The following is a 230,686-nucleotide window of genomic DNA, read 5'->3' as shown; positions in this document are numbered from 1 at the left end:
ACATCTCGGTGCTGTATGCTGGGGGAATTGAGGGTTCGCTCGCCGCATGGGAGCGGCGTGCGAACCCTATCGGCGCAGGAAGGGACGTTAGCTGCGCCAATCTGCAAACCTTCGTGGTCGCTTCTCCTGAAGGGTCAACTGAGGGCAATACCAACCACCATGAAGGTGATGGCCACGGCGAATATTGGTGCGAGCAACCAGCGCGCTTGTCCGACACTCCTATCCATCAACTTCCTCCCACAAACTTGCAGCGAACAACGACCGCAAAAGGTGGCTGTTCCCGCTAAGGGGTTTGGCAGGACTTTTGCGTTTCGCGATTGGACCTAAGTCCGATGTCCGCCCGACCGAAGCCCTAACTCGGGAACGTTTGTCACCGGGCCAAGTTCGGTCCGGGCGCGGCAACGGCAGTCGTACCGCGCTTATTTTTGCGAAGGAGGAACTCATGAGAATGCATCTTGCCGCCGCCGCTGCGGCCCTGTTGCTAGCAGGTATTGGCGCAGCCGCGGCGGAGGACGTCGTCATCCAGCCCGAGCAGGAAACAGTCATCAAGGAATATGTGAAGAAGCAGCCACTGGCTTCAGTGAAGGTTCCTGGTGTGGAACTCAACGTCGGCACGGCTTTGCCCGATACCGTCGAACTCCACGAAGTTCCCAATGTCAAATATCGCTACACCGTGATCGACAACCGGACGGTTGTCGTCGATCCGAGCACCCGCAAGGTCGTCAAGATCATCCAGTAGGGGCGATCGCAGCATTTGGCCCGCCGCCCGGCGAGGCGGCGGACCGGATCCACAAAAACTTCAACATGGTGTGAGAACTTGGATGCCGCTCTCCGCAGCATTGCTGACTTGCAAAATGACGTTCGAATGTCCCGAATGCGGTTTCGCATTCGTAAAGCACGGTAGCTGGTTTCAGAGTGTTTCGTGGTATGAGTGCGAGGGTTGTCGACGCCGGATCCGGATCACCTATCCCGACAAGCTCAAACTCTTCGCCAGGTATCAGCAGGCGCCGGACCCGACGACACAGCGTCCCGGACTGCGGCACAGAATGGACGTGGCAACTACCCGATGAAGTGAATGACGAACCGGCTTTCGCGCAATTTGCATCGCAAACCGACGCCTGGGGGTGCGTCAAGGTTTCGCCCAACCCTGGCAGGACGCTTTGACTTCTGAAAATGCCGTCGATCTCGGTCCCCACTCCGTCGAAGTTACCGGAAACATGGGCGAATGGTTTGTTCGCCTTGTACGCGGCGGTAAAAGTTACATCCTGGTTTTTGAACTCGAGTCTTGTGCCCGCGCCTATGCGGAGGGCCAGCGAGCGGCTCTGGTCCGCCATCGAAGGCCGCCTCGCACGTCAGGAGCGGTCGGCGACTGAGATCGGGGGCAGGCAGGCCCTTCCCTCAACGTGCGCTTAACGCAACCATGCGGTCGAGCGCTGCCGACAGGCCGTTGAGCGACACCGGAAATGTCAGCGCGGTCTCGGCGGCGGTGGTGACATTGAGCTTCAGCACCGAGCCTACCTTCATCTTTCCAAGCGTCGGCCGATCAATGGGAAACACCACGATGCAGCCCGTTGGCAGGCAGGTCCTCAATCGCTGCTGCGCCATTGGCGGCTGATCGTCGATCTGAGGCGTCACGCCCGGATCGAACAAGATGCCGAAAGGCAGCAGCAACGTTCCAATCAACCCACCCTTCTGCCCCACGCGCAACTCCACGGCCAGAAGCCTCTGGCCGTTTTTCTGCGTCTGGTCCTGTGTGACCGTGCAGACTCGGGCATTGTCCTGCATGCTGCAGGCCAGCTGCCAGTCCTGATAGGTTTCCTGCAGCGACGACGCGCCGTTCGGAAGCGAGGCCGGCTGTTGCTGTTGCTGCGCCAGAGCAGCCGGCACCGAAGCAGCGAAGGCAACCGCGCTGATGGCGGCCGCCTTCAGGAAAACATGTCTATGAACCACGGATTGCGACTTTCTCTTTCGTCGAAGGGACACCGTCAACCGGCGTCACGTACAGACCCACTCGCGGATCTGGCATTGGGCTCCCCCTGCCTCGCAGGCGCGCAAGGCGAGGTCTTCCGCTTCCCGGCGGGTCTCGGCGGAGTTGACGCCCCAGGGCGTGAACCGGTTGGCTTGCTTCTCGGCCACGGCCAGCGCGCCACAATGTTTGTAGGGAAAGCCGGTCTGGTCGTCATCATCCCAATGGCGGTGGTTGCGGAACACGGCAACGACGTTGCAAGCCTTTCCGCCCGCGTCCTCGCAATGCTTGAGCGCGATATCCATGGCCTCCTGTCTTTTGTCGGCGCCCCAGAAGAAGCCGTGCCGGACGTCGGTGCTGGAATAGGCGATCGCCGCCCAGATGCCTTTTTCCTCTTGCGGCGGCTGCGACGGTGCAACCGACAGATCGGCCGAGACGACCTGCCCGGTCCAGAGCAAGGCCATGCAGAAAACGGCCAAAGGTCCCTGTCTCATCTCAGCAATCCTTTCCGCTGGCCCATCCGTTTCGTGCTCTCACTTGGCCGCCGACGCGATGGAAATCACCACGCAGCTGTTGCCGGTCGGCAGCAGCAGGGCTTCACCTGTGTTGCCGCCGAGTTCGTACACCTCGACCTGACCGAGATGATCGGTGATCTTGCTGCCTTGCGGCAGCATGGACAGGACGTCCGCGCACGGGCTGGCGAACGGCGCCACCCGCACCATCGCCCCCTCGCAGCCGGTGGCGGTGGGTGATGCGAAAACAACGCCGGCGGCCGGACCGCTATAGCGCTCCGTCGCGTAGTCCATGCCGACAAATGCCTGCACGGCATGCTTGTCGGCGGCCTGATCGTTCCACAGTGACTTGACGCTGTATTTCGTGCCGGTCGTCAAAAGCTGTCCGAGCACGGGAAAGACGGTCGAACAGGCCTGCACACCGGCCTGCTTGACGTGCTGCAGGAAAGGCGAGTCCGGGAGCGCGGGCGGCTCGGTCCCTGCCTGCGCGGCCGTCGGTGTGCCGACGAGACCGGCGATCGCGGCATAGTTCGCGGCGGCGAATCCGATGCCCATCAGGGCCAGCCCCAAGAGCGCAAATCCGATGACGCGCGGCCACCGCCGCGGCGCGCGCACGGGCTCGATCACCCTTCGCCGATCCGCCTCGACATTCGGGCTGCCGCGTGTCGCGGATATGAACGGATCCTGTTGCTGGCTCATGGCGATGCCTCGTTACTTGATTGGCGCAAGGGCTTCCGACAGCCCTTTGAGCGTTGCGGTCACGGTGATGGTCTGGCCGTCGACGGTTGAATAGGAGATCGCCGGCGTTGCCTTCTGCGCTATCTGCTGGCGCATCAGCGGCCCCACCGGCAGCATGCCGACACAGACCATTTCGTTGCAGCCGTCGAGATGCACGTCGATCGGCTGTTTGCCATCGAACTTCAACGACACCGGGCCGTCGCTCCTGGCGTTCGGCGCGGTCCGCACGATCATGTACGGCTTGCCGTCCTGGGTGGCGGCAAGCGACCAGCTGAAGGCCATCTTGCCGGCTCCGTCCTCGATCACCTGCGAGACGTTGCACACCTTCTTGCGGGCCTTCAGGTTCTCGTCGCAGATCAGCGTCCAGTTCTCGAAGGGACGGATGGTGCGCTGGTATTGCCCGAGCTTCACGTCGGGAGGCACGACCACATCCGAACGCTTGATCCTGTAGGGCGAAGCCACCTGCGCGGCAGCCGGCGCCGGCCCGCCGGCAAGCGCCAGGCAGGTCAGCATGGCCACGGCAATTGCATCTAGGCCGGCATGGCCTGTTCGCCTGTCCATTCCCGCCTCAAATCCCCCTTCAGTTCAGCGTGAAGCTCAGGCCGGCGCCGACGCCGACGTTTCCATCGGCGGCCGTGCCCGACACATTGCCGCGGATGCGCCCATCCTCGCTTGTGTAGCCCGCGCCGAAGGCGAAGGCGCTCGAGTCGCGCCAGAAGCCGCCGCCCGCCGCCACGCTCAGCTTGCCGGGACGATCGTCGTAGCGCAGCGAGGCCGCGGCGAGGCCGATTGCCGCCGCCTGCCGTGCCTCGTCCCTGATGCCGCTTATGTCGGAATTGAGCTGGCTGAACTTCTGGTCGGTATAGTTGTTAGCCTGCTGCAGGGTCGTGACCGCCACCTGGTCGGTGTAGCTCTTGGATTGGGCCAGGTTCAGGTTCAACTGGTTGACGTTGACCGCATCGGTGCCGGTAACGCCTGGGCCGACATTGGAGATAACGACAGGCGCATTCGGGTCGCCGCCTTGCAGCGTTATCTTATTGGTCTTGGTCGTCGATCCGTCCGGATTGGTGACGGTGTCGTATTGCACGGTGTTTTGGACGGTGCCGCCGATGCCGCCGATCGTTTTGGTCAGATCCTCGATCGCCGTGTTGGTGGCGTAGAGCTGCGAGCCGTTGATCGCGTCGGTGCTGTCGGAGGAAACGCGTCCGGCGGCGACATTGGTGATCGTCCTCTCCGCGCCGGTATCGCCGACGCTGACGGTTCCGACCGGGTTCGTGCCGGCAAAGGCGTAGCTCTTGCCGTTGATGGTTGTGCTGGGCGTGCCGACCGCGGTCTGCGACACCGAGCCGGAGCCGAGCGCCACATCATTGGCATTATTGGCCTTTGCGCCTTGGCCGAGCGCCACGGCACCTTGCCCAGCGGCTGTCGAGCCATGGCCCGCGGCCAGGCTGTCGGCGCCGTTCGCCACGCTCTCCGGTCCCATCGCGACGCTGTTCGTGCCACTGGCGACCGAGTCGGCCAGCGTCGAATTGGCATGGAAATACTTGATGCCGCCGCCATTGGCGATGTTGGTGAGCGCATTGTCGACGGCCGTGAAGCCATCATAGACGGTCGAGTAGTTGTTGCCCTGGATGATGTAGGTCGGGCCGGTGATCGAGCCGTCGGGATTGACCGTGGTGCCGCCGCCGAACAGGTTGGAGACGTTTTGCGACACGCCGCGCAACTGCGAGACGTTGACGGCGTCGGTTTCGGCCGAACCCGCCGCGACATTGGTGAGCTTGCGCTCGGCCCCGGCGGAACCAACAGAGACTTCGCCGGCCGATGTCTGCGGGCTGGTCAGGGCAAAGGCCGTGTAGCCAGCCTGCGCGCCGACGGTGGTGATCGACGACGCGCCCAGCGCCACGCTGTTGGCGAAGGTGCTCTGGGCGCCGGCGCCGAGCGCCACCGACTGGATACCGGCGGCGGTCGAGTCGGTGCCGAGCGCGATGCCGTCGGCCAGCATCACATGGGCGTTCTGGCCGATGGCCGTGCCGCCGGGCGCGGTCTGATCGACGATGGCGCCATTGCCCATGCCGATGCCGTTGTCGCCGTTGACGACCGTGGTCGGGCCGACCGCGACCGACTCGGCGCCCACGGCGAGCGAGTCGCCCGCCGCCGAGTTGGCGTGGAAATACTTGCTTGGCGTGCTCGCCACCGAGGCGATGGCCCCCTGCAGCTGGCGGACTGTGACGGCATCCTGCGCCTCCGTACCGTCGGCCACATTGATGATCTGCCGGTAAGACGTATCCGTGCCGACCGACACGGCGCCGAGCAGCGCCTTGTCCGTCGTGTTGTACTGGATGAAGTTGGTTGGACCGGCCGCGATCTGGCCTGTGTCGGGCGCCAGGGGCCGGTCGGAGACCGAGCCTGAGCCAAGCGCGACGCCGCCATCGACGCTCGCCTGGGTGCCGCGCCCGAGCGCCAGCGCGCTGTCTCCGGTCGCGGTCGCCTGGTAGCCGACGGCGGTGGAGCCGACGCCTTGCGCGAAGGCATCGGTTTGCGCCAGGCCGCTCTCGTTGGTGCGGGCGTAGCGGATGCCCTCGCCATTGGCGTTGGTATAGGCGGTCGAGGTGTCGCCGGCGATGTTGTTGATCGTATTGCCGAGATTGGCGATGTTGCCGCCGATATTGGCGATGTCGGTGGTGTTCTGCGTCACCTGCTGGTTGGTGGCGAAGAGCTGCGAACCATTGACGGCATCGGTCGAACCGCCGTTCAACTGCCCGGCCGCGACATTCTGGATCTGGCGCTCGGCGCCGGCCGAGCCGACAGAGAAGGCTCCGGCCGGCGTGCCGCCGGCGAAGGTGTAGTTGACGCCGCCGATCGTCGTGCCGCCGACAGTCGTAGTGGCGCCCGATGCCGAATTGAGGCCGATCGCGACATCGCCGGCATTGTTGGCCACCGCGTTGGGGCCGACAGCGACGGAATCGGCGCCGAGCGCCTGGGAGTCCGCCAGCGTCGAGTTGGCGTGGAAATACTTGATGCCGCCGCCGACGTTGATGTTGTTGAGCGCGGCGCCAATGGCGTCGACCGCCTGGTTGGTGGCGAAGAGCTGCGAGCCGTTGATCGCATCCGTCGAGGAGCCGCTGATTCGTCCCGCCGCGACATTGGTGACGGTGCGCTCGGCGCCGACCGCGCCGACGCTGACCGTCGAGGTCGGGTTGGTGCCCTGGAAGGCGTAGGTCGTGCCGTTGATCACCGCATTGGGCGTGCCGACCGCTACGGCGGTCACCGAGCCCGAGCCCAGCGCCACGTCGCCGGAACTCGCCGCCGCCGTCGCGCCATTGCCGAGCGCGACATTGCCGATGAACCCGGCAGCACCCGCGGTGGAACCATTGCCCAGCGCCACCGAGCCCTGCCCGATCGCCTTGTTGTTGTTGCCGATCGCGACCGCGCCAGCGGCCTGGTTGGCGGCGGTTGCGGTTGCCGTGCCGTCGCTGTTGGCGATGTTGTTGGCGCCGCCGACGAAGGCACCATTGCCGCTGGCATAGCTCGGATCGCCGATCGCCACCGCGCCGTCGCCATAAGCGGTGTTGCCCGAGCCGATGGAGACCGCCTTGCCACCGGTCGCCGTCGCATTGGTGCCTATCGCCACCGCCTCGGCGGAATCCGCCTTGGCGTTCGTGCCGACGGCGATGGCGCTCTGGGCGCTGGCAGTCGCGGCCAGTCCCAGCGCGATTGCTTGCGCGGCGGTCGCAGTGGCGTTGTTGCCGAGCGCCGTGGCGGAGACATTAGTAGCCTGGGCTCCCGAGCCCGCCGCGACCGAACCGACCCCGCTCGACACGGCCTGATTGCCGAGCGCCAGCGCGAAGTTGCCCGAAGCATTGGCGGTACTGCCGAGCGCTGCCGAGCTTTGTCCCGCCGCACTGGCCTGAAAGCCCACGGCTGCCGATAGGCTGCCGCCCGCTACGGTGCCGATGCCGAGCGCGGTACTGCCGGCTCCGCTGGCGTTGGCGCTGACGCCGGCAGCGAGAGAGTTGTCTCCTATCGCATTCGCTCCAGACCCGAATGAAGATGAGTTTACGCCGCTGGCGACGGCCTCGCGGCCGACCGCGGTGGAATTGGCGCCGCTGGCGACCGACGACCAGCCTCCGGCGAATGCATAGTTGGCGCTGGCCGTGGAACTAACACCGACCGCGGTGGCGTTCCCGCCCGAAGCTTTGGCGAAGGTGCCCAAAGCACTAGAGCCGGCCCCGGTGGCATTGGCTTGGACGCCAAGCGCCACCGAATTCACTCCACTTGAGATCGTGCCGGCGCCCAGCGCCATTGCCCCGCCGCCGCCCGAGGCATTCGCATCCTGGCCAAGCGCCACCGAATATAGTGCCGACGAACTGGACCGGGTTCCTATCCCAATCGCGTTGAGCGCAGATGCCGTCACATCCGTGCCGATGCCGATGGCGCCCACAGCAAGGGCACCTGTGTTCGCAACGGTGCGCGCGCCAAGATAAACGGAGTTCAGCTGTGAAGCGATCGACTGGAAGCCGATGGCGATGGCATTCTGGTTTCCCGCGTTGGCGCTGGTGCCTTGGGCAATGGAATCGATCCCCGCTTGCGCCGCTCCGTTTCCAACCGCGATGCCGCGCAGCCCGTTCGCCGTCGAGCCAGGCCCGACCGCTACGGAACTAGCGCCGGTCGCGGTTCCGCCGCCCGCCGCATACTGCGCATGTGCCGGGCCGGCATGGAGCGCCGACAGCGCCAGCACGGCAGCACTCGCCAGAAGACCCTTCTTGCGCGCCCAGCGACTGTCAAAATTCCCCGCCTGATGCTGGACAAGAGAACGACTTGAAAAGCGATTGTCGGTCATGGCCCCTCTCCGCCTGCCGTCCGGCTCGAAAATGCCGGAACAGTTCGAACTTTTGGCAGAAAGACACGATTCGGGTCCGCAGTATTTCAAGAACTTGCTGCCTTGAAAGAAAAGGGTGAGGCAGATTGGTGGAGGTTAACGGCTAGTTACTTTAGAAGATACTTTAATAGACGCACGTCACGTTAAGAAGAACTTGAGTAGCCGGTCTATTGCCCAGATCTCAAGCTAACCTTCCTCAACCGCGCCTGCATTGGCGTTACATGCCGGTATTTCTTCATCACGGTGGTGAAATGGCTCTGGCTTGAGAAACCGCTCAAATGGGCGATGTCCGCGATCGACATGCGGCTGTCGGCAAGGAGTTTTTCCGCGAAGTCCAGCCGAAGGTCGAGGACATATTGATGCGGCGGCATTCCGAACGTCCTGGAGAAAGCCCGCACGAAATGATAGGGTGAAAGCCCGCAGACGGCGGCCATTTCGGCAAGCGCCAGCTTGCGCGAAAAGTTCTCGTCCAGGAATTCCTGCGCCTTGCGTACGCTGCGGACGGAAAGCCCGCCTTTCACATTGAGCAGCGGCTGCCGCGTCGCATCTGTCCCGGAAACCCGTCCCGGGGACTCATCATCGCGCCGCATTTTTTCGGCCTCCTGACAGCGCCCCTGATGACAGCCAACCTCAGGACGATCCCTCGGTTCCCCGGAAAAACAATTCGTGATTGATGAGACCTGACCGTTATCGCCAGCGAGATTCGTTGGGCAGTTCCAATCAGATGGCGACACAGAGCAAGACCACGGTTTCGGCGGATGGTATTTCAAGAAATTGCGGCGTTGAGAAAATAGAAGCCGGCCGGCTGGTACTCGGCGCCGCCGGGGACAGCATCATCCACAGGCAGGACTGCGCCAGGGTACAAGGCATACCGAATGACTTCTCCCGCCGAGCATGGGTGCATTCGCGACGGGCGTATTTTGGAAAACCCCGGATTCTTTGTAGGAAAATCCGATCCTTGAACGCTGAACGGCGGCTGTCGCTGCTTTGCCACGCCGCAGCGCCTGGACGCATAAAAATCGAGCCCGATTTTCGGGGCGACACGCCGGAGCCGTCACAGGGAGAATGCATTGCTGTTTCCGTCAAAACAAAGAGCTGTCATTTTCTTGCGGAGGCATATCCGGCAGGAGTTCTTCCCCTGTACTTCTTCATCGTCGCGGCCAGGTGGCTTTGATCTGAAAACCCTGCCACGAAGGCGATCTGGGCAATCGAAAGCTTGCCATCGGCAAGCAGCTTTTCCGCGAAATCCAGGCGCAGATTGACCAGATAGCGATGCGGCGGCATTCCAAACGTCTTGGCGAACGCCACGATAAAATGGTTCGGCGAAACGCCCGCGACCGAGGCGAGTTCGGCCACCATTATTTTTCGCGCGAAACCTTCATTGAGGTACTCCCGCACGCGTCGGGCGCCATCGGGCGAGAGACCGCCCCTGGGCGGCGCGGACTGCTTGCCGCGGCCGGTGTAGGTGCGCAGCAGATGAACGCCGAACACCGTGATCAACGAGTCCAGATAAAGCTCATTGGGAGATGCGTTCCCCGTCAGCTCGGCGGTGACCTTTTGGGCGATGGTGAGCGCCCACAGGTCGACCGTGCCGAAGGTTGGCGGTTCGAGCTCGACATTGGCGGCATCGAATTCATGGCCGGCCAGTTCCGAGAGCGCTGCGGGCGAAATGGATATAACGGCATTTTCCCTGGTCGCCGACCACGCAAGGGTGCTGTCCACCCCTGCGGGGTTGATGACCATGCAGCCGGTAGGCGCATCGTATTCCTTGACCCTGTCGCTGCCGAGCGATGCTCGCAACTTGCGCACCGGCGCCAGGACGATCCCTGCGGAATGCTCCTTGGCCAGGAATTTTTGTGATCCAGGGGCGCGGATGGAATATACCACGCTCCCTTGCCTTGTGGCCCTTCTGGGACCCGCGTTTTCAGGAATTATATCCAGGACGTCTCGGGCCGCCCGCTTTCGACCGGCCTCCCGGGAAAAGCCGCCTTCCCGCGCCTCCTCCGCATTTTTCATTTGCGTCGCCTCAGCCGCCTGCCGTCGCTCGAAAATCCCCCTAGGCCCACCCGGAAGACAGCCTAACGCACGTGCCTGGGCTAGGGAAGAACTTCCACGCGCAAAGAAAAATTTTTATTCGAGAAAAGAAAGAAAAAATGACCGGCAATGAAGTCGGCGAACGTTCTATTTGACGGGTTGGCCGTCTTCGCCATGCAACAGTTTCGGGCATCAAACCTGGTGCCCGATTCCGCGTTTTCGCATTGTTTAGCATTTCCTGACGTAGCGGCCTGGTGCGGCCCTCTCCAGGTCCACAGCTTGGCTTGCCACCGGGATCAACGACAGGCAATGACACGCCATGAGGCCAGCAACTTGGCGGCGCGGTGCTACAGATCACCGCGCCGTTTCTCGTACAGATCCCACGCGAGTTCCACAAAAGCCAGAAGGACATCGTCCTGGCTCCAGCCGGCCGCGACCGCGGCCTGGACGATTTCTCGAATCAGAGGCAGCAACTGGGCTTGGCATTCCACCGATATGTCGAGAGCGTCGTCCCCCACAGGCGGTCCGTCGAAATTGAACTGCACCATTCGGTGCCCCCTCGCCTCAATGAAAATGTTATCTCGTTAATTTCGTTCCCTCTGATATACGCTAGATGTGGTATCAAAGTACAGGAAGCCCGGAGGATCGAAGCAGCACAGAACGGTGCCGAATCAAGTCGGCCCTATGCTTGACCTGACGGAGTTCTATCGGAGCTTGATCCGCTCAATCTGTCTCAGGAAACGGAATTCTTCGGCTGGGCCGCCGTCAACGGTTGAAGCTGTCGCGACGCGTCGCCACTGCTAACATGGCCCGCTGGCCGGCAGCTGGTGCCACGCCGCGACCGCCATCCGGCAGATATCCAGGCATGAGCGCCAGCATTGCCTTCTGCGACCACCCGCTGGATAGTCCGCAAAATGTTCGAGACCCTGGCGACTCACTGGCCCCGAATCCTGGCGATCATCTCGGTGATCATGGCGACCGTCGGCATTGCCCATGCCGTCATGACCAAGGAGGACGTTCGTGCCGCCACCGGCTGGGTCGGCGTCATGTTGCTGTCGCCGATCATCGGTGTGCTGATCTATGCCGTGGCCGGCATAAACCGCATCCGCCGCGCCTCGATCAGCGCGCAGCGGCCACTTGCCGGTGACGCCTCCGTTCGCGACGCCGCCGTCGAGGAGTTGATCGGCAAGCGATATGGCCAGCGCTTCACCGGCCTGAAGACGTTGGGCGACCGGGTGGCACGGCGCGCGCTCACCTCGGGCAATACGATCACCCTGCTTAGAACCGGCGACGAGGCCTATGCGGCGATGTGTCTGGCCATCGACAGGGCCAGGCACAGCATCCTTCTGGAAACCTATATCTTCGACAATGACGCCGTCGGCCTGCTCTTCGTCGAATCGCTGGCACAAGCCGTGAAGCGCGGCGTCACCGTCCGCGTCCTGATCGATGCCGTCGGCGCCCGTTATTCCGTGCCCAGCATCCTTGGCCATCTGCGCCGCGCCAACATCACCGCCGATCTCTTCAACGGCAACATCGTCATGGGCCTGCGCCTGCCCTACGCCAATCTGAGGACGCACAGGAAGATCCTGGTCATCGACGGCGCGATCGCCTTTACCGGCGGCATGAACATACGCAAGGGATTCTCGGCCGAGTTCGCCGGCCTTGCCAGCGCCAGGGACACGCATTTCCAGGTCAGCGGGCCTGTAGTGACCGACCTGTTCTCGGTCGCTGCCGAAGATTGGCGTTTCGCCGGCAATGAGAGGCTGAAGGGCGATGCCTGGCGGATCACACCATTTTCGTCCACCGCCGGCCAGTCGATGATGGTGCGCGCGGTCGCCTCGGGGCCCGATGCAAGCAATGAAACCAACCACAAATTGCTGATCGGCGCCTTCTCCATCGCCCGCAAGTCGATCCGCATCATGTCGCCCTATTTCCTGCCGGACCGCGAGCTGATCAGCGCGCTGATCACCGCTGCCAGGCGCGGCGTCGAGATCGACATCGTGGTGCCGGCGAAGAACAATCTCTTCCTCGTCGACCGCGCCATGACCGCGCAATTCGACCAGATGCTCAAGAATTATTGCCGGATCTGGCGTACCGCAGGCCCCTTCGATCACTCCAAGCTGCTTTCAATCGACGGGCTGTGGGCCTATGTCGGGTCGTCCAACCTGGACGCCCGCTCGTTGCGGCTGAATTTCGAGATCGATCTCGAGGTTCTCGATGCCGGCTTTGCCGAGGAGATCGAGGCTCGCATTGAAGCAGCGATCGAAACGGCCACACCTGTGACGCTGGAAGCGTTGCGGGCCCGCCCGTTCATCATCCGCCTCTTCGATCGTATATTGTGGCTCGGTTCACCCTATCTTTAACAAAACGACGTGTTTGGCGGATAGCGTGCACCCATGGAACATCGGCCGGAAGACTCTATTTGAGGTGCATGGTGAGAAAAGCAGGGACAGGCATGCCATGCGGATGAACGGGCGCAGCCTGCCGGCGAGCATGCTTTTGTCCATCCGTGACCGGCGGATGCGCAAGGCCAATGCCGCGTCGCCAAAAAAGGCCGGCGCCACCGGGACGCTGGTCGCTTCCTACAACGTCCACAAATGCATCGGCGTCGACCGCAGGTTCGACCCTGACCGCACCAGCCGTGTCATTCGCGAAATCGATCCCGACGTCATTGCGCTGCAGGAGGCGGACAACCGTTTCGGCGACCGTGACGGACTCCTCGACCTGCCCCACCTCGAACGGGAAACAGGCCTGGTGCCGGTGCCGATCGCAGCCAATGGCAAAGGCCATGGCTGGCATGGCAATGTCCTGCTTTTCAAGAAGGGCGTCGTGCGCGACGTGCATCAGATCAGGCTTCCGGGCCTGGAGCCGCGCGGCGCGGTGGTGGCCGAGATCGATCTCGACGGAAACCGGACATTGCGCGTCATCGCCGCCCATCTCGGCCTGCTGCGCCGCTCACGCTCGCAGCAGGCTCAGGTCGTGCTGGATATCATGAACAGCCCCGACGAAACGCCGACGCTGCTGCTCGGCGACCTGAACGAATGGCGGCTCGGCAACCGCTCCGCGCTGAACACGCTGCACATGACCTTTGGACCGCTGCCGCCGGCCGTTCCCACCTTCCCGTCGAACCTGCCGCTCTTGGCGCTCGATCGCATCATGGGCAACCGGCACGGCATGATCTCGGCTGTGGAAGCGCATGACACGCCGCTTTCGCGCGTGGCTTCCGATCACCTGCCGTTGACGGCCTTTGTTCGGCTGTAAGGCCGTTGCCCCGGCCGCTCCGACCGGCTTGGCGTCCGCGGCGACCAAAAGCTTACCGATTGCTATTGGAACGCTAAGTCTTTCCACGAGTTGATATGGCTTAGAACCGCAGGAGGACGAAACATGAAAAAATTCATTTTGGCTTCCGTGCTGACTTTGGCCGCAACAGCCGCAGTCATCGCGCCGACACAAGCCGCAAGTCTGGTTATCCAATCCGACGACAACAACCAGTATTCGGATGACCAATCCGATAGTGGAATTGTCATTCGCCGCCACCATCATCGGCACTATAATCAGTATGGCGACGATCAGAACGTGCAATATGACGACTATGGCGATGGCGACTATCGCCGCTACCATCGGCGCCACCGCTGCCATATCGAAACGGTCGTGCACTGGCGCCACCATCACAAGGTGATCGAAGACGTTCGCGTCTGCGGCTGACCGTTTAGGAACTCACCTCGAAGACCCACATAAGGCCTATCCCGTATCAGTCGGGATAGGCCTTATGTGCTTGACTGGCCCTGTACGCCGCTTTTGCTATGTCTGGACACAAATGTTGAAGGCTGGAAAATAGGGAACGCAACCTCGCCATCCGAGGTGGTTCAAAGCATCGGGAGATAGCCCTGAATCTGGAAGACATAGCCGCCCATCCGGCCTTGCACCGCTACGTTCAGGAACAGTCGCAGTCCCTGATCCGAATCTATGAGGAAAGCCCCCGACTGGCTTCGATCTTTGCCACGCAGCAGCGCTGGCTGATGGGTCACGTTGGCCTTGCCATGCATTTCAGGCGCGACCCGAACGACCGCCGCAAGGAACTGACGGTATCGCGTTTCATCGAGGTCGTGCACCGCAACGCGGTGGCCAGCCGCAATACGGCCGACGCCTTCATCAAGGAGATGCTGCACTACAACATCGCCGAGTATGTGGCGGGCGGGGACGGCCGCACGCATCCGCTGCAACCGACGGCGGCCACCATTGAGAGGTTCACCGGCTGGGTGGTCGCCCATCTGCGCACGCTTGACCATATCGACGGCGGCGACCGGCTGGCCAGATACCTGGAGCGGCCCGACATGCTTGCCACGCTGCAGCCCCTGGTCGCCGACGGCCTGCTCGCTTCAAAGCCGGTGCGCGAGCCCAACCAGACCTTTTCCCTGTTCATCTGGCTCAACAATGGCGGCATTGTCATGGACTGGCTAATGTCAGGCATCGATCCCGATCATGCTGGCCTCGACCGGATTCCAACCAGCGTGGTTTCGATCGGCGACTTCGCCAAATGGCTTAAATTGTCGCGGACCCATCTCGGCCGCAAACTGCGCGTGGCCGAGGAACTCGGCAGCATTGGCTGGCTTGGTCAGCGCGGCCATTCGGTGATGTGGGTATCGCACCGGTTCTATGAGGAATACATGACCGTCCAGGCGGCCAAGCTTGCGGTCGTCGACAGCGCCTTCGAAGCCTGCTTTGGCTGATATCGGGCGTCGATCCCGAGCAGGCCGGCCTCGACCGAATCCCGACCGGCATCGCCTCGATCGGTGATTTCGCATGATGGCTGAAGCGGCACGCAAGCTGCGCGATGCCGGGGATCTCGGCAACGTTGGCTGGCTCGGCCAGCGTGGCAAAGCCGACGCTGGACAAACGTCGGCAGCTGTCCAGCGTTACAGCGGCGTGCACGCCTTCCACCTGTGTCGATTGATGCTCGCCGAGCCTGAACGACACTGACTTTGGCTAAGCCCCGGCGTTCTCAATCGATGTCGAACGAGACGCCCTGGGCAAGCGGCAGCGCCTTGGAATAGTTCACCGTGTTGGTGGCGCGCCGCATATAGGCCTTCCATGCATCGGAGCCGCTCTCACGGCCGCCGCCGGTTTCCTTTTCGCCGCCGAAAGCACCGCCGATCTCGGCTCCCGATGTCCCGATGTTGACATTGGCGATGCCGCAGTCCGAACCGTCGACGCCGAGGAAACGCTCGGATTCCTGCAGGTCGCGGGTGAAGATCGAGGACGACAGGCCGGCGCCGACCGCGTTGTGCTCATCGAGCACGGCGTCGAAATCCGAATATTTCATCACATAGAGGATCGGCGCGAAGGTCTCTTCGGTCACCGGCGAAACCTGCTTCGGCATCTCGACCAGCGCCGGATGCACATAATAGGCATCCGGATGGCCGTTCTCGACCCGCGTGCCGCCGGTCACCTTGCCGCCATGGGCGGTGGCTTCCCGCAGCGCCTTCTGCATGGCGTCGAAGGCGGCCTTGTCGATCAGCGGACCGACCAGCGACGAGGTCTCCAGCGGATTGCCGACCGAAACGCTCTGATAGGCCTTCTTCAGCCGCGGAACCAAGGCGTCGTAGACGCTGTCATGCACGAACAGGCGCCGCAGCGTCGTGCAGCGCTGCCCGGCCGTGCCCATGGCGCCAAACGCAATAGCGCGCAGCGCCATGTCGAGGTCGGCGGTCGGGCAGACGATGCCGGCATTGTTGCCGCCGAGTTCCAGCACGGCGCGCGCGAAGCGCTTGGCCAGGCGCGGCCCGACATCCCTGCCCATGCGGGTCGAGCCGGTGGCCGAAACCAGCGGCACCTTGGGATGGTCGACCAGGATTTCGCCAACTGCGCGGTCGCCGATCAGCACCGGCGCCAGCCCGTCCGGCGCGTCAGTGCCGAACCGCTTGGCCGCGCGCTTGAAGATCGCCTCGCAGGCAAGTGCGGTCAGCGGCGTCTTCTCCGACGGCTTCCACACCACCGCGTCACCGCAGACCAGGGCAAGTGCCGCATTCCACGACCACACCGCGACCGGGAAGTTGAAGGCGGAAATGACGCCGACGACGCCGAGCGGATGCCAGGTTTCCATCATGCGGTGGCCCGGACGCTCGGTGGCGATGGTCAGGCCGTACAACTGCCGGGACAGACCGACGGCGAAATCGCAGATGTCGATCATCTCCTGCACTTCGCCCAGCCCTTCGGACGGGATCTTGCCGACCTCGATCGACACCAGCCGGCCAAGCTCGGCCTTGTGCGCGCGCAATTCTTCGCCGAGCAGCCGCACCAGTTCGCCGCGTTTCGGGCCCGGCACCAGCCGCCAGGACTGGAACGCCTTGTGTGCCCCATCGATGACCTTGGCCGCGTCGGCCGGCGAGATCGTCTTCAGCGCCGCGATCTGCTCACCAGTCACCGGGCTGCGCACGATGAGGTCGCCGCCGGCAAGCGCGTCCTTGGCCACGCCCAGTTTCGCCAGCAGTTCGGCCGTTTCCTTCGCTATGGTCATATTTATTCCTTTCAGATCCATCGCTCATATGGCGTCGGCCAAGGCCTGCCGCCATGCCCTTCCCGGTGCCGTCAGGCCCAGGAGGCGCTGTCATGGCGTGCCATTACCTGTTTCAGGGGAAAATCGCCACCCCGGCATGGTCCAAGCCCAAGCTGCACGATTGAGCCAGCCAGGCGATGGTGGTCAGTTGGCCTTTTTCGCCGGCGTCCGCACGGCGCCATCCTTCATCAGCCGGTCGATATGCATGCGGATATGGGCCGCTTCCGCCGCCGTGTTGGCAAGCGCTATGGCGCGGTCGAAGGCGATACGCGCCTCCTCACCCCGGTCGAGTTGCATCAACAGCCCACCCTTGAGGCCGAAGAAGTGGAAATAACCGGAAAGCCTCGACTCCAGCGGTTCGATCATGGCAAGCGCCGCTTCAGGCCCGCGCACCTTGGAGACCGCCACCGCGCGGTTGAGCGTGATCACCGGTGACGGCTGCATCTGTTCGAGCAGGCCGTAAAGCAGGTCGATCTCCACCCAGTCGGTGTCCTCGGCCTTGTCAGCCCGGGCATGCAGGGCGGCGATGGCCGCTTGCACCTGGTAGGGGCCGGGCTTGCGATGGCGCAACGCCTTATCGACAAGGGCCAGCCCCTCGTCGATCATCTTGCGCCTCCACAGGCCGCGGTCCTGGTCCTCGAGCAGCACGATCTCGCCCTCTGCGTCGAAACGGGCCGGTGCGCGCGCGTGCTGCAGCAGAAGCAGCGCCGTCAGCCCCATGATTTCCGGCTCGGTCTGGAACAGCCTGAGCAGCAGCCGGGCCAGCCGGATCGCCTCCTCGCACAGCGGCGCACGGGCGGGTGCCTCGCCGCTGTTGGTCGAGTATCCCTCGTTGAAGATCAGGTAGACCATGGCCGCCACAGCGGCGAGCCGTTCCGAGCGCTCGACCGCGCCTGGCGTCTCGAACGGCACGCCGGCATCCGCGATGCGCGCCTTGGCACGTGTGATGCGCTGCTCCATGGCGCTTTCACCAACCAGGAAGGCGCGGGCGATCTGCCTGACGGTGAGGCCGGAGACGATGCGCAGCGCAACCGCGATCTGCTGCGTTGCAGGCAAATCAGGATGACAGCAGATGAACAGCAGCCGCAAGATGTCGTCGCGGTAATGCGCGCCGTCCAGCCGCTCGGCGATATCGCTTTCGGCATCTTCAAGATCGGAGATCTGGTCCTCTTCCGGCATCGGCGCCTGCTTGGCGCGCTTGCGCACCGCATCGATGCCGCTGTTGCGGCCGACGAAGATCAGCCAGGCCGCCGGATCGCGTGGCGGCCCGTTCTGAGGCCAGTTCTTCAGCGCCCTGAGGCACGCATCCTGGAAAGCTTCCTCCGCCGTGTCGAGATCGCGGAAATAGCGCAGCAGCGCGCCCATCGCCTGCGGGCGGGCGGCGCTGATGGCGGAGCTGATCCAGGCGAGTTCGGTCATGCGGGAATCCTGGCAGGATTGAAGATGGAGACCGGCCGGATCTCGTAGGAGCCGCCGCTCGGGTTGACCTCGGAAAGCTCGCGGGCGAACTCGACCGCCTCATCGAGGTCTGCGCATTCGAGCGTGTAGAAGCCGAGGAATTGTTCCTTGGTTTCGGCGAACGGCCCGTCGATGACGACCGATTCGCCTTTCACTTTCCTCAGCGTCGTCGCCGCTGTCGTGGGCAACAGACGCGCCACCGGACCAAGCCGTCCAGCCTGGGCGTATTTTTCCTGGACGTTGAGGAGATTGGCCATGACTTCGTCGTCCTGCGCCTTGCTCCAGGAGCTGACGACGTCTTCGGAGGCATAGCAGAGGATGGCGTAGAGCATCGTTGGTCCTTTCTGTGTCAAAGGACGAAACAGTAGGACCGATCCCGACACGGCGTCGATAAAAAAATCCCGACGCCGCTTCCGCCAGCCGCCATGAGTCAACCTTCGTGGGTTTTCAGCCATCTCAGCACGAGGGCTTCCTCGTCGTCGAGGCCATCTATCGCCCGCTTGCGCTTGTTGGCTTGCGCCATTTCGGCAAGCAGCCGCCCCTGCGACCAGGCTTCGAAAACCCGCGGATGGATATAGCATTTGCGGCAGACGGCGCGCGTGTTGCCCAGCCGCTTGGCCACCTCGTCGATGATGCTGTTCATCACCCGCTTCTGCTGAGCCTGGCTTTCGGGCAGCTCCGTTTGCGCAAACAGCGATGCGGCATGGATGGTACCGCCCCAGGTGCGGAAATGCTTCGAACTGAACGCATCGCCGGCGGCGTCCCGGATATAGCGGTTGACGTCCTCGGAGCGGACTGGGTGCCTGTTGTCCCGCTCGTCGAGATACTGGAACAGTTTCTGACCCGGCAGGTCCTGCGCGCCCCGCACGATCCTGGCGATGCGCCGATCGACCAGCTTCAGGCTCCATTCCTTGCCGGACTTGCCCTTGAAGGCGAACCGCAAGCTCGATCCCCTGATGTCGACATGGCGGTCGCGCAATGTCGTCAGGCCGAAGCTCTTGTTGTCGCGTGCATAGGCGGTATTGCCGACGCGGATCATCGTGTTGTCGAGGAGCCAGACGACCGCGGCGACGACACGCTCGAACGGCAGGCCGTGACGGCGCAGGTCGCTGTCTATCTTGCGCCGCAGGTCCGGCAGGCTTTCGGCGAAGGCAACGAGGCTCGAATATTTGGCGCTGTCGCGTTCTTGCGCCCATTGCGGATGGTAGCGGTATTGCTTGCGTCCCCGCTGATCCCTACCGGTCGCCTGGATGTGGCCATCGGCGTCGGGCGAAATCCAGACATCCGACCAGGCTGGCGGAATGACGATCGCCTCGATACGCGCCCTGGTGGTATCCGAGACCGGTCGCCCATCCGGTCCCTTGTAGGAAAATCGCTTGCCTGCCCTCAGCCGGCGGATACCGGGCTCGGCATCGCTGACATAGGTCAGCGCGGTGTGATCGGCCGAGCCTTGCGGCCGCGGCCGTGCATGATCTTCTTTCGCGGCCGATCGACCAAAATGCGTCTCTGATTTGCCCAGCATGTCCGCTCCACCGAATTGTCCGGGGATAAGCAACGGATCGGCCACCGGTTCCGAAGAGTGTCCGAAATGGTACCTTTTGGCTTCAGCCGCGAGATCGGCCATCCATCCCGCCATCATCGACATGCGGCGGCTGGTAACCGCGACCGGGTGGCATCGTTTCCAAGCGAGCGCCTGTTCGCCGGCTAAATAATCATAGCCGATGTCTTCATCTCATGTTTGGTTTCTTGGGGCCAGCGATCATCCGCTGGGCCGCCTGATGGTTTTCAAGTGATTGCGGGCGCCAGGGAGAGGATTGGCATCGATCGCATGGCGACGGCCAGTTCCGGTCCGGACAGTCCGGTCCGGGTCAATTTTCGGATCTGCCGACGGTCACGAAAAGTATTGCGGGCAAGTCGAAAAGGCATGGTCAGGCTTGTTCCGGCGGAATAAGCCCTACTAAGGTTGTGCCGCCGCCTGCCGTGCCACATCAGCAGTGTCGTCCGTCGAGGCATCGTCGACCAGCAGGATCTGGCCGATGACCTCGGCCTCACTGCTGAGCGATGCCAGCGTCGTCGCGATGGTTGCGGCCGCATTGTGGGCAGGGATGACGATGCAGACTGCTCTCAATTACGAACGTCGCGCCTGCGCGCTTAGCAATATGATGACCGTCCCCTCAAAACGAGCATAGAGTAACGGCCCGTCGATGTTTGAGAAGTCGCCTTGTCCACCTTGAATTGCAGCAACGGGCGCCTTGCACATACAGGCTCGACTTCACGCCTTTTCGAGCGCGACCGGGATGACGTCGACGGCCTGCTCGCCGACCTGCCCGCCGGTGGTCTTCAGCACGCCGACGATCGGAGCGACGTCGGAATAGTCGCGGCCGTGGCCGACGGTGATGTGGTCGTTGCTGGCCCGCATGCCGTTGGTCGGGTCGAACTCCTGCCAGCCGGCGTCGCGTCCGCACCAGACCTTGACCCAGGCATGCATGGCATCGGCGCCTTCCAGCCGGGGTTTGCCCTTCGGAGGGATGGTGCGCAGGAAGCCGCTGACATAGCCGGCCGGTATGCCGAGCCCGCGCAGCCCGGCGATCATGATGTGCGAAAAGTCCTGGCAGACACCGCGCTTCAGCCTGAAAGCATCGCTGGCCCGGGTCCGCACCGTGGTCGCCTCGCCATCATAGGTGAAATCGCGGTGGATGCGGTTGCACAGGTTCATGGCCGTGCCGGCGGCCGAGTTGCCGACGCTGTCCTGCGCATATGAAGTGATCGCCGCGTCGACGCCGGCATGGCCGCTGACGGCCAGGAAGTGATGCGGTGCATCCGGCGCCAGCGACCGCACTGCGGCCAGTTCCTGCCTCAGCCGCCCGATATCCGGCGACACGTCGAGCCCGGGCTCGGGCCGCGACACCGACACACGCGCGCTCATCCTGATGTCGAGCGCGTCATGCGCATCGCGAAAGGCAATCGAGGTGACGTTGTTGCCGAAGAAATCCGAAAAGTCGGAACGCTCGTTGGGCGCCGGCGCAAAGGACAGGGATGCCGCGATGACGCGCTGCACACCGGAAATCGTCGACGGCAGGACGCGGATCTGGTGGCGGCCGCCGCCGGCCGCGGCTGCATAGTCGTAATGGAGATGAAGCCTGATGTCGTAAAGCATGCGCTACTTTTCTTGTCCTGCCGCGGGTTCTGTCGCAAACCGCGCGAGGCTTTTGCGGGACCTGCCTAGCCGAAATAGGCCTTGGCGAGGCTGTTGTAGAGGCCGCCTATCTCGCTGGCGAGATCGTCAAGTGCCACGGCCGTCATGTCCGAAGGCTCCTTGATGGCGATAGCCGTGTTGAGCTGCAGGATTTCTTTCGCCGCCGGCGACATGTGCCCCTCGCCGCCGACCGACGGCAAGAGACCGATCTCGGCCTTCAGCCTCTCGAGCTGGAACAGGATGGAGCGCGGATTGAGCGGATCGAGCGCCAGAAGATCGATCACCGTGCGCCGGCCGGCCTGCACCGGATATTGCCGGCGGTGGGTCATCACGCTGTCGCCGATCTCCAGCATCATGTCCAGCGCGCCTTCCGGCGCCTGGGCGCCGGTCAGCCGTGCGAGCGTGCGGGCGATCTGGATGCCGCGCTCCAGCCGCCGGCCGATCTCGAGGAACCGCCAGCCGGCAAAACGATACATGTTCTCGTGCAGCAGGCCGGAAAACCCGGCGAGCTTGCGCAGGATGACGGTCATCGCCCGTGTCGCGTCATCCCCCGGCGCCACCGTCGTGGCGAACTGGTGGATGGTCTTCGACAGGTCCTTGAGCGCGAGCCAGCCGTCGGGCGAGAAACGGTCGCGGATCTGGCCGGCGCTGTAAACCGCGCTGTCCAGCGTGCCGATCAGCCCCAACGGGATCGCCGTGCCGACATCGATGCCGAACGGTTCGAGATAGTCCCTGATGTCGGCCAGCAGCGGCATGTCCGGGTCCGACGTTTCGGCCAGCCGCACATGATAGGCGCGCAAGATGCGCACCGTGTCTTCCGAGCGTTCGATGTAGCGGCCGAGCCATGTCAGGTTTTCAGCCGCGCGGCTGGGCAGGCTGCCCGGCCTGGTGCGGTTGAAGCTGTCGCCCTCTTGCGGCAGCAGCGTCTCGCGCTCCACCGGCCTGTCGCTGACCACCCAGACGTCCGCCGCCTGGCCGCCGCGCTGCATGGCGATCGCGGTCGGGTCGAGTGACAGGCCGACGCGGGCGAACCCGCCCGGCATCACCGTCCAGCCCTGTGGCGTGCGCGCCAGATAGACGCGCAGGCTCGCTGGCCGTGGTTCCAGCCAGCCACCGACATAGACGGGCGTCGTCGACAACGTCACCGCTTCCTGGCCGACGAAGGCATCGCCATCGCGCTCGATGCGGGCCACCAGCTCCGCCCGCTCCCCGGCCGACAGTGCCGAGCCGAGCTTGGTCTGGCCGTCATCCTCGAAGGCGAGCCTGGTCGACAGCGCCGGGCCGATCACCATACGGTCGATGTTGGCAAGCACATGGGCGCGCTCGGCCTCCTGCCCGCACCACCATGTCGCGACGCTCGGCAGCAACAATTCCTCGCCACGCAGCTCGCGCGCGACCTTGGGCAGGAAGGCGAGCAGCGCCCGCGTTTCCATCAGGCCGGACCCCAGCGCATTGACGGTGGACACGGAGCCCTGCCGGATCGCCTCGACCAGCCCCGGCGTGCCGATCTGTGAATCCGAGCGCAGTTCGAGCGGATCGGCGAAGGCGGCATCGAGGCGCCGCCAGAGCACGCTGATCGGCATCAGGCCGGAAACGGTCCGCACCATAAGCCTGCCGCCGGAAACGGTCAGATCCTCGCCCTCCAGCAGCATGATGCCGAGATAGCGCGCGATGTAGGCGTGCTCGTAATAGGTCTCGTTGAGCGGCCCCGGCGTCAGGATGGCGACGCGGCCGTCGGTGGCCATGCCGAGCAGCGCATCGCGGAAGCGACGGAAGAAGCCGGCGAGCCGGTGCACATGCATCTCGCCATAGATGTCCGACAGGGCGCGCGTGGTGGCGACGCGGTTCTCCAGCGCGAAGCCGGCGCCGGACGGCGCCTGCGTGCGGTCACCCAGCACCCACCAGCGGCCATCGGGCCCGCGGCCCAGCTCGAAGGCGCAGAAATGAAGGAAATGGCCCTCGGCCGGCCTGGTGCCGACCACGGGCCGCAAATATTCAGGACTGGCGGCGATCAGCCCTGCCGGCAGGATGCCCTTTTCGATCAGCCGGTTGCGCCCATGGATATCGGCGATGGTTTCCTCGAACAGCTCGGCGCGCTGGACGAGGCCGGCGCTGATCGCGGCCCATTCGGTATCTTCGATGAGCAGGGGCACATGCGCCAGCGGCCATTCGCGCTCATTGGCGCCTGCCTTGTCGTAGACGCGGTAGTAGACGCCGGCGTCGCGCAGATACTGGTCGGCGCGGGCAAAGCGCTGAGCGAGCTTTTCAGGCCCCAATTCGTCGAGCGCCTCGATGAAATCCTTCCAGGCCGGACGGGGATTGCCTGGCGCGTCGACCATCTCGTCGACGACGCCGTCGATCGGCTGGTAGTGCTCCAGCAGGCTGTGGGTTTGCGGCCTGCCGCGTACCCTCTTGTGATTCCCCTTTGCCATATCGGATCACAGTCTTGGCGGGCGCCGAAGGTCAAGGGTCATCGGGAAATCTTGTGCCGGTTGTTCCTCGCGCAGCACATAGCCGGATGGCGTGTGGCCGCGCGGTTCGAAGCGGGCCAGCCGCCGGGCCTCGGCCTCGTTGCCGTTGACCGGGAACGTATCGTAGTTGCGCCCGCCCGGATGCGCGACATGGTAGACGCAGCCGCCAAGCGCCCTGCCCGACCAGCGGTCGTAAATGTCGAACACCAGCGGCGTGTTGACCGGCAGCGCCGGATGCAGGCCGGAAGCCGGCTGCCACGCCTTGAAGCGTACACCGGCCACCGCGACCTCCCTGTGGTCGGTGACCTTCATCGGCACGATGCGGCCGTTGCAGACGATCGCGTGACGCTCGGGGTTCAGCCCTTCGGTCTTGACCTGTAGCCGCTCGACCGAGGAATCGACGAAGCGTACGGTGCCGCCGATGGCACCCTGTTCGCCCATGACATGCCAGGGCTCCAGCGCCTGGCGCAGTTCCAGTTTGATGCCGGCATGGCGGACGTCGCCGCAGAACGGAAAGCGGAATTCGAGCTGGGCGTCGAACCATTCGGGCCGGAACTCGAAACCGTTGAGCTTGAGGTCGTCGAGCACGTCGAGGAAATCGGCCCAGACATAGTGCGGCAGCATGAAGCGGTCATGCAGTGCCGTGCCCCAGCGCACGAAGCGGCCGTCGAGCGGGTTCTGCCAGGCGTGGGCGATGATGGCGCGCACCAGCAATTGCTGCGCCAGCGACATGCGCGCATTGGGCGGCATTTCGAAGCCGCGGAATTCCACCAGCCCCAGCCGGCCGGTCGGCCCATCCGGCGAGAACAGCTTGTCGATGCAGATTTCCGAGCGGTGCGTATTCCCCGTGACGTCGGTCAAAAGGTTGCGGAACAGCCGGTCGACCAGCCACGGCAAGGGTGCGGCACCCTGGTCCGGATGCGGCACCTGCGCCATCGCGATCTCGAGCTCATAGAGAGAGTCATGGCGCGCTTCGTCGAAGCGCGGCGCCTGGCTGGTCGGCCCGATGAACAGGCCCGAGAACAGGTAGGACAGCGAAGGATGCCGCTGCCACTGCAGAACCAGGCTCTTCAACAGGTCCGGACGGCGCAGGAACGGGCTGTCGTTGGGCGTCGCGCCGCCGACAACGACATGGTTGCCGCCGCCGGTGCCGGTGTGGCGGCCATCGATCATAAACTTGTCGGCGCCAAGCCGTGTCTGCCGTGCCTCCTCATAGATCGCCGTCGTCGTCGCCACGCAATCCTGCCAGTTGGAAGCCGGATGGATGTTGACCTCTATGACTCCCGGGTCGGGCGCGACGCGGATGATGTTGAGGCGCGGATCATGCGGCGGGCCATACCCCTCGATATGCACGGGAAGCCCTATTGCCTTTGCTGCGTTCTCGGCCGCCGCAACCAGTTCGAGATAGTCTTCCAGCGCCTCGACCGGCGGCATGAACACGCACAGCCGCCCGTCGCGTGGCTCGACCGAAAGCGCCGTGCGCACCGCGCCGCCGATCTCGGTGATCTCCTGTTCGACCCGGTCCTGCTGGCCACTTACAGCGGTGAAGGATGCCGCCTGCTGGCGGCGCGCCATTTCGTCGGCGCCTTCGCGTTCGGCTGGAGCCGCACCGGGCAGGATCGCCTCGCGCGCCGGCAGCGGCCCGCGCGGCAGCGACGGATCGACCGGCACGATGTAGGGAAACTGTGCCGGCGGCACATAGGGCAGCGTGCCCAGCGGCAAGCGATAGCCGACCGGTGAATCGCCCGGCACCAGGAACAGGCGGCCGCGCCGCGTCGTCCATCTCTCCGAACGCCAGCGCGGTTCCGATGCCTGGCTGTTCCAACGCTGCACCGGCAGCACATAGCCCGACGGTTTGGTCAGCCCGCGCTCGAACACGCGCGCCATGCGGCTGCGTTCCTCCGGATCCTCCAGCCTTGAGTTGGACGGATCGACATTGTCGGGCAGCTTGCCTTCCTTGAGCAGCCATTCGGCCGGATCCTCATAGGCTTCGCTGACCATCGACCTGTCGATGCCGAGTTCATCGGCGATTGCCGTGAGCAGGCTTTCCGCCTGCCGCGGGCCGACCTTGGCGTCGCTCTTCTCGCGCGCGATCAGCGACGGGTCGCTCCACACCGGCTGGCCATCGGCGCGCCAATACAGCGAGAAGGTCCAGCGCGGCAGGCTCTCGCCGGGATACCACTTGCCCTGGCCGTAGTGGAGAAAGCCGCCCGGCGCGAAACGCCCGCGCAGCCGTCGGATCAGCGCATCGGCCTTTTCGCGCTTGGTTGGCCCGACGGCCGCGGTGTTCCACTCGGCGGATTCGAAATCGTCGATCGACACGAAGGTCGGCTCGCCGCCCATGGTCAGCCGCACATCCTGCGTCTTCAACACGGCATCGACCTTGTTGCCCAGCGCGTCGAGCGCCTGCCAGCTCTCGTCCGAAAACGGCTTGGTGATGCGAGGATGTTCGGCGATGCGGTCGACCCGCATGTCGAAGCCGAACTCGACATTGGCGAAGCTCGCCATGCCCGAAATCGGGGCGGCGTTGCGGAAATGCGGCGTCGCCGCCAGCGGCACATGGCTCTCGCCGGTCAGCAGGCCGGAGGTCGGATCGAAGCCGATCCAGCCGGCGCCCGGAAGATAGACCTCGCACCAGGCGTGCAGATCGGTGAAATCGACCGTCGTGCCGGCCGGACCATCGAGCGCGACGAGGTCGGGCTTGAGCTGGATCAGATAGCCCGACACGAAGCGCGCGGCGATGCCGAGATTGCGCAGGATCTGCACCAGCAGCCAGCTGGAATCCCGGCACGAACCCTTGCCTGCGGCCAGCGTTTCCTCCGGCGAGAAGACGCCGGTCTCCATCCGCACGATGTAGGCGATCTCGCGCTGCAGGCGGGTGTTGAGGTCGACGAGGAAATTGACCGTATTGGGCGCACTGCGGTCGATGGTTCTCAGGAAGGCCGAGAGCAGCGGCCCCGGCGGCTCCGGTGTCCGGTAGATGGCGAGGTCGTCCCTGATCTCTTCAGGATATTCGAACGGGAAGGTCTCGGCCGACGGCTCGACGAAGAAATCGAACGGATTGTAGACCGTCATGTCGGCGACGAGGTCGACCTCGATCTTCAGTTCGCTCACCGGCTCGGGAAAGACGAAGCGGGCGAGGAAATTGCCGTAGGGGTCCTGCTGCAGATTGACGAAATGGTTCGCCGGCTCGACCTTGAGCGAATGGCTGAGTACCTTGGTGCGGGAATGCGGCGCCGGCTGCAGCCTGATGATTTGAGGCCCGAGAACCACCGGCCGGTCGTATTTGTAGTGGGTCAGGTGGTAGACGGCTGCCAGAATTGCCATGGGGCCCCGGAGATCGGCGTTTCAAACGAACGCTAGACCCTGACACAGATAGCAGCCGATCTCCAAGCGGATGTTGCGGTGCACCCAATCTAACGCCTTGTTTCGTCTCCCCGAGTAGGTCGACGGAGTGGAGGAAGGCGGTTCTCAATCGCGCAGACTTTGTAGTAACGCGATCAGCTCAGGTGCGAATTGCCTTATGGCACTGCCTGGCTCAGAAAAACGCCTGCAATCCCGTCTGGGCCCGTCCCAGGATCAGCGCGTGCACGTCGTGCGTCCCTTCATAGGTGTTCACCGTCTCCAGGTTCTGCGCGTGGCGCATGACGTGATAGCCGATCTGGATGCCGTTGCCGCCATGCATGTCGCGGGCCTGGCGGGCGATGTCGAGCGCCTTGCCGCAATTGTTGCGCTTGACGATCGAGATCATCTCCGGCGCCATCTTGCCTTCGTCGAGCAGGCGCCCGACGCGCAAGGATGCCTGCAGCCCGAGCGCGATCTCGGTCTGCATGTCGGCGAGTTTCTTCTGATAAAGCTGCGTGCCGGCCAGCGGCTTGCCGAACTGCTTGCGGTCCAGGCCATACCGGCGCGCGCGGTGCCAGCAATCTTCCGCCGCACCCATCGAGCCCCAGGAAATGCCGAACCGGGCCCGGTTGAGGCAGCCGAACGGGCCCTTCAGCCCGGAGACATTGGGCAGCAGCGCGTCTTCGCCGACCTCGACGCCTTCCATCACCACCTCGCCGGTGATCGAAGCGCGCAGCGACAGCTTGCCGCCGATCTTCGGCGCCGAAAGGCCCTTCGTGCCCTTCTCCAGCACGAAGCCACGGATCTCGTCCTTGCCGTTCTCGCCCTTCAACTTCGCCCAGACGACGAACACGTCGGCGACCGGCGCATTGGAAATCCACATCTTGGAGCCGGAAATCCTGTAGCCGTTGGCGGTCTTCTCGGCGCGGGTCTTCATGCCGCCAGGATCGGAGCCAGCATCCGGCTCGGTCAGGCCGAAACAGCCGATCCACTCGCCGCTGGCGAGCTTGGGCAGGTATTTCTTGCGCTGTGCGTCCGAGCCATAGGCATGGATCGGATACATCACCAGCGACGACTGCACCGACATCATCGAGCGATAGCCGGAATCGACGCGCTCGACTTCGCGCGCGACCAGTCCGTAGGTGACATAGTTGGCGCCAAGCCCGCCGAATTCTTCTGGAATATTGATGCCGAGCAGGCCGGCATCACCCATTTCGCGGAAGATCGCGGTATCGAAGGTCTCGTTGAGGTAGGCGTCCTCGATGCGCGGCGCCAGCTTGTCGGCGGCGAAGGCGGCCGCACCGTCGCGCACCATGCGCTCGTCTTCCGAAAGCTGGTCCTCGATCAGGAACGGGTCTTCCCAGACGAATGCATTCTTGTCGGCGGCCATGGCTTCTCGATCCTCAAACAAGTGAAGCCCGGCTTATCGGCCCGCGGCCTGAAAAAATCAAACGAAATTGCTTCATCGATCAATGAGCGTTAGGAATAGATCATGAGTGTCCAGCGTCGCCTTTTGCCGAACATCGGTGCCCTTGCGGCCTTCGAGGCCGTCGCCCGTCTTGGCAGTTTCACCGCCGCCGCGCAGGAGCTGGACCTGACCCAGGGCGCTGTCAGCCGGCAGATCAGGCTGCTGGAAGACCAGTTCGGCCGCCGGCTGTTCGAGCGCGACAGCCGCAATGTCCGGCTCTCGGCTGCGGGCGAAATCTACGCCGAGGCGGTGCGCGCCGCGCTTGGCCAATTGCGGGACGCCGCGCTTGGATTGATGAGCAATCGGCATAGCGGCATCCTGAACCTTGCCATATTGCCGACCTTCGGCACGCGCTGGCTGATGCCGATGATCCCTGATTTCGTCGAGAACAATCCCGACATCACCATCAACTTCGTCACCCGTGTCGGCCGCTTCGACTTCGCCCGGGAAAGGCTGGATGCCGCCATCCACTACGGCCTGCCGGACTGGCCCGAAGCGGACTCGACTCTCCTGGTGCGCGAGACGGTGGCGCCGGTGGTATCGCCCGAATTCCTCGCCGGCCGCGCCATCGCCACGCCGGCCGATATCGGTCGCCTGCCGCTGCTGCACATGGCGACGCGCCCCGGCGCCTGGACCGAATGGTTCGAGCACCAGGGCCTGAGCGCGCCGACGGGCCCCGGCATGCAGTTCGAGCAGTTCGGCACCGCCGCCCAGGCCTGCATGGCGGGGCTCGGCGTGGCGCTGTTGCCGCTGCTGCTCATCGCCGGCGAATTGCAGCGCGGCCAGTTGGTGACCGCGCCCGGCCAGCCCATGCAAAGCCGCAGCGCCTATTACCTCGTTGTCCCCCACGACAAGCGCGGCTATCCGCCGGTCGCGAGTTTTCGCGACTGGCTGCTGGCCCAGCTTGATAAGGAGCCGGCTGTTCTGGCCTGGTAGCTACTTGCGCTTCAGCGCGTCCGCCAGCGCCGCGCCGAATGCGCCTTGCTGGGCCGGCCGCTCGGGCTGGCGCTGAGGCGTTGGCGAGCGTGGCGCGGGCCTGCCGCCACCATTGTCGCGCGGCCCTCTCGATCCGTCGCCCTCGCCGCCGTCCTTGCGCATGGAGAGCCCGATGCGCTTGCGCTTGATGTCGACATCGACGACGCGCACCTTGACCACGTCGCCGGCCTTGACCACCTCATGCGCGTCCTTGATGAACCGGTCGGCCAACTGCGAGACATGCACCAGCCCGTCCTGGTGCACGCCGATATCGACGAAGGCGCCGAAGGCCGCGACATTGGTCACCGTGCCTTCGAGCAGCATGCCGGGCTTCAAATCCTTGATGTCGTCGATGCCGTCGGCGAAGGTCGCGGTCTTGAAGCCGGGGCGCGGGTCGCGGCCGGGCTTTTCCAGCTCCGCCAGGATGTCGCGGACCGTCGGCAGGCCGAAACGCTCGTCGACGAAGACGCGCGGATCGAGCGCCTTGAGTGCGGCGCTGTCGCCCATCAATGCGCGCACATCGCGCCCGCAGGCGGCCACGATCTTCTTGGCCACGCCATAGGCTTCGGGATGCACCGCCGAGGCGTCGAGCGGCTCGCTGCCGTTCGGAATGCGCAGGAAGCCGGCGCATTGCTCGAAGGCGCGCGGTCCCAGGCGGGACACCTTGAGCAGATCCTTGCGGCTGGCGAACGGTCCCGTCGCGTCGCGGTGCGCGACGATGGCGTCGGCGAGCGACGCGCCAAGCCCCGAGACACGCGCCAGGAGCGGCGCCGAGGCGGTGTTGAGGTCGACGCCGACGGCATTGACCGCATCCTCGACCACCGCTTCCAGCGAACGTCCGAGCCGGTACTGGTCGACATCGTGCTGGTACTGGCCGACGCCGATCGACTTCGGTTCGATCTTGACCAGTTCGGCCAGCGGATCCTGCAGCCGCCGCGCGATCGACACCGCGCCGCGCAACGATACGTCAAGGCCGGGGAATTCGGCCGCCGCCGTCGCCGATGCCGAATAGACCGAGGCACCTGCCTCGCTGACGATCACCTTGAGCGGCTTGGGGCCTGAGCCGGCGGGCATGTCGGACAGCATGTCCGCCACCAGCTTTTCCGTTTCGCGGCTGCCGGTACCGTTGCCGATCGAAATCAGCTCCACCTTGTGCTGGCGGACCAGCGCGGCGAGTTCCGTCTGCGTGCCGCGCACATCGTTCCTCGGCGGGAACGGATAGACCGTCGTCGTCGCCACCAGCTTGCCGGTGCCGTCCACCACGGCGACCTTGACGCCGGTGCGGATGCCGGGATCGAGCCCCATCGTCGGCCGCGAGCCGGCGGGAGCCGCCAGCAGCAGATCCTTGAGATTGCGGGCAAAGACATGGATCGCCTCTTCCTCGGCCCGCTCGCGCAGATCGCGCATCAAATCGAGCGTCAGGTGCAGCGACAGTTTTATGCGCCATGTCCAGCCCGCGACGTCCATCAGCCAACGGTCGCCCGGCAGGCTGCCGCCGATCGCGTAGGCATTGGCGATCATCCGTTCGACCGGCCTCACCGGCGAAGCATCGTCGGCATCGACCTCAATGTCGAGCGACAGCACCTCTTCGTTGCGGCCGCGCAGCATGGCCAGCGCGCGGTGGCTGGGCACCGTCGCCCAGCGCTCGACATGGTCGAAATAGTCGGAGAACTTCGCGCCGGCCTCCTGCTTGCCGTCGACCACCCTGGCCCGCAAGAAGGCGCGTTCCTTCATGTAGCCGCGCAGCTTGCCGACCAGATCGGCATTCTCGGCGAATTGCTCCGAGAGGATGTCGCGGGCGCCTTCGAGCGCCGCCTTGGCGTCGGCCACCTCCCCGGTGACATAGGCCAGCGCCGCCTTGGCGGGCACCAGCGAGCGGTCGGCCAGGATGGCCCCGGCCAGCGGTCCCAATCCGCGCTCGCGGGCGATCTCGGCCTTGGTGCGGCGCTTCGGTTTATAAGGCAGGTAGATGTCCTCGAGTTCCGCCTTGGTAGCAGCGGCGACAATCTTGGCTTCGAGTTCCTCCGTCAGCTTGCCCTGTTCGCGGATCGATCCAAGGATGGTGTCGCGGCGGGCGTCGAGCTCGCGCAGGTAGGCGAGCCGCTCGGCAAGGTCGCGCAGTTGCGTGTCGTCCAGCCCGCCCGTCACCTCCTTGCGGTAGCGCGCCACGAAGGGCACCGTCGCGCCCTCGTCGAGCAGTTCGATGGCCGCGGCCGCCTGTTCGGGCCGCGCCTTGATCTCGGCTGCGATGATGGCTGCGATGCGCTTGATGTCGGATGCCATGTCGTTCCTGCTGTCGTCGAAAAGAGCGGCGACCATAGGCGCAGATGCATGCCCCGCCAACCGCGACGTTTTCAACCGTCGCAGGCGGTCCACAAGAAACCATGCGGCAGCTGACCGCGCCTAACGGCTCAGACCAATCGCGTCAGCGCCTCGAAGAAAGCGACGATTTCGAGATCAAGCGGGTCATCGACCGGTTCTGGCTGCGACGACATCTTGGCAATGACCACTTCCGCCTTCGGGTCGACATAGAGCCACTGGCCATGGATGCCGATGCCGCAATAGGCGCCGCTCGGCTTGCCCGACTGGTACCATTTGTTGCGATAACGGCCCTGCGGAAAAAGCGGCAGCATCGCACCGCGCTGCCAGGCTTCCGAACTGCCGCCAATGCTGATCGTGTCGCGCACCCACGCCTCCGGCACAATGCGCCGGCCATTGGCGGTGCCGCCCTGCCGCATCATCTCGCCGATGCGCGCGAGATCGCGCGGCGTCACCGAAATGCCGCCGGCGGTGCGCGCCGTGCCTTCCATGTCGACGCCGATCGAAGCTTCGCTGACGGCGCCAAGCGGCAGCCACAGCCTGTCGCGCATCAGGTCGGCGAAGCGCCGGCCGGAAGCGCGTTCAAGCAGCAGGCCGAGCAGGTCGGAATTGGGCGAACGGTAGCGGAAGGTCTGACCATGTGGCTCGGCAAGCCGCTGCAGGGTCAGGATGAATTCGCGCAGGCTTTCCGTGCCGCCGCCCGGGTTCCATAGCGTGGCGCGGCGATAGCGTGCGAAGGCGCTTTCCGGATCGAGATAGGCCTCCTCGAAATCGAGGCTGACGCTCATGTCGAGCACATGCCGCACGCTGGCCTCGCCATAGGCCGAGCCGGTGGCCTCCGGGATGTATTGCGTTACCGGCGCTTCCGGATCGAAAGCACCCTCGCCTTCCAGTATGCCGGCGATGATGGCGGTCACCGACTTGCTGATCGAGAAGATGATGTGACGGGCACCGAAATCCATATGCGGCGCGAACCAGTCGCCGACGGTCTTGCCGCTCTTCATCACCGTCAGCGCGTCGGTGCTGGAACGCACGAGGAATTCGTGCACGGTCTCCGGCGCGCCGGCGACCGAAACTTTCTCGCCCAGCAGGCCGCCGAGGTCTCGCACCGGCTCCTCGGCGGCACCAGGCATTGCGGTGACACGCGCGGTCGGAACCAGTTCGCCGAGGTTCTGGAACGACCATCGGTTGAACGGATTTTCACGCCAGTTGGCGAGCAGCACCTCGTTGCGGCGGAAGCCGTAGCGGGTCTCGAACGCGGTCTTGCCGGTCATGGCGTTTTCCTTCCAGGTCGTTTCTCGTGGGGCTGAGCGCAGGGCGGCGGCGATCGCGTGCACGGCCTTCAGCGTTGCTATGGAATAGGCGAGATTGCTGAAATCCGGCCAGGTCGAAAGCTTCACCACGACCATTCCTGTATTCCAGTCGATATGGATCATCTGTCCGAACACGCCCCGGCATATCAGCGCGCGCGAGCTGGGATTCTCGATCCAGAACTGGTTGCGGTAACTGCCCTCCGGCATGCTGGCGGAGAAATCCGGGCCATGCCTACCGTTGCGCGTCGCCTCGATCCAGACGGCCGGCACGATGCCGCCCCCATTGTCGAGGATCATCTGGCCGAAGCGGCCATAGTCGCGAAGCGTGGCGTTGAAGCCACCATCGGCGAGCGCATAGCCGGCGCCGTCGACGGTGAAGCAGGCGCTTTCATCGACACCAAGCTTTTGCCAGAGCTCTTCCGAAACCAGCTGCGCCAGCCGCTTGCCGGTCACCCGCTCCATGATGAAGGCGAGCACGTCGGTCTCTATCGAGCGGTACTCGAACTTTGCTCCGTGCGGACGGACCGTGTCTTTCAAGCCGAGGATCAGCTCGAACATGTGCGATGGCCAGCGGAAGTCCGGATCGCTGCCAGGCGGTACCGGCTTCCAGCCGGCAGCGACATCGACCTGGCCGATCTCGGAATAGCGGTCCGTATAGTCCTCGGAAAAGCGCACGCCCGTCGTCATGTCGAGCACGTGCTGGACGCTGGCGCCGGCCCAACCCGTGGCGCCAAGCTCCGGCAGATAATCCGTGACCGGCCGGGTGGGATCGATCAGCCCGCGCCCGGCCAATATGCCGAACACCGCGCCGGTGATCGATTTTGCCATCGACTGCGACAGATGCAGCGTGCGCTCGTCCATGCCGTTGAAATAGCGCTCATAGGCGATCTTGCCGTTCTTGAGCACCAGGAAGCCGTCCGTATAGGTCTCGTCCAGCAACCCCGCGAGCGTCGAAGGTCTGCCCTCGCTGTCTTCGACCGTCAGCCCGTCGAGATCGACTTCGGCGCGTTCGATACGGTGGCGGTGGCCATTGCCGCGCCAGACTTCGGCGGTCGGCAGGATTTCCCTGATGTGCTGGAAGGTCCAGCGGTTCCATGGCGGCCGGTCCCAGTCGAGCCTTGGCGGCACCATGGCGGGCGGCGAGCCCTGCATGATCGGCGGCCGCGGATCGCTGTTGCGGTAGGAATTCATGGCATCACCAGCCTGAAATGGGAGCCCGGCACCATGCGATGCCGGGCTCCGAGGGTCAGCTTACTTCTGCAGTTCGGTCCAGATCTTGGTGTAGATCGCATCCGCCTCAGGCGAGCACATCATGGCCATCGTGCCATGCGCTTTGCTGGCGTCCGGGATGATGATCTCGGGCGCATCCTTCATATCGGCCGGCATGAATTTCTCCGACCCGGCAATGCCGTTCGCATAGCGATGATAGGCGGAAAGCCCGGCCGCGATCTCGGGGTCCATGATGAAGTTCTGGAACAGCTTGGCGTTCTCGACGTTCTTGGCGTCCTTCAGCACGACAACGTTGTCACTCCAGTAGGTGAATCCTTCCTTCGGATAGCCGAAGTGGACCTCAGGACGCGCCAGCCGGATGCGCAGTCCTGCCCCATTCCAGGTGGTGGACGCCTGGAAATCGCTGGCCTTCATCTTGTCGATGGCGCTGTACTCCATCGCAACCCAGTTGGGCTTGGCCGCAACCAACAGGTCCCGCACCTTCTTCAGCACTTCCTTGTCGGCTGTGCACTGCTCGCCGCCGACATAGCGGATCGCGGCGGTCATGACGTCCTTCATCTCAGGAACGACGTTGACCTTGCCCTTCAACTCATCCGGCGTATCGAAGATGATGCCCCAAGTATTGATGTCACCCTTGTAGGTGCTGGTGTTGACCACGGTGCCGACCGTGCCCCAAGCCCACGGAACGGAATATTTGCGGCCGGGATCGAACTCGGGATTGGCCCATTCGGGCGCGATGTTCCTCGCGTTCTCCATGCCGCCCGGATTAGTCTCGAGCAAAAGCCCTTCCTTGATCCAGATCGGCAGGTGCGTCTGCGAGGGAACGGCGATGTCGAAGCCGCTGCCGCCCTGCCGCACCTTGGCGAGTGCCGTGTCATTGGAGTCGTAGTCAGTGATCGTGACCTTGACCTTGTATTTCTCCTCGAACTTCTTGATGACGTCGGGGCTGGTGTAATTACCCCAATTATAGATGTTAAGCGCACCCTCGGCGTTGGCGAACCCGGTCGCGGCCAACAGGGCCAGGACCGCAGTGGCGGCGGATAATCTCAAATTCACGGCAATATTTCCTTCTAACCTGTAATGTTATCCGCAAATACGCAGACAACGTGCTGCTCATAGCCGGGATCGACGTTTTGTCGATCCCGGCTGCAATCATTTCGGACGAAGCGTTCGAAGCTTACTTCTGCAGTTCGGTCCAGATCTTGGTGTAGATGTCCTGGATTTCAGGCGCACACATCTTCTGGAATTCGCCCTGTGGCTTCGCGGCGGCCGGAATGACGACTTCCGGCGCATCCTTCATGTCGGCCGGCATGTATTTGTCCGAGCCGGTGATGGCGTTGGCGTAGCGGTGGAAGGCCGAGAGGCCGGCTGCGTTTTCCGGATCCATGATGAAGTTCTGGAACAGCTTGGCGTTTTCGACGTTCTTGGCTTCCTTCAGAACGACGACGTTGTCGCTCCACAGGCCATAGCCTTCCTTCGGATAATTGTAGTGGATGGCCGGATTGGCCAGCCGCTGGCGCAGCGCAGAGCCGTTCCAGTCGCTGGTGGCCTTGAAGTCGCCGGCGCCCATCTTCTCGATGGTGTTGTATTCCATGGCGATCCAGTTCGGCTTGGCCGCGACGAGCGTGTCACGCACCTTCTTCAGCACCGCCTTGTCGTCGGTGCACTGCTGGCCACCGACATATTTGATCGCGGCGAAGATGACGTCATTCATCTCGGGAACGACGTTGACCTTGCCCTTCAGCTCGTCGGGCGTGTTGAAGATGATGCCCCAGCTGTCGGCCGGTCCCTTGTAGGCATCGGTGTTGACGACGACGCCCACCGTGCCCAGCGCCCACGGCACCGAATATTTGCGGCCGGGATCGAAATCTGGATTGGCCCATTCCGGCGCCACGTTCTTGAAGTTCTCCATCTTGCCCGGGTCGGTTTCGAGCACAAGCCCTTCCTTGATCCAGATCGGCACGTAGGTCTGCGAGGGCACGGCGATGTCGAAGCCGGTGCCGCCCTGGCGGACCTTGGCGAGCGCGGTGTCGTTCGAATCGTAGTCGGTGATCGTGACCTTGACGTTGTACTTGGCTTCAAACTTCTTGATTACGTCAGGGCTGGTGTAGTTGCCCCAATTGTAGATGTTGAGCACGCCGTCGGCGCGGGCGAGGCCCGTCGAAGCGAGCAACGCCAACCCCATGGCGGTTGCTGTTGTCTTCCAGTTCATGGTTTTAACTCCCATTGTCGGTTTCAGTCTCGTTTCCTGCTGACGAAGAAAAACAACGTGACGATCGCGACCGAAAGCAGCAGGAAGGCGGTCGATATCGCGTTGATCTCGGGTGTGATGCCGCGGCGGATCTGGCCGAGCATGTAGGTCGGCAGCGTGTCCTGACCGCCCGATTTGACGAACTCGGTGATGACGACGTCGTCGAGCGAGATGACGAAAGCCAGCATCAGGCCGGCCAGGATGCCGGGCCACAACAGCGGCAGCGTGATGCGGCGGAAGGTCTTCCACGGCGTCGCGTAGAGATCGGCGGCGGCACGCTCCAGCGTCAGGTCCATATTCTCCAGCCGCGCCCGGATCGGCAGGTAGGCGAAGGGAATGCAAAACGCCGTATGCGCGGCGATCAGGTAACCGAGGCCGGAATAGCCGGTGAAGATCTTGATGCGCGAGAAGAAGATCAGCAGCGCCACCCCGGTGACGATCTCGGGTACCATCAACGGCTGGTTGATCGCCGCATATTTGAAGGTGAGGCCGGGATAGGAGGCGGTGCGCGTGGTGGCGAGCGCCGCCATGGTGGCGAAGATGGTCGACAGCACCGCCGCGATGGAACCGATCTGGAAGGAACGCAGCGTTGCGTCGATGACCTGCGTGTTCTGGTATGCCGACTGGAACCATCTCAGCGAAAAGCCGCCCCATTCCGACGTCGAGCTTGCCGCATTGAAGGCATAGATCACCAGCACCGCGATCGGCAGGTAAAGCACGACGAAGCAGGTCGCCGCGATCGCGGTGAAACCCGGCTGGTGCTTGATCGAGAAATTGCTAGCCATGACGCACCCCCGACTTGCCGGCATTGCGCACATAGGCAAGCAGCGCCACCATGACGATGATCATCACGGTGATCGACAGCGCCGAGCCGAGCGGCCAGTTGCGGCCCTGCCCGAACTGCAATTCGATGAGGTTGGACAGCATCATGTTCTTGCCGCCGCCGAGCACGCTCGGCGTCACATAGGCGCCGAGGGCCGGAATGAAGACGAGGATGGAACCGGCGATGACGCCCGGCTTGACCAGCGGGAAGATGATGCGCCGCAGCACCCGGAAACGCGTCGCGTAGAGGTCGTAGCCGGCTTCGACCAGCCGGAAATCGAGCTTCTCCATGCTGGCATAGATCGGCAGCACCATCAGCGGCAGGTAGACATAGGCCATGCCGATCAGGATCGCCGTGTCGGTGTAGAGGATCTGGACAGGCGCCGAGACGATGCCGAGCTTCAACAGGATCGTGTTGATGATGCCTTCGTTGCGAATGATCTGCAGTACGGCGAAGGTGCGGATCAGAAGGTTGGTCCAGAACGGGATCGTGATCAGGAACAGCCAGAGGTCGCGGGTCTTTTCGCTGCGTGTCGCCATGAAATAGGCGGTCGGGAACCCAAGCGCCAAAGTGGCGATCGTCGTCACGACGGCAAGCTTGATGGAGCGGAGGAAGATAGTGACATGCGCCGCCGCGAGCGAAAGCGTATCGTCGAAAATATCGCGTTCCAGGAGCACCGACGTCCAGGCGTCGGACGAGAACTGCCATTTCACGTCGCCATAGGCGCCGGGCGTCAGGAAGGAATAGACGAGAACGATCAGCAACGGGCCGGTCGCGGCCAGGAAAATGACCAGCAGCGCCGGCGCTGACAAGAGCCAGCGGTCACGGACATCGCGCCGTTCCGCCGCCTTGGCGACTTCTTCCGCGGTGGCCATCAGTCCCTCAGCACTTGCGCGGCGTCGTTGCCGATCATGATGCCGACCTTGTCGCCGCGCTCGAAACCGCAGCCGGCGCTGCGCGTATTCTGCTGGCGCACGGTAAAGGCCTCGCCGCTGTCAAGCTGGACATGAATATGCGTGTCGGTGCCGAAATAGACGATGTTGTCGACCATGCCCGACAGCTCGCCCTTGTCCTTCGTCAGCTTGGCGTGCTCGGGCCGCACCACCACGGTGGCATTGTCCTTGGGCTGGAAGCCTTCGGCAACGGTTGCTTCGATCGTCGTGCCCGATTTGAGCGTCGCGCGTGCCTTGCCATTGCCGATGCCCGATATGGCGGCGGTGAGGAAGTTGGTTTCGCCGATGAAGTCGGCGACGAAACGGTCCGCCGGCTTGTCGTAAATGTCCCAGGGCGAGCCGACCTGCAGGATCTTGCCCGACGACATCACCGCGATGCGGTCCGACATCGTCAGCGCTTCTTCCTGGTCATGGGTGACGAAGATGAAGGTGATGCCGGTCTCATGCTGCAGCCGCTTCAACTCGATCTGCATCTCCTTGCGCAGCTTGTAGTCCAACGCCGAGAGCGGTTCGTCGAGCAACAGCACTTTCGGCTGCGGCGCGAGCGCCCGGGCCAATGCCACGCGCTGCTGCTGGCCGCCGGAAATCTGGCCTGTGCGGCGGCCCGCCAGGGCCTCCATTTTGACCAGCTTGAGCATCTCGGCGACGCGCGCCTTGATCTCGGCCTTGGGCTTGCCCAGCATCTCCAGGCCGAAGCCGATATTGTCGGCCACCGTCATGTGCGGGAACAGCGCATAGGACTGGAAGACGGTGTTGACGGGTCGCTTGAAGGGCGGCAGCGGCGCGATGTCCTGCCCGTAAAGCAGGATCTCGCCGGCGGTTGGAAAGTCGAAGCCGGCGATCAGCCGCAGCAAGGTTGTCTTGCCGCAGCCAGACGGTCCGAGCAGCGTGAAGAACTCGTTCTCGCGGATGGATACCGAAACCCTGTCGAGGGCAGCAACCTGCCCCTCACCCGATCCGAAAATTTTGCTGACGTTTACTACTTCAATCGCATTCCGATCCGGTTTGTCCGGCACGATTACGCCTCACTGTTGACCCCGCTCTTGCTGGCGGAGCTCTTCCCCTGTTGGATGTGAACACATGGCCGGTAGGTTGGCAAGCCCGGCATTGAATCACAGTTCAGTCAGTCATTCCAGGCTTGGCAGGCCCATGCCAAGGTCAGGCTTCATAGGTAACCTTCCCGCCGCAGATCGTCGTTGCCGGCCGTACCTTGTGCAGGTCTGCCGGCGCGGTCTTCTCGATGTCGGCCGACAGGACGACCAGATCCGCCATGTAGCCGGGCTTCAGCATGCCCTTGCGATCTTCGGCGAATTCCGCATAGGCGCCTTCGACCGTATAGGCCGCAAGCGATTCATGCAGTGAGAAGCTCTGGTCCGGATCGCTTTCTGCCCAGGGTTTGCGCAGCATCGCCGCCTGGATGCCCAGGATCGGGTCGATCGGCGAGACCGGCCAGTCCGAGGCGAAGACGACATGCGTGCCGGCGTTTTTCAAGGTGCGCCAGGCATAGCTCAGCGGCCAGCGGGCCGGCCCGATGCGCGACACGGTCGGCTCCAGCGGGAAATCCATGGCGCCGGGCGGATGCGGCGGCTGCATGGAAGCGATGACGCCGAGTTCGGCGAAGCGTGGCACGTCCGATGTGGTGGTGACCTCGATATGCTCGATGCGATGCCGGCTGTCGCGTTTGCCGTTGGCTTTTTGCGCCGCCTCGTAGCCGTCGAGCACGGCACGCACCGCCCCGTCGCCGATCGAGTGTACCGCGATCTGCAGCCCGCGCTTGTCGATGGCGACGGCGAGGTCGATGAACTGTTGCGGCGTGAACAGCGGCTCGCCGACCCAGTCGGGACGGTCGGCATATGGCTCGATCATGACAGCCGTCCAGGAATCCAGCACCCCGTCATAGAACACCTTGACCAGGCCCGATGACAACCACTCGCTGTCGAAGCGTTCGGCCATCTCGGATGCCTTGTCGAGCATGTCGAGCGTCATGAAATTCTTGTAGTGGAACGGTATCTGCACGCGGCAGGGCAAGCCTTCCTCGGCCTCGATCTCGGCCAGCAGTTCGAGCTGGTAGAGATTGCCGTCCATGTTCTGGATCGAGGTGATGCCGTGGCGCGCGCACCAGGCAAGCCCTCGCCGCATGATGTCACGGTCGAAGGCGCGCTCTTCCGCCGAAGGCATCGGGTCCGGCTCGCCGCCGGTCGCCAGCCCCAGCCTCACGCGGCTTTCGCCGGCGAGGTCGAGCACCGGGCCGAAGGCTTCGCCCTCGCGCAGTTCGCCATTGGCCAGGCCGTCCTCGCCCATGACGATCTCGTTGCCCGGGCCAAGCGCGCGACCATGCAGGATGCCGGCCATGTCCAGCGCTTTGGTGTTGGCCCACATCGTGTGGTGGTCGGGCGCGGCCATGACGAAGGGCCGATCCGGCAGGATCGTGTCGAGGTGATGGCGCGTAACCCGCTCGTCGCCAAGCACGGTGTAGTCGACGCCCTGCCCGACCAGCATTTTTGCGTCGGGATGTGTCGATGCGTAGTCGCGGATCGCCGTTTGCAGCGCCTCGAAGCCGTGGACGCCCGACAACTGCAGATGGGCAAGCTCGGCCGCACCCGAGAAAAGATGCATGTGGGCTTCGATGAACCCCGGGAGCACCGAACCGCCCTTGGCGTCGACAACCCTGGTGCCCGGTCCCTTGAACTCTTCGATGGCGGCGCGGCTGCCAATGGCGATGATGGCGCCGTCCTTGACGGCAACGGCCTCGGCGCTGGGATTGCCGGCGTCCATGGTCAGGACACGACTATTGATGACGACCAGATCCGCATTGTGACCCGCATCCGTGACAGACATCGCGACTCCGCGCTTTTGACGACTGACTGAGACCGGCAACTCCGCGTCCAACCACCGCCGCTCCGCTGGAGCAGTGCCATGGGACAAAGAATGATGCCAGCGCGCTGTCCTCGAAATTCCCCTTGTTATCCCTGAAGACAGCGTGGATAAAAGAATGCGACTAATTATTCGCGTTTGTCAACATGCGGAATCTAGAATGTATTGTGGACAGCATCCTCCGCTTGTGTTGAGACCGGGTGGGGAACGGGGATATCAAGCAGTGAAGCGCAGTCTCGACCGCAAAACCAGGATAGCGCTCGAACCACGCAAGCAGCCGCGGCAACAACGGTCGAGCAAGGTGGTCGACAGGATACTCGACGCGGCGCTGATCCTGACGCGGGAGCAAGGAACCAAGACGCCGACGACGCTCGCCATTGCGCAGCGCGCGGGCTTGTCGGTCGGTTCGGTCTACCAATACTTTCCCAACAAGGAAGCCATTCTTCTGGACCTCGCGCGGCGCTGGCTGTCGTCCTTTCCCGAGGTGATCGCGAAACGCATCAAGGTACCCCCTCCCACCAACCGCGAAGAGTTTCGGCGCGAAGTGCGCAAGCTCTTCGCCGACACGTCCAGGCTCTATCTCGACAATGCCACCCTGATGCCGGTGATCGAGGCCATATCGGGCAATGCCGACCTCAGGCCAATCCAGAACGAATATGACGACCAGATCATCGCCCTCTACGCCGCATGGCTGCAGCATGTGAACCCTGCCCTTGAAGACAAGATCGCCAGCCGGCTCGGCGTGGTGATGATGGAGGTCGGGCACGTCTGCCGGCTCGTGGGGCTGAAAAAGGATCGCAAGACGTTCGACCTCATCGAGGACGATGTGGAAACCATGTGGCTCGCTCTGGTGAACCCCTATCTCAATCTTGACTGATTTCGCACTTCGAGAGGAATTTTATGAAGACTGTCTATTCGCCGCTTCATGCCGGCCATTCCGGCCAGATGGAACTGGTCACCTCGGCCATCGTGCCGGGTTTCGAAAAGCCCTCGCGTGCCGAGTTCATCAAGGCGCGGGTCGAAAGCGAGAAGCTCGGGCCGATCATCGCGCCGGTCGAGCACGGTCTTGCAGCCGCCAAGCGGGTCCACAGGGCCGACTACATTGATTTCCTACCGACGGTCTGGCCGCAATGGACGGCTGAGGGCCACACGGGCACGGCAATGCCCTTCACCTGGCCGACCCGCGGCCTGCGTGGCGACGTGCCGCCAAAGCGCATCGACGCCCTGCTCGGCTACTATTCCTTCGATGGCGGCGCCACCTTCGTCGCGGGGACCTGGGCCGCGATCAAATCCTCTTATGACGTGGCGCTGAGCGCCGCCGGTCTGGTCAAGGACGGCGAGAAGTCGGCCTTCGCGCTTTGCCGCCCGCCCGGTCACCATGCCGGCGCCAGCTTCATGGGCGGCTACTGCTATATCAACAACGCCGCCGTCGCCGCGCAATGGTTCCTTGATCAGGGCGCCAAGCGTGTCTCCATCCTCGATGTCGACTACCATCACGGCAACGGCACCCAGGAGATCTTCTATGACCGGGCCGACGTGCAGGTTCTCAACCTGCATGGCGATCCGATGGTCGAATATCCGTTCTTCCTCGGCCATGCCGATGAACGCGGCGCGGGCGCGGGCGAAGGCTTCAACATCAACTACCCGATGCCCTTCGGCACCGGCTGGGACGCCTGGAACGCATCGCTGGAGGACGCCTGCGCCAGGCTTGCCGCCTATGCGCCGGATGTCGTCGTCGTCTCGCTCGGCGTCGACACGTTCGAGAAGGACCCGATCAGCCAGTTCAAGCTGACATCCGCCGACTATCCCAAGATCGGCCGGCGCATCGCCAGGCTCGGACTGCCGACGCTGTTCGTCCAGGAAGGTGGCTATGCCGTCGAGGAGATCGGCATCAACGCCGTCGGCGTGCTGACCGGTTTCGAGGACCGGTAAGCCTGCCGGCTGATCCAGGCCGAAAATGTCAGGCACGACGGAGCGGGGGCGGCAGGTCCGCCCTTGCTCGCGAGCTACATTGCGATGCTGGCGGGCGGCGTCGCCATCTGCGCGGCTGCCTTGCGTGATCGTCCGAGATAATAGACCGCCGCCGCCGCGATGACGCCGGCGGCCAGGATGCCCGCCGCCAGAAGCGGCCGGTACCAGAACCAGGCAATCGCGATTGTCGCCGCGCCGACCAGGATCGCCAGGAAGAAGGCGATGATGCCGGTCCCCATCCGCGCCATGCTGCCGAGGAACGGAATGACGTCGAGGATCACGCCGATCGGGCCGAGGAACAGTGCAAAGCCGATGGTCAGCAGCAGCAGGCCGGCACCACGCAGCAGCCAGGTGATCAGCGCGTTGGCGCTGACCGCTTCGGCGAACATCTTGCCGGCCGGCACCGTGCCGGTGTCGACCATCAGCAGCGCATCGCCCGCCTGCGTCTGGTACGGCTCGAACCGGCTGCCGGCCTGACGCGCCACGATGCTGACCACGCCAAGCGGCGCCAATTGATAGCCGATGCGGTAGTCGCCCAGCGCTGGCGATGTGTTGTCGCTGCCGAGATAGATCTTGCCATCGACGATGCTGAGCGGTCTCGTCCCGGTATAGGCGGCCCTTATCGGCGCCGACTGATCCGCCGACAGCGGGTACGCCTTGTCGCCGCCGATGCGGTCCAGCACCGGCTTGTCCAGATCGAAGGCGACGAGCTTGCCCCGTGGAATCTGGAAGGCGCGGCCGTGGATCGCCATCGGCGGATTCTGATGGCCGTCCGGCTTCTTGAAGTCCGACGAATCGATCTGGCTGTCGTACCACACCCGCGAATAGCTGTAGGTGGTTTGCGTCTCCTCGCCACCGCCAAGCTTCTTGGTGGTCTCGGATTTGGACTGTTCCTTCCACTGATACATCTCGACGGTGCGCGACAGACGCAGCCCCTGCGCGGCAATGCCGAAATCCGGGTCCGACAGACCGCCGTCCGCGGTCACCGGGCCACTGACGTGCACCAGTCTGCCGTCATTGCCGGCGTCGACGCTGTCGGCGTCCACCGAGACGACGGCGCCGGCGCCTTCGGCCAGCGAGCGCGCCGTCTGCACCGCGCGGCCTTCGTTCCAGAACAACCCGACCACCATCAGCACGATCAGCAGCAGGCCGACGATGATCCCGCCGACCGCGCGCTTGATCCGCCCGAACCACGAGACGGATATAACTTCCCGAAATGAATCGCTCATCGTTTCCCCCCGAAACAAACCTCGCCAGGAGCCGAGCGGAACCGCCACGGATGACCATATCCGTCCTGCCGATTGCGCGCGCGACTGTCGAAGGTGCCCTCCCCTTCGACAGTCGCGAATCTATCGCAACGGGGCCGCCGCCGATATGGCCGGCTTGCACGGTTCCGGCGATTTTCGCACATTGAGAGCCGGGAAAATCCTCCCTGAGTCGCAGGCCGAGTCCGCCGGATTCGATTTTGTCAAATCGCGTTTGATGTCGGATTCATCTGCGGTTAGATTAGACCCGAATCAGCCGGTCCTCGGGGGGCGCGGCGACCACCCAAAGTCTCAAGTTCCGGAATTTTCCGGCGCCAGACGCGGACGGCTTCGCGTTCCCTGAATGGATTCCGTCTGGTTGGGCGCGGCCCCGCGCCTCGTGTGTGCCTCGTAAAAGTAACGCGTTTTAGGGTTCGGCGGCTGGCTCTCCAGCATCCGGACATCAGAATCGATTCCGGCCAAAAGAAGCAGATGAGCAGTCCCGCCGCGCCTCTTCAATCCGACACATTGGGCTCGCGCCTGGCGTCGCGGGGTGATCTCACCAGCTTCTTCATGGAGCTGACCGCCGAGATCGGCGCCGACAGCTACATGCTGGTCGCCATCGTCCACGACCAGGACCGCAACGATGCGCGCATCGTCTCTTCGAACTGGATCTTCGATGCCATCGAGTTGATCGGCAAGCGGCTGATCGCCAGCCTCGCCCAGGGTGCCCTCACCGTCGCGCCCGGTTTCCGTCCGAAGCCGCTGGTGGCGGCCAAAGCGCCGGATGCCGGCGGACTGGTCTCCGGCGAAGAGGCCCGCCTTCTCGACGTGCTCGGCCATGCCGAGATCTATTCGCTGCGGCTGAATGTCGGCCGCCAGCGCCTGTTCGCCTTGTTCTCGGCGGCTACGGCCGGCCAGATCGACGAGCCGGCATTGATGAAGGCGCAGCTGAAATGCTGCTATGCGCTTTCGCATATTCCGCAACTGATCGCCGCCGCGGCGATGCAGGATCCACTGTCGGACCGCGAGCGCGAATGCCTCTTCTGGGTCTCGGAAGGCAAGACCACCGATGAGGTGGCCGTCATCCTTGGCGTCTCCTCTAACACGGTCAACAGCTACATCACCCACGCCATCCAGAAATTCGCGGCCAGCAACCGTGCGATGGCCATCGCCACGGCGATCAGGAGTGGCATCATTTGAAACACGCCGACATCAAGGATGCCGCTGAAGCCCTTTTCAACGAGCAGCACAGCCCGTTCGGCGCCTTCACGCTCGGCTCCGAAACGCATCACGCCGTCACCATTCCCGATGCCGTGCGCCGCTGCCGCTGGATATCAGTCGACATCAACGCCTCGGCCTTCGGCCTGTTCTTCGTCAGCCCGTCGCCGGAACGAGCGCGGCTGGTGCCGTGCTTTGATTCCGACTACCCCGGCACAGCCGTGGCGACGAAATTCATTTCAGGGGCCAATGGCGAGGAGATCGTGCGCCACACCCGCCTCTCGACGGAACCGCGCTGGTGGTCGGATGACGGCGTGGGAGCCATGGCCGACATGTTCGGCAATCTCGCCTGGACCGGACAGATGGCGCCGCTGACGCCTGGCACCAGCGGCATAGCCTTTCCCGTCCACGCCGATCGGGGCCAATGCGGCCTCGTCGTCTTCCTGGGGTCGCAGATCACCCTGCCGCAGGATGCGCTCTACGAGATCCATGCCCGCTGTTTTTCCCTGTTCGCCGCGGTCGCGCGCATCCGTCCCGGTGATACCGGCAGGATGCGCGCAATCTCCAAGCGCGAGCTCGAGTGCCTGAAGCTGACCGCCAACGGCAATACCAGCGAGGAGATTGCGCGGCTCCTGAAACTGTCTGTGCACACCGCCAACCAGTACCTGACCCAGTCGGCCCAGAAGCTCAACGCCGTCAACCGCAACCAGGCGGTCGCCAAGGCACTGCGGCTTGGCCTGATCGAATAGCGTTCGCTGTCTGATAGAGCCGGTTCAGAAGGCCAGTGGTTCGACCCTGCGGATACGGGCCTGTTCGATCACCGCCTCCAGCAGCGCCGTATTGTGCTCGGGGTCTTCGCCAGGTTTTTCGAACGACACGTAATTGACCGCGACCGAGTTGCCGGTCTCGCTCAGCGTCAGCTGGAAATAGACGGTCACCCCCGGTGGCCGCAGCTCCAGATCCAGTACGATGCGCGGGCTGCCGCTCCAGTCGACATGCGCCTCTCCGCCATGGCCCAGCCTCAGCGTGCGCGGATTGAAGAACAACTCCGCAGCTGAATCGACCAGGTCCGACAGGCAGGCGAAATGCTCCAGCCGGATGAAGGCGATGTAGTCGGCGACATCGATCAGCCGCAACTCGGCCACGACTTGCTCTATGGCGCTGGCGACGATGATCTCGCGGGATTTGGCGTGCGGTTGACGGTTCATGAAATCTGTCTGCGCTCAGCCTTCTTCGAGTAGATGATCCGCACCAGTTCGGCGACGGCCTGGTAGAATTGCGACGGGATCACATTATCGACCGAAACTTGCTTGTACATGGAGCGGGCGAGCGCCACGTCCTCGAATATCGGGATGTTGTTTTCCCTTGCGATCTCGCGGATTTTCAGAGCCACCAGATCCTGCCCCTTGGCCACCACAAGCGGCGCCGAATCCTCGTCGCGCACATATTTCAGCGCGATCGAGTAGTGCGTCGGATTGGCGATGATCAGCGTCGCGCGCGGCACCGCCGTCATCATCCGCTTGCGCGCCCGGTCGCGCGCCAGCGAGCGCAGCCGCGACTTGACGATCGGATCGCCCTCGGACTGCTTGAACTCGTCCTTGACCTCCTGCTTGCTCATGCGCAGGTCCTGTTTCCAATGAAAGCGCGACCAGACGAGGTCGATCGCCGCGATCAGCCCCATGACGAAGACGATGGCAACCAGGATGTCGACCGCGATGCCGCGGATGACGAGACCGAAAGCGACGGGATTGGTGATCATGCCGGCGAGCAGTTTGCGGTGATCCTCCGACAGCGCGAAGACAAGCACGGCGATGGCGAAGCCCACCTTGGCAAGGGATTTCAGGAACTCGACCCAGCCCTGAGCGCCGAACATCCGGTTCCAGCCCTTGACGATCGAGATGCGCGACATCTGCGGCCTGATCCGCTCGCCGACGAATTGCGGCATGTTCTGGAGCACCGAAGCGCCGATGCCGGCGACGGTCAAAAGCACCAGCAGGCTGACGAGGGCGCGGCCCACTTCCAGCAAGACGGTCTTGTAAAGCGCGATGATGTCGGTCTCGGTGTCCATCGGCCAGGCTTCGGGCTTCTCGAGGAACATCGACAGGAACATGCCGAGATCGATAACGGCGTCCTTGGCATAGAAGACGGTGAACACCAGTATGGCGACGAAGGAGGCGAGGAGCGCGGTTTCCCTCGAATGGGGCAGCTTGCCCTGTTCGATGGTGTCGCGGATCTTCTTTTCCGTAGCCTCTTCGGTTTTCGAGTCCTTGTCGGTGGCGTCGGACATGTCTAGAGCATGATGCCGAAAAGTGTGCAGCGGTTTTCGGATGACATCGTGCTCTAACCCTTTGATTTAGAGCCGGATTCAGATTTTAGGTCAATTCGACCTGAAATCATCCGGCTCTAGGCGGCGTTCTGCGTCGAGGGAAGTTCGAATGCACCTTCGCGCGACAGCCGGATGGTGGTCGTCACGATGGTCTTGCGCGCCGCCATGATGTCGGCGGCAGGGACGCCGTCCGAACCCTGTCCGAGCTCGGCCTCGATCATGCGCCGCGACCGCGCGCCGATCGCCGACAGCACCGATTCGGCGAGTGCCGCCGAAGTTCCGCGCAGCGCCAGCGTGACAAGCTCGGTCGACAGTCCGTCGAACAAGAGCACACGCGCTTTCTGGGTAAGCAGCGGCAGGTCGTCGAAAGCGAAAAGCCGTGCCCGCACACCGTCGAGATCGGGTGTGCCGGCGGCTTCCAGATCCTGCAGGACCTCCTCGAGCTGCGGTTTTTCCAGCTCATTGAGCACGCTGGCGACGCGCGCCTGCCCTGCCGAAGTGTCCTTGGTCGAGGTGTCCGACAGCACGCCGGCGCGTAGCCGGTTCTCGACGATCCTGGTGGCGGCGGGCGGAACATTGGCCATGGTCACCATGCGCTTGATGATTTCGCCGCGCATCGGCTTCGTCAGCGTCAAAAGCACGCCTGCGGCCGCTTGCGGCGCCAGCTTCGACAGCACCATGGCCGCCGTCTGCGGATGTTCGCCGGCCAGGAAGGTGCCCAGTCGCGAGGCTTCGAGTTTTTCGAGATCGGGCCAGATCGGCGGCGGCCCTTCGGGTGCCGCCTCCGGCTTCTTGTTGCCCATGATCGCGCTCATCTCTTCGGGCGACAGCGACTCGTTGAGGATGGTGTCCATCCTGTCGGCGGAATCGAGCAGTCCCGCGCCTTCGGTGAACTCCGCCTCGAACTCGGCGACAATGCGCTCGAGATCGCTCTGCGGAATGGTCCTGAGCAGCCGGGCGCCCTCGATCAGCGCCTTCAGCTCTTCCTGCTTGAAGAATTTCAGCAGGCGGCTGGCGGATGGCTTGCCCATCGCCACCAATATGGCGGCCGCCTTCTGCGCGCGCGTGAGCGTCGTCAGCGGCGTCATGCTGCCCCTCGCCTCAGCTGCAACCGGCAAGTGCCGCGATCCACGTCTAGGCGCCCTTCGTGCCGGCGATGATTTCGGTCAGCCTGATGCCGAAGCGCGAGGGATCGCTTTCGAGCACGGTGATTTCGCCGCGCGCAATCTTGCGGCCGTTGACCACGACGTCGACCGGCTCGCCGATGCGGCGGTTGAGTGCCACCGTCGAGCCCTTCTGCAGCGCCATCAGATCGGCTACAGCCATTTCAGTGCTGCCGAGGATGATCTGGACATCGACGGGGATGTTCATGATGACGCTCGAATTGGCTCCCGCGGCGGCCCTGAACGCCGCATCGGGACGCTGCTCTTCTTCGTGCAGGACCCCGCGCAATTCCTCGATGGCGCGGTCGAGCTGCTCGTCCGGCTGGTCGAGCTCTGCTTCTACCTTGGTCTTGCGCATGCGTCGTCTCCAAAAGCTCAGGCGCGCCCGGCATCAGCCGGCATGAGCCCATCGATGAAATCCTGCCCGGCATCGAAGGGATGCGTGATTCGGACGGTGTAATTCTGCCCCAGCTTGCCGAACTCGCATACGAACAGCGTCTGCCCGCGTGCGCTGAGACGAGCCCGTGACTGCGCTGTCTCTTCGAAATCGATGACCTGCCCCATTTCGAGACCGGCCAGGTCGCCAAGCGTCAGCCGCGCCAGCGGCATGGTGGCTTCCAGCGCCACTGTCGAGCGCATCACCTCTTCCGAAAAACGTGCACGCCAACTGCCGCCGTGATCGTCTTCGGCGACGGGGGCGGTGCCATCGCGGCCGGCCAGCACGACGCGTTGCGGCATCGTCACCGTGATGGAGCCGCTGTCGACTGGCGTCGAGATGCCAAGGACGATGCGGATCGCGGCGCCGTCGCGCAGCACATGCTTTCTGGCTTCGATGCCGGACAGGGCCCGCGGCGCGGGCAGCCGGAGGTCGAGCGAACGCCGCCCCGACCCGTTGAGCGCCTGCGCCACCTCCTGGAACACCATGGTCGAGACATCGGCCTCGATCGGCGACAGGTCGCGCTCGATCGGCGACGCCGGCATGTCCGGATCGCCGCCGAACAGCGTGGAGACCATGATCGCGATCGCCGGAGCATCGATGACGAGCGTCATCGCGTCCGAGGACGCAGGCGAGCCGACGACGGTCATGGCGAAATTTTCGCCGGCGCGCGAGCGCGCCTCGGGAACACGGCTGACCTCGACGGCTCTGAGGTCGACGATCACGGGAATGCCGAGCTCGCCCGACAGTCCCTTCTGCAGCAACGGTACGGCGCGTTCGGCCATGGCGCGGCCGGCGTCGATCACCTGATCGGCCTCGCCGCTGTCGCCGACCAGGCGCTCGATGATCAGCGAGCGCGCTTGCACGGGGCTGCCTGGACTGGTCATGACCGTATCGGCACCGATCTGTCGTGCATTGCTCAAGCGGCCTTCTTTTCGGCGGCGCCGGTGGCCATAGTGCTCTGTTCGACCGCGTCGATGGTCGGCCGCTCATAGGACGAGATGGTCTTGCGGCCGAACTCGATCGCCACCTGCGGCAGTGCGCCGTTCATGTAGGCGAGCAACGTCTGCTTGACGATGATGTAGAGGCGGTTCTTCTTTTCGCGCACCGTCTTGATCTTGGTGGCGACTGGCCCGACCACGGCATAGGACAGGAAGATGCCGAGGAAGGTGCCGACAAGGGCGGCACCGATCAGGCCGCCGAGGATTTCCGGCGATTGATCAAGGGCACCCATCGCCTTGACCACGCCGAGCACGGCGGCGACGATGCCGAGCGCCGGCAGGCCGTCGCCGACCGCGACCAGCGCGTGATAGGCCTTCATCTTGTCGGACTTGATGGTCTGGATTTCCTCGTCCATCAGCGCCTCGATCTCGTGCGAGCGGGCATTGCCGATGATGATGATGCGGCAGTAGTCGCAGATGAAATTCATCAGGTCATGGTTCTTGAGCACGGTCGGAAAGGCCTGGAAGATCGCCGATTCTTCCGGATTGTCGATATGCGCCTCGACCTCGCTGCGCGATTTCGAGCGCAATTCGCGCATCAGGCTGTGCAGCACGCCGAGCGTTTCCAGATAGTCCTGTTCCTTCGGCACCGCCTGCTTGAAGGCTTCGAGGATGCCCTTGCCGGTATCCTTGACCGTCTTCATCGGGTTGGCGACCAGGAAGGTGCCCAAGGCAGCGCCGCAGATAACCACGGCTTCCCATGGCTGGACCAGCACGTGCAGATGCCCGCCCATGGCCATGAAGCCGCCAAGGACGCAGCCGAGCGTCACCACCAGTCCGATCAGAATGCCCACGGCAGGTCCTTCCGCATTTCACGTCAACGCAAGGGATAGTCCCCGTGCCTTGTGTGAGGCTTGAATCGGGGCGCATTACCCGATTCAGTTTCGCGCAAGGAAGTGAGGTTATCGTCGCGACATTAAGCTTCGGCCGGAGGCATGACGTTGCTCAATACCTTTACCAGCTACCAATTGATCACCAAGGACATCACCAAGTCTATCGCCCGCATCGGACAACAGCCGACGGTGGATCGCGATACCCAATATTATCTCGCCAACATCACCAAGGTGAAATCGATCGACGATTTCGTCAAAAATGACCGGCTGTTCAAATATGCCATGAAGGCCTACGGGCTGGAGGACATGGACTACGCCAAGGCCTTCATGGTCAAGGCGCTCAAGGAAGGTGTTTCCGACCCCAACAGTTTCGCCAACAAGCTGACCGACAAGCGCTATGCCGAGTTCGTCAGGGCCTTCAACTTCGCTGCCAACGGCGCCGATGCAACGATCTACAACAAGGCGCAGCAGCTGGTGACGAAGAACTACGCCATACAGGCGCAAATCGCCGGTCTCGACCCGAATTCGGACTATGTGAAGGGCGAGACGAAGTATTATCTCGCCAACATCACCAAGGTGAAGTCGGTCGACGACCTGATGTCGAACAGCCGGTTGTACACCTACGCGCTGGCCGCGTACGGCCTCGATTCGGCGACGGAGGACAAGGACCTCATCAAGCAGGTCCTGCAGGGTGGCGTGCGCGACCCCAACAGCGTCGCCAACAAGCAGACGAACCCGGCTTACGCGGGACTGGCCACGGCCCTCAACTTCGAGCAGTACGGCCAGAACGCCACCACCATCAATCCGGCGCAGCAGCCGACCGTCGACAAATACATGCGCCAGACGCTGGAGGAGGATGCTGGCCAGACCAATCAAGGCGTGCGGCTGGCGCTCTATTTCCAGCGCAAGGCGCCCACCATCACCAGCTGGTACGACGTGCTGGCCGACACGGCGCTTGCAAGCGTCGTGCGCACCGCGCTCGGGCTCCCCGATTCCTTCGCCACCGCCGACATCGACAAGCAGGCGCAGCTCTTCGGACAGAAGCTCAACATCTCGGATTTCTCCGACCCCGAGAAACTCGGCAAGTTCCTCACCCGCTTCACCAGCATGTACGAGATCAACAACCCGACCTCGCCGGCCGTGACGTCGGTCAGCGTGTTGTTTGCACAGCCGGTCACGGCTGGCATCTCCACCGATCTGATGATGGCCATGCAGAAACTGAAGTTCTGATCATGCGGGACAGTCTCTACGTCGCCCTTTCCTCGCAGATGGCGCTCGAGCGCCGGCTCGACACGATAGCCGACAATGTCGCCAATGCCGGGACCGTCGGCTTTCGCGCCACCGGTGTGAAATTCGAGGACGTGGTGTCGGGCACCGGCCAGAAATCGGTGTCCTTCGCCTCGTCGGGCAAGACCTATCTTTCGGGCGCCCATGGCTCCTTGACCGAGACCGGCAATCCGTTCGATTTCGCGATCCAGGGCGATGCCTGGTTCGCCATCGATACGCCAGCCGGCACCGTCATGACCCGCGACGGCCGTTTCTCGATGAACGAGAATGGCGAGCTGATGTCGATCGAAGGCCACCCGGTGCTCGACGCCGGCGGCGCGCCGATCCAGCTCGATCCCCGCAACGGTCCGCCCAAGGCCGGCGCCGACGGCTCGCTGCGCCAGAACGACCAGCTTGTCGGCTCGATCGGCCTCTACAATTTCGACCCGGGCGAGAACTTCGTGCGCTACGGCAATTCAGGCATCGTGCCGGCGCGCACGCCCGAGCCGGTCACCGACCGCTCCGACGTCGGCGTCGCGCAGGGTTTTGTCGAGGAATCCAACGTCAATCCGGTGCTGGAGATGACCCGGCTGATCATGGTCCAGCGTGCATTCGAGAACACCGCCGCGCTGATGCGGCAGACGGATTCCTCCACCGACGAGGCGATCAAGACGCTCGGCTCGAAGTCGTAGCATGTCGTCGAACCAGCCATCGATCCGCGCACCCGAAAGACAGTTCCAGCCGGCGCCGGAGGATCGGCTTGCCGCACTGGAGAGGATATGGCGGCGCTTCAGCAACGCCGATGGACTGGTCAAGCGTGGCGGTCTCGTCACCGAAGTCACGCCCACGCATTACAAAGTGCGCGGCCTTTCCGATTTCGCCAGGCTGGGCGACATCGTCGAACAGCGCGGCCAGGCCGGCGCGCGCCGCGGCGAGATCGTCAAGATCAGCCGCGACGAGGTTGTCGTTGCTCCCTTCGAACGCAGCGCCGATGCCGGTATTGGCGATGCCGTGTTCCGCAGGGGGCCGCTCGCGGTGCAGCCGCACGGCTCATGGCGCGGCCGCGCCATCGATGCGCTCACCCGGGCGATCGATGGCGGTCCGCCGCTGATCAGAGGCGACGACATTGCGGGCAGCGCCGCGACGCCCGGTGCCATGGCGCGGCAGCGCGTCGGCACCGCCTTCATGACCGGCGTCAGGGTCATCGACATCTTCACGCCGCTGTGTTTCGGCCAGCGCATGGGCGTCTTCGCGGGTTCCGGCGTCGGCAAGTCGACGCTGCTCGCCATGCTCGCCGGCGCCGACGCGTTCGACACCGTCGTCGTGGCGCTGATCGGCGAACGCGGCCGCGAGGTACGCGAATTCCTCGAGGACACGATCGGCGACAGCATGGCCAAGACGGTGGCCGTCGTCGCCACCAGCGACGAGAGCGCCATGATGCGCCGGCGTGCTCCCGACACCGCCATGCGCGTCGCCGAGCACTTTCGCGACCAGGGCCACCGCGTGCTTCTGGTGCTGGATTCGATCACCCGCTTCGCCCACGCGCTGCGCGAGGTGGCGACGGGAACCGGCGAGCCGCCGGTCGCGCGCGGCTATCCCGCCTCCGTTTTCACCGAACTGCCCAAGCTGCTCGAGCGCGCCGGACCAGGGGCCGAAGGTAAAGGCTCGATCACCGCCATCATTTCCGTGCTGGTCGATGGCGACGATCACAACGATCCGGTCGCCGATTCCGTACGCGGCATCCTCGACGGCCATGTCGTGCTCGACCGTGCGATCGCGGAGCAAGGCCGCTATCCGCCGGTCAACCCGCTGTCGTCCATTTCGCGACTGGCGGGCAAGGCCTGGAGCGCCGAACAGCGCGCGCTTGTGGCCCGGCTGAAGTCGATGATCTCCCGCTTCGAGGACACGCGCGACATTCGCCTGCTCGGCGCCTATCAGGGCGGCGTCGACGCCGAACTCGACATGGCCGTGCGCCAGGTGCCCCTGATCTACGAGGCGTTGACGCAATCGCCCAGGGACCGCCCATCGGCCGATCCGTTCTCCGATCTCGCCCGCCATCTCAAGGGAAAGCAGAATGCAGAACCAGGAGACTGAAGGCCAGTACGCCGAGCGCCTCCTGCGCGAGATGATCGCCGAGGCGAACGCCGCCGAGCAAGCCAGGGCTGAAGAGGCCAGGGCCGCCAAGACAGAGGCCGACCGCGCCAAAACCGAGGCCGTTCTGGCCAGGGCTGCCAAGCCAGCCTCGCCCAGGACCTCCCGGGCCGAGACCGCCGACGTGACGCAGGCCAGCCGGGACTCGCTCATCGACGGCCTGTTCCCGGTCACCGAATGGCCGCAGCCTCCAAAACCGCAATTTCCCAAGCTGGGCAAGAAGGCGGGCCGGCGCAGCGACTTCGTCATCGCCGCGCTCGGCATCACGCTTGGCCTGATCTGCGCGCTGTTTCCCTGGTACATCTTCTTCAACCAGGAACAGTTCGGCGTCCAGGCGATCAAGTTTGGCGGCACCGGCACCAATTCGGGGCGTGAGGGCGGCGGCGTGGTCGCCCAGCGCAGTGCACCACTGACGGCCAAGGACGTTCCCAACGCCGACATCGACCTGCTTGCCACCGGAACGGTGCAGGACGACGCCACGCCGGCCCGGGCGCCAGGCGAGCAGCCCTTTCCGGCAGACGTGTCGAAATTCCGCATGGTCCATGTCGCCAACGGCCGCGCCATGATCGAGGACGACACTGGCCTGTGGATGGTCCAGCGTGGCTCGACCCTGCCCGATTCCAGCAAAGTATCCTCGATCGAGCAGCGCAACGGCAAGTGGGTCATGCTCACCAGCACCAACCAGGTGATCGAGCTCTCCAGATAGGCCGCCGTGGTTCTGCCCATCCGGCTCCGATCAAGAAACGGGGCATGATGTCGTGCGAAAACCGCTTCACACGTTTCTGGCGGCCGTTCGCAAGGTCCGCGCAAGACTGGCGGCCTAGTCTTTGGGCACATGCCCGGAGATTCCCATGGAGCCCGTTTCCCTTTTCGATCTCGCCGCCAAGCAAGCGCAGTGGCTTTCCGTGCGTCAGTCGGCGATCGCCGGCAACATCGCCAACGCCAACACGCCGGGCTACACGGCAAACGATGTCGAGCCGTTCGAAAAAGTGCTCGACCGCACGGCGGTGTCGCTGCAGGCCACCGAGGCCGGCCATCTCGGCAACGCCGCGACCAATGCCGGCTTCACCATCAAGCCGCAGGAAGACGATGGTGTGGTCATGCCGTCCAAGAACAGCGTCGTGCTTGAAGACCAGCTTCTCAAGGCCGGCGAAGTGCGCCGCTCCTTCGAGCTCAACACGGCCATCGTCAAGGCTTTCCACTCGATGATGATGATGGCGGTGAAGAGCTGACCATGGACGCGTTGACCTCAGCCCTGAAAGTCGCGGCATCCGGCCTCGGCGCCCAGTCCGAGCGCCTGCGCGTGGTTTCCGAGAACCTCGCCAATGCCCAGTCGACCGGTACGACTCCCGGCGCCGACCCCTATCGCCGCAAGACCATCAGCTTCGTCTCGGAGCTCGACCGGGCCTCCGGCAGCTCGACGGTCGCGGTGAACTCGATCGACCGCGATCCGAGCGACTTTCCCGTCGAATTCCAACCCGGCAACGAGGCCGCCGACGCGAAGGGCTACGTCAAATTGCCCAATGTCAACGTGCTGATCGAAATGGCCGACATGACCGAGGCCAACCGCTCCTACGAGGCCAACCTGCAAGTCGTGAAGCAGGCGCGCGACCTCATCTCAATGACCATCGACCTGATGAGGAACCAATGATCGTGAACGGCATCGGCGCGCTTAACCTGAAGCCTGGGCTGGGCGACACGGCGACCGACCTGCTTCAAGGCGGTGTCGCACCCGCGACATCAGGCAATCTTGGCACCTCCTTCACCGAGGCGCTGAGCCAGGCGGCGTCGAAGACCGTCAACACGCTGCAGAATGCCGAACAGGTGTCGCTGCAGGCGCTCAAGGGCGATGCCGACACCCGCCAGGTCGTCGATGCCGTCATGAGCGCGCAGCAGGCGCTCCAGACCGCCGTCGCAATCCGCGACAAGGTTGTTTCGGCCTATCTCGAAGTCAGTCGCATGGGTATCTGAGGAGTTAGGCCATGAAAGCGCTCGCCATTGCCGCCACCGGCATGAATGCCCAGCAGACAAATCTGGAAGTCATCGCCAACAACATCGCCAACATCAACACCACCGGCTACAAGCGGGCGCGAGCCGAATTCTCGGACCTGCTCTACCAGGTCGACCGCACGCAAGGCGTGCCCAACCGCTCCAACGCCTCGCTGGTGCCGGAGGGCGTTTCGATCGGCCTCGGCGTCAAGACGACCGCGGTGCGCAACGTCCACACACAGGGCGAACTGACCAGCACCGGCAACAGTTTCGACATGGCGCTCACCGGCCGCGGCTGGTTCCAGATCGAGGGTGCCGATGGCGGCACGCTCTATACCCGCGCCGGCGCCTTCAACACCAACGCCACCGGTCAGCTGGTGACGGCGGACGGCGCCAGTGTCATCCCGGCCATCACGGTGCCGGTCAACGCCGTCGAAGTCATTGTCAACAAGACCGGCCAGGTCTTCGCCCGCATCGACGGCCAGACCAACCTGCAGACGCTCGGCCAGCTCCAGATCGTCAACTTCGCCAACGAGGCGGGGCTGGCGCCGCTCGGCGACAATCTGTTCCAGGAAACGACGGCGTCAGGCCCGGCCAATGTCGGCGTGCCCGGCGACCCCGGCTTCGCCACCGTCCAGCAAGGTTATCTCGAGGCTTCCAACGTCGACCCGGTCAAGGAAATCACCGAACTGATCTCGGCGCAGCGTGCCTATGAAATGAACTCCAAGGTCATCCAGGCCGCCGACGACATGGCCTCGGTTGTCTCCAAGAACATCAGGTAACGGACGATGGCCATGCCGATCTCCTGCTCCGCACTCCGCCGCGCCGCGCTTGCCTTTGCGCTGGTGGCCGGCGGCATGCCGGCTTTCGCCCAGGAGTCGGCAGGCCAGTCGGCAAGTCAATCGGCAACGCAGATCGCCAGCAGTCAGCCTGCCGGCGAGGTCGTGCTGATCCCCAACCGGGTCATCTATCCCGGCGAGACCATCGAGATCACCGCGCTGAAACAGGTGACCCTCATCCCGGGCAAGCACAAGCCCGATGCGGTGGCGACCCGCGCCGAGGAGTTGCAGGGCAAGATCGCCAAGCGCACGCTGCTGCCCGGCCGCTACATTCCTTCGACCGCCATCCGCGAGGCCTGGCTGGTCGAACAGGGTGCCGCCGTGCAGGTCTTCTTCATCGCCGGCGGACTGACGATATCGGCGACCGCCGTGACCTTGCAGCCAGGTTCGGCCGGCGACCTCATCAAGGTTCGCAACACCGACAGCGGCAAGATCCTTTCCGGCACTGTGATGGCCGACGGAACCATCCAGGTCAGCGCTTCATGATGCGCGCATTTACCCTTCTGCTTGCCGCCGCGCTCGGCCTGCAGCCGGCGCTGGCCGACGGCCTGACGCCCAAGGCCAAGCGCGAACTCGCCGCCAAGAATAGCGGCGTCTACGACGATCCGGAATATGATCCGGCCACCACCACCCGCATGTTCCGCGTGTCGTCCGGGCCAAGCTCGCTGCCACCGGGCCAGGTCGCCTCGCGCATCAAGGACATCGCCCAGCTGCAGAGCTCGCGTGACAACCAGCTCGTCGGCTACGGCCTGGTCATCGGGCTCGCCGGGTCTGGCGACAGCCTGCGCAATTCGCCGTTCACCGAGCAGTCGATCCGCGCCATGCTCGAAAATCTCGGCATCGCCACCGAGGGCGGCAGCGCGCGCGCCAAGAACGTCGCCGCCGTCATCGTCACCGCCAATATGCCCCCCTATGTGCAATCGGGCGCCCGCATCGATATCGACGTCTCCTCGATGGGCGACGCCACCTCGCTTTCAGGGGGCACGCTGATCATGACGCCGCTGAAGGCGGCGGACGGCGAGATCTATGCCGTCGGCCAGGGCGCGGTCATCGTTTCCGGCTTCACCGCCCAGGGTCAGGCCCAGCAAGTGACGCAGGGCGTGCCAACCGCCGGCCGGGTACCGAACGGCGCGATTGTCGAGCGATCGGTGAAGGCCGAATTCGACGACCAGCCGACGCTGACGCTGCAATTGCGCAATCCCGATTTTTCGACCGCCATCCGTATCGCCGACGCGGTCAACGATTACACCAGCCAGCGCTTTGGCATGCGCGTGGCGGCCGAGCGCGATTCCCGCACCGTACAGATCAGGAGGCCGAAGAGCATATCGGCGGCCCGCTTCTATGCCGAGATCGAGAATCTGGTGGTCGAGTCCGACACGCCGGCCCGCGTCGTCATCGACGAGCGCACCGGCACCATAGTCATCGGCAACGACGTCAAGATCTCGCGCGTCGCCATCAGCCACGGCACACTGACGGTGCGCATCACCGAAGCGCCGCGTGTCGTGCAGCCTGAACCTTTCTCCAAGGGCGAAACCGCCGTCGAGCCGTTCACCGCCATCGACGCCAGCCGGCCCAACGGCCGCGTCGCCGTGCTCGACGGGCCCGACCTGCAAACCCTCGTTTCCGGCCTCAACCGTCTCGGCGTCAAGCCGGACGGCATCATTGCCATCCTGCAAGGCATCAAGTCGGCCGGCGCCCTGCAAGCCGATCTGGTTCTCCAATAGGCGATGCCGATGATCCTTCCCCTCTCATCTCCTGAAAGGCGCCGCTCCCGCGCAATCCTGTTCGCGGCAGCAGCTCTCGCGGCCATGTCCTTTTCCGGCGGCGCGGACGCCGAGGACACCGTTCGCCAGGTTCTGCCCGGAGCGCAGCCCGCGATGGCGCCGCGACAATTGACGCGGGAAAAGGCGCCTGACCAAAGCGAGATCGAGCGCTTCTGCTCCAACATCGCCGACGCTGCCCGCGACCGCCGCTATGCCTTGCAGGCGGAAGAACTGAAGCAGCTCCAGGCCGGCATCGACCAGCGCATGAAGGCGCTGGACGAGAAGAAGGCCGAATACGAGACGTGGCTGAAGCGGCGCGAGGTCTTCCTGGCCCGGGCAGAGGACGGCGTCGTCAAGATCTATGCCGGCATGAAGCCCGATGCCGCCGCCGAACGCCTGGCGATCGTCAACGCAGACCTGGCCGCGGCCATCCTGATGAAGCTCGATTCGCGCAAGGCCAGTGTCATTCTCAACGAAATGGACCAGAAGGCGGCGGCGACGCTCACCGGCATCATGGCCAGCGCAGCACGAAGGGTAGATCCGTCATGATCCGCAGAGTGCTCATCCTGTGCGCGGTCGCAGCGCTGTCCGGCTGCGGAACCAACCTCAGGGAGGTCGGCAAGGAACCGGCGCTGTCGCCGGTCGGCTCCGGCATCGATGGCGGCAACACCGGCTCCCTCTACAAATACCCGGAGTCGCCATGCGCGCCGGTCAAGAAATTCTCGCTTTGGAACGATCGCCAGAGCCGGCTGTTCACAGACCCCCGGGCGCTGTCGCAGGGCGACATCCTGACCGTCAAGATCAGCATCAACGACCGCGCCAACTTCAAGAACCAGAACGACAGAAGCCGCACCGCCAACCGCAAGCTCGGTTTCGACATCAGCGCGCAATGGGACAAGCTCAGCACAGCCGGCAAGGGTTCAGGCGCGCTCAACTCGGCCACGGACACCACTGCTGACGGCGAGATCAAGCGATCGGAAACGCTGGAGCTCAATGTCGCGGCCATCGTCACCGACGTCCTGCCCAACGGCAATCTGATGATCACCGGTTCGCAGGAGGTGCGCGTCAACGCCGAACTCAGGGTGCTGACCATCGCCGGCATCGTGCGGCCGGCCGATATCGGTGCCGAGAACACGATCCCCTACGAGCGCATCGCCGAGGCGCGCATCTCGTACGGCGGACGCGGCCGCATCACCGAGATCCAGCAGCCGGCCTACGGCCAGCAGGTTCTCGACCAGGTTCTTCCGTTCTAGGGATTGGAGAACAGCGTGGCCAACGTCGAACAGCTTCAGCCTCGCAAGGGACCTTCCCTTGCCGTCCAGGGCGCCATGCTGCTGGTGGTGACGGCCACCGCCATCGGCATGGGCTGGCTGTCCGGCGGCTATCTCAAGGGCGTCGGAGGACCCGAGTCGGTACCGGTCGCGCCGGAGAACGAGGGCAAGGTCGCCCAGCCAGCCGCCGCGCAACAGCCGGGCACGGGGCCGACGCTCGTGGCACTGGCGCCGATCACCACCAACATCGCCTCGCCCGCCGACACCTGGATCAGGATGGAAGCATCCGTGGTCTATGACGCGCCGCAGCCGCCGGCGATGGCGGAGGACATCCAGCAGGACCTTCTGGCCTTCGTGCGCACCTTGAAGATGCACCAGATCGAAGGCGCCAGCGGTTACCAGCACCTGAAAGCCGATCTCGAGGAACGCGCCTCGATCCGCAGCCAGGGCCACGCCAAACAGGTACTCATCAGGACATTGCTGCTCGAATGAGGAAATTCCTTCTTGCCGCGGCGCTGATCGGCGCTGCCACCTCCGTCGCGGCGGCCCAGCAACTGGACCTTGGCGGCATCGGCAAGGCCGATGGCACCACCGTCGGCTACATCATCCAGATGTTCGGCCTGCTGACGGTGCTGTCGGTGGCGCCGGGCCTGCTGATCATGGTGACGAGCTTCACCCGCTTCGTCATCGCTTTCTCGATCCTGCGCGCCGGCATCGGCCTGCAATCGACGCCGGCTAACCTCATCCTCATTTCGCTGTCGCTGTTCATGACCTTCTATGTCATGGCGCCGACCTTCGATCAGGCCTGGAACACTGGCGTCAAGCCGCTGATGGACAACCAGATCAGCCAGACCGAGGCCTTCGAGAAGATCTCGGATCCGTTCCGAACCTTCATGCTGCACAATGTGCGCGACAAGGACTTCGACCTTTTCGCCGACCTCGCCCGCGAGCGCGGCCAGACCGTCTCGCGCGACACGGTCGACCTGCGCATCCTGGTGCCGGCCTTCATGATCTCCGAGATCCGGCGCGGCTTCGAAATCGGCTTCCTGATCGTGCTGCCATTCCTGGTCATCGACCTGATCGTCGCCACCATCACGATGGCGATGGGCATGATGATGCTGCCGCCCACCGTGGTGTCGCTGCCATTCAAGATCCTGTTCTTCGTCCTGATCGACGGCTGGAACCTGCTTGTCGGCAGCCTGGTGCGCTCCTTCACCTGATCGTTTCCGTCGCACGCCCCGGCAAAAGGCACCGTCTACCGACAAGGGTGGGCGGTGCGGGAACCATCATCGAATTCCCAGATTATTTTCGATTAACCGTCCGATTTAGGTCTTTGGTAGGAACTCGCCGCCATAGTCGCTCGCAGATGGCGGGTGATCTCTTTCGACGATCATTGGCATGATGCCGCTCCGTCATACCGGACAAGCCGGTATGTCAAAAAAACACCTGTAAAATCAAGGTACGAGTAGCCATGTCCAGCATCATGACGAACACCGCCGCGTTGACGGCGCTGCAGAGCCTCAACGCCACCAGCAAATCCCTCCAGGACACTCAGGCCCGCATCTCGACGGGCTATCGCGTCTCCCAGGCTTCCGACAACGCCGCCTACTGGTCGATCGCGACCACGATGCGCTCCGACAACCAGGCGATGTCCACCGTTTCGGACTCGCTCGGCCTCGGCGCCTCGAAGGTTGACACCGCCTACACCGGCATGAACAGCGCGATCACCACCATCAACACGATCCAGCAGAAGCTGACCGCGTCTTACGGCCAGACCGACGCCTCCAAGGAAAAGACCCAGGTCGAAATCAAGGCGCTTCAGGATCAGTTGAAGGCCTATGCCGATGGCGCCACCTTCTCCGGCACCAACATGCTTTCGCTGTCCACCGCTTCGGGCACGGCGGCCGACGTGAAGATCGTTTCGGCCTTCAACCGCGATTCCGCCGGTGCTGTTTCGATCTCGACGATCGACGTCAACGTCGAAGGCATCAAGCTCTATGACTCCGGTGCCGCGCCGACCGCCAAGGGCATTCTGGACACGGATCGCCTCGGCGCCACCGGCGCTGCGGTTACCTCGGCCTCGGCCCCGACGCTCGGCGCTGTCGCGGCGGCTACCGACACCTATTCGGTCGCCAGCCTGGCCATCTTCTCGGGTGGCACGGCCGCCAGCGATAGCCAGATATCGCAGATGATGACCGTCGTCGACGCCGCGCTCAAGGACATGACGACCGCGGCCACCAAGCTCGGCGCGGCCAAGAGCTCCATCGACCTGCAGAAGACCTTCACGTCGAGCCTGATGGACTCCATCGACCGCGGCGTTGGTCAGCTCGTCGATGCCGACATGAACAAGGAATCGACCCGCCTCCAGGCGCTGCAAGTCCAGCAGCAGCTCGGCGTCCAGGCGCTGTCGATCGCCAACGGCTCCTCGCAGTCGATCCTGTCGCTCTTCCGCTAATCCACTTCGCTCAAACTAGAGCGCAGTAAACAACGGGCCGCGCCAAAAGCGCGGCCCGTTTTGCGTTTGCTCCAGCCCCGCGCAACCCTCGGTCCTTAACTCTCAAAAGCGAGCCTTTAACAGGCCGTTAACCATAACGCGCTAGTCATGGTTAACCAATAGCTTACAACGGATTGGCGAATCGGCCGGTGGGCGCGACGGCAATCCATGGGCGGGCGAACGCTCGCGAGGGAAATGCCGGTTTTTGAGAAAGACCGGCCTGGGAAGAAGGAGCGAGTTTCTTGGCGAGCATCATGACAAACGCTGCGGCGTTGACAGCACTTCAAAGCCTCAACGCCACCAACAAATCGCTTCAACAGACACAGGCCCGTATCTCCACCGGTTACAAGGTCTCCGAGGCCTCCGACAACGCCGCCTACTGGTCGATCGCCACGACGATGCGCTCGGACAACCAGGCACTGTCGACCGTGCAGGACGCGCTCGGCCTCGGCGCCTCGAAGGTCGACACCGCCTACACCGGCATGAACAATGTCCTGACGACGATCGGCCAGATCAAGACCAAGCTGCTTTCCACCGTCGGCCAGACGGATGCCGCCAAGGCAAAGACGCAGACCGAAATCACGACGCTCCAGGCGCAGATGAAGTCCTTCGCCGATGCCGCTACGTTCTCCGGTTCGAATTTCCTTTCGGTGACGTCGAAGCAGGTCGCCGCGCCCAATGATGGCGTCCAGCCCGACGCCAAGATCGTCTCGTCCTTCAATCGTTCCTCGTCGGGCGCCATCTCGCTTGGAACGATTGACATCGACATCGAGAGCACCAAGCTGTTCGATTCCGGCCTCGCCACCGACGTCAAGAACCAAGGCACGCTCGATCGCCAGACCTCGGTCTATTCCACCGCGGCCGCCCAGAGCATGTACGACACGGCCTATGCCACCGCGATCGCGGGCGGAGCCACGGACATCGCAGCCAACACCGCCGGCCAGGCGGCGGTGACGGGCACCCCAACCAAGATCGACAACGTCTCCGCCTACAATCTCGACATCACGGCGGCCGGCGTCACCGACGACATCATCACCCAGATGATAGGCAAGATCGACAAGGTGATGAGCCAGTTGACCGACTCAGCCACGATCCTCGGGGCGGCCAAGAGCAGCATCGATCTGCAGAAGACCTTCACGCAGAGCCTGATGGACTCCATCGACCGCGGCGTCGGTCAGCTCGTCGATGCCGACATGAACAAGGAATCGACCCGCCTCCAGGCCCTGCAGGTGCAGCAGCAGCTCGGCATCCAGTCGCTGTCGATCGCCAACAGTTCCTCGCAGTCGATCCTGTCGCTGTTCAAGAACGGCTAGTTCCGCCCTAGCTGGCGGATATTTCCATTTCCAATTCAAGGGGCCGCGCCGCAAGCGCGGCCCGATTTCATTTTCGCACAAGCTTCGGGGGCTAGTGTTCCGGCGGACAGTCATGCTGGGAGTCGCTGAATCGTGCCGGAACAGATCCAGAGCATCATCTCGAATCTCCGCGGTTTTGGTGTGAGGCGCCTCGCCATGCTGGCGGGCATCGCCGTTCTGGTGATGGGCGTCATCGGCATCGCCTCGGTCTACCTCAACCGCCCCGCCTACGACACGCTCTATGTCGGGCTCGATCGCTCCGACGTGAACCAGATCGGCCTGGTGCTGGGCGAGGCCGGCATCGGCTTCGATGTCGGCGCCGACGGGACCTCCGTGCTGGTGCCGGCCGGCACCACGGCGCAGGCGCGCATGCTGCTCGCCGAAAAGGGCCTGCCGACCAGCACCAATGCCGGCTACGAGCTGTTCGACAATGTCGGCTCGCTCGGCCTCACCTCCTTCATGCAGCAGATTACCCGCGTGCGTGCGCTGGAAGGCGAGATCGCCCGCACCATCCAGTCGATATCAGGCATCAAGGCGGCACGTGTCCACATCGTCATGTCCGAGCGCGCCAATTTCCGCCGCGACGAGCAGCAGCCTTCCGCATCGGTCGTCATCCGCTATGCCGGCATCGATGCCGAGAAAAGCGCCCAGTCGATCCGCCATCTCGTCGCCGCCGCCGTGCCTGGCCTGTCGGCCGACAAGGTGACGGTGCTCGACTCCAACGGCAACCTGCTGGCCGCCGGGGATGATCCCTCCAACACCAGTGCCGCCCGCACGCTCGGTGTCGAGCAGACTGTCGAGGCACAGATCGGCGACAATATCCGCCGCGCACTCACCCCTTATCTCGGGCCCGACAACTTCCGCGCCAGCGTCAAGGCCGAGATCAACACCGACACCCGCCAGACGGAAGAGACCATCTTCGATCCGAATTCCCGCGTCGAGCGTTCGGTGCAATCGGTGCGCGCCAATGAGAACAACAACCAGAGGCAGGCCTCCACCCCCGCCAGCGTCGAGCAGAACCTGCCCGAGACCCAGGCGACGGCGACCGAAGGCCCGCAATCCTCCTCGCAGAACGACCGCAAGGAAGAGATCACCAACTACGAGATCAACTCCAAGAAGATCGCCACCGTCTCCAACGGCTACACCGTCACCAAGATGTCGATCGCCGTCGTCGTCAACCAGGACCGGCTGAAGGCGATCCTGGGCAAGGACGCGACGCCGGACCTGATAGCCAAGCGCGTCGCCGAGATCCAGAAGATGGTGGCGTCGGCCACCGGTTTCGACGACAAGCGCGGCGACGTCGTCGACGTCTCGGCGGTCGAGTTCATCGATGGGCTGGACGGCGAGGCGATCCCGCAGGCTGGAATGCTCGATTCGATCGGTCAGCATGTCGGCACGCTGATCAACGCCGGCGCCTTCATCGTCGTCGTGTTCCTGGTGGCCTTCTTCGGCCTGCGGCCGATGGCGGCGGCACTGACGGCAAGGGCGACACCCGCCATAGCGGGCCCCAATTTCGACGAGGTCCAGCGTTCGCTGCCGACACCGGAGGCAGCCGCCTCCGCCGACGCAGGGGTCGCCATCGGCGCCTTGCCGGGCGCGCGGCCCGGCGCCACCCCGCTCGATGATCTTCGCCAGAAGATCAGGCCGGCACCGCAGGAGCGGCTTGCCCGCATGGTCGACATCAACGAGGAGCGCACCGCGCAGATCCTGCGCAAATGGGCGGCCCAGGAAGTCGCGGCGTAAACCATGCCCTCCGCAGCCCTTTTCGATCTTCTCCCCGATTTCGGTCCGCGTGCGCCGCGCGTCAGCAAGGCTCAGGCCGTGACCGAGCACAGGCCGGAAGCATCCGAGCCGCAGGCCGATATCGGCACGCTGATCGCCGAGGCGGTCGCCCAGGCGGAGGCGACGCTCGCCGAACGGCTCTCGGCCGCCCATGACGCAGCGCTGGAAGCCGAGCGCCAGGCGCATGCCGAGGAAGCAAGGAGCTTTCTCGAAAGCTTCGGCGGCGATATCGGCAAGGCGGTCTCGTCGCGCATCGACGCCATGGAGGCGCGCGTGACGGATCTTGTCGCCGCAACGGTCGCCCGCATCATTGGCGGCGTGGTCAGCGACGATCTGCAGCGGCGCTCGCTTGAAGCGCTCGCCAGCGCGGTTCGCGAAGCCGTCGGCGACGGCGAAGCGGTGCGCGTCGCCGTCCGTGGGCCGCTGTCGCTGTTCGAAACGCTCAAGGCGTCGCTTGGCGCCCGCGCTGCAAATCTCGACTTCGTCGAGGCGCCCGGCTTCGACCTGACGGTCACCATTGACGAGGCCGTGTTCGAGACACGCATGGCCGAATGGTCGGCAACCCTCTCCGAGGTCCTGTCATGAGCGTCGCCGAAGCCGATCATGGCAAGCACGAGATCATCATCGTGCGCCGGGGTCATGACGACCATGACGAGGGCCACCATGGCGGAGTCTGGAAGATCGCCTTCGCCGACTTCATGACCGCGATGATGTGCTTCTTCCTGGTCATGTGGCTGATCAACGCCGCCAACGAGCAGACCAAGACGGCCGTGGCCAGCTACTTCAATCCCGTCAAGCTCGTCGACCGTGAGTCGAGCCGCAAGGGCCTTAAGGATCTCGGCAATGGGCCGCGCTCGGTCGGGCTGACTGCCGACGAGCCGCAGGACGCGACCATCAAGACCGGGCAGGATGGCAACGGCGCCGCGGGCTCGTCCAACCGCAAGCAGGACAAGCAGCAGGCACAGCAGCCGCAACAGACCGACGATCATCTCTTCGCCGACCCTTACGCGGTGCTGTCCGAGATCGCCACCGACACCGGCGTCATGCAGAATGTCAGCCAGAAGGGCGACGGCGGCGCGCAAAATGCCGGTCCCGCGACCGGCGCCTCCGGCGGCGCGTCCTACCGTGATCCCTTCGAGCCGGATTTCTGGTCGCAGCAGGTCGCCGCGCCCGTCGCCGAGGCAAGCGCCCAGCGCCCCAGGATCGACGGCGACCCGCTCAAGCCCGGCGACAAGGCCGCCGAGACACAGGTCGCCAAGGTCAAGGCCGTGCCGCCGGCACCGCCGGTCGAGGACGCACCGCTCGAGCCCCTGGCACAGGATGACATGGACGCCGCCATGGCCAAGGCCGGCGCAACCAAGGCCAGCGACGCCAAAGCCAGCGACGCAATGGCGGCCGATGGCAAGGCGATGGATGCGACCGTCGCGCGGCAAGAGGCTGCAAAGCCCGGGCCCGCGGAAAAGGCACCGACCGCCGCCGCGCTGAAAGCCGCCGCCGAGGTCAAGCGCCAGCTGGCCGATGCCTTCAAGCCTGGCGACAAGCTGCATGACGGCGTCTCCGTCGAAGCCACCGACAAAGGCGTCGTCATATCGATCACCGATCAGCTCGACTTCGGCATGTTCGAAATCGGATCGGCGCTGCCGCGCCGCGAGCTGGTGCTGGCGATGGAAAAGATCGGCCGCATCGTCAACAGCCAGAAGGGGACGATCAGCATCGATGGCCACACCGATGCGCGGCCCTTCCGCAGCGCCAGCTACGACAATTGGCGGCTATCGACGGCGCGGGCGCATTCCGCTTACTACATGCTCGTGCGCGGCGGCGTCGACGAAAGCCGCATTACCGAGGTTGCCGGCTTCGCGGACCGCCAGCCGAAGGATCCCGCCGATCCCATGTCGGCGGTCAATCGCCGCATCGAGATCCTGATGGCGACCGGCGGATGAAGCGGGCGACCGTCATCAGCCGCCTGATGGGCCTGTTGCTGCTGGCCGCCGGATATCCGTCCGCCGGCTTCGCCCAGGACACGCTGCAGCCTTACCAGCTCGTGCGCTCGCTGCAACTCATCCAGGACCGCATCGCCGCCGGCGATCACGCCGCGATGCCGATGCAGGCCAAGCTGCTCGAAATGACCGATGCGCGCCTGCGCGAAGCGGATGCGGAGGACTTCAAGGACGCCAGGAATTTTCGCGCGCTCCTGGTCTACGGCATGAGCGGCGGCAATCCGGTGACCGTCGAGGCGGCCGTCTCGCGCGCCGCCGCTGATCCGCCGAACCTTGCCATCGCCAGGGGCGTCATCGACTATCTCAACGGCCGCCCCGGCGAGGCGATCGAAGCGCTGACGCCGATCGATCCGATGATGCTCTCCGGCGATCTCGGCGCATTCCTTGCCCTGGTCAAAGGGTCGCTGCTTGCCGGAGATCAACCGGCGGTGGCGCTCACACTGCTCGACGAGGCCAGACTTCTCAGCCCCGGCACGCTGGTCGAGGAAGCCGCCTTGCGGCGTTCGGTCGGCATTGCCGCCGCGCAGGGCGATGCGGCGCGTTTCGCGCTTGCCTCCACCCAGTATGTCGAGCGCTATCTCTATTCGCCCTATGCCAGCCAGTTCGCGGATTCCTTCGTGTCCGGCGTCATTGCGCTGCACATGTCGATCAGCCAGGACAAGCTTGCCGACATCACCTCGATGATGGATCCCGAGCGGGAGAAAGTGATCTATCTGCGCATCGCCCGCCGTGCCGCGATCGACGGTCTTGGCGAATTGTCGGCCTTCGCCTCGGCGCGGGCCGTGCAGGGCCGCGACGGCAGCACCAACCATGGCGATCCGCGCGCCCTGCTCTACTCCAGCCTGTCCACCGTGACCTCGGGCACCATCGCAGATGTTCGCGCCAAGCTCGGCAAGATCGACCGCAGCAGGCTGTCGGACGGTGACCGCGCCCTGCTCGACGCCGCGCAGACCATCGCCGGTGAGGTGGTGGCGCCACCGGCTTCCCTTCCAGCCACCAGGGCAGCCGCGTCGCCCGAACCCGAAGCCACCGCCGTAAAGGCCGACGACGCTGCCGGGTTGCCGCCTGTCGAGGGTGCCGTCTCCGAGCAGCCCGCCATTGCGCCATCCGGCACAAAGGCCGCCGCGCCGGCTTCGGCGCCTGCAGCCGATTCAACGACGGTCCTGCCTGCATCGGCGCCAGCCACCTCTGCCGGTCCCGGCACAACCGATCCGACCGACGCCGCCATGATGAAAACCCGTCGACAGCTCGACCTGATCGACCAGATGCTTGGAGCCGCCCCGAAATGACCCCCAGCCTCGGCCCGGCCCTGCCAGGATTTACCGCCGCGCGTACGACGGCGGAGCAGCCGGCCACGCCCGGAAAGACGGATGATGCTGGTTTCGGCAAGATGGTGCGCGGCGGCGCAACCCCGGCCCACTCGGAAAAGCAGCCGGCGGCCGAGGCCGGGTCGCGCGATCCGCGCTGGAGCAAACTTGCCGCCGGCCTTGCGGCGCAAGCCGGCGAGGACGAACCGATGCCGGCCGGCAAGACGAGAGCCGCGTCCGCCGGCTTGCCAGCCGCGAAATCGATGAAAGACGGCAAGGACGTTGGGACGAACAAGGACGCGGATGCTGAAACGCCGGCGACTGGCGCCGCGCCGTTCGACGACCATCTGCCGCTGCTGATGGCGTTTCATGAGCTGCGCCACTTCTCGACATCTGCCACGTCGGCCGATGCAAGCGAAACCGGGCAGGAGCCGCCGCCCGAGGGGCAAGTCGTGCCTAAGGCCTATCGGGCGAAATCCGCAGCCGGGCATGACGACCTCGAACCCATGTCGAAGCCCGAGCGGGCATCGCTCGTCGACGGGCCGCTGACGAAGCTCGACGGCCAGTCCGTCCGCGATACCGCCGCTGGCGCGCCAAGGCGTGAGAATGCGATCGCCGCTGGCCCGCTCTCCGAGACGAAGCCGGCCGAGGTGCCGGGCGCGGAGCCGAAACAAGCGGCGCCGCAGCCGAAGTCCATCGCCGACGTTCAGTCCTCGCTGCGGTCCGATCCAGGAAAACAGCTCCCGGCATCGGCGCGCATCGACGTCGTTTCCGAGCGCAGCTTCCCTGCTCCGCCGCAGGCTCCGATGAGCCAGGCAGCCCTCAACGTAATCAACGCGGTAGCGGCCGATGGCGGCCCGCGCCAAGCGCTTTCAACGGCCTCGGCGACCAGCCATCTGGCGGGCTCTGTTGCCGTTCCGACACATGTCTTGAAGATCGAGCTTCACCCGGCCGAGCTGGGCATGGTGACGGCCCATCTTCGCCTCTCGGGAGAACAACTTTCGATTGAACTGAAGCCCGAAACGCATGATGCCTACCGCCGCCTTTCCAGCGACAGCGAGGCGATCGTGAAATCGCTGCGCGGACTGGGATTCGAGGTGGATAAGGTCACCATCATGCAACCATCGGTAGCTGTTCCGGCGACAACCCGGACGGATGCAACCGCCTCCCTGACCACGGCACCTGGCCGTGACCAGTCATCGTTTCAGCCCGGAAACTCCGGCGGCGGCGGCAGTGGGACCGGTGGCCAGCAGTCAGGTCAGCAATCCGCAAGGGGGAGTCATGATGACGCGCAGGATTATGGCCGCGCCGCTTCGCCTTCTCGCGAGCGCGCTGGCGGCGATATTTTTATCTAGTCTCGCGAACGGTGCCATCGCCGCCACCAACCCTTGCGAGCCCGAGATCCTGCGCGCCGCCGACCGCTATGGCGTGCCCGCCGGCATCCTCTATGCCGTCGGCCTGACCGAAACCGGCAAGAAAGGCAGCCTTCAGCCTAACGCGTTGAATGTAGAAGGAAAAGCGATCTTCCCGAGAAGCCGCGCCGAGGCGCTCGCCACCTTCGCCAATGCGCAGCGCGAGGGCAAGACGCTGATCGATCTCGGCTGTATGCAGATCAATCACCACTACCATGCCTCGCATTTCCGCAGCGTCGAGGACATGCTCGATCCGCGCCAGAATGTCGACTACGCGGCGCGCTTCCTGGCCAGTCTCCATGCCCGCCATGAGACCTGGTCGATGGCCGTCGCCCGCTATCATGCCGGTCCCGACAACGACCCCGCGCAGAAGGTCTATGTCTGCCGGGTGATCGCCAACATGGTTGCCACCGGCTTTGGAAAATGGACCACCAACGCCCGCGCCTTCTGCAACCCATAAGCGCATTTTCTGCTTCTAATGGGCCGACTCGCTGCTTCGGACCCGCGCCTTGACTTGATCAAGACTTGCCACCCCGGGCTTATCTGGCTGTACGCTAATGCAACCGGTGCGATTCCAGACTCCCAAGAAACTAGTTACAAGAAATGATGGTGTTCAGGATTCCCGCCAGCCGTTACGCCTTTCCTCACGGGGCAGATGAGCTGATTCGGAGGCGGGGCCGATGATTGTTATCGTTGACGAGCGAGAGCTCGTAACAGAGGGATATAATTCACTTTTTGACCGCGAAGGCGTTGCCTGCGCCGGTTTCGCGCCCAATGAATTCGGCGAGTGGGTGAACTCGGCCGCCGATTCCGACCTGCGTTCGGTGCGGGCCTTCCTGATCGGCGACTGCCGTGACGGCGCCATCTCTCCGCGCCAGATCCGCGACCGCACCGGCGCCCCGGTCATTGCGCTCAGTGAGCAGCATTCGCTCGAAAACACGCTGCGGTTGTTCGAAAGCGGTGTCGACGACGTCATCCGCAAGCCCGTCCACATCCGCGAGATCCTCGCCCGCATCACCGCCATCCGCCGTCGCGCGAATGAGGATGTCGCCTACACCGAGATCGGCGCCATGCGCATCTTCATGGACGGCCGCGATCCGGAGATCGACGGCCAGCCGCTGCCCTTGCCGCGCCGCGAACGCCGCATCCTGGAATATCTGGCGAGCAACCGTGGCCGCCGCGTCACCAAGACCCAGGTCTTCAACGCCATTTACGGCATCTTCGACGAGGAGGTCGAGGAGAACGTGGTCGAAAGCCACATCAGCAAACTGCGCAAGAAACTGCGTGAGAAGCTGGGCACCGACCCGATCGATTCCAAACGCTTCCTCGGCTACCGGCTCGTGTTTTGATGCGGCACCGCGCCAGCCTCGCGCAAGACAGGACGCGTAGCCTCGCCGCCAGTGGCATGGATATTGCGGAGACATCTCGATGAGCCTCTACGGAATGATGCGGACCGGCGTTTCCGGCATGAACGCTCAGGCAAACCGCCTGTCGACGACAGCCGACAACATCGCCAACTCCGACACCACCGGCTACAAGCGCTCCTCCGCCGAATTCTCGACGCTGATCATGCCGTCCACCGGAGGCGCCTACAACTCCGGCGGCGTCACCACGACGATCCGGCAGGCGGTCAGCGATCCGGGCGTGCTTCAATACACGACCTCCGTTTCCGACCTTGCCGTCAGCGGCGATGGTTTTTTTGTCGTCCGAGACCCCGGCGGCACGCCTTTCCTGACCCGCGCCGGCGCCTTCGTTCCCGATGCGCAGGGCAGGCTGGTCAACGCGGCCGGCTTCCAGCTGATGGCCTACAGCTACGCCAACGGCGTGCCGGCGGCGACGGTCAACGGCTTCGAAGGGCTGGTCCCCGTCGTCATTTCCGACCAGGGGATGACGGCGACGCCAAGCACCCTGGGCAGCTACAGCGGCAATCTGCCGGCGGGTGCGACCCCGGTCGCGGTCGGCAACCTGCCCTCCACCAACTCGGCAGGCGCTCAGTACACCTCGAAATCCTCGATGGTCGCCTATGACAATGTCGGCAACAAGGTGCTGGTCGACGTCTATTTCACCAATACCGGGCCCGGCACCTGGGAAGTATCGGTCTTCGACCAGTCGAAGGCCACGCCTGGAACGTCCTTCCCCTATACTGGCGGCGCGCTGGGCTCGGCCAACCTGACCTTCGACACCACCACCGGCAAGATGACCGGCGCGACCACCGGCGTTTCATTCACCGTGCCGAACGGCGCCAGCCTCAATCTCGATCTGTCGAAGCTGACCCAGCTCGGCACGGGCTTCACGGTTTCCGACGCCCAGGTCAACGGCAACGCGCCGAGCACCATCGACAAGGTTCAGATCAGCAAGGACGGCACCATCTACGCGCAGTACAAAGACGGCTCCACCAAGGCGCTCTACAAGATTCCGCTGGCCGACGTGCAGAGCCCGGACCAGCTCAAGGCCCTTCCCGGCAACGTCTACGCGCAGGGCACCGATTCCGGCGCGGTCCGCGTCGGCTTTGCCAACGAAGGCAAACTCGGCTCCATCATCTCCGGCGCGCTCGAGAATTCCAACGTCGATATCGCCGAGGAACTGACCGACATGATCGCGGCGCAGCGCAGCTACACCGCCAATTCGAAAGTCTTCCAGACCGGTTCCGACCTGATGGACGTCCTTGTCAACCTGAAGAGATAAACCGGGCGCCGCCCGTGAAAGACCAGCATGTCGCTATCCTCCGCATTGAGCATCGCCCAATCGGCGCTTATGAATACCGCGCGGCAGACCAGCGTTGTCACGCGCAACGTCTCGGACGCTTCCAATCCGGACTATACGCGCCGCATCGCCGCGGTCACCAGCACGGCGCCTGGCGCCCGTTCGGTCGATATCCAGCGCGTCACCAACGACCTGCTGTTCCGGCAGAACCTCAGCGCCTTGTCCGCCTATAGCGGGCAGAACGCGCTCTACAGCGGCATGGATCAGCTCGACGTGTCGGTCAATGGCGTCGACAACGCCTCCTCGCCCTCGACCGCCATCGCCAACCTGCAGCAGGCGCTGCAGCTCTACGCCACTTCGCCGTCCAACCAGAATCTTGGCTCCGCCGTCATCGATGCGGCCAGACAGGTCGTGCGCGCCCTCAATGAGGGCTCCCAGGCCATACAGGCTTTCCGCACCCAGACGGACGGCCAGATCGACACGGCGGTCAAGGACCTCAATTCGCTGCTCAGCCAATTCCAGGACGCCAACCAGGCGGTCATTTCGGGAACCCGTTCCGGCACCGATGTTTCCGATGCGCTGGACCAGCGTGACGCGCTGCTGAAGAAGATCGCGGACTATGTCCCGGTCTCGACCTTCACCCGCGGCGACAATGACATGGTCATCACCACGGATGACGGCACGACGCTGTTCGAGACGATACCGCGCACGGTGAGCTTCACGCCATCCGCCGGCTATGCCGCCGGGGCCGCCGGCAACACCGTCTATATCGACAACGTGCCGGTCTCGGCGGGAACCGGTGGCAACACCAGCGCCAGCGGCAAGCTTGCCGGCCTGCTGCAGTTGCGTGACGGCGTCGCCTCGACCATGCAGAGCCAGCTCGACGAGACCGCGCGCGGCCTGATCACGGCCTTTGCCGAGACCGCGCCTTCCATGCCCAACGCCGCTGGTCTGTTCACCTGGTCCGGCGCGCCGGCCGTGCCGGCCGCGGGCACCCTGGTCAATGGCCTTGCGGGCACGATCAGCATCAATGCCGCGATGGATCCGAGCGCTGGCGGCAACCCGACCTTGCTGCGCGACGGCGGCGCCAACGGCGCGGCCTATGTCGCCAACACCAGCGGCGGCGCTTCCTATTCCAGCCTTCTGGTTGCCTATGGCAACCGGCTCGACCAGCCGATGACGTTCGACCCCGCCGCCGGGATTTCGGCGACGTCCAGCGTTTCCGACTATGCCGCCAATTCGATCGGCTGGCTCCAGGGCATGCGCCAGCAGGCCTCCACCGCCGCCGATGCCAAGCAAGCGCTGGCACAGCGCAGCGCCGAGGCTCTGTCCAATGCGACCGGTGTCAATGTCGACCAGGAAATGTCGCTGATGCTCGACCTCGAACACACCTATCAGGCGTCAGCCCGAATGATGAAAACCGTCGACGATATGATGACGGCCCTGTTGAACGCGGTGGGATAATCCATGACCTCAGTTTCCTCGGCCGCCATCTCCAATGCCATGCGCTATCAGCAGATGCGCATGCAGGCGGACCTCGTCAAAGCAACGAAGGAATCCTCGACCGGCAAGGTCGCCGATGTCGGCCTGGCACTGGGTGGACGCACCGCCCAGTCCGTCACCTTCTCGCGCGATCTCGACCGGCTGAACGTCATCATCGATTCCAACGCGCTGGTCGCCGCCAGGCTTTCATCGACGCAGACCTCGCTCGGCCAGCTCTCCGGCGTGGCGCAGACTTTCCTGTCCAGCCTCACCACCGCTTCATCGGGCGATAACTCCGACACGCTGACCCAATCGAGCGGCCAGACGACGATCCAGCAGCTTGCCTCGATCCTCAACACCAGCGTCAACGGCGAATACTTGTTCGCCGGCACCAACACCGACGTCAAGCCGATCAACGATTTCACCGCCGCCGGCTCAACCGCAAGGGCGGCCTTCGACGCCTCCTTCGTCGCGAAATTCGGCTTCACGCCCAATGATCCGGCCGCGGCCAATATCACCGCTACCCAGATGGACGATTTCATCACCAATGATGTCACGCCGCAGTTCCTCGGCGCGGGCTGGCAGGCCAACATGTCGAACGCCACCGACCAGCAGATCGTCAGCCGCATCGCGCTCAACGAGACCACCGCGACCTCGACCAGCGCCAACAACGACGGCATCAAGAAGCTCGCCATGGCGGCCGCAATGGTGTCCAGCCTGATGTCCACCAACATCAGCCAAGCGGCGAAAGACACGATCATCGGCCGCTCCGAGTCGCTGGTCGGCGAGGCGCTGAGCGGAATCGGCCAGGTCCAGTCCGAAACCGGCATCGTTCAGAAGCGCGTCTCCGACGCCAGCGACCGCATGAAGACGCAGGTCGACCTGTTCGAGCGCCACATTCTCGATCTCGAAGCGGTCGACCCCGCCGAAGCCGCGACGCGCGTCGCCGATCTGACGCAGCATATCGAGACGTCCTTTGCCCTGACAGCGCGCCTGCAGCAGCTCAGCCTGTTGAATTACCTGACCTGACAACTCCCAGCGGAACGGTAGAGCCGACGATGTACCAATTCTCCTACGCCGACATCCAGAGCACCTCTGTCACGGACGCCAAGGACCGTGAGCGTGAGCTGCTGACCCGCTCGATCGACATGCTCTCGGCGGCAGCGGTGGCCGGCCAGGATTCGATGGAGGCGGTGGAGGCGCTGCACTTCACCAACCGGGTCTGGACCGCCTTCGTCGAGGACCTCGGCTCCAGCGACAACGCGCTTCCCAAGGAATTGCGCGCCAACCTGATCTCCATCGGCCTGTGGCTGCTGCGCGAAGCGGAGGACATCCGCCAGGGGCGCACCAACAATTTCGAAGGGCTGATCGAAGTGTCCCAGATCATCCGCGACGGCATTCAATGACCAACACGCTGAAGATCTCGCTGAAGCCCAACGAGAAGATCTACATCAATGGCGCCGTCATCCGTGTCGACCGCAAGGTCACCGTCGAGCTGATGAACGACGTGCAGTTCCTGCTCGAGAGCCATGTAATCCAGGCCGACCAGGCATCGACACCGCTCAGGCAGCTCTATTTCATCGTGCAGGTCATGCTGATCAACCCTGCCGGCGCTGGCGAAGCACGCGAGATGTTCCGCCGCTCGCTGCCGCTGCTCATTGCAAGTTTCGAGGATGCCGAGATCTGCGGCGCCTTGAAGCAGATCGATCGCATGGTCGGCGAGGATCATATCTACGAGGCATTGAAGGCGATCCGTTCGCTTTATCCTCTCGAACGCCGCGCGCTTGGCGGCAATGACGATGTTCCGGGCGCCGCGCGCTCGCTGGCCGTGGGAGCACGCTACTGATGACCGTGGACATGACGACGACGATACCGGTTGGCGCCAACCAGACCACCACGCAGACATCCAAGACAGCTGTCGACTACAACTCGTTCCTGAAGCTTCTGATCGCCGAGATGAAGAACCAGGATCCGACCAAACCGATGGATTCGACGCAGTACGTCGCCCAGCTCGCCACCTTCTCGCAGGTCGAGCAGTCGGTGCAGACCAACACCAAGCTCGACCAGATCATGCAGTCTTCGGCGCTGTCGCAGGCCGACGCACTCATAGGCCGCAACATCACCTCGGCCGACGGCAAGACGTCAGGCACGGTGGCTTCGGTGACGCTTGGTAGCAACGGACTGATCGCAGTGCTGCAGGATGGCACCACGGTCCCGGTAGGCGCGGGCGTATCGATCAAGCCGGCGAGCTAGGCCAACCGCCCATATGAACGAGGCCGACGCTCTCGACATCGTCCAGTATGCGGTGTGGACGGTGCTGACCGCCTCCGCGCCCGTGGTGCTGGTCGCCATGGCGGTCGGCATCGGCATCGCCCTCATCCAGGCACTGACTCAGGTCCAGGAGATCACCTTGACCTTCGTGCCGAAGATCGTCGCCATCATGCTGGTGGTGGCGCTCACCGGCCCGTTCATCGGTGGCCAAATATCGGCCTTCGCCAACGTCATCTTCGAGCGCATCCAGAACGGGTTCTGAAACCCCTCGGGAAGGGTGCGGCGGCTTCAACTTGGAATGTTTGAAAACAGCGGTCCGCTTGCGGCGGCGCCCGTTCTGGCTAGATTGCCATATAGCCATTCCCGGCCAGGCGATCATTTTGTCCCGATGACTTCTCGCAAATCCCTGGACCAGCCAGGACCGACCGCCGGACCATGTGCGGCATAGCCGGCGTGTGGCGCAAGCGAAACCCTGTCTCCGGCGGCGATCTCGCCGCTGTCGGCCGCATGATGCAGGCGCTGGCGCATCGCGGCCCTGACGACCACGCCACGTGGAACGACAGCCGGCTGGCGCTGGGGCACCGGCGGCTCTCGATCATCGATCTCTCCGAGCATGCGCGTGAGCCGATGCTCACGGCCTGCGGCCAGGGTGTGCTGGTCTACAATGGCGAGGTCTACAACTACCGATCCTTGCGCGGGACACTTGAAGCCGAAGGCAGGCGGTTCCGAACGGTCTCGGACGCCGAGGTGGTTCTCGAAGCCCTGCACCATTGGGGCCCGGACAAGGCCATTCCGCTGTTCGACGGCATGTTTTCCCTCGCCTATTTCGATATGCGGGCCGCCACGCTCTGGCTGGCGCGCGACCGTCTCGGCATCAAGCCGATGTCGGTGGCCGAGACCGCCGAGCGAATCCTCTTCGCTTCCGAGGACAAGGCGATCCTTGCCTGCGACGACGTCGCCCGCGCCATCGATGCGCGCGAGATCACCCTGCGCCTTGCCTGGCAGAGCCGCGACTCCGGGTCCAGCCTGTTCGAGGGCATAGAGCGGCTGCCGCCGGCGGGCCTGTGGAAGATCACCGACGCCGGCATCGAGAAGCGCTGCTTCTGGCACGTCCTCGATGTGCTCGACGCGGCCCGCATCGTCGGCGACGACGCCACGGACGCCGAGCATATGACGACGCTGGAAAAATTGATCCAGGACAGCGTCGGGCTCCATTGCATTGCCGACACCAGCCTGGCCGCGGCCTGCAGCGGCGGCGTCGATTCCGGCCTCGTCACGACACTGGCGAAACGGTTCAGGCCGGAGATGTCGGCCTATGTCGTTGATCCGCGCATTGGCCACAGCGAAGCGGAGGATGCCGAACGCACCGCCAGCCATGCCGGCGTGACCTTGCACAGGATCCCTATTGACAAGGACCGCCTTCTGGAACTCTGGCCAAGGACGATCTGGCACCTGGAAAGCGATGGCTGGCATGCAAGCCATGCCTGTCTGCTGGCGCTTGCCGAGCAATGCCGGGCCGATGGCGTCAAGGTGCTTTTGACCGGGGAAGGCGCCGACGAGCTCTTTGGCGGTTATGATTGGCAGGAGGCCAGCATGAGGCTGTGGCGGCCCTGGTCATGGCCGGGACGCCTGTTTCGTTCGAAGCGTTACCTCGCCCGGCGGTTCGAACGCCAGAGATACGCCCCTTTCCGGACATCGATCGCGAATGCCCATGGCTGGGATCGCAACATCGTGCTCAGGGCGCTGTCGCCGGAACTGAATTTCCTTCAGGCCAAGATCTTCGACCGTTTGGAGCCGTTGCCGTCGCTCAGCGATCGCGCTTTCCTGGGCTGCTGCCTGCACGACATGTATGGGCACATGCAGGATCTGCTGAACCGGCATGACCGGCTCAGCATGGCGGCCTCCGTGGAACTCCGGGTGCCGTTCATCGAGAACCGGCTGATCGACTTCGCGATCCATCTGCCGAGACGGCACAAATACCGCCATAAGCAGGGCAAATGGCTTTTGAAGAAGGTCGCGGAAAAACACATTCCGCGTGAGAATGTTCATGCCCGCAAGAACGGGTTCCAGGTTTCCGCGAACTTTACCACCGGCACGCAAGGTCTGCTGCGCGGCGGCTTGCTGCGCGATGCCATGAAATGGCCGGCAGCTTCCTTGGACGACCTGATCGATCTGGCAAGGCGTGATCAGGCATCGCGGATGCGGCTGGTGGGTATGGAGCTTTTCCTGCGCCTGCATGCCGGCGGCCAGACTGCCGGCCATCTCACCGAAGCGCTGCGGGCCGCCGTCAATGAGGCGGGTTGAAAAGGCCTGGGGCGCAGACGCCAACGATAGCTTTGCGAGGCTGATGGCTGCGTGGCCCTTCGCTATCCCCTTGTTGGACCATGATCTTCCACGCAAGACGTTCGCCCTTTGCAGTGTGATGCCATAGTTTCGGCAAACGATCCGGGAAAGGGATCATCGCAAGGATCAGCAGGCCGTGGCAGGGACCCATCCATGATTGACGAAAAGCCGGAAAGCGAGAGCGTCTCGGCGCTGGCGCCCTTCCGGCATGGCATCTTCCGTGCCGTATGGGCCGCAAGCCTCGTCTCGAATTTCGGTGGTCTGATCCAGGGTGTCGGCGCTGCCTGGATGATGACCACCATCGCCACCTCGCCCTATCAGGTCGCCCTGGTCCAGGCCTCGACCACCTTGCCGATCATGCTGTTTGCGCTCGTTGCCGGCGCCATCGCCGACAGCTTCGACCGGCGCAAGGTGATGCTGGTCGCCCAGACCTTCATGCTGGTCGTCTCGGTGCTTCTGACCGTGTTCACTTACTACGGCCTGATCACGCCGTGGACACTTCTGGCCTTCACCTTCCTGATCGACAGCGGCACGGCATTGAACAGCCCATCCTGGCAGGCCTCGGTCGGCGACATCGTGCCCCGCAACAAGGTCCCCGCCGCGGTGGCGCTGAACTCCATGGGCTTCAACCTGACGCGCAGTGTCGGTCCGGCGATCGGCGGCATCATCGTCGCGGCCGCTGGTGCCGCGGCCGCCTTCGCGGCGAACGCGGTGAGCTATATCGGCCTCATCGTCGTGATGGCGCGCTGGAAGCCGGATGTGCCGGTATCGACCTTGCCGCGTGAATCGCTCGGCGCGGCCATGGGCGCCGGCCTGCGCTATGTCGCCATGTCGCCCAACATCGGTAAGGTGCTGGTCAGGGGCGCCGCCTTCGGCTTCAGCGCCGGCGCGGTTCTGGCGCTGTTGCCGCTGGTGGCGCGCGACGTCGTCAAGGGCGATGCGCTGACCTACGGCATCATGCTGGGCGCCTTCGGCATCGGCGCCGTTGGCGGCGCCTTGATCAGCGTGCGGCTGCGGCAGCTGCTCTCCAGCGAGACGATGGTGCGCTGCGCCTTCGCAGGCTTCGCGGTCTGCGCCTTCAATGCGGCGATCAGCCAGCATGCCTGGCAGACCTCGCTCGGCCTGCTGGTTGGCGGCGCCTGCTGGGTGATCGCGCTTTCGCATTTCAACGTCACCGTGCAGATGGCGACGCCGCGCTGGGTGGTCGGCCGGGTGCTGTCGGTCTACCAGACCGCGACCTTTGGCGGCATCGCGCTCGGCAGCTGGATCTGGGGCGTCGTCGCCGATGCCCAGGGCGCCGAGACGGCGCTGATCGCGGCCGCCATCGCCATGCTGGCCGGCGGCGCCATCGGCCTTGTGCTGCCGCTGCCGCAGCAGCAGGTGCTCAACCTCGATCCGCTCAATCGCTTCAAGGAGCCGCATCTGGCGCTCGACCTGAAGCCGCGCAGCGGTCCCATCGCCATCATGATCGAATATGTGATCCGGCATGAGGACGAGGCGGAATTCCTCGCCACCATGGCCGAGCGCGGCCGTATCCGCCGCCGCGATGGCGCCCGCAACTGGACACTGGCGCGCGACCTCGAAAATCCGATGATCTGGATCGAGCATTACCACACGCCGACCTGGCTCGAATATGTGCGCCACAATGGCCGCATGACCCAAGCCGACGCCATGGTCGGCGAACGCTTGCGGGCCCTGCACAGCGGCGACGGGCCGCCGCGCGTGCGTCGCGTGATCGAGCGGCCGACAACCGCCGGCACCGCGTTGGTGATGGCCAAGGGGCCGATCGAGCACTGATGCGCCGCGGAACTGATGTCAGTCGATCAGCCGGCTGACTGGATCATGTAGAGCTTGCGCGTGGTCTCCCGGATCCGCCATTCGCCTTTCCATCCCCGCGGCAGCACGAGGAGGTCGCCCGGCCCCAACTCGCGCCTCTCACCGTCGGCGCGGCTCACCTCCACCCGCCCCGAAATGATGTGGCATATTTCCGACGAACCCGATCGGTCGGCGGTGAAGCGGCCGGGCGTGCACTCCCAGATGCCGACATCGATGGTCCCGTCCGGGGACTGGAAGAGCGAGCGCACCGCCTCGACCTGATTGCCCTCGATGGACGTGGGCTTTGGGGAGAACACGCCGATGTCAGTCTTGGCGAGGTCGTGGAAGGTCGAAAGATCGATCAAGTCGGACTCCATGGATCAGAGCAATTCCGGGAAAAGTGCAACGGTTTTCCGCCCGGAATTGCGAAATGACAAAGACTTGGAATTGGTCAACGATTCCACCAACGCTGAACCGCCCTAATGGCCTGTGATGCCGTCGGCCAGGGCGGCAAGCCTGGAGGTGTGTGCCAGGCCGGCGGCTTCGCGGCGATCGGCGAGATGATAGAGCTGGTACATCGAATGCACGCCGAGCCAGCGGAACGGCTCCGGCTCCCAGCGCCGCACGGTGCGGTTGACCCAGGGCAGGCGCGTCAGCTCCGTGTCGCGGCCAAGGATCAGGTCGGCGAGCGTGCGCCCCGAAAGATTGGAGCTCGACACGCCAAGCCCGACATAGCCGCCGGCCCAGCCGATGCGGGTCGCGGGATCGAGGCCGACGGTCGTGCACCAGTCGCGCGGCACGCCGAGCACACCGCACCAGGCGTGCTCGATGCGGCAGCCCGCGGTCTGCGGCAGGAGCGTCGTCAGGATCTGATGCAACTGGTCGATCGTGGCCTGCTGCGTCTGCCCATTGACGTCGGTGCGCGAGCCATAGCGATAGGGCACGCCGCGCCCGCCCATGGTGATGCGGCCCTCGCGCGTGCGCTGGGCATAGCAATAAGCGTGTGCGGCATTGCCGAGAAGCTCGTGGCCCTCCCAGCCGATCTGGCGCCAAAGCTCCTCGGACAGCGGCTCGGTCACGATCTGCGCGCTGTTGAGCGCCAGCCAGGTCCGCTCCTCGCCGGGAATGCCGGCCGTGAAGCCCTCCGTCGCACGGATGATGGTTTCCGCGCGCACCGCGCCCCGGTCGGTCGTCACGCTGCCCTTGGCGATGGCGGTCACCGTTGTCTGTTCGTAGATCGGCACGCCCAGCCGCTCGACGGCGGCGGCAAGCCCGCGCACCAGCTTGGCCGGCTGCACGCGCGCCTGGCCATGGATGACGAAGCCGCCCATGACATTACGGATGTTGATGCGCGCCCGGGTCGCCTCGGCGTCGAGCAGCTCGATGCGTTCAGGGTCTGCGTCCCACGAGCGGATCGTCTCGCATTCCTCGCGCACGCGTTCCAGCTGCGCCGGATTGGTGGCAACCGTCAGATTGTCGACGCGGCGGATATCGGCTTCGATGCCCTCTTCCGTCGCCACCCGGATCACCTCATCGACGCAGCCGGCCATCGCCTTCTGCATGGCGGTGACGCCTTGCCGGGTCGAGGTCTTCAGATATTTCTCGCGCGACCAGCCGAAGCCGCCCGACAACCAGCCGCCATTGCGCCCCGATGCGCCGAAGCCGGCGAACTCGCGTTCGATAAGCACGATGCGCAGCGAGGGCTTCGCTTTCTTCAGGTAATAGGCCGTCCACAGCCCGGTATAGCCGGCACCGACGATCGCGACATCCGCCTCGATGTCGCCGGGCAAGGGTGGCCGGGGTGCGGGAACCCCGCCCAGATCCGCATACCAGAACGATATGTCGCCGTTGCGCTTGGCTTGCATGGAATGACTTTCGGATTGATTGGGATCAGGTCAGCGTTGCATCGGCCGTGCTGTCGTCGGCCAGAAGCTTGGCGTCGGCACCGTCGAAGCAGAGCTCCACCGTCTCCCCGAGGCCAAAGCTCTCGCCGGTCAGCGGCGAGCGCACGATCGCCGTGGAGCCGTCGGCGAGCCTGACTTCGTATTTCGATCCCGAGCCGAGATAGATGGCTTCCGCGATCGTCCCCGGCAGGCGGTTGGTGGTGCCCGCCGCGCTCTGGCCAGGCCGTCGGATGGCAAGCTTTTCGGGGCGCAGCAACATGACCGGGCTGGCCTCCCCGGCGATCCGCCGCGGCGCCGTCACCGTCTCGCCGGCGATGCGCAGCGCCGTGCTGGCGCCATCGCTCCGCGCCTCTCCGCGCAGCACGGTGGAGTCGCCGACGAAACGGCCGACGAACAGCGTCGCCGGTTCGTCGTAGAGCTCGCGGCCGGTACCGACCTGCTCGATCCGCCCCCGATTGAACACGGCGATGCGGTCGGACAGGACCAGCGCCTCTTCCTGGTCGTGCGTCACATAGACGAAGGTGGTGCCGAGTTCGCGGTGGATGCGCTTGATCTCGAGCTGGAGCCACTCGCGCAGCTTCTTGTCGAGCGCGCCAAGCGGCTCGTCCATCAGCAGCAGCGGCGGGTCGAAGACGATGGCGCGGGCCAGCGCCACGCGCTGCTGCTGGCCGCCCGACAGTTCGCTGGGATAGCGATGCGCGAAATCGCCCATCTTGACCATGTCGAGCGCCCTTGCCACGCGCGCCTTGCGCTGCGCCTGGTCGACACCGCGCAGGGTCAACGGATAGGCGACGTTACGGCCGACGCTCATATGCGGGAACAGCGCATAATGCTGGAAGACGACGCCGATATTGCGCTTGTGCGCCGGCACGCCGACCACGCTTTTTCCCCCGACCACCAGCTTGCCGCTGGTCACATCGGTAAAGCCGGCAACCACATTGAGCGTCGTGGTCTTGCCCGAACCGCTCGGGCCGAGCAGCGTCATGAACTCGCCGGGCTCGATTCGAAGCGAGATGCCGTCCAGCGCCTTGAAGCCGCCATAGGCCTTGCTGATCGACTCCAGATCGATCGCCGCACCCTTGCTCTCCTGTTCCCGCTTCATTGGCGTCCCTTCGGCTCACGGCCAAGAAGGAGCATGCCGCCACCGATCAGCATCGTGGTGGCGCACAGCAGGATGGTGCCGACGGCGGCGACCGTCGGGTCGGCGTCGCGGGTGATGGAGGAGAATATCTGCACGGGCAAGGTCTTCAGATAGGGGTTGGTGATGAACAGCGATACGACGATCTCGTCGAAGGAGGTGGCGAAGGCGAAGAGCAGGCCGGACAGCATGCCGGGCAGGATCAGCGGCATCGTCACGGTGCGGAACGTGGCGAGCGCACCGGCGCCAAGGCTTGCGGCGGCCGTTTCCAGGCGCCTGTCGAACACTTCGAGACTGGCCGAGACCGCGATCAGCACGAAGGGAAGCGCAAGGATGGTATGGGCGAGCACGAACCCCGCCAGCGTCCCGACCAGCCGCGCATCGAGATAGACGGCATAGATGCCGATGGCCAGGACGACGCCCGGCACCACCATCGGGGTCAGCATCAGCATCCGCAGGAGATTGGCGGGCCGCGCCTTCATGCGGTCCAAGCCGAAGGCGGCAAGCGTGCCGAGCACCGTAGCCAGCACCGCCACGATCGAGGCAACCTTCAGCGAATTCAGGAAGCTGGAGGACCAGTCCGGATTGGTGAGGAAATTCTGGTACCACTGCCAGGAGAACCCCTGCGGCGGGAAAGCGAGCGACTTGTTCCCGTTGAACGACATCGGCACGACGACCAGCGTCGGCGCCACCAGCCAGATCGCCACCAGCAGGCAGACGAGGCCGAGGATCGCACGGGTGAGCGGCTTCATTTCCATCAGCGTCGCTCCGCTTCCCGATAGCGCGAGCGCATCACCGGTGCCGCCAGCGCCAGAAGTACGAAGGTGGTGACCAGAAGCACCACGCCCATGGCGCCGCCCCGGCCCCATTGCAGCAGGCTGAGCACCTGGGTCTGAACCAGCGTCGACAGCATGGTCGAGCGCGGCCCGCCGAGCAGCGCCGGCGTGATATAGAAGCCCAGCGCCAGGATGAAGACGATGATCGCCCCGGCATAGACGCCCGGCAGCGACAGCGGCAGATAGACGGTGAAGAAGGCCCGGGAAGGTCGCGCGCCAAGACTCTGCGCCGCCCGCATCAGCCTGAGGTCGATGCCTTTCATCACCGAATAGAGCGGCAGGATCATGAAAGGCAGAAGCACCTGCGCCATGCCGATCACAACGCCGGTCTGCGTGCGGATCAGTCGGATGCCGTCAAAACCGGCCGACCTCAGCAACGAATTGATGACGCCCGAATCCTGCAGCAGGATCACCCAGGAGAGCGTGCGCACCACGCCGCTCACCCAGAACGGGATCAGCACGCACAGCACCAGGATCAGCCGCACGCGCGGCCCGACGGCGGTCATCAGATAGGCATAGGGATAGGCACAGGCCGCACAGACCACCGTGACCCAGGCCGAGATGACAAAGGTGCGCTGCAGCACCGTCAGATTGATGGGCGCGCCGAAGAACCAGATGTAGTTCTGCACGCCCCATTGCGGCTCCGACAGGCTGCGCAGCACGATGGTGAGCAGCGGGTAGCCGATCACGGCCACCAGCAGGAGCAGCGCCGGCAGCGTGAGCGCGTACGGCCTCCATGCCCAGCCCGCCCGGTTCGGGGCGGAAGGCGTCGTCGGGTCGAGCGCGCTCACGGGATTTGCCTCTCTCAGCCGGTCAGTTGCCGGCCATCAGCGCGGACCACTTCTCCTGCGCCACCGCGAAGTTCGGGACCCAGAACTTGAAGTTCTGCTTGTAGCCCTGCTTCTGGCGCTCGGGCGTGTTGGTCAGGAAGGCGGCGACGGAAGCGTCGACCTTGGGCTGCGCGTCGCTGTTGATCGGCGTATAGGACGTCTGCTCGGTCAGGACCTCCTGGGCATGCTTGCCGAGATAGGCATTGAGCAGCGCGTAGGATGCGTCCGTATCCTTGACGCCGACCGGGATCGTCATCTGGTCCATCACCACCAGCCAGTCCTGCCAGGCCGGCGCATATTTGGCGCCGTTCTTGACGGCGGTCATGGCGCGGCCGGTCCACATCATCAGCATATCGGCCTCGCCGGACTCCGCCAGCTGCTGCGATTCAGCCCCCGTCTTCCAGAAAATGGTATCGGGGCCGAGCTTGCGGACCACGTCGATGGCCTTGTCGATATCGGCCACGGTCATGGCCTTCGGGTCGCCGCCGGCGACCTTGAACGCCTGTTCCAGCAAGCCTCCGGTCGGGCTGCCGGAGCCGTCGATCCCGCGCACGCCCGGGAATTTCTGGGTATCGAAGAAGTCCGCCCAGCTCTTGGGCGGGTTATCCTTGTACTTTTCCTTGTTGTACATCAGCACGACGCCGTAGTTCATCGCCGGCACCGAGCATTCGCCGACTTGGCCTGCCGGAATCTTCGAGACGTCGAGCTTCGTCAGATCCAGCTTCTGGAACAGCTTGCCGCAATAGACGTAAGGCGGCAGATCGTCGGTGTCGACGACATCCCACGTGACATTGCCGGACTCGACCTGCGCCTGCAGCTTGGCGATCTCGGTCGGCCCGTCATTGAGCAGCTTGACCCCGGACTTGTCGACGAACTCCTTCAGCGCCGCCGCCTGGCCGTCCTGGTAGATGCCGCCGTAGGATACGAACGTCAGGGTCTTGCCCTTGAGCGACCCCTCCTTCACCTCGCCTGCCACCGGCTTGTCCTGCGCAAAGGCCGCGCCTGCCAGGACACCGAGCGCCAGAACGGCGCCAAGGCTTGCATATTTCGATTTCAACATGACACTAACTCTCCCATTCATGCCCGCGTTTTGTCGGACTACCTGGCCGCGAGCGGTTTCCAGGCCGTGTATTGATCGAGTTCGGCGCGCGCCGAGGTCGGCGGGGCGATAATCCACATCACTTCGGCTCGGCCACCGCCGATGTTCTCGCTGCGATGCGGCGTCGACGTCGTGTATTCGATGCTGTCGCCCTCTTCCAGGACATGGCGCGCCTCGCCGAGCGAGACCTCGACGATGCCGCGCAGCACGACGAGCATCTCATGCGCGTCGCCATGCGTGTATTGGTCGTGCCCGGTCGAGCCGCCTATGTCGAATTCGCCGACATAGACCTCCATGTCGCTCAGCGGCGGGCGCGAGAGCAGCATCTTGCGGCAGCCGTCGCTGGGCGGCAGGCTCGGCCGCTCGCTGCGCCGAAGCACGCCGCGGTTCTGCGCGGCACTTTCCTCGAACAGCATCGCGACGCTGACGCCAAGCGCCGAGGCTATCTGGTTGAGCGAGGCGGTGCTGGCGCCGGTCAGGCCGCGTTCGAGCTGGCTGATGAAGCTGGCGCTGGTGCCGGTCGCCTCCGCGAGATCGCGCAATGACAGCCTGCGGGCAAGGCGGAGGCTCTTGAGCCGCATGCCCAGCACCTGATGGGCATGTGTCGCGGCCGATGCGTCGAGCGTCGTTACCGAAGCCTGGCCGGAAGCCTTGCCCATGCCGTCTCCTCACCTCACTTAACAATCCGTACAGTACCACTGTACAGCTGGCAAGACGCGCATGAGGCCAGGACCGCGGCACTATTCGGCCAGGCTCGCAACCAGGAAGGATTTTTTCGCCGGAGCAGGATGTGTCTGCCGGACGGCAAGGGGACGAGCAGGAGAAACCCGCTACCCTTCGCCGGAAAGGTCCCGGCGCGCCTTTTCGAGCTCCTCGGCATAGCGCCGCATCAAATGGCCCTCGGTCAGCAGGCCGAGCACGATGTGGTCGGTGAAGTCCTCGACCACGGCCAGTTCTTCGGCGCCGGCGCGCTGGAACGTCTCGGCGGCGGCCTGCACGTTCATGCTTGGCACCAGAACGGCATCCTTGTACTGGGCCAGATCGCGCACCGGCACCTCCCCATCGGAGGGATCGCTGTGCAGTTCGGCCACGATCAGCACGCCGACATACTCATCACCCGGGTCGACGGCGATGACGCGCTGGGCAGAGCCGAGCGGGATTTCCTTGCGGAAGGCGGCAAGCGTCGTCGAGGCATCGATGGTCTTGATGTCTTTGCGCATCATCGAGCCGACGGTCAGGCTGCGCATCCAGCCGACGTCGTGGGCGCTGCGGATCGTCTCGCCGCGCAGATGGAAGCGCCATGTCGAGAACGAATAGCCGAAGGTTTCGCGCACCAGGATCGCCGCCATGATCGAGGCCGCCAGCACCACGCCGGTGAGCGTCAGGTCGCGGGTCGATTCCAGCGCCAGGAAGGTCATCGTCAGCGGGCCGCCGACAACACCGACGGCAAGCGACGTCATGCCGACGACGGCGGCGACGGCCGGGTCGATGCCGGTCGCCGGCGAGACGAGCGCCATCACGCCGGCGAACGCCTTGCCGAGCAGCGCGCCGAGGAACAGCGAGGCGAAGAACAAGCCGCCGCGAAAGCCGGAGCCCAGGGAAATGGCCGACGCGGCCAGCTTCAGCACGAAGACGCTGGCCACCACGGTCAGCCCGTAGTTCATGGCGAATTCGCGGTGCAGCGCGCCGTGGCCGCTGGACAGGACCTGTGGCGTAACCAGGCCCAGCAGGCCGACAATGACGCCGCCGATGGCCGGGCGCAGCGAGGCATCGATCGACAGTTTGGCAAAGCCGCGTTCGATCAGCGTTACCAGATGCATGATGGCGATCGAGGCAGCACCCCCAAGCAGTCCAAGCAGCAGGAACGGCACGTATTGGCTGGGCGTCAGTGCCGGCAGGCCGGCGAGCTCCAGCGGGAACGGCACGCCGCCGAACACTTCCGCGGTCAGCGAGGCCGAGATAGCGGCGGTCATGACAGGCGCGACGTTGGCGACCGAATAGATGCCGATGACCAGTTCGAAGCCGTAGAACGCGCCGGTCAGCGGCGCGTCGAAGGCGGCGGCGATGGCCCCGGCCGCGCCGCAGCCGACCAGGATGCGGACATCGTTGCGGCGCAGCCTGAAGATGCGCGCCAGCCGCGATGCCAGGCCGGAGCCGACCTGTGTATAGCCGGCTTCCAGCCCGACCGAGGCGCCGAAGCCGCTGGAGATCATCGTCTGGACGGCGATGATGAAGGTGTCGGTCAGCGACATGCGCCCGCCATAGAGCGCATTGGCCTCGATCGGATCGACGGGCGTGCGGAATCTGCGCTTTCTCAGCCAGATCACGCTCAAGCCGAGCACGATGCCGCCGATCGCCGGTATCAGCGCCTGCATCGGATTGGCGAGCGAAAACATGCCGGAAAGCCGGCCGCCGGGCTGAACGCCGAACATGAGTCCGTGCAGATCCTGCACGATCTGGCTCATCGCGGTGACCAGTATGCCCGCCATGATGCCGACCACGCCGGCCAGGATGACCACAGCGATGCCGCGCGCCTCGAGCAGCGGTATTGACCTCAGAAGCACCGCGCGCATCCGGCGGGCGTAGACTTCGCTGTGGGTTCTGGAAAGCACCGGGGCGGCTCGCCGATATGAAACGCAATGGAAGACCCGCCTGATACGCCGGGCGGCACGGCAAGACAACCACAATGCCGACATCAAAGGCGCCATTATGGCCGGGAGACCGGCTGATTTTGGTCTTTCCCGCCCCTTGAGCGTGAAGCAACCGGTTCCGCCGTCAGTCCGGGGTATCCTGATTGTTATTCGATCAGGTCGGCATAGGCTCGCCGGCCTCATAGAGCACGAGGTTACGCTCACCAATGCCGAGTGCCGGCCAGCTTGAACGCCACTCGGAGATATGTGGCGAGCGGAAATGCGCATCGAGTGCCGCCTTGTCGCGCCATACCTCGGTGACCCGGATCAGCCCTGCGTCGAGAACATCCCGCGCATAGGAATATTCCAGGCAGCCGTCCTCGCCACGGCTGCCCGAGATCATGCTCTCCATCGCGGACCTTGCCTCCTCGAACCTGTTGGGCGGCATGCGGATCGTGCCGATGACCAGCAGCATGGGGTCTTCCTTCTTGCGTTGCATTCGGTTCGGCCACTCTCCCACCCTCGCGCAAGCTTGGCCAGCTACCCTCGCCGGGCTGTCGCATGCCTGGCAGCCCATGGTTCGAGGACGAGAATGGCGATCAGCGAAAGCATCCAGCCCGGCGCAGTGGCCAAGAACGGCCGCGACATCTTCTTCGCGCTCGGCATCGTTATCATCCTGGCCGTGCTGTTCCTGCCGATCCCCGCCTTCCTCATCGACATCGGCCTCGCCTTCTCGATCGCGCTTTCGGTGCTGATCCTGATGGTGGCGCTGTGGATCCAGCGGCCGCTCGATTTCTCTTCCTTTCCGACCGTGTTGCTCATCGCCACAATGCTGCGGCTATCGCTCAACATCGCCACCACGCGCATGATCCTCTCGCACGGCAATGAGGGCACGCACGCCGCCGGCTATGTCATTGCCGGCTTCTCAAAGCTAGTCATGGCCAGCGACTTCGTCATCGGCCTGATCGTCTTCATGATCCTGATCGTGGTGAACTTCATCGTCATCACCAAGGGCGCCACCCGTATCGCCGAGGTCGGCGCCCGCTTCACCCTCGACGCCATCCCTGGCAAGCAGATGTCGATCGACGCCGATCTCTCCGCCGGCATGATCGACGAAAAGACGGCGCAGCTGCGCCGCCGCGAGCTGGAGGAGGAATCGTCCTTCTTCGGCTCGATGGACGGCGCCTCGAAATTCGTCCGCGGCGACGCCATCGCCGGCCTCATCATCACCGCCATCAACATCGTCGGCGGCATCGCCATCGGCTATATCAGGCACGGCATGGGCATGGGCGAAGCCGCCGACGTGTTCATCAAGCTGTCCGTCGGCGACGGTCTGGTCACCCAGATCCCGGCGCTGATCGTGTCGCTCGCCGCCGGCCTCCTAGTCTCCAAGGGCGGCACCCGCGGCTCCACCAACCAGGCCGTGTTCGGCCAGCTCGGCGCCCATCCGCGCGCCCTCTACGTGGCGGCGGCGCTGCTGGTGCTGCTGGGCCTCATGCCTGGCCTGCCATTGTTCCCCTTCTTCGCGCTCGCCGGCGGCATGGCCGGCCTCGGCTACGTCATCCCGATGCGCCACAACCGCGCCGTCGCCGAAGCCGAGGCGCTGAAGAGCCAGGAGAAGGCGACCAAGGCCGAGGAAGAGAAGAACTCGGTCAAGGCCTCGCTCGCCACCGCCGAGATCGAGCTGCTGATCGGCAAGCAGCTTTCGACACGGCTGCTGGTCTCGCATCAGGAACTGGTCTTCCGCATGGCCAAGATGCGCAAGAAATTCGCCCAGCAATACGGTTTCGTCGTGCCGGAAGTGCGCGTTGCCGACGATTTCGCCATCCCGCCGAAAAGCTACCAGATCAAGGTGCACGGCACGGTGGTCGCCGAATATTCGATGCGCGTCGGCGAGATCATGGTGCTGCTCGGCAACCGCGACTTGCCCGAGATCCCGGGCGAAGAGATCCGCGAGCCGGCCTTCGGCATGCGCGCCTATTCCGTCATGGAAACCTTCGCCGAGGATTTGAAGCGCGAGAACTTCACCTTCGCCGACAACATGTCGGTGCTGCTCACCCATCTCTCGGAAGTCATCCGCAACAACCTGCCGCAGCTTCTATCCTACAAGGACATGAAGGCGCTGCTCGAACGCCAGGATCAGGAATACCGCAAGCTCGCCGACGAGATCTGCACCACGCACATCTCCTACCCAGGGCTGCAGGCGGTGCTGAAGCTGCTTCTTGCCGAGCGCGTCTCGATCCGCAACCTGCACCTGATCATCGAGGCGATCGCCGAGATCGCGCCGCATGTGCGCCGCACCGAGCAGATCGTCGAGCATGTCCGTATCCGCATGGCCCAGCAGATCTGCGGCGACCTGTCCGAGGGCGGCGTGCTCAAGGTGCTGCGTCTCGGCAACCGCTGGGACCTCGCTTTCCACCAGAGCCTCAAGCGCGACGCCAAGGGCGAGGTGCGCGAATTCGACATCGATCCGCGCCAGTTGGAAGAATTCGGCCAGGACGCCACCAAGGCGATCAAGAAGCACCTGGAAGCCGGCGAACGTTTCGTCTTGGTCACCGCGCCGGACGCCCGCCCCTATGTGCGCATGATCATCGAGCGCCTGTTCACCACGCTACCGGTGCTCTCCCATGTCGAAATCGCCAAAGGCGTCGAGATCAGGGTGCTCGGAACCATATCGTGAGCGTTCTCTCGCAAGCGGTCGTCATCGCGGCATTCCTCGCCTTCTGCCGCATCGGCGCCTGCTTCATGCTGATGCCGGGCCTGTCCAGCGCGCGCGTCCCGATGCAGGTCAGGCTGTTCGTGGCGGTGGCCGCCACCGGCGGCCTGCTCGCCTTCCTGTGGGACCGCATCTTTCCCTTCGTCGATCCGCGCCCTCAGATCCTGGTGCCGATGATCATTTCGGAACTCCTGGTCGGCGGTCTGATCGGCGCCATGACCAGGCTCTACATGGAAGCGCTGCGCTTCATGGGTTCGGCCATCGCCATGCTGATCGGCTATGGCGGCTCGGGCGGACCGGCGATCGAGGAGCCGGAACCGCAGGCCGCCCTCGCCGCCATCATCTCGTTCTCGGCGCTCTTGATGCTGTTCGTCTTCGACTTCGACCATGAGATCGTGCGCGCCCTCGTGACCTCCTACACGGTCGCGCCGGTCAACGTTTTCTTCAACCCCCAGGCAGCCCTCGTCGACATCACCGACACGGTGTCGGACACCTTCTTCCTGGTCATCCGCCTCGGCAGCCCGTTTGTCGCCTATGCCATTCTGGTCAATCTGACGATCGGCTTCGTCAACAAGCTGACCCCGCAGATCCCAATCTATTTCATCTCCCAGCCTTTCGTCATCGCCGGCGGCATGATCATCTTCTATTTCGCCGTCGGCACCATGCTGTCGCTGTTCGTCGACGGCTTCGTCGACCTGACGCTGGCGAGGTGACATGAGCACGCGCAAGGATCGCCTCAAGAAACTGGTCAAGGTGCAGGAGCAGCTGAAGGCGCTGCACGAAACCCGTCACGCCACCCTCCTGGCCGCCGCCAACGCCGCCGCGGCAGAAGCCAGGGAATTGATCGGACACTTCGACCAGGACAATTCGCTTTCCGGCCTGTTCCCCGATCTCTATCATCGCCGCATCGCCCAGGCGGTGGTGCGCCAGGAGAAGAGCCTGGAGGGCGCCAGGCAGGAAGCCGGCCTCATCGCCGCTGCAACCGCCCGCGCTAACATGGTCGAACGCGCCTACAAGGACGTGCGCAACCGCGACGAGCGCGAACGCTCCGACCGCGAACGCCTCGACCTGATCGCGCAGAAGCGGGGCCACGAAGCCGACGAATAGGCCGGGCATGGGCCCGCAAGCCTGCCACAAGCTTGTTGAGGCATGGTCTGGCTAAGGAAACCCGGCAAAAGGCGGACTTTCTTGGCGATTTCTCCACCCAGCGACATCGTTATGGATGTCGCCCGCGCAGTTGATCCGACGGATATCGAGGCTGCCCGCGCCGCGCTGACCAAGCGTGCCGGCGGTGCCGCAGGCACGTTCTCGGTCGACACCGCGGCATCGGTCGACGCCGGCTCGATCCTGTCGCGCGCCTCCGCCGAACACGCCGCCGGGACCGATCCGGCCAAGAAGTTCAAGAAGTTCGAGGCCATGGTGCTGCAGACCTTCATCCAGAACATGCTGCCCAAGGACACCGAGGGCGTCTATGGCACGGGTCTCGCCGGAGACATGTGGAAATCGCAGCTCGCCGAGCGGGTCGCCGACGTCATGGCCGATCGCGGCGGCATCGGCATCGCCAAGTCGCTGCTCGCCGACCATTATCTCGACGGCAAGCGCAAGGTGCCGATCGGACCGGTTTCAAACGGACCGGAAAAGACCGAGATCGATCAGCAAACCCGTCTGTCCACCTCGCTCGTCCAGGAATTGCAGCGCAAGGCCGCCAGGTCGATGACCGGCGACGAGACAACCATAAAAACAGACATCAAGGTCTAGACTGGGAAACACCATGGCCGACTCATCCGAATTCACCGCCAACCTGCCAGCGCGCGCGATTGCGTCGGAAGCGCCGATCCCGTTCGCGCGGCCCGGAAACCTTGCCGCCATCATCGGCCGCATCGAGGAGGTGGTCGAGGAAGAAACCGCCGGCATCCGCAGCGATACCAGCTATGACCTCAAGGCCTCGAATGCCCGCAAGAGCCGCTATCTCTACGAATTGACGCGCGCCATGAAAGGCGGCAGCGAAGCCGAATTCCTCGAACAGCACCGCGAGGGTCTGACCCGGCTGCGGCAGAAGCTGGCCCGCAACGAGGCGGCGATCCTGGCGCATCTGAGCGCCGTCAACGAAGTCGCCAGCCTGCTGCGCAGCGCCATCCAGCGCGCCGAAACCGACGGCACCTATTCCGCCGGCGAGTTCGGCAGGCTGAAAGGTTAGAGCGCGACAATGTCGGGCCCGGTCTCCGAATGATCAAGGTCATCGCCATCGCGGTCTGGGTGTGCGTCGCCACGCTCGGCGCGGTATTTTATTCGTTCCAGGCCGCCGGCGAACGCGGCGTCGGCGAGAAACCCAAGCCGATGCTGGGCGGGCTGGATTACGTCAAGACCGACATCATTTCGGTGCCGCTGATCCACGATGCCAGGATCGACGGCTACTTCCTGGCCAAGCTCGTCTACACGGTCGAGCCGGAGCAGATAAAGAAGCTGTCGGTCCCGGCCGAGGCCCTGATCACCGACCAAGTATACACCTACCTCTACGCCAATCCCCAGATCGACTTCACCAAGAAGGCGACGATCGACCTCGATGCCTTTCGCGCCGCCATCCGCGACACCGTCAATACTCGTGTCGGCGCGAACCTGGTGCATGAGGTTCTGGTCGACCAGGTCAATTTCCTGAGCAAGGACGAGATCCGCGACAATTGGCTGCGCCGCCGGCAGGAATCCGGCACAGCCGCGCCCGAGACGGCCAAGCCGGTCAGCGCGCATTGACGCCATCCGGCACGGCCACGCACCGAGGGTCCCGGCTATTCGCCCGGTGCGGCGATGGAACCAGCCCCTGCAATTCGCGTTGACGTAAACGTCAATCCAAAGCTATATGCGGCAGCGATTGTGATCGCCACAGATGCGGCATGGGCTTCGGCCGGACCGAAGCGCCGTTGCGCGACAGATGCAACCAGACAAGCAGATGCAACCAGACAGGCAGATGCAACCAGACAGGGAGAACAGCGTGAGCGTTCAGGAGATTGCCGAGAAGATCAAGTCGCGCGTGGCCAGCAGCGGGTTCGATCGTTCCGTGAAATTCGACACCGGCAGCGACGGCGTCATCGTCATCGACGGCGCAACTGTCTCGACCACCGACGCCCCCACCGACTGCACCATCAAGCTCTCGCTCGACGATCTCGATTCGCTGATATCAGGCGACCTGAACCCGACCATGGCGTTCATGACCGGCAAGATAAAAGTCGAGGGCGACATGACGGTCGCCATGGCGCTCAGCCAGTTGATCGGCTGAGCACACAGCCGCCGATCGCTTCACCGATCACGCAAAAACGCCGCCTCTTCAGGCGGCGTTTTGTTCGGGTTTGGATGGATGTTTCAGGCCGCCAGCGTCGGCGCCTGGGCTTTCAGCTTGCGGCCGGAGGCCTTCAGCGTACCCCGCGCGCCGTCAAGCGCGCCCTCCACCAGCTCCAGCGCCAACAAGCGGTGCCGCTCGTAGGGCCCCGGCATGGCAAGCGAGCCGGTCTTGGCAGCCGAAAAGCCGAAGCGTCCATAGTAAGGCGCATCGCCGACCAGCAGGATCGCCGCATGGCCCAGCCGCGCCGCCTCGGCGATGGCATGGCGCATCAGCACCGAGCCGATGCCGGCATTCTTGAGCGACGGATCGACGGCAAGCGGGCCAAGCAGCAGCGCTGCCGGGCCGGCCTCGCCAAGCGTCACATCCCACAGCCGCACCGTGCCCATGACAGAGCCGGATGCATCGCGCGCAACGAAAGCCAGGCCTTCGGAAGGCCGGCGGCCGCGCCGCAGTTTTTCGGATGACTTTGTCTTGCGCTTCGGCCCCATGGCGTCGTCGAGCAGCGCCTCGCGGGCCGCGACGTCATCAGCGGTTTCGGCAACGACGACAATGGCGCGGGCACTCTCCCCCATCGAGGGGGAGATGTCGCCAAAGGTGACAGAGGGGGTCGCCGCGCGTGAAGCGCTGGCCCCATACGGTCCAAGAGAGGTCGAGGCAGCTGAGACGACCCCCTCTGGCCACTGCGTGGCCATCTCCCCCTCAAGGGGGGAGATTCCGTGCGCGGCGTCCTCAACGATGAAATTTGCAATGTCCATTTCCGCAATCCTTCACGAGCGGAGATCTGTTCCACAAGCGAACCCGGGCGGGCGACAGGCGCCCACCTGGGATGATCTGACCGGCTCTTTCGAACCGTCAGATCACGTAGGATCGGAGAGGCTCGAAGCCGTTGAACGCGACCGCCGAATAGGTGGTCGTGTAGGCGCCGGTGCCTTCGATCAGCACCTCGTCGCCGATGGTCAGCGACAAAGGCAGCGGGTACGGCGTCTTCTCGTACATCACGTCGGCCGAATCGCAGGTCGGGCCGGCGAGCACGCAAGGCGCGGTCTCGCCGCCGTCATGCGCGGTGACGATCGGGTAGCGGATCGCCTCGTCCATCGTCTCGGCCAGACCGCCGAACTTGCCGATGTCGAGGAACACCCAGCGCACATTGTCGTTGTCGGCCTTCTTCGAGATCAGCACGACTTCCGACTTGATGACGCCGGCATTGCCGACCATGCCGCGGCCCGGCTCGATGATGGTCTCGGGAAGCGCATTGCCGAAATGCTTGCGCAGCGCCGAGAAGATCGCCTGGCCATAGGCCTGCGCCACGGGCACGTCCTTCAGATAACGGGTCGGGAAACCCCCGCCCATATTGACCATCTTGAGTACGATGCCTTCGTCGGCCAGCGTCGAAAACACCGTCTTGGCGTCGGCGAGCGCACGGTCCCAGGCGGTCAGGTCGGTCTGCTGCGAGCCGACATGGAACGACACGCCATAGGCGTCGAGGCCGAGGCCCTTGGCATGGCGCAGCACGTCGACGGCCATGGCCGGCACGCAGCCGAACTTGCGCGACAGCGGCCATTCGGCACCCTCGCCGTCGGTCAGCACGCGGCAGAACACACGCGCGCCGGGAGCGGCGCGGGCGATCTTCTCGACTTCCTCAACGCAGTCGACCGCGAACAGGCGGATGCCGAGCTGATAGGCGCGGGCGATGTCACGCTCCTTCTTGATGGTGTTGCCGAAGGAGATGCGGTCCGCCGGCGCACCGGCGTCCATCGCCATCTCGACTTCGGCAACGGATGCGGTGTCGAAGGACGAGCCCATCGCAGCAAGCAGGCGCAGGATCTCCGGCGCCGGGTTTGCTTTCACCGCATAGTAGATCTTGGAATCGGGCAGCGCCTTCTCGAAGGCGCGGAAATTGTCACGCACGACATCGAGGTCGACGACGAGGCAGGGGCCGGTCGGACGTCGGGTGGCGAGGAAGTCGAGGATGCGCTGGGTAGCCATCGGGTATCTCCATCACGCCTTTCGGCGCGCACAAGGGTGCGGACGCGGGCTGTCGGCCTCGCGAACACGCGGTCAAACAAAGGCGGGACGGAAAATCCATGGAACCAGCCGGTGGAGACCCCGGAACCATGAAACGCCGTCTCGCGGCGATGAACCTAGCCTTGCCCGGCTTCGGTTCGCTTTGTCTGCCTTGGCTTGGATTGGGAGAACCCCGTTCCGCACTGCCGGCAATGAAGGTGTGCCTCTTCAGTAACCCCGGTCTTTGGACAACCGGCAGAGAACCAGAAAGGCCCGCACCGTCGTTGCTTCAAGGTGTCCTCGGTCTGGCGGTTGGCCGCTAAACCGACTGGAGGGGTTAGCTCCAGTTACCTTACCGATTGCCCTCACCATTCGAGGATCGGCGGACACCCACAGGCACGTGCGACTTTGGGCAAGCGCGATATATGGCCGGTGGCCGTCACAATCAATAAAAATCTTATCGCAGGTTGTAAAATTTCCGGCATCGAACAATGTTGGCGCAAACGCATCCGGATATCGAAGATGACAGGCACGCACGGCCCTCTGAATGCCTTTCTCGATCTTCGCCAGATGCCGGTGGCGCATGCCGAGCTTGGCCCGCTCGCCGGACTGCGGCTGGCCGTCAAGGACATCTACGACGTTGCCGGCTACCGCACCGGCTGCGGCAATTTGCGGAAATTCGCCGAAAGCCCTGCCGCCTCGCGCACCGCCCCCGCCATCCAGATGATTCTCGACGCCGGCGCGCGCTTCGTCGGCAAGACCCAGACCGACGAGCTTGCCTTCGCGCTATTCGGCCAGAACGCGCATTTTCCGTTTCCGGTGAACCCTGCCGCGCCCGACCGCGTCACCGGCGGTTCGTCATCGGGGTCGGCATCGGCGGTGGCGGGCAGGCTGGCCGACATCGCCACCGGCTCCGACACCGGCGGCTCGATCCGCGCGCCGGCGAGTTTTTGCGGGCTGATCGGGCTGCGCACCACGCATGGCCGCATCTCTCTCGACGGCACGATGAAGCTGGCGCCGAGCTTCGACACATTCGGCTGGTTCGCGGATGACATCGAGACCTACGAAACCGTCGGCAAGCTTCTGCTCGGCCGCGACCCGCACCAGCACACGCTGGACCGCCCGCTGACGCTCGCCTGGCTGGACGAGATGGTCGCCCGGCCGGCGCTAGAAGAATATGCCGGGATGACGGCGCTGGCGAGCGCGGTCTTCGGCGCGCCGGCGACGCCGACGACGCGCTTCAGCTCTTCCCCGGATGAACTCTACTGGTGCTTTCGCCGGCTGCAGGCCAAGGAAGCCTGGGCGGTGCATGGCGAATGGATCACCAGCGGCGAGCGCGACCTCGGCCCCGGCGTCGAGGAGCGATTCGGCTTTGGCCGTGCCGTCGATGACCGCACGGCGCAGGCCGAGAGGGTGCGCCGGCTGACCTTCCGCGACGAACTCAGCGCCCTGCTCGGCGAGGATGGGTTCCTCATCCTGCCGACGGTGCCGGGGCCGGCGCCCTACGTGGACAGCACACCCGAGCAGTTCCAGGCCTATCGCGAGCGGGCGCTGCATCTTCTGTGCCTCGCCGGCCTGTCGGGCTTTCCACAGATCACCTTGCCTATCGGTTCGGTCGCCGGCGCTCCGTTCGGCCTGTCGCTGCTAGGCCCTTCCGGCAGCGACATTGCCCTGATACGGCTCGGCCGAAAACTTCTAATGCATGTCGCGCAAAAGTGACCTCGGTTTTGCGATGACGACATGCATCAAACAAAAACTCAAAGCGCGTCGCATGAATCTGCTTCGACGCGACGCGCTTTGGATGCCGCACGAAAGGCCTGATCCATGGACACACTGACCCGCATGCGCGCCTTCATCGATGTGGTCGAGGCCGAGGGCTTTTCGGCGGCGGCGCGCAAGATCGGCCGCTCCAAGGCGCTGTTGTCGAAATATGTGCGCGAGCTGGAGGACGAGCTCGGCGCGCTGCTCTTGAACCGCACCACGCGTCAGTTCTCGATGACCGAGGCCGGTCATACCTATTACCGGCGCGCCTCGGAGATCGTGCGCGAAGTCGATAGCCTGGCCGACGCGGTGCGCGAATCCTCCGGCGATGTGCGCGGCCGGATCAAGCTGTCGGCGCCACGCACCTTCGCCGACGCGCCGGTCGGCCAGTCGCTGATCGATTTTGCCAAGCAGCACCCCGACATCGTGCTCGACATCCAGCTCGACGACCGCTTCGTCGACCTGGTCGAGGAAGGCTTCGATCTCGCGGTGCGCATATCGCGTCTGGAGAACTCGTCGCTGATCGCCAGACGGCTGGCGCCATTCTCCATAAAACTCTGCGCGTCGCCGGAGCTGATCGCCAAGCATGGCATGCCGACACGGCCGCAGGATCTCGGCCACATGCCTTGCATCGTCGACACCAATGGCCGCGGATTGAACAACTGGGCGTTCAAGGGCGACAACAACGATCAGTTGAGCGTCGCCGTATCTGGTCCTATCGAGGTCAACAGCCCGATGGCGGCGCGCGCCGCCGCCATGTCGGGGCTCGGATTTTGCATCCTGCCGGATTTCATCGCCGCGCCCGATCTCAAGAGCGGCCAGTTGGTGACGGTGCTTGACGACCGCATCCTGTCCGGCGGCGGCATCTTCGCCGTCTACCCGCACCGCCGCTATTTGCCGGCCAAGGTCCGTGTTTTCGTCGACTTCCTGGTGCAGTGGTTCAGGACGCGTGAGATTGCTTGACCCGTTTCAATCGTCTCGCGGTCCCAATTTCGCCCCCTTTGTGGTAACTGTCGGCATCTCTCCGAAGCCAAGGGAATCGCGACCGGGAATGCACCTGAAACGGCACGCAATCATGCTGGCTTCGGCCTTGGCGGCGACCCTTGCCGCCACGGGGCCGGCTTATGTGCATCCGCACGTCTTCGCCGAGGCGCGGCTCGACGTGATCCTGTCTCCGGATCACCAAAGCGTGAAAGCGCTGCGCCATCTCTGGCGCTTCGACGACCTGTTTTCGAGTACGGTGATGATGGAGTTCGACAAGAACTCCGACCTGAAGCTTGACGACAAGGAGCTGAAGGAGGTCGCCGACACCGTTCATGCCTCTCTGGCCGAATTCAATTATTTCCAGCTCGTCACGCAGAACGGCAAGGACGTGACGATGGTGCCGCCTCCACATCTGATGGCCAATTTCGACAACGACCAATTGATCATCCTGTTCGAGTCCGAACCCAAGGCGCCGATCAAGCTGACCGGCAAGATCGACATCGGCGTCTACGACCCGACCTTCTATACGGCGATCGACTTTACCGAGGATTCCAACATCACGGTCGAAGGCCTGCCGTCGAACTGTGCCAGCAAGGTCATTCGGCCGGATCCGGACGAAGCCATCAAGGAAAACCAGAAGACCCTGACGGATGCCTTCTTCAACGACCCGACAGGCACCAACATGAGCAAGATCTTTGCCACCAAGCTCGAACTGAACTGCCAACCAGAAGGATGAACCCGGTGACGAAACCGTCCCTGCGTTTGGCATTCGGCCTGTTTGCCGTCACTTTTGTCGCGATTGCATACGCCAATGCCGCGCATGCCCAGAGTTCGCTCGGCATCGGCGTCAATGACGGCATGGCGCCCAGCACCGGTCCGTTCGCCCACATCCTGATGTGGATCAATCTGAGGCAACAGGAATTCTATCGTGCGCTGGCAACGGCCATGAAGGCGATGCGCCAGGACGGCAGCAAGATCTGGATACTCGTTGGCCTGTCCTTCGCCTACGGCATCTTTCACGCCGCCGGCCCCGGCCACGGCAAGGCGGTGATCTCGTCCTACATGGTGGCCAATGAAGTGGCGCTGCGGCGCGGCATCCTGTTGTCCTTCGTCTCGGCCCTGCTGCAGGGCCTGACCGCGGTTGCGGTGATGGCGGTCGCCTATTTCGTCCTGCGCGGCACGGCCGTCTCGATGACCGACGCGGCCTGGTTCATGGAGATCATGAGCTTTGTCTTCGTCACCCTGTTCGGCGCCTGGCTGCTGTGGCGCAAGCTCGGTCCTTCCATCACGCGCCTGTTCGGCGGGGCACCCGCCTACAGCCTGTCGGCGGCCCATGCCGGCCATTCCCATGCGAGCCGTTCCCATGCGAACCATTCCCATGCTGCTCATTCGGCGCATGCTCATTCGCATGCGCTGCACGTGCATGAAGACCACGACCATGCACATGGCCATTCGCACGACCATCACCACCATGGCGCGCATGACCATGACCACGGTGCGCACGATCATGCGCATCATGGCCACGCGGCCGGCGAAGTCTGCGAAACCTGCGGCCACTCGCATGCGCCCGATCCGGCGCTGCTGTCGGGCGACCGTTTCGACTGGCGCACGGCCTGGACGGCGGTGGCGGCGGTCGGCATCCGCCCCTGCTCCGGCGCGCTGATCGTGCTGAGCTTCGCGCTGCTCAACGGGCTCTGGCTCGGTGGCCTGCTGTCGGTGCTGGCGATGTCGATTGGAACCGCAATCACAGTGTCCGCGCTGGCGACGGTCGCGGTGACCGCCAAGAACTGGGCGGTCTATTTCGCCGGCGACGGCCGCATGGGCAACCGCATCCATTCGGTCGTCGAGATCGGCGGCGCCGCCTTCGTCTTCCTGTTCGGGCTGTTATTGCTTTCAGCGAGCCTGACGGGCAGCGTCTAGGCCTATCCGATCCCGATCGAACGTGATGGGCGCCCGCAGACCGTTAACCGGGAATCTTGCCGCCGAGTTCATCCTCGATATGGGCGCGGATGATCTCGTCGAAACTCTTCTCGGCGACGAAGCCGAGTTCTTGTGACCGCCGCGCCTCGAACCGGGTCGGCCAGCCCTTGACGATCGCCCAGATCGTCTCGTCCGGCTCCTCGCGGATCAGCTTCACCGCCTTCGCGCCGGCAATGCGCTCCAGCGCCTCGATCTGCTCGCCGACGGTGACGGCCACACCAGGCATCGTCAGATTGCGGCGCGGCCCGACGGCGGTGCCGTCGATCTGCGCCGCATGGATCAGGAAGTTCACCGCCGAGCGCGGGCTGGCATGGGTGTGCACGACCGAGCGCGGCACCGGCAGGATCGCCTCCTGGCCGCTTAGCGGCTCGCGGATGATGCCCGAGAAGAAGCTGGAGGCCGCCTTGTTGGGCTTGCCTGGCCGCACACAGATCGTCGGCAGCCGGATGCCGATGCCGTCGAAGAAACCGCGCCTGGTATAGTCGGCCAGCAGCGCCTCGCTCATCTGCTTCTGCGTGCCGTAGGAGGTCAGCGGCGTCGGATGGAAGTCATCGGGGATGACATCCGGGAACGGCGCGCCGAACACGGCGATCGACGAGGTGAAGACGATGCGCGGCGCAAAGCCCGCCAGCCGGATGGCATCGAACAGCACCCGCGTGCCGTCGAGATTGACGCGGTAGCCGAGATCGAAATTGGCTTCCGCCTCGCCGGACACGATGCCCGCGAGGTGGAAAACGACGTCGGGGCGCGACGCGACCAGGCCTTCGGCGGCGCCCGCCTCGGCGAGATCACCGGTATGGATATGGATGCTGACACCGTCGATGGCCGGCGCCCGCGGCGGCACGATGTCGTGCAATTCGAGCGCGGTGACCTTCTTGCCGCGCAGCGTGCCGTCCTTGGCCAACCGGGCGATGAGCTTGCGGCCGACCATACCCGCGGCGCCGGTGATCAGAATGCGCACGTCAAACTCCCCTATTTGCCCTTGTTCTTGCGCTGGCTGCGGGCCCGCAGCCAGAAAACCGTAAAGAACGCCAGCACGAAGACGACGCCGAAAATGCCCGCGAGCACTGTCGAAAGCTTGCCGAGTGCCAGCATCACGGCCGGCAGATAAAAGGCCGCCGTGCCGAACAGAAGTATGATCAACAGCGCGGCGATGGCCGAATTCCTGGTGTCTCGGTCCATTAGGCTGCACCAGGGCGGTGGGCGTTCGTCAAGCTGGCTTCCAAGGCAGTGGAACTCCTGAGACAGGACCGGTCATTGACCGGGCCTAGTGGTGGTGGCCTTGATGCGGGGCGGCATCGTGCTCATACTCATGATCGTCGCCGTCATCGGCGCATTGGCCGAACTCCGGTTCCACGGTGGCATGGCTGATGGCGTGCTCGCTGGCAAGCCGCTTCTTGATGGCGCTGACCGCCTGGTGCGCGTCGACGCCCTCGTCGAGGCAGGCATGTAGCGTCGCCATGTTGCTGGCGCCATCGAGCGACCAGATGTGCATATGGTGCACTTCACGCACGCCCTGGATGGTCTTTTCGAGGTCCCTGGCGATGAGATCCCGGTCGAGGCTCGGCGGCACGCCTTCGATCAGCACGTGGGCCGCGGCACGCATCAGCGACCATGCCGTCGACAGGATCAGCAGCGAGACGAGCACCGACAGGATCGGGTCGATCGGCGTCCAGCCGGTCGCAAGGATGACCACCGCCGCCACGATCGCCGCGGCCGAGCCGAGCAGGTCGCCAAGCACATGCAATATGGCGCCGCGCATGTTGAGGCTCTCGCGGTCGCCGCCATGCAGCACCAGGAAGGAGCCGATATTGACCAGCAGGCCGAGCACCGCCACGACCAGCATCGGTCCGCCGAGCACCGGCGACGGCCTCTGCAGGCGCTCCCACGCCTCATAGACGATCCAGAGCGCGATAACGAAGATGGCGATGCCGTTGGTATAGGCGACCAGCGTCTTCACCCGGCCGAAGCCGTAGGTGAGCTGGCGGGTCGCTGGCCGGTCCGCGAGATGAAACGCGTACCAGGCAAGACCGAGCGCGATCGCATCGGCAAGCATGTGGCCTGCATCGGCCAGCAGCGCCAGCGACCCGGTGAAGAGACCGCCAAGCGCTTCCGCCACCATGAAGCCCGCCGTCAGGCAGGCCGCGATCAGAACGCGCTTCTTGTCGGTCGAGCCATGCACATGACCGGCCCCGTGATCATGCCCGCTATGGCCGTGGGAATGGGCATGCGCCAATGGCAGACTCCTGAGCGGTTGTTATTACGCAGTCCAGGACTGAAAACCGCTGCTCGCTTTCTGAATTGCGTCAGGCGCCGAACTGCGCGCGAAAATCCTCGAGCCGTCGCTTCTGCTGGCCGGCGCCGTCGAAATTGGCCGGATCGAGCCACGCCTCATAGGCTTTGCGAAGGGCCGGCCACTCCTTGTCGATGATCGAATACCACGCGGTATCGCGGTTTTCACCCTTGACGATGAGATGCTGGCGGAAAATGCCCTCGAACTTGAAGCCGAAGCGTTCAGCGGCCCGCTTCGACGGCTCGTTGCGGTCGTTGCATTTCCATTCGTAGCGCCGGTAGCCGAGCTCGTCGAAGATGTATTTCATGAACAGGAACTGCGCTTCCGTCGCCGCCGGCTTTCGTGAAATCAGTGGGCCCCAATAGATATTGCCGATCTCGATGACGCCGTAGGCGGGATCGATGCGCATCAGCGTCTGGCGGCCTGCGACCTTGCCGCTGGCCTTGTCGATGACGGTGAAGAACAGCGGATCCTCACTGGCTTCGACCTTGTCCAGCCAAGGCTGGAAGGCGGCGCGGGTTTCCGGCGGATAGTCCGGCAGCCAGGCGAAGCGGCCGTCGATGTCGGAAACCGAGGACGCCTCATAGAGGCCATCGCCGTGCTTTGCGGCACTCAACGGTTCGAGCCTGACAGTGCGGCCCTCCAGCACCTTGCGCTCCGGGCGCGGACGCGGTTGCCAATCCTTGAGATTTTCCGACACCGAAAGCTCCAATCCGTTTGACTTTTGCCCGATGAGGCTCACAAAAACGCAACCCCATGGTAAGAACCACACGGACGGGAAAAATGCTCCACACGATTTCGGCCTTCGATCGTCTTGGCGAGGAAAACGCCTTTGCCGTACTGGCGCGCGCGACGGCGCTGGCGAGCCAGGGCCGCGACATCGTCAACCTCGGCATCGGGCAGCCCGACTTCAAGACGCCGCAGCACATCGTCGAAGCCGCGATCAAGGCGCTGCGTGATGGCCACCATGGCTACACGCCGGCCAACGGGCTGCTGGCGACCCGCGAAGCGGTGGTGCGGCGCACGCTGACCACCACCGGCGTCGAGGTTTCGCCCGAAGCGGTAATGGTCCTGCCCGGCGGCAAGCCGACCATGTTCGCCGCCATCCTGATGTTCGGCGAACCCGGCGCCGAGATCCTCTATCCCGACCCCGGCTTTCCCATCTACCGTTCGATGATCGAGTTTACCGGTGCGGCCCCCATTCCGGTGCCGATGCGCGAGGAGAACGGCTTTGCCTTCTCCGCCGAGGAGACGCTGGCGCTCATCACCCCCAGGACCAGGCTGCTGATCCTCAACTCACCGGCCAACCCGACCGGCGGCGTCACCCCGCGCGCCGAGATCGAAAAGCTGGTCAAGGGGCTGGAAAAGCATCCGGACGTCGCGATCCTCTCCGACGAGATCTACGATGTCATGACCTATGACGGCGAGACGCATTGCTCGCTGCTCGGCTACCCCGAAATCCGCGACCGGCTGATCGTGCTCAACGGTTGGTCCAAGACCTGGGCGATGACCGGCTGGCGCATGGGCTGGTCGATCTGGCCGAACGGCGACAAGGGTGCCCATCTCTATGACAAGGTGCGCAAGCTGGCGGTCAATTGCTGGTCCTGCGTCAACGCGCCGAGCCAGTTCGCGGGCATCGCGGCCATCGACGGCCCGCAGGACGACGTCGACAAGATGATGCGTGCTTTCGACCGGCGCCGGAAGGTCGTCGTCGAAGGGTTGAACGCCTTGCCCAATGTTTCCTGCATCACGCCCAAGGGCGCGTTCTATGCCTTCCCCAACGTGTCGAAGACCGGCTGGAAGGCAAAGAAGCTCGCCTCCGCTTTGCTCGACGATGCCGGCGTGGCGCTGATCGGCGGTCCCGATTTCGGCATTCTTGGCGAAGGCTATGTCAGGCTCTCCTACGCCAACTCCGAGGAGAACATTTTGCGCGCGCTGGACAGGATCGGAGCGTTCCTGGCCAAGTGAGACAGAAGGCTGGCCGGTCTCCTCGTCGAGACAGGTTACGGCCGGCCGCCGCAACGGTGTCATGAGCGTCCGGAGGCGCTTGGCCAAGGCTGGGCGGGCATGCCGAAAACGGCTACGACTTCCCCGGATCAGGACAAAATGAGGGACCCCGGATGTTCTATGCAATCCTCGCCTATCACGTGGAAGACGCGATCAAGGCGCTGACGCCGCAGGAAGATGCGGCGCTGATGGCCGAGTTGCTGAAGATAAACACCCGGCTTCACGAGGAAGGCACGCTTGGACCCTCCGCGCGTCTGGGGGCAACACAGGATGCCTGCACCCTGCGCGGTCCGGGCGACGGCGTGATCCTCGACGGCCCTTTCGCCGAGACCAAGGAACAGTTGCTTGGCCTCTATGTCGTCGACTGCGCCATGAGAGGCGACGCCATCGCGATCGCCCGCGACCTTCGCCGCGTCAATCCTACAGCCGTTTACGAGATCAGGCCCATTTTGCTCTTCAAGCCCGGCGTGCCGCTGGCGGGCAAATGAGCGGACTGCGAAAGCCCCGCCGGCATCCGCTGCTCACCCGCGCCCGACAAACGGCATCTTGGTCGCCATCACGGTCATGAACAGCACATTGGCGTCAAGCGGCAGGCTGGCCATGTGGAGGACGGCGTTCGCGACATGCTGGACATCCATCACCGCTTCGGCGGCGATGGAGCCATTGGCCTGCGGCACGCCGACCGTCATCGGCTGCGCCATGTCGGTCAGCGCGTTGCCGATGTCGATCTGGCCGCAGGCAATGTCATAGGGGCGGCCATCGAGCGCCAGCGTCTTGGTCAGCCCGGTGATCGCATGCTTGGTGGCCGTATAAGGCACCGAGCCCGGGCGCGGGGCATAGGCCGACACCGAGCCGTTGTTGATGATGCGGCCGCCCATTGGCCGCTGCTTGCGCATGGCGCCGAAGGCGGCACGCGCGCACAGGAACGAACCGGTGAGGTTGACCCCGACGATCTCGTCCCACACCTCGACCGGGATCTCGTCGATCGGCGTCGACTTGTAGCCCATGCCGGCATTGTTGAAGAGCAGGTCGACGCGGCCAAACGCTTCCGCCACCGTCTCGAACAGATCGTCGACCTCGCCAGCCTTGCTGATGTCGCAGGCAACCGCCAGCGCCCTTGCCTCCGTCGGCCCGGCCTCGGCGATCGCGGCGTCCAGCACCGATTTGCGCCGACCGCAGAACACCGTGTTCCAGCCCGCCTTGAGCAGGGCCGTGGCGACGCTTTTGCCGATGCCCGTGCCGGCGCCGGTGACGATGGCGGTTTTCTGCTCGGTCATCGCTGTCCTCCGAATGTATGTCGCCCAAAAAGCGCGTAGCGGTTTTGGGACAATGGCATGCGTAAGACAAGAGCCAAGCGTGCGGCGCGTTCCCTGAAGCACCCAAAAAGGTGCCGGTTTTGCTGATTGGGAACGGACTTCGGGGGGATGATCGGGGCCAGTTTTCGACGAAGCTGCCCGCCGACAAAAAGGGCGGTCATTGGCGACCGCCCTGATCTGAACCGGGCTTGGGAGGAGGAAAAGCCGATCCGACTGTGTAGAATGATGCGCTTCCTGAGTTAATGAAAGGTTAACGCCGGAAACGTGGCCTGTGCCGTTTTGGCCTACCAGCGGGGATTGGGCGAGGTGCCCGCGTTGGCCGCCGGCACCTTGGCCGCTGAAACCGTCGCCTCGACATGGTCGACCAGCGCGTCCGGCAGGCCCAGCCGTCCGGCGAGCAGGTCGAGATAGCCGCGCTCGGCGCGTGTGTCGGGATCGATGGTCAGGCGCGAGGCGGTGTAAAGTTCGAGCTTCTGCGCGTCGGTATGGGCGCCGGCCACCAGTGTATCGAGATCGAGCGGCTTCTCCAGTTCGGCCATCAGGAATTTCTCGGCGTCGGCGCCAATCCCTGCAAGGCTGAGCTTGCCGGCGATCTTCTTGCGCTCTTCGTCGTCGACATGGCCATCGGCCTTGGCGGCCGAGATCATCGCCCGCACCAGCGTCAGCGTGAATTCATCCTCGCCTTGCGGCGCCTGCGACGGATGGAAGGCCGTGTCCTTGGGCGGCGGCAGCAATTCCGGTTCCCCGGCGGCTGGCGCTTGCTCCGGCGCGTTGCCGGCCTTGTAGTTCTGGTAGGCCTTGTAGGCGAGGCCGCCGATCGCGGCGAGCCCGCCGAGCTTCACGGCCGCACCCGTCACTTCGCGGCCGGCACCCGTCCCAAGCAGCACCGCCGCCAGCGCGCCTGCGGCCAACGGGTTGTCCTTGGCCATCTGCACCGCCTGCCCGGCCTTGTCGCGGACAGTGCCGCTGGTGCCGGGAATTTGCGAGCCGAGCAGATCGTCGAGAAGCTTCTTGGGATCGAACATTCAAGGACTCCAGCATGGGCCCGGCCGAACGGGCAGGTTTCGAACGCCGAAGACGTAGGTCCCGAAGCTTGACATTGCAATGACAGGCAGCCGCTTTGCCGCGCCTCCGGTGCCGCGATCAAGATCCGATATGCGGTCCCTTGCCGCGCGCCTCGGCGAGCGCCACCTGCCGCTGGCGCTCCGCGTAGCGCTTGCGGTCTTCGTCCGAACGGGCGTCGAAGCAATGCGGGCAGGAAACGCCCGTGACATATTTCGGCGACGTCAGGTCGCTTGCCGTCAGCGGGTGGCGGCAGGCACGACACAGTTCCGCTTCGCCCTCCGCGAGGCCGTGCGATACGGAAACCCGCTCGTCGAAGACGAAGCACTCGCCCTGCCACAGGCTCTGCTCCGCCGGAACCTCCTCGAGGTATTTGAGGATACCGCCCTTGAGGTGGAAGACGTCCTCGAAGCCGAGCGACCTGACATAGGCGGTCGCCTTTTCGCAGCGAATGCCGCCGGTGCAGAACATCGCCACCTTGCGGCCTTCGAGCTGCGCCCGGTGCGCTTCCACCCAGGCCGGGAATTCGCGAAAGCTCGCGGTCGCCGGATCGACCGCCCCCTTGAAGGTGCCGATGGAGACCTCATAGGCGTTGCGCGTGTCGACGACGATCGTGCCGGGCTCGGAAATCAGGGCGTTCCAGTCGGCGGGCGCCACATAGGTGCCTGCACTCGCCGCCGGGTCGATATCCTCGACGCCCATGGTGACGATCTCGCGCTTCAACCGCACCTTCATGCGGTGGAACGGCATAGCCGCAGCCACGCTGTACTTGACCTCGAGGCCAGCCAGTCCATCGATAGTTTCGATATACTCGATGAGCTCGGCGATCGCGGCTTCGCTGCCGGCAACGGTGCCGTTGATCCCTTCATGCGCCAGGAGCAGCGTGCCCTTGATACCGCGTCCGCAGCAGAAGGCCGCGAGCGGCGCGCGCAGCTCGCCGAACGCGTCCAGCCGGGCAAACCGGTAGAGCGCGGCGACGCGGACAGGCTGGGATGGCGCGGATGGTGTCATTGTCCGCAGCAACTAGACGCTCATGGCAACCGATTCAAGGCGACGCCGTTCATCAGCCCGTCATTGTGTGTGATGGTAATGGCCGGCATGATCACCCCAGGACGCGTGACACCGCGACACGCTTCGTTTCATGGACAGAAAAACACTCGTCTGCTAATCGGTTGAATTGCCCACGATATGGAGAGACAAATGCCCAGCAAGACCGAGAAACTCCTGTCGCTCCTCAATGGCCAGCCGGTCATTCCGGTCCTCAAGATCGCCGATGTGGCCGACGCCGTGCCGCTGGCCCGCGCCCTGGCGCGTGGCGGCCTGCCGGCGATCGAGATTACCCTGAGAACCGCCGACGCTCTGGAAGCGATCCGGCAGGTAGCGGCTGAGGTCGAGGAGGCCATCGTCGGCGCCGGCACCATTCTGGACGCCAGGCAATTCGACGAAGCGGCGTCCGCAGGCTCGCGTTTCATCGTCAGCCCAGGCATCACGCGCGAGCTTCTGGCGGCGGCCGCTGACAGCGAGGTCCCTCTGCTGCCCGGCGCCATCACGCCCGGCGAGATCATGGCCGCGCGCGAGGCGGGCCTGCGCTTCCTGAAATTCTTCCCGGCCGAGCAGTCCGGCGGCATTGCTTCGCTGAAGGCCTTCGCCTCGCCGCTGGCGGACGTCAAATTCTGCCCGACCGGCGGCATCACCGGCAAGAACGCGGCCGACTACCTCAGCCTGCCTAATGTCATCTGCGTCGGCGGCTCCTGGGTCGCGCCCGACGATATGGTCAAGGCGGGCAAATGGGATGAAATCGAGGCGCTGGCGCGCGCGGCGAGCAAGCTCAGGAATAGCTAATGCATGCCCGCCCGAAGGTGACATCGGTTTTGGGACAACGACATGCATAAAAGACCCAAAGCGCGTCGCATGAACCCGGTTCGACGCGCCGCGCTTTAGGCGCATGAAAAACCCGGCCGGCTTTCGCCGACCGGGTCAGTTGTTTGGACATGGTCAGTTACAGACCCTGACCTTCTCGACCACCTTGTGGTGATGCCGCCAATGCGTGACCACCCTGGTCCGGCAGTGATGCTTGCCGTTCTTGACGATCACTGTTTCAGCCTGCGACGGAACGATCGCGGCTGACGCGGCCGCCAGGGCCAGAACCGATGCCAATAGAATCTTCTTCATGAATATCCCCAGGTTGGAACGTACGCGCTCTAACCCGTAAACAGAGAGGCCGTTCCGGGTTCACGAGAAGTTCAGGCGCACGTGATTCCACTGGGTGCGGTCCTGTCGCAGCCGGTCATCGCTTCAACCCCCGGCGCACCCATCGGTGCCCTCGCCGATGAGGCCGCAAGCGCTTCGAAACTCCACATGCATCGCGCTTTTGGACAGCAAAAAGCCGCGCGGGTCGCCCAGCGCGGCTTCGGATTCCGGTGCCTTGGTTACTTCGTCTGGAAGCGAGCGACCGACAGGAACTTGACGGCGTTGCCGGTGAAGCGATTGGCATCGGCCATCTGGTTGCCCGACTGGAAGCCGGCTGTATAGACCTCGCTCGGCGGCGTATGCACGATGTTGTAGGCATAGCCCGGCGCCGTCGTCGCGCTGGAAACGGTGGTGACATTCTCGCCGCTGGTCAGCGCCCAGCGGGCGGCTTGCGGTGCGGCGGCGACCACCACGGCCTTGGGGCCAGGCTTCTGGTCGCGGGCGGTGGCCCTGGCTTCCTTGCGGGTCGTCTTCACGCCGGCGCCGATCGCGGCGACCGGATCGGAACCGGCCGGGCGGGCGGCGACAGCCTGGCGCGGCGATGCGGTATTGACGTCAGACGGATCGTTGAAGGCCGAGCGCGGCTCTTCGGACAGCGACGCAACCTGATATTCGTCAGCATTGCCGACCCGGGCATTGGCCTCGTCAAGCACGGCCTTGACTGCATCCGGCTTGCTCGGCTCAGGCCGCGCCGTCGGCAGTACCGAGAATGCATCGGTCGCCGTCTTGCCGCGATCAGCGGTTTCAGCCAGCGCCATCAGCACGTCCTTGCCGGGCGGCGGTGCGAGATCCGCCGGCAGCGAGTGTTCCGGACGCCATGTCGGCAAGGGGATATTGTTGGCGGCAACCTGCGCCGGATCGGCTGCCGCAGCGGCCGCCATGGCAGCAGGGTCAGCCTTGCCGAAAGGCATATTCGCCGGCGCCTGCGCGGTCGCCACGGCCTGTTCGGTGGTCGCCGTCGCATCCGCCATGGCGAACGGAACATTCGCGGGCGGCTGCGCGCCGACATCGGCCTTCGGCCGCGGCGCGAAATCGGGCAGCGGAATCTCCTTGGCCGGCAGCGCGGCAATGATCGTTTCCGGCGTATCCTTCTCCGGCTCCGGAGCCTGCTCGTCGGCGACCTGCGGAATGTTGGCGCGCTGTGCGTTCTCGGGCGCCACGATGGCGATGCCCGGGAGGTTGCTGCTCTTGGCGGTCGCGGCCGGCTTCAGGTCTCTAGCCTTGGGCGCAGGGGCAGCCGAAGCGGTCTCGACATCGGCGCTATCGTCGGCTTCATCGGAGCCGCCGCCGCCAAACAAGGCAGAGAGGAACCCACCGGACCTCTTGCCGCCGCCGGCACTCGCAAGCTCGACGTTGGGCGTACCAGCACCTTTGCGTGCCTTATAGGAGGCCAGCGCCTGTTCGTAGCCAGGTAGCGGCCGGCCATCGCTCGGCACATGCAGCGTCTTGCCGTTCGGGAACAGGCTGACCAGTTCCTGGCGGCTGATGCCGGGCCAGTGGCGCACATTGCCGACATCCATATGGACGAACGGCGAACCCGAGGTCGGATAATAGCCGACGCCACCGCCCTGCATCTTCAGGCCGATGTTGCGCAGCTTCTTCAGCGGGACGCCGGGAATGTAGAAATCCATTGCCTTGCCGAGCATATGCTGGCTCTTCTCGGCGACGCCCTTGCTGCGGCTGCGCAGCATCGAGTTTGTCGATGGCGAACGATAACCGCAGACGACCTGGATATAGTCGGTGGCGCCGCTTTCCCGATACGCCTCCCAGACCAGGTCCAGCAGACGCGGGTCCATCTTGGTCGGCTCGTTGCGACGCCAGTCGCGCAGGATGATGTTGATCTTCCTCAGGCCTTCCGGATCGTAGCGGCCATTGCGCTTGTAGACGATCTCGGCCTTCTCATGCGTGTGGAGATGATAGAGCTTCAGCGAGCGAACTTCGGCCTGGGCGCCCGTGGCAGCCGCGGCAACAAACCCAAAAGCGACAACCACCGCCGCCAGCCATCTCGGCCAGACGCTCAAGTGATTATGACGCCCGTTTGTGAGTCGTTCGATTCTGTTCAAATCAAAAGGCCTTGCAGGCTGCCGTTTGTCCCCGGATTTGCCCAAACGGACGTGTCGTTTTCACATCCGAATATCGATCCTAATGGTTAATCATCACTTATTGAAGTCGAAATGCGGTAACACCATGGCGATTTCCCGTCAAAAATTGTTCACAAAGTTTCTTGGTAAACCGCTGGTTTAGATCACGTTTCCGGCTTTCGCCGAAACACGATCTGTTACCGTTAGCCTTAATGCGTGAACAACGTCCCATCGAGCGTCGCCTCCAGCCCGCCCTGATGCGGCAGCGACACTCCATCAAGCGATATCCTGACGGGGGAAACTTGTCCCGGCCTTGCGCGGGAGCAATTTCAGGAAAAGCGCGAAGCCATCTTCCTGGAATTGTTTCATAAGCAAAGGAGAGCGGTTCTGCTTCCGTGAACCGATGACCTCTAGGACGCGAGCCGGTCGACGCGGCCTGTTTCCGGATCGATGCCGTATTCCTTGAGCTTGCGGTAAAGCGTCGAGCGGCCGATGCCGAGACGCCGGGCGACCTCGCTCATCTGGCCGTTATAGTGGTCGATGGCGAGCGTGATCATCTCGAATTCGACATCGGCCAGCGCCCGCACATTGCCGCGTTCGTCGAGCGCCCGCAGCGTGCCGAATCTGGGCTGAAACATGGCCGGCGGATCAGGCTCGGCCGCCGGAACGGCGTCGCCGACCAGGACCTCCTCATCGCGCGGCCCCGCGGGCGATGGAACGGGAGGCGCGGCATCGTCCGTTTCGAGATTGACGGTGCCTTCAACCTGCGCGCGGATCTGCGGAAAATCATCGATCGTCAGCACGTCGCCTTCACACAGCACCGAGGCGCGGAAGACGGCGTTCTCCAGCTGCCGGATGTTGCCGGGCCAATCATAGGCCTGCAGCACGGCAAGCGCTGCCGCCGAAATGCCTTGCAGGCGACGCCGAGGGTCGGCCGGCGCCACCTTTTCCATGAAATGCGTGACCAGGTGGGGAATGTCGTCGCGGCGGTCGCGCAGTGGCGGCACGAAGATCGGATAGACGTTCAGTCGGTAAAACAGGTCCTCGCGGAACTTGCCGTCCTTGACCTGCTGCAGCAGGTTTCGGTGCGTCGCCGAAATCAGCCTTATGTCGACCTTGACGGTCGAGCGGCCGCCGACCGGGTCGACCTCGCCTTCCTGGACGGCGCGCAGCAGTTTCACTTGCACGTCGAGCGGCAGGTCGCCGATCTCGTCGAGGAACAGCGTGCCGGAATGCGCCTCGACGAATTTGCCGGTGTGCTTGTCGGTGGCGCCGGTGAACGAGCCTTTCTCGTGGCCGAACAGGATGCTCTCGACCAGATTATCGGGGATGGCGCCGCAATTGACGGTGACGAAGGGTTTCGAGCGGCGGTCGCCGCTGCCCTGGATGGCACGCGCCACCAATTCCTTGCCGACGCCGGATTCGCCTTCGATCAGGATCGGGATGTTTGAGGCAGCCGCTTTCTGGCCGAGGCGTATCACCCTGTCCATGGCCGGACTGTGGGTGATCATGTCCCTGAAGGTCAGCAGCCCGCCGCGTTTGCGCGACGTGCGCTTGACCTCGCCCTCGACCGCCTCGACCTTGAGCGCATTGGAGATCGAAGCTTGCAGCCGGTCGGGCGAAGCCGGCTTGACGACGAAGTCGAAGGCGCCGTGGCGCATCGCCGAAACCACGGTTTCGATGCCGCCCTGCGCGGTCTGGACGATGACTGGCACGCGGATGTCGCGTTCGCGCATCGCCTTCAGCACGCCGATGCCGTCGAGTCCGGGCATGACCAGGTCGAGAATAATCACCGAGACGTCGCGGGCACCGGGCCCGTCAAGCACGTCGAGGCCGGCGACACCGCCGTCGACGACGATGGCCGTGTGGCCGAAGCGCGTCACCGCTGCTTCGAGCAGCCGGCGCTGCACGGGATCGTCATCGACTATGAGTATGGAACCTGTCATGACTGTCTTGGCTTGCCCGCGCCCGAAATCCCATGGATCATCTTGGCACAGGGTTCTAAAGAAGGTTTCAAAAAACCCGGTGAACGAATTCCTTAGGATTTGACCGGCTTCTCCATTCCCCCCGATTCTGGCCCCTTGATTCTGACCTCGTAATTCACAAAAGGTATTGTCGATGCGCATGATGTTTGGTCGGCGGCTTGCGGCACCGGCGTCCGGTCAGGGCGCGGCCGAGCTTGGCGATCTGCCGGAATGGAACCTTGCCGACCTCTATGCCGGCATGGACGCGCCGGACCTGAAGCATGACATCGCCAGGGCCGCCGCCGACGCGGTCGCTTTCGAAACGCGCTGGAAGGGTACGCTCGCCGCCGAGGCCGGGCGCGGCAGCGCCGGCAGGCTGGGCGAGGCGCTGGTTGCCTACGAAGCACTGGAAGAGCTGATCGGCCGCATCGTCTCCTATGCCGGCCTGGTCTATGCCGGCAACACCGCCGACCCGCAGCGCGCCAAGCTCTATGGCGACGTCCAGGAGAAGATGACCGACGCCAGCGCGCATCTTCTGTTCTTCGCGCTCGAACTGAACCTGATCGACGACGACGCGATCGAAGACGCGCTCGTTGCCGACCCGGCCTTCGGCCACTACCGGCCCTGGGTGCTCGACCTGCGCATGGACAAACCTTACCAGCTCGAGGATCGCGTCGAGCAGCTTTTCCACGAGAAGTCGATCACCGGGCGCGGCGCCTGGAACCGCCTGTTCGACGAGACGATGACCGACCTCCGTTTCGGCGTCGATGGCGAGGAGCTGACACTGGAGCCTGCGCTGAACCGCCTGCAGGACGCCGATGGCGAGGTACGCCGCCGGGCCTCCGAGGCGCTGGCCCAGACCTTCCGCAAGCATCTGCGCACCTTCACGCTGATCACCAACACGCTGGCCAAGGACAAGGAAATCTCCGACCGCTGGCGCGGCTTCGAGGACATCGCCGATTCACGTCACCTTGCCAACCGGGTCGAGCGCGGCGTGGTCGATGCGCTCGCCACCGCGGTGCGCGAGGCCTATCCGCGCCTGTCGCACCGCTATTACGCGATGAAAGCGCGCTGGCTCGGCATGGAGGTGATGAACCACTGGGACCGCAACGCGCCTTTGCCGGAGACGCCGCAGGCGGTGATCGGCTGGGACGAGGCCAGGAACACGGTGCTCTCGGCTTACCATCGCTTCTCGCCCGAGATGGCCGAGATCGCACGCACCTTCTTTGACCGCAAGTGGATCGACGCGCCGGTGCGCCCGGGCAAGTCGCCAGGCGCCTTCGCGCACCCGACCGTGCCGTCGGCCCACCCCTACGTGCTGCTCAACTACATGGGCAAGCCGCGCGACGTGATGACGCTGGCGCACGAGCTTGGCCATGGCGTGCACCAGGTGCTGGCCGCCGGCCAGGGGGCACTGATGGCCTCGACGCCGCTGACGCTGGCCGAGACGGCGTCCGTCTTCGGCGAGATGCTGACCTTTCGTTCGCTGCTCGAGCGGACCACAGATAGGCGTGAGCGCAAGGCCATGCTCGCCCAGAAGGTCGAGGACATGATCAACACGGTGGTGCGCCAGATCGCCTTCTATGAATTCGAGCGCAAGGTGCATGCCGAACGCCGCAACGGCGAACTGACATCCGACAGGCTCGGCCAGTTCTGGTTGGAAGTGCAGGCCGAAAGTCTCGGGCCCGCGATCAAGCTGCGCGAGGGCTACGAGGTGTTCTGGACCTACATTCCGCACTTCATCCACTCGCCCTTCTACGTCTACGCCTATGCTTTCGGCGACTGCCTGGTGAACTCGCTCTACGCCGTCTACCAGAACGCCGAGCGCGGCTTCCAGGACAAGTATTTCGAGATGTTGCGCGCCGGCGGCACCAAGCATCACTCCGAGCTTCTGGCGCCTTTCGGGCTCGACGCCACCGACCCCGCCTTCTGGCAGATCGGACTTGGTGTGATCGGCGGGCTGATCGACGAACTGGAAGCGCTCGACGGCTGATATGTCTCTCGTCCGCGAAGAACAATTTTCGCCGGAATGCATGTTGAGACTGCATTATTCTTGCCCTAAATATTTGTTCTTGAAGAACTCTCCAGGGAAGTTTTCGGATAGCTTTCCATAAGCTCTATGATAGCCTTCGCCGCAAGCTCAGCCGGAGCGCGTGCGGATCGGCGGGGAAAATCTCAGCCGGCCGTGGCGCTCAGGCGAACGCGACAACGGCCGTTGGCCATCGGCAAGCAAAAGCCGATCGCCGGCAGCTCGACCGAAGCCGGCTGTTCCGCGAACCGCGGAACCACCATCGAGTAGTCGCGCCGAAAGTCATGGCCTCATGCCACGGCAGACGGACCTGACTGGAGAGAGACAATGAGCACTTTTTTCTACGTGGTCCTGGCGTTCCTGGTAGGCGTGTTGGTTGGCTGGTTCCTCTGGGGCCGTCTGCGCGGTGAGCTCGACAGCCTGCGCGGCGAACTCAATGCATGTGGCAAGACGCGCGCCGATCTCGAGCGCCAGTTGCGCGAGGCGCAGGCTTCCTCGGGAACCGGCGCGGCGAAGGCCAGTCAGTCGCCGGCAGCCCCGGTGTCGGCGTCGGCTGCTGCCAAATCCGCTCCGGCGGCGGCCAAGGCTGCGCCTGTCAAACCGGCCGCGAAGGCCGCGCCAGCGAAAGCGACCACAGCCAAATCGGCCACGCCGAAGCCATCCGCTCCAGCCAAACCGGCCGCGAGCAAGCCCGCGGTCTCCCCAGCTTCGGCGACAAAGAGTTCGGCCGCGCCCAGGCCGGCAGCCGCCAAGAAGGCTGCACCGGCGGCAGCCAAGCCGGCCACGGCAAAGCCCGACAATCTGCGCCGGTTGATCGGCATCGGCCCGGTCAACGAGAAGCTGCTCAGGGGACAAGGCGTGACCAGCTTCGCCCAGATCGCAGCCTGGACGGCGGCCGACATCGAGCGGATCGAACATGCCCTGCAATTCGGTGGCCGCGTCGAACGCGAGCGCTGGGTCGAACAGGCCAAGCTGCTGGCCGCCGGCGACGAGAAGGAATTCGCCCGGCGCTTCCCCAGCGCGGGAACTTCCAGCAATACCTGAACGGCCAAGGCAAGCGCAGCAACCGGCGACGCCACGGGCGCCGCCGGTTTTCTTTGCCGGCAGGGCAGGTCGCCTATAGGTCGGCTTTGAGGGACAGGGCGCCGTTCCCTCGATTGCGCGCGGCCGGCCTCCCATATAGAGCGATCGTCGGCCTTATCGATCTCGGTTCCCATGTCCCTGCCCGCCGCCATTTTCCGCAACGACGACAGCGCGCGCCAGCTCGTTTTCGACCGGCCGGCCGACATCATCGTGGCGCATGGCGCCCGGGATTTCGCGCCGGCGCTGCAGGCCGCGCAAGCCGCGCACGACGCCGGCAAATGGGTGGCCGGCTATTTCTCCTACGAGGCGGGTTACCTGCTCGAGCCGAAACTTGTGCCCCTGCTGCCGGGGAGGCGCCGCGCGCCGCTGGTCTGCCTTGGCGTCTTCGATGCGCCGGTCGAGGAGGCGGTGCCTGCGCGCACGGCAGCGGCGACCAATGGTCCAATCTTCGATGCAAGGGCGGCCTGGTCGTTCGACGACTATGAGAAGCGCTTTACGCGGCTGCACCAGCACATCAGGCAAGGCGATTGCTACCAGGGCAATCTGACCTTTCCGGTGCAAGCGCAATGGTCGGGCGATCCGCTGGCAGCCTTCGACGCGCTGATCGAACGCCAGCCAGTGAAATATGGCGCGCTGGTCGCAATGGGGAACCCGATCGTGCTGTCGCGCTCGCCCGAACTCTTCTTCGAGATCGACGCGCAAGGCATGATCGAGACCCATCCGATGAAGGGCACCGCGCCGCGCGGTGCGACCAAAGCCGAAGACGAACGGCAGAAGAACTTCCTGCGCAACGACGAGAAGAACCAGGCCGAGAACCGGATGATCGTCGATCTCCTGCGCAACGACATCTCGCTGATCAGCGAGGTCGGCACGCTGGAGGTGCCGGAACTGTTCCGCATCGAGAGCTACCCGACCGTCCACCAGATGGTCAGCGACGTCAGGGCGAAGCTGCTGCCGGGGCTGTCGATTCGCCAGATATTCGCGGCGTTGTTTCCCTGCGGCTCGATCACCGGTGCGCCGAAGATCCGCGCCATGGAAATCCTGTACGATCTGGAAGGCACGCCGCGCGACGTCTATTGCGGCGCCATCGGCTGGATCGCTCCCGGGGGCACGATGCGCTTTTCAGTGGCGATCCGCACCATCTCGCTCTTTGCCAATGGCGAGGCCGTCTACAATGTCGGCGGCGGCATCGTTTTCGATTCGGTCGCCGAAGAGGAGTATCAGGAGTGTCTGCTCAAAGCCCGCTTCGCGACGGGGACACCGCCGATTTCGAGCTGATCGAGACCATGCGCTGGGAACCCGGGACCGGTTTCCTGCGCTTCGATCGCCACCTTGCGCGCCTCTACGGCTCGGCGGCGGAGCTCGGCTTTGCCTGCGATCCGCAAAGGATCGCGGAAGTGTTGAGCGACGCCCTCGATGGCGCCCGTGGCGCCATGCGCACCCGGCTTGCCTTGTCGCGCAACGGCGACGCGATCGCCTCGGCGCAGCCCTATGAACCGCTCGCCGCCGACAAGATCTGGATGCTGCGGCTGGCGCGAACGAGGCTCGATTCGAGCAACACGCTGCTGCGCCACAAGACCAGCCGGCGCCAGCTCTACATCCATGCCCGCTCCGAATATCTCGTCACCCAGGCCGACGAGGTGATCCTTGCCAATGAACGCGGCGAAATCTGCGAGGGCACCATCACCAATATCTTCGCCGATTTCGGCGACGGCGTGCTGGCAACACCCCGGCTCGACTGTGGCTTGCTGCCTGGCGTACTGCGCGAAGCGCTTCTGGATGAAGGCCGGGCCGAGGAAGCAATCTACAGCTACGATGATCTGACGTTGGCCAAGGCGTTGTTCGTCGGCAATTCGCTGCGCGGCCTGATCCCGGCGAGGCTGGCCTGACAGGCGGCCCGGAGAATGTGACAGTCGAAAATGAGTCTTCGCCAACCCACCCATACGCCCTATGACGGCTCCTCGAAACTCTTCACCATCGGGCTGAAGCCGCTCGACCCCGCGGACTGGATCGAGATCGACGACCATCTGCCAGCGTATCTCGCCGAGAAGCGCCGGCTTTACGCCGAAATTCCGGAGCGGGTCTTCGTCGAGGAGAACGGCACGCGCGACGCCCAGCAGGAAGTGCTCGACCTGCTCGGCGCATACCTGCCTCAGAGATTTCCGGGCACCTATAGGCGCACCGATGCGGGCATCGAAATTGTGGGCGCCACGAAGCAACCTGCCCTGCCTTCCGGTATCAGCAGCGCGCCGCTCGTCGAAGCCTCCCTGCTGGTTCAGGAAGACCTGATCCTGATGCGCCGCGACGACAGCGGCTGGCGGCTCGCCGCGGGTTCGCTGTGCTTCCCTTCGTCCTGGTCGCTCAATGAAAAATTTGGCAAGCCGCTGCAGCAGATCCACGCGCCGGTGCCGGGCTTCGGCCCGGGCACCAGGCCGGCGGAGCTGATCAACCGCATGTTCGACGGCCTGCAGGGGCAAGCCGTCGAACGCTACAACTGGTCGATCCAGTCGGGCGATGCGCTCTACCATCCGCTGTCCAATGTCGAGCGCATCGACCGCGCCACGAACCGGCCGACACGCTTCCCCGACGGTGACGTCAAGGCGCACGCCTTCATCCGCGTCGAACGCCAGACGCTGCGCAAGCTGCCCTTTTCGCGCGACATCCTGTTCACCATCCGAATCCATCTCGACCCGCTCGCCGTGCTGGCGCGGCACCCCGACCGGGCGACGCTCGCAGTGTCCTTTGCCGCCCAGATCAAAGAGCTCGATCTTACCCAACTCGACTACAAGGGCCTGACACCGGACCGCGACCGGCTGGTGTCGGTCCTTAACCACATGGCCATGGATGGCTAGCCGCGGGTTGGCGCTTTTCGCTGGTTTATGACAATGATCTGTGATGTAGCGCATGGCCGTTGGCGAAAATGCCTGGCTTTTTTTGCACGTGTCTGAAGGAGTGCTCGATAAAATGGCGAATGAAAACTGGCCTGTTTACGGTGAGATCACCGGCCCTGTGGTGATGATCGGCTTCGGTTCGATCGGACGGGGAACGCTGCCTCTCATCGAACGCCATTTCAAGTTCGACAAGTCGCGCATGACGGTCATCGACCCACGCGATACCGATCGCAAGCTGCTCGACGAGCGCGGCATCGCCTTCGTCCAGGAAGCGGTGACCGAGAAGAACTACAAGAAGCTTTTGACGCCGCTTCTGACCAATGGCGGCGGCCAGGGCTTTTGCGTCAACCTGTCGGTCGATACCGGTTCGGTGGACCTGATGCGGCTCTGCCGCAAACTTGGCATGCTCTACATCGACACCGTCGTCGAGCCATGGCTCGGCTTCTATTTCGATGCCAAGGCCGACAATGCCAGCCGCACCAACTATGCGCTGCGCGAAGCACTGATCAAGGAAAAGCACGACAAGCCGGGTGGCGCCACCGCCGTCTCCACCTGCGGTGCCAACCCGGGCATGGTCTCGTGGTTCGTCAAGCAGGCGCTGGTCAACCTCGCCACCGACCTTGGCATGGACTTCTCGGAGCCGGCACAGGACGACCGTGAGGGCTGGGCCAAGCTGATGAAGAAGACGGGCGTCAAGGGCATCCACATTGCCGAGCGGGACACCCAGCGCACCAAGAAGCCGAAGCCGATGGATGTGTTCTGGAACACCTGGTCGGTCGAGGGCTTCATCTCGGAGGGTTTGCAGCCGGCCGAACTCGGCTGGGGCACGCACGAGAAATGGATGCCCAAGAACGGCAAGAAGCACAAGCATGGCTCCAAGGCCGCGATCTATCTGGAGCAGCCCGGGGCCAACACCCGCGTGCGCTCGTGGTGCCCGACGCCTGGCCCGCAATACGGGTTGCTGGTGACGCATAACGAGGCGATCTCGATCGCCGATTTCTTCACCGTGCGCTCCAAGAAGGGCAAGGTTCAATACCGCCCCACCTGCCACTATGCCTACCATCCCTGCAACGACGCGATGCTGTCGCTGGACGAGATGTTCGGCGCCGCCGGCAAGCCTCAGCCGGTGCACCACGTGCTCGACGAGAACGAACTGGTCGACGGTGTCGACGAGCTCGGCGTCCTGCTCTACGGCCACGACAAGAATGCCTACTGGTACGGCTCGCAACTGTCGCTCGCCGAGGCGCGCAAGCTGGCGCCTTATCAGAATGCCACCGGCATGCAAGTCACCTCGGCGGTCCTGGCCGGCATGGTCTGGGCGCTCGATAATCCCCAGGCCGGCATCGTCGAGACCGACGAGATGGATTACAGGCGCTGCCTGGACGTGCAGTTGCCTTATCTCGGGCCGGTCAAGGGTTACTACACCGACTGGACGCCGCTCGACCGGCGCCCGGGCCTCTTCCCCGAGGATCTCGACCGTAGCGACCCGTGGCAATTCCGCAACATCCTCGTCCGATAGCGTCGCGCGCACCCTGCGCCATTGCCTTGCAATCGCCCGGAAATCGGGCGATTGAAGAGATGCGGCCTGGGCAGCGTGCGTCTTGTGGGACGCACGCCCGCTCCAGCACTTTGGACGTTCGCATCATGCTTTCCAAAATCGGATCCGATCTTTGGGCTGATGCGTTTGGAGAGGATTTCACATGACTATTGCGCGCAAAGTTCTTTCGATGGGCGTGGCGGGCGCCATTGCCACGATGCTCGCGGCCTGTACCACCAGCGGTCCCGACGCGCCGCCGATGGCAGCCGCGCCAAAGGGCGTCGAAGGGTCGTGGATCGATGCCAAGGGCACCGGCCTGTCGACCTTCAACGGCGGAAAGTTCACGACCGTCGCCACCGATACCGGCCAGAAGCTTGCCGATGGCAGCTACACGATGACCGGCCCAACGTCGGTGCAGATCAACGGCACCTCACTGATCCGCCAGACCGGCGTCAGCTTCAACTGCCTGCTGGTGTCCACCAGCCAGCTGAACTGCACCAGTTCAGCCGGCCAGAACTTCGTGCTGACACGGCGCGTCTGAACCAGCAGACATCGGACTCATCGGGGACGGCGGCCACTGGCCGCCGTCCTTTTTTTGCGTTTGCAAATACCCCGGGTTTTGCGTTTGCAAATACCCCGGGTTTTGCGCTTGCAAATACCCCGGGGTTTGCGCTTGCAAATACCCCCGGTTTTGCGCTTGCCTCAGCCGGAACACGATGGGAACATGGTCAAAACGCTGGCTGTTATATCCCAGTCAAGCAAGCGCGTTAAACGCCTCTGATCAGCCTACCGGGAGACGAAGATGAAGAAGCTTGCCGCCATTGCCGCCCTTTCGGCATCGACGCTTGGCCTGTCGGCCGGCGCATCCTTTGCCGACTACACACTGAACATCCTGCACATCAATGATTGGCACAGCCGCATCGAAGGCAACAACAAATATGAAACGACCTGCTCGGCCGACGAAGAGACCAAGGGCGAGTGCATCGGCGGCGCGGGCCGGCTGATCACCGCGATCGCCCAGGAACGCAAGAAGCTCCAGGGCCAGAACGTGCTGTTGCTCAGCGCCGGCGACAATTTCCAAGGCTCGCTGTTTTATACGACCTACAAGGGCAAGGTCGAAGGCGAGTTTCTCAACGACATGAAGTTCGACGCCATGGCGCTCGGCAACCACGAGTTCGACGACGGCGAAGCGGCGCTGGCGCCGTTCCTCGACATGATCAAATTCCCCGTGCTTGGCGCCAATGTGAAAGCCAACGCGCAGTCCAAGCTCGGCGACCGCGTCAAGCCATCGATCGTCGTGGAAGTCGGCGGCCAGAAGATCGGCATCATTGGTGCCGTCACCAACGACACGCCCGAACTCGCCTCCCCCGGCCCCAACATCGCAATAGAGGACGACGTCAAGTCGATCACGGCGGAGGTCGAGAAGCTGCAGGCGCAAGGCATCAACAAGATCATCGCCGTGACCCATATCGGCTATAACAGGGAGCGTGACATCATTGCCAAGATTCCCGGCATCGATGTCGTTGTCGGCGGCCACAGCCACACGCTTCTGTCCAACACCGACCCGAAGGCCGCGGGGCCTTATCCGACGATGGTCGACAATCCCGGCGGCTACAAGGTGCCGGTGGTGCAGGCGGCGTCCTATTCGAAATATCTCGGCGAGTTCAAGGTGGTGTTCGACGACAATGGCGTCGTCAAATCGGCCAGCGGCGATCCGGTCTATCTCGATAAGTCGATCCCGCCGGATCCCGCCGTGCTCGCACGCATCAAGGAACTCGGCGCACCGATCGAGGCCCTGAAGAACAAGGAAGTGGCCGAGACCACCGATGTCGTCGACGGCAGCCGCGAGAGCTGCCGCGCCCGCGAATGCACGATGGGCAACCTCGTCTCCGACGCCATCCTCGATCGCGTCAAGGGACAAGGCGTCGAGATCGCCATCTCCAACGGCGGCGGCTTGCGCGCCTCGATCGACAAGGGCACCGTCACCATGGGCGAGGTGCTGACCGTTCTGCCGTTCCAGAACACGCTGGCGACCTTCCAGATCTCCGGCAAGGATCTGGTCGCGGGGCTGGAAAACGGCCTCAGCCAGATCGAGGACGGCGCCGGGCGCTTCCCGCAGGTGGCGGGCCTCAAATATTCCTTCGACAAGTCGGTCGCGCCCAATGCCGGCCGCGTCAAGTCGGTGGAGGTGATGGAAAACGGCGCCTGGACGCCGATCAAGCCCGACAAGGACTATCTGGTCGCCACCAACAATTACGTGCGCCAGGGCGGCGACGGCTACAAGGTCTTCGCCGACAAGGCCAGGAACGCCTACGACTATGGCCCCGGCCTCGAACAGGTCGTTGCCGACTATCTCGCAGCCCATCGGCCCTACACGCCCAAGCTCGACGGCCGCATCACCGAGATCGCCGCGACGACAGCGGCAGCTCCCGCTGCTCCGGCAACCGAACCTGCCAAGCCGGCCGAGGCGGCTCCCGCGGCCCCGGCACCAGCGGATGCCGCCAAGCCGGCAGAACCGGCCAAGCCCGCCGAGGCCGCGCCTGCAATGCCGGAACCGCCCGCCAATTCAGGCGAAATCGCCAACACGCCACCTGCCATATCGACGGAGGGAGCGCCGCCCCCGCCTGCTCCGCCCGCACCCGCCCCGACGACGCCGGCGCCTGCCGAACCGGCAAAGCCAACCGAGACCGCCCCGGCCGCGAAAGTTCCTGCCGAATCCGCGCCAATATCCACACCATCAGAACCGGCAAAGCCGGCTGAGGCCGCGCCAGCCGAGAGCAGCCATGTCATCGTTGCCGGCGATACCTACTGGGACTTGGCAAAGAAGGCCTATGGCGACGCGACCAAATGGAAAGTCATCTATGAAGCCAACCAGGGTCAAAGGCCGCACCGGCTTATGCCCGGTGCCACGCTGACCATCCCGGCGAAGTAGCGTCACTTCGCCTTTCCCACGGACACCCGCGGGAACCGGGCGGGTGTTCTGTTTTCGGCTGGAAACGCGGTAAGGTGCGGCCAGACGCGGCATTGAAAACCGGCGGGCCATCGCTAGTTTCACGCCGTGTCCGGAGAACCCTTATGACGCTAACCACCGCTGTCGATCACAAAGCCGCCAGGCCGGTTGGCCTGACGGCAGGGCACGCGCCCGCCGGAGCCGGCAAGGTCGGCGTCATGCTGATCAATCTTGGCACGCCCGACGGCACCGGTTTCAAGCCGATGTGGCGCTATCTCAGGGAATTCCTGTCCGATCCGCGCGTCATCGAGCTCAACAGGGCGGTCTGGTATCCGATCCTCTACGGCCTGGTGCTCACCACGCGGCCGAAGAAATCGGGCGCCAATTATGCCCGGATCTGGAACCAGGAGAAGAACGAGTCGCCGCTGCGCACCTACACGCGCGCCCAGTCCGAAAAGCTGGCCGAGGCACTGCGCGACCTGCCCAATGTCGTCGTCGATTGGGCGATGCGCTACGGCAACCCCTCGACTGCGAGCGTCGCCCAAAGGCTGCTCGCGCAGGGCTGCGACCGCATCCTGACCTTTCCGCTCTATCCGCAATATTCGGCGACGACGACGGCCACCGCCAATGACCAGTTGTTTCGCGCCTTGATGAAGATGCGGGCGGCACCGGCCATCCGCAGCGTGCCGCCCTATTATGCCGAGCCTGTCTACATCGAGGCGCTCGCCTCCTCGATCGAACGGCATCTGGCAACACTCGATTTCGAACCGGAAATCGTCATCACCTCCTATCACGGCATCCCGAAACCCTATTCCGACAAGGGCGACCCCTATCAGGCGCATTGCCTGGAAACGACACGGCTGCTGCGCGAGAAGCTCGGCTGGGACGAGAAGAAGCTGATCACAACCTTCCAGTCCCGCTTCGGCGCCCAGGAGTGGCTGCAGCCCTATACCGACAAGACCGTGGAGAAACTGGGCAAGGACGGCGTCAAGTCGATAGCCATCGTCAATCCCGGCTTTTCCGTCGACTGCATCGAGACGTTGGATGAAATCGGCCGCGAAGCCGCCGAGACCTTCCACCACGCCGGCGGCAAGAACTTCGCCCATATCCCTTGCCTCAACGACAGCGCCGAAGGGATGGCGGTGATCGAGGCGATGGCGCGGCGCGAACTGTCCGGCTGGGTCTGAGACCGGAACAACGGCCTCTCCGCAGCGTTGAGCCGCGCTTCCGGAGAATTCGATGGCCCGCAAACTCGACCTCAGCACTGGCCGGCCTGTCTGGTCCGCCTATCGGGCACCCAGCGTGCCGACTTCGGCGCTGACCCGCGACACCAAAGCGGATGTGCTCATCATCGGCATGGGCATCAGCGGCGCCATGATGGCCGAAGCGCTGACGGCGGACGGCCACTCCGCCATCTGCATTGACCGGCGCGGACCGCTGAAAGGTTCGACCGCGGCAACCACCGCACTGGTGCAGTTCGAAATCGACCAGCCGCTTTCAATTCTATCGAAGACGATTGGCAAGGCCTCCGCCGAGCAGGCCTGGCGGCGCTCGCGGCTCGCCGTTTCCAATCTTGCCGCCCGCATCGCCGAACTTGGCATCAACTGCGCCCTAAGCCGCAGCCAATCGCTCTATCTGGCCGGCACCATGCTCGGCCCTTCGCAACTCCGGGGCGAGGCCGAGGCGCGGCGCGAGGCCGGCATCGACGCGACCTACCTCACATCAGCGCCGTTGGCGCAGACATTCGGCATCGATCGCGATGGCGCCATCCACAGCCACGGCAACATCGCGCTCGATCCATGCAAACTGACGGCCGGGCTGTTTCTCAAGGCACTGGAACGCAAGGCGCGCTTCCACGCGCCCGTCGAAGCGACAAGGATCGAGGACGGCGCCGACGAGGTGGTCGTGGCCACGAAAGACGGCCCGATCATCACGGCACGGCAAATGGTGCTGGCCACCGGCTATGAACTGATCGACATCGTGCCGGCGGCGGCCCACCGGATCATCTCGACCTGGGCCATCGCGACCTGCCCGCAACCGCGAAAGCTCTGGCCCCGGGCAGCCTTCGTCTGGGAAGCGTCCGACCCATACCTCTATGTCAGGACGACGGCCGACGGCAGGGTCATCTGCGGTGGCGAGGACGAGGATTTTGTCGACGAAACGCGGCGTGACGAGCTGATCGCCGACAAGAGCGCGCGCATCGCCGCAAAACTTGGCCGGCTGTTTCCGCATCTCGACGTCAGGCCTGAATTCGCCTGGACCGGCTCCTTCGGCACGACGACCACCGGCCTGCCCTATATCGGCGCCATTCCCAGGCACCCTCGTATCCACGCGGTGATGGGTTACGGCGGCAACGGCATCACCTTCTCGCGCATCGCCTCCGAGATCGTCTCCGCCTCGATCCGCGGGCTGGACGACATGGATGCAGGACTATTTGCCTTCAACCGTTGAGCGCAACCCGCAAACAATCCCTCATCACCTGATTGTAACGTTGCTGAAACACACTTAAGTCTTTGGTGAAGCCGGCTGCGCGGGAATGGCTCTCGCGGCCTGCCTCTGAGGGAGAGCCAAATGGATTTCAGTGGTTTCGATATTGCGGTCGTTGTTTTGGTCGCGCTTGTCGTGCTTGTGCTGTTCAAAGGCATCAAGACAATTCCGCAAGGCTACAACTATACCGTCGAACGTTTTGGCCGTTACACCAAGACACTGACACCTGGCCTCAACCTGATCACACCGTTCGTCGACCGCATCGGCGCCAAGTTGAACATGATGGAGCAGGTGCTTGACGTTCCGAGCCAGGAGATCATCACCCGCGACAACGCCATCGTCGGCGTCGACGGCATCGCCTTTTTCCAGATCCTCAATGCGGCGCAGGCGGCCTACCAGGTTTCGGGCCTGCAGAACGCCATCCTCAACCTGACGATGACCAACATCCGTACCGTCATGGGTTCGATGGACCTCGACGAGTTGCTGTCCAACCGCGACGCCATCAACGAGCGCCTGCTGCGTGTCGTCGACGAGGCGGCGCATCCGTGGGGTATCAAGATCACCCGCGTCGAGATCAAGGACATCAATCCGCCGGCAAACCTGATCGAATCGATGGGCCGCCAGATGACCGCCGAGCGCAACAAGCGGGCGCAGATCCTCGCCGCCGAGGGCCTCAAGCAGTCGCAGATCCTCGAAGCCGAAGGCCGCAAGGAAGCCGCCTTCCGCGACGCCGAGGCGCGCGAGCGCTCGGCCGAGGCCGAAGCTCGCGCCACCCAAGTGGTGTCGGAAGCCATTTCCAAGGGCGACGTGCAAGCGTTGAACTACTTCGTCGCCCAGAAATACACCGAAGCACTGACCAGGATCGGTTCGGCCACCAACAGCAAGGTGGTGCTGATGCCGCTCGAAGCCTCGTCGCTGATCGGCACACTCGGCGGCATTGGCGAGATCGCCAAGGAAGTCTTCCGCGGCGAAGGCACGGCCGGCGCGCAGCGGCAGGCAGCACGTCCGCCTGTTGTCAGGCCCTCCGACAACTAAGATCGGGCCACTGTCATGATCGACCATATCGTTTCGGAACTCGGCCCGTGGAACTGGATGGTTCTGGGCTTCGTGCTGCTGGTGGTGGAGGTTGTCGCGCCGGGCTTCTTCATGCTCTGGATCGGCATCGCCGCTCTGATCGTCGGCGCGGCGTCGCTGCTGATCTGGGATGCCGCCATCTGGAGCTGGCAGGTCCAGGTGCTCGTCTTCCTCGTGCTGTCGCTGGTTTCAGCCTTCGTCGGCAAGAAACTGATGGGCGGACGCGACCAGCCGACCGACCAGCCGCTTCTCAATCGCCGAGGCGCGCAGCTGGTCGGCAGGATGGCGACGCTCGCCGAGCCGATCAAGGACGGCCGTGGCCGCATCAAGCTTGGCGATACGTTGTGGCGCGTCTCCGGCCCGGACCTGCCGGCTGGCACGCAGGTGCGCGTCACCGCAGCCGCCGATACCGATCTGGAGCTGACCGTGGAGCGGGTCTGAGTTTCAGACAGCGCCAACGCCCTAAGGTGTTGAGATTCAGGTCAGGCCGAGTCGAGAAGGATGGCTTTCGAGAACCGGAGCGGAGCGTGCTTGAAGTACGTGAGCACCGGAAGCGCAGAAAGCCGTCTTTCGCAGGCCGGCCTCACCCGAATATCAATACCTTAAGCTGCGCCGATGCGCAGTAGGTCATGGAAGTGCACCACGCCCAGCGGCATGTTGTCTTTCGTTACCACCAGCGCGCCGACATTGTGCTCGTTGAGGAGCGCGATTGCCGTACCGGCAAGCGTCTGAGGGTCGACCGTCTTGGGCGTGCGCGTCATCACATCGTCGACGACGACGTCGGCGAGATTACGATGCAGGTTGCGCGCAACGTCGCCGTCGGTGATGATCCCTGCCAATTCGCCGCTCGCGTCGACGATCAGGACGCAGCCGACCTTCTTCTGCGACAGCGTCATCACCGCTTCCGGCATCTTGGTGCCGAGCGGAGCCAGCGGAATCTGGTCGCCGACCCGCATGATCTCGGAAACCACGGTCAGGTTGGCGCCCAATTGGCCGCCGGGATGGAAGGTGCGGAAATGATCCGGCGTGAAACCGCGCGCCTCGAGCAGCGCGATCGCCAGCGCATCGCCCATGACCAACTGCAGCAGCGTCGACGTCGTCGGCGCCAATCCGTGCGGACAGGCCTCAGGCGTACGCGGCAAAAGCAGCACGATGTCGGCCGCGCGCGCCAGCGCCGATGTCTCGCCGGAGGTGATGGCGATGAGCGGGATGGAGAATCGCCTGGAATAAGTGACGATGCCCATCATCTCCTTGCTCTCGCCCGACCATGATATGGCGATGATCGCGTCGTCCTTGGCGATCATGCCGAGATCGCCATGGTTGGCCTCGACGGGATGGACGAAGAAGGCTGGCGTGCCGGTCGAAGCCAGCGTCGCCGCGATCTTGGAGCCGATATGGCCGCTTTTGCCGATACCGGTGACGATCAGTCGGCCATCGATCTTCGAGATCATGTCGACGGCCTGCGCGAAAGGCGCGGCCAGTCCGTTCTCGAGCGCTTCGGCCAGGGCGGCGATTCCCGCCTGCTCGGTTGCCACCGTTCTCAGCGCCGAATCGATCGACGCTTGCCTGTCCAGTGGCTTCTTATCGAGGGATCTCGCATGCATGGATGATGCGATTAGCGCTTTGCCATCCGCCTGTCCAACAGAAACGGCGCTGAGACCAGACCGGAAAGGCCTCGCGCGCAGAGCGCGAGCCTGCGAACAGCGGCGCTTTAGCCGACCGAGCAACCGCTGCCTCAACCCTCCGTTAACCATCCCCATTTACGGTTCGGTAAGTATGGCGCGCGGGCGCCGCGCAAGCAGTGGTGGCAATGTCCGGGGCCCAGCCAGAAAAATCAAGAGGACGACAGGGCAAGGCGGCATGTGCCTTGTTGCTGGCGACCAGCATGCTCGCCTTGCTGCGCCCGGCTCCGCTCCATGCCCAGGAAACGGAGCTGCGCGGCGAGGTTTCCGAATCGGCGATCCTGTCCGATCGGCAACGCAAGGCAAGGCGGTTGGTCCTCGCTGCCCAGGGCCAGCAACAACCGGCCAATGCGGCGCAGGACGACACGCAGCCGCGCGCCTATTTGCCGGCCAGCGCCGGCGCCGTCCCTGACGGCACGGACACCGATGCCGCCACAGGCAGCATTTTCGATCCGCCGCAGGCGAACGACGACACGTCCACCGACAATCCGACGCCTCCCAAGCCCCGCCGCCGCCCATCGACTGCCGGGCAGACCGCGGCGGATAAGGACAAGACCAAGGCCGGCGCCAAGGCGGCCGACAAGTCGAAGAAAAAGAAGACGACCACCGCAACCACTGACACCACCGGGGCCGTGACCGATGGCAGCGACACCGCCGCGACGGACCAGGAAGCGGCCAACCGCCGCGCCCTCACCATCGACAGCGCCGAGCGGCAGAAGCTCGACCCCGGCGCCGAGCGCACCGCCGCCATCGAACGCCTGAACAAGAAGGCCGAGGACGATCCGTTCGCCGCTACCGGTGTCAGATGGGGGTCCTTCACCATCCGGCCGACGATCGAACAGGGCCTGACCGCCACGACCAACGGCGATTCGAGCAGTGCCGGCACATCGGCGCTGCTGTCGGAGACGGCGCTGCGCTTTTCAGCGGTCTCCGACTGGCGCGAAAACTCCGCCACCATCGACGGCTACGGCCTGTTCCGCGAGACCGTGTCGGGTTACCCGGTTCACAATGGGCAAGGCCGCATCGAAGGCCAGTTCAATATCGACCTCGACAATGAACTGCGCGCCATCGCCAAGCTCGGCTACGAAGCCGTGCCGGAAACGGCCTCATCACCCAACGCCATTGCCGGCGTCAGCACCCAGCCGCTGCGGCAGACGATCGACGGCAGCCTCGGCATCGAGAAGGCCGTCGGCAAGATGCAGTACACGTTGACCGGCGCGGTCTCGCACGACTTCTATGGCGACGCGAAACTTTCGGACGGCACCTCGCTGTCGCAGAAGGATCAGGACTCGACGCTCTACACGGCGACCCTGCGCACTGGCTACGAAATCTCCCCGGCCCTCACCCCGTTCACGGAAGTCGAGCTCGGCCGCCGGATCTATGATCAGCACATCGACAATGAAGGTTTCGAGCGCTCCTCGACGCGCTTCGGCGCCCGCGCCGGCCTGCAACTCGACATGGGTGAGAAGCTGTCGGGTGAATTCTCGGCCGGTTGGCTGCGGGAAGCGCTCGACGACAAGAGCCTGGAGCCTATTTCAGGCGCGACCGTCAACGCCGATCTCAAATGGTCGCCAGAGCGCGGAACCACGATCGGCCTGACCGGCAAGACCACTGTCGAGACCACGACCACACCAGGTGAAAGCGGCGATATCCTCTACTCCGGCCGCTTGACGGCCGAGCGGCATATCCGGGCCAACCTTACCGGCAATGCGGCACTCGGCCTCGATTGGCGAGACTATATCGGCATCGATGGCCATGACAGGATCCTGAGCGCCGAGGCCGGCCTGACCTGGTGGCTGAACCGCTATGCCGGCCTCACCAGCCGGGTGAGAACCGAAAAGCTGACCAGCAACCTGCCCGGCCGCGACTACACCGCCAACAGCATCTATCTCGGCGTGAAAGTGCAACGCTGAGGACGTTTTGAGGTTCATCATCCTGGGGCGTAGCAAGGAGCGAAGCGACGCGGCGCAGACCCGAGGATGACGAAGGCGCGGGGCCTGCGGTCGGCCAAACTCGCCCCGCGACCTAAAAAGCAGCGCCGCGCCGCTCCGAGGGCTTCATCTCGTCGAGAAGTGTGCGGATGACGCCGGCCATGCTATGGTTCATGTCGCTGCGCCACAGCGCGAAAGCAACATTGGCCTCCACAAAACCTTCCGGCGAGCCGCAGTCGAAAGTGCGGCCCTGATAGTGATAGCCATAGAAGGACTGCTGCTTCTCCAGCTTCAGCATCGCGTCGGTGAGCTGGATTTCGTTCCCCGCGCCCTTTTCCTGGCCTTCGAGTATCTTGAAAATCTCCGGCTGCAGGATGTAGCGGCCGTTGATGTAAAGGTTGGACGGCGCGGTGCCGGTCTTCGGCTTCTCCACCATCTCGGTGATGCGGAAGCCGTGATGCCTATCCTCGCCGCGGCCGACAATGCCGTATTTGTGGGTCTCCGCCGGGTCACATTCCTGCACGGCGATGATGTTGTTGCCGGTTTCCTCGTAGAGTTCGACCATCGACTTCATGCAGCTCTTTTCCGACTGCATGATCATGTCGGGCAACAACAGCGCGAACGGCTCGTCGCCGACCAGTTCGCGCGCGCACCAGACCGCGTGGCCAAGGCCGAGCGGCACCTGCTGGCGGGTGAAGCTGGTCTGCCCAGGTGCCGGCTGCAGCCGCTGCAGGCGGGCAAGCTGCTCGTCCTTGCCACGCTGGGCCAGCGTGTCATAGAGCTCGAACTGGATATCGAAATGATCCTCGATGACCGCCTTGTTGCGGCCGGTCACGAAGATGAAATGCTCGATGCCGGCTTCGCGGGCCTCATCGACAACATACTGGATGACCGGCCTGTCGACGACGGTCAGCATCTCCTTGGGAACAGCCTTGGTGGCTGGGAGAAACCGCGTACCGAGGCCGGCGACTGGGAAAACTGCCTTGCGAACTCTCTTCATGCTTTCAATTATCCATGTGATGGCCGGCTCCGCAATCCCGTCAGTCGACATTTTCACGCCGGAATTGAGGATTACTTGCACAACCGAGGGGAGCTTCCACCGGTAAAGCATCAAGGTGTCTTTTCGTTCCAGACGACGCCTATGGTAAACCAATTCCTAACCCGGTTCGGCGATGAATGGTCTTTCCTGAGATAGAGAAGGAGGAAAACATGTCCGTTCGCAATGCCGCAAAACGTTTCACCAGCGTCATGACGGCGGCCAGCCTCTCGCTTGCGCTGCTGATGCCCGCCGGGCCGGCCCTCGCCGACGCCGGTTTCCGGCAGTGGGTCGCCAGCTTCCGTGCCACCGCCGTGGCGGGCGGCGTTTCCGGGTCTGTCTATGACCAGGCTTTCCGGGGCATCAACGAGCCCGATCCGGTGGTGCTGGAAAAGGCCCGCACGCAACCGGAATTCACCGCGCCCGCCTGGGATTATTTCGACAACCGCGTGCATGACCAGTCGGTGGCCAATGGCCAGGCGATGGCGAAAAAGTGGAAGCCGTGGCTGGACAGGATCGAGGCGAGGTTTGGTGTCGACCGCTACGTCCTCCTGGCGATATGGTCGATGGAATCCAACTATGGCGAGATCCTCAAGCGCGACGACATCATGCGCAATGTCATCCGCTCACTGGCGACTTTGGGCTATGGCGACCCGAAGCGGTCGAAATATGCCCGCACGCAGCTGGTCGCGGCCCTGAAAATCCTGCAGACCGGCGACATCGACGAAAGCCACCTGATGGGCTCGTGGGCCGGCGCCATGGGCCAGACCCAGTTCATCCCAACCAGTTACCAGCACTACGCCGTCGACATGGACGGCAACGGCAAGCGCGATATCTGGAATTCCATCCCCGATGCGCTGGCGACCGCGGCCAATCTGTTGAAGAAGAACGGCTGGCAAGCCGGCAAGACCTGGGGCTACGAAGTCACGCTGCCGGCCGGCAAATTGCCCGGCGGAGCGAAGACGCTGGCGCAGTGGGAGACGCTCGGCGTCGTCAGGGCCAGCGGCAAGCCGTTCAGGAACCTCACGGACAAGGCGACACTGAAGGTGCCGGACGGCCGTGGCGGACCGGCCTTCTTGATGATCAGGAATTTTTCGGTCATCAAGGCCTACAACAACGCCGACAAATATGCCCTCGCCGTCGGCCTTCTCGCCGACGAGATCGCCGGTGGCAGCGGCCTGGTCCAGGACTGGAACCGGCCCTTCACCAAGCTCAGCTTCGAGGAAAGGCAGGAGTTGCAGAAGCGGCTTTCGCAGCACGGGCTCTATGATGGCAAATTCGACGGCAAGATCGGGGACGGCTCCAAGAGCGCCATCATGGCCTATCAGGCAAAGGTCGGCTTGACCCAGGACGGCTATCCGAGCATGGAAGTGCTTAAATGGCTCAGGCAAAAATAGAGCCGGCCACGGCCCCGCGCGCGTTTCTGGCGCACGCATCGGCTGCCGGGGAACTTTGAACTTGCGCCCGGCCCTGAAACCGGCTCCGGTTTGCGGGATCAGGGGCAAGGGGATGGAGGAGTGATTGGTTTCGGCCGCGCGTATCGCGATCCTTGTTCGTCGCACGCCGATCCTGATTCTGGCGATCGTCCTGCTGGCGATCGGCGCCGCCGGCGCCTTCCATGCGCCGGCCCTGGCGCAGGAGCAGCAGGATCGCGGCTGGTCGTTGCGCGACCTTCTGTTTCCACGCCGCAGCGAGCGGGTCGAGCCGCCGCTCGACGTCCAAAAGGCAAGACCGAAACCCAAGGCCAGAAAACCCCGAGCGCCCCGCCCGCCCACGGAACCTGAAACCCCGATGGTCGAAAAAACGCCGGACGCCCGCACCGTCCTGGTGGTTGGCGACTTCATGGCTGCAGGCCTCGCCGAGGGTCTGGACACCGCTTTCGCTGACAATCCCGGCGTCAACATCGTGGCGCGAAGCAATGGCTCCTCCGGCTTCGTGCGCGATGATTTCTACAACTGGCCGGAACGGATCAAATCCCTGATCGAGACCGAGAAACCGGCCGTGGTGGTCGTCATGCTGGGCTCCAACGACCGCCAGCAGATGAAGGTCGGGGACGTTCGCGAGCAGCCCAGGTCGGAGAACTGGACCAAGGAATATGAGCGCCGCACAGATTCACTCGGCAAGGCCATCGCCGCCGCCAAGGTGCCTTTCCTGTGGGTCGGCATGCCGGCCTTCCGGCTGCCGAAGATGACCTCCGACATGCTGGCCTTCAATGACATCTATCACAAGGCTGCTGAAAGCAATGGCGGCGAGTTCGTCGACGTCTGGGATGGGTTCGTCGATGAGAACGGCGCCTTCGTCACCAGCGGTCCCGACATGAACGGCCAGCCCGTGCGGCTGCGTGCCGATGACGGCATCAACGTGTCGAAGGCCGGCAAGCGCAAGCTCGCCTTCTACACCGAAAAGCCGCTGATGAAGATCCTGGGCCTGGCCGCGCCCGGCGGCGTGACCCCGGCAGCAGTGTCGGCGGGCGCGCCCGTCGAGGCACCGGGCCCAGCGGCCGCACCGATCGTGATAGACCGCACGGCACCGATGCTGCTCAGCGACCCGGCGTTCGACGGCGGCACCGAACTGCTCGGCGCGGCTCCTCCGCCGAAAGCCGATCCGGCTCTCCCCGGTGAAAGACTGATGATCGAGGGCAAGGCGCCGGAGGCTTCGCCGGGGCGCGCCGATGATTTCTCCTGGCCGCCCAAGGCAAATCCGGCGGCCACGGCTGCGGCGGCCGATACCACGACGTCGGTCACCCCTTAGAGCAATTCCAGGAAAAGTGTGAAACGATTTTCCGTCCGGAATTGCGTCAAAACAAGGAGCTAGAGCAGATTGCCGTTTCTGTGAAACGGTGAACTGCTCTAGCGGGGCAGGACGCTCGACCCCATCAGCGCCTCGTCGATCGAGCGCGCCGCCTGGCGGCCTTCGCGGATCGCCCAGACGACCAGCGACTGGCCGCGGCGCACGTCACCAGCCGCATAGAGCCGGTCGACGCTGGTCCTGTAGTCGCGGTCATTGGCTTCGACATTCCTGGAGCGGCGGCTGTCGGTGACGATCTTCATCTCACCCTCCAGCTCCTTCGCCACGCCGGCCACCGCCGGGCCGGCAAAGCCGATGGCGATGAAGGCGAGATCGGCGCGGATGACGAATTCGGTGCCGGGGATCGGCTTGCGCTTCTCGTCGACCTCGCAGCACTTGACGCCCGTGAGTTGGCCTTCCTCGCCGATGAATTCGAGCGTCGCCACCTGGAACTCGCGCTCGGCGCCCTCGGCCTGCGAGGACGAGGTGCGCATCTTGGTCGCCCAGTACGGCCAGACAGCGAGCTTGTCTTCCTTCTCGGGCGGCTGCGGACGGATGTCGAGCTGGGTGACGCGCACCGCGCCCTGACGAAAAGCGGTGCCGACGCAGTCGGAGGCGGTATCGCCGCCACCGACGACAACGACATGCTGGCCGCTGGCGATGATCGGATGCGACGGCCACGCAACCGACTGGATCGGCTCGCCGCCGACGCGGCGGTTCTGCTGCACCAGATAAGGCATGGCGTCGTGCACGCCGCCGAGATCGTCGCCCGGAATATTGGCCGCGCGCGGCGTCTCAGACCCGCCGCAATAGAGCACGGCATCATGCTCGGCCAGCAGTTCGGCGACCGGCTTGTCGACACCGACATTGACGCCGCAATGGAAGGTCACGCCCTCGCCCTGCATCTGTTCGATGCGCCGGTCGATATAGTGCTTCTCGATCTTGAAGTCGGGAATGCCATAGCGCATCAGTCCGCCCGGCCGGCTCTCGCGCTCATAGACATGCACGTCGTGGCCGGCGCGGCCCAACTGCTGGGCGGCGGCCATGCCGGCGGGGCCGGAGCCGATGATTGCGACCCGCTTGCCGGTCTTCTTCTCCGGCGGATAGGGCCTGATATGGCCGGTCTCGTAGGCCTTGTCGGCGATCGCCTGTTCCACTGTCTTGATGGCGACCGGAATGTCCTCAAGGTTCAGCGTGCAGGCTTCCTCGCAGGGCGCCGGGCAGATGCGGCCGGTGAATTCCGGGAAATTGTTCGTCGAATGCAGGTTGCGGATCGCATTGTCCCAGTCCCTGTTATAGACGAGGTCGTTCCAATCGGGGATCTGGTTGTGGATCGGGCAGCCGGTCGGTCCGTGACAGTACGGAATGCCGCAATCCATGCAGCGCGCGGCCTGTTTCTCGACCTCCTTGTCCGACATCGGCAGCGTAAATTCACGGAAATGCCGGATGCGGTCGGAGGCAGGCTGGTACTTGTGCACCTGCCGGTCGATTTCGAGAAAGCCTGTTACCTTGCCCATAGTCCAGTTCCTGCTGTCCAGATGGTGCGGTTTTCGCCGCACCCGTTAACCTCTTGAGGCAGCCATGGCAACCTTGCGCCCGAGGTCAAACTGTCGATGAAGGTGGCCGGGAAGCCTGGGCTCCCCGGCAATTGCAAAAGTCTATTCGGCCGCGACGCCCATGCGCATGCGTTCCATCTCGATCAGCGCGCGGCGGTATTCGACCGGCATGATCTTGCGGAATTTCGGCCGGAACGTCGCCCAGTCGTCGAGGATCTCGCGGCCGCGCACCGAACCCGTAAAGTGGACGTGGTTCGAGATCAGCTGGTAGAGCCGCTCCTCGTCATGGCTGGTCATGTCGCCGGAAACGTCGACGCGCCCTTTGTGATCGAGGTCGCCGCCATGGTGCAGCAGCTTTTCCATCAGGTCGTCTTCTTCCGGAACCGGCTCCAGTTCGACCATGGCCATGTTGCAGCGCTCGGCGAAATCGCCGGCCTCGTCAAGCACATAGGCGACGCCGCCCGACATGCCGGCGGCGAAGTTGCGGCCGGTCTTGCCGATGACGACGACGACACCGCCGGTCATGTATTCGCAGCCATGGTCGCCGACGCCTTCGACAACCGCCGCGACACCCGAATTGCGCACCGCGAAACGCTCGCCGGCGACGCCGGCGAAATAGGCCTCGCCCTCGGTCGCGCCATAGAGCACCGTATTGCCGACGATGATGGAGTCGGCCGCGACGATCTTGGCCTCTTCCGGCGGGCGGATGACAATGCGCCCGCCCGACAGACCCTTGCCGACATAGTCGTTGCCGGCGCCGACGAGATCGAACGACACGCCGCGCGCCAGGAAGGCGCCGAATGACTGGCCGGCCGTGCCGGTCAGCTTCACCTGGATCGTGTCCTCACGCAGACCCTTGTGCTTGAAACGCTTGGCGACTTCACCCGACAGCATGGCGCCGGTCGAGCGGTCGACATTGCGGATGTCCACCTCGATCTTGACCGGCTGCTTGGCCTCCAGCGCCGGCTTGGCGAGTTCGATCAGCTTGCGGTCGAGCACGTCGTGGATCGGGTGCTTCTGCCGTTCGGTCCAGTGCACCGCTTCATGCGGCGCATCGGGCTTGTAGAACATCTTCGAGAAGTCGAGCCCGCGCGCCTTCCAATGCTGGATCACGTCGCGCTTTTCCAGAAGGTCGCTGTCGCCGATGATCTGGTCGAGATGGGTGTAGCCCATTTCGGCGAGCAGCCCCCTCACCTCTTCCGCCACATAGAAGAAGAAGTTGATGACATGCTCGGGCGTGCCCTTGAAGCGCTTGCGCAGCACCGGGTCCTGCGTCGCCACGCCGACCGGACAGGTGTTGAGGTGGCACTTGCGCATCATGATGCAGCCGGCCGCGATCAACGGCGCGGTCGAGAAGCCGAACTCGTCGGCGCCGAGCAGCGCGCCGATGATGACGTCGCGCCCAGTGCGCAGGCCGCCATCGACCTGCAGCGCCACGCGTGAGCGCAGACCGTTCAGCACCAGCGTCTGGTGCGTTTCGGCAAGGCCCATTTCCCACGGGCTGCCGGCATGCTTGAGCGAGGTCAGCGGCGATGCACCCGTGCCGCCATCATAGCCCGAGATGGTGATGTGATCGGCACGCGCCTTGGCGACACCCGCCGCGACCGTGCCGACGCCGACTTCCGACACCAGCTTGACCGACACGTCGGCCGCCGGATTGACATTCTTCAGATCGTAGATCAGCTGCGCCAGATCCTCGATCGAATAGATGTCGTGGTGCGGCGGCGGTGAGATCAGGCCGACGCCCGGCGTCGAATGCCGGACCTTGGCGATGGTCGCGTCGACCTTGTGGCCGGGCAATTGCCCGCCCTCGCCGGGCTTGGCGCCCTGTGCGACCTTGATCTGCATCACATCCGAGTTGACCAGATACTCCGCGGTCACGCCGAACCGGCCGGAAGCGACCTGCTTGATCGCCGAGCGCTCCGGGTTCTTGCCGCCGCCGGGCAGCGGCAGGTAGCGATCGGCCTCTTCGCCGCCCTCGCCGGTGTTCGACTTGCCGCCGATCTGGTTCATGGCACGCGCCAGCGTGGTGTGCGCCTCCCTGGAGATCGAGCCGAACGACATCGCTCCGGTGGAGAAGCGCTTGACGATCTCGGCCGCCGGCATGACGTCGTCCAGCGCGGCCTTCTTGCGGCCCGTCTCGTCGGCCAGCTTGATCTTGAACAGGCCACGGATGGTCTGCGCGCGCGCCGTCTCGCTGTCGATCTGCGCCGAATAGTCCTTGAACGTCTCCCATGAACCCTGGCGCACCGCATGCTGCAGGGTGGCGACCGCGTCGGGCGACCACATATGCGCTTCGCCGCGCATGCGGAACATATATTCGCCGCCGACCTCCAGGCTATTGCGCAGCACCGGATCGTTGCCGAAACCATCCGTGTGACGGCTGAGCGTCTCGGCCGAAATCTCATCCAGCCCGACGCCTTCGATCAGGGTCGCCGTGCCGGTGAAATACTGCCGCACGAAATCCGACTTCAACCCGATGGCGTCGAATATCTGCGCGCCGCAATAGGACTGGTAGGTGGAAATGCCCATCTTGGACATCACTTTGAGGATGCCCTTGCCGATCGACTTGATGTAGCGCGACACGACCTCGTATTCGTCGACTTCTTCCGGCAGCTCGCCGCGCTTGTGCATGTCGAGCAGCGTGTCGAAGGCGAGATAGGGATTGATCGCCTCGGCGCCATAGCCGGCGAGACAGCAGAAATGATGCACTTCGCGCGGCTCGCCGGATTCCACGACGAGACCGACCGCGGTGCGCAGTCCCTTGCGGATCAGGTGGTGGTGCACCGCGGCCGTCGCCAGCAATGCCGGAATGGCGATGCGGTCCGGCCCGACCTGGCGGTCGGACAGGATGATGATGTTGTAGCCGCCGGCGACAGCTGCTTCCGCCCGTTCACACAGGCGGTCGATGGCGCCCTGCATGCCGGCCGCGCCCTCGCTCGACCCGTACGTGATGTCGATCGTCTTGGTGTCGAAACGGTCCTCGGTGTGGCCGATGGAGCGGATCTTCTCCAGATCGCCGTTGGTCAGGATAGGCTGGCGCACTTCGAGCCGCTTGCGGCGCGAATTGCCGACCAGATCGAAGATGTTAGGCCGCGGCCCGATGAAGGACACCAGGCTCATCACCAGTTCCTCGCGGATCGGGTCGATCGGCGGATTGGTCACCTGGGCGAAGTTCTGCTTGAAATAGGTGTAGAGCAGCTTCGACTTGTCCGACATCGCCGAGATCGGCGTGTCCGTGCCCATCGATCCCACCGCTTCCTGGCCGGTGGTGGCCATCGGCGACATCAGCAGCTTGGTGTCTTCCTGGGTGTAGCCGAACGCCTGCTGGCGATCGAGCAGGCTGACATCCTTGCGCAGCGCGCGCGGCTCGACCGGCTTCAGCTCTTCCAGGATGAGCTGCGTGTTGGCGAGCCAGGTCTTGTAGGGGTGCTTGGTCGCGATCTCGGACTTGATCTCCTCGTCGGGGACGATGCGGCCCTTGGCAAGGTCGATCAAAAGCATGCGGCCGGGCTGCAGCCGCCACTTCTGGACGATCTTCTCCTCCGGCACCGGCAGCACGCCGGCTTCCGAGGCCATGATGACGCGGTCATCGTCGGTGACGATGTAGCGTGCGGGGCGCAATCCGTTGCGGTCGAGCGTGGCGCCGATCTGGCGGCCATCAGTGAAGGCCACCGCCGCCGGCCCATCCCACGGCTCCATCAACGCGGCATGGTATTCGTAGAAAGCCTTGCGGTCGGCGTCCATGAGCTTGTTGCCGGCCCAGGCCTCCGGGATCAGCATCATCATGGCGTGGCTGAGGCTGTAGCCGCCCTGGAACAGGAACTCGAGCGCATTGTCGAAACAAGCGGTGTCCGACTGGCCTTCATAGGAGATCGGCCAGAGCTTCGAGATGTTGTTGCCGAACAGTTCGGAATCGACCGATGCCTGTCTGGCCGCCATCCAGTTGTTGTTGCCGCGCACCGTGTTGATCTCGCCATTGTGCGCGACCATGCGGTAGGGATGCGCCAGCTTCCACGACGGGAAGGTGTTGGTCGAAAAACGCTGGTGGACGAGGATCAGCGCCGTTTCGAAGCGCGGATCGGTCAGGTCCCTGTAGTAGGCGCCGACCTGATAGGCCAGGAACATGCCCTTGTAGACGATGGTGCGTGCCGACAGCGACACGCAATAGGCGCCGATATCCTTGTTGTCGTTCTCGGCGTAGATGCGGCCCGAAATGACCTTGCGCAGCAGGTAAAGCCGGGCCTCGTATTCCTCATCGTCGGGAATGTCCGATGTGCGGCCGATGAAGACCTGCCGATGGAATGGCTCGGACGCCGCGATGTCGGGCGCCTTCGACAGCGATGAGTTGTCGACGGGCACATCGCGAAAGCCGATGAGCGGCAGCCCTTCCGACTGCGCCGATTCCGCGATGATGTCCTCGATATGGGCACGAAGGGCTGCGTCCTGCGGCATGAACCAGTGTCCGACGCCGTACTGACCGGCCGGCGGCAGTTCGATGCCTTGGGCCGCCATCTCCTCGCGGAAGAACTGGTCGGGAAGCTGCACCAGCACGCCGGCGCCGTCGCCGACGAGAGGATCGGCGCCGACCGCGCCGCGATGCGTCAGGTTCTCGAGCACGGCAAGACCGTCCTCGACGATCTGGTGCGACTTCACGCCCTTCATGTTGACGATGAAGCCGACGCCACAGGCGTCATGCTCATTGCGCGGATCGTAGAGGCCCTGAGCGGCAAGACCATTGGTGGTTCGGCCAATGTCGATTCGAGGCGTATTTTTGACGGCAGCCGCTTTCGTCTGCGCGGCCTGGCCGTTCGTCGCAGAGAGCGTCATATCCGTCATCGTCCTGGTCTCCATTTCAGCCCTGCAGGCGCCGGTTTGCCTCGGCAAGCGCTTGGCTCACCCTGATCCTAGCGGCACGTCTTGCGAAATCCTTGCCGAACCATGCGGCATTCCGCATGGTTCGCATTCGTACAGGCCAGCGTCTGGCCGTCCACCTGTCGCTCGCGGCAACAGCCGGAGAGGCCAATATGTTACGCCAATCCGGCCAGTTTTGTGCGACAAAATAAGACAGCACTACTGTCCTAAATTTTTATGGCAGAATTCCCCGACGCGCACAAGACCGATTCACAAAAAACTTGGAGCTTCAGCGACATAAAATTACGTGAAGCCTGCAGGAAACGTAAGCTTCAGTCGCCAATCCCTGCCAGTCGGCCTGGCTGGCTTTAATGGTTTTCCAGCCTCTGGCCTCTTGCGGTCGGCTCCCGAAACCGGTCAACTCGACGTTGATTTCCCCAACACAGGCAGATGCATGTTCTTCGCTTCCGACAATTGGGCAGGCGCCCATCCCAATATCGTTGCCGGCCTGTCGGCCGCGGCCGACGGCTTTGCCACCGCCTATGGCGACGGCGCGCTCGACCAGGCCGTCTACCAGCGCTTCAGCGAGATTTTCGAACGCGAGGTCGCCGTGTTCTTCGTGGCCACCGGCACCGCCGCCAATTCGCTGTCGCTGACAACCTTCAACAAGCCCGGCGGCATTTCCTTCGCCCACCGCGAATCGCATGTCATCGAGGACGAATGCGGCGCGCCGGAATATTTTTCCGGCGGTTCGCGGCTGCATGCAGTCGATGGCGCCCTGGGCAGGATGGACCCGCACAATCTGGAAAGGGCGATCGGCCGTTTCGCCGGCGAGGTGGTCCATTGGGGCCGGCCGATGGCTGTTTCGATCACCCAGTCGACGGAGGTCGGCACCGTCTATGGCCTGAACGATATCGCCGCGATCTCATCCATCGCCAGGCAGCATTCCGTGCCGCTGCACATGGACGGCGCCCGCTTTGCCAATGCGCTGGCCGCTCTCGATACGACACCGGCCGAGATGACCTGGAAACGCGGCGTCGACATCCTGTCCTTCGGCGGCACCAAGAACGGTTGCTGGTGTGCCGAGGCGATCGTGCTGTTCGACCTCGATCGCGCCAAGGAATTGTCCTTCCTGCGCAAGCGTGCCGCCCAGCTATTTTCGAAGTCGCGCTTCGTCGCGGCGCAGTTCGAAGCCTATTTCAAGGACGGCTTATGGCTCGATACAGCGCGGCATGCCAACGCCATGGCCGCGCGCCTGGCCGCGGCGATCGAGGATTCGCAAACGGCGAAGCTGGCCTGGCTGCCGCAGGCCAACGAGGTGTTCGCGGTGATCAAGAGGGCCGAGGCCGACAAGCTGCAGGCGGCGGGCGCGGTCTTCTACGACTGGCACAAGCCGCATGGCTTCGACGGCCATATCGGCGAGGACGAACTGCTCTATCGCTTCGTCACCAGCTTCGCCACGACCTCGGAGGAAGTCGACCGCTTTGGCCGGCTGATCGCCGGATAGAATCAATCAGTCTCCCGGACAATAAAAAAGCGGCGCCTCTCGGCGCCGCTTCCGTCTCGGGAGGAGACTTCGGAGCAATTCCAGGAAAAGCGTTTTCCGTCCGGAATTGCGGTAGCATAGATATTAAGCTGCAGTCTTGGCCTCGATCTGCTTGGCGTTGGCCGGAGCCGAAGTGATCGCGATCTTGCGCGGCTTCAACTCCTCCGGAATATTGCGCTTCAGGTCCACGAAGAGCAGGCCGTTCTTCAGCGTGGCGCCGACGACGTCGACATGGTCGGCAAGCTGGAAGCGGCGCTCGAAGGCCCTGGAGGCAATGCCCCGATAAAGCAGTTCGGATTCCTCACCGGTACCCTCATCCTTGCGCTCGCCCTTCACGGTCAGCACGTTGCGATGAGCCTCGATAGAGATTTCCTCATCCGAGAATCCGGCAACAGCCATCGAAATCCGGTAGGAATCCTCGCCGGTGCGCTCGATGTTGTAGGGCGGATAAGTCTGCGCGCCATCAGGCTGCGCAAGCGAATCGAGCATGGTGAAAAGACGGTCGAAGCCGACGGTCGAACGGTAAAGCGGGGAAAAGTCAACGTGACGCATGATGTGTTCTCCTGTTGAGCAACATGGTTTGCGTATGGCCGGCACGGAACCCTTGGTTTGGCGTCCCGGATGGACCAGCGGCCCCAATCTTGGCGACCGCTCCAGACATTTGGGGAGCGTCCCAAGGCATTTCAAGATTTTTGCCCGTTGGAAAAAGCGGGCCTTTTGCGCTTGATGAACGGCAGATGAACCGGCGCTTCGGCGCGCGTTCAGACAGCCGCCGCTAAGGTGATTTCAAGATCGAGGACTGGCGGCGCCGAATTGAATGGCAGGTACCGCAACGAGGCCGAACCGGGTGTTAACGTCCCTTCCTCCCGGATCGACAGGGGCCGGAAGCACGCTTTCAAGCGGCTTCCGGCCTTCCCTCTTTGCGGCCCTGCAAAACCTGGATTTGCTTTGCTTTTGATGTATTGGCGTCTATCACCTTGACGAGGCCAGCCGCGACAGGCTGGCGCGAAGACGCCGAGCACAAAGCGCCGCATGACGGACACTTTCGACGACACTCCTCTATTTTACGAAACGCAGGGCAATCCGCGGCCGGAAAACGCCACCGGTGGCTTCTTCACCACGCGCGATCGCAAGAAGATACGCTACGGCCTGTTCGCGGCGGTCGCGCGTCCGATGCGGGGCACCGTGGTGCTGCTGTCCGGCCGCAACGAATGCATCGAGAAATATTTCGAGACCATCCGCGACCTTGCCGCGCGAGGCTTTGGCGTCGCCACCTTCGATTGGCGCGGCCAAGGCGGTTCCGACCGGCTGATCCGTGATCGCCAGCGCGGCTATGTCAGATCCTTCCGCAACTATACCGCCGATCTGGAGCAGTTCTTCGAGGAGATCGTGCTGCCCGATTGCCGCGGGCCGTATTATATCCTCGCCCATTCCGCGGGCGCCGTGATCACGCTGCTTGCGGCGCCGTCCATGGTGAACCGCGTGCGCCGCATGGTGCTGATCGCGCCGTTCCTGACACTGCCGGATCTGCCGGTCTCGATATCGACCGTCCGCCGCGTCTGTTCGATCTTTTGTTTGCTGGGTCTTGGCCGGCTCTATGCCGCCTGGGGTCCGCGGCCCAAGGTAACGGCGCCCTTCGAAACCAACAAGGTGACGTCCGATCCAGAGCGCTATCGCCGCAACACAGGAATCTACGAGGCGTTCCCGCAACTGGCGCTTGGCGGCCCGACGATCCGCTGGCTGCAGGCAGCCGCGAAGGCATCGGAAGCCATCAGCGACCCCGAATTCATGGCCCGCATTCAAGTGCCCCTGCTGATCATCGCCGCCGGCGCCGACCAGGTTGTCTCGACCAAGGCGGTGGAGGCATACGCCAGAAGTCTGAGGCTCGGTTCGCTGCTCATGATCGACGGCGCCAAGCACGAAATCCTGCAGGAAGTCGACCTGTACCGCGAACAATTCCTCGCCGCCTTCGACGCCTTCATTCCCGGTTCGGACGACCCAACGGCCTGAGCGGCACCCCGGTCAGCCTCCGCGAGGACTGAGCGATACGCCCCGGATCATCCGGCGGGCCCAACAAGGAAGCCAATCAGCCGCGCAAGGCGGCCATGGCGGCGGCATGAAGCTCCGGCGTCACTGCCGCCAACACATCGCCGCCCTTTTCCGCCGGGCCGCCGTCGAAAGTGGTGACGACGCCACCCGCCTTCTCGATGATCGGGATCAGCGCCACGATGTCGTAGGGCTTCAATCCGGGATCGGCAACGATGTCGACGCTTCCCGAGGCGATCATGGCGAAGGCATAGCAATCGGTGCCGTAACGGGCGAGTTGTACCTGTTTCTCGAACGCGTCATAGCGCGTGCGCGCCTCGCCCGTGAACAACGCCGGTGTGGTGGTGAACAGCGTCGCGTCCGCGAGGCTGGTCGTCTTGCGGGTCGAAAGCCTGCGCGGCCCGCCCGGTCCCTCATAGTGCGAGCCGGAGGCATTGGCGTAGAACAGTTCGCCGGTGAAGGGCTGCGACATCATGCCGGCGACAGCGTCACCCTCGACCGTCAGCCCGACCAGCGTCCCCCACACCGGCAGGCCGGAGATGAAGGCGCGCGTGCCGTCGATCGGATCGATCACCCAGACGTGCCGGCTGGCGATGTTCTCGCTGCCGTGCTCCTCGCCAAGAATGCCATGGTCGGGGTACTGCGCCGAGATCAGCGCCCGGATGGCGCGCTCGGCTTCACGGTCGGCTTCCGTGACCGGATCGAAACTGCCCTTTTCCTTGTTGGCGACCGCCCCCTGGCTGCGGAACCTCGGCAAAGTCTCGGCCGCTGCCGCTTGCGCGATACGGCGCATGAAATCGATGCTGATGTCCAACTGATTCTCCCGCCTTGCGGCATGCCCTAACCGGCTCTGCCGCGACTTTTCCGCCAAAACAAGGGTGTTTATCGATTATTCCTGCGTTCACCGTTGCCCAAATGTCACATGGACATCATCGAAACGCAATTTCCACATCACTCTGAATTAAAAAAGCCTGAAGGTCGCTTGACATTTGTGCACCGCACAATACCCTTGATGATGGATAGGTTTTCCTGTCCATGCCCTCCTTGGGCGTTTCCTCCCTAGACTTCGACCGTATCGTGAAAACGATGCGGTCTTTTTTTAAGCAGCGAATCCGGCTGCAAGTTTCATTCAGCCGCCAGTGGCAGGTCGATGAAGTGATGGTCGGGCATTGCCATCAGGTCGGCCGAAAATCGCGTCAGATCGTCGGCCAGCGCGTCGAAGCCGGCGGCCTTCTCGAAGGTCCGCTCATTCATGTAGAGCCCGCGATTGATCTCGATCTGCAACGCATGCAGATGGCGCGCCGGGCGGCCGTAATGTTCCGTGATGAAGCCGCCGGCATAGGGCTTGTTGTGGGCGACGGTATAGCCCATTGCGTTCAGCAGGCCGATCGCGGTTTCAGTGAGGGCCGCGGTCGCCGAAATGCCGAAACGGTCGCCGATGATGAAGTCGGGCCGCACGCCGCTCTCGCCGACGCGGATGCTCGCCGGCATCGAATGGCAATCGATCAGCACGGCAAAGCCGAAGCGGGCATGGGTTCTGGTCAAAAGCCGCTTCAGCGTTTCGTGATAAGGCTTGTAGACGGCCTCGATGCGGGCGACGGCTTCGGCAAGCGGCAGGCGGCCCGAATAGATGTCGAGCCCCTCGCCGACCAGCTTCGGCACAGTGCCGAGTCCGCCCGCCACCCGCGCCGACCGGATGTTGCAGAATGACGGCACCGGCTCGGCGAACATGCGCGGATCGAGTTCCCACGGCTCGCGGTTGACGTCGAGATAGGCGCGCGGAAAATTCGCCGCCAGCATCGGTGCGCCCAGCGCTACAGCGCCGCCGAACAGCTCCTCGACATAGCAATCCTCCGAGCGGCGGATGGCGTTGCGGTCGAGCCTTGCCATGGCAAGGAAGCGTTCCGGATAGTAGCGGCCGCTATGCGGTGAGTTGAAGAGGAAGGGGACGCGCTGCTCGGCGCCCGCCCGGATTTCGAAGGGTGGAAAGACCGAAAAATCCTCGGCTGCCGTCTTCAATTTGAACGAACCCGAAAACACCAGTGCATCATGGCATGAAACTGCCACCTTGCCGGCCGTATGTCCAGCATTTCAGCGGTCGTGCCGCCGGGCAAATATGGGTCATCGCCGTCCTCGTTCACTTGATGTTTACCCTCACCTCCTCATATACAGGATGGTTAACGGGCCTGCCCCACGGCAGTCTCGGGCGGGTGATTCGGACGGGATATCATGGCACGCATTCTTCTGGCGGAAGACGACGACGATATGCGTCGTTTCCTCGTCAAGGCGCTGGAACGCGCCGGTTATCAGGTGAGCGATTTCGACAACGGCGCCAGCGCCTATGAGCGGCTGCGCGAGGAGCCGTTCTCGCTGCTTTTGACCGACATCGTCATGCCGGAGATGGACGGCATCGAACTGGCGCGCCGCGCCACCGAGATCGACCCCGACCTCAAGGTCATGTTCATCACCGGTTTCGCCGCCGTCGCGCTCAATCCGGATTCCAAGGCGCCGAAAGACGCCAAGGTGCTGTCGAAGCCCTTCCACCTGCGCGATCTCGTCAACGAGGTCGAGAAGATGCTGCAGGCGGCCTGAGCCGCTTTCCGCGGAGGCATCGGCACTTGTTTGCCGGTGCGGCGAGACGACGCCGTCTTTCCTTTTTCCTGCTATTGACGCGCCGGATCAAAAATGGTGTATGCGCGTCGTCGGATGGGCGTGTAGCTCAGCGGGAGAGCACTGCATTGACATTGCAGGGGTCACAAGTTCAATCCTTGTCACGCCCACCATCCTTTCAATAACTTAGCCGTTTCCCTTAGTCGGATGGCACAGAAACGGCACAGAAATGCCGCTCGATGACGCGGCGTCGCGGGCGGGGCGCCGGTTCACGCTATGCCCATCAGCGGCACCCACAATGAGATTGATGGCACTTGGTGAATGGGGCGTATTATCCGCACACTCCTCCCTAACCCGGGCCGGGATGAAGCAAATGCTCGTCTGCCTGGCGATCGCATCCTTCCGGGTTAGCTTTGTACCAAACCGACGTTTGAATCCCTTTGATGTCCTCCGCTGAAGGAGTAAATACTTCCTTAGGCATAAGGGAGGTGGCGGTGTCTCCAGGCGATACAGACATGGCGCGGGTGACGATTGACGCCATCTTTCTGTCGCAGCACCGCGCTAGGGCTGACATTGCCTCACTACGCGCCGATATAGCTCAAACCCGGCGTGCAATCGCGGCATCACGCGAGCTTCTAAAGCGGTTTCGCCAACGCAAGATAGACGAGGCGCTATGGGAGGTTAAGCAACACCCCTCGGTATCAGCGTTCGACGCAGACATTCTCCGGTCTGTTTTTCGAGATTTGATCTTGGAAATGAAGGCACCGGAGTGTCAATGGCGTAATCTAGCTCAGAGCCTGGTTTACGAGTTTTGCCACTGCGAGCGGGTTGAGCCCGGCTTGGTGGATTGGATCATCAGTAAGTAAATCCGCCTCTCAGATTTGAAACTGATGGACCACCCCTACTTTCATAGTCCATATCAGAAATGTCGCATGATTCGTGACATGGGCAGGAAGGAAAAGCGCAAGGCAAAGCAGGCGATTATTGCACTACCGTTGGATGACGAGATTCAAACGGAAGCCGCCTACTAGGCCCGCAAGTGCGGAATTACAGAAGAAGAAGCCTTGCGCATCATCGAAGCGGCCAACCGTCCGAAGGCGACAAGGGCGCTACGGCAGAGGCCCGGTTCCGTTCCACCGGACGAATAGCGCAAGGTGCGGCCATTCCGGCAGAAGGCGCATCATGCGCGGATCGGCGCGGCGAGCCTGAATCACCAAGCGTCTTTGGGCGACATGCACGAAACCGGGACGGTCCGCGATTGTTGCGGGGCGGATTGCATGGGTAGAGACGTCCTCAGCCGGCCCAGACGCCGCTCCATCTCGCAAATCCCGCACTTGGGGGATTCCTATGGCCCGATTTCGTTCGGCTCAGACGCCTGCGACGGCGCACAGGCTCTTCATCCTGGATATGGCAAGGTCCGGATCGGCCAGCAATCCTGCCTGGTCGGCAAGGCGGAAAATATCTGCATAGTGGCGGATGCCGCGCGCCGACTGCATGCCGCCGACCATCGTGAAATGGTCCTGATGACCGTTCAGCCAGGCCATGAAGACGATGCCGGCCTTGTAGTATTCGGTCGGCGCCTCGAAGATTTTTCGCGATAGCGGCACCGTCGGCGCCATCAGAGCGTCATAGCCGGCACGGTCGCCATCCGCCAGTTTCGCCAGCGCCGCGTTGGCGACCGGCGCGATGGCATCGAAAATGCCAAGCAGCGCGTGCGAGTGCCTCTTGCCGTCGCCGGCGATCAGTTCGGGATAGTTGAAGTCGTCGCCGGTGAACATCACGATGCCGTCCGGCAGCCGATCGCGCAGTGCAACCTCCTTGCCTGCATCGAGCAACGATATCTTGATGCCTTCGACCTTGTCCGTGTGGCGTTCGATGATGGCGACCACCGTATCGAGCGCGGCCTCGAAATCGTCGCTGCCCCAATAGCCCTTCAAGGCCGGATCGAACATGTCGCCCAGCCAGTGCAGGATGACCTTGCCGGAGGCCTGGTTCAGAATACGGTCATAGACGGCGGCGTAGTCGTCCGGCCCCTTTGCCACTGCCGCCAGGGCGCGGCTCGCCATCATGATCGCCTTGCCGCCCTGCCCTTCGATAAAAGCGAACTGCTCCTCATAGGCGCCAATCACGTCGTCCAGTGTCCTGGCCGACCCCGGCGCCAGATGGTCGGTACCGGCACCCGAGGCAAGATCGGCGCCGGCGACGGTGCGTGCCTCGGCGACAGAGCGGCGGATCAATTCCCGTGCGCTTGCCCAATCGAAGCCCATGCCGCGCTGCGACGTGTCCATCGCCTCGGCGATGCGGAAGCCGAGCCGCCACAAATGGTGACGAAACGCCATCGTCCTGTCCCAGTCGACCACGGGCCGCGACCACGGATCGGACATTCCAAGGGGATCGGCGACGACATGCGCCGCGGCATAGGCGATGCGCGGAAACCGCGCGCCCATCACCGGCTGCACCGGCTGGCCGACAAGCGCGTAACGGGTGCTGCGGCCACCACTCTCACCAGGCAAGGCAATATCCATCGATCTCTCCCTTCATTGCGCCTATAAATGGAACGTTCCAATAAATCAAGAACCTTTAGGATTTGCAGGCGACTTCCCTCAAATGCTGCGTCACAGCACGCGATGCCTTCAATCACACGTCCCGCAGCATCGAATTATCGATTTTTCGCGCCAGGAAAAATCCCGATTGACTCTCGGCCGGAGCAATGATTAGAACGTTCCAATAAAACTCGACCCAAACCGGAGGAGATATCTGAATGGCCAGCCGGGCCAAGGCGACGATCTTCGACATCGCCCGCGAGGCGGGCGTGTCCAAATCGACGGTGTCGCTCGTGCTCCAGGGCAGCGGGCTGATCCGGCCTGAGACCGCGGTCAAGGTTCGCAAGGCGATCGAGGATGTCGGCTATGTCTACAATCGCGGCGCAGCCAATCTGCGCAAGGCCCATTCCAATGTCATCGGCATGGTCATCAACGACCTCACAAATCCCTTTTTCGCCGAACTGGCGGTCGGCATGGAGCGCGTCTTCCAGTCGGCCGGCATCGTGCCCTTCATCGCCAACACGGCGGAGAATCCGGTGCGTCAGGAAGAGGTGCTCAAGTCGCTGATGGAACAAGGCGTCGCCGGCCTCATCGTGTCGCCGGCGCGCGGCACCACGCCGGGCGCGTTCCGGCGGCTGGAGACGGCGGGCGTGCCGATCGTCTTCGCCATGCGACGCTTGCCTGAAAGCCGTATCCCGGTGATCGCTCCGGACAATCATCGCGGCGCCTACCTCGCCACGGCCCATCTTATCAGCAAGGGACATCGCCGGCTGGTCTTCTTCGGTGGCTCGCCCGACCTCGTGGTCTACCATGAGCGCCTGGGCGGCTTTCGCGAGGCCTGTGAGACCCTCGGCATCGCTGCCCGCGACGTGCTCATCATCGAGGGCGAGACCAGCCGCAAGGGCGGTATTGCGTGCCTGGAAACCGCACTCACGATGGCCGAGCCTCCAACCGCGGCCCTCTGCTTCAACGATGCGGTTGCCTTTGGTGCCCTGCTGGCGCTGCGCAAGCGCGGGCTTGAACCCGGCGCGGATTTCGCCGTCGTCGGCTTCGACGACGTGGTCGAGGCCGAACATTACATGCCGGCACTGACCAGCGTCGCGGTGGATAGTGCCGGTCTCGGCGAACGCGCCGCCCACGTCATGCTCAAGATGATCCAGTCGCGCACCACGCGTGCGGAAGACCATATCGGTGCCGTCAATCTCGTGGTCAGGGAAAGCTGCGGCCCGGATCGCCGCACACGAAACAGGCCCGCGGGGCCGGGAGTGACCGCATGAGCGTCAAATGGGGACTGATCGGCGCCAGCACGATCGCCAGGCAATTCATGATCAATGCCATTCGCGCGCAAGCCGATGGCGAGATCGCCGCGGTGATGAGCTCCAACCCGGAACGCGCCACGGCCTATGCAAGGGAAAATGGCATTCCGGCCGCTGTCTCGAGCCTCGATGGCTTGCTCGGATCCGGCATCGACGCGGTCTATATCTCTACCACCAACGAACTGCATCTCGAACAGGCGCTCGCCGCGATCAGGGCGGGCAAGCATGTGCTGTGCGAGAAGCCGCTGGCGCTGACCAGCGCCGACGCGCGCAACATGGTCGCCGCGGCCAAGGCAGCGGGTGTCGTGCTCGGCACCAACCATCATCTGCGCAATGCCGGCGCCCATCGCGCCATGCGCGAGGCGATCGCTGCCGGCCGCATCGGCAAGCCGATCGCCGCGCGGGTCTTCCATTCCGTCTATCTGCCGGAGACCCTGCAGGGCTGGCGCATCACCAAACCCGAGGCCGGCGGTGGGGTGGTGCTCGACATCACCGTGCATGATGCCGACACGCTGCGCTTCGTGCTTGGCGACGATCCGGCCGAGGTCTCGGCCTTCACGCAGTCGGCCGGCATGGCCGGCGGGGGATTGGAAGATGGCGCCATGTGCATCTGGCGCTTCAACTCGGGCCTTATCGCCCAGTCGCATGAAGGCTTCACCACCAGGTTCGCCGGCACCGGCCTTGAGGTACACGGCTCCGAAGGTTCGCTGATCGCCAGCAATGTGATGACCCAGAAGCCGGACGGCTCGGTACTGCTGCGCACCGCCAAGGGGGAGGAGCAAGTGAGCTTCGACCGCGAGGATCTCTACGTCAGGTCTGTGCGTCAGTTCCATGCCGCGATCCGCGGCAAGGGCCAGCCTGCCGCCACCGGAGAGGACGGCGTCTGGTCGCTGGCATCAGCCGAGGCGGCGCTTCAATCGGCCAGCTCCGGCAAGGCCGTCAAGATCGACCCCAAACTCGGGAGCATGAATTGAGCAAGGTCGTTTCAGCGGCGCAGGCAGCCAGCCTGATCAAGGACGGCATGGTCGTCTCCGTGTCCTCGTCGAGCGGCCTCGGCTGCCCGGACGCCGTGCTCGCCGCGATCGGTGAGCGCTTCGACGCCGAGGGCCATCCGAAGGAGATCACCACGCTGCACCCGATCGCCGCCGGCGACATGTATGGCATCAAGGGCATCGATCATCTGGCCAAACCGGGCCTGTTGAAGCGCACGCTGTGCGGCTCCTATCCGTCCGGCCCCTCCTCCGCCGAGCCGCCGCGGATCTGGAAGATGATCGGCGACAATTCGGTCGCCGCCTACAATGTCCCGTCCGGCATCCTGTTCGACATGCACCGCGAAGCCGCCGCCAAGCGGCCGGGCGTGCTGACCAAGGTCGGCCTCGACACCTTCGCCGACCCGCGCCATCAGGGCTGCGCCATGAACGCGGCGGCAAACGAGCCGATCGTGTCGGTACAGCAGTTCGACGGCGAGGAATGGCTCTATTTCCGTTCGATCGTGCCCAACATTTCGATCATTCGCGCCACCACGGCGGACGAGCGCGGCAACCTCACCTATGAGCATGAAGGCGCCTATCTTGGCGGCCTCGAACAGGCGCTCGCCGCCCGCAACAATGGCGGCATCGTCATCGCGCAGGTCAAGCGTGTCGTCGAGAACGGCACGCTGAAGCCGCATGATGTGCGTGTGCCGGGCGTGCTGGTCGACCACATCGTCGTCGCGCCAGACCAGTTGCAGACCACGCTGACCCCTTACGATCCGGCGATCTCCGGCGAGATCTTCCGGCCGCTGTCGAGCTTCCGCAATGCCGAGATGAACGTCCAGAAGGTGATCGCGCGCCGCGTCGCCATGGAGTTGCGCGACGGCATGGCCGTCAATATCGGCTTCGGCATCTCCGCCAACGTGCCGCGCATCCTTCTGGAAGAAGGCCAGCACGGCAAGGTCACCTGGGTCATCGAACAGGGCGCTGTCGGCGGCGTGCCGCTGCTCGATTTCAAGTTCGGCTGCGCATCGAACGCCGAGGCGATCATGCCTTCGCCGCACCAGTTCATCTATTTCCAGGCCGGCGGTTTCGACGCCTCGCTGCTCTCGTTCCTGCAGATCGACCGCCACGGTTCGGTCAACGTGTCGAAGCTTTCGGCGCGGCCGCATGTCACCGCCGGCGCCGGCGGTTTCGTCGACATCACGTCGCGGGCGAAGAAGATCGTCTTTTCCGGCTTCTTCAATGCCGGCGCCAAACTCTCACTGGCCGATGGCGGCATCCGCATCGACCAGGAGGGCAAGGTCAAGAAGATCGTCAACGAGGTCGAGCACATCTCCTTCTCCGGCAAGCGGGCGGTCGCTCAGGGGCAGGACATCACCTATGTCACCGAGCGCTGCGTGATGAAGCTGACGCCCGATGGGTTGATGGTGACGGAACTCGCACCCGGGATCGACCTCGAGCGCGATGTGCTTGATCAGGCCGAGATTCCGCTCGGTGTCGCCAACGACCTCAAGGTGACGCCGGCGGCGCTCTATCAGGATCGGCCGATCGGCCTGTCGCTCAATGGCGGCGCCTCGCTTGGAGGCATGCATGGCTGAGCGTCTCGTCACCTTCGAGCAGGATGGCGCCATCGGCATCGTCACACTGCGCCGGCCGGAGAAATTCAACGCGCTGGATGTTCCGATGCTGCGGGCACTGGAAACCGCGCTCGACGAAGCTGAAACGGCGCAGGGCGTGCGCGTCGTGCTCATGCGCGGCGAAGGCAAGGGTTTTTGCGCCGGCGGCGATATCGAGGCCTGGGGTGCCATGAGCGCCGCCGATTTCCAGGTGCAATGGGTCCGCTACGGCCACCGCGTCTTCGACCGGCTGGCGCGGCTCAGGCAACCGACCATCGCGGTGCTGTCCGGCCACGCGCTGGGCGGCGGGCTGGAACTGGCTGTCGCTTGCGACTTCCGCGTCGCCGAGACGCATGTGAAACTGGGCTTCCCGGAAACTTCGATCGGCGTCGTGCCCGGCTGGTCCGGCACGCAACGCGCCGTGCGCCGCTTCGGCGCACAGACAGTGCGTCGCATGGCCCTTGGTGGCGAGATCGTTCTGGCGCCCGAAGCGCTGGCCCTTGGCGTCGTCGACAGGGTGGTCGAAACCGGCAAGGCGCTCGCGGAGGCGAAGGCCTGGGCCGAAAAGATCGCCGAGCGCGGCCCCTTGGCGGCGGAAGCGGCCAAGCTGATGATCGCGGTCGCCGAAGGCGAGGAAAGCGCTGCCGCGACCGAGGCGCTGGCCAGCGGCTTCATCGCGCTAACCGACGACCTCAAGGCTGGTGTCGGTGCTTTCAAGACCAAGCAGAAGCCGGCATTTTCAAGATCGTAGAGAAAAGTGAAGCTGATGAACGCTCCCCTCAACATCGCCATGCCCGCCGAGGCGTCCGCAGCGCCAAGAACCTACCGGCTGCTGATCGATGGCAAGCATGTCGATGCCCGTGACGGCCGCGTGCTGGAACGCAAGAGCCCCGGCCACGGCTTCACCGTCTCGCGCTACGCGCAAGCCGGCGCGGCCGAAGTGGAAGCAGCGATGCAGGCCGCGCACCAGGCGTTCGAGACCGGCCCCTGGCCGCGCATGAAGGCAGCCGAACGCGCCGCGATCCTGCTCAGGGCGGCGGACCTGATCGAGGCGCGGCTGGAAGACATCGCCCGGCTCGATGCCCTGGAATCCGGCAAGCCGGTCGCCCAGGCGCGCGGTGAGATCGGCGGCGCTGTCGACATCTGGCGTTATGCGGCCTCGCTCGCTCGCACGCTGCATGGCGAATCCTATGCCAATCTCGGCGACGCCATGCTGGGCGTTGTGGTCCGTGAACCGATCGGCGTCGTCTCGATCATCACCCCATGGAATTTCCCTTTCCTGATCGTCAGCCAGAAACTTCCTTTCGCGCTGGCCGCCGGTTGCACCGCTGTGGTCAAGCCGAGCGAAATGACGTCGGCCTCCACCTTCGTGCTCGGTGACATCCTGATGGAGGCCGGCCTGCCCGCCGGCGTCGTCAACATCCTCGCCGGCCTTGGCGCCGATGTCGGCGCGCCGATGGTCAGCCATCCCCTCGTCGAGATGGTGTCGTTCACCGGCTCGACCCGCGTCGGCAAGATGACCATGGCTTCCGCCGCGCAGTCGCTGAAGAAGGTCTCGATGGAACTCGGCGGCAAGAACGGGCAGATCGTCTTCCCCGACGCCGATCTCGAGGCCGCGGCTGACGCGGCGGTGTTCGGCGGCTTCTTCAATGCCGGCGAATGCTGCAATGCAGGCAGCCGGCTGATCGTGCATGAGGCGATCGCCGACGATTTTCTTGCCGCCGTGAAGGCCCTTGCGTCCAGGGTGACTGTGGGCGACCCGCTCGATGACCGGACCAAGGTCGGCGCGATGATCTCGTCCGACCACCTGGCCAAGGTGACGGATTACGTTGCGGCAGCGGCAAGCGTGGGCAGTACTGTCTATAGTGGCGGCCAGAAACTGGCCTCGAATGCCGGTCAATATCTCGATCCCACCATCATCCGCGGCGTCACCGAGGACATGGCCATTGCGCGTGAGGAAGTCTTCGGCCCGGTGCTCTCGGTGCTGACTTTTGAAACGATTGAAAAGGCGTTGCACATCGCCAACAACACGCCCTATGGTCTGTCGGCAGGCGTGTGGAGCGCCAGCATCGACACATGCATGTCGGTGGCGCGTGGGGTGCGTTCGGGGACAGTTTGGGTGAACACATTCATGGAAGGTTATCCCGAGCTGCCTTTTGGAGGCTATAAACAGTCCGGCCTTGGACGCGAACTCGGCAAACGCGCCGTCGAGGATTATACCGAGGAAAAGACAATCCAGTTTCATCGCGGCCAGCGCACCGGATGGTGGGTCGGCTGAGTTTGGAAGAACCCGGCGGGTTTCCGCCGGTCGTATGACTGCAACAAGGGAGGAAGTACATGTTGCGCAAACTGCTTATCGGAACGGCTCTTGCGACGAGCTTTGCATTTTCGGCGCATGCCGCGGACGTCAAGGAAGTGCAGATGCTGCATTGGTGGACGTCGGGCGGCGAAGCGGCTGCTCTGAACGTGCTGAAGCAGGATCTGGCCAAGGAAGGCTATGCCTGGAAGGACGTGCCGGTGGCCGGCGGCGGCGGCGACGCCGCCATGACCGCGCTGAAGGCGATGGTCGCGGCCGGCAATTACCCGACCGCTTCGCAGATGCTCGGCTACACCGTGCTCGACTATGCCGCGGCCGGCGTCATGGGCGACCTGACCGAGACGGCCAAGAAGGAAGGCTGGGACAAGTCCGTTCCGGCGGCGCTGCAGAAGTTCTCGGTCTATGAAGGCAAGTGGGTCGCGGCTCCGGTCAACGTCCACTCGGTCAACTGGCTGTGGATCAACAAGGCGGTGATGGACAAGATCGGCGGCACCGAGCCGAAGACCTTCGACGAATTCGTCGCCCTGCTCGACAAGGCCAAGGCTGCCGGTGTCATCCCGCTCGCGCTGGGCGGCCAGAACTGGCAGGAAGCAACCATGTTCGACTCGGTCGTGCTCTCGACCGGCGGACCTGACTTCTACAAGAAGGCCTTCAACGACCTCGACGACGCTTCGCTCAAGTCCGACACGATGAAGAAGTCGTTCGACAACCTCGCCAAGCTGGTCACCTATGTCGATCCGAACTTCTCGGGCCGCGACTGGAACCTTGCCACCGCCATGGTGATCAAGGGCGATGCCCTGGTGCAGGTCATGGGTGACTGGGCCAAGGGTGAGTTCCACGCCGCCAAGAAGACCCCGGGCACCGACTTCCTGTGCTATCGCTTTCCGGGCACCGACGGCTCGGTGATCTACAACTCCGACATGTTCGGCATGTTCAATGTTCCGGAAGACCGCAAGGCCGCCCAGGTCGCATTGGCCACCGCCACCCTGTCGAAGAGCTTCCAGTCGGCCTTCAATGTGGTGAAGGGTTCGGTTCCCGCACGCACCGACGTGCCGGACACCGACTTCGACGCTTGCGGCAAGAAGGGCATCGCTGACCTGAAGAAGGCCAATGAAGGCGGCACGCTGTTCGGCTCGCTGGCCCAGGGCTATGGCGCGCCTCCAGCCGTCGCCAATGCCTATAAGGACGTCGTCTCGAAGTTCGTCCACGGCCAGATCAAGACCTCGGACGAAGCCGTGACCGAGTTGGTCAAGGCGATCGACGACGCCAAGTAAGCGTTACGCGTCAAAACACCTTCCCCGCTTCGGCGGGGAAGGGTCCCCGGCCGAATGCTGACGGGAGGAACCTCATGAGCACAGTTGCGACAAGCCAGATCAAGCTGACGCCGGAGCATGCCCGACCGCGCGCCACCGTGCGCTCGCGCCTGCAGGATGCCTTGCCGAAGATCGTGCTGGCGCCGAGCTTCGCCATCACTGTCATCTTCGTCTACGGCTTCATCCTGTGGACGATCTATCTGTCCTTCACCAATTCCAAGACCTTCCCGTCCTACGCCATAACAGGGCCTCGCGCCTATCAGCGGCTGTGGGGCTGGACCTTCGACACCGACCCGCCATCAAGCTGGTACACCTCGATCACCAACATGGGCATATTCGGCTTTCTCTATATCCTGATCTGCCTGGCGCTCGGCCTGTTCCTGGCCATCCTGCTCGACCAGAAGATCCGTGGCGAAGGCGTGTTGCGCCCGATCTATCTTTATCCGATGGCGCTGTCCTTCATCGTCACCGGCGTCGCCTGGAAATGGTTCCTCGATCCGGGCCTCGGCCTTGAGCAGACCCTGCATCAATGGGGCTGGACGAGCTTCCATTTCGACTGGATCAAGAACAAGGATTTCGTCATCTACACGGTGGTCATCGCCGGCGTCTGGCAGGCCTCGGGCTTCATCATGGCGATGTTCCTGGCCGGCCTGCGCGGTATCGACGGCGAGATCATGAAGGCGGCACAGATCGACGGCGCCACAACCTTCCAGCTCTACCGCCGCATCGTCATTCCGCTGCTGCGGCCGATCTTCCTGTCGGCGTTCATCGTGCTCGCCCACCTTGCCATCAAGTCCTACGATCTTGTGGTGGCGCTGACCAGCGGCGGCCCCGGCGGCTCGGCGTGGCTGCCGTCCAACTTCATGTATGAGTACACCTTCAAGCGCAACGAGATGGCGGTCGGCTCGGCCAGTGCGGTGATCATGCTGATGACCATCGTCGCCATCATCGTCCCCTATCTCTATTCGGAACTCAGGGAGAAGTCGCGATGAGCACCGTGGCCACTCCCGCCCGCCTGCCGTCCAGCGGGGTTAACGTCAAGACCGTCAACCGCGTCGTCATCTACGGGCTTCTGGCGCTGTTCGCGCTGTTCTACCTGATGCCGCTCTTCGTCATGCTGGTCACCTCGTTCAAGACCATGGACGAGATCCAGAACGGCAACATGCTTTCGCTGCCCAAGGCACCGACCTTCGATCCCTGGCTGAAGGCTTGGGGTGAGACCTGCGTCGGCCTCACCTGCGCCGGCATCAAGGGCTATTTCTGGAACTCCATCAAGATGGTGGTCCCCGCGGTCATAATCTCGACCTTGCTCGGCGCCTTGAACGGCTACGTGCTGACCAAATGGCGCTTCCGCGGCCACACGCTGGTGTTCGGGCTAATGCTGTTTGCCTGCTTCATCCCGTTCCAGTCGGTGCTGCTGCCGATGGCGACGATCCTCGGCAGTGTCGGCCGTTTCGGCGCGTCGCTGCGGAATTCGGTCGGAACCAGCTTCGGCCTCGGCAATTCGACGGTCAACCTCGTCTTCGTCCACGTCGTCTACGGCATCGGCTTCACCACACTGTTCTTCCGCAACTATTACGAGGCCTTCCCGACCGAACTGGTGAGAGCCGCCCAGGTCGACGGCGCTTCGTTCTTCCAGATATTCCGGCGCATCATGCTGCCCAACTCGATGCCGATCTTCGTCGTCACGGTGATCTACCAGTTCACCAACATCTGGAACGATTTCCTGTTCGCTTCCGCCTATGCCGGCACGGGTGACGCCATGCCGATGACGGTGGCGCTCAACAACGTCGTCAACACCTCGACCGGCGTCGTCGAATACAATGTCAACATGGCGGCCGCGATGATCGCGGCCCTCCCCACCCTTCTCGTCTATGTGCTCGCCGGCCGCTATTTCGTGCGTGGCCTGATGGCGGGCGCGGTCAAAGGATAATCCAATGGCTTTTCTTGAAATTGACGGTCTGAGGAAGCGTTTCGGCCAGATCGAGATCCTGAAAGGGATCAATCTGGAACTGGAAAAAGGCGGCTTCCTGGTGCTGGTCGGCCCGTCCGGCTGCGGCAAGTCCACGCTGCTCAACACCATTGCCGGACTGGAGACGATCACCTCGGGCGAGATCCGCGTCGACGGTCGGGCAATCAACGATCTGCATCCCTCCAAGCGCGATATCGCCATGGTGTTCCAGAGCTATGCGCTTTATCCGAACATGACGGTGGCCGGGAACATCTCCTTCGGCATGGAAATGCGCGGCGTGCCGGCGGACGAACGCCAGAAGGCGATCGACAAGGTGGCCAAGGTGCTGCAGATCGGCCATCTCCTGAAGCGCAAGCCAAGCCAGCTTTCGGGCGGCCAGCGCCAGCGCGTCGCCATGGGCCGGGCGCTGGTGCGCGACCCCAAACTGTTCCTGTTCGACGAGCCGCTGTCCAACCTCGATGCCAAGCTGCGCGTCGACATGCGCATCGAGATCAAGCGCCTGCACGCCACCACCGGCACCACCATCGTCTACGTCACCCATGACCAGATCGAGGCGATGACGCTGGCGACCAAGATTGCCGTGATGCGCGACGGCGAGGTGCAGCAGTTCGGCACGCCGGCCGAGATCTATAACAACCCCGCCAACGTCTTCGTCGCCGACTTCATGGGCTCGCCGGCGATGAACCTGATCCCGGCGACCATTGGCGACAATGGCAGCGGACTGGCTGTCATGCTCGACCGCGAGGCGCGGCAGCCGATCACTCTGCCGATGGCCAATGCGCCGGTCGGGCTGGCGGCCTTCAAGGGCAAGCCCGTCATCTTTGGTGTCCGCCCCGAAGCCCTGACCGATCCGGAAGGGGCCGAGCGCAACGCTTCACAGATTGCCACCGCCGATTGTCACATCGAGGTGGTGGAGCCGGCCGGCTCCGACACCTTCGCCGTCACCAATCTCGGCGGCAAGGGCGTGGTGGCGCGGCTGCGCGCCGACGCCAACATCCAGCCGGGCACCAGCACGCCGCTCGCCTTCAACCTGACCAAGGCGGTGTTCTTCGATCCGGCGACCGAGAACCGCATCCGCTGACAGCTATGACAAATCCGGACATCGTCATCATCGGCTCCGGCATCGGCGGCGCCACGATCGCCTCCGGTCTGGCCGGCAGCGGCGCCTCGATCCTGATGCTGGAGCGCGGCGAGCTCCTGCCGGCAACGCCGCATGCCCGCGACACGCGCTCGATCTTCCTCGACGGCCACTATCGGCCGAAGGAGATGTGGCGAGAGGCCGGCGGCGCTGCCTTCAACCCCGGCAACTATTACTATGTCGGCGGCAATTCGAAATTCTACGGCGCGGTGCTGATCCGCTATCGCGAGGAAGATTTCTCCGCCATGGAGCATTTTGGCGGCCTCTCGCCGGCATGGCCGTTCTCCTACGAAGAATTCGAGCCCTGGTATTCCAAGGCCGAGCAGTTGTTTCGCGTGCGCGGCACTCTGGGCGAAGACCCGACCGAGCCGTTCCACTCGGTCCCCTACGCCTATAAGGCGGTGCCCGACGAGGCACCGATCGCGCGCGCCCGGGCCGAACTCAAGAGCCTCGGCCTGCACCCGGCCTCGTTGCCGCTCGGCGTTGACATCGACACCTGGCTGAAGGAGGGCAGTACCGGCTGGGATGCCTTTCCGAACACCGGCCAGGGCAAGGTCGACGCCCAAACCGGACCGCTGACGGCGGCACTGAAGGACAGCAACATCAAGCTCGAAACCGGTGCCCATGTCGAATATCTCGAGGCATCGCCGGACGGCAAAACCATATCCGCGATTCACTACCGACAGAACGGCGAGCTGAAGAAGGTGACGCCGAAGCTGGTCATCCTCTCCGCCGGCGCGGTCAATTCCGCGGTCATCCTGCTGCGTTCGCCCTCGGCCAACGGCAAGGGCCTTGCCAACCGCTCCGATCAGGTCGGCCGCAATTTCATGAACCACAATTCCAGCGCCATGCTGGCGATCGATCCGCGCCGCCGCAACGATGCCGTCTACCAGAAGACGCTGATGCTGAACGACTACTATCTGTCCGACGGCAAGGGCGGCAAGCCGCTCGGCAATGTGCAGCTGCTCGGCAAGATCGACGGCAACATGCTGAGGGCCAACGTCAAGCTGGCGCCGAAATTCGCGCTCGATTTCATGGCCGGCCACGCCGTCGACTGGTATCTGATGTGCGAGGACCTGCCCGATCCCGAAAGCCGCATCATGGTCGACGGCAAGGACATCGTCATGCAGTGGCGGCGCTCCAACATGCAGTCTCTGGACGGCCTGACCAAGGTGATGCGCGAAAACTTCCGCGCCTGCGGTTATCCGATCGTGCTGTCGCGCCCCTTCGACAAGCGCACGCCCTCGCATCAGTGCGGCACGGTGAAGATGGGCGACGATCCGGCGACATCGCCACTCGATCCGTTCTGCCGGTCGTTCGACCACCGGAACCTGTTCGTCGTCGATGGCAGTTTTTTGCCGAATTCGGCGGCGGTCAATCCGGCGCTGTCGATCGCGGCGCAGGCGCTGCGGGTGGCGGAGCATATTCGCACGACGGAGCTTTCCGCATGATCTGTCGGCGCCGCCCCTCATCCGCCTGCCGGCACCTTCTCCCCGTAAACGGGGAGAAGGTGGCTGGCCGCAACCTTGGCGCTCCTTTTGCAGCGTCGGCGATTAGCGAAAGCGGCGGCGAAGGCGTCCTTCTCCCCGTCTCTATACGGGGAGAAGTGCCCGGCAGGGCGATGAGGGGCAGCGCGGAGCTCCGAGAGGGCACCTTCACATGACCCGCCCGGCCGCCATAGTCACCGGCGGTGCGCGTGGCATTGGCCTCGCGTGCGCCGAGGCGCTTGCGGACGCAGGCTTCGACATTCTCGTTGCGGACTTGGCCGACAACCCAGCTGACGGACTTTCGGAAAATATCACCGCGCGGGGTGTGAAATTCGGCTATGTCAGCTGCGATATCGCCGACCTCTCCAGCCACGCCGCATTGGTCCATGCCGCAATGCGCGCCTTCGGCCGCATCGATTGCCTGGTCAACAATGCCGGCATCGGTGCCGTCGTGCGCGGCGATCTTCTCGAGCTGAAGCCGGCGAATTTCGACCGCGCACTGGGCATCAATCTGCGCGGCACCGTATTTCTGAGCCAGGCCGTGGCCAAGGCGATGCTGACCACACCGGGCGACCTCCCAAGATCGATCATCACCATCACCTCGGTCAGCGCCGACATGGCCTCGCCGGAGCGCGCCGATTACTGCATATCGAAGGCCGGCCTTTCCATGTGGGTGAAAAACCTGGCGCTCAGGCTCGCGCCCGAAAACATCAGCGTGTTCGAAGTGCGGCCGGGCATCATTCGCACAGATATGACGGCAGGCGTGACCGCCAAATACGACGCCTTGATCGATGGCGGCCTGGTGCCGTCAAAGCGATGGGGCGAGGCTTCCGACATTGGCGCCGTGGTGGCGACGCTTGCCACCGGCAAGCTCGGCTTTTCGACCGGCTCGATCATCAATGTCGACGGCGCGCTCTCCGTGCCGAGGCTGTAAGTGGATAGTGTCATGACCGACTACATCATCGTGGGCGCCGGCCCGGCCGGCTGCGTTCTGGCCAACCGGCTAAGCGAGGATCCCTCCAATTCGGTGCTGCTGCTCGAGGCCGGCGGCAAGGACTGGCATCCCTACATCCATATGCCGGCGGGTTTTGCCAAGATGACCAAGGGCATCGCCTCCTGGGGCTGGTCGACCGTGCCGCAGAGGCACATGAACGACCGCGTTTTCTGGTACACGCAGGCCAAGGTGGTCGGCGGCGGCTCCTCCATCAACGCCCAGATCTACACGCGCGGCAATGCCCGCGACTACGACGCCTGGGAAAAGGAAGAGGGTCTCGCCGGCTGGGGCTATCGCGACGTGCTGCCCTATTTCAAGCGCGCCGAGAACAACCAGCGCTACGCCAACGATTTTCATGGCGACCAAGGTCCGCTCGGCGTGTCGAACCCGATTTCGCCGCTGCCGATCTGCGAGGCCTATTTCCGCGCCGGCCAGGAAATGGGGATCCCCTTCAATCCGGACTTCAACGGCGCCAACCAGGAAGGCGTCGGTTACTACCAGCTGACCCAGAAGGATGCCCGGCGCTCTTCGGCCTCCGTCGCCTACTTGAAGCCGATCCGCGCGCGCAAGAACCTGACGGTCAGGACCGATGTCCTGGTGACCCGCATCGTCATCGAGAAAGGCCGCGCGATCGGCGTCGAAATTGTCGACAGACCGGGTGGCCAGAAGACGGTCCTGCGTGCCGACCGCGAGGTGATCGTCTCATCCGGCGCCATCGGCTCGCCGAAGCTCCTGATGCAGTCGGGCATCGGCCCGGCCGACCACCTCAAATCGGTCGGCGTCACGCCGGTGCATGACCTGCCCGGCGTCGGCTCCAACATGCAGGACCATCTCGACCTGTTCGTCATCGCCGAATGCACCGGCGACCACACCTATGACAACTACGCAAAGCTGCACCGCACGGCGTGGGCCGGCCTTCAATATCTGCTCTTGAAGAAGGGGCCGGTGGCCTCGAGTCTCTTCGAGACCGGCGGCTTCTGGTACGCCGACCCGACCGCCGCCTCGCCCGACATCCAGTTCCATCTGGGTCTCGGATCCGGCATCGAGGCCGGCGTCGAGAAACTGAATAACCCGGGCGTCACCTTGAACTCGGCCTTCCTGCGGCCGCGCTCGCGCGGCACGGTGCGGCTGAAGAGCGCCGACCCAGCCGACCATCCGCTGATCGACCCGAACTACTGGTCCGATCCCTATGACCGCGCCATGTCGCTCAAGGGCCTCCGGCTGGCGCGCGAGATCATGCGGCAGAAGGCACTTCAGCCCTATGTGCTGCGCGAAGTGCTGCCCGGTCCGTCGCTTGCAAGCGACGACGAGCTGATCGACTATGCCTGCCGCAGTTCCAAGACCGACCACCATCCCGTCGGAACCTGCCGGATGGGTCACGACGACATGGCCGTGGTGACGCCGGACCTGCGGCTACGCGGCATCGAAGGCTTGCGTGTCTGCGACGCTTCGGTGATGCCGCGTGTGCCCTCCTCCAACACCAACGCGCCGACCATCATGGTCGGCGAAAAGGGCGCCGATCTGGTGCTTGGCCGCGAGCCTCTGGCGCCGGCCGTGTTTTCCGGCAATCGCGCGGCATAGCGGCTCAGAAGGGGATATCCGATGATCAGGCACTGTGTCTTCGGCAGGTTTCGCGACGATGTCCCCGACGGTGAACGCAGGGCGATCCATGCCGACCTGGAGGCACTGCGCCAGGTGATCGACGGCATGGACACGGTGCACTTCAGCGCCAATGTCAGCCCGGAGCCTTTCGCGCGCGGCTTCACCCATGGCTTCACCATCGATTTTCGCGATGCCGCGGCGCGCGACGCCTATCTGGTGCATGAAGCGCATCAACGCGCCGGCGCCCGGCTGGTCGCGGCACTCGAAGACGGCACCGACGGATTGATGGTCTTCGACCTCGATCTTACGAAAAAGTGACCGCCGGCTCTTCGAAAGCCGGCCGATCGCTGTTCTCTTTTGTTTACCAGGCGACATATCGTTCTTTGGGGAACCAAAGGAGGACGCCTTGTACCTCAATGCCGAGCAGAAGAAAACCGTCCTGGCCTCATTCCTGGGCTGGACGTTGGATGCTTTTGATTTCTTCCTTCTGACATTCCTGCTCACCGATATTGCAAGTGAATTCCACACAGATGTCCCGGCAGTCTCAAAGGCACTGTTCCTGACCTTGGCGACGCGCTTCATCGGCGCGTTCTTCTTTGGCATGCTCGCCGACAAATACGGGCGCAAGCCCATCCTCATGCTCAACATCGTCAGCTATTCGGTGATCGGCGCGCTGGCCGCCTTCTCACCCAATCTCGGCATCTTCCTGGCCCTGCGCGCTCTGTTCGGCATCGCCATGGGCGGTGAATGGGGGCTCGGCAGTTCGCTTGCCATGGAATCCATCCCACCCAGCGCGCGCGGCATGGTCTCGGGCATCCTGCAATGCGGCTATCCGGCAGGCTACCTTCTGGCGGCGGTGGTCTATGGCCTGCTCTATCAGCAGACGATCGGCGGCTACACGATCGGCTGGCGCGCCATGTTCCTGCTCTCCTTTGCCCCAGCGCTGATTGTCCTGTTCATCCGCTCGCATGTGCCGGAATCGCCGGCCTTCGTCGAGGCGCAAAAGACCGTAAGACCCGGCATGCTGGAAACGCTGCAGAAGCATTGGGGCGTCGCGCTCTACGCCGTCGTGCTGATGATGTTCTTCAACTTCTTCAGCCATGGCACGCAGGATCTCTACCCGACCTTTCTGAAGAAGCAGCATGGCTTCGATCCGCATACGGTGAGCTGGATCACCATCGTCGCCAATATCGGCGCCATCGTTGGCGGTCTGGCGTTCGGCGCGCTATCCGAGAAGATCGGCCGCGTCAACGCCATCACCCTGGCCTGCCTGATCGCCCTGCCGGCGATTCCACTGTGGGCCTATAGCTCCACGCCGTTCATGCTCGCCATCGGCGCCTTCGTCATGCAGATCGCGGTCCAGGGCGCCTGGGGCGTCATCCCGGTACACCTCAATGAACTTTCGCCGGGCGCCGTGCGCGCCACCTTGCCCGGCTTCATCTATCAGGCCGGCAATCTCGCCGCGTCGTATGGCGGTCCGTATCAGGCGGGAATCGCGGAGGCACCGGGGAGCAGCTACGGCTACGCGCTGGCGCTTTTCGCCGGCGTGGTTGCCGTCTGCATCATCGTCGTCATCCGCTTCAGTCCGGAACGGCGCGGCCAGGTGATGACCGTGCTGGGTTGAGCGCGGCCTTGAGCAATTCCAGGAAAAGTGTGAAACGGTTTCCCGTCCGGAATTGCGTAAAAACAATATGTTAGAGCAGATTGCCGTTTCGTGAAACGGTGACCTGCTCTAACCCAGCCGGAGTGCGATGACCCCGGCAACGATGCTGAGCGCGGCCGCCCCGCGCCAGCCCGTCATCTTCTCGCCGAGCGCATAGACCGAGATCAGCATGGCGAACAGGATCGAGGTCTCGCGCAGCGACGCCACCGAGGCGATCGGCGCCTTGGTCATGGCCCACATCACGATCCAGTAGGCCGCACCGCTGAGCACGCCGGTGAACAGCCCGGTCTTCCAGTCGCGCGCCAGGATAGGAAGCGCCTTGGGCCCCCGGAAGATGAGGCACAGCACCAGCGCGCCAAGCGCATCGCAGACGAACAGCCACGCGGCATAGCTCTGCGCGGTTGCCGCCAGCCGTGCGCCGCCGCCGTCGGACAGCGTATAGCTGGCGATGAACAGCGAAGTGCCGAATGCAAAGCCGACCGCGCGCAAATTGAGCTTCTCCAGATGCGCGCCGCCGCGAAACGACATCACCAGCGTACCGGCCGACAAAAGCACGATTCCGACAACGGCAAGCGGCGACGGCACTTCGGCGACGACGAACATCCCACCGATCGCGGCAAGCAAAGGTGCCGTGCCGCGCGCCAGCGGATAGGTCTGGGCGAAATCGCCGGCCTGGTAGGCGCCGATCAGGAAGGTGCGGTAGCCCATGTGGAAGATCACCGACGCGATGATGTAGGGCCAGACTTCCGCCTTCGGCACCTCGACGAAGGGCAACACCAGGAGCGCGGCCGCGCCCATGCCGAGCGTCATCAGCGTGATCGACAGGAAGTGATCGAGATGGACCTTGACCAGTGCGTTCCAGATGGCGTGCATGGCAGCCGCGGCGAGCACCGCGAAGAAGACGAAAAGCGTCATTTCAGGCTTGTCGACCTCCCAAGCCGAGGGGCGTTTCGAGATCGATATCGACGCGGACGGGGAAATGATCGGATGCCACCTCGCCTATATCGGATCCGACCGAACGCACCCGCCCGGCGAACATGCCGCCGACGAAACAATGGTCGAGCCGGCGCTTTGCCAGCCTGCCGTCGATGATCTTCTCATGCGTGTGGAAGTCAGCCGCCGGTTCGATCGCCACGGCGGCGGCATCGACGAAACCGTCGAGATAGGCGGCACCCCGATGGTAAGGCGTGCTGCCGACGATGCGGCGATATTCGGCGCTGCCCGGCTCCATGTTGAAATCGCCCATCCAGATCGCCGCCGGCGGATTTTCCGGTTCGGCTTCGCCGCTGGTCCAGTTGCGTGCAGGTTCGTCATCGACACCGCTCCACGGTCCGCCGTCGGTGGGCGCACGGCGATGTTCGGCCAGCAGGTATTCGATCTGCTCCAACCGCTCTTCGGCCGCGATATGCGCCAGATGCAAGGACAGCACGCGCACCGGGCCGGCCGGCGTGCGGATCAGGCATTCCAGCGCGGCGTTGCGGGTGTTGAGCGGCCGCAGCGTGCGGCGCATCGGCAGCGCATGCAGCCGCGACCACACGATCGGCAGCTTCGACAGCATCATGGTGCCGAACTGCCGCCGTCGGTTGACCAGACGCCCGTCGCGCCGCTCGCTGGCATCCATGTCGAAGGCCGGCCCGTAGACCCAGTAATAGTCTGGCAGCAGGCGTGAAAGCAGTTCCGGCTGGTCGTCGAAATTGCTGCGCTGCCAGTGCCGCTCCACCTCCTGCAGGGCAATGATGTCAGCGCCGTCGACGATGCGTGCCGCGCGCGAAAGATCGTAGCGCTCGTCGCTGCCGAATCCATACTGGATGTTGTAGCTGACCAGCTTCATTGCTTATCCGGCTTAGTTTCCATCATGGCAGTAGCGGTTCGGCGGGTTGGTTGCAACGTGCAGGAGAATGGATGCGGCTTGTGCCAGGAGCCTCCCCGCCTCACCGCGCGATCTTGCACCGATTGCGGTCCGTTCCGGTATCCTCCGCGCGCCGGAAAACGGCGTGTGACATTTCGCGGACTGTAGCGGCTCAAGCTGGCGATGAGCCGTCTAATCCGTCGTCAACGGCTGGAACCGGCCAGCCGGAGACGCCGCCAGTTCCGACCAGTCGATCTCTTCTTCGAGGCGATGATAGGCCTCGTCGCCGATCGTGCCATTGCTGCGCAATTCCTCCAGCGTATCGCGTTGGCGGTCGATGGCATAGAGGCGCAGCCGGTCGTATTCGGTTGCCGCCTGTGCGTCGTCAGGGTTTTCCGCGATCGTGCGTTGAGCCTGGTATTGCTCGCGCACGACGGCCGCCGCGGCCGATGTCTTGCGGCTCAACACGTCAAGCGCGGCCTGCATGACGGCGACGCGTGCCTGGGCCACCTCACGGTCTATCGTCGTATCCCGTTCGAAGTTGAGTATCCGCAGCAGGGGCTTCAGGCTCATCCCTTGCAGCACCAGCGTGCCCAGCACCACCGCGAAGGCGGCAAGCACGATCGGATCGCGGCCGGGAAAGCCGGCCGGCAGCGCAATGGCCACCACCAGCGTCACCAGCCCCCGCATGCCGCACCAACCGACGAGCACGGCGCCGCGAAACGTCGGCGCATCGCGCCTCCGCTCTTCGCCGTCGAAGTGGGCAAACCATCGGATGATCGCAACGAAACTCGCCACCCAGACGAGGCGTGCCACGATGACAACGGCCAGCACCATCGCGGCAAAGAGAAAGGCTTCGCCTTGCCCATCGCCGGAGAGACGCCCGACGATCGATCGTGCCTGCAGGCCCATCAACACGAAGGCCAGCACGTTGAGCACGAACACCGCCGACTCCCAGACCGAATAGGTGCTGACGCGGCGTCTCGCCGACATGTGCCGTGGCGCGCTGCGCGCGATGGTGATGGCGTAGACGACAATGGTGATGATGGCGGACAGCCCGAGCCTGTCCGCCAGGATCCACACCCCGAATGTTCCGGCGAACTGCACCACGGTGCTGCTTGCCGCATCCTCGATCCGGGACAGCGTCAACAGCGAGAAGCGGCCAAGCAGATAGCCCGCCACGAGGCTGCCGATGGTCGACAGCAGGATCGTTGGAACGGCGTTGCTCAGCGTGATCGAGCCGAGCGCCGCCGAAACCGCCAGCCGGTAGATCAGCAGCGCGGTGGCATCGTTGAGCAGGCTCTCGCCCTGCAGGATGGCGGTGATGCGGTGCGGCACCTTGAATTGCCCAAGAACCGCGCTCGCCGCCACCGCATCCGGCGGAGCAACGATGGCGCCGAGCGCGATCGCCGCCGCGATCGGCAGGCCGGCCATCTTCCAGCCGACGAAGGCAACGACGGCGGTGGTGAAGACAACGGCGCCGAGCGCCAGCAATACAAGCGACAGCCTGTAGCGCTTCAGGTCGCGCAGCGAGGTGTCATAGGCGGAATCGAGAAGCACCGGGGCGATGAACAGCGCAAGCGCCAGTTCGGGATCGATCTCGATGGTCGGCGCGCCAGGCACGAAGGCAATCCCGACGCCGGCCAAGGCCAGCAGGGACGGATAGGGAATCTCCAGCCGCCGCGACAGCGCCGTCAATGCGACGGCAGTCAAAAGCAGGACAAGCGTCAGTTCGAAAAGAGCCATGGGCTGTTACATCCGTGGGATTGCTGGCGCAGATATGCGCGCAGCATGCGGTGGATTGGCCATCGAACTCAAGCCCTCTGGCAATACGCCCGAAATCGCCGCGGATGGAGGCCGTGCCCGTTGCCCAGAAGATATCGCGGTCGTTCATCACCGGCTTGACGCCGCTTACCGACGCTTGAGAGGGGCGGGAATAATGAATGCGTCCAACTATGTGTTGGCACCCTTGCCGCCGCAATCCCGGCTGGATTGAACAGCAACGCAATTTCCGACGACGCTGCCGCCGAAATCTGGGGGCTCAACCCCGTTCCCTGAGGCTCATGCGATCGGGCTAATGCAGCACCAGCATATCGCCCGACGAGAACGAAATCTCAGCCTTCTCGCCAACGGCGGGCGGAGGCGTCGCCGAGTTGTTGAACGTGTCGAGCGACACCGTGTTGCCGCCGATGCCGACGCGGACCCGAATCACCGAACCGAGGAAATGCACTTCCGAAATCTCGCCGGACAGGCTGGAATCGCGGCCGGGCTGACGGCCGAGCGAAATTGCCTCGGGCCGCAGCGCCAGCGCCAGCGTATCGCCGGACTTCGAGCCGTTGAGCTTGCCCTTCAACTCGACTTCCTGCGTGTTGACCTGCACCTTGCCTGACGCGGCATCGGTGACCTTGCCTTCGAGCACGTTCAGCGTACCGACGAAGTTGGCGACGAACTTGGTCGCCGGCCGGTTGTAGATCTCGAACGGCGTGGCGACCTGCTCGGCCTTGCCGCCATACATGACCGCGATGCGGTCGGAGATCGACAGCGCCTCTTCCTGGTCGTGCGTGACGAAAATGGTGGTGATGCCGAGCTTCTTCTGGATCGAGCGGATTTCCTCGCGCAGCGAAACGCGCACCTTGGCGTCGAGCGCCGACAGCGGTTCGTCGAGCAGCAGCAGCTTCGGCTTCGGGGCGATCGCACGCGCCAGCGCGATACGCTGCTGCTGGCCGCCCGAGAGCTGGTAGGGGTAACGGTCGGCCATCTGCGGCAGCTTGATCATCTCGAGCATCTCGGCGACGCGCTTGTCGGCGTCGGCCTTGGGCATGCCTGCAACCTTCAGCCCGAAAGCGATGTTCTGCGCCACGGTGAGGTTCGGGAACAGCGCGTAGGCCTGGAACACCATGCCGACATTGCGCTGATTGGGCTTCAGCCGCGTGATGTCCTTGCCGGCGACGACGATCTTGCCGGCCGACGGCTCCTCGAAGCCTGCAACCATGCGCAGCACCGTGGTCTTGCCGCAACCGGACGGTCCGAGGAACGAGACGAACTCGCCCGGCTCGACGTCGAGGCTGAAATCCTGGACCACGGTGTTGGCGCCGTAGGATTTTCGCACATGCTGGATGGACAGAAATGGCTCGGCCATGGCTTTTCTCTCAGGTCAATTCGGACGGTTCGCCGATTTCGGCGCGAAGCGGGACAGGATCTGGATGAGCGACATGCAGCCCCAGGTAATCGCGAAGGCGATGATGGCAAGGGCTGCCGGCTCATAGGCGCGGTTGGCGCCGATGTTCTGCAGGTAAGGGCCGAAGGCCGGCCGGTTGAGCAGGCTCGCCATGGTGAACTCGCCGATAACGATCGCGAAGGTCAGGAACGCCCCTGACAACACCGCGATCAGCACATTGGGCAGAATAACCCGGCCGACGATCGTCGACCAGCCCGCGCCCAGGATCTGTGCTGCTTCCGTCAATGTCCTCACGTCGATTGTGCGCAGCCCGGTGTCGACCGCGCGATACATGTAAGGCAGCGACAACGTCGCATAGCCGATCACCAGCAAGGCGTTCGCACCCATATTGCTTCCCAGGAACGGCAGCGGCGAATTCGAACCGTACATCCTGATGTAGCCGAAGACGATGACGATGGCCGGTATGACCAGCGGCAACAATGTGATGAACTCGACGATCGGCCTGAGCTGAGGCAGACGCAGCCGGATCCAGTATGCAGCCGGCACCACGATCAGGATTCCGAGGATGATGGTGAAGATGGCAGCGATCACCGAATACAGGAAGGTCGACTGGAAGCGCGCATCGCCCAACACGATCTGATAGGCGTCGAAGGAATGGACGCCGCGCCGCATCCGCAGCGAGAACTCGACCGTCGCCATCAGCGGAATGAAGAAGTAGGCCGCGCCGACGATAAAGACGACCCAGGCCCAGAATTTGCCCGACTTCATTTGAGCCACCTCTCGGAGCGAGTCCGGAACCAGATGTAGAAGACGTTGGCCAAGCCCGTGATGACGATCATGCCGAAGGCGATGGCATAGCCGAGCTGCGGGTTGTGCAGCACATCGCCATTGATCTGCGAGTAGAGCTTGATGGGAACGATGTTGAGTGCCGGGCCGGCAAACGCGTAGGCGGTGGCAATGGCGCCGAAGGCATTGGCGAACAGGAGGATGACGGTGCCGAGGAAACTCGGCCATATCACCGGTATGACCACCATGCGCCAATATTGCGACTGCGTGGCGCCGAGCGTGGCCGCCGCCTCGCCCCATTCTTTCTTCAAGCCGTCGATGGCCGGCACGATGATGACCACCATCAGGGGAATCTGGAAGAACAGATAGACGGCGATCAGCCCCGACGTGGTGAGGAAATTGAAGCCCATCGCATAGATGTTGATATTGAGCACGTCACGCAGCAGCGTCGTGACGATGCCGACCCGGCCGAGCGTCGCCAGGAAGGCGAAGGCCAGCGGCAGGCCGGCGAAATTCGACGCGACGCCAGAAAAGGTCAGGGTCGCGGAGCGCGTCCAGCTTGGAAGTCCGCCGCGCACGATCGCGATGGCTATTGCGAGCCCGGCAAAGGCGCCGATGACGGCCGACCAGAAACTGATCTTGATCGAAACCCAGTATGAAGCGCTGATCGACGGATCACTGACCAGCTGCAGGAGGTTGTCCAGTGTAAATCGGCCGTCGCCGGTCTGGAACGCCCCCACGACGAGGTAGATCGTCGGCAGGATCAGGAACATCAGGACGAAGATAAAGAAGGGCGCCACGCCGATCCATTGCGTCGGCAAGCGGAAAGCAGTCGCCTCGTTCGGCGGCGCCGGCTTGGCGGCAAGCGACTGATTTGAAAGCGTAAGATCGGTCATGCGCCGGCTGCCGTCTTCGAGGGAAAGCCGGGCGGCCTCACGGCCGCCCGGTCATTTCAAGTCTTACTTGACGTTGGCGCCGACAACGGCGTCCCAGTTCTTGCTGATGGCTTCCTTGGCCTTGCCCTGCTCGTCGAGCGTCGGGAAGGCAGCGGAAGCGTAGGCTTCAGCCGGAGGCAGCTTGGCCAGCACGTCAGCCGGGATCTTACCGTTCTTGGCGAGATCGTTGAAGCGGATCGGGTGGCAATAGCCCTTCAGCCAGCCGATCTGGCCTTCGTCGGAATAGAGGTATTCCATCCAGAGCTTGGCTGCGTTCGGATGCGGAGCGAAAGCGCTGATCGCCTGCACGTAGACACCGGCGACAACGCCGCTCTTCGGTACGATGACGTCGACGGGCGGGTTGCCCTTCAGTGTGTCGCGGCCAGCAAGGGCGTTATAATCCCAGTTGATCAGGATCGGGGTCTGGCCCTGTGCCAGCGTCGCGGGCTTGCCGACGACCGGGACGAAATTGCCAGCGGCGTTGAGTTTCTTGAAGAAGTCGAGGCCAGCGGTGCCGGCGGCTTGACCAGCAGCGGCACCCGACGACAGGCCAGCGGCATACACAGCCTGGATGGCCTGGTTCGAAGCGCGCGGGTCACCGGCAACGGCTACCGCATTGGCGAATTCCGGCTTCAGGAGATCGGCCCAGTCCTTCGGCGATTCCTTGATCAGGTCCTTGTTCACCATGAACGACAGAACGCCGTAATAGTCGCCGTACCAGGCGCCATCGGCATCCTTGGCGCTGTCCGGGATCGAGTCCCAGGTCGATACCTTGTAAGGCATCAACAGGCCGTCGGCCTTGGCGGTCGGGCCGAAGGACAGGCCAACGTCGATGACGTCGGGAGCCTGCGGGCCCTTGTTATCCTTGTTGGCCTTGATCGCCTCGACTTCGTCGCCGGAGCCGGCATCGGGATTGAGTTCGTTGATGGTGATTCCCGGATATTTCGCCTTGAAGCCGGCGATGACGTCGCCATAGCCGCACCAGTCATGCGGCAGGGCGATGGTCGTGAGCTGGCCTTCAGCCTTTGCAGCCTTGACGAGATCGTCCAGCGAAGCCGCGGACGAAATCACCGACGACACCATGAGGGTCGCGGCCGAAAGGGAAAGCACCTTCCCCGTGAATTTGAACATGTGTTCTCTCCGTTGAACTGACGCCGTTGGACGCCTGCGATGCGGTATCGTCTTCATGTGACAGCCAGATGAAAGCTTTGTGAAACCGGCGGCCCGCAGTGCGAAAAAGTAAACTCTCTTTAACCTGATGTAGCAATTGGCCGGCGTATCTTTTTCCGGCTAACTAGTTTCTGCCTTGTCCTGCATCGCCTCCCCTTGTGTCCCTGCCCCATTTCCAGATCAACTCGATGCGCGAAAAGTGCTTCAGACGGTGCCCGCGATGGCGTTTTCGAGCAAGGTCAGCGCCGCCTTTTTGGTCAGCTTGACCGGGTTGCCCCCGGCCGTGGGATCGACCACCGCCATGTCGGCGATCAGTGCCTTGCGCTTCTTGTCCATGTCGAGCCCCTTGATCAGGCCCGGCAGGGCGTGCGGCACCTTCAGGTCCTTGCGCAGCTTGATGATCGCCTTGGCGAAGCCGTCGAAGCCGCCCTTGATGCCGCAATAGGCGGCGAGCCGGGCAATGCGCTCCTCGATGGAGTCGCGATTGAAGGCGAGCACATAAGGCATGAACACGGCATTGGTCATGCCATGATGGGTGTCGTAGAGCGCGCCGATCGGATGCGACAGCGAGTGGATGGCGCCCAGCCCCTTCTGGAAGGCCGTGGCGCCCATGGCGGCGGCGCTCATCATATGGGCGCGCGCGACCAGGTCCTTGCCGTTGGCAAAGGCTTTCGGCAGGTTCTCGAACACCAGGCGCACACCTTCGACCGCAATGCCGTCGGCCATTGGATGGTAGCCGGGAGCGCAATACGCCTCGAGGCAGTGCGCCAGCGCATCCATGCCGGTGCCGGCGGTGATGAAGCCGGGCATGCCGACCGACAATTCCGGATCCGCGATCACGATCGCCGGCAGCAGCTTGGGATGGAAGATGACCTTCTTGGTATGCGTCTCCTCATTAGTGATGACGCCGGCGCGGCCGACCTCCGAGCCGGTGCCGGCGGTGGTCGGCACCGCGATGATCGGGGCGATGGCGTCCGAATTGGCGCGCGTCCACCAGTCGCCGACATCCTCGAAATCCCACACCGGCCGCGTCTGGCCGGCCTGGAAAGCGATCAGCTTGCCGAGGTCGAGCGCCGAGCCTCCACCAAAGGCGATGACGCCGTCATGCTTGCCCTTCTTGAACACGGCGATACCGGCGGTCAGATTGGATTCGATCGGGTTCGGCCTCACCTCGGAGAACACGTCATAGGGAACCTTGGCATCGTCGAGGATCTTCAGCGTCGAGGCGACGACCGGCAGTTTCGCAAGGCCCGGATCGGTGACGAACAAGGGCCGCTTGATGCCGGTTGCCGCCAGCACCTCGGGCAGTTCCTTGACGCGTCCGGCGCCGAAGCGGACAGTGGTGGGGTAGTTCCATTTGGAGATCAGTTTGGACATTGCTTGTCTTTCGAAAATCAGATGGCTTCGCGCAGGTGGAAGGATTTCGGTCGGGTCAGATTGTCGTAGCCGATGGCCGACAGCGCCGCGCCCTTGCCGGTGTCCTTGACGCCGGTCCAGACCAGCGCCGGATCGAGATAGTCGCAGCGGTTCATGAACACCGTGCCGGTCTCGACGCGGTTGCCGATCGCCACCGCGTGATCGGTGTCGCGCGTCCAGATCGAGGCCGTCAGCCCATAGGGACTGTCGTTCATCAGCGCGATCGCCTCCTCGTCATTGCGCACCTTCATGATGCCGACGATCGGGCCAAAGCTTTCCTCGCGCATGACGCTCATCTGATGGTCGACCTCGGTCAGCACCTCCGGGGCCAGGTAGGGTGAGCCGGCCTTGTCGTTAGCCACCTTCATGTTGATGTGTGCCTTGGCGCCCTTGCGCAGCGCTTCCGCCTTCTGCTCGCGGATCAGGTCGGCGAAACGCGCCTGCGCCATCGGCCCCATCGTCGTCGCCTGTTCCAACGGATTGCCGACGACATAGTTCTTGGTCTCGGCGATGAAGCCTTCGACGAACTCGTCATAGACCTTTTCGTGCACGTAGACGCGTTCGATGCCGCAGCAGCACTGGCCCGAATTGTAGAAGGCGCCGTCGACCAGATTGGCGACGGCGTGATCCATCTTGGCATCGGGCAGCACATAGGCTGGATCCTTGCCGCCAAGCTCGAGGCCAAGTGTCATGAAGGTTCCCGCTGCGGCTTTTTCGATAGCGCGGCCGCCGGCGACCGAACCCGTGAAATTGACGTGATCGATCTTGCCGGAGCCGAGCAGCCTTTCCGTCTGAGCGTGGTTCAGCACGACGTTCTGGAACACGCCCTTGGGCAGGCCGGCCTTGTCGAAGGCCTGCTGGAAGCGCTCGCCGACCAGCAGCGTCTGCGCCGCGTGCTTGAGGATGACGGCGTTGCCGGCCATCAGCGCTGGCACGATGGTGTTGACGGCGGTCAGGTAAGGGTAATTCCAGGGCGCGATCACCATCACCACGCCGAGCGGATCCTTCTTCACATAGCGGCGGAACCCGTCCTTGGGATTGGAGGCCGGCACCGATCTAAGCGCCGCCTCGGCGATCTCGACCATGTAATTGGTGCGTTCCTTGACGCCGCCGAACTCGCCGCCATAGCGGATAGGCCGCCCCATCTGCCAGGCGATCTCCGGCACGATCTCGTCGGTCATCGCGACCAGCGCTTCGAGCATGGCGAGCATGTACTTGCCGCGCTCGACGATCGGCGTCTCGGCCCACTTCTCCTGCGCCGCCTTGGCGCGCTCGACAGCGGCATTGATCGCCTGGTCCGTTGCCACGGGCCGCTCGGCATAGATCGAGCCGTCGATGGGAGATTTTAACTTGACCGTTTCGGTCATTCCTTCGGTCCTCGCACTTCATGAAATCTTGATTTTGACGCAGCCCGCCATTCAGACGATGGCTGAGAGGACAACGCCGACTAGTACCGCTCGAACCCTCTGTGCAGTTCCCAATCCGTAATCCGGCGGTCGTATTCGAACTGTTCCCATTTCGCGGTATGCACGTAGTGTTCGAGCACATCCTCGCCGAGCGCCTGCTTCAGCATCTTTGACTTCGCCAGCGTCTCGGTGGCATCGCGCAGGGTCTTCGGGATCTCCGGCAAACGAGATGCCTGATAGGCATCGCCGACGAACGGTTTTTGCAGCTCCAGTTTCTCGTCGATGCCGGCAAGGCCTGACGCGATCAGCGCCGCGAAGGCGAGATAGGGGTTGAGATCGGCGCCGCCGATGCGGCACTCCATGCGGATGCCCTTGGTGCCCTCGCCGCACAGGCGGAAGCCGGCGGTGCGGTTGTCCTCGCTCCACATGATCTTGGTCGGTGCGAAGGTGCCGGCCTGGAAGCGCTTGTAGGAATTGATGTAGGGCGCCAGGAACCAGGTGAACTCCTTGGCATATTTGAGCTGCCCCGCCGCCCATTGCTGGCCGAGCGTCGACAGCGTCCAGTCGGCCTTTTTATCGAAGAACAGCGGCGTCTTGCCATCGGCGCTCCATAGCGAATTGTGGATGTGGCTGGAATTGCCGGCGAGCCCATAATTGTATTTGGCCATGAACGAAATCGCCTTGCCCTCGGACTCGGCGATCTCCTTGGCGCCGTTTTTCAGGATGACGTGGCGGTCGGCCATGTCGAGCGCCTCGGCGTAGCGCACATTGATCTCTTCCTGGCCGGGACCCCATTCGCCCTTGGAATTCTCGATCGGAATGCCCGCCGCTTCCATCTCGTTGCGAAGCCGGCGCATGACGCCTTCTTCCTTGGTAGTGATGCCGATCTGGTAGTCGCCGATATAGGGCGAGGCGGTGTCGAGACCCTGCCAGTGCTTCTTGCGGGCGGAATCGTAGGTCTCGTTGAAAAGGTAGAATTCGAGCTCGGAGGCGAAATAGCCGATATAGCCGCGCTCCGTCAGCCGCTTGACCTGCTTCTTCAGGATCGCGCGCGGCGAATGCGGCAGGTCGTCATGGGTGTGGTGGTCGAGCACATCGCAGATCACCAGGGCGGTCTTTTCCAGCCATGGAATGCGCCGCAGCGTCGCAAGGTCCGGCTTCATGACGAAGTCGCCATAGCCCTTCGACCAGCTTGCCGCCTTGTAGCCCGGCACCGGCTCCATATCGATGTCGGCCGCGAGCAGATAGTTGCAGCCATGCGTTTCGTCATGCGCGGAATCGACGAAATATTGCGCCAGGAACCGCTTTCCCGCCAGCCGGCCCTGCATGTCGACGATGCAAGCCAGCACCGTGTCGATCTCATCGTTTGAGACCGCTTTCTTCAACTGATCGAACGAGAAATTCCCGGCCATTCCTGCGGCACTCCAAATGCTTTTCGGTTGAAAGGGATAAACGCAGTCATGGCCGGCGCGAGGCCGGCCATGAGCTTGAGGCGAAGTGTCAGTGGCCGGTTTCGCCGACGGCCATCTCGGCCGCCTTGATCGCCGCCTGGCGTGCCGCGATGATGTCTCCGAGCGGCGGACCCTGGAAGCGGTTGCGCTCGAAGGCGAACCAGACGATCGCCGTCAGGATGAAGAAACCGACGGTTATGTAGAGTGCCCAGTCGTTCGGCGGCTGAATGCCGATGACGAAGATCAGGACCATCGACACGATCGACAGGAAGCCGAACAGCATGAAGACGCCGCGGCCCATGTTCCACGGACCCATCTTGTCCCACTTCGGCGTTCCCCAGGCCAGCATGCCAAGCACGATCGGCACGATGAAGGAGAGGAACAGGAAGATGACGGTGCAGGACACCACGATCGTGTAGGCCGAGGTGCCGGCGACCGAAACCAGCGTCGAGCCCCAGACGAACAGCACCGACAGGATCGACGCCGTCCAGATCGCCGCCACCGGCGTGCGGTAGGTCGGGCTGACCTTGGCGAGTGCCGCCGAGCCGGGCAGGCCGCCATCACGCGAGAAGGCGAAGATCATGCGCGAAGCCGAGGTCACGGTGGCGAGGCCACAGAGCAACTGGGCAACGAACACGACGAGGTAGACGAACTCCTTGACGCCGGGACTGACGCGCTGGTCGAAAGCCCAGAAGAACACGTTCCAGCCCTGCTTGGCGGCGTCGTCCATATTGGGGATCATCAGTACGAAGGCGACAAGGAAAAGATAGCCGAACAATGCCGACCAGATAACCGACATCACCATGGCGCGAGGCACGGAACTGGCTGCTTTGATCGTTTCCTCGGAGGTATGCGCCGAGGCATCATAGCCGGTGATCGTATAGATCGGCAGCAAAAGGCCAAGGGCGAACACCCAGGCATTCGACACCGACGGCCAGACGCCGCCGCCGGCATCGCCGGAATAGTTGTGGAATGTGAACAGCCGGCTGAAATCCCAGTGTTCGGCCGAAATCAGGCAGACCACGGCGATCAGGATGGCGCCGAAGAAGATCAGGTAGCCCGAAAAGTCGGTCAGCTTCGCCGTCAGCTTGATGCCCAGATGGTTGATCAGCGCCTGGGCGCCGGTGATGATGACCAGGAAGATCATCTGGTTGGTCAGCGTGCCCTCGATGCCGAGCGCAGGTCCGAAGGCGCCGACGAAAAACGTCCAGGTGCCGACATTGATGGCGCCGAGCACGGTGATCAGTCCGAGCAGGTTGAGCCAGGCCGTGACCCAGCCGGTGCCGCGATTGCCGAGGATCGAACCCCAGTGATAAAGGCCGCCGGCCGTCGGATAGGCCGAGCTGATCTGTGACATGGCCACCGCGAAGGTCAGCGATATGAAGCAGCCAACCAGCCAGCCGATGCCGATGCCTATACCGCCGGCCCCGGACGTGGCCTGCGCCAGCGAGTTGATGCCGCCCGACAGGATGCAGATGATGGAGAAGGAAACGGCGAAATTCGAAAAGCGGCTGAGCCGCCGCTCCAGTTCTTGGGCGTAGCCCATGTTGTGGAGGACTTTTATGTCCTCCGCCTTGTCAACTTCGGTATAACCCGGTGCTGCCATCTGAAGTCCCCTTATTCTTGGCTGGCCGATTGAACTGACTTTCCAACTGCACTTGATCGAGAGCCCCTGGCCTCCTCGGGCTCCAGATTCGAAAAAATGCCTGTGAGCAGATCCGCCCATTTCCGCTGCCCGGTCTCGCCGGAGATTTCATCGTTGCGGATTTCGATCATCGCGCAGGGCAGCCCACGCGAGCGCGCATGCCGTTCGAGCGTGAAATAGACGCGGTCGGCAGGCGAATAGGGTTCGTTGATGCCGACGGTGACGCCGGCAAGCCGCCGCAGCGCCGATATCAGCGGCGACGCCAGCCGGCGATCCTCGTCATGGATGATGCCGATATGCCAAGGCCGGTTGCGGCCCTTGTAGACCGGCGTGAAGGAGTGGACCGAAACCAGCCGCGTCTCCTGGCCGCGCGCCAGCCGGTCTTCGACGATGCGCTCGATGGCGCTGTGAAACGGCTGCCAGGACAGGGCGACACGCGCCGCGCGCTGTTTTTCCGATAGGCCGGTATTGCCCGGTATGGCTGTCGTTTCGCTGACCGGGGGTACAAGGTCCGGCGCGTCGAGCGGCCGGTTGCAGTCGATGACGAGGCGCGAGATGCGGGTTTCGACCAACGTCGCATCCAGCGCCTGAGCCATGCGCAACGCAACCGGCAACGCGCCGGGATCCCAGGCGATGTGGCGGGACAGGTCCTCGGCGGCGAGGCCGAGCGTGCCGAATTCGGCGGGCAGGAAATTGGAAGCGTGATCGCAGGTCATCACGAAAGGACTTGATCCGCGGGGATTGGTTATCCTCACGGTATCAGACGATGCAAGGCTGGCGGGCCGTGCTTGCTCCATAGTCTGCCGTCCCCGGGGGAGCGCTGTACCGTATGTTACGTATTTTGTCTCATTGCGTCCCTGTGAATGATTTCATACAGTTTATCCGGCTTTGTCAAATGCGATCTCATTGGCGAGGCCACTGCGTGGGGGAAAAGATGATTTCCAGCATTGCCGAACTGATCGCCGACCGCATCGGCACGATGCCGGCGGGCGAACGGCGCGCCGCCCAGACGCTGATCGCCAGCTATCCGATGATCGGCCTGAAGACGGTCGCCGAATTCTCGGCTGCCGCCGGCGTCTCCTCGCCGACGATCCTGCGCTTCGTCGCCCGGCTCGGCTTTCAGAACTACCCGGAATTCCAGTCGAGCCTTCAGGACGAACTGGCCGCGCAACTTCAATCGCCGGCGATACGGACGCTCAACCCGCCCTCGCCCGGCGGCAGCGCTGTGTCGCCGATGCTGGAAGCGACGCTCGACAACATGCGCGAGACCTTCCGCCATCTCTCCGACCGGCAGCTCGACGATATCGCGGCGCGGCTTGCCGACCGGCGTGGCAAGACTTTCCTGATCGGCGGTCGCTTCACCGACCCGCTGGCACGCTACATGGCGGCCCACCTCGCCGTCATCCAGCCCGATGTCTTTCACCTCGCCGGACAGGAGAGCATGTGGCGCGACCGGCTCATAGACATGGGCAAGCGCGACGTGCTGGTGATCTTCGATATCAGGCGCTACCAGGACAGCCTCGTCCGCTTCGCCGAAAAGGCGCATCAGCGCGGCGTTCAGATCGTGCTCTTCACGGACCAGTGGCTGTCGCCGATCGCCCGTTTTGCCCGCCACGTCATCGCCGGACGTACGGCGGTGCCTTCCGCATGGGATTCATCGGCCGCGCTTTTCGTCGTCGCCGAAACGCTGATCGGCGCCGTCACGAGACAGCTCGAGGCCGACGGTGCCCGGCGCATCCGCGAGATGGAAGGTCTCCGCTAGCCCGATCCCGGGAAAATCTGTGAAACGGTTTTCCCGTCCGGAATTGCGCCAAACTAACGGGAGCGGAATCAGGCAGCCGATCCCGGGCAAATCGCAGCCGCGCCGAAGACCGTCCCGCCTTCACGTTACCGAGATGTTCGAAAGTTTTGTCAGCGCGGTCATCATCATGGCCACGGTGCCGCTCGGCCTCGCCTGTGCATCTTCGCGCTTCTGCTTTCGGGCACCAGCCTCAATGCCTACAGTCAGATCGGCGGCGGGCTGGGGCTGGCCACCATCTCGACGCTTTTCCTGACGCTGGTCGCCTATCTGCTGCTCGGCCGTTTCGTCACGCCGAAGACCCACGAGGAAGCGCGGCTGAAGCGCGATCTCGAGGAAGCCGTCTACGCCAATGTAGAATCGGCGGAACAGGGTAATCCAGGTCTATTTCAGCAGCCGGCCCTCGATCGACCAGCGCGCGGCGAGGAAATTCAGCACCGCCGCCACAATGACACCGCCGATCTTTGCCGGCCACACGCCGGCGATGCCGGCAAAGAGTGCGATGGACAGGCTGGAGACGCCCAGCGAAATCAGCGCCCCGAGCGAGACGAAACGCAGGAAGGCATCATGCAGCCGGATGGCTTGATCGCGCTCAAACGACCAGAAGCCATTTGCCACGAAAGAGAAGACGACGGCGATCGACCATGAGATGACGTTGGCGGGCAACGGCGGGACATGCAGCCTGAGCAGCAGGAAAAAGCCGGCAAGGTCGATGGCGGTGTTCGCAAGCCCGACAATGGCAAAGCGGACGATCTTGTTGCCGGTCGAACGCCGGGGCTGATCGGCGCCGCTCATCCCTTGCCATCCATGATCTCGACACCGGCGCGGGCGAGGCTCGCGCCGAAAGCGTCCGAGGCCAGGATCTCCAATTCGACCGTGCGCACGCTTTGCATCGGATCTCGCGCGCGTAGCGTCTCGTCGACATGGCCGGGATGGCACATGAACAGCCCCTCTTGCGGCAAGGTCTCGACGGCGGCTTGCAGGGCAGGCGCGAACTTTTCCGGCTGCCGCCAATCGTAGATGCCGGCAAGAGGCGTCATGACGATAAAACCAGCGCCTTGCATGGACCGATTGAAGCCCCGGGCCAGTGCTGCGATCGCCGCAATCTTCGGCATCGCTGCCGGTGCAGGAGCGCCGCGCAGCATCGGCCTGCCCGTGCCCGCGGGAAAACGGGCCAGCACCCATTTGCGTACGACCGGCAGGAAATGCACGTGCTGATGCCCGTCGACGAAGTCGGGCAGCCGGCCAAGCGCCTCGATGAAACGGCTGTATTGCGCGTCGAGTTCGGCATGGACATCCCGGTCGTCGACGCGGCCGCGCAGGATCGGCAATGCCAGCGAACGGAGCGGCGGCAGCCGGCCTTTTGGCGCCAGGCTCGACTGGCCGGTGATGGCCGGCTGGTCGGTGAGGGTCAGGTGCAATCCGATCGCCACGCGGCTCCGCAACGGCTTGATAAGCGCCGCCGCCTCCGCCCATTCGGGAAAGCCGGTCATGCAGCTAGTGCCGGTCAGGCGTCCACGATCGAGCAGGTCGAGAATCCCTGCCGAGACGCCAGGCGCCAGGCCATAGTCATCGGCGATCAGGCGGATGCGCCGCGTCATGCGCCGGACGCGCCTGGCGGCCTGTGCAAAACGTCGCCGCGCACGACATCGCGCACGATGTAAACCGGCCGGTCCTTGCTCTCGCTGAGTGTGACCCAGACATATTCGCCGATCAGTCCAAGCAAGGTTAGGTTGAGACCACCAAGCAGGACAACGGCGACCAGAAGGCTGGGGTAGCCTGGAACGGCAATGCCGTAGAACAACACTTCGAAGAACACCTTGGCGCCATAGGCCGCACCCGCCAGCGCCGCCAGCAATCCACTCAGGCTGATCAGGCGCAGGGGAATGACGGAAAACGAGGTAAAACCTTCCAGCGAAAAGGCAAGCAGGTTGAGCCTGCTCCATTTCGACGTGCCGCTGGCGCGGTTCTCCGGCGAATAAGCTATGGCCTTCTGGCGAAAGCCAGCCCAGGCGAACAGACCCTTGTTGAAGCGCCTTTTGTCACGCAAGCTTGTCAGCGCGCGGGCCACGGTACCGCGCATGACGCGAAAATCGCCCGCATTCTCGGGAATGTCGAAACGCTGGCTGCTGTTGATCAGGCTATAGAACAGCTTCGCCAACTGGCTGCGCCGCCAGCTGGCCTCGCGCCGGTCGTTCTGGGCGTAAACCACGTCGATGTCGGGATGCTCCACCAACTCGCCAATCATTCGCAGGCTGACATCCATGGAATGCTGAAGATCGGAATCCATGATCAGCACCATGTCACCGCGCGCGTAATCGAGGCCGGCGAGCACCGCGACCTCCTTGCCGAAATTGCGGCTGAGCCGCACGATCTCCCAGGAACCGGACAGCGCCCGCGAAAATCGCTCCGCGCCGTCATCGCGGCTGCCGTCGTCGACCAGGATCTTGTGGACGGCCATGCCGAAACGCTGCGACACCACGGCCTCGAGCTTGTCGAGCAAGGCGGCGAAAGCCGATGCGGATTGCGCCTCGTTGAAGAACGGCGCCACGATATCGAGAGCAGGCCGCGACTCAGCCATTTGCGATAGGCCTTTCATTCATCACCTTGTCTCGAGCCACCTTGTCTCGCGCCTTGGCCCAAAACCACCAGATCAGCGAACCGGCAATGACGGTGACCGCGATCGGCCGGAACCAAGGGTACGTGAAATCTTGGATATGACGCTCGATGCCCGTCAACCCTGTCACGAACAGGATCACGGACAGTATCGAGGCGAGCACACCGCCTCGCTCCTCGCGCCACAGCAAGGCAATGGCGAGACCGGCGGGCACGGCGATCATGGCATAGGTGTTGGGCTCGACGCGCGGGTTGAAGACGCACATGTAGAACGCCGCCGTCAGGAAGATGGCGAGCTCAGCCGTTCCGCGTTCGAGCTTGCGGTCGAACCAGACGACCATGGAAAGCGTAAACAGCGCCATGACGATGCGCACGATCGTGGCGCCGAATTCCGGGATCGGCAGCCCCACTTTGGTGAAGGGCGCCGTGAAGTCGGTGGGAACAAAATGGCTGGTGTTGTCGACAGCCATCGAGGTCAGCATCCCGGCAAAAAGCCGGTACTGCTCGGTCAGGTAGGCGGCGGGAGCGAATGCATAAGGCAGCGCGATCACGAACAGCACCGCCAGCACCAGCACCGGTATCAACCGGAAACGCAGGGCGCCCACCAACAACAGCATGATGACCGCGGTCGGCTTGGCGATGATGGCGACCGAAGCCCAGAAGAAGGTCTCGGCGCGCCGCCCTTCGAGCGCCGACAGAGTGAGGAGCCAGCAGGCGCCGGTCAAAAGGATCGTCGCCTGGCCATTGCGGATCGCGCCCAGGGACATCGGCAGGGCAAGGAAGAGCCCGAACGAAAGCAGCCACGTCAATTCCCCGCCGCCAAGCTTGCGCACCTGCCGCATCGCGGCGAAGGTCAGCACCGCGAAACCGATGATATGCCACACCAGGCCGCCAAGATGAGGGCCGAGCTTGAACAGTGGGATGTAGAGCGCTGCGAAGGCGGGCGCGTAGAGATATCCCATCTCGGACTGGATATTGTAGAGCGGACGGCCGGCCAGAAACTCCTCGCTGCCATACCTGTAGGCCAGCAACACGGAACGCGTGTCGGGCGCCCACAGGACGAGGACAAGAACGACCAGAAACGCCCCGATCCACAGGCCAAATCCCAAACGGTCGAAAACCGGCTTGGAAATCGTCATAAAGGCACCCCACACCACTTCAGAACAGGCCCTTGCCCGCGCCGTCCGGCATTTCGATGGCGGCGGCATATCACGGACAAAGCGAATTGGCATAGGGGCTGAAGGACGCGGCCATCAACTTCGCGGACTGCCGCCGACGGCCATGCATCATGGGGCCTGGCTCGGAAAAGCCCTGAAAGCCTCGGATTGAAACTTCCGGCACAGCTCCGAATGGCCTCAAGGCCGGATGAAAACCTTGCCGTTGGGCTTGGCCAGTTCACCCGGCACCCGCGCCATCGCCTCGGCGAGCGGCACGACAGCCGTCACGTCGGTGGACCAGCGTCCGTCGGAGAAACGCTTCTGCGCTTCCAGGATCGCAGGACCGCGCCGATCCTTGGATTGCCGCATCCATTCGCTCAGCCAGAAGCCCTCGATATGCTTGTGCTGGAAGATCAGTTGGCCAGGCTCGCGGATGACGGTGGGATCGGGATCGAGCCGGCCATAGATGATCCAGCGCGCCCGTTTTGGCATCGCATTGAAGATGGCCGACGCCAGCGGACCGGTGACCGCGTCAAGCAAGATGCGCGGCTGTTCGGCCTTCATCACCTCGCGCAGCGCGGCTTCGAAATCCGGCGCCTTCTCGTTGAGCACATGGGCGGCGCCGATCTCCTTCAGAAGCGCGATCTGCTCATGGCGGCGCACGGTAACGACAGGCCGGAACCCTTCCTCCCTGGCCAGACCGATGATCAGCTTGCAGAGCTGGCTGGCGCCGGCTGTCATGACGAAGGCTTTTTCGCCTTCATGCTTGACGATGTCGAACATGGCGATCGCGGTAAGCGGATTGACGATCATGGCCGCACCATCCTCGTCGCGCACCGTATCGAGGAGCGGAATGCAGGCCGCTGCCTCGGCGACCGCGTATTCGGCCCACGAGCCCCAGTTGCTGAGGCCGGTGGCGAAGGCGACGCGCTTGCCGACAAGGCTCTTGGGGTAAGGCTCGTCGCCGCCGGCGACAACGGTTCCGACGCCCTCGAAGCCGGCCGGCTGGCCCTTGGCCCGCGGCTGGCCATATTGACCCTTGATGAAGGCGATATCCGAGGGATTGATCGAGGCCAGGCTGACCTTGATCAGCGCCTGGCTCGGTCCCGGCGTTGGCACCGCGATGCTGCCTGGCTGAAGATAAGGCTCCATTGCCTCCAGCACGCTGCCGCTTGGTGTCTTGGTATAACCGTCGCCGACCAGGAGCAGCGCCTTCATTTCGGAGGGAATGGTCATTGGTGACACTCCTTGCTTGTCACGGAAATGCGGCGGCCTGAACCGCTGCTCAGATCTTCTCCTGTGTGTACTTCTTCAGCTCCGTGCGTGCCACCTGCCGCAGATGCACGGCGTCCGGCCCATCGGCAAGGCGCAAGGTTCTGAGATGCGTCCACGAGCGGGCCAGCGGCGTGTCCTGGCTGATGCCTTGCGCGCCGAACATCTGTACCGCTTCGTCGGTGACTTTCAGCGCAACGCGCGGTGCGATCACCTTGATCTGGCTGATCCAGGGAGCCGCGGCGCGCGCATCGCCCTGATCGATCATCCACGCCGCCTTGAGGCACAGCAGCCGGGCCATCTCGATCTCCATGCGACATTCGGCGATGATGTCGAAATTGGCGCCGAGTTTCGCCAGGGGCTGGCCGAAGGCCTCGCGGCGGACCGAACGCTGGCACAGCATCTCCAGCGCCATCTCGGCCTGGCCGATGGCGCGCATGCAATGATGGATGCGGCCGGGGCCGAGCCGGCCCTGCGCGATCTCGAATCCCCTGCCCTCGCCGAGGATCAGGTTGGATGCCGGCACCCGGACATTGTCGAAGCGAAGATGCATGTGGCCATGCGGCGCGTCATCCTCGCCATAGACCTGCATGGCGCGGACCTTGGTCACGCCTTTCGTGCCGGCAGGCACCAGGATCATCGAATGGCGGCGGTGCTGCGGCTCCCGATCACCGCCGGTCCGCACCATGACGATGTAGATGGCGCACCGCGGATCGCCCGCGCCCGACGCCCACCATTTCTCGCCGTTGAGCACATAGTCGTCGCCCTGCCGCTCGCAGCTCATCGAAATGTTGGTGGCGTCGGACGAGGCGACATCCGGCTCGGTCATCAGATAGGCCGAACGGATTTTTCCATCCAAAAGCGGCTCGAGCCAGGTCTTCTTGTGCTCGGCCGTGCCATAGCGCTCCAGCACCTCCATATTGCCGGTGTCGGGCGCCGAGCAGTTGAAGGTCTCGGCGCCGAGATGCGCCTTGCCCATTTCTTCTGCAAGATAGGCGTATTCGACAGTGGAAAGGCCATAACCGCGTTCCGAGCCGGTCAGCCAGAAATTCCAAAGGCCGCGCTCTCTCGCGGTCTTCTTCAGCCCTTCGAGGATCTCGCTCTGGCGCGCGCTGTAGGTCCAGCGATCGCCGGCCTTGCCGACTTCGCCCAGGAATTCCTTGTCGAGCGGCATGATCTCGTCGCGCACCATGGCAGCGACACGCGCGTGGATCGGCTTCAGCCGCTCGGTCATGCCGAGATTCATCTCCCTCATCGGTCGCTAACCCTTCATGCAAGCCGGGCATTTTGTCAGTGGCAAGGATGACCGCACTTCGGATAGCCTTGTCAACGCGAACTGTTTGCCCGCACACCGAGCGCGGAGGATTGGAATGGCCTACCTGGACGAGCTGTTTTCGGTGACCGGCAAGATCGCGCTGGTGACGGGAGCCGCGACAGGCATCGGCCGCATGGCTGCGACCGCGCTGGTCAGGACGGGAGCCAGCGTGATGATCTCTTCGCGCAAGGGCGAGGATTGCATCAAGGTCGCCGGCGAGCTGAACGCCCTCGGCGCCTCTGGCCGCGCCGAGGGCTTTGCCGGCGACGTCTCCAGCGAGGCCGGCATTGCGGCGCTCGTCGCCGAGGTCAAGGCGCGGACCGACAGGCTCGATATTCTGGTCAACAATGCCGGCGTTTCCTGGGGCGCCCCGCTGGAGAGCTTTCCCTATCACGCCTGGGCCAAGGTGTTCGGCGTCAATGTCACCGCGGTCTTCCATCTGACGCGCGAATTGCTGCCGCTGCTCGAAGCGGCGGCCAGCGACGACGATCCGGCCCGGGTGATCAATCTGGGTTCGGTGATGGGCACGCAGCCCTTGGCCGACGACGCCTATTCCTACGCCGCCTCCAAGGCCGCTGTTCATCATCTGACACGCACCCTGGCGCTTGAGTTCGCCGCCCGCCGCATCACCGTCAACGCCTTCGCGCCGGGGCCTTTCCAGAGCCGCATGACGGCCTTTGCAACGGCTACTGAGGAACAGGCCCGGCATGTCGGCAGCCATGTTCCGATCGGCCGCATCGGCGCGCCAGATGACATTGCCGGCGCAACGCTCTATTTGTGCAGCCGTGCGGGCAGCTATGTCACCGGCGCCATCCTGCCGATCGACGGCGGGCAGTCGGTGCAGCATGGATTGACCCTGTTCAAGGAATGACATGTTCCGGCCGCAGAAGCCGGAGATGAACTGGAGGACATGAGCGTGGAACCGATCAGTCTCGATGTGCTTCTGGCCAGTGTCGGCAAGGAAGTCGGCGTCTCACCGTGGCGTGTGGTCACGCAACGCATGATCGATCAATTCGCCGACGCCACCGACGACCACCAATTCATCCACTGCGATCCGGAGCGGGCCAAGCGCGAAACGCCGTTCGGCGGCACCATCGCGCATGGCTTCCTGTCGCTGTCGCTGTTGTCGGCAATGACCTTCGAGACCATGCCGCCGCTGGAAAATGGCAAGATGGGCGTCAACCACGGCTTCGATTCGCTGCGCTTCCTGGCACCGGTCAAGACCGGCGCTCGCATCCGCACCCATTTCGTGCTGGCCGACGTCAAGGTCCGGCCGTCGGGCTGGGTGCAGACAGCGCACGATGTGACGATCGAGATCGAGGGCTCGAAGAAACCGGCGCTCACCGCCCGCTGGCTGACGCTGACCCTGATCGAACGCCAGCCCGAGACCGCATGAACGACGCCAACGCGCTCGACCAGGCAGCGCTCGCGCCTTACCTCGAGGCGGCAATCCCAGGCTTTTCGGGGCTCGCCACGATCGAGAAATTCAAATCCGGCCAGTCCAACCCGACCTATCTCCTGAAGGCGGCCAGCGGCCGCTACGTGCTGCGCGCCAAGCCACCGGGGCAGCTGCTGAAATCGGCGCATCAGGTCGACCGCGAATTCCGGGTGATGAAGGCGCTTTCCGGCACCGCCGTGCCGGTGCCCGAAATGCTGCATCTATCGGCCGAGGAGTCGCCGGTCGGCCGCATGTTCTACGTCATGAATTTCCTCGACGGCCGCATCTTCTGGGATCCGGCACTGCCGGAGGCGTGCGACAATGACGAGCGCGCCGCGATCTACGATGCCATGAACGCCACGCTCGCGGCCCTGCACGATGTCGACGTCGAGGCCGTGGGGCTGTCCGATTTCGGCCGGCCGGGCAATTATTTCGAGCGCCAGCTGGCGCGCTGGACCAGCCAGTACCGTGCCTCGGAAACCGGCACCATCGCCGACATGGACCAGCTGATCGCCTGGCTGGAAACGCATATGCCCGCCGATGATGGCCTGATATCGCTGGTGCATGGCGACTATCGGCTGGACAATCTGATCTTCGCCCCGGACCGGCCAAAGGTGCTGGCGGTGCTTGATTGGGAACTCTCGACATTGGGCCACCCCTTCGCCGACATCGCCTATCAATGCATGCAATGGCGCCTGCCGCATGCTTCCGGTTTTCGCGGCCTGGGCGGTATCGGCCGCGCCGCCCTCGGCCTGCCTTCCGAAGAGGACTATGTCGCCGCCTATTGCCGCCGGCGCGGGCTCACCGGCATCGGAAACTGGACCTTCTTCCTCGCCTTCTCCTTCTTCCGGCTGGCCGCGATCTGCCAGGGCGTCTACAAGCGGTCGCTCGACGGCAACGCCTCCAATCCCGAAAAGGCCAAAACCTACGGCGAGGCGGTGAAGCTGCTTTCGCATCTCGCCGCCAAACTGATCGACAAGCAGACGTGATGGGAGACGCAATGGGACGCTTCGAGGGAGCAACGGTGCTGATCACGGGTGCCGCCGGCGGGCTCGGCCGTGGTGCCGCGAAAGGCTTTGCCGCCGAAGGCGCGCGGCTGGTGCTGTCGGATCTTAACGAGGAGGCACTGGCCGATCTTGCCGGCTCCCTTGAGGCCGAGACGGCAATCCTCGCCGGCAACATCGCGGATGAAAGCCTGTCCGAGAGCCTGGTCAGGCTGGCGGTCGAAAAATTCGGCAGGCTGGATGTCGCCGTCAACAATGCCGGCATCGTCCAGAGCTTCGTGCGCCTGCCGCAGGATGCCTGGGAACAGGCGCCGCCCTTGTTCGTTTCCGTACAGCGTATATAATTAGCCAGGTACACCAACCAAATGAGGCACCAGACTTGCCGCTGAGCGTCCAGAAACGCCGCGAAAAACAAAAGGCCGAACTGCGCTCCGAGCTCGTCGAGGCCGCGCACAAGCTCGTCCAGGAAGACGGCTATGAAGGCCTGACCATCCGCAAGCTGGCCAAGCGGGTCGGCTATGCGCCGATGTCCGTCTATTCCTATTTCGCCGACAAGCAGGACATCCTGTTCGCGCTGGCCGAAGATGCGTTCGAGACGCTTGCCCGCCGCATCGAGGAGCACCCGTCCGACGATCCGATCGAGGCCCTGCAGGCTGTGATGACCGAATATGCCGCGTTCGGGCTCGGCAATCCCAATGAATACCGCACCGTCTTCATGACGGAAAAAACCAAGCCGCCGGAAGGCCGAAGCTATAAGGACATGGAGGAAGGCAACCCGGCGATGAAAGTGCTCATCAAGCGGGTCGAAGCCTGCGTCGCCGCCGGCAAATTGCATGGCGATCCGCGCGCCATCGCCACCATGCTGTGGGCCGTCGGCCACGGCACGATCTCGCTGCTGATCACCTTTCCCTTCTACCCCTTCGGCGACCCGCAGGCTTTCGTGAAGCGGATGTGCGATTTCACCCTTGCCACGCTCAGCACGCAAGAGGTGCCGCCTCTGACCGAGACGCCGGTCAACTGCTGACAGTTGCTTCTTTCATTCCTGGATCACCTCGTCATCCCCGGCCAAACCGGGGGGAAATTTTGGGTTAACAAAAATCTACCGTACGCGTACGATTTTGGCTTGAACTTCCGGATCGACGGGCGTATCTGTACAGCATATCGTACATGTACGAAAAGAATTTACCCGTCAAGAACGGAGACTGACAATGAAAAAGACCCTCCTCGCCCTCGCCGCCGTGCTGGCACTTTCAGGCTCGGCCTTCGCCGCCAGCGCCACCCAGCCGGTCAAGCAGGCGCCTGCCGTAACCTGCGTTGACACCAAGACCCATGCGAAGCTTGATTGCAGCGCGACGGGATCGGTCGAAAAAACGACCACCAGCTCGACCAAAGTCAAGAGCCCGCGGCTCGGCATCGACATCAATCCGTGGATCGTTCCGAACTTCTGATCCACGGCCTTCGAAAAGTTGCCTCGGAGCCCAGCTTTTGGCTGGGACTGGCTCTCCGAAGGACCGTATCAGGCGATCGTCAGCGGTCGCATGGCAGCAGAACTCTCAAAGGCCGCGTCGATCAGCTTCTGCATGTCGGCGGCGCGCCGGAAGGACGGATCGCCGTTCAGGCCGGTGTTCAGCGCTTCGGCAAAACGCCGGGCGTTGCGCTTGACATCCGGCGGCGTCAGCGTCCGCCAGCGTTGCTGGTCGACATCCTTGCCGAGGCAAGCCGACAGGCTTGACACCTTGCCGTCGGTCTCGACCTTGATGGCTCCCTTGGTGCCGTGCATGGCCAGCGACAGCTCATTGGTGTTGCCGGTCATGTAGCGGCTCGCCACGATCGTGGCGAGCGCGCCCGACTTCAGCCGCGCCGTCATCGCCACGCTGTCATTGGCATCCAGCACGTAATCGCCGATCCGATCGCCGTCGGCCTTCGGAAACGTCACCAGATCGGCATGCAGGCTGACGATGTCCTCCGCCGCGCCGTAGGTGGCGAAATCGAGGATATGGATACCGACATCGCCCAGCACACCTGTCGAACCATGCCGGCTCGACAGGCGCCACAGCCACTTGTCCTCGACCCGCCAGTCGCCCCAGGATTTGCTGACCAGCCAGCTCTGCTTGTAGCTCGCCTCGACATGGCGCAAATCGCCGATCTCGCCGGCCTGCACCATGCGCCGCGCTTCCTGGATCGCGGGCGAGTTGCGATAGGTCAGGTTGACCATGTTGACGACCCCGGCCGCCTCGGCCGCTTCCGTCATGGCCAGCGCATCGGCGTGGTTCGGCGCCAGAGGCTTTTCGCAGAAAACGTGCTTTTCCGCAGCCAGCAGGGCCAGCGTCGTTGCCTTGTGCACGCCGTCCGGCGTCGCGTTGATGGCGGCGTCGAACTGCCCCCAGGCGATCGCCGCCTCCAGGCTCTCGAAGAAATCGCCGATCCTGTTGGCGGCGGCAAACGCCGCCGCGCGGCCCGGCACCTGATCGACACAAGCGACGATCGTGCAGCCGGGAATCGCGGCAAATTCCTCGACGTGATGCCCGGCAATACCACCGGTGCCGAGCAGAAGCAGCCTGTGTGTCATCGACCCAAGCCCCTCATCAACTCATCCCAGGCAACTCAGCCCCCAATCAACTCAGGCCCCAATCAGCTCAGGCCCCAATCAGCTCAATCCCTTGTCGCCGTCGGCATGCAGGCGTAGGCCCTTCTGGACGATCTTCTCCTTGGCCTTGTCGGTCGGCACGTTGGGTGCATTGGTGATACCGGCCCACGCGGGTGCCGGGTTGTGCGCCCAGTGCACGGCGTTGCGCAGCACCTGCAGCACGCCCTCATTGTGATAGATCGGATAGGTCTCGTGGCCGGGCGAGAAATAGAAGATGCGGCCGGCGCCGCGCTGATAGGTCAGCCCCGACCGGAACACCTCGCCGCCCTCGTACCAGGAGATGAACACCGTCTCCAGCGGCTCTGGCACCGCGAACGGCTCGCCATACATTTCCGTCTCGCCGATCTCTAGGCATTCGCCGATGCCTTGCGCGATCGGGTGACCGCGGTTGATCGCCCAGACACGCTCGCGCTCGCCTGCCTCGCGCCATTTCAGCGAACAGGGCGTGCCCATCAGCCGCTTGAATATTTTCGAGTAGTGGCCGGAATGGAGCACGATCAGCCCCATGCCCTCCCAGACCCGCTTCTGCACCCGCTCGACGACCTCATCCTTGACCTCGCCATGCGCCACATGCCCCCACCATAGAAGCACGTCGGTGGCGGCAAGGCGCTTTTCGCTCAGGCCATGCTCCGGTTCCTGCAAGGTGGCGGTGGTCGCCTCGATGCCCTTGTCCCGGTTGAGCGCGGCCGCGATGGTGCCATGCATGCCGAGGGGATAGAGGCCTCGCACGGCGGCATTGGTCTGTTCGTGGACGTTCTCGCCCCAGACAATGGCTCTTATCGTCATTTTCCCTCTCCAAAGCGCTTTGAATATCGCATCCGCTGAGGTGTTGGGAAGATGCCTCTCGACCAAAATTTCTCAATCAGGGCTGGCGGGCCTTGCGTCCGGGGACGGTCTTGGCCTTGCCGGGTTTCGCCGGCCCGCCCGGAATGGCCGAGCCGGTAATGGACACCGGATCGCTGGCCGGGAACGTGTCCTCGAGGCCCTCCTCGAGTTCCTCTTCGGCGTTGGCCTCGTGATGCCGCTCATGTTCAAACGAGCGAACCGCCGCCGTTTTCGCTATGGTTTTCTTGGGCGATTTCGGCGCGGACTTCGACGGCATCGGCATTTCTCCCTCGACCTGTCGCCGCACAACGAATGCTGGCGGCAAACGTTCCGGGATCAGCCGGCGGCGTCGCGGGCTCCCTCGGACAGGAAAGTAAAGACATAGTCCGAGAAGGAACGCCAGCATTCGACCCGGAAGGCGTCCTCGGCCGTGCGCAACAGCACGATCTCGGCCTTGCCGAGAATGGTGCGCGAGGCGGCGCCCACGGGGAAGGCTTCGAGCGACAGATCCTGCGGGCAGCCCGAATTGATCGCGGCTTCGGCCGCCGGACCAGTGACGGCTATGGCAATGTTGCGATGCGAGATGCCGACCGACGAATGCAAGGCGGAAACCCCTGCGCAATCGGCGAGCGGGTCATTGCCGGCCTCGTCGATGACCAGCCATTCGTCCGGCCCAAGCCAAAGCGCCGTGCGCCCGGCTTTCGACGTTGAAGTCTTCGGCTTCTTCGGCAAGGTCACGCCGAGCGCTTTCGACAGGGCCGCGACGGAAGCCTCCGGCGCGCGCAGCGAAATGCGTTCGGCCGGCGGCAGCACCTCGACCTTGACGCCCGTCGCGGAGACGCTGCGCCCGGCCAATGCCGGACGCCGCTCGGCCGAAGGCGAAGCCGTCGCGGTTGTCTTTGCAGCAGCCTTAGCCATTGAGGCGCCCTCCCGTCTCGTCGAAGAACACCATGCCGGTAACCTCCACTTCGATCACCCCGTTCGGCATCGGCACGTAAAGCGTGTCGCCCATCCGGTCACGGCCGCCGGTGACCAGCGCCAACGCTACGGAACGGCCGCAATTCTGCGACCAGTAGCTCGAGGTGACATGGCCGATCATCTTCATCGGGATCGCCTGTTTGGGATCTTCGACGATCTGCGCGCCCTCTTCCAGCACCACCTTCGGGTCCTTGGTCTTGAGGCCGACAAGCTGCTTGCGGCCCTTGGCGACCAGGTCCGGCCGCATCATGCCCCTGATGCCGACGAAGTCGGTCTTCTTTTTGCCGACCGCCCAGTCGAGCCCGGCGTCGTTCGGCGTCACCGTGCCATCCGTGTCCTGGCCGACGATGATGTAGCCCTTCTCGGCGCGCAGCACGTGCATGGCCTCGGTGCCGTAGGCGGCGGCGCCATGCTTCTGGCCTTCGGCCCACAGCGCCTCCCAGACGGCCTGGCCGTAATCGGCCGGCACGTTGACTTCGAAGCCGCGCTCGCCGGTGAACGACATGCGGAACAGCCTGGTCGGCACGCCGCAGATCTTGCCTTCGCGCACCGACATATGCGGCAGCGCCTCGTCGGACATGTCGATGCCTTCGACCAAAGGTTCGATAATCTTCCGCGCGCTCGGCCCCTGCACGGCGATGACCGCCCATTGCTCGGTGATCGAGGTCAGCCAGACATTCAAATGCGGGAACTCGGTCTGGAGATAGTCCTCCATATGGTTCATGACGCGCGGCGCGCCGCCAGTCGTCGTCGTCACGTGGAAACGGTCCGGCGCCAGCCTGCCGACGACGCCGTCATCATAGATGAAGCCGTCCTCGCGCAGCATGATGCCATAGCGGCAGCGGCCGGGCTCCAGCTTCTCCCACGGGTTTGTGTAGAGCAGTTCCATGAACTTGGCGGCATCCGGCCCGACCACTTCGATCTTGCCCAGTGTCGAGGCGTCGAACAGGCCTGCCTGGTTACGGACGGCGACGCATTCGCGGTCGACCGCGGCATGCATGTCTTCGCCGGCCTTGGGGAAATACCAGGCGCGCTTCCACTGGCCGACATCCTCGAACACGGCACCATGTGCCTCTGCCCACGGATGGATCGCCGTCTTGCGCGTCGGATCGAACAGCGGCCCGCGCGCATGGCTGACGATCGCGCCGAAGGTGACAGGCGTGTAAGGCGCGCGGAACGTGGTCAGGCCGACCTCCGGGATCGGCTTACCCAGCGTCTCCGCCGCAATCGCCAGTCCATGCATGTTGGAGGTCTTGCCCTGGTCGGTCGCCATGCCGTTGGTGGTGAAGCGCTTGACGTGCTCGATCGAGCGCATGCCTTCATGCACCGCCTGGCGGATGTCCTTGGCGGTAACGTCGTTCTGGAAATCGACAAAGGCTTTCACCGTCGTGTCCGGCCCGGCCCCCGGCGCGGCACCCAGCATGCCGCGCGACCAGTTCTCCGAGGCATCGACCTTCGGCTTCGTGCCCTTGGCGGTTTTGGCGCCGGCATCCTTGGCCGCCTTGGCGCCCGCCGCATAGGCCTCGTCCACCGTGGCCGACAAGCCGTCGGTGCCGTTGCAAGCGCCGACCGAGACGCAGTCCTGCGCATAGGTGCCCGGCACGAAGCGCTGGGTCTCGTGATTGAAGGCGACCTTGCCGCGCGACTGCGAGAACAAATGGACCGACGGCGTCCAGCCGGCCGACATCAGGATTGCATCGACGGGGATGGTGCGCTCGCCGCCGCCATTCTTCGGCTGCACCGTCATCGACGACACGCGCAGTTTGCCGCCGGCGCGGATCACCGCGCGGCCAAAATTGATCTCGATGCCGAGCGCCCTCGCCTCGTCGATCACCGGACCGGTCGGATTGTCGCGCAGGTCGACGATCGCGGCGATATTGACGCCGGCCTTCTTCAGGTCGATCGCCGCCGCGTAAGCCGAATCATTGGCGGTGTAGACGCCGACATTCCTGCCAACGGCCACGCCATAGTGGTTGAGGAAGGTGCGCGCCGCGCCCGCCAGCATGATGCCCGGCCGGTCATTGTTGGCGAACACCATATGGCGCTCGATGGCGCCGGAGGCCAGCACGACGCGCTTGGCGCGGACCTGCCAGAGCCGTTCGCGCGGCAGATCATGGCCGGGAGCCTTGAGGTGATCGCTGACGCGCTCGACCAGGGCGACGAAATTCTGCGCGTAGTAGCCGAACGCCGTGGTGCGCGGCAGCACGCGGACATTGTCCATCGCGTTCAGCCTGGCGATGGCCGCTTGCGCCCAGGCAAAACCGTCCTGGCCATCGATCTTGGCTCCACTCTCGAAACGCAGGCTGCCGCCGAACTCGGCCTGCTCGTCGGCCAGGATGACGCGTACGCCGGTCCCGGCCGCCGCAAGTGCCGCCGCGATGCCGGCGGCACCGCCGCCCAGCACCAGCACGTCGCAATGCGCGTAGCGCGACGAATAATGGTCGGGATCCGGTCTGTCGGGGGAAACCCCAAGGCCTGCGGCTTCGCGGATCTTGGGCTCGTAGAGGCTCTTCCAGGCGGCCTTCGGCCACATGAAGGTCTTGTAGTAGAAGCCGGCCGAAAACATCGGCGACGCGATGTCGTTGACCGCGCCGACGTCAAAGGACAGCGACGGCCAGCGGTTCTGCGAGTTGGCGGCGAGCCCGTCATAGAGCTCCTGCACGGTCGCGCGCACATTCGGCGTCTTGCGCGCGTCGTCACGCACGATCTGCACCAGCGCGTTGGGCTCTTCCGCGCCGGCGGACAGCACGCCGCGCGGCCGGTGGTACTTGAACGAGCGGCCGACCAGATGCACGCCATTGGCAAGCAGTGCCGAGGCCAGCGTGTCGCCCTCGATGCCGCTATAGGGCTGTCCGTCGAAGCTGAACCGCGCGGTCTTCGCCTGGCTGAGGCGACCGGCGCTCGGAATGCGGAATGCGCCGCTCATTTGGCAACCACTTCGTTGGAGTCTTTGGGCAGCTTGGCGGGTTTCGACTCGCCGGCCTTGTAGGTCATGATGAACTTGTCGGTCACGGTGTCGCGCACGGCATTGAAGAAGCGGGCGCAGCCATGCATGTGCCGCCAGCGCTCGTAGATGATGCCCTTGGGGTTCGAGCGGATGAAGAAGAACTTCTCGAAATCGTCGTCGCTCTCGCCGGCCATGTTGGCCGAACGCGCTATATGCGCCTCGCCGGCGTTGCGGAATTCGAGTTCCGGGCGTTCTTCCTCGCAATAGGGGCAGCGGATGAGAAGCATCGTGTTTGATCCTACAGTTCGCCGTGGCCGACGTGCGCGCCCGCCGGTTGGTCGCAGAGCTTTTGACCCATGGCCATGAATGGAGCGACGAGCTTCAGCCGCTCCTCGACGCTGGCCGCCGGCCGAAACAGAGCGCGGTTAGCCATGTTGCCGAGCGTCAGCTGTATCGGGTCGGTGGTGACGATCACGCCAACCGGTTTGAAATCCTCGTCTTCATCCAGCCCATGCGGCCGGCCTTCAAAGAACATCACCACTTTCTGGCCGGCGCTCCACACACAGGCGAGCATTCCCTCGTCGATCGAAAACGGCCATGCGGTCTCGTTGCCGGCGCGGCTTATCGGCTGCAGCCGGACTTCCTCCGGCGTCGGAAAATGGAACATGCCCTGTTCCCCCGCCAGCATCAGCGGCATCGCGACAGCCATTTCGGTCATCATCAGTGCGCCACCGCCGCCGCTGCGGCCTCGTCGATAAGACGGCCGGTGCGGAAGCGTTCGATGGTGAAGGGCGCGTTGATCGGATGCGGATTGTCCTTGGCGATGGTGTGGGCGAAGACATGGCCTGAACCCGGTGTTGCCTTGAAGCCGCCCGTACCCCAGCCGCAATTGACATACAGGCCGGGCACCGGCGTCTTGGCCAGGATCGGCGAGCGGTCGGGCGTCACGTCGACGATGCCGCCCCACGAGCGCAGCATCTTCATGCGCGTGAAGATCGGGAACATCTCGCAGATGGCGTCGAGCGTATGCTGCAATATGTGAAGCCCGCCAGTCTGCGAATAGGAGACATACTGGTCGGTGCCGGCGCCGATCACCAGTTCGCCCTTGTCGGACTGCGAGATGTAGGCATGCACGGTGTTCGACATCACCACGCAGGGCACCACCGGCTTGATCGGCTCCGACACCAGCGCCTGCAGCGGGTAGCTCTCCAGCGGCATACGCACGCCGGCCATGTTCATGATCACCGAGGAATGGCCGGCGGCGACGACGCCGACCTTCTTGGCGCCGATGAAGCCGCGCGTCGTCTCGACGCCGGTGACCGCGCCGTTCGGTGCCCGCTTGACCCCGGTGACCTCGCAATTCTGAATGATGTGGACGCCGCGCGCGGAAGCACCCCGCGCATAGCCCCAGGCGACGGCATCGTGGCGCGCGGTGCCGCCACGGCGTTGCAGGGCCGCCCCGACGACCGGATAGCGCGCCTCCCGGGAGATGTTGAGCGGCGGGCAGAATTCCTTGGCCTGCTCCGGCGACAGCCATTCATTGTCGATGCCGTTGAGACGGTTGGCATGGACGTGGCGCTTCAGCACCTGGATGTCGTGCACATTGTGGGCGAGCATCATGACGCCGCGCGCTGAATACATGACGTTGTAGTTGAGTTCCTGGCTCAGCCCGTCCCACAGCTTCAACGCGTGGTCGTAGATGCCGGCGCTCTCGTCATAGAGATAGTTGGAGCGGATGATGGTGGTGTTGCGGCCGGTGTTGCCGCCGCCGAGCCAGCCCTTTTCCAGCACAGCGACATTGGTGATGCCGTGCACCGTGGCAAGATAATAGGCGGTGGCCAGGCCATGGCCGCCGGCACCGACGATGATGACGTCGTATTCCTTCTTGGGTTCGGGCGAGGACCATTGCTCCTCCCAGCCCTTATGGCCGCGCATGGCCTCGCGGGCGATGGCGAATACCGAATATTTTTTCAACGTCCCAGCCTCTCGCCAAAAAGGTCTCGCAAAATGGCGCAGGGCGTTCACTCGGCCCCGGCGCGCGAGGTGTATCACTAGCGAAACAGCGCTGCCACCCTTGCGCTGTTTGCGACGGCGCTTGCCGTTTTGCGCCACGACGAAAAAGACGCGTGCTCTCTGGCTCCGATGAGGGCCTTCCGCCACAGTGCCGGCGGTGAAACTCCGGAGGACGATCGTGGGCAATGCCTGGTGGAACTTGACGTTGCGCTTCCTGCTGGAGCTTGCGGCCTTGCTCGGCATCGGCATGGCGGGCTGGAGCTTTTCCAGCGGATCGTGGCACTGGATCCTGGCTCTGGGCTTGCCGTTCATTGCGGCTGTCTTGTGGGGTACGTTCGCGGTGCCAGGCGATCCAAGCCGATCTGGCCGCGCACCGGTGCCGGTTCCAGGCATGGTGCGGCTGGTACTGGAACTGGTCATCCTGCTTGCCGGTGCCGCCGGATTCCATGTCGCCGGGTACGCCGTCGCGGGCATCACCATCGCCATGCTCATCGCTGTCAGCTACGCCTTATCGCTCAGCCGGCTCGGTTGGCTGATGAGGCAGTAACGCTTTCGCAGCTTTCGGGTGCTCCACTCCATTTGCGACCAAGCATCCCGATTGCCGGCGAGACCGGCACGAACAACAGGGATGTAAAAGATGCTCGCACTCGCCAACAAGATCGCCATCGTCACCGGTGCCAGTTCCGGCATCGGCCGCGCCACGGCAAAGCTCTTTGCCGAGGAAGGCGCCAGGATCGTCATCGCCGCCCGCCGTCGGGCGGAGCTCGATACGCTTGTCGCCGAGATATCAGACGCGGAGGGCACCGCCGTCGCCCTTGCCGGCGACGTCAGGGACGAGGCCTATGCGAAGGCCCTTGTCGACCTCGCGTTGGAGAAGTTCGGCGGTCTCGACATCGCCTTCAACAATGCCGGCGCCGTCGGCTTGATGGTGCCCCTGCCCGAGATGATGCCGGCGGCATGGCACGACACGATGGACACCAACCTGACCAGCGCCTTCCTCTGCGCGAAGTACCAGATACCGGCCATGCTGGAGCGGGGTGGCGGCTCGCTGATCTTCACGTCGAGCTTTGTCGGCTACACCGCCGGCATGCCGGGCATGGCGGCCTATGCGGCGGCCAAAGCCGGCCTGATCGGGCTGACGCAAGTTCTTGCCGCCGAATACGGGCCGAGGGGTCTGCGCGTCAATGCGCTGCTGCCCGGCGGCACCGACACCCCAGGCGCGACGACGACCACCCCCGAAGCCCGCGCTTTCGTCGAACGCATCCATGCCTTGAAACGCATGGCGCAGCCGCAAGAGATTGCCCGCTCGGCGCTTTATCTCGCCTCCGATGCATCGAGCTTCACCACGGGGACCGCGCTGTTTGCCGACGGCGGCGTCTCGATCAACCGGACGTGAAGGATTTTCGGGGCGAACAGCCGCTTCGTCGCTTTGACGCAGCCCACCGGACTTGCTTTTTCGGCGCGATTTGACGATCTCGTTTCCTGTCGAAACGGGTCTTCTTGCCGAAAAAGGTCCTGGAACCATGATGCTGATCCGAACCTACGTGGCCGCGAGCGCGATCGAGGGCGTCGGCATGTTCGCCGCCGAGCCGATCCGGAAAGGCGCCTCGATCTGGCGCCTCGATCCCGATTTCGACCGGCTGATTCCGATGGACAAGTACGAGGCGGCGCCGCCGCCTCTGAAGGAGTTGCTCGACCGCTACGCCTATCCGAGCCCCGATCGGCCGGGTTTCATGGTCTATGAGGTCGACAATGGCCGCTTCATGAACCATTCGGCGACGCCGAACACCGACTTTTCGCAATATGGCGGCGCGACCGCCACCCGCGACATTGCAATTGGCGAAGAGATCACCTGCGATTATGGCGAGTTCTTCGAGGATTTTGAACGGCTGCATCTGGCCACGGCGTAGTCGGCCCCCTATCTCTTGTCCATTCGTGGCGATTAGGCCGCCGTCCTTCATTTCGGCTGTGGACAGCGCGGTCTGATTCTGCTATCAGCCGCCACAATTCGTGGTGTCGACCGCTGCGGAGGCTAGTGGCTATGGCCGCTTGCCTATTGATATCAAACCCGAAAGACAGGATTGCCCGTGCAGGTACTCGTCCGCGACAATAACGTTGATCAGGCGCTTCGCGCGCTGAAGAAGAAGATGCAGCGCGAAGGCATTTTCCGCGAAATGAAGATGCGCGGTCACTACGAGAAGCCTTCCGAGAAGCGCGCCCGCGAAAAGGCTGAAGCCGTGCGCCGCGCCCGCAAGCTGGCCCGCAAGCGCGCACAGCGCGAAGGCCTGCTCCCGATGACGCCGCGTCCGGTGGCCGCCGGTGCTGCTGGTGCAGCGCGTCCGCCGCGCTGATTATCGCCAATATTTCGTCCTTTTCGAAGGATACCAAGGTGGCGCGATGCGGAATCGCCGCCACCTTTTTGTTTAGAGCATGTGCGCCCGCCTGGGCGCACAGGGGTACGCTCTGACACTTTATGACATTGTGACCGGCCCGGAGGGGGGATCCGGACCTGAACGACGCGGCAAGTGAGGACAGGGCAGACATGAACGCAACAAGCGTGGAGCGGGGGACCGCATTGCGTGGTTTCGCCCTGACAGCGGCCCTGCTTTCCGGATTGGTGCTTGCCGCCTGCCAGACGTCGGGCCCGGCCGGCGAGTTCAACAACATCGACAAGGCGCAGGGGTCGAGCGAGAACATCTCCTCGCTGTCGGCGGTCATCCAGCGCAACCCCCAGGATCCCGAAGGCTACAATGTGCGAGGCTCGGCCTATGGCCGGGGCGGCCAGTACCAGGCGGCGCTCAAGGACTTCAACCAGGCTATCCAGCTCAATCCGAATTTCTACCAGGCATATTCGAACCGCGCGCTCATCCAGCGCTTCCTCGGCAATCAGGAAGCGGCGCTTGCCGACTACAACCGCTCGATCCAGATCAACGGCAATTATGATGCCGCCTATATCGGCCGCGGCAATCTCTATCGCAAGGCGGGCCGCACCCAGGATGCCTTCAACGATTTCCAGAAGGCGATCCAGCTCGACACCACGGACGCCCGCGCTTATCACAATCGCGGCCTGATCTATCAGAGCCAGGGCCAGCACAAATTCGCCATCGAGGATTTCTCGACCGCCATCTCGCTGGCCCCTGATGCCGCGGAGCCTTACAACGGGCGCGGCCTGTCCTATCTGGCGACGGGCGACGAGGACAATGCCTTCTCCGATTTCAACATGGCCATCAAGCTCGACGGCCAGAATGCCGAGGCCTGGGCCAACCAGGCGCTGATCTACGAGAAGCGCGGCGACAAGGCGAAGGCGGCGAAATCCTATCACGAAGCCGTGCGCCTCAATCCCAGCTACCAGCCGGCCAAGGATGGCCTCGCTCGCGTCAGCTGACAGCCGGCTAAGCATTGCGGGTCGGGTTGCGTGTCCGAAAGGACACGCGCTGCCGCAGATCGCCGCCAATCCGGCAACCGCGCGTTAACCCCCGCAACAAGCCGTTAACCCTTGCCTTGTTCGCGCCAAGTTTTCGGCGGAACGGTCCGGTCACCCAAGCCGTTGTTTCAAAGCATTTTGCGAAAGGACCTCCCATGATCAAGAGACTCGTCTGCGCCGCGGCACTCGCCACGACCGTGTTTGCTGCCGCTCCGGCAAGTGCCGGAAAGCTCCAGCTCGGCACGCTCGACTGCACTATCGATGGCGGTACCGGCTACATCGTGGCGTCCAACAAGGGTGTGTCCTGCGTCTTCCGTCCCCATCATCATGGGCCGTCGGAGATCTACACCGGCGTCATCTCCAAGCTCGGCGTCGACGTTGGCCAGACGCATCAGGGCCAGCTCGTCTGGGCGGTCCTTGCCGCGACCCGCGATCGCGACGCTGGCGATCTTGCCGGCAGCTATTATGGCGTGAACGCCGAGGCGAGCGTCGTCACCGGCGGCGGCGCCAACCTGCTGGTCGGCGGCCTCGATAGCGCCTTCATGCTTGAGCCCCTCAGCGTCCAGGCGCAGACCGGCGTTAATCTTGCCGTGGCCGTGACCTCGCTTGAGCTGATCCATTCGCTCAAGTGAGTGGATAGGTCTCGCGCGATTACAGGAAAAGTGTGAGACGGTTTTCCGTCCGCAATTGCGCTAAAATAAAGAGTTGGAGCAGTTCACCGTTTCCGTGACACGGCGAACTGCTCTGAGCTCCACGACCCCTCACCCTGCGGCGCGGAACCGGATAGGATTGGTTCCGCGCCGTTTGATTTGGGGGACCCCATGCCGAAGACAGCCATTGGCGTTGCCGTGATCGCAACCGTGCTTGCCGGCGCGGCACAAGCGCAGGACGGCGGAATAGAGCTAGGCACGCTCGAATGCGCCATCGGGGGCGGCACCGGCTTCATTTTCGGCTCGAGCAAGGATCTGAGCTGCACCTTCACCCCGACCGACAAGACCTTCGCGCCGGAAGCCTATTTCGGCGCCGTCAACAAATACGGCATCGACATCGGCACGACGCAGCAGGCGGTGATGCAATGGCTGGTGCTGACGCCGCTGAAGAACATCTACGCGCCTGGTGCGCTGGCGGGCGACTATATCGGCGCCAGCGCCGAAGTGACGGCGGCCGTCGGCGCCGGCGCCAATCTTTTGATCGGCGGCTCCTCGCAGGCCTTCACCCTCCAGCCGCTCAGCCTGCAGACCCAGATGGGCATCAATCTCGCCATCGGCGTCAGCCAGTTCCAGCTGCGCAGCACAGAGAACTGATTGCTCCGCGAACGCGGCCAGTCGCGGGAGACAGCTGCGGAACGCGCTCTCAAAAAATCGCTTGAGCTCAAGCGCGGTTGAGGTCCTACAAGCCCGCCCAGGCAAACAGCGCATGGTGCGGCGCACGATCCTGATCGCGCATGGTCCTGCCGGAAACCGTTGCTGGCTTCTGGTGCCACGCGCTGGCGTCGAGTTATCCAGAGGCAGGGGTGGAAATGACTGAAATCAGCACAAACAGAGTCGACTGGCGCGCCTTGTGGGCGAGCGGCGATCTGGCGCGCTTCTGCTTCATCAGCCTCGGCATCCTGCTGCACGCCACCAATGAGACGATGGTGGCGACCGTCATGCCGGCCATGGTCGGCGAACTGGCCGGCGTGCAGCTCGTCGGCTGGTCGCTGGCGATCTACGAGCTCGGCGCCATTGTCGCCGGTGCTGCCGCCGGGCGACTGGTGAGCTATGTGGCGTTGCGCACCACCATGGTGGTTGCGGCCCTGCTCTACGCCGCCGGGGCGCTGATCTGCGCCACCTCGCCGTCCATGCAGTTGTTCCTGGCCGGCCGGCTGGTCGAGGGGCTGGGTGGCGGCGCGCTGGTGTCGCTGGCCTTCGTCTCGGTCGAGCGGCTGTTTTCGCGCGCCATCTGGCCGCAGCTCTTCGGCATCATGTCGGCGATCTGGGGCGTCGCAGCGTTCAGCGGCCCGTTGCTCGGGGCGATCATGACCGACCTTCTGTCGTGGCGCTGGGCGTTCGGCGTCTTCACCGTCGGCGGCACCGCCATGGCACTGGCTAGCTTCCTCGTGCTCGATACGCCGGAGGCGAAGAAACCAGCGACAAGCGCCGGCAAGGCGCCACCCTTCCCGTTCGCTACCCTTGGCTGCCTTGCCGTCGCCGTGGTGCTGATCGCCTCGGCGGGCGTCGATATCGCCCTGCTGCGTTCCTCGCTGCTGATCGTGCTTGGCCTGGCGGGTCTCGCGCTGTTCTTCTACGTCGACGGGCTGAAGCCGCGCTCGCGGCTTTTCCCGGCGCGGCTGTTCTCGTGGCGCACGCCGGTCGGCGCCGGCATGACCATGGTCGCCGCCTTTTCCATCGCGACCTGCTCCTTCGGCGTCTACGGTCCGTTGCTGCTGACCAGCCTGCACGACATTCCGCTGCTCACCACCGGCTACATCATCGCCGCCGAATCGATTGCCTGGTCGATCCTGTCGATCCTCGTCGCCAACGCGCCGCCGCGGCGCGAGGGGCTGATCATCGTCTGTGGGGCATTGATGATCGCCGCCGGCATCGCCGGCTTTGCCTACACGATACCGCTGGGCTCGATCCTGCTGATCCTGGTCTGCGCCCTTTTGCAAGGCGGCGGCTTCGGCATTGCCTGGCCATTCCTGACCCGCGTCATCGTCGCCTCCGCCCCGGACGACGAGCAGACCATCGCCTCGGCAGCGGTGCCGACCATGCAGAGGATCGGCTATGCCGTGGGTGCGGCCCTTGCCGGCATCGTCGCCAATGCCAGCGGTTTTTCGCAAGGGCTGAATCACGACGCGGCGGCCAATGTCGCGAGCTGGCTGTTCCTTGCTTTCGTGCCGCTTGGGCTGCTCGGCTGTCTCGCCGCCATGCGGACGTCGGCGGCCGCGAACCGGCCGCTGGGAGCCGTCGGCTGACGCGGGTTCAATCGAAGGGTCGTGTCACTCGACACGCAGGCGGTAGCCGACACCGGTTTCGGTGGTGATGTAGCGCGGCTGGTCGGGGATCTTCTCGATCTTCTGCCGCAGCTGCCGGACATAGACCCTGAGATACTGCACGTCGGTGGAATCTCCCCAGATCTGCTTGAGGATGAAGTGGTGGGTCAGCACCTTGCCGGCATGCTGCACCAGGATGCGAAGGATGTCGTATTCCTTCGGCGAGAGCTTTATCTCCCTGCCCTCGACCTTGACGATGCGCTTGACCAGGTCGACCGAGAGGTCGCCGCTCTGGAAAACCGGCTTCTCGCCCTGCTGCTGGAACTTGTGCCGCAGCGCCACGCGGATGCGCGCCACCAGTTCGTTCATGCCGAACGGCTTGGTGACATAGTCGTCGGCGCCGAGTTCGAGCGCGTTGACGATGCCCGCCTCGTCGGTGCGGCTGGAGAGGATGACGACGGGAACGTCCACGCCTTCGTCACGCCATTTGCGCAGGAGTTCATGGCCGCCCATGCCCGGCAGGCCAAGATCGAGCAGCACCAGGTCGGGCTTTTCCTGTTCCATCAATTCGATCGCCACCTTGGCGTTCGGCGCCTCGCCGACCGCATAACCCTGGCTGGCGAGGCCGACCCGCAGCAGCTTGCGGATCGGCGGCTCGTCATCGACAACCAGTATCCTGACGTTCGAATTCGTCATCAGAGCTGATCCATGCTGGGCCCGTCGCCACGATTGTCGGCATCGGGCGCTTCCGTCGGCACCGGCATCCTGATGCTGAAAGCAGCACCGGGGCGGTCGGTCCCGTTGGCGGCCGAAATCGTGCCGCCCATCGCTTCGACGAAGCCGCGGCAGATCGACAGGCCGAGCCCGGTGCCGGCGCGCACCTGATCGCCCTTGCGCACCCGGTAGAAGGTGTCGAACACGCGTTCCAGGTCCTGCGCCGGAATGCCAGGTCCCTCATCCATGATCCGCACGACGACGGACCCATTGTCGGTCCATCCCTGCACACGGATCGCCGAGCCGGGCGGCGAGTATTTCGACGCATTGTCGAGGAGGTTGAACAGGACCTGTTCGAACAGCACGGGATCGAGCTTCAGCATCGGCAGGTCAGGCGGAATATCGACCTCGATCCTGTGTTCGCTGGTGATCTTGCGGGCACGGTCGAGCGCCGTGCCGACGATATCGCCGACATAATGGAGGGCATGGTTCGGCTCCATCGCACCGGATTCGATCTTGGTCATGTCGAGCAGGTTGGCGATGAAGCGGTTGAGCCGTTCCGACTCGTCGATCACCGTCGACAGAAGCTCCGCCCGATCCTGCTCGGGCAGATCAGGCGCGAATTCCTTGAGCGTGCCGGCCGCCCCCATGATGGCCGAGAGCGGCGTTTTCAGATCATGGGAAATCGAGGTCAGCAGGGCCGAGCGCAGGCGGTCGGCTTCGGCGGCGAGCTTGGCCCGGTCGACATCGGCGACCAGCTGGACACGCTCGATCGCCACCGCCGCCTGGTCGGCCAGCGCGTCGAGCAGGCGCTGTTGCTCGGGCGTCAGCAGCGGGCCCTGCTTGTCGTTGTCGAGACCGACGACACCGAGCGCGGTGCGCCCCGTGCGCAAGGGAAGATAGAGGCGCTTGGCGCCGGGCAGCGTGTCGGCGCCGCGCCCGGCGGCACGGTTGTGCTCCCAGGCCCAGCGGGCGGCGGCGATGTCGGCCTCCGCCAGCGTGTCGTCGGGCGGATAACCGGCCTTGACGGTGATGGTGCCGTCTTCGGGCAGAAGCAGCACCACGCGCAGCTTCAGCATCGAGGCGATCTGGAAGGCGGTGGCCCAGAGAACGTCGTCGAGCGTACCGGCGCCGGCGAGCTTCTTGGAGAACAGGTAGATGTCTTCCGTGGCCCGCGCCCGCGAGCGGGCAGCGACCGCCTGGCGCTGCACGCGTGCCGTCAGGTCGCTGGCGATGACGGCGACGACCAGGAACACGCCGAGCGCCACAATGCTCTCCGGATCCCGGATCGTCAGCGTGTAGCGCGGCTCCAGGAAGAAATAGTTGAAGGCAACGGCGCTGACGACACAGGCATACAGGGCCGGCCAGAGACCACCGGCGACGGCGGACGTCAGCACCCCTATGAGGAAGATGATCGCGAGGTTGCGAACGTCGAGAAACTGGTCCAGCAGGACGGCGAAGGCGAGCGAGCCGGCGACAAAAGCCGTGGCCTTGAGATAGGGCCGGATCTGGAATTGCCATTGCTCGTCGGCCGCTTTGACGCTTCTCGAACTTGCCTCGGTATCCCGCTCCGTTCCGGAAATGACATGCACGCTGATGTCGCCGGCATTGCGGATCAGGTCATAGGTGAGCGATCCCTCGATCAGTTCGCGCCAGCGCGACCGGGTCGGCCTGCCGACCACGATATGGGTGAAGTTGTTCGCCGTCGCGTGGCGGACGATGTCCTGCGCGACGTTCTGGCCGGGAATGGTCGTCACCTCGGCGCCGAGCTGCTCGGCAAGGCGCAGCAGCGCGGCGAGGCGGTCCTTGTCTTCCTCGGACATGCCGGCCGAGCGAGGCGTGTCCACATGAAGCGCCGTCCATGGCGCACGAAGCCGGTCGGCCAGCCTGCGGGCGTAGCGGATGCGGGCAGCACCACCCGGACGCGCATCGACGCAGACGAGAACCCGTTCCCCGGCAGCCCATGGTCCCGAAATGGCGTGCGCCTGCATGTGATTGAGCAATTGCTCGTCGACGCGCTGGGCCGTGCGGCGCAGCGCCAGCTCCCGCAGTGCCGTCAGATTGCCCGGCGAGAAATAGTTCTCGACGGCGCGTTGCGCGGTATTGGGGAAATAGACCTTGCCTTCCTCCAGCCGCTTGATCAGGTCGTCGGGGGTCAGATCGATGATTTCGACATCGTCGGCCTGGTCGATGATGGAATCGGGAACCGTCTCGCGAACCCTGACCCGCGTGATCTGGGCGACGACGTCGTTCAGGCTTTCGACATGCTGGATATTGAGCGTCGTGTAGACGTCGATGCCTCGCGCCAGGATCTCCTGGACGTCGAGATAGCGCTTGGGGTGGCGGCTGCCGGGCGCATTGGTATGGGCGAGCTCGTCGATGAGGACCAGCGCCGGGCGGCGGGCGAGGATGGCGTCGATGTCCATCTCGTCGAGAATGCGTCCCTTGTAGTCGACCTTGCGGCGCGGAATGACTTCATAGCCCTGGACCAGGGCCTGGGTTTCCCGGCGGCCATGCGTCTCGACGACGCCGATCACCACATCGATGCCGTCGGCCAGCCTGGCACGGCCCGACATCAGCATTTCGTAAGTCTTGCCGACACCAGGCGCGGCACCAAGGAATATCCGCAGACGACCACGCCCCTCCCTCTCGGCATGCTCGAGCAGCGCGTCGGGAGAAGGTCTGTTTTCGCTGCTTCTGTCTTCCGGCATCGGAACCGATCATGTATGGCGCCGGGGATGCTGTCGATCCCCGGCGCCTGCCATCAACTATTTCGCGGCGTCCAGCGCCATGTTGAGCGCCAGCACGTTGATCACAGGCTCTCCCATGAAACCGAGTTCCCGGCCTTCGACCTGACCGTCGACGAGCGCCTTGACCTTGGCTTCATCGATGCCCCTGGCCTTGGCCACGCGGGGAACCTGGAAATAGGCGGCCTCCGGGCTGATATGCGGATCGAGCCCGCTGCCGGACGTCGTGACGAGATCCATCGGCACCGGCGCGTTCGGATTCTCCGCCTTCAGTTTTTCGGCATCGCCCTTGATGCGGTCGATCAGCTTGGGGTTGGTCGGGCCGAGATTGGTGCCCCCGGAGGCGCTGGCGTCATAGCCATTGCCGGCGGCCGAAAGCCTGCCGTGGAAATACTTGTCGCTGGCGAAGGCCTGGCCGATCAGTTCGGAGCCGATCACCTTGCCGTCCTTCTCGATCAGGCTGCCATTGGCCTGATTTGGGAACAGCGCCTGCGCGATTCCGGTCATGCCCAGCGGATAGGCCAGGCCGGTCAGCACGGTGAAGAAAACGATCATGACGATCGCGGGTCTGATTTGCTTGAGCATCGGAATTGTCCTTATGCAAGGCCGAGGGCCGTGACGGCCAGGTCGATTGTCTTGATGCCGGCGAACGGCACTATGATGCCACCGAGGCCGTAGACGAGGAGGTTGCGGCCGAGCAGCGCACCGGCGCCGATCGCCCTGTATCTGACGCCGCGCAGCGACAGCGGGATCAGCGCGATGATGATCAGCGCGTTGAAGATGATGGCCGACAGGATGGCGCTCTGCGGTGTCGCCAGATGCATGATGTTGAGCGCTTGCAGCGGGCCGGCGGTCTGGCCCGGCGCGACGTAGAAGACGGCGAACATCGCCGGGATGATGGCGAAGTATTTGGCCACGTCGTTGGCGATGGAGAAAGTGGTCAGCGAGCCGCGCGTCATCAGCAGCGCCTTGCCGATCTCGACGATCTCGATCAGCTTGGTCGGGTCGCTGTCGAGATCGACCATGTTGCCGGCCTCGCGGGCGGCGACCGTGCCGGTGTTCATGGCGACGCCGACATCGGCCTGAGCGAGCGCCGGCGCATCGTTGGTGCCGTCGCCGCACATGGCGACCAGCTTGCCCTTGGCCTGCTCGTCGCGGATCAGCTTCAGCTTGTCCTCCGGCGTCGCCTGGGCAAGGAAATCGTCGACGCCGGCTTCCGCCGCGATGGCCGCCGCCGTCATCGGGTTGTCGCCGGTGATCATCACCGTACGGATGCCCATCTTGCGCAGCTCGGCGAAACGCTCGCGGATGCCGCCCTTGACGATATCCTTGAGGTGGACGATGCCGAGCAGGCGCCCGTCGCGCTCGACCGCCAGCGGCGTGCCGCCGGACTTTGCGACCTCGTCTGCAATCGCCTGCAGGTCGCGCACGGTGTCGCTGCCGGGGCGCGCGCCATGGGCGGCGACAGTCGACTGGTTGACATGGGCGAGCACGGAATCGACCGCGCCCTTGCGCACCGAGGAACCGTCGACGTCGACACCGCTCATGCGGGTCTGCGCGGTGAACGGCACGAAGGTCGCATGCAACGTTGCCATGTCGCGGGCACGGATGGCGTATTTTTCCTTGGCCAGCACGACGATCGAGCGGCCTTCCGGCGTTTCGTCGGCCAGCGAGGCAAGCTGCGCCGCGTCGGCCAGTTCCTGCTCGGTGACGCCCTTGACCGGGCGGAACTCGGTCGCCTGGCGGTTGCCGAGCGTGATGGTGCCGGTCTTGTCGAGCAGCAGCGTATCGACGTCGCCCGCGGCTTCCACGGCGCGTCCGGACATGGCCAGCACGTTGAAGCGCACCAGCCGGTCCATGCCGGCGATGCCGATGGCCGACAGCAGCGCGCCGATCGTGGTCGGGATCAGGGTCACGAACAAAGCGACAAGCACGGTGACCGAAATATAACCGCCCGAATAGGACGCGAAACTCGGGATGGTCGCCGTGGCCAGCACGAAGATCAGCGTCATGCCGACGAGCAGGATGTTGAGCGCGATCTCGTTCGGCGTCTTCTGGCGCTCGGCACCTTCGACAAGCGAGATCATGCGGTCAAGGAATGTGTGTCCGGCGGCGGCGGTGATGCGGACGCGGATCCAGTCGGACAGCACCTGCGTGCCGCCGGTGACCGCCGAGCGGTCGCCGCCGGATTCGCGGATCACCGGCGCGGATTCGCCCGTGATCGCCGCTTCGTTGACCGAGGCGACGCCTTCGATCACCTCGCCGTCGGATGGGATGATGTCGCCCGCTTCGACCAGCACGGCGTCGCCGACCTTCAAGCTGGTGCCGGGCACCATCTTGAATTTGGTACGGTCCTCGCCGGTCAGCAGCTTGGCCTGGGTCTCGGTGCGCGCCTTGCGCAGCGAATCCGCCTGCGCCTTGCCGCGCCCTTCCGCGACGGCTTCGGCGAGATTGGCGAAGAGCACCGTGAACCACAGCCAAATGATGATCTGCAGCGTAAAGCGCGGATCGCCACCGCCGGTGATGAGATCCTTGACGAACAGCACTGATGTCAGCGCGGTAACCACCGCGACGACGAACATCACCGGGTTGCGGGCCAGCGTGGGTGGATTGAGCTTGCGGAAGGCGCCGCCGATGGCGGGCCACAGGATGCGTGCATCCAGGATGCTGGCTGATTTCGCGTGGCTCATTTTGAAGCTCCGGCTTCAGTGTTGTTGTGGGGCACCGGTCGATCGGGTGCCTGAAGAAGATGCGGAAGCCCGTAGGCCAACAGCCAGAGGACGATCATGACTGCGGCAAGGCCGAGGAACGTCGACGCCGTTGGAAAGGGAGGAGGCTTGCCGTCCCTTTCACCTTCACCGTCGGGCTGATGCTGGCCATTGGGACGTCTGATGTTGAACATGGACATGTCCGCCTCAGAAGGTCTGCCCGTGGATCATTGCCAGATGCTCGATGATCGGTCCGAGGGCGAGCGCGGGGAAGAAGGTCAGGCCGCCGACGATGACGATGACGCCGACCAGCAGCCCGACGAACAGCGGACTGTCGGTCGGGAAGGTGCCGGCCGAGGCCGGCACGGTCTTCTTCGCCCCCAGCGAACCCGCGATGGCGAGCGCCGGAATGATGACCAGGAAGCGGCCCATCAGCATGCCGATGCCGAGCGTGATATTGTACCAGGGCGTGTTGCCGTTGAGACCGGCGAAGGCCGAGCCGTTGTTCGCCGCCGCCGAGGTATAGGCGTAGAGTATTTCGGAGAAGCCATGCGGGCCGCCATTTGCGGTTGACGCCACGGCGCTCGGCAGGACCACCGCGATGGCCGTGAAGACAAGCATTGCCAGCGGCAGGCACAAGATCGCCAGCATCGCCATCTTGACCTCCTTGGCCTCTATCTTCTTGCCGAGATATTCGGGTGTGCGCCCGACCATTAGGCCGGCGACGAAGACGGCGATCAGGACGAACATCAAGATGCCGTAGAAACCGGCGCCGACGCCGCCGACGATGACTTCGCCGAGCTGCATGTTGATGATCGGGATCATGCCGCCGAGCGCGGTAAAGCTGTCGTGCATGGCGTTGACCGCGCCGCAGGACGCCGCCGTGGTGATGACCGCGAACAGCGCCGAGAGCACGACGCCGAAGCGGGTTTCCTTGCCTTCCATATTGCCGCCATCGATGCCCAGCGCATGGACAAGCGGATTGCCCGCGGCTTCGGCCCAGTAGCAGACCGCAACGCCGGCGATAAACAGCACGCCCATAGACGCCAGGATCGCCCAGCCCTGGCGCTGGTTGCCGACCATACGGCCGAAGACGTTGGTAAGAGCAGCACCGAGCGCGAAGATCGTCACCATCTGGATCAGATTGGAGATGGCGTTCGGATTCTCGAACGGATGCGCGGCATTGGCGTTGAAGAAGCCGCCGCCATTGGTACCGAGCATCTTGATCGCGACCTGCGAGGCGACCGGGCCGACGGCGATGGTCTGCTGCGCACCCTCCAGCGTGGTGGCGCTGACATGGGGCCCAAGCGTCTGCGGCATGCCAAGCCAGACATAGACCACGGTCAGCACAATGCAGAGTGGCAAGAGCACGTAGAGGGTGCATCGGGTCATATCGACCCAGAAGTTGCCGATCGATTTGCCGGAGGCGCGGGCGAAGCCGCGGATCAGCGCGACTGCGATGGCAATGCCGACCGCGGCGGACACGAAGTTCTGCACGGTGAGACCAGCCATCTGCACGAGATAGGACATCGTGCTTTCGCCACCGTAGTTCTGCCAGTTGGTGTTGGTCGTGAAGCTGACGGCGGTGTTGAATGCAAGCGCCGGTTCGACCGCGCTCATGCCCATCGGATTGTAAGGCAGGCTGCCCTGCAGGCGCTGCAGGACATAAAGCATCAGGAAGCTGGCGAGACTGAAGAACATGATGCCTGCCGCGTAGGTGGTCCAGTGCTGCTCTTCGTTTTCACCGGTTCCCGAAACGCGATAAAGGCCTCGTTCGAGGGGCCTGAGAACTGGCGAGAGGAATGTGCGATCGCCGTTGAAGACGCGATACATGTAGCCGCCGAGCGGCTTCACGAGCAAAGCGACGATCCCGCAGTAAACGAGAACCTGTATCCATCCGTAGAGAGTCATGGGTGTAGCTTTCCGTGCCCGGCGCCAGTGCCGTCAGAAGCGTTCTGGACGAACGAGGGCGTATGTAAGATAGGCGAGCAGAAACAGGGTCACGCCGCCACCGAGTATATAATCGACAAGCATGTTGACGTCCTCCGGCTAAAGGCTGGCGCAGGCTTTGATGTAGGCGAGGGACAGGGTGAAAAATATAACCCCTATCCCGAGAACAATGATATCCATCATGCTGGTTCCTTTTTTCAGATTTGTACTTCGCGCCTTTCATCGAAAGGTTTGAAATGTTCAAAAAAGAGCTCCGTCCCGCATTTACGCAACGGCGGCTCCAATATTTTTCTCACGTGGAATATGGACCCGGTCGCCATAAAGGTTCGAGACGGCGCGGGGCGGAAAGAAATAGGAATTTCATAAAGGTTTTGCCGCCTCGTCGCCGTCAGCGAGCCGGCGTCTCGATTTGGATCTGGTGGGTTGCGGCGCGCAACCACGCCCTTGCGGCATGAACGGAACAAGAAAAGATGCGGGGGACGCCGTTCCGTGAAACGATGAATCGCTTCTAGCGCGGCTCCCGCATCATGCTGAGATAGGTCGGATCGAACTCGGCGATTTCCTGCAGCCGGTGCCAGTCCAGGATGGTCACCGTGTGATTGGCCCAGCTGACGACGCCGACCCTGCGCAAGGCGCCGATGACCCGGTTCATGTGCACGACGGAAAGGCCGAGCACATCGGCAAGTTCGGCTTGCGAGAGCGGCAGATGGAAGCTCATGCCGTTGGTGCGCTGCACCACCTGCAACCGCACGAAAAGCTCACAGACCAGATGGGCCAGATGCGAAGTCCTGGAGCGGCGCCCCATCGCCACGATCCATTCGCGGTGGATGGCTCCGTCGACCAGCGTGTCCAACCACAGCAGCCGCGTCAGATGTGGCGCTTCCTCGGTGATGGCGCGAAGCCGGCTGTGATCGGCGAACATGACGTGACAGGGCGACAGGGCGACGATGCCGTGATCCATGATCTTCAGCAGGAAGGCGTGGAGATCGACGAAATCGCCGGGCACCTGCAATGAGGTGAACTGCCGGCCACCATTCTCCAGCACCTTGTAGCGTGCCGCCAAGCCGTCGAGGATCAATGTCGAGTAGGTCGGCCGGGATCCCGATACGACAATATCCTGGCCGGTGGCGAAATGCCGCTCGAAAGTCATCGCGCCGCTCAGCAGCGCCTTCTCGGCGTCGGAAAGCCCGTCGTGCTGACCAAGGTTCAGGTAGAGGGGTTCAAGCACCGCAACCTCCGCGAATGGGCTTGAGAAGCCGATCGCCAAGTGTTCTGTCGGAAGCAAGGCGGCTTTGGATGCACTAGGCCTTTGGCCGCTGATGGCATTAACATTTGTTGCCCCTGCTTGTTCCACGACAAATACCAACGCTGATGGAACAACTACTTAGCCCGCGAATTGTCGGTGGAATATCGCGCAATGTCACCGGTCCGTGGGATCCAGCCGCATCATGCCCAGATTCTATCTCGACCTCTACAATGGCGATGGGCTGACGGTGGACGATGACGGCCAGGTCTTCGAAACGCGCGAGCGCATGCGGCGCGAAGCAATCCGCATGCTGCCCGACATCGTCCGTGACGAAGCGATCGAAAACGACCACACAGCCATCACCATCAAGGTACGCGACGAGGACGGCCGCCAGATCTTCGAGGCATCGATCGTCGTCTCTTCCGGCTGGTGTGACTGACAGCTTTACGCGAGCAGCGATCAGCGATGACAAACGTTTCCCAATTATCATTTGTAATCGTCGCACCCGCCGCAACGCTGCACCATGGGCCCGAGGACGATGGAGGCGGCGATCGAAAACGACGCCTCCCAGGACGGAGTAGCGGCACATGGTTCGTGCAAAAGTCGACACCCAGCGTAACGAGCGCGCCAAACGTGAATCGCAGATCGTGATCGATGCAGAGCGGGCGGCCCGCGAGGAAAAGACAGCCAGGCTGAGAGCGCTGCGCCTTGCCGCGCAAGCGATCAATGAACCTGAACCAAAGCGCCCCAACAGGCCGGCATCCCCACACGCACCTTCGAAAGGCTGACGGCAAGACACGTGCCCGACTTATGAAAGGGCTATGTTGCGGTTGCTATGAGCGATCCGCCGACTGTGTTTTGAAATTCGGCATCATCCAGGACTGCGCCGCGTTGCCGGATGTCTCATTCTCGGCTGTCTCGCGCTTCGCCGACAGGCGAAGCTTTGCCACAAGAACATTTCCCAGCGAGACGCCGGGCCTCTCGACAACGAGGTGTGCAATCAGCGCCATCACGACGAGCAGCGCCATCGTCATCAGGATCACAAGCCAATACTGAGCGGCATTTGCCAAGGCGAAGTTCCGCACCGACACAATGGAAAACGGCATCAGGAAGGCAAGCCCCTGCAACAGGTAGATACCATAGCTGATTTCGCCCAGTCGTACCGAGCGGGTTGCGGTCAGTAGACCGAAGAAATCGGCACCGGACACGATCAGGAAGAAGACGCTGGTGCAGAGCAGCATCGGCCCCGGCGCGTAGGCAATGTCATAGGTGGCAAAGAGATAGATCAGTATGGCCAGAGCGATTGCGGACAAGGCGTGTCGATGCACTCTCAGCAACAAGGCGTTTGCTTCGAGCGTTGCGCACAACATTCCGCCGGCGAAAAGCCCCAGATAGATGTAGGTGGCGCTCCCTCGGCTCGCCGACCCGATGGTGGAAAAGACCAGGAGGACGACCGGCAGGCCCAGGCGCGCAACCGGGTGCCGGCTGAATATGGCCGCGATCGGCAGGCTGAAATAGAACATCCACTCATAGGGCAAGGTCCAGGTCACGCAAGCCAATGCGCAGACGCGTGAACTCGAAAGCGGGACGTAGCCGAAGACACCAACCAGAAGATTGAACAATGCCCGCTCGTAAGTCGCGAAGGTTGAATAGTCAATCCGCGCCTCGACGATCTCTAAACCCATCGCCAGGCCTACCGCCAAAATGTAGAGCGGCCCGATCCTGAAAGCCCGCTTGAGCAACAAAGTCGGAAAGTCGGAGGAGGACTTCGCCGACAGCAGTTTTCCCCAGAACAGATAGGCGGAGATGACGAAGAAGAAGGACACTCCCGCCTGCCCCAGCAAGCCATAGAAAGCCGAGGGCGGATACTTCCATGCGCCGGTCGTCAGGAATTCATGGTAAATGACGGCGTGATGAAGCGCGACGGCAAGCGCGAGATATCCTCGCATTCCATCTATTGCCCGGATCCTGGCAGAGTTCGATTCGAAGCCCACGCGCTGAAACAGCGGCATGCCGGCAAGTGGCCAAAGCGTCGCGACGACCGCGAAGGCGGGCCAGAGATCATAGAGTCCGATCATTTCCGCGATTGCTCCGAACTTATCCTTGCGCGCAACGGCATGCTGCTCGATCCTTATGCGACCACGCTCGGCGTGGGCACAAGCGCTTACCGGGAGTGCGCACCGCGCTTTCGCCCGGTGGCTAGTCGAAAACGGGCATATCGATCCAGGAGAGCTATCGGATGTTGCCTGAAACATTCAAGCGATCTGGCGGAGAGAGCGTCCGTCCGCCTAACTCTCGCCAAGGTCCGCCGAGTTCCGAAAGCTCAATGAAATCATGCCAATGGGAGCCAAAATCGTTCCGAAGAGTTCTGCTCGGGTTCGGCCAAATCCAATGCTTGTTTGTAGGTAGAAATGTAGGTATATTTTGACCTTATCCAAACGATGAGGTCGGGCCGTGGCGCATATCAACAAGCTGAGCGCAGTGGAGGTGGCAAAGAAATCGAAGCCGGGCACCTACGGCGACGGGGGCGGCCTCTATCTGCAAGTCACCAAGAGCACCTCCAAGAAAGCGAGCGAGGGGGACGTGACCAAGTCTTGGCTCTTCCGCTTCATGCTCGCCGGCAAGGCTCGGTCCATGGGGCTCGGTGATCTTCAGACGTTCAATCTGAAGGAGGCGCGGGAAAGAGCTCGGGAGGCCCGCCAAAAGGTCACCGATGGCATAGACCCAATCGAGCAGCGTAACGAAAAGAAGGCGGCCGTTCGCGCCGAGGATGCCAAGCGGGTGACGTTCAAGCAGGCGTCGGAGCGCTACATCGCCGCGAAGAAGGCTGGCTGGAAGAACGCAAAGCACGCGGAGCAGTGGACCAACACCCTCGCCACCTACGCTTGGCCCACTATCGGAGATCTGCCCGTAGCGAAGGTCGATACCGCCCACATCATGCAGATTTTGGAACCGATCTGGGTGGAGAAGACGGAGACGGCTAGCCGCGTCCGGGGCCGGGTCGAGATGGTTCTCGGTTGGGCGACGGCCCGCCACTACCGCAGCGGGGACAATCCCGCTCGCTGGCGCGGCCACCTCGACAATCTCCTGCCGGCCCGGTCGAAGGTTGCCAAGGTCGAGCACCACGCAGCAATGCCTTACGCCGAATTGCCCGCGTTCATGGCGCGGCTCCGACACATGGATAGCATCTCGGCCCGCGCGCTTGAGTTCACCATCCTGAACGCAGTGCGGACCGGGGAGGCCATCGGGGCCAAGGAGGGCGAGTTCGATTTTGCGAACAAGGTCTGGACCATCCCGGCTGAACGAATGAAGGCAGGCAAGCCGCACCGCGTACCACTTTCCGACCGAGCAATCACGCTATTGGAAACTCTCCCTCGCGAGGCCGGCAGCCCTTACATGTTCGCGGGCGCCCGGCCGGGCAAGCCTCTAAGCAACATGGCAATGCTGGAATTGCTCCGGGGCATGGAAGGAATGGAGGGCCTGACCGTCCACGGCTTCCGCACTACCTTCCGCGTTTGGGCAGCGGAACGGTCCAACTTCCCGCGCGAAATCGCGGAGGCGGCACTGGCCCATACCCTTCGTGACAAGACCGAGGCCGCTTACCAGCGCAGCGACATGCTGGAAAAGCGCCGCAAACTGATGACCGCGTGGGCAGGGTTCGCCGCGCAAGTGCCGGCTAAGGGTGCGAACGTGGTGGCGCTTGCGGTGGGCGCGAAGGGGTGAACCGCGCTGCGTCAGCGCCAGCCGATCCTCGACATCGCTTCCTGCATGGCTGGATTTGGGCGTACCTTACCTTCCCGCATCCAAACGTTGACGGCTAGAGGATTGGCCCTCCGCTGAATCTCAGCAGGCAAATTCGCCAGCACCATCAACGCCGCTTCCTGGGGAGTGCATCCCGATTGCTTTCCAAGGGTTTGTCCAAGCTCCCGATAGTCGGCAGGGACCAGTGTCGGATTAATACCTAAGGCTGCGAAGGCAGCGTTGAAACGAATGACGAAGAACATTTGGCTCCCCCTATACCGCCCTAATACTCGTCTTATATGACGTGGTTTCATAGAGTGCCAGATGTTGCTCTGACTAAATGGATGTCAGGGAACGGGTGGGCTGGAATGTCCGGCGCTTGCGGGTGGAAAAGGGCATGTCGCAAGACCATCTTGCGTATGCCGCCGAGATTGAACGCGCCTATGTTGGTTACCTGGAGCGCGGGAAGCGCAACGCGACAATCAGTACATTAGAGAAGGTTGCGAAGGTTCTCGGTCATGATGTGTCGGAGTTGTTCGCCGTGCCGCCGAAGGATGCCGAGCCGATTGCGCCGCTGAACCCCGGAAGGCGTAGGGGCTGAGACAGGCGGCACCCACGCAAAGGCGATTCATATCCCGTGGAGAAGCTGAGTTCCCGCACGAGGATAAGGAGATGGAAAAGAGCAATCCAAACTCGCTAGTTGCCATCTGGGTACATAATCAACGAATCAATCATCCCAAAATCCAGCAGGCTCCACAAAGGATTCGAAAAGGGAGGCCTTATTCTTCTGCAATTCGTCGAATACGGGGTCAAACGCCGCCTGCTCGGCTTTGTTTTTTTTCATCAGATTAAACGCGTCCACAGCATGCAGCGCCTCGCCAGGCCGCTTTAGATTGACGTCATACCAGTCAACGACTAGCCATTGCTGCAATCTCGCATTGAACATATCGTGCAGCCTGTAACGGCCCCCCGCGGTTTTTATAAAGTAGTAGTCAATGCCGTATTGCATAATATTTTGAGGTTCTTCGATGTATGGACTGTGTGGATCGACCCAATTTGTATAGAAGTCTTTCGCATCCTGAATGCGCTCAAAGGCTTCCTTGTACTCATCGCTTGAGTCGAGCATGAACGACTGTTTCCAAGGCGAATCCAGGACGTGGCCAGCTGTGTACTCGAGTGAGGCTTTTTCGAATGCCACCCGACCTGCTAGCCAGGTTGAAAGAAGCGGGGAGGTTAAGAGCAGACCTGCTAGGCCTTTAGCTCCCTTGACAGCGCCAATCTGGTTTTGAAGCTCGTTGAGGTCAGTAAGCATGGCCGGGAGACTTTGCTGAAGGTATGCAGGCCTCATGTAGTCGTTCAAACGTTGGCAAATTGACTTTGCAATTCCCAGAGCAACTCGGGCATTGGCATCGTCCATTATCCCTCGCATTTTCTCGGGAAGCTTGGCAAGCTCGATCTCAATATCGTCGAGCTTGTCCTTTATATCTTCGAGTTGACGTGATATTTTGTCCAATTGGGCCTGAATGTCTGCTAGCTTAGCCAAGAAATCTCCGCCGTTGTTTGCGTCCTTTACGGCTGCATAGGCGTAAGCTAGCGAAATCACTGCTTCGACAATTATCAAAAACATTGGCCGAACCTCCCCGTCCTCGGAGCAACGGCGACAATATCACAGCCAAGTTTCGAGCGGTTGGAAAAATTTAAAATCGTAAGCGGAAGAGCCGGTCGTTTAGTTGCCTGTAGTTCATACGCGACTGAACAGGATCAACCCGTGAGCAGCGCAACCGATGGATCTCTTAAGGTAAGATGGTCCTTACTTGCTGACAACTCTCGAATGAGCCGGAGTCTTCAGAAAATCGCACAAAATTTGCGAGGGTCCAGGTTAGGGGGACCCCGCCCGGCGGCACCAGCGAAAGCCACCCCCGGCACTCGCTCATAAAGGGGGTGGGGGGTTCGAGTTCAAGAGCCATACGCATTGGTTCGCCCGCGTTGGCCGCGTGGTGGGCGCGGGCGTTGCCCCGGGAACGCGCGTACACGGCCCGCCCACGGCCACGCCGCACGCGGTCGCCCAATCCGGCATCCACCATGATCCGCGCCCGCCCCGATGAGCCATACCCCAGGCCTCCGATCCGATCCGCACCCCGCGCTAACGCGTGTTCAAAAAACCCCTCCGAAATGCCCGCGCCGCGAGCCCGGATTTCCGGGCGTTTTCGCAGCCCAATTTTGCGTTCAAAAACCATTTGTTTTTCGCACATTCACGCTTGACTGCCACACACCAGCTGAGCGACATTCATGGAGTAAATTCAGTCACTTAAGGCGGCCAAGCCGCACCAACAACGGAGACATACCATGCAAGTCACCCGCACTTTTTCCCACCGCGAATTCGGCCATCTGGGCGAGGCAACTTTGGCCGTTGAAAAAGGCAAATGGATGCTCGACGGACAAGCCCTCCCCGACGCTTCGGTTGAGTACCTCATGGGCTTCGCGCTCCAATCCCTGCAGGACGCATACGCGGGCGCGAAGAGCAAGGAAGCAGCCGGCGCTGCTTTCGACACCAAGCGCAAGCGGCTGATTGAGGGCGTGATCGGTCGCCCATCTGGCCAGACGGAGGAGCCGCATGTTCGGTTCATCCGCCAAATGGTCCGCAATGCGCTCAGCCCCGACAACAAGGCCCGCTACGAGTCCACCGACGCGAAGGAGCGGAACAAGTTCCTCATGGGCCTGTTCACGGGCCTTCCCAACGCGAAGCGTGACCGTCTCGACGCGCAAGCACGGACTGCCTACGAGGCATCTCTTGCCGCGAAGGCCGCGACCAAATTCGAACTGACCATCTAGGCATCATTAACGTTCTGCTGGGCGGCTCGCAAAAGCGCGCCGTCTAGTTGAACGCTAGGCCGTCGAAAGGGCAACCCATGCGCGCCGCACTCTATCTCCGCGTGTCCACCGACCAGCAAACCACCGACAGGCAGGAGCGCGAACTCCGCGAAGTGGCCGAGCGAACGGGGTGGGCGATTGTCGAGGTCTACCGCGACCACGGCATTAGCGGCGCAAGCGCCAGGCGCCCTGCTTTCGATGCCCTCTGTAAAGACGCGGCTCGCCGTCGCTTCGACGTCGTCATGGCGTGGAGCGTTGACCGGCTGGGCCGTTCCCTTCAGGGCCTCGTCGCCTTTCTCTCCGACCTCCACGCCCTTCGCGTTGACCTTTTCCTCCACCAGCAGGGCATCGACACGACCACCCCAGCCGGCAAGGCCATGTTTCAGATGATGGGCGTGTTCGCTGAATTCGAGCGGGCGATGATCAGCGAGCGTGTGAAGTCAGGGCTGAACACCGCGCGGGCGAAAGGGAAGAAGTTAGGCCGCCCTCGCATCACACAGGCGACGGAAGAGGCGATTGCTCGCGACCATGGCAGCATTAGGGCGATAGCGGCGAAGCACGGCGTGAGCGTCGGCACTGTCCAACGGGTTAGGAACAGTGCGGGCGCCTCAGGCTGATGTTTCTCTCTATGAGCGAAACCGACTCGCCAGCCGTGTCGCGAAGCTGTATAAATTAGCGTTGCTGAATGCTTGAGGGGGCGATGATGGGGGCCGGCAAGAGAGCTCGCTGTGCGCTGGTGACATTCTCTTTGGTCGCAAGCAGTGTTTCCGCTCTCGCGGCGGAAAATACTTGTGAGTGCGCGAAAAACCAGAAAGCGTCGGCTAGCGCACAGGGGACATGTTCGGTCGCCGATCTGTCCGCTAAGTGCACGATCACGTTCGAGGCTGGAAAAGCGAAGTCCGTTGCTCTGCAAGAGATTGAAAAGCAGGGCTATCTCAACAACCTGCAATTTTTCAAAACCGGTGACGGCGATCCAATTACTCAGGGACTACGATTTCTAAACGACCCTAAGGAGATCGTCGGACCAGCGGTGAGCGACCCAGCTGCGTTTGCGAACACTCTTTTTTTGGCGTTATCGCCCGCAATAGCGCAGGCCGATCCTTCGGCTTTGAAATCGTCCCTCGACCTTCTGCAGAGCAATTCGCAAGACGTAGCCACTACGTTCACAAACTTTGATGTCAGTTCTCCCAAAGAGATAAACGCGATTAGCGAAAGCCGCCTTTTTGTGCAGCACGGGTGCGTCGCGATAGTCAACCAGGCTTGGCAGGCGTTCTTGAAAACGAGTTGGTCTTCAGCGTCCTCAACAGGCTGCATCCCTCAATAAAAGAGCGAAGTTTATGCTGGCAGAAATTTGGGACGCCGTACCGAAGGTCCAATCCACTTTCACGCTAGTTGCATTTCTTGTTGCTGCTTGCTTCTCCGGCTATGTATATTTTCTTAAACAAAGAACCAAAATAATCACCGAGGCGGCTCCCGAACGGCAGCGCGAACTGATTAACGCGCTGAATGAGTCCTTCCACATTAACACCGATGGGATGTCTCAAACTCAAAAATTCAAACTCGCTATTGAGACGCTTAGGGAACGCAGAGCGAGGTTGACAACCTGGCTCATATTCAGCGTCGTTGTGCTTCTTGTCTTAGTTGGGTGGACGACCTATTCGACCGTACAGAACTTGGTCTCGTTCGAGGGCAAACTTTCAGCGCTAGTCGCTTCCATAAAGGACGAACCAAACGCTCCAGCTGTGACAATCTCTTCTGACATTGCGGACTTTTGGGTTTCCAGCACGACGGCGTCGTCGTCGCGAGCACTCGTCTTGCGGATTTGCGAGACGAATTCTTGCCTGACCTGCGAACAGGATGGCGCAACGATCCGGGTGTCAGCGGATGGGCCGCTAAAATCCTATCAGGACAAGAATGGAGTTGAGCTAAAGAGCTGCCAATAGCTGTTGTCAGCCGCGATACGGTGGGCGGTGCTTTCCCGTTTCCTTTACGAATTGATGGCGGGACCTGGGCAGATCACTGGAACTTCGCAGCTGCTGTTTGAAGGGCGTTTCTCAGGTTCTCGAACGCCCGTTTGAATGCGAGGTTCACTTCGTCGGCGGTGTCTCCCCAAGCCCATAGGTACAGGCACAGCGTACTGCCAAGCACCTCGCAGCTCGGACGCCCTTGAGCCTTCAGAGCTGCGAACCCATGTGCCCAAAGGCACCAGCCCCAACACGCCGCGTTAAACAATGGATCTACCGCCTTTAGTTCAGTCTCCAGGATGCGACCAAAGCCCTCTAGGCGCCGCAGGGGGACATTGCGTTCAAGGTCGCGGAAGAACACGGAAACACGAGCTGACTGTTGAAGAGCCATAGGCGATGCGCGAGAGGTGTTTGGATGGGGAGGTTTCATCCCGAAATCATTGGTTTCAAACGTCCCGCCCTCGGCATTTGCCCAGATTAAGAAATCAAGCGCGGCCTCAGCCCCTTCCGTCCCCGCCAGTGGTCGAACATCCTCCAGGTTTTCCAATACTGATTGACGGGGCAGCCCCCTGAAGTCGGTATAACGATGGTCTGGATTGGTCTCGGATACGGTCCAGGGATGCCACCGTGCCATTCCATCGTCGTAGTCGTCGAGGTTGGCGTCATAGTAGGCCAGCATTTGAGCCCTCCAATTCAGGTGATAGCGGCAGTGAACAAAATGGGAACAAAAATGTCAAGCTGCCATTGACCAGCTAGGAATTTGTTCCCTATTCAAGGTATCGGCGGATGGAATGGAATGGGCGGGGGCCTCGGCACCTGACGGCGAAGCTATGGCGAAAACTCCCGAGGACAATTTTCGGATCGAAGTGTGGGACAGGGATGAGACTTCAATCGCTGAAACCATATCGCGCTCGCCCGATTTTATCGTGTCACACGCGGGATGGCAGGCCGCAATCCGGCGCAGGCCAGGGATGCTGCTTATCCATCGCAACGCAAATCACACGATGGAGAAGCTGCTCACGCCAGGGGAGCCGACCGTTCCGCCCGAGACCATTGTGGACGGCAGTATTCACGCCGGCCTGGACGTGGCGCTTGGAGACCTACGGAGTTGGCACACGCTTCGGGCATGGTGCAAGAACTGCTCACATCATGCTCAGGTGAAGCCGGAGGCGCTCATCAGACGATATGGGAAGGCGGCGCTATTTAGTTCAGTGGAACGGGCGCTATTCTGCACAAGCTGCGACCGGGGAGGGCCGGTTCGGCTCGAAATCCTCTCGATGCCGAGGTGATAGCGGGTCGAGATATGATGGGAGAGGCGGGTGATCTGGCGCGATGAATAGGCCAAACCTAATTTACCCCAGGCAATTTTTTCCCGTTTCCGCCATTCACGATAAAAGCGGGAAAAGCAAAAGCCAACAGCTCTGGATAGGGCTGCAGATGCCTATCATCACGATGAAGATAGAGGTGAAGAGCCAACAGTCCTGCAAGAGATTGCACCGTATTGCTCAAATTAGCTTGGTCGAAATTTTCGACTCGATCATGCTTCACCGAGTTGTAAGATTTCCACCAATCCGGAGAGGTTGGTTCAGTCAGCCCCCAGGTACCCCAAGGCCGAACAGACATTTGGTAGCGAGGGATGTCAATTTCGATCTCATGCATTCCCTGAAAAGCAGAGGTTATCGTCTCTCTGTAGTGCATGATGTTGGACGCCGTGGAGCTTGGATCGAGCGCTCTGCAAAGTGTCTTCGCCACTACGTCTACCTCGCTGCCGATAAGGAGCAGCAACTTGGCGTACTCGTTTGAGAACGTGTCGCCGTTCCTAGATGTGAGCTCGACATAGTTTATCGATCGCTCGAAATCGCGCTCAAGCGACAGAAAATAATGCCACGAGCTCAGGTCCATTTTTTTCCTCAAAGGGTAAATTCGGGCAGCAGAGTGTCAGCGGGGGTCTTCGGGGTCGGGCCGTTCGAACGCGCTGACGCTAACTCTTAATCCCGTGGCGGGCCAGAGCCGGCAAGCGTCTCCAGCGCCCTTTCAAGCCTTTTCCCATCCCTCCACCTCGATAGCCGCGCCCCCTGACTGGCTCCACGCCCTCGGCCTAATCCGGGCCGCGCGCCCTTGCGCGCCTAATTCATCACCTTCCTTTTCGCCTCCGCCCTCAGCCTCGCCTCTTCCAGCCTCCGGCCAAGACCCTCCATCGGGTCCGCCCCCCGCGTCGTTCCGGGCGACACCCGCTTTGCCTCGACCTTGCGGAGCAACTCCAGGGCTTTCAACTGCAGGCCCACATCCGACTTGGGGTCCTCCGCTACGCCGAGCAAAAAGCGATACGAGAGGTCGAACACCCAGGGCGGGGCCTCATACTCGATGATCGCTCGCGCGGCAGCGAGGGATTGCGCCACCGGCACATCATGCGCGGTCATGATTTCGAGCAGCCTTTGGAGTGCCGGGCTGATTTCAGGTTCGTCTGTCATCTCTTCCTCATTTCGGGGCGGCTTGCCCGCCAACCGGTAGAAGCGGTAGCGGGGAGGTAGCGGCTTAAATCGTCGTTTTTGAACGACTTCTACTGCTTCTACCGGTTCTACCGGTCCATTTATGGTGGTTGAATTGTGATATTCAGATGGGGGAGGTCTATAGCGCTACCGGTAGCGACCGATTACATCGGTAGCGCCATATCACCGCTCAATTTCAACGGCGCTTTCCAGTAGCCCTTCACGTTGGCGCCATCGATCCGGAGGACCTTCGGCCCGCTCCAGCCGAGCTTACGCATGCAGCTGCCCAGGCGCCGGTAGTCGGCCATCCGCGCCTGCCGCATATCGATGTTCATGACCTTCTCGAAGACCGCCTGCGTTGAAATTCGCAGTTCGCCTTCCACAATCTTCGTCTGCGCCGGCAATGCGCCCAGCAGCAGATCCTCCCACGGGTCGGCCGCCACTCTCTCAGCCTGCCGTTCCGCCGCCATCGCCCAGAGGCTTTCGGGAATGGTGATCATCCCTTCTGGGGCCTCGCGTTCCGCCACCGCAGCCTCGGCCCAAAGCTGCTGCATGTCCTCGGCCAGCCCCTTCAAATCAATGTTGCCCACCACCACCGGCCAGAACCTTCGGTTCCCGGTCGCATCGCGGAGGTACTCGGAGTCATTCGTCGTGCCCACAAAAATGCATCGGCGGGGCGCGTCCACACGTCCGCTCATCCCGTACGCCGGTCGAGCACTGTCATGCTGCTTCGAAACGAACTGCTTTACGCGCTCAACTTCATCGCGATTTAGCCCGGCCATTTCCGGCAGTTCGACAATCCACCGTCCCTGCAGTAGTTCCTGCTGCTCTTTGTAGCTGACGCCGAGGACGATCTCGTCCGTGAAAAAGTCCTCGCCCCCCGCCATGATCTTCAGGACGCTCGACTTACCCACGCCCTGCGGCCCCTCAAGCACCAACGCGAAGTCGAACTTGCAGCCTGGACGGCGTGCGGAGGATTGACACATGGCTGAGCGC

Annotated in this window: 215 protein-coding genes, 1 tRNA gene and 2 pseudogenes; 114 read left to right on the top strand and 104 right to left on the bottom strand. The window is 63.5% G+C overall.

Annotated elements, in window-relative coordinates; genetic code table 11:
* The first annotated feature begins 442 nt into the window (after window positions 1–442).
* Window positions 443–739 (top strand): DUF1236 domain-containing protein, encoded by a 297-nt coding sequence (locus FJ958_RS10435; RefSeq protein ID WP_140742183.1) that lies wholly within the window; start codon window positions 443–445, stop codon window positions 737–739.
* On the opposite strand, the gene FJ958_RS31570 is transcribed toward FJ958_RS10435, so the two are convergent.
* From FJ958_RS31570 to FJ958_RS10385, 9 genes are all read right to left on the bottom strand, one after another.
* Entirely contained in the window at window positions 729–1,334 is a 606-nt protein-coding gene (locus FJ958_RS31570) for a hypothetical protein (protein WP_181176352.1), read from the bottom strand. The genes FJ958_RS10435 and FJ958_RS31570 overlap by 11 nt on opposite strands.
* Before the next feature lie 64 nt (window positions 1,335–1,398).
* Window positions 1,399–1,887, bottom strand: coding sequence for an invasion associated locus B family protein (locus FJ958_RS10420; protein WP_246679571.1), 489 nt, complete (start codon window positions 1,885–1,887; stop codon window positions 1,399–1,401).
* Window positions 1,888–1,995: 108 nt separating this feature from the next.
* Entirely contained in the window at window positions 1,996–2,460 is a 465-nt protein-coding gene (locus FJ958_RS10415) for a DUF4189 domain-containing protein (protein ID WP_140742175.1), read from the bottom strand.
* Between the two features lie 39 nt (window positions 2,461–2,499).
* Window positions 2,500–3,177: a hypothetical protein gene (locus FJ958_RS10410; RefSeq protein WP_140742173.1), complete on the bottom strand. Its 678-nt coding sequence runs from the start codon at window positions 3,175–3,177 to the stop codon at window positions 2,500–2,502.
* 12 nt (window positions 3,178–3,189) lie between these two features.
* Window positions 3,190–3,729, bottom strand: a complete 540-nt coding sequence (locus FJ958_RS10405) for an invasion associated locus B family protein (protein WP_140742245.1) — start codon at window positions 3,727–3,729, stop codon at window positions 3,190–3,192.
* 67 nt (window positions 3,730–3,796) lie between these two features.
* Window positions 3,797–8,056: a YadA-like family protein gene (locus FJ958_RS10400; protein WP_140742171.1), complete on the bottom strand. Its 4,260-nt coding sequence runs from the start codon at window positions 8,054–8,056 to the stop codon at window positions 3,797–3,799.
* Window positions 8,057–8,262: 206 nt separating this feature from the next.
* Window positions 8,263–8,865, bottom strand: a complete 603-nt coding sequence (locus tag FJ958_RS10395) for an AraC family transcriptional regulator (protein ID WP_246679570.1) — start codon at window positions 8,863–8,865, stop codon at window positions 8,263–8,265.
* Between the two features lie 328 nt (window positions 8,866–9,193).
* Window positions 9,194–9,982: an AraC family transcriptional regulator gene (locus FJ958_RS10390; protein ID WP_348642199.1), complete on the bottom strand. Its 789-nt coding sequence runs from the start codon at window positions 9,980–9,982 to the stop codon at window positions 9,194–9,196.
* Between the two features lie 494 nt (window positions 9,983–10,476).
* A complete protein-coding gene (locus FJ958_RS10385) occupies window positions 10,477–10,677 on the bottom strand; it encodes a hypothetical protein (protein WP_181176351.1) in 201 nt (66 codons plus the stop codon).
* A 366-nt stretch (window positions 10,678–11,043) separates the two neighbouring features.
* Between FJ958_RS10385 and FJ958_RS10380 the strand changes: the two genes are divergently transcribed.
* The 5 genes from FJ958_RS10380 (at window position 11,044) to FJ958_RS31565 (ending at window position 15,109) form a co-directional block, all read left to right on the top strand.
* Window positions 11,044–12,492: a phosphatidylserine/phosphatidylglycerophosphate/cardiolipin synthase family protein gene (locus tag FJ958_RS10380; protein WP_140742166.1), complete on the top strand. Its 1,449-nt coding sequence runs from the start codon at window positions 11,044–11,046 to the stop codon at window positions 12,490–12,492.
* Window positions 12,493–12,589: 97 nt separating this feature from the next.
* Entirely contained in the window at window positions 12,590–13,390 is an 801-nt protein-coding gene (locus FJ958_RS10375; RefSeq protein WP_140742163.1) for an endonuclease/exonuclease/phosphatase family protein, read from the top strand.
* 123 nt (window positions 13,391–13,513) lie between these two features.
* Window positions 13,514–13,834 carry a hypothetical protein gene (locus FJ958_RS10370; RefSeq protein WP_140742161.1) on the top strand — a complete coding sequence of 107 codons (321 nt, stop codon included), beginning with the start codon at window positions 13,514–13,516 and terminating at the stop codon, window positions 13,832–13,834.
* Between the two features lie 176 nt (window positions 13,835–14,010).
* Window positions 14,011–14,859 (top strand): hypothetical protein, encoded by an 849-nt coding sequence (locus FJ958_RS10365; protein WP_181176359.1) that lies wholly within the window; start codon window positions 14,011–14,013, stop codon window positions 14,857–14,859.
* 73 nt (window positions 14,860–14,932) lie between these two features.
* On the top strand, window positions 14,933–15,109 hold the full coding sequence (locus FJ958_RS31565; protein WP_181176360.1) for a hypothetical protein: 177 nt from the start codon (window positions 14,933–14,935) through the stop codon (window positions 15,107–15,109).
* 22 nt (window positions 15,110–15,131) lie between these two features.
* Here the strand turns inward: FJ958_RS31565 and FJ958_RS10360 are convergent, their stop codons facing one another.
* The 9 genes from FJ958_RS10360 to FJ958_RS10320 form a co-directional block, all read right to left on the bottom strand.
* Window positions 15,132–16,667: an aldehyde dehydrogenase family protein gene (locus FJ958_RS10360; protein WP_140742157.1), complete on the bottom strand. Its 1,536-nt coding sequence runs from the start codon at window positions 16,665–16,667 to the stop codon at window positions 15,132–15,134.
* 162 nt (window positions 16,668–16,829) lie between these two features.
* Window positions 16,830–18,104 (bottom strand): RNA polymerase sigma factor, encoded by a 1,275-nt coding sequence (locus FJ958_RS10355; RefSeq protein ID WP_140742155.1) that lies wholly within the window; start codon window positions 18,102–18,104, stop codon window positions 16,830–16,832.
* Window positions 18,101–18,475, bottom strand: a complete 375-nt coding sequence (locus FJ958_RS10350; RefSeq protein WP_140742153.1) for a YciI family protein — start codon at window positions 18,473–18,475, stop codon at window positions 18,101–18,103. The genes FJ958_RS10355 and FJ958_RS10350 overlap by 4 nt, the downstream gene beginning before the upstream one ends.
* Before the next feature lie 98 nt (window positions 18,476–18,573).
* A complete protein-coding gene (locus FJ958_RS10345) occupies window positions 18,574–19,665 on the bottom strand; it encodes a DNA topoisomerase IB (protein WP_140742151.1) in 1,092 nt (363 codons plus the stop codon).
* 435 nt (window positions 19,666–20,100) lie between these two features.
* Window positions 20,101–20,271: a glycosyltransferase gene (locus tag FJ958_RS10340; protein ID WP_246676805.1), complete on the bottom strand. Its 171-nt coding sequence runs from the start codon at window positions 20,269–20,271 to the stop codon at window positions 20,101–20,103.
* Window positions 20,272–20,415: 144 nt separating this feature from the next.
* A complete protein-coding gene (locus FJ958_RS10335) occupies window positions 20,416–21,300 on the bottom strand; it encodes a transglutaminase family protein (RefSeq protein WP_140742149.1) in 885 nt (294 codons plus the stop codon).
* 65 nt (window positions 21,301–21,365) lie between these two features.
* On the bottom strand, window positions 21,366–23,771 hold the full coding sequence (locus FJ958_RS10330; protein WP_140742147.1) for a circularly permuted type 2 ATP-grasp protein: 2,406 nt from the start codon (window positions 23,769–23,771) through the stop codon (window positions 21,366–21,368).
* 6 nt (window positions 23,772–23,777) lie between these two features.
* On the bottom strand, window positions 23,778–27,137 hold the full coding sequence (locus FJ958_RS10325) for a transglutaminase family protein (protein WP_140742145.1): 3,360 nt from the start codon (window positions 27,135–27,137) through the stop codon (window positions 23,778–23,780).
* Window positions 27,138–27,348: 211 nt separating this feature from the next.
* Window positions 27,349–28,545 (bottom strand): acyl-CoA dehydrogenase, encoded by a 1,197-nt coding sequence (locus FJ958_RS10320; RefSeq protein ID WP_140742143.1) that lies wholly within the window; start codon window positions 28,543–28,545, stop codon window positions 27,349–27,351.
* 102 nt (window positions 28,546–28,647) lie between these two features.
* On the opposite strand from FJ958_RS10320, the gene FJ958_RS10315 reads away from it, so the two are divergent.
* Window positions 28,648–29,559 (top strand): LysR family transcriptional regulator, encoded by a 912-nt coding sequence (locus tag FJ958_RS10315; RefSeq protein ID WP_140742141.1) that lies wholly within the window; start codon window positions 28,648–28,650, stop codon window positions 29,557–29,559.
* Here the strand turns inward: FJ958_RS10315 and FJ958_RS10310 are convergent, their stop codons facing one another.
* The 9 genes and pseudogenes from FJ958_RS10310 to FJ958_RS10270 all read right to left on the bottom strand — a co-directional run bounded on the left by FJ958_RS10310 (window position 29,560) and on the right by FJ958_RS10270 (window position 41,325).
* Complete coding sequence (locus FJ958_RS10310) at window positions 29,560–31,881, bottom strand: Tex family protein (RefSeq protein ID WP_140742139.1); 2,322 nt, start codon at window positions 31,879–31,881, stop codon at window positions 29,560–29,562.
* A 128-nt stretch (window positions 31,882–32,009) separates the two neighbouring features.
* On the bottom strand, window positions 32,010–33,191 hold the full coding sequence (locus tag FJ958_RS10305; protein WP_140742239.1) for a serine hydrolase: 1,182 nt from the start codon (window positions 33,189–33,191) through the stop codon (window positions 32,010–32,012).
* Between the two features lie 39 nt (window positions 33,192–33,230).
* Window positions 33,231–34,421: pseudogene (locus FJ958_RS10300) on the bottom strand (serine hydrolase); the annotation flags it as partial.
* A 60-nt stretch (window positions 34,422–34,481) separates the two neighbouring features.
* Entirely contained in the window at window positions 34,482–35,516 is a 1,035-nt protein-coding gene (locus tag FJ958_RS10295; RefSeq protein ID WP_140742137.1) for an extracellular solute-binding protein, read from the bottom strand.
* Between the two features lie 121 nt (window positions 35,517–35,637).
* Window positions 35,638–36,672, bottom strand: a complete 1,035-nt coding sequence (locus FJ958_RS10290) for an extracellular solute-binding protein (RefSeq protein ID WP_140742135.1) — start codon at window positions 36,670–36,672, stop codon at window positions 35,638–35,640.
* A 23-nt stretch (window positions 36,673–36,695) separates the two neighbouring features.
* Window positions 36,696–37,496 (bottom strand): ABC transporter permease, encoded by an 801-nt coding sequence (locus tag FJ958_RS10285; protein ID WP_140742133.1) that lies wholly within the window; start codon window positions 37,494–37,496, stop codon window positions 36,696–36,698.
* On the bottom strand, window positions 37,489–38,409 hold the full coding sequence (locus FJ958_RS10280; protein ID WP_140742131.1) for an ABC transporter permease: 921 nt from the start codon (window positions 38,407–38,409) through the stop codon (window positions 37,489–37,491). The genes FJ958_RS10285 and FJ958_RS10280 overlap by 8 nt, the downstream gene beginning before the upstream one ends.
* Window positions 38,409–39,503, bottom strand: coding sequence for an ABC transporter ATP-binding protein (locus FJ958_RS10275; protein ID WP_140742129.1), 1,095 nt, complete (start codon window positions 39,501–39,503; stop codon window positions 38,409–38,411). Before FJ958_RS10275 ends, FJ958_RS10280 begins: the two co-directional genes overlap by 1 nt.
* 142 nt (window positions 39,504–39,645) lie before the next feature.
* The gene (locus FJ958_RS10270; RefSeq protein WP_140742127.1) at window positions 39,646–41,325 is read right to left on the bottom strand and encodes an amidohydrolase; all 1,680 of its coding nucleotides are present in this window, start codon (window positions 41,323–41,325) and stop codon (window positions 39,646–39,648) included.
* Window positions 41,326–41,584: 259 nt separating this feature from the next.
* Here FJ958_RS10270 and FJ958_RS10265 point away from each other — a divergent pair, with 259 nt between their 5' ends.
* Together FJ958_RS10265 and FJ958_RS10260 are read left to right on the top strand one after the other, a co-directional pair.
* A complete protein-coding gene (locus FJ958_RS10265) occupies window positions 41,585–42,238 on the top strand; it encodes a TetR/AcrR family transcriptional regulator (RefSeq protein ID WP_140742125.1) in 654 nt (217 codons plus the stop codon).
* 23 nt (window positions 42,239–42,261) lie between these two features.
* Entirely contained in the window at window positions 42,262–43,293 is a 1,032-nt protein-coding gene (locus FJ958_RS10260; RefSeq protein WP_140742123.1) for a histone deacetylase family protein, read from the top strand.
* A 74-nt stretch (window positions 43,294–43,367) separates the two neighbouring features.
* On the opposite strand, the gene FJ958_RS10255 is transcribed toward FJ958_RS10260, so the two are convergent.
* The gene (locus FJ958_RS10255) at window positions 43,368–44,561 is read right to left on the bottom strand and encodes a TMEM43 family protein (RefSeq protein WP_181176350.1); all 1,194 of its coding nucleotides are present in this window, start codon (window positions 44,559–44,561) and stop codon (window positions 43,368–43,370) included.
* Window positions 44,562–45,068: 507 nt separating this feature from the next.
* On the opposite strand from FJ958_RS10255, the gene FJ958_RS10250 reads away from it, so the two are divergent.
* Both FJ958_RS10250 and FJ958_RS10245 read left to right on the top strand, forming a co-directional pair.
* Window positions 45,069–45,779: a helix-turn-helix transcriptional regulator gene (locus tag FJ958_RS10250; RefSeq protein ID WP_140742119.1), complete on the top strand. Its 711-nt coding sequence runs from the start codon at window positions 45,069–45,071 to the stop codon at window positions 45,777–45,779.
* On the top strand, window positions 45,776–46,546 hold the full coding sequence (locus tag FJ958_RS10245) for a helix-turn-helix transcriptional regulator (RefSeq protein ID WP_140742117.1): 771 nt from the start codon (window positions 45,776–45,778) through the stop codon (window positions 46,544–46,546). Before FJ958_RS10250 ends, FJ958_RS10245 begins: the two co-directional genes overlap by 4 nt.
* A gap of 24 nt (window positions 46,547–46,570) precedes the next feature.
* Here FJ958_RS10245 and FJ958_RS10240 read toward each other — a convergent pair whose 3' ends face one another.
* The 6 genes from FJ958_RS10240 to motA form a co-directional block, all read right to left on the bottom strand.
* Window positions 46,571–47,005, bottom strand: a complete 435-nt coding sequence (locus FJ958_RS10240) for a hypothetical protein (RefSeq protein WP_140742115.1) — start codon at window positions 47,003–47,005, stop codon at window positions 46,571–46,573.
* A complete protein-coding gene (flhB, locus tag FJ958_RS10235) occupies window positions 47,002–48,084 on the bottom strand; it encodes a flagellar biosynthesis protein FlhB (protein ID WP_140742113.1) in 1,083 nt (360 codons plus the stop codon). Before flhB ends, FJ958_RS10240 begins: the two co-directional genes overlap by 4 nt.
* A 116-nt stretch (window positions 48,085–48,200) precedes the next feature.
* Window positions 48,201–49,211 carry a flagellar motor switch protein FliG gene (locus tag FJ958_RS10230; protein WP_140742111.1) on the bottom strand — a complete coding sequence of 337 codons (1,011 nt, stop codon included), beginning with the start codon at window positions 49,209–49,211 and terminating at the stop codon, window positions 48,201–48,203.
* Window positions 49,212–49,257: 46 nt separating this feature from the next.
* The gene (fliN, locus tag FJ958_RS10225; RefSeq protein ID WP_140607196.1) at window positions 49,258–49,644 is read right to left on the bottom strand and encodes a flagellar motor switch protein FliN; all 387 of its coding nucleotides are present in this window, start codon (window positions 49,642–49,644) and stop codon (window positions 49,258–49,260) included.
* Between the two features lie 17 nt (window positions 49,645–49,661).
* The gene (locus FJ958_RS10220) at window positions 49,662–50,609 is read right to left on the bottom strand and encodes a FliM/FliN family flagellar motor switch protein (RefSeq protein WP_140742237.1); all 948 of its coding nucleotides are present in this window, start codon (window positions 50,607–50,609) and stop codon (window positions 49,662–49,664) included.
* A 32-nt stretch (window positions 50,610–50,641) separates the two neighbouring features.
* A complete protein-coding gene (motA, locus tag FJ958_RS10215; RefSeq protein WP_140607197.1) occupies window positions 50,642–51,517 on the bottom strand; it encodes a flagellar motor stator protein MotA in 876 nt (291 codons plus the stop codon).
* A gap of 147 nt (window positions 51,518–51,664) precedes the next feature.
* Here motA and FJ958_RS10210 point away from each other — a divergent pair, with 147 nt between their 5' ends.
* The 32 genes from FJ958_RS10210 to FJ958_RS10055 all read left to right on the top strand — a co-directional run bounded on the left by FJ958_RS10210 (window position 51,665) and on the right by FJ958_RS10055 (window position 81,775).
* Window positions 51,665–52,786 carry a DUF1217 domain-containing protein gene (locus tag FJ958_RS10210; protein ID WP_140742235.1) on the top strand — a complete coding sequence of 374 codons (1,122 nt, stop codon included), beginning with the start codon at window positions 51,665–51,667 and terminating at the stop codon, window positions 52,784–52,786.
* Window positions 52,787–52,788: 2 nt separating this feature from the next.
* Window positions 52,789–53,514: a flagellar basal-body rod protein FlgF gene (flgF, locus tag FJ958_RS10205; RefSeq protein ID WP_140607198.1), complete on the top strand. Its 726-nt coding sequence runs from the start codon at window positions 52,789–52,791 to the stop codon at window positions 53,512–53,514.
* A 1-nt stretch (window position 53,515) separates the two neighbouring features.
* Window positions 53,516–54,916, top strand: a complete 1,401-nt coding sequence (fliI, locus tag FJ958_RS10200) for a flagellar protein export ATPase FliI (RefSeq protein ID WP_140742109.1) — start codon at window positions 53,516–53,518, stop codon at window positions 54,914–54,916.
* Window positions 54,897–55,679, top strand: a complete 783-nt coding sequence (locus tag FJ958_RS10195) for a hypothetical protein (protein ID WP_140742107.1) — start codon at window positions 54,897–54,899, stop codon at window positions 55,677–55,679. Before fliI ends, FJ958_RS10195 begins: the two co-directional genes overlap by 20 nt.
* 145 nt (window positions 55,680–55,824) lie before the next feature.
* Window positions 55,825–56,205, top strand: coding sequence for a flagellar basal body rod protein FlgB (gene flgB, locus FJ958_RS10190; RefSeq protein WP_140742105.1), 381 nt, complete (start codon window positions 55,825–55,827; stop codon window positions 56,203–56,205).
* Window positions 56,206–56,207: 2 nt separating this feature from the next.
* A complete protein-coding gene (gene flgC / locus FJ958_RS10185; RefSeq protein ID WP_140607202.1) occupies window positions 56,208–56,624 on the top strand; it encodes a flagellar basal body rod protein FlgC in 417 nt (138 codons plus the stop codon).
* Window positions 56,621–56,944 (top strand): flagellar hook-basal body complex protein FliE, encoded by a 324-nt coding sequence (locus tag FJ958_RS10180; RefSeq protein ID WP_181168975.1) that lies wholly within the window; start codon window positions 56,621–56,623, stop codon window positions 56,942–56,944. The genes flgC and FJ958_RS10180 overlap by 4 nt, the downstream gene beginning before the upstream one ends.
* Before the next feature lie 11 nt (window positions 56,945–56,955).
* Window positions 56,956–57,744 carry a flagellar basal-body rod protein FlgG gene (gene flgG, locus FJ958_RS10175; RefSeq protein ID WP_140607203.1) on the top strand — a complete coding sequence of 263 codons (789 nt, stop codon included), beginning with the start codon at window positions 56,956–56,958 and terminating at the stop codon, window positions 57,742–57,744.
* Between the two features lie 6 nt (window positions 57,745–57,750).
* Window positions 57,751–58,287, top strand: coding sequence for a flagellar basal body P-ring formation chaperone FlgA (flgA, locus tag FJ958_RS10170; RefSeq protein WP_140742103.1), 537 nt, complete (start codon window positions 57,751–57,753; stop codon window positions 58,285–58,287).
* A 149-nt stretch (window positions 58,288–58,436) separates the two neighbouring features.
* Window positions 58,437–59,525: a flagellar basal body P-ring protein FlgI gene (locus FJ958_RS10165; RefSeq protein WP_246676815.1), complete on the top strand. Its 1,089-nt coding sequence runs from the start codon at window positions 58,437–58,439 to the stop codon at window positions 59,523–59,525.
* A 3-nt stretch (window positions 59,526–59,528) separates the two neighbouring features.
* Window positions 59,529–60,113, top strand: a complete 585-nt coding sequence (locus FJ958_RS10160) for a MotE family protein (protein WP_140742099.1) — start codon at window positions 59,529–59,531, stop codon at window positions 60,111–60,113.
* Entirely contained in the window at window positions 60,110–60,817 is a 708-nt protein-coding gene (gene flgH, locus FJ958_RS10155; protein WP_140742097.1) for a flagellar basal body L-ring protein FlgH, read from the top strand. Before FJ958_RS10160 ends, flgH begins: the two co-directional genes overlap by 4 nt.
* Window positions 60,818–60,832: 15 nt before the next feature.
* The gene (locus FJ958_RS10150; protein ID WP_140742095.1) at window positions 60,833–61,327 is read left to right on the top strand and encodes a flagellar basal body-associated FliL family protein; all 495 of its coding nucleotides are present in this window, start codon (window positions 60,833–60,835) and stop codon (window positions 61,325–61,327) included.
* Complete coding sequence (fliP, locus tag FJ958_RS10145) at window positions 61,324–62,055, top strand: flagellar type III secretion system pore protein FliP (protein ID WP_140690344.1); 732 nt, start codon at window positions 61,324–61,326, stop codon at window positions 62,053–62,055. Before FJ958_RS10150 ends, fliP begins: the two co-directional genes overlap by 4 nt.
* A 251-nt stretch (window positions 62,056–62,306) precedes the next feature.
* Window positions 62,307–63,290 carry a flagellin gene (locus FJ958_RS10140; protein ID WP_140742093.1) on the top strand — a complete coding sequence of 328 codons (984 nt, stop codon included), beginning with the start codon at window positions 62,307–62,309 and terminating at the stop codon, window positions 63,288–63,290.
* Window positions 63,291–63,571: 281 nt separating this feature from the next.
* Entirely contained in the window at window positions 63,572–64,642 is a 1,071-nt protein-coding gene (locus FJ958_RS10135; protein ID WP_140742091.1) for a flagellin, read from the top strand.
* A gap of 132 nt (window positions 64,643–64,774) precedes the next feature.
* The gene (fliF, locus tag FJ958_RS10130; protein ID WP_140742089.1) at window positions 64,775–66,424 is read left to right on the top strand and encodes a flagellar basal-body MS-ring/collar protein FliF; all 1,650 of its coding nucleotides are present in this window, start codon (window positions 64,775–64,777) and stop codon (window positions 66,422–66,424) included.
* A 3-nt stretch (window positions 66,425–66,427) separates the two neighbouring features.
* On the top strand, window positions 66,428–67,048 hold the full coding sequence (locus tag FJ958_RS10125) for a hypothetical protein (protein WP_140742087.1): 621 nt from the start codon (window positions 66,428–66,430) through the stop codon (window positions 67,046–67,048).
* Window positions 67,045–68,403 (top strand): MotB family protein, encoded by a 1,359-nt coding sequence (locus FJ958_RS10120; protein WP_140742085.1) that lies wholly within the window; start codon window positions 67,045–67,047, stop codon window positions 68,401–68,403. Before FJ958_RS10125 ends, FJ958_RS10120 begins: the two co-directional genes overlap by 4 nt.
* Complete coding sequence (locus tag FJ958_RS10115; RefSeq protein WP_140742083.1) at window positions 68,400–69,749, top strand: chemotaxis protein MotC; 1,350 nt, start codon at window positions 68,400–68,402, stop codon at window positions 69,747–69,749. The genes FJ958_RS10120 and FJ958_RS10115 overlap by 4 nt, the downstream gene beginning before the upstream one ends.
* Before the next feature lie 281 nt (window positions 69,750–70,030).
* A complete protein-coding gene (locus FJ958_RS10110) occupies window positions 70,031–71,122 on the top strand; it encodes a flagellar hook-length control protein FliK (RefSeq protein ID WP_246679568.1) in 1,092 nt (363 codons plus the stop codon).
* Window positions 71,052–71,639 (top strand): transglycosylase SLT domain-containing protein, encoded by a 588-nt coding sequence (locus tag FJ958_RS10105; protein WP_181176349.1) that lies wholly within the window; start codon window positions 71,052–71,054, stop codon window positions 71,637–71,639. Before FJ958_RS10110 ends, FJ958_RS10105 begins: the two co-directional genes overlap by 71 nt.
* Before the next feature lie 220 nt (window positions 71,640–71,859).
* The gene (locus FJ958_RS10100; protein WP_140742079.1) at window positions 71,860–72,528 is read left to right on the top strand and encodes a response regulator transcription factor; all 669 of its coding nucleotides are present in this window, start codon (window positions 71,860–71,862) and stop codon (window positions 72,526–72,528) included.
* Between the two features lie 79 nt (window positions 72,529–72,607).
* Window positions 72,608–73,864 carry a flagellar hook protein FlgE gene (locus FJ958_RS10095; protein WP_140742077.1) on the top strand — a complete coding sequence of 419 codons (1,257 nt, stop codon included), beginning with the start codon at window positions 72,608–72,610 and terminating at the stop codon, window positions 73,862–73,864.
* A 27-nt stretch (window positions 73,865–73,891) separates the two neighbouring features.
* Window positions 73,892–75,346, top strand: a complete 1,455-nt coding sequence (flgK, locus tag FJ958_RS10090; protein WP_140742075.1) for a flagellar hook-associated protein FlgK — start codon at window positions 73,892–73,894, stop codon at window positions 75,344–75,346.
* Between the two features lie 3 nt (window positions 75,347–75,349).
* The gene (locus FJ958_RS10085) at window positions 75,350–76,393 is read left to right on the top strand and encodes a flagellar hook-associated family protein (protein WP_140742073.1); all 1,044 of its coding nucleotides are present in this window, start codon (window positions 75,350–75,352) and stop codon (window positions 76,391–76,393) included.
* A gap of 29 nt (window positions 76,394–76,422) precedes the next feature.
* On the top strand, window positions 76,423–76,770 hold the full coding sequence (gene flaF / locus FJ958_RS10080; RefSeq protein WP_140742071.1) for a flagellar biosynthesis regulator FlaF: 348 nt from the start codon (window positions 76,423–76,425) through the stop codon (window positions 76,768–76,770).
* Window positions 76,767–77,210 (top strand): flagellar biosynthesis repressor FlbT, encoded by a 444-nt coding sequence (flbT, locus tag FJ958_RS10075; RefSeq protein WP_140742069.1) that lies wholly within the window; start codon window positions 76,767–76,769, stop codon window positions 77,208–77,210. The genes flaF and flbT overlap by 4 nt, the downstream gene beginning before the upstream one ends.
* Window positions 77,210–77,617: a flagellar hook assembly protein FlgD gene (flgD, locus tag FJ958_RS10070; protein WP_140742067.1), complete on the top strand. Its 408-nt coding sequence runs from the start codon at window positions 77,210–77,212 to the stop codon at window positions 77,615–77,617. The genes flbT and flgD overlap by 1 nt, the downstream gene beginning before the upstream one ends.
* Before the next feature lie 13 nt (window positions 77,618–77,630).
* Window positions 77,631–77,897, top strand: coding sequence for a flagellar biosynthesis protein FliQ (gene fliQ, locus FJ958_RS10065; RefSeq protein ID WP_140690368.1), 267 nt, complete (start codon window positions 77,631–77,633; stop codon window positions 77,895–77,897).
* A gap of 173 nt (window positions 77,898–78,070) precedes the next feature.
* Window positions 78,071–79,939: an asparagine synthase (glutamine-hydrolyzing) gene (asnB, locus tag FJ958_RS10060; RefSeq protein ID WP_140742065.1), complete on the top strand. Its 1,869-nt coding sequence runs from the start codon at window positions 78,071–78,073 to the stop codon at window positions 79,937–79,939.
* 192 nt (window positions 79,940–80,131) lie between these two features.
* Window positions 80,132–81,775, top strand: a complete 1,644-nt coding sequence (locus FJ958_RS10055; RefSeq protein ID WP_140742063.1) for an MFS transporter — start codon at window positions 80,132–80,134, stop codon at window positions 81,773–81,775.
* A gap of 26 nt (window positions 81,776–81,801) precedes the next feature.
* Here the strand turns inward: FJ958_RS10055 and FJ958_RS10050 are convergent, their stop codons facing one another.
* The 9 genes from FJ958_RS10050 to FJ958_RS10010 all read right to left on the bottom strand — a co-directional run bounded on the left by FJ958_RS10050 (window position 81,802) and on the right by FJ958_RS10010 (window position 90,705).
* On the bottom strand, window positions 81,802–82,170 hold the full coding sequence (locus tag FJ958_RS10050) for a cupin domain-containing protein (protein WP_140742061.1): 369 nt from the start codon (window positions 82,168–82,170) through the stop codon (window positions 81,802–81,804).
* Window positions 82,171–82,272: 102 nt separating this feature from the next.
* Window positions 82,273–83,658: an FAD-binding oxidoreductase gene (locus tag FJ958_RS10045; protein ID WP_140742059.1), complete on the bottom strand. Its 1,386-nt coding sequence runs from the start codon at window positions 83,656–83,658 to the stop codon at window positions 82,273–82,275.
* 25 nt (window positions 83,659–83,683) lie between these two features.
* Window positions 83,684–84,799, bottom strand: coding sequence for an ABC transporter ATP-binding protein (locus FJ958_RS10040; RefSeq protein WP_140742057.1), 1,116 nt, complete (start codon window positions 84,797–84,799; stop codon window positions 83,684–83,686).
* Window positions 84,796–85,593: an ABC transporter permease gene (locus tag FJ958_RS10035; RefSeq protein ID WP_140742055.1), complete on the bottom strand. Its 798-nt coding sequence runs from the start codon at window positions 85,591–85,593 to the stop codon at window positions 84,796–84,798. Before FJ958_RS10035 ends, FJ958_RS10040 begins: the two co-directional genes overlap by 4 nt.
* Window positions 85,593–86,462: an ABC transporter permease gene (locus tag FJ958_RS10030; RefSeq protein ID WP_140742053.1), complete on the bottom strand. Its 870-nt coding sequence runs from the start codon at window positions 86,460–86,462 to the stop codon at window positions 85,593–85,595. The genes FJ958_RS10035 and FJ958_RS10030 overlap by 1 nt, the downstream gene beginning before the upstream one ends.
* Window positions 86,463–86,484: 22 nt before the next feature.
* Complete coding sequence (locus tag FJ958_RS10025) at window positions 86,485–87,561, bottom strand: PotD/PotF family extracellular solute-binding protein (protein WP_140742051.1); 1,077 nt, start codon at window positions 87,559–87,561, stop codon at window positions 86,485–86,487.
* A 38-nt stretch (window positions 87,562–87,599) separates the two neighbouring features.
* Entirely contained in the window at window positions 87,600–88,259 is a 660-nt protein-coding gene (locus FJ958_RS10020) for an XRE family transcriptional regulator (RefSeq protein ID WP_140742049.1), read from the bottom strand.
* 171 nt (window positions 88,260–88,430) lie between these two features.
* Window positions 88,431–90,212, bottom strand: a complete 1,782-nt coding sequence (locus FJ958_RS10015; RefSeq protein WP_140742047.1) for a chloride channel protein — start codon at window positions 90,210–90,212, stop codon at window positions 88,431–88,433.
* A gap of 193 nt (window positions 90,213–90,405) precedes the next feature.
* A complete protein-coding gene (locus FJ958_RS10010) occupies window positions 90,406–90,705 on the bottom strand; it encodes a putative quinol monooxygenase (protein ID WP_140742231.1) in 300 nt (99 codons plus the stop codon).
* Between the two features lie 117 nt (window positions 90,706–90,822).
* Between FJ958_RS10010 and flhA the strand changes: the two genes are divergently transcribed.
* The 7 genes from flhA (at window position 90,823) to FJ958_RS09975 (ending at window position 96,217) form a co-directional block, all read left to right on the top strand.
* The gene (gene flhA / locus FJ958_RS10005; RefSeq protein WP_140742045.1) at window positions 90,823–92,910 is read left to right on the top strand and encodes a flagellar biosynthesis protein FlhA; all 2,088 of its coding nucleotides are present in this window, start codon (window positions 90,823–90,825) and stop codon (window positions 92,908–92,910) included.
* Window positions 92,907–93,659 carry a flagellar biosynthetic protein FliR gene (gene fliR, locus FJ958_RS10000; protein ID WP_140742043.1) on the top strand — a complete coding sequence of 251 codons (753 nt, stop codon included), beginning with the start codon at window positions 92,907–92,909 and terminating at the stop codon, window positions 93,657–93,659. Before flhA ends, fliR begins: the two co-directional genes overlap by 4 nt.
* Window position 93,660: 1 nt before the next feature.
* Window positions 93,661–94,053, top strand: a complete 393-nt coding sequence (locus FJ958_RS09995) for a hypothetical protein (protein WP_140742041.1) — start codon at window positions 93,661–93,663, stop codon at window positions 94,051–94,053.
* A gap of 42 nt (window positions 94,054–94,095) precedes the next feature.
* Window positions 94,096–94,704 (top strand): rod-binding protein, encoded by a 609-nt coding sequence (locus tag FJ958_RS09990; protein WP_181176348.1) that lies wholly within the window; start codon window positions 94,096–94,098, stop codon window positions 94,702–94,704.
* Between the two features lie 13 nt (window positions 94,705–94,717).
* Entirely contained in the window at window positions 94,718–95,143 is a 426-nt protein-coding gene (locus FJ958_RS09985) for a hypothetical protein (protein WP_140742039.1), read from the top strand.
* Between the two features lie 29 nt (window positions 95,144–95,172).
* On the top strand, window positions 95,173–95,694 hold the full coding sequence (locus FJ958_RS09980) for a hypothetical protein (RefSeq protein WP_140742037.1): 522 nt from the start codon (window positions 95,173–95,175) through the stop codon (window positions 95,692–95,694).
* 238 nt (window positions 95,695–95,932) lie between these two features.
* On the top strand, window positions 95,933–96,217 hold the full coding sequence (locus FJ958_RS09975) for an SCP2 sterol-binding domain-containing protein (RefSeq protein ID WP_140742035.1): 285 nt from the start codon (window positions 95,933–95,935) through the stop codon (window positions 96,215–96,217).
* Between the two features lie 83 nt (window positions 96,218–96,300).
* Here the strand turns inward: FJ958_RS09975 and FJ958_RS09970 are convergent, their stop codons facing one another.
* The gene (locus FJ958_RS09970; protein WP_140742226.1) at window positions 96,301–96,852 is read right to left on the bottom strand and encodes an N-acetyltransferase; all 552 of its coding nucleotides are present in this window, start codon (window positions 96,850–96,852) and stop codon (window positions 96,301–96,303) included.
* A 280-nt stretch (window positions 96,853–97,132) separates the two neighbouring features.
* Window positions 97,133–98,266, bottom strand: a complete 1,134-nt coding sequence (gene odc2 / locus FJ958_RS09965; RefSeq protein ID WP_140742033.1) for an ornithine/lysine decarboxylase — start codon at window positions 98,264–98,266, stop codon at window positions 97,133–97,135.
* A 540-nt stretch (window positions 98,267–98,806) separates the two neighbouring features.
* Here odc2 and FJ958_RS09960 point away from each other — a divergent pair.
* The 4 genes from FJ958_RS09960 (at window position 98,807) to FJ958_RS09945 (ending at window position 102,949) form a co-directional block, all read left to right on the top strand.
* Window positions 98,807–100,003 (top strand): amidase, encoded by a 1,197-nt coding sequence (locus tag FJ958_RS09960; RefSeq protein ID WP_140742031.1) that lies wholly within the window; start codon window positions 98,807–98,809, stop codon window positions 100,001–100,003.
* Window positions 100,004–100,108: 105 nt separating this feature from the next.
* A complete protein-coding gene (locus tag FJ958_RS09955) occupies window positions 100,109–101,008 on the top strand; it encodes a LysR family transcriptional regulator (RefSeq protein WP_140742029.1) in 900 nt (299 codons plus the stop codon).
* 88 nt (window positions 101,009–101,096) lie between these two features.
* On the top strand, window positions 101,097–101,765 hold the full coding sequence (locus FJ958_RS09950) for a DUF1007 family protein (protein WP_140742027.1): 669 nt from the start codon (window positions 101,097–101,099) through the stop codon (window positions 101,763–101,765).
* Window positions 101,762–102,949 carry a nickel/cobalt transporter gene (locus FJ958_RS09945; protein ID WP_140742025.1) on the top strand — a complete coding sequence of 396 codons (1,188 nt, stop codon included), beginning with the start codon at window positions 101,762–101,764 and terminating at the stop codon, window positions 102,947–102,949. Before FJ958_RS09950 ends, FJ958_RS09945 begins: the two co-directional genes overlap by 4 nt.
* A gap of 43 nt (window positions 102,950–102,992) precedes the next feature.
* Here the strand turns inward: FJ958_RS09945 and denD are convergent, their stop codons facing one another.
* The 4 genes from denD to FJ958_RS09925 all read right to left on the bottom strand — a co-directional run bounded on the left by denD (window position 102,993) and on the right by FJ958_RS09925 (window position 106,002).
* The gene (gene denD / locus FJ958_RS09940) at window positions 102,993–103,970 is read right to left on the bottom strand and encodes a D-erythronate dehydrogenase (protein ID WP_140742023.1); all 978 of its coding nucleotides are present in this window, start codon (window positions 103,968–103,970) and stop codon (window positions 102,993–102,995) included.
* An 11-nt stretch (window positions 103,971–103,981) separates the two neighbouring features.
* Window positions 103,982–104,191 (bottom strand): hypothetical protein, encoded by a 210-nt coding sequence (locus FJ958_RS09935; RefSeq protein WP_140742021.1) that lies wholly within the window; start codon window positions 104,189–104,191, stop codon window positions 103,982–103,984.
* A gap of 85 nt (window positions 104,192–104,276) precedes the next feature.
* The gene (locus FJ958_RS09930) at window positions 104,277–105,245 is read right to left on the bottom strand and encodes a cation diffusion facilitator family transporter (RefSeq protein ID WP_140742019.1); all 969 of its coding nucleotides are present in this window, start codon (window positions 105,243–105,245) and stop codon (window positions 104,277–104,279) included.
* Between the two features lie 70 nt (window positions 105,246–105,315).
* Window positions 105,316–106,002 (bottom strand): GNAT family protein, encoded by a 687-nt coding sequence (locus tag FJ958_RS09925; protein ID WP_140742017.1) that lies wholly within the window; start codon window positions 106,000–106,002, stop codon window positions 105,316–105,318.
* A gap of 83 nt (window positions 106,003–106,085) precedes the next feature.
* On the opposite strand from FJ958_RS09925, the gene FJ958_RS09920 reads away from it, so the two are divergent.
* Both FJ958_RS09920 and FJ958_RS09915 read left to right on the top strand, forming a co-directional pair.
* Window positions 106,086–107,270, top strand: coding sequence for a pyridoxal phosphate-dependent aminotransferase (locus FJ958_RS09920; RefSeq protein ID WP_140742015.1), 1,185 nt, complete (start codon window positions 106,086–106,088; stop codon window positions 107,268–107,270).
* A gap of 152 nt (window positions 107,271–107,422) precedes the next feature.
* Complete coding sequence (locus FJ958_RS09915) at window positions 107,423–107,797, top strand: YciI family protein (RefSeq protein WP_140742013.1); 375 nt, start codon at window positions 107,423–107,425, stop codon at window positions 107,795–107,797.
* Window positions 107,798–107,830: 33 nt separating this feature from the next.
* Here FJ958_RS09915 and FJ958_RS09910 read toward each other — a convergent pair whose 3' ends face one another.
* The 3 genes from FJ958_RS09910 to FJ958_RS09900 form a co-directional block, all read right to left on the bottom strand.
* On the bottom strand, window positions 107,831–108,586 hold the full coding sequence (locus tag FJ958_RS09910) for an SDR family oxidoreductase (RefSeq protein WP_140742011.1): 756 nt from the start codon (window positions 108,584–108,586) through the stop codon (window positions 107,831–107,833).
* Window positions 108,587–108,909: 323 nt separating this feature from the next.
* The gene (locus tag FJ958_RS09905) at window positions 108,910–109,650 is read right to left on the bottom strand and encodes a tellurite resistance TerB family protein (protein ID WP_140742009.1); all 741 of its coding nucleotides are present in this window, start codon (window positions 109,648–109,650) and stop codon (window positions 108,910–108,912) included.
* A 118-nt stretch (window positions 109,651–109,768) separates the two neighbouring features.
* Entirely contained in the window at window positions 109,769–110,698 is a 930-nt protein-coding gene (locus tag FJ958_RS09900; protein WP_140742007.1) for a rhodanese-related sulfurtransferase, read from the bottom strand.
* A gap of 189 nt (window positions 110,699–110,887) precedes the next feature.
* Between FJ958_RS09900 and FJ958_RS09895 the strand changes: the two genes are divergently transcribed.
* Complete coding sequence (locus FJ958_RS09895; RefSeq protein ID WP_140742005.1) at window positions 110,888–111,529, top strand: 2-dehydro-3-deoxy-phosphogluconate aldolase; 642 nt, start codon at window positions 110,888–110,890, stop codon at window positions 111,527–111,529.
* A gap of 153 nt (window positions 111,530–111,682) precedes the next feature.
* Here the strand turns inward: FJ958_RS09895 and FJ958_RS31560 are convergent, their stop codons facing one another.
* The 3 genes from FJ958_RS31560 to FJ958_RS09885 form a co-directional block, all read right to left on the bottom strand.
* Window positions 111,683–111,859: a hypothetical protein gene (locus FJ958_RS31560; RefSeq protein WP_181165494.1), complete on the bottom strand. Its 177-nt coding sequence runs from the start codon at window positions 111,857–111,859 to the stop codon at window positions 111,683–111,685.
* A gap of 257 nt (window positions 111,860–112,116) precedes the next feature.
* Window positions 112,117–113,958, bottom strand: a complete 1,842-nt coding sequence (locus FJ958_RS09890; protein ID WP_140742003.1) for a DUF882 domain-containing protein — start codon at window positions 113,956–113,958, stop codon at window positions 112,117–112,119.
* 470 nt (window positions 113,959–114,428) lie between these two features.
* A complete protein-coding gene (locus tag FJ958_RS09885; protein WP_140742001.1) occupies window positions 114,429–115,964 on the bottom strand; it encodes a sigma-54 dependent transcriptional regulator in 1,536 nt (511 codons plus the stop codon).
* A 172-nt stretch (window positions 115,965–116,136) separates the two neighbouring features.
* Between FJ958_RS09885 and FJ958_RS09880 the strand changes: the two genes are divergently transcribed.
* The 12 genes from FJ958_RS09880 to FJ958_RS09820 all read left to right on the top strand — a co-directional run bounded on the left by FJ958_RS09880 (window position 116,137) and on the right by FJ958_RS09820 (window position 130,474).
* A complete protein-coding gene (locus tag FJ958_RS09880; RefSeq protein ID WP_181176347.1) occupies window positions 116,137–117,975 on the top strand; it encodes a M3 family oligoendopeptidase in 1,839 nt (612 codons plus the stop codon).
* Between the two features lie 363 nt (window positions 117,976–118,338).
* Window positions 118,339–119,055 carry a proton-conducting membrane transporter gene (locus FJ958_RS31555; RefSeq protein ID WP_181176346.1) on the top strand — a complete coding sequence of 239 codons (717 nt, stop codon included), beginning with the start codon at window positions 118,339–118,341 and terminating at the stop codon, window positions 119,053–119,055.
* A 159-nt stretch (window positions 119,056–119,214) separates the two neighbouring features.
* On the top strand, window positions 119,215–120,372 hold the full coding sequence (locus FJ958_RS09865; protein ID WP_181176358.1) for an aminodeoxychorismate synthase component I: 1,158 nt from the start codon (window positions 119,215–119,217) through the stop codon (window positions 120,370–120,372).
* Window positions 120,321–120,983, top strand: coding sequence for an aminotransferase class IV family protein (locus FJ958_RS09860; RefSeq protein ID WP_140741993.1), 663 nt, complete (start codon window positions 120,321–120,323; stop codon window positions 120,981–120,983). Before FJ958_RS09865 ends, FJ958_RS09860 begins: the two co-directional genes overlap by 52 nt.
* A gap of 30 nt (window positions 120,984–121,013) precedes the next feature.
* Window positions 121,014–121,946: a DUF3445 domain-containing protein gene (locus tag FJ958_RS09855; protein ID WP_140741991.1), complete on the top strand. Its 933-nt coding sequence runs from the start codon at window positions 121,014–121,016 to the stop codon at window positions 121,944–121,946.
* Window positions 121,947–122,058: 112 nt separating this feature from the next.
* Complete coding sequence (locus FJ958_RS09850) at window positions 122,059–123,504, top strand: homospermidine synthase (RefSeq protein WP_140741989.1); 1,446 nt, start codon at window positions 122,059–122,061, stop codon at window positions 123,502–123,504.
* A gap of 181 nt (window positions 123,505–123,685) precedes the next feature.
* Window positions 123,686–124,063, top strand: a complete 378-nt coding sequence (locus FJ958_RS09845) for a hypothetical protein (RefSeq protein WP_140741987.1) — start codon at window positions 123,686–123,688, stop codon at window positions 124,061–124,063.
* A gap of 261 nt (window positions 124,064–124,324) precedes the next feature.
* Window positions 124,325–126,454: a 5'-nucleotidase C-terminal domain-containing protein gene (locus FJ958_RS09840; RefSeq protein ID WP_140741985.1), complete on the top strand. Its 2,130-nt coding sequence runs from the start codon at window positions 124,325–124,327 to the stop codon at window positions 126,452–126,454.
* 143 nt (window positions 126,455–126,597) lie between these two features.
* A complete protein-coding gene (gene hemH, locus FJ958_RS09835; protein ID WP_140741983.1) occupies window positions 126,598–127,659 on the top strand; it encodes a ferrochelatase in 1,062 nt (353 codons plus the stop codon).
* 52 nt (window positions 127,660–127,711) lie between these two features.
* Window positions 127,712–128,923 (top strand): FAD-binding oxidoreductase, encoded by a 1,212-nt coding sequence (locus FJ958_RS09830; protein WP_140741981.1) that lies wholly within the window; start codon window positions 127,712–127,714, stop codon window positions 128,921–128,923.
* A 120-nt stretch (window positions 128,924–129,043) separates the two neighbouring features.
* On the top strand, window positions 129,044–129,994 hold the full coding sequence (locus FJ958_RS09825; RefSeq protein WP_140741979.1) for an SPFH domain-containing protein: 951 nt from the start codon (window positions 129,044–129,046) through the stop codon (window positions 129,992–129,994).
* Between the two features lie 15 nt (window positions 129,995–130,009).
* Window positions 130,010–130,474, top strand: a complete 465-nt coding sequence (locus tag FJ958_RS09820; protein ID WP_140741977.1) for an NfeD family protein — start codon at window positions 130,010–130,012, stop codon at window positions 130,472–130,474.
* Between the two features lie 161 nt (window positions 130,475–130,635).
* On the opposite strand, the gene FJ958_RS09815 is transcribed toward FJ958_RS09820, so the two are convergent.
* Entirely contained in the window at window positions 130,636–131,637 is a 1,002-nt protein-coding gene (locus FJ958_RS09815; protein ID WP_140741975.1) for a KpsF/GutQ family sugar-phosphate isomerase, read from the bottom strand.
* Between the two features lie 206 nt (window positions 131,638–131,843).
* Here FJ958_RS09815 and FJ958_RS09810 point away from each other — a divergent pair, with 206 nt between their 5' ends.
* On the top strand, window positions 131,844–133,628 hold the full coding sequence (locus tag FJ958_RS09810; RefSeq protein WP_181176345.1) for an outer membrane beta-barrel protein: 1,785 nt from the start codon (window positions 131,844–131,846) through the stop codon (window positions 133,626–133,628).
* Window positions 133,629–133,740: 112 nt separating this feature from the next.
* Here the strand turns inward: FJ958_RS09810 and galU are convergent, their stop codons facing one another.
* Entirely contained in the window at window positions 133,741–134,655 is a 915-nt protein-coding gene (gene galU / locus FJ958_RS09805) for a UTP--glucose-1-phosphate uridylyltransferase GalU (RefSeq protein WP_181176357.1), read from the bottom strand.
* 200 nt (window positions 134,656–134,855) lie between these two features.
* Here galU and FJ958_RS09800 point away from each other — a divergent pair, with 200 nt between their 5' ends.
* On the top strand, window positions 134,856–136,079 hold the full coding sequence (locus FJ958_RS09800; RefSeq protein WP_140741969.1) for a lytic murein transglycosylase: 1,224 nt from the start codon (window positions 134,856–134,858) through the stop codon (window positions 136,077–136,079).
* A 124-nt stretch (window positions 136,080–136,203) separates the two neighbouring features.
* Window positions 136,204–137,433 carry a DUF459 domain-containing protein gene (locus FJ958_RS09795; protein ID WP_140741967.1) on the top strand — a complete coding sequence of 410 codons (1,230 nt, stop codon included), beginning with the start codon at window positions 136,204–136,206 and terminating at the stop codon, window positions 137,431–137,433.
* A 98-nt stretch (window positions 137,434–137,531) separates the two neighbouring features.
* Here the strand turns inward: FJ958_RS09795 and FJ958_RS09790 are convergent, their stop codons facing one another.
* The gene (locus tag FJ958_RS09790) at window positions 137,532–138,986 is read right to left on the bottom strand and encodes a glutamate synthase subunit beta (RefSeq protein WP_140741965.1); all 1,455 of its coding nucleotides are present in this window, start codon (window positions 138,984–138,986) and stop codon (window positions 137,532–137,534) included.
* Between the two features lie 141 nt (window positions 138,987–139,127).
* Window positions 139,128–143,864 carry a glutamate synthase large subunit gene (gltB, locus tag FJ958_RS09785; protein WP_140741963.1) on the bottom strand — a complete coding sequence of 1,579 codons (4,737 nt, stop codon included), beginning with the start codon at window positions 143,862–143,864 and terminating at the stop codon, window positions 139,128–139,130.
* A 469-nt stretch (window positions 143,865–144,333) separates the two neighbouring features.
* Here gltB and FJ958_RS09780 point away from each other — a divergent pair, with 469 nt between their 5' ends.
* On the top strand, window positions 144,334–145,386 hold the full coding sequence (locus FJ958_RS09780) for a low specificity L-threonine aldolase (protein WP_140741962.1): 1,053 nt from the start codon (window positions 144,334–144,336) through the stop codon (window positions 145,384–145,386).
* A 123-nt stretch (window positions 145,387–145,509) separates the two neighbouring features.
* On the opposite strand, the gene FJ958_RS09775 is transcribed toward FJ958_RS09780, so the two are convergent.
* Entirely contained in the window at window positions 145,510–145,977 is a 468-nt protein-coding gene (locus FJ958_RS09775; RefSeq protein ID WP_140741960.1) for an Hsp20 family protein, read from the bottom strand.
* A gap of 480 nt (window positions 145,978–146,457) precedes the next feature.
* Here FJ958_RS09775 and FJ958_RS09770 point away from each other — a divergent pair, with 480 nt between their 5' ends.
* The gene (locus tag FJ958_RS09770) at window positions 146,458–147,435 is read left to right on the top strand and encodes an alpha/beta hydrolase (protein ID WP_140741958.1); all 978 of its coding nucleotides are present in this window, start codon (window positions 146,458–146,460) and stop codon (window positions 147,433–147,435) included.
* A 76-nt stretch (window positions 147,436–147,511) separates the two neighbouring features.
* Here the strand turns inward: FJ958_RS09770 and hisN are convergent, their stop codons facing one another.
* Window positions 147,512–148,285, bottom strand: a complete 774-nt coding sequence (gene hisN / locus FJ958_RS09765) for a histidinol-phosphatase (RefSeq protein ID WP_140741956.1) — start codon at window positions 148,283–148,285, stop codon at window positions 147,512–147,514.
* A 311-nt stretch (window positions 148,286–148,596) separates the two neighbouring features.
* Window positions 148,597–149,538, bottom strand: a complete 942-nt coding sequence (locus FJ958_RS09760; RefSeq protein ID WP_140741954.1) for an N-formylglutamate amidohydrolase — start codon at window positions 149,536–149,538, stop codon at window positions 148,597–148,599.
* 162 nt (window positions 149,539–149,700) lie between these two features.
* Between FJ958_RS09760 and FJ958_RS09755 the strand changes: the two genes are divergently transcribed.
* Both FJ958_RS09755 and FJ958_RS09750 read left to right on the top strand, forming a co-directional pair.
* On the top strand, window positions 149,701–150,063 hold the full coding sequence (locus FJ958_RS09755) for a response regulator (RefSeq protein ID WP_006199474.1): 363 nt from the start codon (window positions 149,701–149,703) through the stop codon (window positions 150,061–150,063).
* Window positions 150,064–150,179: 116 nt separating this feature from the next.
* Window positions 150,180–150,254 (top strand) — tRNA-Val (locus tag FJ958_RS09750).
* 1,194 nt (window positions 150,255–151,448) lie between these two features.
* Here FJ958_RS09750 and FJ958_RS09740 read toward each other — a convergent pair.
* The gene (locus tag FJ958_RS09740) at window positions 151,449–152,606 is read right to left on the bottom strand and encodes a dihydrodipicolinate synthase family protein (protein ID WP_140741950.1); all 1,158 of its coding nucleotides are present in this window, start codon (window positions 152,604–152,606) and stop codon (window positions 151,449–151,451) included.
* Between the two features lie 236 nt (window positions 152,607–152,842).
* Between FJ958_RS09740 and FJ958_RS09735 the strand changes: the two genes are divergently transcribed.
* The 14 genes from FJ958_RS09735 (at window position 152,843) to FJ958_RS09665 (ending at window position 168,977) form a co-directional block, all read left to right on the top strand.
* Window positions 152,843–153,901, top strand: a complete 1,059-nt coding sequence (locus FJ958_RS09735) for a LacI family DNA-binding transcriptional regulator (RefSeq protein ID WP_140741948.1) — start codon at window positions 152,843–152,845, stop codon at window positions 153,899–153,901.
* Window positions 153,898–154,914 carry a Gfo/Idh/MocA family oxidoreductase gene (locus tag FJ958_RS09730; RefSeq protein ID WP_140741946.1) on the top strand — a complete coding sequence of 339 codons (1,017 nt, stop codon included), beginning with the start codon at window positions 153,898–153,900 and terminating at the stop codon, window positions 154,912–154,914. The genes FJ958_RS09735 and FJ958_RS09730 overlap by 4 nt, the downstream gene beginning before the upstream one ends.
* Window positions 154,911–156,512, top strand: a complete 1,602-nt coding sequence (locus FJ958_RS09725) for an acyl CoA:acetate/3-ketoacid CoA transferase (protein WP_140741944.1) — start codon at window positions 154,911–154,913, stop codon at window positions 156,510–156,512. The genes FJ958_RS09730 and FJ958_RS09725 overlap by 4 nt, the downstream gene beginning before the upstream one ends.
* Entirely contained in the window at window positions 156,505–157,281 is a 777-nt protein-coding gene (locus FJ958_RS09720) for an enoyl-CoA hydratase/isomerase family protein (protein ID WP_140741942.1), read from the top strand. Before FJ958_RS09725 ends, FJ958_RS09720 begins: the two co-directional genes overlap by 8 nt.
* A gap of 15 nt (window positions 157,282–157,296) precedes the next feature.
* Complete coding sequence (locus FJ958_RS09715) at window positions 157,297–158,808, top strand: aldehyde dehydrogenase family protein (protein ID WP_140741940.1); 1,512 nt, start codon at window positions 157,297–157,299, stop codon at window positions 158,806–158,808.
* 59 nt (window positions 158,809–158,867) lie between these two features.
* The gene (locus tag FJ958_RS09710; RefSeq protein WP_140690504.1) at window positions 158,868–160,121 is read left to right on the top strand and encodes an ABC transporter substrate-binding protein; all 1,254 of its coding nucleotides are present in this window, start codon (window positions 158,868–158,870) and stop codon (window positions 160,119–160,121) included.
* Between the two features lie 74 nt (window positions 160,122–160,195).
* On the top strand, window positions 160,196–161,152 hold the full coding sequence (locus FJ958_RS09705) for a sugar ABC transporter permease (protein WP_140741938.1): 957 nt from the start codon (window positions 160,196–160,198) through the stop codon (window positions 161,150–161,152).
* Window positions 161,149–162,093 carry a carbohydrate ABC transporter permease gene (locus FJ958_RS09700; protein ID WP_140741936.1) on the top strand — a complete coding sequence of 315 codons (945 nt, stop codon included), beginning with the start codon at window positions 161,149–161,151 and terminating at the stop codon, window positions 162,091–162,093. Before FJ958_RS09705 ends, FJ958_RS09700 begins: the two co-directional genes overlap by 4 nt.
* Window positions 162,094–162,097: 4 nt before the next feature.
* Complete coding sequence (locus tag FJ958_RS09695) at window positions 162,098–163,213, top strand: ABC transporter ATP-binding protein (protein ID WP_140741934.1); 1,116 nt, start codon at window positions 162,098–162,100, stop codon at window positions 163,211–163,213.
* A 5-nt stretch (window positions 163,214–163,218) separates the two neighbouring features.
* Window positions 163,219–164,721, top strand: a complete 1,503-nt coding sequence (locus FJ958_RS09690) for a GMC family oxidoreductase (protein ID WP_140741932.1) — start codon at window positions 163,219–163,221, stop codon at window positions 164,719–164,721.
* 208 nt (window positions 164,722–164,929) lie between these two features.
* Window positions 164,930–165,691 (top strand): 3-ketoacyl-ACP reductase, encoded by a 762-nt coding sequence (locus FJ958_RS09680; RefSeq protein ID WP_140741930.1) that lies wholly within the window; start codon window positions 164,930–164,932, stop codon window positions 165,689–165,691.
* Window positions 165,692–165,703: 12 nt separating this feature from the next.
* Window positions 165,704–167,332: a choline dehydrogenase gene (locus tag FJ958_RS09675; RefSeq protein ID WP_140741928.1), complete on the top strand. Its 1,629-nt coding sequence runs from the start codon at window positions 165,704–165,706 to the stop codon at window positions 167,330–167,332.
* 21 nt (window positions 167,333–167,353) lie between these two features.
* Window positions 167,354–167,671 carry a Dabb family protein gene (locus FJ958_RS09670; protein WP_140741926.1) on the top strand — a complete coding sequence of 106 codons (318 nt, stop codon included), beginning with the start codon at window positions 167,354–167,356 and terminating at the stop codon, window positions 167,669–167,671.
* Window positions 167,672–167,759: 88 nt separating this feature from the next.
* Window positions 167,760–168,977, top strand: a complete 1,218-nt coding sequence (locus FJ958_RS09665; RefSeq protein WP_181176344.1) for an MFS transporter — start codon at window positions 167,760–167,762, stop codon at window positions 168,975–168,977.
* A gap of 108 nt (window positions 168,978–169,085) precedes the next feature.
* On the opposite strand, the gene FJ958_RS09660 is transcribed toward FJ958_RS09665, so the two are convergent.
* The 12 genes from FJ958_RS09660 to FJ958_RS09605 form a co-directional block, all read right to left on the bottom strand.
* Window positions 169,086–169,931, bottom strand: coding sequence for an EamA family transporter (locus FJ958_RS09660; RefSeq protein WP_140741922.1), 846 nt, complete (start codon window positions 169,929–169,931; stop codon window positions 169,086–169,088).
* A 1-nt stretch (window position 169,932) separates the two neighbouring features.
* A complete protein-coding gene (locus tag FJ958_RS09655) occupies window positions 169,933–170,847 on the bottom strand; it encodes an endonuclease/exonuclease/phosphatase family protein (RefSeq protein ID WP_140741920.1) in 915 nt (304 codons plus the stop codon).
* A 210-nt stretch (window positions 170,848–171,057) separates the two neighbouring features.
* Window positions 171,058–172,611, bottom strand: a complete 1,554-nt coding sequence (locus tag FJ958_RS09650; protein ID WP_140741918.1) for a sodium:proton antiporter — start codon at window positions 172,609–172,611, stop codon at window positions 171,058–171,060.
* 328 nt (window positions 172,612–172,939) lie between these two features.
* Window positions 172,940–174,004 carry an ABC transporter ATP-binding protein gene (locus tag FJ958_RS09645; protein WP_140741916.1) on the bottom strand — a complete coding sequence of 355 codons (1,065 nt, stop codon included), beginning with the start codon at window positions 174,002–174,004 and terminating at the stop codon, window positions 172,940–172,942.
* A 15-nt stretch (window positions 174,005–174,019) separates the two neighbouring features.
* Entirely contained in the window at window positions 174,020–174,811 is a 792-nt protein-coding gene (locus FJ958_RS09640) for an ABC transporter permease (protein WP_140741914.1), read from the bottom strand.
* On the bottom strand, window positions 174,808–175,602 hold the full coding sequence (locus FJ958_RS09635; protein ID WP_246679574.1) for an ABC transporter permease subunit: 795 nt from the start codon (window positions 175,600–175,602) through the stop codon (window positions 174,808–174,810). Before FJ958_RS09635 ends, FJ958_RS09640 begins: the two co-directional genes overlap by 4 nt.
* Window positions 175,603–175,788: 186 nt before the next feature.
* On the bottom strand, window positions 175,789–176,895 hold the full coding sequence (locus FJ958_RS09630; RefSeq protein ID WP_140741910.1) for an ABC transporter substrate-binding protein: 1,107 nt from the start codon (window positions 176,893–176,895) through the stop codon (window positions 175,789–175,791).
* A gap of 243 nt (window positions 176,896–177,138) precedes the next feature.
* Complete coding sequence (locus FJ958_RS09625; RefSeq protein WP_140741908.1) at window positions 177,139–178,311, bottom strand: iron-containing alcohol dehydrogenase; 1,173 nt, start codon at window positions 178,309–178,311, stop codon at window positions 177,139–177,141.
* A gap of 17 nt (window positions 178,312–178,328) precedes the next feature.
* A complete protein-coding gene (locus tag FJ958_RS09620; protein ID WP_140741906.1) occupies window positions 178,329–179,717 on the bottom strand; it encodes an aldehyde dehydrogenase family protein in 1,389 nt (462 codons plus the stop codon).
* A gap of 80 nt (window positions 179,718–179,797) precedes the next feature.
* Window positions 179,798–181,168: a glutamine synthetase family protein gene (locus FJ958_RS09615; RefSeq protein ID WP_140741904.1), complete on the bottom strand. Its 1,371-nt coding sequence runs from the start codon at window positions 181,166–181,168 to the stop codon at window positions 179,798–179,800.
* Between the two features lie 88 nt (window positions 181,169–181,256).
* Window positions 181,257–182,813: an amino acid permease gene (locus FJ958_RS09610; protein WP_140690546.1), complete on the bottom strand. Its 1,557-nt coding sequence runs from the start codon at window positions 182,811–182,813 to the stop codon at window positions 181,257–181,259.
* Window positions 182,814–182,824: 11 nt separating this feature from the next.
* A complete protein-coding gene (locus FJ958_RS09605; RefSeq protein ID WP_140741902.1) occupies window positions 182,825–183,649 on the bottom strand; it encodes an N-formylglutamate amidohydrolase in 825 nt (274 codons plus the stop codon).
* 137 nt (window positions 183,650–183,786) lie between these two features.
* On the opposite strand from FJ958_RS09605, the gene FJ958_RS09600 reads away from it, so the two are divergent.
* Window positions 183,787–184,614 carry a MurR/RpiR family transcriptional regulator gene (locus FJ958_RS09600; protein ID WP_140741900.1) on the top strand — a complete coding sequence of 276 codons (828 nt, stop codon included), beginning with the start codon at window positions 183,787–183,789 and terminating at the stop codon, window positions 184,612–184,614.
* A gap of 136 nt (window positions 184,615–184,750) precedes the next feature.
* Window positions 184,751–185,019, top strand: a pseudogene (locus tag FJ958_RS31960) (hypothetical protein); the annotation flags it as partial.
* 15 nt (window positions 185,020–185,034) lie between these two features.
* Here FJ958_RS31960 and FJ958_RS09590 read toward each other — a convergent pair.
* The 6 genes from FJ958_RS09590 to FJ958_RS09565 all read right to left on the bottom strand — a co-directional run bounded on the left by FJ958_RS09590 (window position 185,035) and on the right by FJ958_RS09565 (window position 190,950).
* Window positions 185,035–185,445, bottom strand: coding sequence for a GtrA family protein (locus tag FJ958_RS09590; RefSeq protein ID WP_140741898.1), 411 nt, complete (start codon window positions 185,443–185,445; stop codon window positions 185,035–185,037).
* Window positions 185,442–186,251 (bottom strand): ChbG/HpnK family deacetylase, encoded by an 810-nt coding sequence (locus tag FJ958_RS09585; protein ID WP_140741896.1) that lies wholly within the window; start codon window positions 186,249–186,251, stop codon window positions 185,442–185,444. The genes FJ958_RS09590 and FJ958_RS09585 overlap by 4 nt, the downstream gene beginning before the upstream one ends.
* Window positions 186,248–187,231 carry a glycosyltransferase family 2 protein gene (locus FJ958_RS09580; RefSeq protein ID WP_140741894.1) on the bottom strand — a complete coding sequence of 328 codons (984 nt, stop codon included), beginning with the start codon at window positions 187,229–187,231 and terminating at the stop codon, window positions 186,248–186,250. Before FJ958_RS09580 ends, FJ958_RS09585 begins: the two co-directional genes overlap by 4 nt.
* Window positions 187,224–188,405: a glycosyltransferase family 87 protein gene (locus FJ958_RS09575; protein WP_140741892.1), complete on the bottom strand. Its 1,182-nt coding sequence runs from the start codon at window positions 188,403–188,405 to the stop codon at window positions 187,224–187,226. Before FJ958_RS09575 ends, FJ958_RS09580 begins: the two co-directional genes overlap by 8 nt.
* 216 nt (window positions 188,406–188,621) lie before the next feature.
* Window positions 188,622–189,659 carry a zinc-binding dehydrogenase gene (locus FJ958_RS09570; protein WP_140741890.1) on the bottom strand — a complete coding sequence of 346 codons (1,038 nt, stop codon included), beginning with the start codon at window positions 189,657–189,659 and terminating at the stop codon, window positions 188,622–188,624.
* A 49-nt stretch (window positions 189,660–189,708) separates the two neighbouring features.
* Window positions 189,709–190,950, bottom strand: coding sequence for an acyl-CoA dehydrogenase family protein (locus tag FJ958_RS09565; RefSeq protein WP_140741888.1), 1,242 nt, complete (start codon window positions 190,948–190,950; stop codon window positions 189,709–189,711).
* A gap of 115 nt (window positions 190,951–191,065) precedes the next feature.
* Here FJ958_RS09565 and FJ958_RS09560 point away from each other — a divergent pair, with 115 nt between their 5' ends.
* From FJ958_RS09560 to FJ958_RS09535, 6 genes are all read left to right on the top strand, one after another.
* Window positions 191,066–191,881 (top strand): SDR family oxidoreductase, encoded by an 816-nt coding sequence (locus FJ958_RS09560; protein ID WP_140741886.1) that lies wholly within the window; start codon window positions 191,066–191,068, stop codon window positions 191,879–191,881.
* 39 nt (window positions 191,882–191,920) lie between these two features.
* On the top strand, window positions 191,921–192,406 hold the full coding sequence (locus FJ958_RS09555) for a MaoC family dehydratase (RefSeq protein WP_280175382.1): 486 nt from the start codon (window positions 191,921–191,923) through the stop codon (window positions 192,404–192,406).
* Window positions 192,403–193,437, top strand: coding sequence for a phosphotransferase (locus FJ958_RS09550; RefSeq protein ID WP_140741884.1), 1,035 nt, complete (start codon window positions 192,403–192,405; stop codon window positions 193,435–193,437). Before FJ958_RS09555 ends, FJ958_RS09550 begins: the two co-directional genes overlap by 4 nt.
* Window positions 193,438–193,448: 11 nt before the next feature.
* A complete protein-coding gene (locus tag FJ958_RS09545; RefSeq protein ID WP_246679567.1) occupies window positions 193,449–193,796 on the top strand; it encodes an SDR family NAD(P)-dependent oxidoreductase in 348 nt (115 codons plus the stop codon).
* Window positions 193,797–193,831: 35 nt separating this feature from the next.
* Window positions 193,832–194,476 (top strand): TetR/AcrR family transcriptional regulator, encoded by a 645-nt coding sequence (locus FJ958_RS09540; protein ID WP_140741882.1) that lies wholly within the window; start codon window positions 193,832–193,834, stop codon window positions 194,474–194,476.
* Between the two features lie 184 nt (window positions 194,477–194,660).
* Window positions 194,661–194,900 carry a DUF680 domain-containing protein gene (locus tag FJ958_RS09535; RefSeq protein ID WP_140741880.1) on the top strand — a complete coding sequence of 80 codons (240 nt, stop codon included), beginning with the start codon at window positions 194,661–194,663 and terminating at the stop codon, window positions 194,898–194,900.
* Window positions 194,901–194,968: 68 nt separating this feature from the next.
* On the opposite strand, the gene FJ958_RS09530 is transcribed toward FJ958_RS09535, so the two are convergent.
* The 8 genes from FJ958_RS09530 to FJ958_RS09495 form a co-directional block, all read right to left on the bottom strand.
* Window positions 194,969–196,021 (bottom strand): Gfo/Idh/MocA family oxidoreductase, encoded by a 1,053-nt coding sequence (locus FJ958_RS09530; protein WP_140741878.1) that lies wholly within the window; start codon window positions 196,019–196,021, stop codon window positions 194,969–194,971.
* 78 nt (window positions 196,022–196,099) lie between these two features.
* Entirely contained in the window at window positions 196,100–196,885 is a 786-nt protein-coding gene (locus tag FJ958_RS09525; RefSeq protein ID WP_140741876.1) for a ThuA domain-containing protein, read from the bottom strand.
* A gap of 76 nt (window positions 196,886–196,961) precedes the next feature.
* A complete protein-coding gene (locus tag FJ958_RS09520) occupies window positions 196,962–197,201 on the bottom strand; it encodes a hypothetical protein (protein ID WP_140741874.1) in 240 nt (79 codons plus the stop codon).
* A 59-nt stretch (window positions 197,202–197,260) separates the two neighbouring features.
* Window positions 197,261–197,842: a sarcosine oxidase subunit gamma gene (locus FJ958_RS09515; protein WP_140741872.1), complete on the bottom strand. Its 582-nt coding sequence runs from the start codon at window positions 197,840–197,842 to the stop codon at window positions 197,261–197,263.
* Entirely contained in the window at window positions 197,835–200,828 is a 2,994-nt protein-coding gene (locus FJ958_RS09510; protein WP_140741871.1) for a sarcosine oxidase subunit alpha, read from the bottom strand. Before FJ958_RS09510 ends, FJ958_RS09515 begins: the two co-directional genes overlap by 8 nt.
* Window positions 200,825–201,136, bottom strand: a complete 312-nt coding sequence (locus FJ958_RS09505; RefSeq protein ID WP_140741870.1) for a sarcosine oxidase subunit delta — start codon at window positions 201,134–201,136, stop codon at window positions 200,825–200,827. The genes FJ958_RS09510 and FJ958_RS09505 overlap by 4 nt, the downstream gene beginning before the upstream one ends.
* Before the next feature lie 11 nt (window positions 201,137–201,147).
* Complete coding sequence (locus tag FJ958_RS09500) at window positions 201,148–201,570, bottom strand: hypothetical protein (RefSeq protein WP_140741867.1); 423 nt, start codon at window positions 201,568–201,570, stop codon at window positions 201,148–201,150.
* On the bottom strand, window positions 201,570–202,823 hold the full coding sequence (locus FJ958_RS09495) for a sarcosine oxidase subunit beta (protein ID WP_140741865.1): 1,254 nt from the start codon (window positions 202,821–202,823) through the stop codon (window positions 201,570–201,572). The genes FJ958_RS09500 and FJ958_RS09495 overlap by 1 nt, the downstream gene beginning before the upstream one ends.
* 217 nt (window positions 202,824–203,040) lie before the next feature.
* Here FJ958_RS09495 and FJ958_RS09490 point away from each other — a divergent pair, with 217 nt between their 5' ends.
* The 8 genes from FJ958_RS09490 to FJ958_RS09455 all read left to right on the top strand — a co-directional run bounded on the left by FJ958_RS09490 (window position 203,041) and on the right by FJ958_RS09455 (window position 209,242).
* Window positions 203,041–203,409 carry a YrdB family protein gene (locus FJ958_RS09490; RefSeq protein ID WP_140741863.1) on the top strand — a complete coding sequence of 123 codons (369 nt, stop codon included), beginning with the start codon at window positions 203,041–203,043 and terminating at the stop codon, window positions 203,407–203,409.
* A 90-nt stretch (window positions 203,410–203,499) separates the two neighbouring features.
* Entirely contained in the window at window positions 203,500–204,258 is a 759-nt protein-coding gene (locus FJ958_RS09485) for an SDR family oxidoreductase (RefSeq protein WP_140741861.1), read from the top strand.
* 127 nt (window positions 204,259–204,385) lie between these two features.
* Entirely contained in the window at window positions 204,386–204,772 is a 387-nt protein-coding gene (locus FJ958_RS09480; protein ID WP_140609628.1) for an SET domain-containing protein-lysine N-methyltransferase, read from the top strand.
* A gap of 177 nt (window positions 204,773–204,949) precedes the next feature.
* A complete protein-coding gene (rpsU, locus tag FJ958_RS09475; protein WP_008874389.1) occupies window positions 204,950–205,213 on the top strand; it encodes a 30S ribosomal protein S21 in 264 nt (87 codons plus the stop codon).
* Window positions 205,214–205,404: 191 nt separating this feature from the next.
* A complete protein-coding gene (locus FJ958_RS09470; RefSeq protein ID WP_140609626.1) occupies window positions 205,405–206,247 on the top strand; it encodes a tetratricopeptide repeat protein in 843 nt (280 codons plus the stop codon).
* A gap of 194 nt (window positions 206,248–206,441) precedes the next feature.
* Entirely contained in the window at window positions 206,442–206,918 is a 477-nt protein-coding gene (locus FJ958_RS09465) for a DUF992 domain-containing protein (RefSeq protein WP_140741859.1), read from the top strand.
* A 189-nt stretch (window positions 206,919–207,107) separates the two neighbouring features.
* Complete coding sequence (locus FJ958_RS09460; RefSeq protein ID WP_140741857.1) at window positions 207,108–207,590, top strand: DUF992 domain-containing protein; 483 nt, start codon at window positions 207,108–207,110, stop codon at window positions 207,588–207,590.
* Window positions 207,591–207,805: 215 nt separating this feature from the next.
* Window positions 207,806–209,242 carry an MFS transporter gene (locus FJ958_RS09455; RefSeq protein ID WP_140741855.1) on the top strand — a complete coding sequence of 479 codons (1,437 nt, stop codon included), beginning with the start codon at window positions 207,806–207,808 and terminating at the stop codon, window positions 209,240–209,242.
* 24 nt (window positions 209,243–209,266) lie between these two features.
* Here the strand turns inward: FJ958_RS09455 and FJ958_RS09450 are convergent, their stop codons facing one another.
* The 8 genes from FJ958_RS09450 to FJ958_RS09415 all read right to left on the bottom strand — a co-directional run bounded on the left by FJ958_RS09450 (window position 209,267) and on the right by FJ958_RS09415 (window position 218,607).
* Window positions 209,267–209,956, bottom strand: coding sequence for a response regulator transcription factor (locus FJ958_RS09450; RefSeq protein ID WP_140741853.1), 690 nt, complete (start codon window positions 209,954–209,956; stop codon window positions 209,267–209,269).
* Window positions 209,956–212,685, bottom strand: coding sequence for a sensor histidine kinase KdpD (locus FJ958_RS09445; protein WP_140741851.1), 2,730 nt, complete (start codon window positions 212,683–212,685; stop codon window positions 209,956–209,958). Before FJ958_RS09445 ends, FJ958_RS09450 begins: the two co-directional genes overlap by 1 nt.
* Window positions 212,686–212,742: 57 nt before the next feature.
* Window positions 212,743–213,306 (bottom strand): potassium-transporting ATPase subunit KdpC, encoded by a 564-nt coding sequence (gene kdpC / locus FJ958_RS09440; protein ID WP_140741849.1) that lies wholly within the window; start codon window positions 213,304–213,306, stop codon window positions 212,743–212,745.
* An 11-nt stretch (window positions 213,307–213,317) separates the two neighbouring features.
* Window positions 213,318–215,411 (bottom strand): potassium-transporting ATPase subunit KdpB, encoded by a 2,094-nt coding sequence (kdpB, locus tag FJ958_RS09435; RefSeq protein WP_140741847.1) that lies wholly within the window; start codon window positions 215,409–215,411, stop codon window positions 213,318–213,320.
* Window positions 215,408–215,623, bottom strand: coding sequence for a hypothetical protein (locus FJ958_RS09430; protein WP_246679566.1), 216 nt, complete (start codon window positions 215,621–215,623; stop codon window positions 215,408–215,410). The genes kdpB and FJ958_RS09430 overlap by 4 nt, the downstream gene beginning before the upstream one ends.
* Before the next feature lie 13 nt (window positions 215,624–215,636).
* Window positions 215,637–217,340 (bottom strand): potassium-transporting ATPase subunit KdpA, encoded by a 1,704-nt coding sequence (gene kdpA, locus FJ958_RS09425; RefSeq protein ID WP_140741843.1) that lies wholly within the window; start codon window positions 217,338–217,340, stop codon window positions 215,637–215,639.
* A 33-nt stretch (window positions 217,341–217,373) separates the two neighbouring features.
* Entirely contained in the window at window positions 217,374–217,463 is a 90-nt protein-coding gene (kdpF, locus tag FJ958_RS09420) for a K(+)-transporting ATPase subunit F (RefSeq protein ID WP_081609884.1), read from the bottom strand.
* Between the two features lie 424 nt (window positions 217,464–217,887).
* Entirely contained in the window at window positions 217,888–218,607 is a 720-nt protein-coding gene (locus tag FJ958_RS09415) for a Crp/Fnr family transcriptional regulator (protein WP_140741841.1), read from the bottom strand.
* Between the two features lie 220 nt (window positions 218,608–218,827).
* On the opposite strand from FJ958_RS09415, the gene FJ958_RS09410 reads away from it, so the two are divergent.
* Entirely contained in the window at window positions 218,828–219,064 is a 237-nt protein-coding gene (locus tag FJ958_RS09410; protein WP_140741839.1) for a hypothetical protein, read from the top strand.
* A gap of 148 nt (window positions 219,065–219,212) precedes the next feature.
* Complete coding sequence (locus FJ958_RS09405; protein ID WP_140741837.1) at window positions 219,213–219,413, top strand: hypothetical protein; 201 nt, start codon at window positions 219,213–219,215, stop codon at window positions 219,411–219,413.
* A 45-nt stretch (window positions 219,414–219,458) separates the two neighbouring features.
* On the opposite strand, the gene FJ958_RS09400 is transcribed toward FJ958_RS09405, so the two are convergent.
* Entirely contained in the window at window positions 219,459–220,703 is a 1,245-nt protein-coding gene (locus tag FJ958_RS09400) for an acyltransferase (protein ID WP_246679565.1), read from the bottom strand.
* 376 nt (window positions 220,704–221,079) lie between these two features.
* Between FJ958_RS09400 and FJ958_RS09395 the strand changes: the two genes are divergently transcribed.
* The gene (locus FJ958_RS09395; protein ID WP_140741835.1) at window positions 221,080–222,348 is read left to right on the top strand and encodes a site-specific integrase; all 1,269 of its coding nucleotides are present in this window, start codon (window positions 221,080–221,082) and stop codon (window positions 222,346–222,348) included.
* A gap of 11 nt (window positions 222,349–222,359) precedes the next feature.
* On the opposite strand, the gene FJ958_RS09390 is transcribed toward FJ958_RS09395, so the two are convergent.
* Window positions 222,360–222,629 carry a hypothetical protein gene (locus FJ958_RS09390; RefSeq protein WP_140741833.1) on the bottom strand — a complete coding sequence of 90 codons (270 nt, stop codon included), beginning with the start codon at window positions 222,627–222,629 and terminating at the stop codon, window positions 222,360–222,362.
* A 77-nt stretch (window positions 222,630–222,706) separates the two neighbouring features.
* Between FJ958_RS09390 and FJ958_RS09385 the strand changes: the two genes are divergently transcribed.
* Entirely contained in the window at window positions 222,707–222,967 is a 261-nt protein-coding gene (locus FJ958_RS09385; RefSeq protein WP_140741831.1) for a helix-turn-helix transcriptional regulator, read from the top strand.
* 126 nt (window positions 222,968–223,093) lie between these two features.
* On the opposite strand, the gene FJ958_RS09380 is transcribed toward FJ958_RS09385, so the two are convergent.
* Window positions 223,094–223,993 carry a hypothetical protein gene (locus FJ958_RS09380; protein ID WP_140741829.1) on the bottom strand — a complete coding sequence of 300 codons (900 nt, stop codon included), beginning with the start codon at window positions 223,991–223,993 and terminating at the stop codon, window positions 223,094–223,096.
* Between the two features lie 719 nt (window positions 223,994–224,712).
* Here FJ958_RS09380 and FJ958_RS09375 point away from each other — a divergent pair.
* The 4 genes from FJ958_RS09375 to FJ958_RS09360 all read left to right on the top strand — a co-directional run bounded on the left by FJ958_RS09375 (window position 224,713) and on the right by FJ958_RS09360 (window position 227,180).
* On the top strand, window positions 224,713–225,198 hold the full coding sequence (locus tag FJ958_RS09375) for a hypothetical protein (RefSeq protein WP_140741827.1): 486 nt from the start codon (window positions 224,713–224,715) through the stop codon (window positions 225,196–225,198).
* Window positions 225,199–225,275: 77 nt separating this feature from the next.
* A complete protein-coding gene (locus tag FJ958_RS09370; protein ID WP_140741825.1) occupies window positions 225,276–225,854 on the top strand; it encodes a recombinase family protein in 579 nt (192 codons plus the stop codon).
* Window positions 225,855–225,937: 83 nt separating this feature from the next.
* A complete protein-coding gene (locus FJ958_RS09365) occupies window positions 225,938–226,561 on the top strand; it encodes a hypothetical protein (RefSeq protein WP_140741823.1) in 624 nt (207 codons plus the stop codon).
* A 13-nt stretch (window positions 226,562–226,574) separates the two neighbouring features.
* Window positions 226,575–227,180, top strand: a complete 606-nt coding sequence (locus FJ958_RS09360; RefSeq protein WP_140741821.1) for a hypothetical protein — start codon at window positions 226,575–226,577, stop codon at window positions 227,178–227,180.
* A 73-nt stretch (window positions 227,181–227,253) separates the two neighbouring features.
* Here the strand turns inward: FJ958_RS09360 and FJ958_RS09355 are convergent, their stop codons facing one another.
* From FJ958_RS09355 to FJ958_RS09335, 4 genes are all read right to left on the bottom strand, one after another.
* Window positions 227,254–227,880, bottom strand: coding sequence for a hypothetical protein (locus FJ958_RS09355; RefSeq protein WP_140741819.1), 627 nt, complete (start codon window positions 227,878–227,880; stop codon window positions 227,254–227,256).
* 668 nt (window positions 227,881–228,548) lie between these two features.
* Complete coding sequence (locus tag FJ958_RS09345; protein ID WP_140741815.1) at window positions 228,549–229,103, bottom strand: hypothetical protein; 555 nt, start codon at window positions 229,101–229,103, stop codon at window positions 228,549–228,551.
* 224 nt (window positions 229,104–229,327) lie between these two features.
* Complete coding sequence (locus FJ958_RS09340; RefSeq protein ID WP_140741813.1) at window positions 229,328–229,672, bottom strand: hypothetical protein; 345 nt, start codon at window positions 229,670–229,672, stop codon at window positions 229,328–229,330.
* 182 nt (window positions 229,673–229,854) lie between these two features.
* Window positions 229,855–230,686: virulence-associated E family protein (locus tag FJ958_RS09335; RefSeq protein ID WP_246679564.1), on the bottom strand; the 832-nt coding region annotated here is incomplete at its 5' end.

The organism is Mesorhizobium sp. B2-3-5 (assembly GCF_006442395.1).
Taxonomy (GTDB): Bacteria; Pseudomonadota; Alphaproteobacteria; order Rhizobiales; family Rhizobiaceae; genus Mesorhizobium.
Note: the sequence above shows the minus strand (reverse complement) of the source record. Positions and strands in the feature narration are given on the sequence as shown.

Bases quoted from the DNA above. Each gene is read 5' to 3' on its own strand.
- FJ958_RS10435 (WP_140742183.1), top strand. From the start codon at position 443: ATGAGAATGCATCTTGCCGCCGCCGCTGCGGCCCTGTTGCTAGCAGGT.
- FJ958_RS31570 (WP_181176352.1), bottom strand. From the start codon at position 1,334: ATGGCGGACCAGAGCCGCTCGCTGGCCCTCCGCATAGGCGCGGGCACA.
- FJ958_RS10415 (WP_140742175.1), bottom strand. From the start codon at position 2,460: ATGAGACAGGGACCTTTGGCCGTTTTCTGCATGGCCTTGCTCTGGACC.
- FJ958_RS10410 (WP_140742173.1), bottom strand. From the start codon at position 3,177: ATGAGCCAGCAACAGGATCCGTTCATATCCGCGACACGCGGCAGCCCG.
- FJ958_RS10405 (WP_140742245.1), bottom strand. From the start codon at position 3,729: ATGCTGACCTGCCTGGCGCTTGCCGGCGGGCCGGCGCCGGCTGCCGCG.
- FJ958_RS10400 (WP_140742171.1), bottom strand. From the start codon at position 8,056: ATGACCGACAATCGCTTTTCAAGTCGTTCTCTTGTCCAGCATCAGGCG.
- FJ958_RS10385 (WP_181176351.1), bottom strand. From the start codon at position 10,677: ATGGTGCAGTTCAATTTCGACGGACCGCCTGTGGGGGACGACGCTCTC.
- FJ958_RS10380 (WP_140742166.1), top strand. From the start codon at position 11,044: ATGTTCGAGACCCTGGCGACTCACTGGCCCCGAATCCTGGCGATCATC.
- FJ958_RS10375 (WP_140742163.1), top strand. From the start codon at position 12,590: ATGCGGATGAACGGGCGCAGCCTGCCGGCGAGCATGCTTTTGTCCATC.
- FJ958_RS10370 (WP_140742161.1), top strand. From the start codon at position 13,514: ATGAAAAAATTCATTTTGGCTTCCGTGCTGACTTTGGCCGCAACAGCC.
- FJ958_RS31565 (WP_181176360.1), top strand. From the start codon at position 14,933: ATGATGGCTGAAGCGGCACGCAAGCTGCGCGATGCCGGGGATCTCGGC.
- FJ958_RS10360 (WP_140742157.1), bottom strand. From the start codon at position 16,667: ATGGATCTGAAAGGAATAAATATGACCATAGCGAAGGAAACGGCCGAA.
- FJ958_RS10355 (WP_140742155.1), bottom strand. From the start codon at position 18,104: ATGACCGAACTCGCCTGGATCAGCTCCGCCATCAGCGCCGCCCGCCCG.
- FJ958_RS10350 (WP_140742153.1), bottom strand. From the start codon at position 18,475: ATGCTCTACGCCATCCTCTGCTATGCCTCCGAAGACGTCGTCAGCTCC.
- FJ958_RS10345 (WP_140742151.1), bottom strand. From the start codon at position 19,665: ATGCTGGGCAAATCAGAGACGCATTTTGGTCGATCGGCCGCGAAAGAA.
- FJ958_RS10335 (WP_140742149.1), bottom strand. From the start codon at position 21,300: ATGCTTTACGACATCAGGCTTCATCTCCATTACGACTATGCAGCCGCG.
- FJ958_RS10330 (WP_140742147.1), bottom strand. From the start codon at position 23,771: ATGGCAAAGGGGAATCACAAGAGGGTACGCGGCAGGCCGCAAACCCAC.
- FJ958_RS10325 (WP_140742145.1), bottom strand. From the start codon at position 27,137: ATGGCAATTCTGGCAGCCGTCTACCACCTGACCCACTACAAATACGAC.
- FJ958_RS10320 (WP_140742143.1), bottom strand. From the start codon at position 28,545: ATGGCCGCCGACAAGAATGCATTCGTCTGGGAAGACCCGTTCCTGATC.
- FJ958_RS10315 (WP_140742141.1), top strand. From the start codon at position 28,648: ATGAGTGTCCAGCGTCGCCTTTTGCCGAACATCGGTGCCCTTGCGGCC.
- FJ958_RS10310 (WP_140742139.1), bottom strand. From the start codon at position 31,881: ATGGCATCCGACATCAAGCGCATCGCAGCCATCATCGCAGCCGAGATC.
- FJ958_RS10305 (WP_140742239.1), bottom strand. From the start codon at position 33,191: ATGACCGGCAAGACCGCGTTCGAGACCCGCTACGGCTTCCGCCGCAAC.
- FJ958_RS10290 (WP_140742135.1), bottom strand. From the start codon at position 36,672: ATGAACTGGAAGACAACAGCAACCGCCATGGGGTTGGCGTTGCTCGCT.
- FJ958_RS10285 (WP_140742133.1), bottom strand. From the start codon at position 37,496: ATGGCTAGCAATTTCTCGATCAAGCACCAGCCGGGTTTCACCGCGATC.
- FJ958_RS10280 (WP_140742131.1), bottom strand. From the start codon at position 38,409: ATGGCCACCGCGGAAGAAGTCGCCAAGGCGGCGGAACGGCGCGATGTC.
- FJ958_RS10270 (WP_140742127.1), bottom strand. From the start codon at position 41,325: ATGTCTGTCACGGATGCGGGTCACAATGCGGATCTGGTCGTCATCAAT.
- FJ958_RS10260 (WP_140742123.1), top strand. From the start codon at position 42,262: ATGAAGACTGTCTATTCGCCGCTTCATGCCGGCCATTCCGGCCAGATG.
- FJ958_RS10255 (WP_181176350.1), bottom strand. From the start codon at position 44,561: ATGAGCGATTCATTTCGGGAAGTTATATCCGTCTCGTGGTTCGGGCGG.
- FJ958_RS10250 (WP_140742119.1), top strand. From the start codon at position 45,069: ATGAGCAGTCCCGCCGCGCCTCTTCAATCCGACACATTGGGCTCGCGC.
- FJ958_RS10240 (WP_140742115.1), bottom strand. From the start codon at position 47,005: ATGAACCGTCAACCGCACGCCAAATCCCGCGAGATCATCGTCGCCAGC.
- flhB (WP_140742113.1), bottom strand. From the start codon at position 48,084: ATGTCCGACGCCACCGACAAGGACTCGAAAACCGAAGAGGCTACGGAA.
- FJ958_RS10230 (WP_140742111.1), bottom strand. From the start codon at position 49,211: ATGACGCCGCTGACGACGCTCACGCGCGCGCAGAAGGCGGCCGCCATA.
- fliN (WP_140607196.1), bottom strand. From the start codon at position 49,644: ATGCGCAAGACCAAGGTAGAAGCAGAGCTCGACCAGCCGGACGAGCAG.
- FJ958_RS10220 (WP_140742237.1), bottom strand. From the start codon at position 50,609: ATGACCAGTCCAGGCAGCCCCGTGCAAGCGCGCTCGCTGATCATCGAG.
- flgF (WP_140607198.1), top strand. From the start codon at position 52,789: ATGCGGGACAGTCTCTACGTCGCCCTTTCCTCGCAGATGGCGCTCGAG.
- fliI (WP_140742109.1), top strand. From the start codon at position 53,516: ATGTCGTCGAACCAGCCATCGATCCGCGCACCCGAAAGACAGTTCCAG.
- FJ958_RS10195 (WP_140742107.1), top strand. From the start codon at position 54,897: ATGCAGAACCAGGAGACTGAAGGCCAGTACGCCGAGCGCCTCCTGCGC.
- flgB (WP_140742105.1), top strand. From the start codon at position 55,825: ATGGAGCCCGTTTCCCTTTTCGATCTCGCCGCCAAGCAAGCGCAGTGG.
- flgC (WP_140607202.1), top strand. From the start codon at position 56,208: ATGGACGCGTTGACCTCAGCCCTGAAAGTCGCGGCATCCGGCCTCGGC.
- FJ958_RS10180 (WP_181168975.1), top strand. From the start codon at position 56,621: ATGATCGTGAACGGCATCGGCGCGCTTAACCTGAAGCCTGGGCTGGGC.
- flgG (WP_140607203.1), top strand. From the start codon at position 56,956: ATGAAAGCGCTCGCCATTGCCGCCACCGGCATGAATGCCCAGCAGACA.
- flgA (WP_140742103.1), top strand. From the start codon at position 57,751: ATGGCCATGCCGATCTCCTGCTCCGCACTCCGCCGCGCCGCGCTTGCC.
- FJ958_RS10165 (WP_246676815.1), top strand. From the start codon at position 58,437: ATGTTCCGCGTGTCGTCCGGGCCAAGCTCGCTGCCACCGGGCCAGGTC.
- FJ958_RS10160 (WP_140742099.1), top strand. From the start codon at position 59,529: ATGCCGATGATCCTTCCCCTCTCATCTCCTGAAAGGCGCCGCTCCCGC.
- flgH (WP_140742097.1), top strand. From the start codon at position 60,110: ATGATCCGCAGAGTGCTCATCCTGTGCGCGGTCGCAGCGCTGTCCGGC.
- fliP (WP_140690344.1), top strand. From the start codon at position 61,324: ATGAGGAAATTCCTTCTTGCCGCGGCGCTGATCGGCGCTGCCACCTCC.
- FJ958_RS10140 (WP_140742093.1), top strand. From the start codon at position 62,307: ATGTCCAGCATCATGACGAACACCGCCGCGTTGACGGCGCTGCAGAGC.
- FJ958_RS10125 (WP_140742087.1), top strand. From the start codon at position 66,428: ATGCCCTCCGCAGCCCTTTTCGATCTTCTCCCCGATTTCGGTCCGCGT.
- FJ958_RS10120 (WP_140742085.1), top strand. From the start codon at position 67,045: ATGAGCGTCGCCGAAGCCGATCATGGCAAGCACGAGATCATCATCGTG.
- FJ958_RS10115 (WP_140742083.1), top strand. From the start codon at position 68,400: ATGAAGCGGGCGACCGTCATCAGCCGCCTGATGGGCCTGTTGCTGCTG.
- FJ958_RS10110 (WP_246679568.1), top strand. From the start codon at position 70,031: ATGAAAGACGGCAAGGACGTTGGGACGAACAAGGACGCGGATGCTGAA.
- FJ958_RS10105 (WP_181176349.1), top strand. From the start codon at position 71,052: ATGACGCGCAGGATTATGGCCGCGCCGCTTCGCCTTCTCGCGAGCGCG.
- FJ958_RS10100 (WP_140742079.1), top strand. From the start codon at position 71,860: ATGATTGTTATCGTTGACGAGCGAGAGCTCGTAACAGAGGGATATAAT.
- FJ958_RS10095 (WP_140742077.1), top strand. From the start codon at position 72,608: ATGAGCCTCTACGGAATGATGCGGACCGGCGTTTCCGGCATGAACGCT.
- flgK (WP_140742075.1), top strand. From the start codon at position 73,892: ATGTCGCTATCCTCCGCATTGAGCATCGCCCAATCGGCGCTTATGAAT.
- FJ958_RS10085 (WP_140742073.1), top strand. From the start codon at position 75,350: ATGACCTCAGTTTCCTCGGCCGCCATCTCCAATGCCATGCGCTATCAG.
- flaF (WP_140742071.1), top strand. From the start codon at position 76,423: ATGTACCAATTCTCCTACGCCGACATCCAGAGCACCTCTGTCACGGAC.
- flbT (WP_140742069.1), top strand. From the start codon at position 76,767: ATGACCAACACGCTGAAGATCTCGCTGAAGCCCAACGAGAAGATCTAC.
- flgD (WP_140742067.1), top strand. From the start codon at position 77,210: ATGACCGTGGACATGACGACGACGATACCGGTTGGCGCCAACCAGACC.
- fliQ (WP_140690368.1), top strand. From the start codon at position 77,631: ATGAACGAGGCCGACGCTCTCGACATCGTCCAGTATGCGGTGTGGACG.
- asnB (WP_140742065.1), top strand. From the start codon at position 78,071: ATGTGCGGCATAGCCGGCGTGTGGCGCAAGCGAAACCCTGTCTCCGGC.
- FJ958_RS10055 (WP_140742063.1), top strand. From the start codon at position 80,132: ATGATTGACGAAAAGCCGGAAAGCGAGAGCGTCTCGGCGCTGGCGCCC.
- FJ958_RS10050 (WP_140742061.1), bottom strand. From the start codon at position 82,170: ATGGAGTCCGACTTGATCGATCTTTCGACCTTCCACGACCTCGCCAAG.
- FJ958_RS10045 (WP_140742059.1), bottom strand. From the start codon at position 83,658: ATGCAAGCCAAGCGCAACGGCGACATATCGTTCTGGTATGCGGATCTG.
- FJ958_RS10040 (WP_140742057.1), bottom strand. From the start codon at position 84,799: ATGAAGCGGGAACAGGAGAGCAAGGGTGCGGCGATCGATCTGGAGTCG.
- FJ958_RS10035 (WP_140742055.1), bottom strand. From the start codon at position 85,593: ATGGAAATGAAGCCGCTCACCCGTGCGATCCTCGGCCTCGTCTGCCTG.
- FJ958_RS10025 (WP_140742051.1), bottom strand. From the start codon at position 87,561: ATGTTGAAATCGAAATATGCAAGCCTTGGCGCCGTTCTGGCGCTCGGT.
- FJ958_RS10020 (WP_140742049.1), bottom strand. From the start codon at position 88,259: ATGGGCAAGGCTTCCGGCCAGGCTTCGGTAACGACGCTCGACGCATCG.
- FJ958_RS10010 (WP_140742231.1), bottom strand. From the start codon at position 90,705: ATGCTGCTGGTCATCGGCACGATCCGCATGCCGCCCAACAGGTTCGAG.
- flhA (WP_140742045.1), top strand. From the start codon at position 90,823: ATGGCGATCAGCGAAAGCATCCAGCCCGGCGCAGTGGCCAAGAACGGC.
- FJ958_RS09995 (WP_140742041.1), top strand. From the start codon at position 93,661: ATGAGCACGCGCAAGGATCGCCTCAAGAAACTGGTCAAGGTGCAGGAG.
- FJ958_RS09990 (WP_181176348.1), top strand. From the start codon at position 94,096: ATGGTCTGGCTAAGGAAACCCGGCAAAAGGCGGACTTTCTTGGCGATT.
- FJ958_RS09985 (WP_140742039.1), top strand. From the start codon at position 94,718: ATGGCCGACTCATCCGAATTCACCGCCAACCTGCCAGCGCGCGCGATT.
- FJ958_RS09980 (WP_140742037.1), top strand. From the start codon at position 95,173: ATGATCAAGGTCATCGCCATCGCGGTCTGGGTGTGCGTCGCCACGCTC.
- FJ958_RS09970 (WP_140742226.1), bottom strand. From the start codon at position 96,852: ATGGGGGAGAGTGCCCGCGCCATTGTCGTCGTTGCCGAAACCGCTGAT.
- odc2 (WP_140742033.1), bottom strand. From the start codon at position 98,266: ATGGCTACCCAGCGCATCCTCGACTTCCTCGCCACCCGACGTCCGACC.
- FJ958_RS09960 (WP_140742031.1), top strand. From the start codon at position 98,807: ATGACAGGCACGCACGGCCCTCTGAATGCCTTTCTCGATCTTCGCCAG.
- FJ958_RS09955 (WP_140742029.1), top strand. From the start codon at position 100,109: ATGGACACACTGACCCGCATGCGCGCCTTCATCGATGTGGTCGAGGCC.
- FJ958_RS09950 (WP_140742027.1), top strand. From the start codon at position 101,097: ATGCACCTGAAACGGCACGCAATCATGCTGGCTTCGGCCTTGGCGGCG.
- FJ958_RS09945 (WP_140742025.1), top strand. From the start codon at position 101,762: ATGAACCCGGTGACGAAACCGTCCCTGCGTTTGGCATTCGGCCTGTTT.
- FJ958_RS09935 (WP_140742021.1), bottom strand. From the start codon at position 104,191: ATGGACCGAGACACCAGGAATTCGGCCATCGCCGCGCTGTTGATCATA.
- FJ958_RS09920 (WP_140742015.1), top strand. From the start codon at position 106,086: ATGCTCCACACGATTTCGGCCTTCGATCGTCTTGGCGAGGAAAACGCC.
- FJ958_RS09915 (WP_140742013.1), top strand. From the start codon at position 107,423: ATGTTCTATGCAATCCTCGCCTATCACGTGGAAGACGCGATCAAGGCG.
- FJ958_RS09910 (WP_140742011.1), bottom strand. From the start codon at position 108,586: ATGACCGAGCAGAAAACCGCCATCGTCACCGGCGCCGGCACGGGCATC.
- FJ958_RS09905 (WP_140742009.1), bottom strand. From the start codon at position 109,650: ATGTTCGATCCCAAGAAGCTTCTCGACGATCTGCTCGGCTCGCAAATT.
- FJ958_RS09900 (WP_140742007.1), bottom strand. From the start codon at position 110,698: ATGACACCATCCGCGCCATCCCAGCCTGTCCGCGTCGCCGCGCTCTAC.
- FJ958_RS09895 (WP_140742005.1), top strand. From the start codon at position 110,888: ATGCCCAGCAAGACCGAGAAACTCCTGTCGCTCCTCAATGGCCAGCCG.
- FJ958_RS31560 (WP_181165494.1), bottom strand. From the start codon at position 111,859: ATGAAGAAGATTCTATTGGCATCGGTTCTGGCCCTGGCGGCCGCGTCA.
- FJ958_RS09885 (WP_140742001.1), bottom strand. From the start codon at position 115,964: ATGACAGGTTCCATACTCATAGTCGATGACGATCCCGTGCAGCGCCGG.
- FJ958_RS09880 (WP_181176347.1), top strand. From the start codon at position 116,137: ATGCGCATGATGTTTGGTCGGCGGCTTGCGGCACCGGCGTCCGGTCAG.
- FJ958_RS31555 (WP_181176346.1), top strand. From the start codon at position 118,339: ATGAGCACTTTTTTCTACGTGGTCCTGGCGTTCCTGGTAGGCGTGTTG.
- FJ958_RS09855 (WP_140741991.1), top strand. From the start codon at position 121,014: ATGAGTCTTCGCCAACCCACCCATACGCCCTATGACGGCTCCTCGAAA.
- FJ958_RS09850 (WP_140741989.1), top strand. From the start codon at position 122,059: ATGGCGAATGAAAACTGGCCTGTTTACGGTGAGATCACCGGCCCTGTG.
- FJ958_RS09845 (WP_140741987.1), top strand. From the start codon at position 123,686: ATGACTATTGCGCGCAAAGTTCTTTCGATGGGCGTGGCGGGCGCCATT.
- FJ958_RS09840 (WP_140741985.1), top strand. From the start codon at position 124,325: ATGAAGAAGCTTGCCGCCATTGCCGCCCTTTCGGCATCGACGCTTGGC.
- hemH (WP_140741983.1), top strand. From the start codon at position 126,598: ATGACGCTAACCACCGCTGTCGATCACAAAGCCGCCAGGCCGGTTGGC.
- FJ958_RS09830 (WP_140741981.1), top strand. From the start codon at position 127,712: ATGGCCCGCAAACTCGACCTCAGCACTGGCCGGCCTGTCTGGTCCGCC.
- FJ958_RS09825 (WP_140741979.1), top strand. From the start codon at position 129,044: ATGGATTTCAGTGGTTTCGATATTGCGGTCGTTGTTTTGGTCGCGCTT.
- FJ958_RS09820 (WP_140741977.1), top strand. From the start codon at position 130,010: ATGATCGACCATATCGTTTCGGAACTCGGCCCGTGGAACTGGATGGTT.
- FJ958_RS09815 (WP_140741975.1), bottom strand. From the start codon at position 131,637: ATGCATGCGAGATCCCTCGATAAGAAGCCACTGGACAGGCAAGCGTCG.
- FJ958_RS09810 (WP_181176345.1), top strand. From the start codon at position 131,844: ATGTCCGGGGCCCAGCCAGAAAAATCAAGAGGACGACAGGGCAAGGCG.
- FJ958_RS09800 (WP_140741969.1), top strand. From the start codon at position 134,856: ATGTCCGTTCGCAATGCCGCAAAACGTTTCACCAGCGTCATGACGGCG.
- FJ958_RS09790 (WP_140741965.1), bottom strand. From the start codon at position 138,986: ATGGGCAAGGTAACAGGCTTTCTCGAAATCGACCGGCAGGTGCACAAG.
- gltB (WP_140741963.1), bottom strand. From the start codon at position 143,864: ATGACGGATATGACGCTCTCTGCGACGAACGGCCAGGCCGCGCAGACG.
- FJ958_RS09780 (WP_140741962.1), top strand. From the start codon at position 144,334: ATGTTCTTCGCTTCCGACAATTGGGCAGGCGCCCATCCCAATATCGTT.
- FJ958_RS09775 (WP_140741960.1), bottom strand. From the start codon at position 145,977: ATGCGTCACGTTGACTTTTCCCCGCTTTACCGTTCGACCGTCGGCTTC.
- FJ958_RS09770 (WP_140741958.1), top strand. From the start codon at position 146,458: ATGACGGACACTTTCGACGACACTCCTCTATTTTACGAAACGCAGGGC.
- FJ958_RS09755 (WP_006199474.1), top strand. From the start codon at position 149,701: ATGGCACGCATTCTTCTGGCGGAAGACGACGACGATATGCGTCGTTTC.
- FJ958_RS09740 (WP_140741950.1), bottom strand. From the start codon at position 152,606: ATGGATATTGCCTTGCCTGGTGAGAGTGGTGGCCGCAGCACCCGTTAC.
- FJ958_RS09735 (WP_140741948.1), top strand. From the start codon at position 152,843: ATGGCCAGCCGGGCCAAGGCGACGATCTTCGACATCGCCCGCGAGGCG.
- FJ958_RS09730 (WP_140741946.1), top strand. From the start codon at position 153,898: ATGAGCGTCAAATGGGGACTGATCGGCGCCAGCACGATCGCCAGGCAA.
- FJ958_RS09720 (WP_140741942.1), top strand. From the start codon at position 156,505: ATGGCTGAGCGTCTCGTCACCTTCGAGCAGGATGGCGCCATCGGCATC.
- FJ958_RS09715 (WP_140741940.1), top strand. From the start codon at position 157,297: ATGAACGCTCCCCTCAACATCGCCATGCCCGCCGAGGCGTCCGCAGCG.
- FJ958_RS09710 (WP_140690504.1), top strand. From the start codon at position 158,868: ATGTTGCGCAAACTGCTTATCGGAACGGCTCTTGCGACGAGCTTTGCA.
- FJ958_RS09705 (WP_140741938.1), top strand. From the start codon at position 160,196: ATGAGCACAGTTGCGACAAGCCAGATCAAGCTGACGCCGGAGCATGCC.
- FJ958_RS09700 (WP_140741936.1), top strand. From the start codon at position 161,149: ATGAGCACCGTGGCCACTCCCGCCCGCCTGCCGTCCAGCGGGGTTAAC.
- FJ958_RS09695 (WP_140741934.1), top strand. From the start codon at position 162,098: ATGGCTTTTCTTGAAATTGACGGTCTGAGGAAGCGTTTCGGCCAGATC.
- FJ958_RS09690 (WP_140741932.1), top strand. From the start codon at position 163,219: ATGACAAATCCGGACATCGTCATCATCGGCTCCGGCATCGGCGGCGCC.
- FJ958_RS09680 (WP_140741930.1), top strand. From the start codon at position 164,930: ATGACCCGCCCGGCCGCCATAGTCACCGGCGGTGCGCGTGGCATTGGC.
- FJ958_RS09675 (WP_140741928.1), top strand. From the start codon at position 165,704: ATGACCGACTACATCATCGTGGGCGCCGGCCCGGCCGGCTGCGTTCTG.
- FJ958_RS09670 (WP_140741926.1), top strand. From the start codon at position 167,354: ATGATCAGGCACTGTGTCTTCGGCAGGTTTCGCGACGATGTCCCCGAC.
- FJ958_RS09660 (WP_140741922.1), bottom strand. From the start codon at position 169,931: ATGACGCTTTTCGTCTTCTTCGCGGTGCTCGCCGCGGCTGCCATGCAC.
- FJ958_RS09655 (WP_140741920.1), bottom strand. From the start codon at position 170,847: ATGAAGCTGGTCAGCTACAACATCCAGTATGGATTCGGCAGCGACGAG.
- FJ958_RS09650 (WP_140741918.1), bottom strand. From the start codon at position 172,611: ATGGCTCTTTTCGAACTGACGCTTGTCCTGCTTTTGACTGCCGTCGCA.
- FJ958_RS09645 (WP_140741916.1), bottom strand. From the start codon at position 174,004: ATGGCCGAGCCATTTCTGTCCATCCAGCATGTGCGAAAATCCTACGGC.
- FJ958_RS09640 (WP_140741914.1), bottom strand. From the start codon at position 174,811: ATGAAGTCGGGCAAATTCTGGGCCTGGGTCGTCTTTATCGTCGGCGCG.
- FJ958_RS09635 (WP_246679574.1), bottom strand. From the start codon at position 175,602: ATGTTCCTGATCCTGCCGACGATCTACCTCGTCGTGGGGGCGTTCCAG.
- FJ958_RS09630 (WP_140741910.1), bottom strand. From the start codon at position 176,895: ATGTTCAAATTCACGGGGAAGGTGCTTTCCCTTTCGGCCGCGACCCTC.
- FJ958_RS09625 (WP_140741908.1), bottom strand. From the start codon at position 178,311: ATGTCCAAACTGATCTCCAAATGGAACTACCCCACCACTGTCCGCTTC.
- FJ958_RS09620 (WP_140741906.1), bottom strand. From the start codon at position 179,717: ATGACCGAAACGGTCAAGTTAAAATCTCCCATCGACGGCTCGATCTAT.
- FJ958_RS09615 (WP_140741904.1), bottom strand. From the start codon at position 181,168: ATGGCCGGGAATTTCTCGTTCGATCAGTTGAAGAAAGCGGTCTCAAAC.
- FJ958_RS09610 (WP_140690546.1), bottom strand. From the start codon at position 182,813: ATGGCAGCACCGGGTTATACCGAAGTTGACAAGGCGGAGGACATAAAA.
- FJ958_RS09605 (WP_140741902.1), bottom strand. From the start codon at position 183,649: ATGGAGCAAGCACGGCCCGCCAGCCTTGCATCGTCTGATACCGTGAGG.
- FJ958_RS09600 (WP_140741900.1), top strand. From the start codon at position 183,787: ATGATTTCCAGCATTGCCGAACTGATCGCCGACCGCATCGGCACGATG.
- FJ958_RS09590 (WP_140741898.1), bottom strand. From the start codon at position 185,445: ATGAGCGGCGCCGATCAGCCCCGGCGTTCGACCGGCAACAAGATCGTC.
- FJ958_RS09585 (WP_140741896.1), bottom strand. From the start codon at position 186,251: ATGACGCGGCGCATCCGCCTGATCGCCGATGACTATGGCCTGGCGCCT.
- FJ958_RS09580 (WP_140741894.1), bottom strand. From the start codon at position 187,231: ATGGCTGAGTCGCGGCCTGCTCTCGATATCGTGGCGCCGTTCTTCAAC.
- FJ958_RS09575 (WP_140741892.1), bottom strand. From the start codon at position 188,405: ATGACGATTTCCAAGCCGGTTTTCGACCGTTTGGGATTTGGCCTGTGG.
- FJ958_RS09570 (WP_140741890.1), bottom strand. From the start codon at position 189,659: ATGACCATTCCCTCCGAAATGAAGGCGCTGCTCCTGGTCGGCGACGGT.
- FJ958_RS09565 (WP_140741888.1), bottom strand. From the start codon at position 190,950: ATGAGGGAGATGAATCTCGGCATGACCGAGCGGCTGAAGCCGATCCAC.
- FJ958_RS09560 (WP_140741886.1), top strand. From the start codon at position 191,066: ATGGCCTACCTGGACGAGCTGTTTTCGGTGACCGGCAAGATCGCGCTG.
- FJ958_RS09555 (WP_280175382.1), top strand. From the start codon at position 191,921: ATGAGCGTGGAACCGATCAGTCTCGATGTGCTTCTGGCCAGTGTCGGC.
- FJ958_RS09550 (WP_140741884.1), top strand. From the start codon at position 192,403: ATGAACGACGCCAACGCGCTCGACCAGGCAGCGCTCGCGCCTTACCTC.
- FJ958_RS09545 (WP_246679567.1), top strand. From the start codon at position 193,449: ATGGGACGCTTCGAGGGAGCAACGGTGCTGATCACGGGTGCCGCCGGC.
- FJ958_RS09535 (WP_140741880.1), top strand. From the start codon at position 194,661: ATGAAAAAGACCCTCCTCGCCCTCGCCGCCGTGCTGGCACTTTCAGGC.
- FJ958_RS09530 (WP_140741878.1), bottom strand. From the start codon at position 196,021: ATGACACACAGGCTGCTTCTGCTCGGCACCGGTGGTATTGCCGGGCAT.
- FJ958_RS09525 (WP_140741876.1), bottom strand. From the start codon at position 196,885: ATGACGATAAGAGCCATTGTCTGGGGCGAGAACGTCCACGAACAGACC.
- FJ958_RS09520 (WP_140741874.1), bottom strand. From the start codon at position 197,201: ATGCCGTCGAAGTCCGCGCCGAAATCGCCCAAGAAAACCATAGCGAAA.
- FJ958_RS09515 (WP_140741872.1), bottom strand. From the start codon at position 197,842: ATGGCTAAGGCTGCTGCAAAGACAACCGCGACGGCTTCGCCTTCGGCC.
- FJ958_RS09510 (WP_140741871.1), bottom strand. From the start codon at position 200,828: ATGAGCGGCGCATTCCGCATTCCGAGCGCCGGTCGCCTCAGCCAGGCG.
- FJ958_RS09505 (WP_140741870.1), bottom strand. From the start codon at position 201,136: ATGCTTCTCATCCGCTGCCCCTATTGCGAGGAAGAACGCCCGGAACTC.
- FJ958_RS09500 (WP_140741867.1), bottom strand. From the start codon at position 201,570: ATGATGACCGAAATGGCTGTCGCGATGCCGCTGATGCTGGCGGGGGAA.
- FJ958_RS09485 (WP_140741861.1), top strand. From the start codon at position 203,500: ATGCTCGCACTCGCCAACAAGATCGCCATCGTCACCGGTGCCAGTTCC.
- FJ958_RS09480 (WP_140609628.1), top strand. From the start codon at position 204,386: ATGATGCTGATCCGAACCTACGTGGCCGCGAGCGCGATCGAGGGCGTC.
- FJ958_RS09470 (WP_140609626.1), top strand. From the start codon at position 205,405: ATGAACGCAACAAGCGTGGAGCGGGGGACCGCATTGCGTGGTTTCGCC.
- FJ958_RS09465 (WP_140741859.1), top strand. From the start codon at position 206,442: ATGATCAAGAGACTCGTCTGCGCCGCGGCACTCGCCACGACCGTGTTT.
- FJ958_RS09460 (WP_140741857.1), top strand. From the start codon at position 207,108: ATGCCGAAGACAGCCATTGGCGTTGCCGTGATCGCAACCGTGCTTGCC.
- FJ958_RS09455 (WP_140741855.1), top strand. From the start codon at position 207,806: ATGACTGAAATCAGCACAAACAGAGTCGACTGGCGCGCCTTGTGGGCG.
- FJ958_RS09450 (WP_140741853.1), bottom strand. From the start codon at position 209,956: ATGACGAATTCGAACGTCAGGATACTGGTTGTCGATGACGAGCCGCCG.
- FJ958_RS09445 (WP_140741851.1), bottom strand. From the start codon at position 212,685: ATGCCGGAAGACAGAAGCAGCGAAAACAGACCTTCTCCCGACGCGCTG.
- kdpC (WP_140741849.1), bottom strand. From the start codon at position 213,306: ATGCTCAAGCAAATCAGACCCGCGATCGTCATGATCGTTTTCTTCACC.
- kdpB (WP_140741847.1), bottom strand. From the start codon at position 215,411: ATGAGCCACGCGAAATCAGCCAGCATCCTGGATGCACGCATCCTGTGG.
- FJ958_RS09430 (WP_246679566.1), bottom strand. From the start codon at position 215,623: ATGTTCAACATCAGACGTCCCAATGGCCAGCATCAGCCCGACGGTGAA.
- kdpA (WP_140741843.1), bottom strand. From the start codon at position 217,340: ATGACTCTCTACGGATGGATACAGGTTCTCGTTTACTGCGGGATCGTC.
- kdpF (WP_081609884.1), bottom strand. From the start codon at position 217,463: ATGCTTGTCGATTATATACTCGGTGGCGGCGTGACCCTGTTTCTGCTC.
- FJ958_RS09410 (WP_140741839.1), top strand. From the start codon at position 218,828: ATGCCCAGATTCTATCTCGACCTCTACAATGGCGATGGGCTGACGGTG.
- FJ958_RS09405 (WP_140741837.1), top strand. From the start codon at position 219,213: ATGGTTCGTGCAAAAGTCGACACCCAGCGTAACGAGCGCGCCAAACGT.
- FJ958_RS09400 (WP_246679565.1), bottom strand. From the start codon at position 220,703: ATGATCGGACTCTATGATCTCTGGCCCGCCTTCGCGGTCGTCGCGACG.
- FJ958_RS09390 (WP_140741833.1), bottom strand. From the start codon at position 222,629: ATGTTCTTCGTCATTCGTTTCAACGCTGCCTTCGCAGCCTTAGGTATT.
- FJ958_RS09385 (WP_140741831.1), top strand. From the start codon at position 222,707: ATGGATGTCAGGGAACGGGTGGGCTGGAATGTCCGGCGCTTGCGGGTG.
- FJ958_RS09380 (WP_140741829.1), bottom strand. From the start codon at position 223,993: ATGTTTTTGATAATTGTCGAAGCAGTGATTTCGCTAGCTTACGCCTAT.
- FJ958_RS09375 (WP_140741827.1), top strand. From the start codon at position 224,713: ATGCAAGTCACCCGCACTTTTTCCCACCGCGAATTCGGCCATCTGGGC.
- FJ958_RS09370 (WP_140741825.1), top strand. From the start codon at position 225,276: ATGCGCGCCGCACTCTATCTCCGCGTGTCCACCGACCAGCAAACCACC.
- FJ958_RS09365 (WP_140741823.1), top strand. From the start codon at position 225,938: ATGATGGGGGCCGGCAAGAGAGCTCGCTGTGCGCTGGTGACATTCTCT.
- FJ958_RS09360 (WP_140741821.1), top strand. From the start codon at position 226,575: ATGCTGGCAGAAATTTGGGACGCCGTACCGAAGGTCCAATCCACTTTC.
- FJ958_RS09355 (WP_140741819.1), bottom strand. From the start codon at position 227,880: ATGCTGGCCTACTATGACGCCAACCTCGACGACTACGACGATGGAATG.
- FJ958_RS09345 (WP_140741815.1), bottom strand. From the start codon at position 229,103: ATGGACCTGAGCTCGTGGCATTATTTTCTGTCGCTTGAGCGCGATTTC.
- FJ958_RS09340 (WP_140741813.1), bottom strand. From the start codon at position 229,672: ATGACAGACGAACCTGAAATCAGCCCGGCACTCCAAAGGCTGCTCGAA.